Origin of the sequence: Virgibacillus sp. MG-45 (assembly GCF_036409425.1) — a bacterium.
GTDB lineage: Bacteria > Bacillota > Bacilli > Bacillales > Amphibacillaceae > LDC-1.
The window spans coordinates 230,687-413,886 of sequence record NZ_JAXOFU010000001.1; the positions used below are offsets into that span (position 1 = coordinate 230,687).

General features: G+C 37.3%; 185 protein-coding genes, 1 tRNA gene, 1 other RNA gene and 1 pseudogene (1 of these 188 cut by a window edge). 60 read left to right on the forward strand and 128 right to left on the reverse strand.

Translation table 11 applies throughout. The annotated features are described in order from the left end of the window. The 4 genes from SPK86_RS01225 to SPK86_RS01240 all read right to left on the reverse strand — a co-directional run. Positions 1–231, reverse strand: the start of a protein-coding gene (locus SPK86_RS01225; protein WP_284139410.1) for a GNAT family N-acetyltransferase. 363 nt of this gene lie to the left of the window's left edge; only the first 231 of its 594 coding nucleotides appear in the window; its start codon is at positions 229–231; its stop codon lies off the left edge, out of view. A 232-nt stretch (positions 232–463) separates the two neighbouring features. Then, positions 464–1,714 (reverse strand): MFS transporter, encoded by a 1,251-nt coding sequence (locus tag SPK86_RS01230; RefSeq protein WP_284139411.1) that lies wholly within the window; start codon positions 1,712–1,714, stop codon positions 464–466. 364 nt (positions 1,715–2,078) lie between these two features. After that, entirely contained in the window at positions 2,079–3,446 is a 1,368-nt protein-coding gene (locus tag SPK86_RS01235; protein WP_284139412.1) for a uracil/xanthine transporter, read from the reverse strand. A gap of 237 nt (positions 3,447–3,683) precedes the next feature. Beyond that, positions 3,684–4,904 carry a pyridoxal-phosphate-dependent aminotransferase family protein gene (locus tag SPK86_RS01240; RefSeq protein WP_330948506.1) on the reverse strand — a complete coding sequence of 407 codons (1,221 nt, stop codon included), beginning with the start codon at positions 4,902–4,904 and terminating at the stop codon, positions 3,684–3,686. Between the two features lie 279 nt (positions 4,905–5,183). Between SPK86_RS01240 and SPK86_RS01245 the strand changes: the two genes are divergently transcribed. Continuing rightward, positions 5,184–6,857, forward strand: coding sequence for a PucR family transcriptional regulator (locus SPK86_RS01245; RefSeq protein ID WP_284139414.1), 1,674 nt, complete (start codon positions 5,184–5,186; stop codon positions 6,855–6,857). Between the two features lie 146 nt (positions 6,858–7,003). On the opposite strand, the gene SPK86_RS01250 is transcribed toward SPK86_RS01245, so the two are convergent. The 11 genes from SPK86_RS01250 to SPK86_RS01300 form a co-directional block, all read right to left on the reverse strand. Further along, entirely contained in the window at positions 7,004–7,378 is a 375-nt protein-coding gene (locus SPK86_RS01250; protein ID WP_284139415.1) for a RidA family protein, read from the reverse strand. Positions 7,379–7,407: 29 nt separating this feature from the next. Beyond that, positions 7,408–8,736, reverse strand: a complete 1,329-nt coding sequence (locus tag SPK86_RS01255; protein ID WP_330948507.1) for an allantoinase — start codon at positions 8,734–8,736, stop codon at positions 7,408–7,410. 29 nt (positions 8,737–8,765) lie between these two features. Further along, positions 8,766–10,124, reverse strand: a complete 1,359-nt coding sequence (allB, locus tag SPK86_RS01260) for an allantoinase AllB (protein WP_284139641.1) — start codon at positions 10,122–10,124, stop codon at positions 8,766–8,768. A 136-nt stretch (positions 10,125–10,260) separates the two neighbouring features. Beyond that, positions 10,261–11,652: an NCS1 family transporter gene (locus tag SPK86_RS01265; RefSeq protein ID WP_284139417.1), complete on the reverse strand. Its 1,392-nt coding sequence runs from the start codon at positions 11,650–11,652 to the stop codon at positions 10,261–10,263. Positions 11,653–12,324: 672 nt separating this feature from the next. Continuing rightward, positions 12,325–13,374, reverse strand: a complete 1,050-nt coding sequence (gene allD, locus SPK86_RS01270) for an ureidoglycolate dehydrogenase (RefSeq protein WP_330948508.1) — start codon at positions 13,372–13,374, stop codon at positions 12,325–12,327. Between the two features lie 260 nt (positions 13,375–13,634). Next, positions 13,635–14,399, reverse strand: coding sequence for a (S)-ureidoglycine aminohydrolase (gene allE, locus SPK86_RS01275; protein ID WP_284139419.1), 765 nt, complete (start codon positions 14,397–14,399; stop codon positions 13,635–13,637). 87 nt (positions 14,400–14,486) lie between these two features. Next, positions 14,487–15,725 (reverse strand): allantoate deiminase, encoded by a 1,239-nt coding sequence (gene allC, locus SPK86_RS01280; RefSeq protein ID WP_284139420.1) that lies wholly within the window; start codon positions 15,723–15,725, stop codon positions 14,487–14,489. A gap of 267 nt (positions 15,726–15,992) precedes the next feature. Then, positions 15,993–17,210: a putative glycoside hydrolase gene (locus tag SPK86_RS01285; protein WP_330948509.1), complete on the reverse strand. Its 1,218-nt coding sequence runs from the start codon at positions 17,208–17,210 to the stop codon at positions 15,993–15,995. Between the two features lie 95 nt (positions 17,211–17,305). Then, positions 17,306–17,713 (reverse strand): DUF1259 domain-containing protein, encoded by a 408-nt coding sequence (locus SPK86_RS01290; RefSeq protein WP_330948510.1) that lies wholly within the window; start codon positions 17,711–17,713, stop codon positions 17,306–17,308. 215 nt (positions 17,714–17,928) lie between these two features. Further along, positions 17,929–18,159 carry a spore germination protein gene (locus SPK86_RS01295; RefSeq protein ID WP_284139423.1) on the reverse strand — a complete coding sequence of 77 codons (231 nt, stop codon included), beginning with the start codon at positions 18,157–18,159 and terminating at the stop codon, positions 17,929–17,931. Continuing rightward, positions 18,134–18,421 carry a hypothetical protein gene (locus tag SPK86_RS01300; RefSeq protein WP_284139424.1) on the reverse strand — a complete coding sequence of 96 codons (288 nt, stop codon included), beginning with the start codon at positions 18,419–18,421 and terminating at the stop codon, positions 18,134–18,136. The genes SPK86_RS01295 and SPK86_RS01300 overlap by 26 nt, the downstream gene beginning before the upstream one ends. 162 nt (positions 18,422–18,583) lie before the next feature. Between SPK86_RS01300 and SPK86_RS01305 the strand changes: the two genes are divergently transcribed. Further along, the gene (locus SPK86_RS01305; protein ID WP_330948511.1) at positions 18,584–18,976 is read left to right on the forward strand and encodes an Hsp20/alpha crystallin family protein; all 393 of its coding nucleotides are present in this window, start codon (positions 18,584–18,586) and stop codon (positions 18,974–18,976) included. On the opposite strand, the gene SPK86_RS01310 is transcribed toward SPK86_RS01305, so the two are convergent. Beyond that, the gene (locus SPK86_RS01310; RefSeq protein WP_284139426.1) at positions 18,973–19,194 is read right to left on the reverse strand and encodes a hypothetical protein; all 222 of its coding nucleotides are present in this window, start codon (positions 19,192–19,194) and stop codon (positions 18,973–18,975) included. The two genes, SPK86_RS01305 and SPK86_RS01310, sit on opposite strands and share 4 nt — an antisense overlap. A 92-nt stretch (positions 19,195–19,286) precedes the next feature. Between SPK86_RS01310 and SPK86_RS01315 the strand changes: the two genes are divergently transcribed. Both SPK86_RS01315 and SPK86_RS01320 read left to right on the forward strand, forming a co-directional pair. Next, positions 19,287–19,715 carry a hypothetical protein gene (locus SPK86_RS01315; protein ID WP_330948512.1) on the forward strand — a complete coding sequence of 143 codons (429 nt, stop codon included), beginning with the start codon at positions 19,287–19,289 and terminating at the stop codon, positions 19,713–19,715. 201 nt (positions 19,716–19,916) lie between these two features. After that, a complete protein-coding gene (locus SPK86_RS01320; protein ID WP_330948513.1) occupies positions 19,917–20,249 on the forward strand; it encodes a hypothetical protein in 333 nt (110 codons plus the stop codon). Between the two features lie 107 nt (positions 20,250–20,356). Here SPK86_RS01320 and SPK86_RS01325 read toward each other — a convergent pair whose 3' ends face one another. The 3 genes from SPK86_RS01325 to SPK86_RS01335 form a co-directional block, all read right to left on the reverse strand. Beyond that, positions 20,357–21,394 carry a flavin-containing monooxygenase gene (locus SPK86_RS01325; protein ID WP_330948514.1) on the reverse strand — a complete coding sequence of 346 codons (1,038 nt, stop codon included), beginning with the start codon at positions 21,392–21,394 and terminating at the stop codon, positions 20,357–20,359. Positions 21,395–21,479: 85 nt separating this feature from the next. Beyond that, positions 21,480–23,924 carry a heavy metal translocating P-type ATPase gene (locus SPK86_RS01330; protein WP_330948515.1) on the reverse strand — a complete coding sequence of 815 codons (2,445 nt, stop codon included), beginning with the start codon at positions 23,922–23,924 and terminating at the stop codon, positions 21,480–21,482. Positions 23,925–23,935: 11 nt separating this feature from the next. Next, entirely contained in the window at positions 23,936–24,232 is a 297-nt protein-coding gene (locus SPK86_RS01335) for an ArsR/SmtB family transcription factor (RefSeq protein WP_443089744.1), read from the reverse strand. 195 nt (positions 24,233–24,427) lie between these two features. Between SPK86_RS01335 and SPK86_RS01340 the strand changes: the two are divergent. Then, positions 24,428–24,632: pseudogene (locus SPK86_RS01340) on the forward strand (IS66 family transposase); the annotation flags it as partial. 181 nt (positions 24,633–24,813) lie between these two features. Here SPK86_RS01340 and SPK86_RS01345 read toward each other — a convergent pair. From SPK86_RS01345 to SPK86_RS01395, 11 genes are all read right to left on the reverse strand, one after another. Continuing rightward, the gene (locus SPK86_RS01345) at positions 24,814–24,951 is read right to left on the reverse strand and encodes a hypothetical protein (protein WP_330948516.1); all 138 of its coding nucleotides are present in this window, start codon (positions 24,949–24,951) and stop codon (positions 24,814–24,816) included. Positions 24,952–25,314: 363 nt separating this feature from the next. Continuing rightward, entirely contained in the window at positions 25,315–25,545 is a 231-nt protein-coding gene (locus SPK86_RS01350; RefSeq protein ID WP_330948517.1) for a hypothetical protein, read from the reverse strand. A 15-nt stretch (positions 25,546–25,560) separates the two neighbouring features. After that, positions 25,561–25,866 (reverse strand): SHOCT domain-containing protein, encoded by a 306-nt coding sequence (locus tag SPK86_RS01355; protein WP_330948518.1) that lies wholly within the window; start codon positions 25,864–25,866, stop codon positions 25,561–25,563. Between the two features lie 37 nt (positions 25,867–25,903). Then, a complete protein-coding gene (locus tag SPK86_RS01360; protein ID WP_330948519.1) occupies positions 25,904–26,092 on the reverse strand; it encodes a hypothetical protein in 189 nt (62 codons plus the stop codon). A gap of 77 nt (positions 26,093–26,169) precedes the next feature. Next, positions 26,170–26,556: a hypothetical protein gene (locus SPK86_RS01365; protein ID WP_330948520.1), complete on the reverse strand. Its 387-nt coding sequence runs from the start codon at positions 26,554–26,556 to the stop codon at positions 26,170–26,172. Positions 26,557–26,607: 51 nt separating this feature from the next. Further along, entirely contained in the window at positions 26,608–26,850 is a 243-nt protein-coding gene (locus SPK86_RS01370) for an SHOCT domain-containing protein (RefSeq protein WP_330948521.1), read from the reverse strand. A gap of 98 nt (positions 26,851–26,948) precedes the next feature. Then, the gene (locus tag SPK86_RS01375) at positions 26,949–27,143 is read right to left on the reverse strand and encodes a hypothetical protein (RefSeq protein ID WP_330948522.1); all 195 of its coding nucleotides are present in this window, start codon (positions 27,141–27,143) and stop codon (positions 26,949–26,951) included. Positions 27,144–27,168: 25 nt separating this feature from the next. Next, the gene (locus SPK86_RS01380; protein ID WP_330948523.1) at positions 27,169–27,552 is read right to left on the reverse strand and encodes a DUF302 domain-containing protein; all 384 of its coding nucleotides are present in this window, start codon (positions 27,550–27,552) and stop codon (positions 27,169–27,171) included. Between the two features lie 208 nt (positions 27,553–27,760). Continuing rightward, entirely contained in the window at positions 27,761–28,387 is a 627-nt protein-coding gene (locus SPK86_RS01385) for a class I SAM-dependent methyltransferase (protein WP_330948524.1), read from the reverse strand. A gap of 106 nt (positions 28,388–28,493) precedes the next feature. Then, positions 28,494–29,834 (reverse strand): sensor histidine kinase, encoded by a 1,341-nt coding sequence (locus SPK86_RS01390; RefSeq protein ID WP_330948525.1) that lies wholly within the window; start codon positions 29,832–29,834, stop codon positions 28,494–28,496. A 10-nt stretch (positions 29,835–29,844) separates the two neighbouring features. After that, positions 29,845–30,552, reverse strand: a complete 708-nt coding sequence (locus tag SPK86_RS01395; RefSeq protein ID WP_330948526.1) for a response regulator transcription factor — start codon at positions 30,550–30,552, stop codon at positions 29,845–29,847. 975 nt (positions 30,553–31,527) lie between these two features. On the opposite strand from SPK86_RS01395, the gene SPK86_RS01400 reads away from it, so the two are divergent. The 3 genes from SPK86_RS01400 to trpS all read left to right on the forward strand — a co-directional run bounded on the left by SPK86_RS01400 (position 31,528) and on the right by trpS (position 33,345). Beyond that, a complete protein-coding gene (locus SPK86_RS01400; RefSeq protein WP_330948527.1) occupies positions 31,528–31,917 on the forward strand; it encodes a hypothetical protein in 390 nt (129 codons plus the stop codon). A 94-nt stretch (positions 31,918–32,011) separates the two neighbouring features. Continuing rightward, positions 32,012–32,302, forward strand: coding sequence for a hypothetical protein (locus SPK86_RS01405; RefSeq protein ID WP_330948528.1), 291 nt, complete (start codon positions 32,012–32,014; stop codon positions 32,300–32,302). A gap of 50 nt (positions 32,303–32,352) precedes the next feature. Beyond that, complete coding sequence (trpS, locus tag SPK86_RS01410; protein WP_330948529.1) at positions 32,353–33,345, forward strand: tryptophan--tRNA ligase; 993 nt, start codon at positions 32,353–32,355, stop codon at positions 33,343–33,345. Between the two features lie 56 nt (positions 33,346–33,401). On the opposite strand, the gene SPK86_RS01415 is transcribed toward trpS, so the two are convergent. The 6 genes from SPK86_RS01415 to SPK86_RS01440 all read right to left on the reverse strand — a co-directional run bounded on the left by SPK86_RS01415 (position 33,402) and on the right by SPK86_RS01440 (position 38,708). Continuing rightward, positions 33,402–34,169, reverse strand: a complete 768-nt coding sequence (locus tag SPK86_RS01415) for a YjbA family protein (RefSeq protein WP_330948530.1) — start codon at positions 34,167–34,169, stop codon at positions 33,402–33,404. Between the two features lie 145 nt (positions 34,170–34,314). Continuing rightward, positions 34,315–34,524, reverse strand: a complete 210-nt coding sequence (locus SPK86_RS01420; RefSeq protein ID WP_443089742.1) for a hypothetical protein — start codon at positions 34,522–34,524, stop codon at positions 34,315–34,317. Between the two features lie 182 nt (positions 34,525–34,706). After that, entirely contained in the window at positions 34,707–35,945 is a 1,239-nt protein-coding gene (gene fabF / locus SPK86_RS01425; RefSeq protein WP_284139431.1) for a beta-ketoacyl-ACP synthase II, read from the reverse strand. A gap of 44 nt (positions 35,946–35,989) precedes the next feature. Continuing rightward, on the reverse strand, positions 35,990–36,928 hold the full coding sequence (locus tag SPK86_RS01430; RefSeq protein WP_284139432.1) for a beta-ketoacyl-ACP synthase III: 939 nt from the start codon (positions 36,926–36,928) through the stop codon (positions 35,990–35,992). A gap of 108 nt (positions 36,929–37,036) precedes the next feature. Continuing rightward, entirely contained in the window at positions 37,037–38,017 is a 981-nt protein-coding gene (locus SPK86_RS01435) for a BMP family ABC transporter substrate-binding protein (protein WP_443089745.1), read from the reverse strand. A 76-nt stretch (positions 38,018–38,093) separates the two neighbouring features. Further along, complete coding sequence (locus tag SPK86_RS01440) at positions 38,094–38,708, reverse strand: hypothetical protein (RefSeq protein WP_330948531.1); 615 nt, start codon at positions 38,706–38,708, stop codon at positions 38,094–38,096. 156 nt (positions 38,709–38,864) lie between these two features. On the opposite strand from SPK86_RS01440, the gene SPK86_RS01445 reads away from it, so the two are divergent. Next, on the forward strand, positions 38,865–39,044 hold the full coding sequence (locus SPK86_RS01445) for a YjzD family protein (protein WP_284139435.1): 180 nt from the start codon (positions 38,865–38,867) through the stop codon (positions 39,042–39,044). 162 nt (positions 39,045–39,206) lie between these two features. Here SPK86_RS01445 and SPK86_RS01450 read toward each other — a convergent pair whose 3' ends face one another. Then, positions 39,207–39,554 (reverse strand): hypothetical protein, encoded by a 348-nt coding sequence (locus tag SPK86_RS01450; RefSeq protein WP_330948532.1) that lies wholly within the window; start codon positions 39,552–39,554, stop codon positions 39,207–39,209. 158 nt (positions 39,555–39,712) lie between these two features. On the opposite strand from SPK86_RS01450, the gene SPK86_RS01455 reads away from it, so the two are divergent. After that, positions 39,713–40,531 carry an undecaprenyl-diphosphate phosphatase gene (locus SPK86_RS01455; RefSeq protein ID WP_284139437.1) on the forward strand — a complete coding sequence of 273 codons (819 nt, stop codon included), beginning with the start codon at positions 39,713–39,715 and terminating at the stop codon, positions 40,529–40,531. Between the two features lie 189 nt (positions 40,532–40,720). Beyond that, a complete protein-coding gene (locus tag SPK86_RS01460) occupies positions 40,721–41,014 on the forward strand; it encodes a hypothetical protein (RefSeq protein ID WP_330948533.1) in 294 nt (97 codons plus the stop codon). A gap of 73 nt (positions 41,015–41,087) precedes the next feature. On the opposite strand, the gene moaD is transcribed toward SPK86_RS01460, so the two are convergent. From moaD to SPK86_RS01485, 5 genes are read right to left on the reverse strand one after another with little or no spacing between them, the layout of a single operon-like run. Next, positions 41,088–41,321 (reverse strand): molybdopterin converting factor subunit 1, encoded by a 234-nt coding sequence (gene moaD, locus SPK86_RS01465; protein ID WP_284139439.1) that lies wholly within the window; start codon positions 41,319–41,321, stop codon positions 41,088–41,090. Further along, entirely contained in the window at positions 41,314–41,787 is a 474-nt protein-coding gene (locus tag SPK86_RS01470) for a molybdenum cofactor biosynthesis protein MoaE (RefSeq protein WP_284139440.1), read from the reverse strand. Before SPK86_RS01470 ends, moaD begins: the two co-directional genes overlap by 8 nt. Positions 41,788–41,789: 2 nt before the next feature. Continuing rightward, positions 41,790–42,353, reverse strand: coding sequence for a molybdopterin-guanine dinucleotide biosynthesis protein B (gene mobB / locus SPK86_RS01475; RefSeq protein ID WP_330948534.1), 564 nt, complete (start codon positions 42,351–42,353; stop codon positions 41,790–41,792). Positions 42,354–42,401: 48 nt separating this feature from the next. Further along, complete coding sequence (locus tag SPK86_RS01480; RefSeq protein WP_284139442.1) at positions 42,402–42,713, reverse strand: metal-sulfur cluster assembly factor; 312 nt, start codon at positions 42,711–42,713, stop codon at positions 42,402–42,404. A gap of 44 nt (positions 42,714–42,757) precedes the next feature. Beyond that, entirely contained in the window at positions 42,758–43,555 is a 798-nt protein-coding gene (locus tag SPK86_RS01485; protein ID WP_330948535.1) for a prolyl oligopeptidase family serine peptidase, read from the reverse strand. A 129-nt stretch (positions 43,556–43,684) separates the two neighbouring features. Between SPK86_RS01485 and SPK86_RS01490 the strand changes: the two genes are divergently transcribed. The 4 genes from SPK86_RS01490 to SPK86_RS01505 all read left to right on the forward strand — a co-directional run bounded on the left by SPK86_RS01490 (position 43,685) and on the right by SPK86_RS01505 (position 45,491). Further along, the gene (locus SPK86_RS01490; RefSeq protein ID WP_330948536.1) at positions 43,685–44,521 is read left to right on the forward strand and encodes a Cof-type HAD-IIB family hydrolase; all 837 of its coding nucleotides are present in this window, start codon (positions 43,685–43,687) and stop codon (positions 44,519–44,521) included. Between the two features lie 134 nt (positions 44,522–44,655). Continuing rightward, positions 44,656–44,808: a hypothetical protein gene (locus tag SPK86_RS01495; protein WP_284139654.1), complete on the forward strand. Its 153-nt coding sequence runs from the start codon at positions 44,656–44,658 to the stop codon at positions 44,806–44,808. Position 44,809: 1 nt separating this feature from the next. Then, entirely contained in the window at positions 44,810–45,004 is a 195-nt protein-coding gene (locus tag SPK86_RS01500; protein WP_284139445.1) for a DUF3813 domain-containing protein, read from the forward strand. Positions 45,005–45,227: 223 nt separating this feature from the next. Then, on the forward strand, positions 45,228–45,491 hold the full coding sequence (locus SPK86_RS01505; protein WP_284139446.1) for a NifU N-terminal domain-containing protein: 264 nt from the start codon (positions 45,228–45,230) through the stop codon (positions 45,489–45,491). An 86-nt stretch (positions 45,492–45,577) separates the two neighbouring features. Here the strand turns inward: SPK86_RS01505 and SPK86_RS01510 are convergent, their stop codons facing one another. Beyond that, positions 45,578–46,009 (reverse strand): hypothetical protein, encoded by a 432-nt coding sequence (locus SPK86_RS01510; protein ID WP_284139447.1) that lies wholly within the window; start codon positions 46,007–46,009, stop codon positions 45,578–45,580. 26 nt (positions 46,010–46,035) lie between these two features. Continuing rightward, entirely contained in the window at positions 46,036–46,881 is an 846-nt protein-coding gene (locus SPK86_RS01515) for a YitT family protein (RefSeq protein WP_284139448.1), read from the reverse strand. A gap of 135 nt (positions 46,882–47,016) precedes the next feature. Between SPK86_RS01515 and SPK86_RS01520 the strand changes: the two genes are divergently transcribed. The 3 genes from SPK86_RS01520 (at position 47,017) to yppF (ending at position 50,540) form a co-directional block, all read left to right on the forward strand. Continuing rightward, on the forward strand, positions 47,017–47,877 hold the full coding sequence (locus SPK86_RS01520; RefSeq protein WP_284139449.1) for a DegV family protein: 861 nt from the start codon (positions 47,017–47,019) through the stop codon (positions 47,875–47,877). 168 nt (positions 47,878–48,045) lie between these two features. Further along, positions 48,046–50,259, forward strand: a complete 2,214-nt coding sequence (locus SPK86_RS01525; protein WP_330948537.1) for a beta-propeller domain-containing protein — start codon at positions 48,046–48,048, stop codon at positions 50,257–50,259. Positions 50,260–50,345: 86 nt separating this feature from the next. Beyond that, positions 50,346–50,540 (forward strand): YppF family protein, encoded by a 195-nt coding sequence (gene yppF / locus SPK86_RS01530; protein WP_284139451.1) that lies wholly within the window; start codon positions 50,346–50,348, stop codon positions 50,538–50,540. Positions 50,541–50,590: 50 nt separating this feature from the next. Here yppF and SPK86_RS01535 read toward each other — a convergent pair whose 3' ends face one another. Further along, positions 50,591–52,114 (reverse strand): alpha-amylase family glycosyl hydrolase, encoded by a 1,524-nt coding sequence (locus tag SPK86_RS01535; protein ID WP_330948538.1) that lies wholly within the window; start codon positions 52,112–52,114, stop codon positions 50,591–50,593. A 147-nt stretch (positions 52,115–52,261) separates the two neighbouring features. After that, entirely contained in the window at positions 52,262–52,633 is a 372-nt protein-coding gene (locus SPK86_RS01540; protein ID WP_330948539.1) for a YisL family protein, read from the reverse strand. Between the two features lie 187 nt (positions 52,634–52,820). Here SPK86_RS01540 and SPK86_RS01545 point away from each other — a divergent pair, with 187 nt between their 5' ends. From SPK86_RS01545 to SPK86_RS01580, 8 genes are all read left to right on the forward strand, one after another. Beyond that, positions 52,821–54,017: an ornithine--oxo-acid transaminase gene (locus tag SPK86_RS01545; protein ID WP_330948540.1), complete on the forward strand. Its 1,197-nt coding sequence runs from the start codon at positions 52,821–52,823 to the stop codon at positions 54,015–54,017. 147 nt (positions 54,018–54,164) lie between these two features. Beyond that, positions 54,165–54,386, forward strand: coding sequence for a spore germination protein (locus tag SPK86_RS01550; protein WP_284139455.1), 222 nt, complete (start codon positions 54,165–54,167; stop codon positions 54,384–54,386). A gap of 5 nt (positions 54,387–54,391) precedes the next feature. Beyond that, positions 54,392–54,601, forward strand: coding sequence for a spore germination protein GerPB (locus SPK86_RS01555; RefSeq protein ID WP_284139456.1), 210 nt, complete (start codon positions 54,392–54,394; stop codon positions 54,599–54,601). Positions 54,602–54,669: 68 nt separating this feature from the next. Next, positions 54,670–55,245 carry a spore germination protein GerPC gene (gerPC, locus tag SPK86_RS01560; RefSeq protein WP_284139457.1) on the forward strand — a complete coding sequence of 192 codons (576 nt, stop codon included), beginning with the start codon at positions 54,670–54,672 and terminating at the stop codon, positions 55,243–55,245. Further along, entirely contained in the window at positions 55,242–55,418 is a 177-nt protein-coding gene (locus SPK86_RS01565; protein WP_284139458.1) for a spore gernimation protein GerPD, read from the forward strand. Before gerPC ends, SPK86_RS01565 begins: the two co-directional genes overlap by 4 nt. Positions 55,419–55,429: 11 nt before the next feature. Continuing rightward, positions 55,430–55,810, forward strand: coding sequence for a spore germination protein GerPE (locus SPK86_RS01570; protein ID WP_284139459.1), 381 nt, complete (start codon positions 55,430–55,432; stop codon positions 55,808–55,810). Positions 55,811–55,878: 68 nt separating this feature from the next. Continuing rightward, positions 55,879–56,097 carry a spore germination protein gene (locus SPK86_RS01575; protein ID WP_284139460.1) on the forward strand — a complete coding sequence of 73 codons (219 nt, stop codon included), beginning with the start codon at positions 55,879–55,881 and terminating at the stop codon, positions 56,095–56,097. A gap of 101 nt (positions 56,098–56,198) precedes the next feature. Beyond that, complete coding sequence (locus tag SPK86_RS01580) at positions 56,199–56,405, forward strand: DUF1657 domain-containing protein (protein ID WP_284139461.1); 207 nt, start codon at positions 56,199–56,201, stop codon at positions 56,403–56,405. 495 nt (positions 56,406–56,900) lie between these two features. On the opposite strand, the gene addA is transcribed toward SPK86_RS01580, so the two are convergent. The 3 genes from addA to SPK86_RS01595 form a co-directional block, all read right to left on the reverse strand. Further along, positions 56,901–60,629: a helicase-exonuclease AddAB subunit AddA gene (gene addA, locus SPK86_RS01585; RefSeq protein ID WP_330948541.1), complete on the reverse strand. Its 3,729-nt coding sequence runs from the start codon at positions 60,627–60,629 to the stop codon at positions 56,901–56,903. After that, entirely contained in the window at positions 60,623–64,123 is a 3,501-nt protein-coding gene (gene addB, locus SPK86_RS01590) for a helicase-exonuclease AddAB subunit AddB (RefSeq protein ID WP_330948542.1), read from the reverse strand. The genes addA and addB overlap by 7 nt, the downstream gene beginning before the upstream one ends. A 146-nt stretch (positions 64,124–64,269) precedes the next feature. Continuing rightward, complete coding sequence (locus SPK86_RS01595) at positions 64,270–64,911, reverse strand: TVP38/TMEM64 family protein (protein WP_284139464.1); 642 nt, start codon at positions 64,909–64,911, stop codon at positions 64,270–64,272. A gap of 256 nt (positions 64,912–65,167) precedes the next feature. On the opposite strand from SPK86_RS01595, the gene SPK86_RS01600 reads away from it, so the two are divergent. Next, positions 65,168–65,557, forward strand: coding sequence for a hypothetical protein (locus SPK86_RS01600; protein ID WP_284139465.1), 390 nt, complete (start codon positions 65,168–65,170; stop codon positions 65,555–65,557). Here the strand turns inward: SPK86_RS01600 and SPK86_RS01605 are convergent. The 5 genes from SPK86_RS01605 to SPK86_RS01625 form a co-directional block, all read right to left on the reverse strand. Beyond that, on the reverse strand, positions 65,505–66,026 hold the full coding sequence (locus tag SPK86_RS01605) for a competence protein ComK (protein ID WP_284139466.1): 522 nt from the start codon (positions 66,024–66,026) through the stop codon (positions 65,505–65,507). The two genes, SPK86_RS01600 and SPK86_RS01605, sit on opposite strands and share 53 nt — an antisense overlap. Positions 66,027–66,158: 132 nt before the next feature. Further along, a complete protein-coding gene (locus tag SPK86_RS01610; RefSeq protein ID WP_284139467.1) occupies positions 66,159–66,290 on the reverse strand; it encodes a hypothetical protein in 132 nt (43 codons plus the stop codon). A 153-nt stretch (positions 66,291–66,443) separates the two neighbouring features. Then, complete coding sequence (locus tag SPK86_RS01615; protein WP_330948543.1) at positions 66,444–67,985, reverse strand: fatty acid--CoA ligase family protein; 1,542 nt, start codon at positions 67,983–67,985, stop codon at positions 66,444–66,446. Between the two features lie 247 nt (positions 67,986–68,232). Continuing rightward, positions 68,233–69,228, reverse strand: a complete 996-nt coding sequence (locus SPK86_RS01620) for a lipoate--protein ligase (protein ID WP_330948586.1) — start codon at positions 69,226–69,228, stop codon at positions 68,233–68,235. A 124-nt stretch (positions 69,229–69,352) separates the two neighbouring features. Further along, positions 69,353–70,084 carry an MBL fold metallo-hydrolase gene (locus tag SPK86_RS01625; RefSeq protein WP_284139469.1) on the reverse strand — a complete coding sequence of 244 codons (732 nt, stop codon included), beginning with the start codon at positions 70,082–70,084 and terminating at the stop codon, positions 69,353–69,355. A 151-nt stretch (positions 70,085–70,235) separates the two neighbouring features. Between SPK86_RS01625 and yhfH the strand changes: the two genes are divergently transcribed. Continuing rightward, a complete protein-coding gene (gene yhfH, locus SPK86_RS01630) occupies positions 70,236–70,361 on the forward strand; it encodes a protein YhfH (protein WP_443089746.1) in 126 nt (41 codons plus the stop codon). Positions 70,362–70,575: 214 nt separating this feature from the next. Next, positions 70,576–72,387 carry an oligoendopeptidase F gene (pepF, locus tag SPK86_RS01635; RefSeq protein ID WP_330948544.1) on the forward strand — a complete coding sequence of 604 codons (1,812 nt, stop codon included), beginning with the start codon at positions 70,576–70,578 and terminating at the stop codon, positions 72,385–72,387. Positions 72,388–72,463: 76 nt separating this feature from the next. On the opposite strand, the gene hemY is transcribed toward pepF, so the two are convergent. The 4 genes from hemY to SPK86_RS01655 all read right to left on the reverse strand — a co-directional run bounded on the left by hemY (position 72,464) and on the right by SPK86_RS01655 (position 78,177). Continuing rightward, positions 72,464–73,861: a protoporphyrinogen oxidase gene (hemY, locus tag SPK86_RS01640; protein WP_330948545.1), complete on the reverse strand. Its 1,398-nt coding sequence runs from the start codon at positions 73,859–73,861 to the stop codon at positions 72,464–72,466. Next, a complete protein-coding gene (gene hemH, locus SPK86_RS01645) occupies positions 73,861–74,796 on the reverse strand; it encodes a ferrochelatase (protein WP_330948546.1) in 936 nt (311 codons plus the stop codon). The genes hemY and hemH overlap by 1 nt, the downstream gene beginning before the upstream one ends. Positions 74,797–74,827: 31 nt before the next feature. Next, a complete protein-coding gene (gene hemE / locus SPK86_RS01650; protein ID WP_330948547.1) occupies positions 74,828–75,862 on the reverse strand; it encodes a uroporphyrinogen decarboxylase in 1,035 nt (344 codons plus the stop codon). A gap of 140 nt (positions 75,863–76,002) precedes the next feature. Continuing rightward, on the reverse strand, positions 76,003–78,177 hold the full coding sequence (locus SPK86_RS01655) for a transglycosylase domain-containing protein (RefSeq protein ID WP_330948548.1): 2,175 nt from the start codon (positions 78,175–78,177) through the stop codon (positions 76,003–76,005). Between the two features lie 187 nt (positions 78,178–78,364). Between SPK86_RS01655 and SPK86_RS01660 the strand changes: the two genes are divergently transcribed. Continuing rightward, positions 78,365–78,850, forward strand: a complete 486-nt coding sequence (locus SPK86_RS01660) for an antibiotic biosynthesis monooxygenase family protein (protein WP_284139476.1) — start codon at positions 78,365–78,367, stop codon at positions 78,848–78,850. 221 nt (positions 78,851–79,071) lie between these two features. Here SPK86_RS01660 and SPK86_RS01665 read toward each other — a convergent pair whose 3' ends face one another. The 7 genes from SPK86_RS01665 to SPK86_RS01695 all read right to left on the reverse strand — a co-directional run bounded on the left by SPK86_RS01665 (position 79,072) and on the right by SPK86_RS01695 (position 84,517). Next, entirely contained in the window at positions 79,072–79,551 is a 480-nt protein-coding gene (locus SPK86_RS01665) for a thioredoxin family protein (RefSeq protein ID WP_330948549.1), read from the reverse strand. Between the two features lie 15 nt (positions 79,552–79,566). Continuing rightward, positions 79,567–79,980 (reverse strand): disulfide oxidoreductase, encoded by a 414-nt coding sequence (locus SPK86_RS01670; protein ID WP_284139478.1) that lies wholly within the window; start codon positions 79,978–79,980, stop codon positions 79,567–79,569. Positions 79,981–80,053: 73 nt separating this feature from the next. Continuing rightward, positions 80,054–80,692, reverse strand: coding sequence for a response regulator transcription factor (locus SPK86_RS01675; protein ID WP_330948550.1), 639 nt, complete (start codon positions 80,690–80,692; stop codon positions 80,054–80,056). A 40-nt stretch (positions 80,693–80,732) separates the two neighbouring features. Continuing rightward, complete coding sequence (locus SPK86_RS01680; RefSeq protein WP_284139480.1) at positions 80,733–81,770, reverse strand: sensor histidine kinase; 1,038 nt, start codon at positions 81,768–81,770, stop codon at positions 80,733–80,735. 12 nt (positions 81,771–81,782) lie between these two features. Next, positions 81,783–82,538, reverse strand: coding sequence for a cell wall-active antibiotics response protein LiaF (gene liaF / locus SPK86_RS01685; RefSeq protein WP_330948551.1), 756 nt, complete (start codon positions 82,536–82,538; stop codon positions 81,783–81,785). A gap of 13 nt (positions 82,539–82,551) precedes the next feature. Then, positions 82,552–83,787: an MFS transporter gene (locus SPK86_RS01690; protein ID WP_284139482.1), complete on the reverse strand. Its 1,236-nt coding sequence runs from the start codon at positions 83,785–83,787 to the stop codon at positions 82,552–82,554. Positions 83,788–83,875: 88 nt separating this feature from the next. Continuing rightward, on the reverse strand, positions 83,876–84,517 hold the full coding sequence (locus tag SPK86_RS01695) for a phosphatase PAP2 family protein (protein WP_284139483.1): 642 nt from the start codon (positions 84,515–84,517) through the stop codon (positions 83,876–83,878). Between the two features lie 99 nt (positions 84,518–84,616). Here SPK86_RS01695 and SPK86_RS01700 point away from each other — a divergent pair, with 99 nt between their 5' ends. Next, positions 84,617–85,051, forward strand: coding sequence for a ferritin-like domain-containing protein (locus SPK86_RS01700; protein WP_284139484.1), 435 nt, complete (start codon positions 84,617–84,619; stop codon positions 85,049–85,051). 169 nt (positions 85,052–85,220) lie between these two features. Then, positions 85,221–86,399, forward strand: coding sequence for a M20 family metallopeptidase (locus SPK86_RS01705; protein ID WP_330948552.1), 1,179 nt, complete (start codon positions 85,221–85,223; stop codon positions 86,397–86,399). A gap of 166 nt (positions 86,400–86,565) precedes the next feature. Here the strand turns inward: SPK86_RS01705 and SPK86_RS01710 are convergent, their stop codons facing one another. Together SPK86_RS01710 and SPK86_RS01715 are read right to left on the reverse strand one after the other, a co-directional pair. Continuing rightward, positions 86,566–87,780 carry an ABC transporter permease gene (locus tag SPK86_RS01710; protein ID WP_284139486.1) on the reverse strand — a complete coding sequence of 405 codons (1,215 nt, stop codon included), beginning with the start codon at positions 87,778–87,780 and terminating at the stop codon, positions 86,566–86,568. Next, positions 87,773–88,516: an ABC transporter ATP-binding protein gene (locus SPK86_RS01715; protein WP_284139487.1), complete on the reverse strand. Its 744-nt coding sequence runs from the start codon at positions 88,514–88,516 to the stop codon at positions 87,773–87,775. Before SPK86_RS01715 ends, SPK86_RS01710 begins: the two co-directional genes overlap by 8 nt. Positions 88,517–89,085: 569 nt before the next feature. On the opposite strand from SPK86_RS01715, the gene SPK86_RS01720 reads away from it, so the two are divergent. The 3 genes from SPK86_RS01720 to SPK86_RS01730 all read left to right on the forward strand — a co-directional run bounded on the left by SPK86_RS01720 (position 89,086) and on the right by SPK86_RS01730 (position 90,858). After that, the gene (locus tag SPK86_RS01720; protein WP_284139488.1) at positions 89,086–89,517 is read left to right on the forward strand and encodes an HIT family protein; all 432 of its coding nucleotides are present in this window, start codon (positions 89,086–89,088) and stop codon (positions 89,515–89,517) included. Positions 89,518–89,751: 234 nt separating this feature from the next. After that, the gene (locus tag SPK86_RS01725; protein WP_284139489.1) at positions 89,752–90,273 is read left to right on the forward strand and encodes a tryptophan transporter; all 522 of its coding nucleotides are present in this window, start codon (positions 89,752–89,754) and stop codon (positions 90,271–90,273) included. A gap of 225 nt (positions 90,274–90,498) precedes the next feature. After that, positions 90,499–90,858: a YtxH domain-containing protein gene (locus SPK86_RS01730; RefSeq protein ID WP_284139490.1), complete on the forward strand. Its 360-nt coding sequence runs from the start codon at positions 90,499–90,501 to the stop codon at positions 90,856–90,858. Between the two features lie 101 nt (positions 90,859–90,959). Here SPK86_RS01730 and SPK86_RS01735 read toward each other — a convergent pair whose 3' ends face one another. From SPK86_RS01735 to SPK86_RS01750, 4 genes are all read right to left on the reverse strand, one after another. After that, on the reverse strand, positions 90,960–91,892 hold the full coding sequence (locus SPK86_RS01735) for a glycine betaine ABC transporter substrate-binding protein (RefSeq protein ID WP_284139491.1): 933 nt from the start codon (positions 91,890–91,892) through the stop codon (positions 90,960–90,962). A gap of 68 nt (positions 91,893–91,960) precedes the next feature. Beyond that, positions 91,961–92,881, reverse strand: coding sequence for a glycine betaine ABC transporter substrate-binding protein (locus SPK86_RS01740; protein WP_284139645.1), 921 nt, complete (start codon positions 92,879–92,881; stop codon positions 91,961–91,963). 70 nt (positions 92,882–92,951) lie between these two features. Continuing rightward, positions 92,952–93,809, reverse strand: a complete 858-nt coding sequence (locus tag SPK86_RS01745) for an ABC transporter permease (RefSeq protein ID WP_284139492.1) — start codon at positions 93,807–93,809, stop codon at positions 92,952–92,954. Further along, positions 93,802–95,001: a quaternary amine ABC transporter ATP-binding protein gene (locus tag SPK86_RS01750; protein WP_284139493.1), complete on the reverse strand. Its 1,200-nt coding sequence runs from the start codon at positions 94,999–95,001 to the stop codon at positions 93,802–93,804. The genes SPK86_RS01745 and SPK86_RS01750 overlap by 8 nt, the downstream gene beginning before the upstream one ends. Before the next feature lie 345 nt (positions 95,002–95,346). On the opposite strand from SPK86_RS01750, the gene SPK86_RS01755 reads away from it, so the two are divergent. Beyond that, positions 95,347–95,826 carry a GbsR/MarR family transcriptional regulator gene (locus tag SPK86_RS01755; RefSeq protein ID WP_284139494.1) on the forward strand — a complete coding sequence of 160 codons (480 nt, stop codon included), beginning with the start codon at positions 95,347–95,349 and terminating at the stop codon, positions 95,824–95,826. A gap of 427 nt (positions 95,827–96,253) precedes the next feature. Here the strand turns inward: SPK86_RS01755 and SPK86_RS01760 are convergent, their stop codons facing one another. After that, positions 96,254–96,595, reverse strand: a complete 342-nt coding sequence (locus SPK86_RS01760; RefSeq protein ID WP_330948553.1) for a DUF1878 family protein — start codon at positions 96,593–96,595, stop codon at positions 96,254–96,256. 277 nt (positions 96,596–96,872) lie between these two features. Between SPK86_RS01760 and SPK86_RS01765 the strand changes: the two genes are divergently transcribed. After that, positions 96,873–97,454: a DUF3267 domain-containing protein gene (locus SPK86_RS01765; RefSeq protein WP_330948554.1), complete on the forward strand. Its 582-nt coding sequence runs from the start codon at positions 96,873–96,875 to the stop codon at positions 97,452–97,454. 106 nt (positions 97,455–97,560) lie between these two features. Here the strand turns inward: SPK86_RS01765 and SPK86_RS01770 are convergent, their stop codons facing one another. Continuing rightward, the gene (locus tag SPK86_RS01770) at positions 97,561–98,751 is read right to left on the reverse strand and encodes an MFS transporter (RefSeq protein WP_284139498.1); all 1,191 of its coding nucleotides are present in this window, start codon (positions 98,749–98,751) and stop codon (positions 97,561–97,563) included. 119 nt (positions 98,752–98,870) lie between these two features. Between SPK86_RS01770 and SPK86_RS01775 the strand changes: the two genes are divergently transcribed. The 3 genes from SPK86_RS01775 to SPK86_RS01785 all read left to right on the forward strand — a co-directional run bounded on the left by SPK86_RS01775 (position 98,871) and on the right by SPK86_RS01785 (position 101,215). Next, positions 98,871–99,752, forward strand: coding sequence for a LysR family transcriptional regulator (locus SPK86_RS01775; RefSeq protein ID WP_284139499.1), 882 nt, complete (start codon positions 98,871–98,873; stop codon positions 99,750–99,752). A gap of 225 nt (positions 99,753–99,977) precedes the next feature. Beyond that, complete coding sequence (locus SPK86_RS01780) at positions 99,978–100,163, forward strand: hypothetical protein (RefSeq protein WP_284139500.1); 186 nt, start codon at positions 99,978–99,980, stop codon at positions 100,161–100,163. Positions 100,164–100,327: 164 nt separating this feature from the next. After that, positions 100,328–101,215: a peptidylprolyl isomerase gene (locus SPK86_RS01785; protein WP_330948555.1), complete on the forward strand. Its 888-nt coding sequence runs from the start codon at positions 100,328–100,330 to the stop codon at positions 101,213–101,215. 71 nt (positions 101,216–101,286) lie between these two features. Here SPK86_RS01785 and SPK86_RS01790 read toward each other — a convergent pair whose 3' ends face one another. From SPK86_RS01790 to SPK86_RS01810, 5 genes are all read right to left on the reverse strand, one after another. Then, a complete protein-coding gene (locus SPK86_RS01790; RefSeq protein ID WP_284139502.1) occupies positions 101,287–101,484 on the reverse strand; it encodes a sporulation YhaL family protein in 198 nt (65 codons plus the stop codon). A 70-nt stretch (positions 101,485–101,554) separates the two neighbouring features. Then, the gene (gene yhaM, locus SPK86_RS01795; RefSeq protein ID WP_284139503.1) at positions 101,555–102,514 is read right to left on the reverse strand and encodes a 3'-5' exoribonuclease YhaM; all 960 of its coding nucleotides are present in this window, start codon (positions 102,512–102,514) and stop codon (positions 101,555–101,557) included. Between the two features lie 101 nt (positions 102,515–102,615). After that, positions 102,616–103,158 (reverse strand): GbsR/MarR family transcriptional regulator, encoded by a 543-nt coding sequence (locus SPK86_RS01800; protein WP_284139504.1) that lies wholly within the window; start codon positions 103,156–103,158, stop codon positions 102,616–102,618. A gap of 138 nt (positions 103,159–103,296) precedes the next feature. After that, the gene (locus SPK86_RS01805; RefSeq protein ID WP_330948556.1) at positions 103,297–106,293 is read right to left on the reverse strand and encodes an ATP-binding protein; all 2,997 of its coding nucleotides are present in this window, start codon (positions 106,291–106,293) and stop codon (positions 103,297–103,299) included. 16 nt (positions 106,294–106,309) lie between these two features. Next, positions 106,310–107,527 (reverse strand): metallophosphoesterase family protein, encoded by a 1,218-nt coding sequence (locus SPK86_RS01810; protein WP_330948557.1) that lies wholly within the window; start codon positions 107,525–107,527, stop codon positions 106,310–106,312. Between the two features lie 633 nt (positions 107,528–108,160). Between SPK86_RS01810 and SPK86_RS01815 the strand changes: the two genes are divergently transcribed. Beyond that, positions 108,161–108,346, forward strand: coding sequence for a YhzD family protein (locus tag SPK86_RS01815; protein WP_284139507.1), 186 nt, complete (start codon positions 108,161–108,163; stop codon positions 108,344–108,346). Between the two features lie 72 nt (positions 108,347–108,418). Here SPK86_RS01815 and SPK86_RS01820 read toward each other — a convergent pair whose 3' ends face one another. Together SPK86_RS01820 and SPK86_RS01825 are read right to left on the reverse strand one after the other, a co-directional pair. Next, complete coding sequence (locus tag SPK86_RS01820) at positions 108,419–109,189, reverse strand: enoyl-CoA hydratase (RefSeq protein WP_284139508.1); 771 nt, start codon at positions 109,187–109,189, stop codon at positions 108,419–108,421. Between the two features lie 158 nt (positions 109,190–109,347). Further along, a complete protein-coding gene (locus SPK86_RS01825) occupies positions 109,348–109,704 on the reverse strand; it encodes a YlbF family regulator (protein WP_284139509.1) in 357 nt (118 codons plus the stop codon). A 263-nt stretch (positions 109,705–109,967) separates the two neighbouring features. On the opposite strand from SPK86_RS01825, the gene SPK86_RS01830 reads away from it, so the two are divergent. Together SPK86_RS01830 and SPK86_RS01835 are read left to right on the forward strand one after the other, a co-directional pair. Next, positions 109,968–110,864 (forward strand): PucR family transcriptional regulator, encoded by an 897-nt coding sequence (locus SPK86_RS01830; protein WP_284139510.1) that lies wholly within the window; start codon positions 109,968–109,970, stop codon positions 110,862–110,864. A 124-nt stretch (positions 110,865–110,988) separates the two neighbouring features. Beyond that, positions 110,989–112,086, forward strand: a complete 1,098-nt coding sequence (locus tag SPK86_RS01835) for an ABC transporter ATP-binding protein (RefSeq protein ID WP_284139511.1) — start codon at positions 110,989–110,991, stop codon at positions 112,084–112,086. Positions 112,087–112,169: 83 nt separating this feature from the next. Here the strand turns inward: SPK86_RS01835 and SPK86_RS01840 are convergent, their stop codons facing one another. Together SPK86_RS01840 and fumC are read right to left on the reverse strand one after the other, a co-directional pair. Continuing rightward, the gene (locus SPK86_RS01840) at positions 112,170–112,373 is read right to left on the reverse strand and encodes an alpha/beta-type small acid-soluble spore protein (RefSeq protein WP_284139512.1); all 204 of its coding nucleotides are present in this window, start codon (positions 112,371–112,373) and stop codon (positions 112,170–112,172) included. Positions 112,374–112,536: 163 nt separating this feature from the next. Further along, positions 112,537–113,922, reverse strand: a complete 1,386-nt coding sequence (fumC, locus tag SPK86_RS01845; protein WP_284139513.1) for a class II fumarate hydratase — start codon at positions 113,920–113,922, stop codon at positions 112,537–112,539. A 293-nt stretch (positions 113,923–114,215) separates the two neighbouring features. Here fumC and SPK86_RS01850 point away from each other — a divergent pair, with 293 nt between their 5' ends. Beyond that, positions 114,216–115,133: a zinc dependent phospholipase C family protein gene (locus tag SPK86_RS01850; RefSeq protein ID WP_330948558.1), complete on the forward strand. Its 918-nt coding sequence runs from the start codon at positions 114,216–114,218 to the stop codon at positions 115,131–115,133. A gap of 51 nt (positions 115,134–115,184) precedes the next feature. Here SPK86_RS01850 and SPK86_RS01855 read toward each other — a convergent pair whose 3' ends face one another. Both SPK86_RS01855 and SPK86_RS01860 read right to left on the reverse strand, forming a co-directional pair. Further along, positions 115,185–116,489, reverse strand: a complete 1,305-nt coding sequence (locus SPK86_RS01855; RefSeq protein ID WP_330948559.1) for an MFS transporter — start codon at positions 116,487–116,489, stop codon at positions 115,185–115,187. A 213-nt stretch (positions 116,490–116,702) separates the two neighbouring features. Then, a complete protein-coding gene (locus tag SPK86_RS01860; RefSeq protein WP_284139516.1) occupies positions 116,703–116,936 on the reverse strand; it encodes an IDEAL domain-containing protein in 234 nt (77 codons plus the stop codon). 254 nt (positions 116,937–117,190) lie between these two features. Between SPK86_RS01860 and SPK86_RS01865 the strand changes: the two genes are divergently transcribed. Continuing rightward, the gene (locus SPK86_RS01865) at positions 117,191–118,078 is read left to right on the forward strand and encodes a cation diffusion facilitator family transporter (protein ID WP_284139517.1); all 888 of its coding nucleotides are present in this window, start codon (positions 117,191–117,193) and stop codon (positions 118,076–118,078) included. A 65-nt stretch (positions 118,079–118,143) separates the two neighbouring features. Here SPK86_RS01865 and SPK86_RS01870 read toward each other — a convergent pair whose 3' ends face one another. Together SPK86_RS01870 and SPK86_RS01875 are read right to left on the reverse strand one after the other, a co-directional pair. Further along, on the reverse strand, positions 118,144–118,437 hold the full coding sequence (locus SPK86_RS01870) for an AzlD domain-containing protein (protein ID WP_284139518.1): 294 nt from the start codon (positions 118,435–118,437) through the stop codon (positions 118,144–118,146). Next, entirely contained in the window at positions 118,434–119,168 is a 735-nt protein-coding gene (locus SPK86_RS01875; protein ID WP_330948560.1) for an AzlC family ABC transporter permease, read from the reverse strand. Before SPK86_RS01875 ends, SPK86_RS01870 begins: the two co-directional genes overlap by 4 nt. A gap of 381 nt (positions 119,169–119,549) precedes the next feature. Here SPK86_RS01875 and nhaC point away from each other — a divergent pair, with 381 nt between their 5' ends. Next, positions 119,550–120,926, forward strand: a complete 1,377-nt coding sequence (gene nhaC, locus SPK86_RS01880; protein WP_284139520.1) for a Na+/H+ antiporter NhaC — start codon at positions 119,550–119,552, stop codon at positions 120,924–120,926. Positions 120,927–121,153: 227 nt separating this feature from the next. Here nhaC and map read toward each other — a convergent pair whose 3' ends face one another. The 4 genes from map to SPK86_RS01900 form a co-directional block, all read right to left on the reverse strand. Beyond that, a complete protein-coding gene (gene map, locus SPK86_RS01885; RefSeq protein WP_284139521.1) occupies positions 121,154–121,912 on the reverse strand; it encodes a type I methionyl aminopeptidase in 759 nt (252 codons plus the stop codon). Positions 121,913–122,146: 234 nt separating this feature from the next. Next, positions 122,147–122,896: a (S)-benzoin forming benzil reductase gene (locus tag SPK86_RS01890; protein ID WP_284139522.1), complete on the reverse strand. Its 750-nt coding sequence runs from the start codon at positions 122,894–122,896 to the stop codon at positions 122,147–122,149. 32 nt (positions 122,897–122,928) lie between these two features. Then, positions 122,929–124,296, reverse strand: coding sequence for a dipeptidase (locus SPK86_RS01895; protein WP_284139523.1), 1,368 nt, complete (start codon positions 124,294–124,296; stop codon positions 122,929–122,931). A 146-nt stretch (positions 124,297–124,442) separates the two neighbouring features. After that, the gene (locus tag SPK86_RS01900; protein ID WP_284139524.1) at positions 124,443–125,048 is read right to left on the reverse strand and encodes a YhcN/YlaJ family sporulation lipoprotein; all 606 of its coding nucleotides are present in this window, start codon (positions 125,046–125,048) and stop codon (positions 124,443–124,445) included. A 167-nt stretch (positions 125,049–125,215) separates the two neighbouring features. On the opposite strand from SPK86_RS01900, the gene SPK86_RS01905 reads away from it, so the two are divergent. Further along, complete coding sequence (locus SPK86_RS01905) at positions 125,216–125,452, forward strand: YhdB family protein (RefSeq protein ID WP_284139525.1); 237 nt, start codon at positions 125,216–125,218, stop codon at positions 125,450–125,452. Positions 125,453–125,624: 172 nt separating this feature from the next. Here SPK86_RS01905 and SPK86_RS01910 read toward each other — a convergent pair whose 3' ends face one another. The 5 genes from SPK86_RS01910 to SPK86_RS01930 all read right to left on the reverse strand — a co-directional run bounded on the left by SPK86_RS01910 (position 125,625) and on the right by SPK86_RS01930 (position 132,399). After that, positions 125,625–126,758: an anti-sigma-I factor RsgI family protein gene (locus tag SPK86_RS01910; RefSeq protein WP_284139526.1), complete on the reverse strand. Its 1,134-nt coding sequence runs from the start codon at positions 126,756–126,758 to the stop codon at positions 125,625–125,627. Then, positions 126,755–127,486: an RNA polymerase sigma-I factor gene (gene sigI, locus SPK86_RS01915; protein ID WP_443089743.1), complete on the reverse strand. Its 732-nt coding sequence runs from the start codon at positions 127,484–127,486 to the stop codon at positions 126,755–126,757. The genes SPK86_RS01910 and sigI overlap by 4 nt, the downstream gene beginning before the upstream one ends. A gap of 261 nt (positions 127,487–127,747) precedes the next feature. Next, entirely contained in the window at positions 127,748–128,602 is an 855-nt protein-coding gene (locus tag SPK86_RS01920; protein ID WP_284139527.1) for a S1C family serine protease, read from the reverse strand. Between the two features lie 21 nt (positions 128,603–128,623). Continuing rightward, the gene (locus SPK86_RS01925) at positions 128,624–130,651 is read right to left on the reverse strand and encodes an ABC transporter ATP-binding protein (protein ID WP_330948561.1); all 2,028 of its coding nucleotides are present in this window, start codon (positions 130,649–130,651) and stop codon (positions 128,624–128,626) included. Next, positions 130,651–132,399, reverse strand: a complete 1,749-nt coding sequence (locus SPK86_RS01930) for an ABC transporter ATP-binding protein (protein ID WP_330948562.1) — start codon at positions 132,397–132,399, stop codon at positions 130,651–130,653. Before SPK86_RS01930 ends, SPK86_RS01925 begins: the two co-directional genes overlap by 1 nt. Positions 132,400–132,971: 572 nt before the next feature. Here SPK86_RS01930 and SPK86_RS01935 point away from each other — a divergent pair. The 4 genes from SPK86_RS01935 (at position 132,972) to SPK86_RS01950 (ending at position 137,466) form a co-directional block, all read left to right on the forward strand. Next, a complete protein-coding gene (locus tag SPK86_RS01935) occupies positions 132,972–133,529 on the forward strand; it encodes a beta-class carbonic anhydrase (RefSeq protein WP_284139647.1) in 558 nt (185 codons plus the stop codon). A 190-nt stretch (positions 133,530–133,719) separates the two neighbouring features. Then, positions 133,720–135,213 carry a spore germination protein gene (locus tag SPK86_RS01940; RefSeq protein WP_330948563.1) on the forward strand — a complete coding sequence of 498 codons (1,494 nt, stop codon included), beginning with the start codon at positions 133,720–133,722 and terminating at the stop codon, positions 135,211–135,213. An 8-nt stretch (positions 135,214–135,221) separates the two neighbouring features. Next, the gene (locus SPK86_RS01945) at positions 135,222–136,331 is read left to right on the forward strand and encodes a GerAB/ArcD/ProY family transporter (RefSeq protein ID WP_330948564.1); all 1,110 of its coding nucleotides are present in this window, start codon (positions 135,222–135,224) and stop codon (positions 136,329–136,331) included. Position 136,332: 1 nt separating this feature from the next. Continuing rightward, positions 136,333–137,466 (forward strand): Ger(x)C family spore germination protein, encoded by a 1,134-nt coding sequence (locus SPK86_RS01950; protein WP_330948565.1) that lies wholly within the window; start codon positions 136,333–136,335, stop codon positions 137,464–137,466. A 66-nt stretch (positions 137,467–137,532) separates the two neighbouring features. On the opposite strand, the gene SPK86_RS01955 is transcribed toward SPK86_RS01950, so the two are convergent. The 4 genes from SPK86_RS01955 to SPK86_RS01970 all read right to left on the reverse strand — a co-directional run bounded on the left by SPK86_RS01955 (position 137,533) and on the right by SPK86_RS01970 (position 142,222). Then, the gene (locus SPK86_RS01955; RefSeq protein WP_330948566.1) at positions 137,533–138,741 is read right to left on the reverse strand and encodes a quaternary amine ABC transporter ATP-binding protein; all 1,209 of its coding nucleotides are present in this window, start codon (positions 138,739–138,741) and stop codon (positions 137,533–137,535) included. Beyond that, positions 138,741–139,598 (reverse strand): ABC transporter permease, encoded by an 858-nt coding sequence (locus tag SPK86_RS01960; protein WP_330948567.1) that lies wholly within the window; start codon positions 139,596–139,598, stop codon positions 138,741–138,743. The genes SPK86_RS01955 and SPK86_RS01960 overlap by 1 nt, the downstream gene beginning before the upstream one ends. Positions 139,599–139,689: 91 nt before the next feature. Further along, positions 139,690–140,688, reverse strand: coding sequence for an ABC transporter substrate-binding protein (locus SPK86_RS01965; RefSeq protein ID WP_330948568.1), 999 nt, complete (start codon positions 140,686–140,688; stop codon positions 139,690–139,692). 454 nt (positions 140,689–141,142) lie between these two features. Continuing rightward, positions 141,143–142,222 carry an undecaprenyldiphospho-muramoylpentapeptide beta-N-acetylglucosaminyltransferase gene (locus tag SPK86_RS01970; protein WP_330948569.1) on the reverse strand — a complete coding sequence of 360 codons (1,080 nt, stop codon included), beginning with the start codon at positions 142,220–142,222 and terminating at the stop codon, positions 141,143–141,145. Positions 142,223–142,409: 187 nt separating this feature from the next. Between SPK86_RS01970 and SPK86_RS01975 the strand changes: the two genes are divergently transcribed. After that, complete coding sequence (locus tag SPK86_RS01975; protein WP_284139537.1) at positions 142,410–143,753, forward strand: MATE family efflux transporter; 1,344 nt, start codon at positions 142,410–142,412, stop codon at positions 143,751–143,753. A gap of 190 nt (positions 143,754–143,943) precedes the next feature. Here the strand turns inward: SPK86_RS01975 and SPK86_RS01980 are convergent, their stop codons facing one another. From SPK86_RS01980 to SPK86_RS02020, 9 genes are all read right to left on the reverse strand, one after another. Next, positions 143,944–145,134: a NupC/NupG family nucleoside CNT transporter gene (locus SPK86_RS01980; RefSeq protein ID WP_284139538.1), complete on the reverse strand. Its 1,191-nt coding sequence runs from the start codon at positions 145,132–145,134 to the stop codon at positions 143,944–143,946. A gap of 234 nt (positions 145,135–145,368) precedes the next feature. Further along, complete coding sequence (locus SPK86_RS01985) at positions 145,369–146,658, reverse strand: NCS2 family permease (protein ID WP_284139539.1); 1,290 nt, start codon at positions 146,656–146,658, stop codon at positions 145,369–145,371. A gap of 198 nt (positions 146,659–146,856) precedes the next feature. Then, entirely contained in the window at positions 146,857–148,119 is a 1,263-nt protein-coding gene (gene odhB, locus SPK86_RS01990; RefSeq protein ID WP_284139540.1) for a 2-oxoglutarate dehydrogenase complex dihydrolipoyllysine-residue succinyltransferase, read from the reverse strand. Next, the gene (locus SPK86_RS01995) at positions 148,106–150,970 is read right to left on the reverse strand and encodes a 2-oxoglutarate dehydrogenase E1 component (RefSeq protein ID WP_330948570.1); all 2,865 of its coding nucleotides are present in this window, start codon (positions 150,968–150,970) and stop codon (positions 148,106–148,108) included. The genes odhB and SPK86_RS01995 overlap by 14 nt, the downstream gene beginning before the upstream one ends. 548 nt (positions 150,971–151,518) lie before the next feature. Further along, the gene (gene trmL, locus SPK86_RS02000; protein WP_284139542.1) at positions 151,519–151,992 is read right to left on the reverse strand and encodes a tRNA (uridine(34)/cytosine(34)/5-carboxymethylaminomethyluridine(34)-2'-O)-methyltransferase TrmL; all 474 of its coding nucleotides are present in this window, start codon (positions 151,990–151,992) and stop codon (positions 151,519–151,521) included. A 60-nt stretch (positions 151,993–152,052) separates the two neighbouring features. Then, a complete protein-coding gene (locus SPK86_RS02005) occupies positions 152,053–152,907 on the reverse strand; it encodes an amidase domain-containing protein (protein WP_284139543.1) in 855 nt (284 codons plus the stop codon). A gap of 109 nt (positions 152,908–153,016) precedes the next feature. Then, positions 153,017–154,165 carry a tRNA epoxyqueuosine(34) reductase QueG gene (gene queG, locus SPK86_RS02010; protein WP_284139544.1) on the reverse strand — a complete coding sequence of 383 codons (1,149 nt, stop codon included), beginning with the start codon at positions 154,163–154,165 and terminating at the stop codon, positions 153,017–153,019. A gap of 55 nt (positions 154,166–154,220) precedes the next feature. Beyond that, positions 154,221–155,918 carry an ABC-ATPase domain-containing protein gene (locus SPK86_RS02015; protein WP_330948571.1) on the reverse strand — a complete coding sequence of 566 codons (1,698 nt, stop codon included), beginning with the start codon at positions 155,916–155,918 and terminating at the stop codon, positions 154,221–154,223. A gap of 175 nt (positions 155,919–156,093) precedes the next feature. Next, positions 156,094–156,167: transfer RNA gene (locus SPK86_RS02020), tRNA-Gly, on the reverse strand. Between the two features lie 551 nt (positions 156,168–156,718). On the opposite strand from SPK86_RS02020, the gene dat reads away from it, so the two are divergent. From dat to SPK86_RS02035, 3 genes are all read left to right on the forward strand, one after another. After that, positions 156,719–157,594 (forward strand): D-amino-acid transaminase, encoded by an 876-nt coding sequence (dat, locus tag SPK86_RS02025; RefSeq protein WP_330948572.1) that lies wholly within the window; start codon positions 156,719–156,721, stop codon positions 157,592–157,594. A gap of 299 nt (positions 157,595–157,893) precedes the next feature. After that, on the forward strand, positions 157,894–159,897 hold the full coding sequence (locus tag SPK86_RS02030; protein ID WP_330948573.1) for a S9 family peptidase: 2,004 nt from the start codon (positions 157,894–157,896) through the stop codon (positions 159,895–159,897). Positions 159,898–160,048: 151 nt separating this feature from the next. Continuing rightward, entirely contained in the window at positions 160,049–160,633 is a 585-nt protein-coding gene (locus SPK86_RS02035; RefSeq protein WP_284139548.1) for a YdcF family protein, read from the forward strand. Positions 160,634–160,806: 173 nt separating this feature from the next. Here the strand turns inward: SPK86_RS02035 and SPK86_RS02040 are convergent, their stop codons facing one another. From SPK86_RS02040 to SPK86_RS02055, 4 genes are all read right to left on the reverse strand, one after another. Continuing rightward, positions 160,807–161,766, reverse strand: a complete 960-nt coding sequence (locus SPK86_RS02040) for an alpha/beta hydrolase (protein ID WP_330948574.1) — start codon at positions 161,764–161,766, stop codon at positions 160,807–160,809. Positions 161,767–161,902: 136 nt separating this feature from the next. Continuing rightward, positions 161,903–163,009: an ABC transporter permease gene (locus SPK86_RS02045; protein ID WP_330948575.1), complete on the reverse strand. Its 1,107-nt coding sequence runs from the start codon at positions 163,007–163,009 to the stop codon at positions 161,903–161,905. Further along, entirely contained in the window at positions 163,006–164,256 is a 1,251-nt protein-coding gene (locus tag SPK86_RS02050; protein ID WP_284139551.1) for an ABC transporter permease, read from the reverse strand. The genes SPK86_RS02045 and SPK86_RS02050 overlap by 4 nt, the downstream gene beginning before the upstream one ends. Before the next feature lie 11 nt (positions 164,257–164,267). Continuing rightward, on the reverse strand, positions 164,268–165,200 hold the full coding sequence (locus SPK86_RS02055) for an ABC transporter ATP-binding protein (RefSeq protein ID WP_284139552.1): 933 nt from the start codon (positions 165,198–165,200) through the stop codon (positions 164,268–164,270). Between the two features lie 232 nt (positions 165,201–165,432). Here SPK86_RS02055 and SPK86_RS02060 point away from each other — a divergent pair, with 232 nt between their 5' ends. After that, entirely contained in the window at positions 165,433–165,987 is a 555-nt protein-coding gene (locus SPK86_RS02060; protein WP_284139553.1) for a hypothetical protein, read from the forward strand. A gap of 155 nt (positions 165,988–166,142) precedes the next feature. On the opposite strand, the gene SPK86_RS02065 is transcribed toward SPK86_RS02060, so the two are convergent. The 3 genes from SPK86_RS02065 to SPK86_RS02075 form a co-directional block, all read right to left on the reverse strand. Further along, positions 166,143–166,961, reverse strand: a complete 819-nt coding sequence (locus tag SPK86_RS02065) for a cytochrome c oxidase assembly protein (protein ID WP_284139554.1) — start codon at positions 166,959–166,961, stop codon at positions 166,143–166,145. Positions 166,962–167,047: 86 nt separating this feature from the next. After that, positions 167,048–167,686, reverse strand: coding sequence for a response regulator transcription factor (locus SPK86_RS02070; protein WP_284139555.1), 639 nt, complete (start codon positions 167,684–167,686; stop codon positions 167,048–167,050). 14 nt (positions 167,687–167,700) lie between these two features. Further along, positions 167,701–168,780: a sensor histidine kinase gene (locus tag SPK86_RS02075; protein ID WP_284139556.1), complete on the reverse strand. Its 1,080-nt coding sequence runs from the start codon at positions 168,778–168,780 to the stop codon at positions 167,701–167,703. Positions 168,781–168,915: 135 nt separating this feature from the next. On the opposite strand from SPK86_RS02075, the gene SPK86_RS02080 reads away from it, so the two are divergent. Next, a complete protein-coding gene (locus tag SPK86_RS02080) occupies positions 168,916–170,016 on the forward strand; it encodes an SDR family oxidoreductase (protein ID WP_284139557.1) in 1,101 nt (366 codons plus the stop codon). Between the two features lie 593 nt (positions 170,017–170,609). Here the strand turns inward: SPK86_RS02080 and SPK86_RS02085 are convergent. From SPK86_RS02085 to SPK86_RS02135, 11 genes are all read right to left on the reverse strand, one after another. Further along, positions 170,610–171,023 carry an HIT family protein gene (locus SPK86_RS02085; protein WP_330948576.1) on the reverse strand — a complete coding sequence of 138 codons (414 nt, stop codon included), beginning with the start codon at positions 171,021–171,023 and terminating at the stop codon, positions 170,610–170,612. A gap of 136 nt (positions 171,024–171,159) precedes the next feature. Continuing rightward, positions 171,160–172,089: a c-type cytochrome gene (locus tag SPK86_RS02090; protein ID WP_284139559.1), complete on the reverse strand. Its 930-nt coding sequence runs from the start codon at positions 172,087–172,089 to the stop codon at positions 171,160–171,162. 166 nt (positions 172,090–172,255) lie between these two features. Beyond that, complete coding sequence (locus SPK86_RS02095) at positions 172,256–172,849, reverse strand: lysophospholipid acyltransferase family protein (protein WP_330948577.1); 594 nt, start codon at positions 172,847–172,849, stop codon at positions 172,256–172,258. 187 nt (positions 172,850–173,036) lie between these two features. Then, on the reverse strand, positions 173,037–174,443 hold the full coding sequence (locus SPK86_RS02100) for an MDR family MFS transporter (RefSeq protein WP_284139561.1): 1,407 nt from the start codon (positions 174,441–174,443) through the stop codon (positions 173,037–173,039). 110 nt (positions 174,444–174,553) lie between these two features. Next, positions 174,554–174,934: a VOC family protein gene (locus SPK86_RS02105; RefSeq protein ID WP_330948578.1), complete on the reverse strand. Its 381-nt coding sequence runs from the start codon at positions 174,932–174,934 to the stop codon at positions 174,554–174,556. 158 nt (positions 174,935–175,092) lie between these two features. Beyond that, a non-coding RNA gene (gene ssrS, locus SPK86_RS02110) (6S RNA) lies at positions 175,093–175,278 on the reverse strand. 185 nt (positions 175,279–175,463) lie between these two features. Beyond that, complete coding sequence (sspL, locus tag SPK86_RS02115; RefSeq protein WP_284139563.1) at positions 175,464–175,604, reverse strand: small, acid-soluble spore protein L; 141 nt, start codon at positions 175,602–175,604, stop codon at positions 175,464–175,466. A 151-nt stretch (positions 175,605–175,755) separates the two neighbouring features. Next, positions 175,756–176,061: a rhodanese-like domain-containing protein gene (locus SPK86_RS02120; protein WP_284139564.1), complete on the reverse strand. Its 306-nt coding sequence runs from the start codon at positions 176,059–176,061 to the stop codon at positions 175,756–175,758. 31 nt (positions 176,062–176,092) lie between these two features. Further along, complete coding sequence (locus SPK86_RS02125; RefSeq protein ID WP_284139565.1) at positions 176,093–176,569, reverse strand: RDD family protein; 477 nt, start codon at positions 176,567–176,569, stop codon at positions 176,093–176,095. A gap of 95 nt (positions 176,570–176,664) precedes the next feature. After that, complete coding sequence (gene sppA / locus SPK86_RS02130) at positions 176,665–177,660, reverse strand: signal peptide peptidase SppA (protein WP_284139566.1); 996 nt, start codon at positions 177,658–177,660, stop codon at positions 176,665–176,667. A 188-nt stretch (positions 177,661–177,848) separates the two neighbouring features. Then, entirely contained in the window at positions 177,849–178,013 is a 165-nt protein-coding gene (locus tag SPK86_RS02135; protein ID WP_284139567.1) for a hypothetical protein, read from the reverse strand. Positions 178,014–178,749: 736 nt separating this feature from the next. On the opposite strand from SPK86_RS02135, the gene SPK86_RS02140 reads away from it, so the two are divergent. From SPK86_RS02140 to cydS, 3 genes are read left to right on the forward strand one after another with little or no spacing between them, the layout of a single operon-like run. Then, the gene (locus SPK86_RS02140) at positions 178,750–180,090 is read left to right on the forward strand and encodes a cytochrome ubiquinol oxidase subunit I (RefSeq protein WP_284139568.1); all 1,341 of its coding nucleotides are present in this window, start codon (positions 178,750–178,752) and stop codon (positions 180,088–180,090) included. Positions 180,091–180,092: 2 nt separating this feature from the next. Beyond that, complete coding sequence (locus SPK86_RS02145) at positions 180,093–181,115, forward strand: cytochrome d ubiquinol oxidase subunit II (protein ID WP_284139648.1); 1,023 nt, start codon at positions 180,093–180,095, stop codon at positions 181,113–181,115. 17 nt (positions 181,116–181,132) lie between these two features. After that, positions 181,133–181,261: a cytochrome bd oxidase small subunit CydS gene (gene cydS / locus SPK86_RS02150; protein ID WP_284139569.1), complete on the forward strand. Its 129-nt coding sequence runs from the start codon at positions 181,133–181,135 to the stop codon at positions 181,259–181,261. Between the two features lie 118 nt (positions 181,262–181,379). On the opposite strand, the gene SPK86_RS02155 is transcribed toward cydS, so the two are convergent. Continuing rightward, on the reverse strand, positions 181,380–182,081 hold the full coding sequence (locus SPK86_RS02155) for a CBS domain-containing protein (protein WP_284139570.1): 702 nt from the start codon (positions 182,079–182,081) through the stop codon (positions 181,380–181,382). 127 nt (positions 182,082–182,208) lie between these two features. Next, positions 182,209–182,928: a purine-nucleoside phosphorylase gene (gene deoD, locus SPK86_RS02160; RefSeq protein ID WP_330948579.1), complete on the reverse strand. Its 720-nt coding sequence runs from the start codon at positions 182,926–182,928 to the stop codon at positions 182,209–182,211. Positions 182,929–183,200 lie beyond the last annotated feature (272 nt).

Sequence of the window (183,200 nt, forward strand, 5' to 3'; positions counted from 1 at the left end):
TTTTAGCTTTTCAATTAGCTTATGACCAATACCTTGTCCTCTTGCTTGTGAAGATACCCATAAATAGTCAATAAACAGAAACGTTTCAAATTCTGCATACATAAGGACATGATATTTCCCTTCATCCTTATAATAAACGTCTCCTTTTTCATCCAAGAGGAGTTCCATGTGTTCTCTTGATTTCATTTCTTCCACAGGAAAATACTGATTTAACTTTTCATACCAATTCATTGATCTACTCCTTATATTTGTAGTCGGTTTTTATTATAACGAAAGATAGTCACTTTGTTAAATGAATGTGTAAAAATAATCCAAACACCTACATTTCGACTCGAATAAATAATTCATACTTATAACCTATGTACAATCTAAAGAAATAACCCTCAAATTGGAAAACAACGAAAAAGCGAGTGAATGAACAATATGTCCACTTACTCGCTTGTTAGTACTTCAAGGTTCAGTGTTAAGCTTGAGCCTGCTCTACATTTGGTCGGTTATCTTCATTGATAAAGATACTAGCAATCGTACCAATTACAAGAAGTCCCGCTGCGAAATAAAAGCCTGTGTTTAAGCTACCAGTAATATCAGTAAGGAAGCCAGTAATGTATGGGGCTAAGATAGATCCACACATACCAATAAAGTTGTATACGCCAAAGGATGTACTATAAGCGTGCTTTGGTGCATTATCAGCAACTACAGCAACTAGTACTGGGTTTGTACTAATTTTACCGAAAATACCGTACCCGATTAATGCGATATAAAGTACTGTCATGCTATCAAATGCAACGATAGATATAACAGCCAATATGGAAAGTGGAAGCATTACGAGTAATACTGGACGGCGTTTTCCCATTTTGTCAGCAATCCAACTAAATAAGATAGAACCTGGAATTGCAGCCCATGGTACAAGCGAAGAAACAAATGCAACAGATCCACCTGTAATGCCACGTGCATGCTCAAGGTAATATGGAAGCCATGTAATGATTACAAAAAAGCCATAAATCGCACAGAATATTGTAATGTAAGCCATAATTAAGTTTCTATTTTTAAATAAGTCTCCAAGTTTAACTTTATTTTCAGCTACCTTATCAGCAGCTCGTTCATCTTTTGTTTTTGGCTTATCTTTAATGACCCACCACATTGCAAGGCCAATCAAGATAACGAGTACACCAATAATGTAAAATGGTGTTCTCCAGTCCATGCCCCAAACATCTACTGTATAGGTTGAAATGTAATACCCAATCGATGTACCAAAAGCCATCCCACTATTTATAATTGCACTACCTAATGTTATTCGCTTTGTAGGAATTGCTTCAGAAGAAAGTCCGTATTGCGGTCCATAATAGAACCCTTGAAAAATACCAACCATTAACCATGCTGCCATAAAGTAAAAGAAAGTAGGCATCATTCCTGTAATAATTGCAAATCCACCGAATAGAATAACCCCAGGAATAAGGACACGTTTTTTCCCTAACTTATCTCCTAATATTCCAGATGGAACATTCATCCCTGCATATCCTAAAAAGAAAATACTCATAATTAATCCAAGCTGCGCATTTGTTAGCCCAAAGTCTACTTGAATGTTGTCCATTAGTGGATTTAAAATCGTTCGCGTTGCATACAACGCAACCCACCCTAATGTAAATACAATAACAACTTTCACCCAATATGGTACTAATGTTTTTGATTCGTTTACTACATTTTGTTCTGCCATCTTTATTTCCTCCTAACCGTATTGTTGTGATAGATAGCAAATAAAATGATTCCTAACCTCAATAAAAGCATACGCTAATCAACATTACAGGCGAATAAAATAAGATTTACTTACATTACAAAAACATTAAAAATAATTATTAATCTAAAAAAATCCTACATGAAAAAACGACAAAAAGTGGATGAGTAAAAATATGTATATTTGTATCAATATCTGAACAACACCAAAGCAATTAAAAAAGGTTCGCTTTCCCCGGGCACGGCCACCACTACTCGGAATAGAAAGTTTAGAGCTTTTATACAAATAAAAAATCGTGCCCCAAGGACAATGACTATGTCAAAATCCCGAGACACGATGTTATTATTTAATGAGCTCCCTCATTACTAATTTCTTGTGTGATATTCCCTACGCTTTCCTTATCCTTTTCCTTTGCAGTTGCAGGCGCATGATCCCAATTCACCATGTTTTCCATCATAATTGCGACAATCGTTCCCATTAATAAGCCATTTGAAAGTAAAGGACGAAGATATCCAGGTAGTGATTCAAATACTTCAGCAGGAAGAGTCATCAAGATGATTCCTAAAAACAACGGAATACCCGCTCGATATAAATTGGATGTCGTAAATTTCACCTTTACGAACCAATCCATTGACGATCCAAACAACTGAACATATGATACAAACAATACCGCACTACCAATACTTAAAGGTAATAACGTAAAGAAATATCCAACCTGTGGAATAATACCCATAAATAAAAACATGACAGAGCCGAAAATATACGGCATACGTCTAATCATCCCTGTTTGTTGTAAAAATCCAATTGATGATACAAACGGAGAATATGGTACTAAGCCTAGAAAACCAGAAATGATACTCATTACCCCAGTGATTACAAAGGAATTGCGATAGTCTCCACTTGTAGGCTCATCATTTTCATAGATAAAATTACTTCCCTTAATGGAACCATATTGTTTAGACAAATTGAGTATACCAGTCACAACAGCTGTAATAATAATTCCAATGTTCCATGCTGGCTCTCCTAATGGGAAAACAGGCAATTGAATGGATACGGTTCCCCCACCAAGCTGACTTTCATTACCGAAAAGAACTGTAAATAAAGGCCATCCGATAACAATCCCGATAAGCATCGAATATTGAGCAATATTCGTTGGCGCTTTAATTGTAATAATTAATACAAATGCCGCAATAAAAATTGCTAATAATCCAACTCCAATATTGATTGTCGCTTCTCCACCAGAAATTCCTAGCATTCCTTTAAAGAAAGTGATACAGAGAGAGACGCCAAATAGAAACATAAATACGCCCATAACGCTAGGATTGAATAACTTTTCTAAATAATAACCAAAACCAGTAACTCCTACAAGAATCGTTAAGATACCTGATATAATAACACCTACTGTTAAGCTTCCTCCAATAACATCTAAAGGAACCCCTTGTGCTGCAGAGATAGATGTAAGTGCTAAAATAACTCCCCACCATAATCCTGATGGGCCTGACATTATAGGCCTACGATGTCCAATCACTGCTTGCAATATACTAGCTATAGCCCCTAAAATAAATGAAAACTGCATAATACTAACAATATCACTTTGTGGCAACTTATATGCTGCGCCAATAGTAATCGGTACAACAACCGTATTTACGAACATATACATTAGCCACTGTACGCCACCAAGCCAATTTGATGAGTCTAATATTTCCTTCTTCATTTCGTTGTTCACTTCCCCTATGTTGTATTCGTTTTAAAAAATTAATAAGTTCATGATGTTCAACTAGCTACAACGCTATATTTTCTTATGGTGTCGTGGCTAATGAGACTAATCAGTTCCTTTAAACCATACCTATACTAGGCTGATGCCACATGAAATAACAATTAAGCAAGAAATATGCTATTCCATAATGGCATAATCACCTATCTAACTGCTCTATTCTAAAATCTTTTAACGCTATTTCTCGATGCTTTGATAAAAAGCGAGCACTGCTTGTAAGGCTTCCCCACGATTAACCTTCGCCCCGTAATATATTAGCGTTGCTTCTAGCGCACTTAGGACACTAAGAATATTGCTTTTTCTACTGCTATATCCCATCGCCCCAATTCGCCATACATGTCCCTTTAATGAACCAAACGCCCCAGCAATTTCAATTCCAAACTCATTAATCATTGTTGCTCTCACTTGCGCTTCGTTTATTTCACCAGGGACCTTTACGACCGTAACGACTGGCATTTTGTTTTTTTCATCTCCAAACAATTCAAGTCCCATCTCTTGAAGTCCTAGTACCAATGCTTTTTCATGTATCTTATGCCGCTCAAATCGCGCTTCTAATCCTTCTTCCTCAATCAAACGAAGCGCTTCACGAAGCGCATACAGCATCGTTGTAGCTTCTGTATGATGGTTCAGTCTGTTTGGAGACCAGTAATCTTGAATCTGGCTCAAATCCATGTAGTTACTTTGGATTCTTCTCGGGTTAATGGAATCTAAAGATAATCCCTGCTCAATTTTTTTCCGTTGTTGTAGGATTTTTTCGATGCGCTCGTTATACGTTACCGGTGCCATCCCTGTAGGTGCACCAATACATTTTTGTGTACCAGCAATTACCGCATCAACATTCCATTCATCGGTTTTAAACGGCACCCCACCAAGTGTAGCTACTGCATCAACAATAAGGAGCACATCATTTTCTCGACAAAAATGGCCGATTTCTTCTAATGGTTGCATACGCCCGGTAGATGTTTCCCCATGGACAATCGCTACTAACTTAGGATTTACTTTTTTAATTTCTTTTATTATTTCTTCTGGATCAAAGACTTGTCCCCATTCTTTTTCTAACGCATACACTTCTGCGCCACAGCGATTCGCGATCTCAACTAACAGATGACCAAACCGCCCAAAAATTGGAATAAGCACTTTATCGCCAGGCTCAATAACACTTACTAATACAGCTTCGATTCCAGATCTCGATGTCCCATCAACTGGAAAAGCTTGTTTATTGCTCGTTTGAAAAACAGAACGTAGCAGCTCCATCGTTTCATCCATAAGTGCTAGAAAGGATGGATCGAATTGGCCAATAATCGGTGTAGATAACGCTCTGAGAACTCTTGGATCTACTTCAACTGGACCAGGTGTCATAATTGTTCGAGTCGGGATGTTCAGATCAGTATAACTCATTTTCTAATTCCTCCCAGTTTTTCTTGTTTCTCTATAAAACAGACACGATATTGTACATACTTTCCCGTGTAAAAAACGGCTGAAAATCCTTGCATAATCCCCTTTTTTCCTATATAAATTATAATCCATATACTCGATACAGTCATTGTTCAAAATGACTAAATAATGTTTTGTTTTTTGTCTATAATTAATGTATAATATAGGTGGATAATCCCCTTTAGCATCTCCTTTTTATATAAATATATGAATAGTCTATAGGTAAAAGAAAAGAGGCTGCTTATGAAAACATTAAACGATTTATTCATACTTGATGGGATGAAGGAATGTGTTGTACTCGCGGGTCATCGAGGATTGACGAAGAATGTACAATTTGTCAATATTTCGGACACACCGGATGTCATCAATTTTTTAGATAAAAATCATTTATTACTTACTACATGTTATGGATTTGCAAATGACACTGAAAAAATGATTGATTTAGTTCGACAAATGCATGACCTTAATTGCTCAGGACTTATTATTAAAAAGAATCGTTTTCTGAAGGAATTACCTGATGAAGTAAAATTGCTTGCTGATGATTTAGCTTTTCCAATTATTGATTTACCGACTGAACGAACGCTAGGGGATCTATCCCGCCATATTTTAAATTATTTAAATGATCATGAAGCAGAGCAGTTATACTATGCACTGCATGTGCAAAAAGAGTTTTCAGATATGATGCTGAAAGAATATAGTATTAAACAGCTTGTCGAGCATTTAGGGCATTTTTTAGCTCGTCCAACGATTTTGCTCAATCACCTTGGTGAAAAAATTGCACAAAGTCATCACTTTCGGACAGATTCGATGAAGGATTTAAATCGCAAGGTAATTCATAAGGTAAAAGAAAATATTGAAGCTGCTCGAAGTGGAAGTACGTTTAGTAGTCCAGGAACGGATGATCAAGCATTTACGACATTTCCGATTCAAACAAAACGACGGTATTCTAGCATCCTTGTTATATTAGATTCCTTAACCTTGCCGTATCCGTCGTCCCAAATGGCAATTGAGCAAGCAGGAAATGTACTCTCGTTTACATTAATCAAAGAACAAGCAATAAACGAAAATGCACGCTTAATTAAAAATAATTTCTTCGCTGACTTAATTGATGATCGAATCAACTCAGAGGAAGAGATTGTAAGTCGTGCGAATTATTATGGGCTATTTGAAAATAAATATAGTGTATGTGCTGTTTGTACAATGGATCCAGAGTCAGACAGCTATGATGCACACCAGCTTTATGAAAAAAAATTAGGCGAGTTACACAATTATATTTATGATCAGTTGGAAGATGAAATTGCTGGGAGCAACATAGAAGCAACACTATTTACAAAAGAAAAATATTTTGTATTAATTCTTCAGTTTTCCAAGTATACAGACAACGAAATTGAAGTTGTAACACGGTTTATTGATCATTTTCAACAAACACTTGGAGAAGACCAATCGATTTCCTTTGGTGTAAGCTATCCATTCCAAAAGCTTTCCGATATGTCTGTCGCTTATCGTGAAGCAGTAGAAGCGATTACGTACGGATATAGCTTACATTTAAAAGGCTTTATTAATTTTTATAAACCAAAAGAAGTAAAAGAGCTGCTTAGCACGATTCCAAAACAAGATTTAAAAGCATTGTATGAAAGCACATTAAAATCATTTGCTTATCCAAAAACAAAAGAAGATCAAGAGCTCTTAAAAACGATTGAAGTATATCTAAATTGCCAATGTGAAATTTCAGAGACTTCTCGTAAGCTATATATTCACCGGAATACAGTGAAATATCGAATCAAGAAAGCAGAAGAAGTATTGAATTGCTCCTTCCACGATCCGATTGATTCTTTACGAATACGAGTAGCCTTAGTAATTGGTCATATCATTGAAGAAAGCGAAACGGAGGAACGTCGCAATCTGCTTCAACTATAATCATTAAGGACCTGGGACATAAAAAACTGAACCAAATGTAGCTTAAACTAAAAAAGCGAGTATAAGCAAGAATGCATTCTAGCATCATCTTGCTCATACTCGCTTTTAATATCTAACTAAATAATTCATCGCTTTAAATGCGCATGTTAAGGGCGCTTTGCCACAACTTCGATTTCAACGTCAGCACCTAGAGGAAGCTGTTTAACTGCTACACATGTTCTTGCTGGATAAGGCTCAGAAAACTTCGTCTTATATACTTCATTCATCGCTTCAAAATGCTTCATATCAGTCAAATACACATTTGCCTTCACAACATGTGATTCATCTAAACCAACCTCTGCAAGCACTTCATACAAATTGATAAAGCATTGCTTTGTTTGTGCTGCAATATCTCCATCACTTTCCGTATTCAGAGCGTTCTTTGCAGTCTGTCCAGATAAATATACATACTCTCCGGAATCAATGGCATGGGAATACGGACCAGATGCAGAAACACTTTTTGCATTAAAGGCTTTTCTCATGTTATTAATTCTCCTCCAGTTGTTCTCTATTATTTATTCTCGATGATTTCGCCATTATCAAAAACGACGTTCCCACCAACAATTGTCTTTTTCACTTTTCCTTTGTATGTTCTTCCCACATAAGGTGAGTGCTGATGACGATACATTAGATCTTCTTTATTTAAAACAAAGTCTTCATTTAAATTTACAAGTGTAATATCTGCATCAAAGCCAGCAGCTAGCTTTCCTTTTGTAGTAAGATTAAATATTTCCGCCGGGTTAGTAGCGGTTAACTTAACGATTGTTTCTAGCGGTACATTACGCTTAAAATAACCTTCTGTTAATAGGATATTTAAAGTACTTTGTGCGCCAGAAATACCGCCCCACCCTTCAAAGAAATTATCTGTAATTGTCTTCATAGACGCAGGAGCTGGTGAATGATCAGAACCGATTACATTAATTTCTCCATTTTTCACTGCATTCCATAATTCATCAACTTCATCTTCATCACGTAATGGTGGCATACATTTTGCCAATCCACCTTGTTCTTCTAAGTCTTTTACAGTTAATGATAAATAATGTGGACACGTTTCAACCGTTACATCAACACCACGTTTTTTAGCTTCTTCAATCACTTCCACTACTTTACGACTGCTCGCATGAACAATATGCAGCTTACATCCTGTTGCTTCAGCATAGGAAATAACACGTTTAACTGCCTCGATTTCAGAAATGATTGGTCGAGACTCAACAAAATCTCTTGCTGTTGTTTGTCCATTGCGCTGTTTTTCTGCAGCAAGTTGCTCACATATTACGGTACTTTCTGCATGCACAGCTAACAATGATCCTAAGTATGCAATTTCCTTCATTCCTTTAAATAAAGTCTCATCATCAGCATGGTGGAAATCGTCAATCCCACTAGGAGACATAAACGCTTTAAATCCAATTACTCCATTGTCGTGAAGCTCTTTTAGCTTATCGATATTTTCAGGAACAAGTCCTCCCCAGAACCTTGGATTCACAACTGATTTTTCATCTGCACATGCTTTCTTCTTTAGCAGATTTTCTTTATCCACTACTGGTGGTGTACTATTTAATGGCATATCGAAAAAGGTCGTAGCTCCTCCAGCAGCAAGACTTTTACTTCCTGTTTCAAGTCCTTCCCATTCTGCTCTACCAGGCTCATTGAAATGCACATGAGAATCTATCAGACCTGGGAAGATATGAAGTCCTTCTGCATCAATCTCCTGCGTTGCATCTGCATTTATGTTAGTGGATACTTCCATAATCTTTCCATCCTTTATGGCAATATCCCCTTGCATTGTTTTTTGATCAGTAACAATAGTTCCATTTTTTATTAGTAGATCATAAGTAGCCATGATTGTCCCTCCATTTATGTTATTCATGTTTAGTTGGTTGCAGACATTAGCTTACCTTTTGGTTCTCCTACGATGCCTTTATCCAAATCAAAAACAATATTTCCACGAACAATTGTCTTTGTTACACGGCAATCGATTTTTCTACCTTCATAGGCACTGTGTTTGTTTTTGTAGTACAAGTCTTCTCTTTTTAACACATAGGATTGATTTGGATCGACGAGGATAATGTCCGCATCCTTATCAATGCCGATTTCGCCTTTATTTGGCAAGTTAAACCTTTTAGATGGCGTAGCAGCAATTAAATCAACAAACTTCTCAAGTGGAAGTCCACGTTGTTTAACTGCGAGATCAAACATGATATCCACATTGTTTTGAGCACCACTGATACCGCCCCATGCTTCAAAAATATTACCTTCTTTTAAATCCTCTGTACATGGAGAATGATCAGATGTGAGCCAATCAATATTGCCTGCCATCAGCTCGTCCCATAGCTTTGCTTGGTCTGCCTTTTTACGTAAAGGAGGCTGACATTTCGCTCTTGGTCCAATTTCTTCTACATCTTCAGCAGTCAGTGCAAAATAATGTGTACAAGACTCAACCGTTACATCTACGCCTTCTGCCCGTGCTTGTAAAATAGCTTGAACTGCTTCAGAAGTACTAATATGGACAAAATGCAGCTTACAACCAGTTTCTTTCGCAAAAAGCAAAGCACGTTGTACCGCTTCTACTTCTGTAAATACTGGGCGAGAGTCCACATAATCCATTGCCGTTGTTTTACCTTCTCTTACCATTTCCTCTGCAAGCATGCTCGTAATCGTTGGATTTTCTGCATGAATACATAGTAACTGATCTAGTTCAGCTAGACGTTGCATTCCTTTATATAGTGTATAATCATCTACATTCGTAAAGTCATCTGGAATATCACTTCCACAATTCGAGATGAAGCACTTAAATGCAAGCACACCCGCATCTGCTAGCTCCTTTAAATTATCCAAATTATCAGGAACTAGTCCACCGTAGAAAGCATAATCAACATAATTTTGATTTTTAGCTGCTTCTAATTTAAGATCAAGTGCAGCTTTATTCGTTGTAGCTGGTAATGCGTTAAGTGGCATTTCCACATAGCTTGTTGTTCCACCGGCTGCTAAGGATTTTGAGCCTGTTTCAAAGCCTTCCCATTCTGTACGCCCTGGTTCACTAATATGCACGTGTGTATCAATCATTCCCGGCATAACATATTGTCCTGTTGCATCTACAATCTCTTTTGCATCTGCTTCAATTTGATCAGCAATACAGACGATTTTTTCGTCTTTTATTCCTAGCTCACATTTTCGAACACCATCATGAAAAACAACGTCTCCACCTTTAATAATTAAGTCATATTTCATCACTATGTCATTCCTTTCATATGACTCAAGGCACCAGTCATTTGAAATCACGAGTGCCTTGAGCGAGGTTTTTAGTAAGAGAATGAAGCTTTATGCTTGTGTTTCTTTACAAACATCCATTTTCTAACTTTTTATCCTATTCATTTTCATAAATTGTACCTTCTTTAAACTTAGACCCTTTGAATGCATACTTGGACAATAACAGATAAGAAATACCTGCAACGATGAATCCAACTAACCAAGCAAGGTCAACTTCGACAAATGCAGCACCCGCACCGATAAATAGAGCAAGCATAGCCGCAGGGTTATAGCCAGCATATATACCTTTTTCATTGTATAACTCTTTTAGATTTACTTTTTGTTTTCTTAAAACGTAATATTCAATTAACAAGATTGCTACAATTGGTCCTAAGAATGCTGAGTAAATCAAGATGAACATGTCTAAACCTTTTGAGCTGTCGTCTTTAACTAACAACCAAGGGAATGAACCGATAGCAAGTAAACCAGTAATTGTTACAGCAACTTTGTAACGTACTTTTGTAATCAACTGAATAACATAGGTTGGTGGAATAATGTTAGCAACCATGTTAGTAGCAATTGTAGCCATTACGATAAATGCTGATACACCGACTGTTACATATGGATTGTCAATAACGATAGCCAATGCTGTAGGAGGGTTGTTAACACCTGTTACAGTAGCAACCATTGCACCGACGATCAAAACAAAACCGTATGAAATCATAATTGGTGAGAAATACATTAAACCACGTTTTGTATCACTAATACCTGTTTCAAGCTCTCTTGAGTAGTCACTTGCGTTAAGGAAAATAGCAGCATAGTTACCCAAGAATACCATGATATATGCGAAGAACGGTAAGCCCCAAGTACCTTCAGTAGAGACCCAGCTGTCGTATAATTCGCCTCTGTAATCTGACATTAAGATAATAAATACGTAAAGCATAGCACCCATGATTACAACTGATGCAAGTGTTTCTACCCACTTAATAGCTGTAAAGCCATATAGGGAAAGCACAATTTGTACAACTTGTAGAACGACGAAACAGATTGCGATGCTGTCAAATGCACCATCTGTTAAAATCTTCATAATTTCATTCAGTGCCGTACCACCGATCCAACTTTGAATACCATACCAGATAATGGCCGGTACACCTCTCATGAGTGAGGAAATAATTGTACCTTTAAATCCGAAAGACATTCTTAATTGAACAACGTACGGAATACCTTCACGATATCCAGCACGGTCATTTAAAGCAAAAATACCGGAAATAATTAAAATTGCAATAAATGCAGCAGCGATTGTCTGCCAAATGTTGAGCGTCGCAATACCCGCTACAACAATACTCATTCCTAGCGTCATGTTACCCATGTTAACGCCGTCACCAATCCACATAAATATATACGGGACTTTACCAACGGTTCTATCTTTTGCGCCATTCGGCTTTAATGAACTATCTTCATTAATAGCGTGCACTTCCACCTCTTTTGTTCCATTGAGATCATTCGTCATTGTGTTCGACTCCTTCTGCGGTTCTAATATTTTTGATGCATCATGTCGGAATAACTTTGAATGCTACGCGTGATAAGCTACGGATCCAAAAGCACACTCGTCTATCCCTTTCCAAAAATATGATATAAAATAACTGCTATTCAAGGGAGTGAAAACCGATTTTAACCGCTTTCAACTTCCTTGTTCACATTATATAATAATTAAAATAGAGGGTCATCATACCTATTGGACAAAATATATAGGATAAGTTGTATAGCATGCATAATATATTTAGAAAATATACCTTTTTGCACTATTTATTGTTTACTTTGCACAATAAAGTATGCTTTTTTATTGAATAACCTTCCAATTTTACCTTCTGCTGGGTTATAATTTACAACACGTGCATAGTGCTAATGGGTTATTGGTAATAAATTTAATGTATCTTACCGCTCACTTCACACTTTATACACATATTTGATTAAAAAGCTTTTCAACTATATATAGGATTTTCCTAATTAAATGAAACATACATATTACATTAACTTCCATGTCAAGATACACCATATAAATGTGTATAAAATCAAAAAGCACTACAATCATTCTTGTTAGAAAGAGGATTGTAATGCTTTTGGTTTCATTAAATGCTTATTTTTCTATTAAAGTAAATCCTTGAAGAAGCAGCATGGATGATTATTCAACAAATGTTCCTTGATGATCATATGCATTATTATGAACAACATCGGATACAAGGTATTCGTAAATGTCGTCAACTATTTCAATGCCATTTTCAGCATAATCTTTTTCAATTTTTTCATAGTTTTGCCCTGGATAATAAACTTTATCAAACCCTTTTGCAGGCTTAATTGCATTCAAATCATCCATTGTTTGTCCAATGTTTTCTTTAAATAATTCAATTGAAGTAAATGCACTTGGATTAATAACAATATGAAGCTGTCCTAGATTTCTTCCTTCACTTAAATCATGATACATAGAAGAAACTTTATTTCCAAATGGAAGCCCTAATAAAATCCCTGACAAAACATCAATCATCATGGCTAATCCATACCCTTTTGGTCCAGCTATTGGCAATAATGCTCTTACCTTGGATGGATCCGTAGTCGGTTCTCCATTGCCATCTACAGCCCATGTATCTGGAATGGCGGTATTTTTAGAACGGGCATGAAGAACTTTTCCCCAAGCTTGTACAGTAGTTGCCATATCAAAGCTAATAATTCTTCCGTCTGTTCCAGGCGCTGCAAATGCGAGTGGATTTGTTCCATAATATGGTTCAGCTCCACCAAAAGGGACAACCATCGGATCTGATTGACACATTGAAATACCGATCAAATCTTGTTTTGCTGCTTCTTCCGTGAAGTAAGAAATTGCACCACTATGGCTCATTTCTCTTACACCTACTATAGCAATACCATTTTCTTTTGCGATTTTAATCGCTTCATCCATCGCATATTTTGCTGCCACATGTCCTGCACCATTATCTCCATGATAAATCGCTGTACAAGGACCTGTTTTTTCTAATCTGAAATCTGGATTTCGATTAATCCCATTTTTAGCAATTCTCTCTGCATAGTATTCCACACGAACTGCACCATGCGAATGAATTCCTTTTGCATCTGCAAACACGAGTACATCAGCGACAATAGCTGCATGCTCTTCCGTTAATCCAGCTTTCATCAGCTTCGTTTTAAATAGATTGCTCAAATCCTGTTTGGATAATCTCATTTAAGCTCACCTCTAGTATGATTTACACAGTAGTAATAGGTAATTATTTCTTTGTTTTCTGTAAAAAAATAATAAGTTGCACTGTTCGTTCAAGGTTGTATGCGTTTGTAACCTCTTGGATGCTGCATAGATGGTTAAAATGGTTAACGACCTATGCAGCATCCAAGCATGATGGCATACATAAGGGCTAAAATCACTAAACATCCCTATTAAGGAAGAATGGTAAAAAGCAATCCTACTCTTTACCATTCACACAAATCTTAAAGTGTTACATCACGATTACAGTCTTTTGAATATACATAAGATAATTTTTCTCTACCAACTGCATACGCTGCTTGTAAGCAGTATGGTCCCATAAAGATATAGTCATCTTTCTTCACTGGAATCCACTCATTGTCCAAATTGTACATCCCTTCACCAGATAACAAATATGCACCATGCTGTTGATAGTGTGTTTCAACGAATGGGTGACTAGCTGCTGGGTCAAACGTTAAAATATGAAAATTCATATCGAAAGCGATATCTGTTGGAAGTAAGTCTTGGATGTGTACATTTTCCATGTCATCATAAATCACTTCTTCGATATCATTTGAGTTTCCAGCATATACCCATGGCTTATGGCCTTCTAATGGAATGTGCTTCTGCTTATAAAGAAACACCTTGGAATCTCCAGCCTCTAGGTTTTCGAAATACATTTTTACGGATGGTGGGCAGTATAAGTAACCGCCTTGTTCAAGTACAAACGTTTCATCATCTGCTTTTGCTTGAATTTTGCCTTCTAGCACATAAACAAATGTTTCAATATCTTCTTGTCCACCAAAACCTTTTTCGTTTTTTCCACCTTCATGGAATGTAACAATGTAATCAACAAAGCTTGCACCGATTTTTGGAGAAGATAAAATACTCATCGTTACATTTTCAAATCCTGGCACAACATTATTTACTAGACCTTCAGGTGGAATAATTGCATACATTCCTGGTTTGATAACTGCTCTACTCGTTAAAATATCTTTTGGATAACCCATCTATAAACACTCCTTATTTCATATTATTCATCTACCTCTCTGAAGTAATAAATCTTTCCCATGCTCCAGAAAAGTAAAATATCTAAATTATTCCTTATACCCTAACTCATATAATGCACCAATTAAAGCATTAACACCTACAGCAAGCTGTTCTGGTTTGGTATATTCATGTGGAGAATGGCTAATTCCATTTCGACTCGGAACAAAAATCATCGCAGTAGGCATTGCTGGTGCCATTAACTGTGAATCATGTCCCGCACCACTGTGCATCATCTTATAATCCAGTTTATTAAGCTCACATTGTGTTTGTATCGCTTTAACAACATTTGGGTCCATTGGAACCGGATCTGCATCCATCCACATATCGATATCGATTCTTACTCCAAGTTGTGAAGCAACTTCATTCATTTTTGCTGTTACTTCATCCGTAAATTGATGCAAAGCATCTTTATGTGTATGACGAATATCTAATGTAAACGTAGCTTTTCCTGGCACAACGTTTACGGTGTTTGGTTCAAGAATTAGCTTCCCAACTGTCGCAACTAATGGATCACCATGTTCTAAAGCCATATCGTTAATTGCACAAATCATTCGTGATGCAGCATTCATGGCATCTTTACGATATCCCATCGGCGTTGTTCCTGCATGGTTTGCTTCCCCATCAAGCGTAATAGTAAAGCGACGTTGTCCAACAATATGCTGAACAATCCCAACCGACTTGCCTTCTTTTTCTAATACGTTTCCTTGCTCTACGTGGAGCTCAACAAACGCTTTCAAATCTTGACGCACTTGCTGTGGATCTTTTTTGTAATCAAATCCTGCTTTATGCATCGCTTCTTCAAAAGGAATACCATCAAAATCCTCCATGTGCTTTACTTCTTCAACACTTGGGTGTCCCACAATGTTTTTGGATCCCCAGAAAGAAAATGGAAAACGACTTCCTTCTTCTTCTGCCATCGAGACAACTTCTAAATTTCGCAACGGCGGGCCATACGTGTCTTTTAAGTATTTTAGCGCAAGAAATCCTGCGATAATTCCATATTGTCCATCATAAATCCCACCATTTTTAACCGTATCAACATGAGAGCCTGTTAGAATAGTCTCATCTTTAAAAGTAGTCCCCTCTAAACGGCCAAATAGGTTTCCAACTTCATCAAATTGTGCTGCAAGGCCTTCTTCTTCCAGTAGCTTTTTCAAGGCGTTTTGGGCATCTACCCATTCTTTTGAATACAAAAGTCTTGAAACGCCGCCATCAGGGTTCCCACCGAATTTGCCTAGCCAGACAAGCTTGTCTTCCACTTCTTTTCCTGAATATGCATTATTCATGCTATACCGCCTCTCTACATGTCATTCATGAGTATTAATGTAAATATGGGGTTATAAATGCAAACTAGATTAAATAATTGATCTTGTTTAAAACAAGATTTCCCCTGTTAATCTTCCATAAATTATTATATCCCATTCATGATGTAAAGTAATTGTCTTCTTTAAACAAATAATTTGTCTATCTATGGCCATTTTAGATAAAAACTATACAAGGCACATAAAAATAAAGAAGCAAAAGCAGGCTCTCCTGCTTTTGCTTCTTTTCACTTAAGGTGTATAATCCACATTTAATGAATACACGTTTCCAGCATTCCAAATTAAATATTCATTTATTCCATTATCCTTTAGTGCTTTAATTTGTGCCTCGACTTCTTTTTTACCGTACTGCATCGCAGCACCTTTGTATAGCCATGGAGCTTCGAAATCTTGAATCCATGGTCTAGAGATTGGCGGATTCTTTAGCTTCCCAAGCACTTCATTTTCTACCTTTGCATATTCCGAAACTAAGCGATATGGTTCTTTATCTGGCATGGGGATTCCGAAATAATTATTCGTCCAATGGCTTGGATAGATCATCGAAGAAATAACATCTACATTTTCTGAAATCCGCGAGAAATTTTGACCAATTCCAGGTGTCTCTGGAATCGTCGCAGCGTATCCAAATATATCTACGGAAACATCAACATCATAATATTCCAATTCCTTTTTGGCAAAAGCGACAAAATCCGTAACTGCTTCTACCCGGCGTTTTACATTATCAAGCTTGGAATTCATATAATCTCCCTGCTTATATTCAAGCTCACCGTCACGACGCTCAAAGCCTTCTGGAAATCGAACATAATCAAATTGAATCTCTTGAAATCCCATCTCTGCAGCTATTTTAGCAATTGCAACATTATATTCCCATACTTCCTTCAAAAACGGATTTACGAATGCTTCACCTCTACCATTCACCCATACTTTTCCGTTTTTTTCTTTAAATGATAAATCCGGCTTTGCTTTTGCAAGATTTGTATCTTTAAAAACAACAACCCGTGCGATTGGATATATCCCTTTTTCTTCTAAGACTTGCATCATTTCCTTTGGATCATGGATATAATTTTGCGCGATGGAGGCGTATGGAGAGCCTTCTTCGGGTGTAAACGTGAGATTTCCATGATCATCCTTAATATCAATAACCATTGCATTCAAATCAGTGGTTTCTACAAGGTTTAATAGTGTGTCAAATCGACTACCTCCAGCTGAATTACCAGTTACATAGATTCCCCTTACTGCATCTGGGTATTCAAAATGATAGCCTGAATCAAACGTAAACCGGGTAAACTTCTCATTCGTCGGTAACAGCTTGATCGTTGTTTTCCGTTCTTTATGTAGTGTGACTTCCATTAGCTTATCCCCATTACTTTTTATTGGTATCGTGAAGGCCAATACAATAAATAGAAGAATGCCAATAAATATGTAGATTCTCGAACGATTTTTACGCATCCCTATCAATCTCCTAATTTCTGTTTAACTTTATTATATAGAAAAATATAAACAAATTAAACGAATTTCCAAAGTTTTTGTCAACCTTTAATTGATTATCCTGAAATTGGTTCGCTTTGTAACGCTGAAAAGGAGTGCTTTAGCTTTAGAGCAAAAGAAAGGGGAGATTCAATAGATTGCAAATGGATATGAAATATCGTTGGGTCGGTAAAAATCCAATGATTATGTAAAGCACTAACATGCAGTCCATAATAGCTTGCAGCAAAAACAAATGGAAAAACTTCATCCTGTAAAATTGCGATTTCAGCTAAATTTAAGGCGTTTCCATAATCATCTAATGCTTCAAAGGTAACACCAACAGATGTTGCTTTATTACTCATTTTCCCTTGAATATACACACCAAAATCACGTGTGAGCGACACCATACAGCCATATTTGTTAATGGTACACTCCCCATTGAGGATGCTTGCAAATCGATTTCCAGTAGCCTGCAATTGGGACACAGATTTTCCTCCTTTATTTGCATTTTTCTTCAAAACACAAAAAAGCGCGCTCACTTTAAAAGAAAGGCGCTTTGACGATATCTGCTGCTTTTTGTTTCGAAATATAGAAATATACAAGTATAAAGGTGATAACAAGGCCTTATTCTTCCTTTTGTAACAAAGTACTTTCCCCCACTTACTCTCTTGAACTAATAGTTAAAGTGGGGGGAAACAAGCTACACGACACTCCCCTTTGATGCAAGTGCATCCATTAAATCGGAATCCATTATATTTGTCATTGTCGAAGTATTTGGTGACCAGTCCCCCATCGATTCAATGCCTTGATTTCGTTTCGTTGAAACAAATAAATCAAGCTGCTGGTTTGGTCCAAATCCAACAGCAGAAGCTCTATCAACCGTATTCGTTTTAAAAGCAAACAAATTAATATACATCGGCATGAAGTTCATTTAATCCCTCCCTGGGAATTGATTCATAGCTTTTTCGATAGGTTGATGGTGAATCAATTAAGTCTCGATCATCAATAGCCGATTTTAATCCGAGGAAATCACAGGCATCTCCATAATTGGAGCCGAATCCTTGTGTATATTTTGCCGAGTTATTCCAATCATACAAATAATTTTCTCCTATATTTACAGCAGAGGCGTTTTCAACAGAATTTATCTTCAATATAAAGATATTATTCGTCACAATGGAATGTCTGTCATTCATCCCGTATCCCCCTTTTTAAAATGTATATGTCATTAATTTTTGAATATGTATAGTTAAAGAAAGGCGGGACATTGAATGGATATCGATAAATTTTAAAAATGGTATGAGGTAGCTCAACAATTCCATGGAAAAGACTTTTGGGATAATGTTTTTAATGAGCAAATGGAAGCTTTTACCTCCAATCATTCTAAAAATACATCTACGAATTCTTCTGAACAACCGGAACAACAACACGATGGAAAAGAACACCCTCCTATTGATATCCTCCGTAATGAAACGGAATTATTAATCATTGTAGAGATTCCAGGTCTAACTAAAGAAGAGGTGGAAGTATTTATCGAAGGACATCAATTAATGATAAGAGGAAATCCGAGTGCGCTTTATCATCAATACGCTTACATAAAGCAAGAAAGAAGTTTAGCACCATTTCGCCGAATCATCGGACTTCCTAATCGAGTTGACCCCAGTAAAGTCTCTTCCTTCATGGATCAAGGACTGTTAATTATTAAGTTTTCATTGAAGCCTTCTCAAAGTCGTAAAATTATCATTGATTAGTCCTCACTTTTATAGGAGACACTGTCTGAGAAATCCGCATCATTGATAAATAGCTGTGTATCTACTAAGTGTGTTCCATCACTAAATTGTCGCATCATCATCGATCTTTTTATTCCTGTTTGATAGGAGCGCTTTTTATTTATACCAACCGATGCCTGTGATGCATAGTCAACTGAGTTTACTTTTACAAAAGGAATATTAATATTTCTTTTTTTCATCTTCTTCCCTCTCTTTATAAATAGAGTGTCGTTATGAAAAAGTATGCATTGCTTTACGAAATAATTACTATTTGAAGGAAAAGTGGGATTACATGCTTAGAAACCTTATTAATATGTTTCTAGATCCATCCATAAAAGAACGAATAACAACTCTAGAAACCGAGCTTGTGCGACTCAAGCAGCAAGCCGCAGAAGAACACGTTCTAGATGAAATACGTATGCTGCAAGAAAAATTAGATCAATTCATTACAGATGAAAGATTGCAACCAATTCATATTAAAAAAATTGACGTGGATCGCATTTATATTGATAAATACGAGACAAATAATAATATTGGCGCTTTAGGGATTAAAGAACTAGGGGGTAGATTAAATATTGGGGCAAATTATGGACAAGGCATGAGTCCTCCCCCTATACCTAAACATTCTAAAAAAGAAATGGATGAAAATACAATGCAAAAAGTGAATATTGAATCTCCTCCGCCTTCTGAACCGACGATTAATATTAGGGGGAAGAAATAAAGAAATTAATTTTCGTCTACGAAAATTTAATACCTTTACATTTTAACTTCGTTTGCAAAGCCAGCAACCATTGCAAAATTTCAGGAGATACTTAGATCAGCACCAGTATACCTAATAAATATTTGTTTTTCGAAAAAACAAAAGATAAAATTAAAAGTAGTTGGCTTGCTTTGAAATACGGCAGTACTAGGAGGGAGTAACATGTCATTATTTACTTTTTGGAATGAAGTTAAAGGTGGAGAAATAATTTATAGTATCTTTTTGTTCGGAATGATACCCATGGTAATCTTTATACTAAAGTACAAACATAATCCCTCTTCAAAACTTCAGATACTTGTAGGAATGTTCATCTTCTTTGTTATATCTTTGATCGCGTCTACCACCATTATTAATCTATTATTTTTCCCTCAAGGTGAATACGTAAACCATGGTGCAGTTCTAGCAGGAATATTAACTTTATTTAGTGTTTTTTCAGCTTTGCTTATTGGTTGTATATCCTCATTATTTTACTTTAAATTAGTAGGCAAAAAATAGCTACTTTCTTGAAAATCGTTTCTAGTATGGAATCCATTTACTGATATGGAAGAGAGGAATAATTCTCGAATACATCCCAAAACGATCCCCTCTTCTAGATCTAACCACTACTTATTTTGAATATGCGTAATTAAATATTCTGCATCATTTCCTACACCTTGCAACAGTGCAGAACCCCTTCGAGATTGCCAAGGCAACCCTAGAAAATATAACCCTTCTATATTGGTAATCCCCCGCTTATGCATAGGTTTTCCTTTCTCGTCTAATACGCCTGATATTTTTAACCATGAATAATCTGAAATAAATCCAGTTGCCCAAATTATGTTATGTACATTAAGGTACGTATTGTCTTGAAATATTACCCTGTCTTTATTCGCATCCATGGATCGATGTTTAATGACTACATCACCATTTCGAATGGCATGTTTCAAATCAAGTCCAAAAATTTGGTCCCCTTTTTTTTGAATTAGTTTCCCAAAGAACGAATTGGTAGTGGTCTTTAATATACCAAGCTTATCAAACCACCAAAAGACACTTTTATTTCTAATTAACAACGGAAGAAACGATAACAGTTGCCCTGTTGACAGATACGTCTTCTTTTCTCGTGCAATTTCCACAGCAATCTGTGCTCCACTATTCCCTCCTCCTACAACTAGCACGTTTCCCTCTTTTAATTGAGAAGGATTCTGATATTCTGACGAATGGAATTGAACAATTTCTTTTGAAACCTTTTTTGCAAAGGATGGAATGCTCGGCTTTTGAAAAGGACCAGTCGCTATAATAAGATTTTCAGCTTTATATTCCGAATGCTCGGTTGAAATGTGAAAAATATTGTTCTTTTTTTGAACGCTTGTTACGTTCGTGCTATTTTTAATTGGTAGGCTAAAAGATTCCGCATAGCCCTTTAGATAATCAGATATTTCATCTTTTGATGGAAAACCATCAGGATCTCCATTTAGATCTAGTCCTGGTAATGAACTGAATGCTCTTGGAGTAAACAATACCAAGGAATCATACCTCTTATCCCATTCCTCTCCTATCTCTTTACCTTTATCAAGTATAAGAAAAGAATGATTAGATTGCTTTAATTTATAACCCATTGCTAGACCTGCTTGTCCAGCACCGATAACAATCGTATGATACATCTCATCACATCCCATTTGAAAATATAGGTTAAATTCAATTAATCGGTAAGCTATTCAACGCATATTTGAACAGCTTACCTAATTATTATCCTTTAACTTTTAAAAGTCTTAGCGCATTTAAAATCACGATGACGGCAGCCCCTGTATCGCTAAGTACGGCCATCCAAAGTGTAAGCCACCCTGGAAAAATAAGAACTAATGCTATAAATTTTACCACTAACGAAAACCAAATATTTTGTTTAATAATCGCTAATGCTTTTCTACTTAGCTTAACGGTATGTGGTAATTTTTCTAGATTATCTGCCATTAAAACAATATCCGCCGTTTCCATAGCGGTATCGGTTCCCGCTCCCCCCATCGCAATTCCTAAGTCTGCAGTAGCAAGTGCAGGTGCGTCGTTTATCCCGTCACCAACCATTGCAACTTGATAGCCCTCTTGTTGTAATTGTTTTATCGCATCTACTTTATCGGCCGGTAACAGCTCTGCAAAATAACGATTGACACGTGCTTCGCTTGAAATCCTCTTAGCTGCACCTTCATTATCACCAGTTAGCATGACCAGTTGATTAACGCCAACTTCTTTCAAACCATTTAATGCTTTAACAGTAGATAAGCGAATCGTATCAGAAACAGAGATAATCCCCATTATTTCTGTTTGTGTACCGATTATCACGACAGTTTCCCCATAACTTTGTATCTTTTCTACTTTGGCCCTAACATCATCTAAATATATTTCTAGATCTTCAAACAGTTTTAGATTACCGGCATAATGAACTTCTCCATTGATTGTTGCTTGAACACCTTTCCCGACAATATTTTTAAATAACGTTCCGCTCTTAACCTTAACTCCCTTATCCTTCGCATATTCAACAATTGTTCTTGCTATTGGATGTGTGGAGTAATCTTCCAACGTAAATGCTAATGATACTAATTCTTCTTCTGTGGTAGTTAATGCATCAATTTCAGTTACTTTTGGCTTTCCTTCTGTTAATGTTCCTGTTTTATCAAACGCTATCGCATCAATGGCTCCAGCTTTCTCTAGGAACGTTCCACCTTTTATTAAGACACCATTCTTTGCGGCGTTACCGATTGCAGAAACAATGGCAACAGGAGTAGATATAACCAATGCACAAGGACAGGCAACTACTAATAATGCAAGCCCTTTATACACCCACTCTTCTATAGCACCAAAGCCGAATAGGGGTGGTATCACGATTACTACTAATGCCAAAGCAAAAACAATAGGTGTATAGATACTGGCAAACTTATCAATAAATGCTTGGGTAGGGGCTTTTTGCTCCTGTGCTTCTTCAACTAAATGAATGATTTTTGATATCGTAGTATCCTCGACTAGTTTGGTGACTTTGACTTCGATCGAGCCACTTTCATTAATGGTACCTGCATATACCATATCTCCAGTCAATTTATCCACTGGGATAGACTCACCGGTGATAGCTGCCTGATTCACACTCGTCTCACCTTGAATAATTTCACCATCTAACGGAATTCGATCACCGGGTTTAATAACTACAACCTGCCCAACTGAAACTTCCTCTACAGGCTTTTTAACTAAATCTGTGCCAACTTTAATCCATGCCTCTGATGGTGCCAAATCCATTAAATTGCGAATTGATTTTCTCGTTTGCTCCATCGATCTATTTTGCAAGGTATTCCCTAAAGCAAATAACCATACGACAGTTGCACCTTCAAACCATTCTCCAATTAAAGCTGCTCCTATTACTGCAACAGACATTAGAACATTCATATCAAGGGAACGGCTTTTTATCGAATAGTAGGCACCTTTCACTGGTTTATGACCACTAATAACAATAGAAATAGCATATAGAAAAGTAGTCATTAAATGCGATACACCAGTATAGGAGCCAACAAATCCTAGTGCTATTAAGATACCAGAGAAGGTAATGCCTCCATATCCTTCTTTATTTTGGGGTGTAACTATAGTTTTATTACGTTTTGTAATTAGTGAAGCTTTATATCCAAGCTTCGATACTTCCGTAACAATATCCTCAACACTATTTTCATGTGCTATTTTCATTTTGCCAGTTGAAAAATTGACAGTAACTGTATGAACAGTTGGAATCGCATTTAAATGATTTTCAATGCTTTTCGCACAACTGCTACAGTCCATTCCTACAACAGCGTAAGTTCTTACACTTTTGTTTTGTTTTAATGGTTCTGCCGTAAAGCCGAGTTTTTGAATTGTCCTTTCTACAATGTCAAAGGATACAGTGTCGTCCCCAATTACCTGCAATTTTGCAGTATTGTAATTCACCTTTACCTCGTGAATGGCATCTAACCTAACCAGTCCTTTTTCTATCGTTAATGCACAAGAAGGACAATCCATTCCGTGGATCAAAAATTCGAGTTTTTCTCCCTTAACTGGATTGAAATGAATAGGAGGCGTTTCCTCAACCTCGCTACAACAACGAACCATTTTTTCTTCTGAAGCATTTCGATTACAGCAGTTATCTTTTACATTTGCCTGCACTTCTTTTGGATCAGAATTCATTCTTTTCACCTCTATTGATAGATATGGCTATTACAACAAGCAATATCATTTTGAATATCTTCAAGCACTACATCAAAATTAGTTAACAAATCACGTACGAGTTGATTACGTACACGGTAATATACATATTTTCCATCCTGCCTTCCGACAATAAGCCTACACCCTTTTAAGCAAGCTAAATGTTGCGAGATATTGGACTGATTTCCATTTAAATCATCAACAATTTGAGTAACTGTTTTTTCTTCCGTTTTAATACTTTCAAGGATTTGAATTCTGGTTTTATTTGAAAACCCGTGCAAAAATTTCATTTTAATATCGATATCAACTTTTTCCACCAAACGACACGCTCCTTATATTACTCGAAACGAATATGTTAACAATATATTAGCAATCACTAATATGTGTGTCAAAGATCATCTAGATTCATTGTAAAGATGGCCTGTCTCCTATCCAAGTTATCACGTTAGGGTTAAGCATCGTGTTGTTGAGCCGTATTATGTTAAGGAAGAAAAAATTGGTTCTTCGCAAATACTGCCAAAGGTGCTAAATCAAGTGCAATTATCTATAGTATTGTGGGGATTAAATCCAATTTACTATCTTAACTATTTATTTGAAAAGTTCCCAAACATTGATACAAACGACAAGGATCAACTTGATCAATTACTTCCATGGTCAGCTAAATGCCAGATACAACTAAATAAATCATAACAATAGTTCATACCTTAGTGCTAGGTGTGGACTATTTTACGCTTACTCTTCTGCCAAATGTGAACCCTAATACTTTTAATGTAATTATATCTATTGGTAAACGTCACACTGGATACAACTGATAAGTCTACGACTATTCCTCTACATATGCTGCAACACATACAAACTTTAAGTTCCAGTTTTATGTCATCTGTAGCATAAATCCTTTCGTTGCTTTTCCTAGCATAATCATCATTAGAATTACTCTCTTTCCAAAGTTAAATTCCTGTTCAATTAATACTTTTTCCACTCCTTCTGAAATGTCAAATCTCTGGTTCATATCCTCTTAATATGCGCTCACTGCTATGAAATAAAGTAGCTTTCGATTCTAGATTATGAAAAAATTGTCACAATTCCTACTCAATATGCTCAGAGCTATCATAGTTAAGCGTTTGAAAACATTAATTAATCAAAGAATTGTTGTCCTATTTAATATTCAGTTTCTTTGAATCCTGAAATTGACAGTTTAGATGGAGAAACACTAGTTTTTATTTAAAAGAGTTTTACAAGAAGTTTTCTCGTACTTACTTGAACCAATAACAGTAAATGAAAAAATTCGAAAAGTGCAGATTTTATTATTTGTAGAACTTTAAATGATAAAACTTAAAAAAGCCGCTGAAAAATACAGACGACTTTTTACTCTTTATAAATTCTTTAAAATTTGTTCGTATTCCCCTTTATCAATTTCTCTTTGTACATAACGGAGCTTTAATACTTCTACAGGATTATTGTTACCTTTTGTCTCTTGTTTTTCCTTTTTAAAGCTAAGAAGAAAGTCATGAAATATTTTTTTCCCAACCCTTATTATTTTGAATAGGTCTCCAGTCCTTACCAGATAGTACATTATTATTGTTGATAGTATTAAGTTTAACACGACTTTTCCACCTCATTAAAACTTAATTGTCTTTAAAATTGATTGAAATTCTTCATGTGTTATTTCACCACGAGCGTAGCGTAATTTTGCAACTTCTTCAGCTTCAATAACTGTGGAATTTCCCATATTTGATGAAACTGAAGTTTGTTGTTTCTTGTTTTTAAAAATGAGATATAGCGTAAAAGCAATAAGTACAAATACAAGCATAGTCATCAAAGACCCACCTGCCATCATATCAAACGAATTAAATCCTTGCTGCATTCCATTGTATCCATTAAATCCACCATTTCCAAAGGAACCCATATGTCCTCCATTCATCATAATAATTTCTCCCTTCTCTATTTAATTAAATTTAGTTTTACAGTAATGCTTTTAGTTTGTTATATTCATCTATAGAAATTTGACCGGATGCATATCTATAATCAATCACTTTCTTAAGTTCATTTGGATTATTATTGACTTTTGTTTGATTATTGCCAGACATTTTTTGCAATTCACCTGTTTTATACAGATAAAAGCCAATAGCTAAAATAAGTATTAAAAACATAACTTCACTCCTCTATCCATACTGTTTTCGAATTTTTGTAGTAGCAGGCCAAAGTTAATTGACCTGCTCATCACTTTTTAATACATGCTACCCATTCCTCTAAAATTATTGCTTCCTGAAGCACCACCTGTTCCATGCATACTTTTATACAGTTCTTCTAATTCTTGGTTATCTAAATTGGGATGCATTGCACTCATATATGGTTTCATTTGTCCAAAATTCACATTACCTTCTTCCATAAACTTTTGCATCTCATCAAAATTTACATTGCCTTCTTCCATAAACTTTTGCATACTTTCAAAATTGCCTGTCCCCATCACATCTATCATTTGGTCATATCTAACATCTTGCTCTTGGATTACTGTATTTTGATTCGGAGCATCCTCTTCAGAAAATAGAGTAGTTAATCCTACCCCACCTGTAAATACTAAAGTTGCTGCTAAAATTCCATTAAGTATATTCATGTCTAATCAATCTCCTTTTAATAGTTTTATATTATTAATTATTTATTAGCTTTATAAAATATTTTTCTTGATTTGCTCAAACTCTTCAAAAGATATTTCACCCTTTGCAAGTCTAGATTTGGCAGTTTCTATTGCATTTGAACCTGCTACCGGTTGTTTTCTATTTACAGAACCTGGATTTTGACTATTAATCCCTAAATAGATGAGGTAACCGAAGAGTAAAAACACCAATATCATCACGAATGATCCACCTCCAAATCCAAACATTCCATAACCATGTCCTAATCCCATCATTGCTTTATCTCTCCTTTCTTAATTCAATAATACTTTTTACTAATGGGGATTTTATGAGTAACTTATGTGAAAGTTATGTAGATAAACTTACATAACCTTTACTTTTCAACATCCATACTATAACACTGGTAGTTTCCATCCCTATCCATTTTAATCAATGTTATATTTTCATTTTCATATCTAAATAATCCTTCACCTAACTGCCAAGAATGACAATCTCCTGTAAGAAAAGGATTTGTATTGAGAATACTTTGATATTTCTTTGTTACATCTTGATCCACTTTTTTAAACATAGGATAATCCCTCCTTGATCTATTCTTATTTTGTTTTGTCTATACAGGTAATAAGGCGCTGTTCCATTTCGGCTGCTTTACTATCTAGATTGGTATCTCCTAAGATACTTATTAATGCGGTTGGTTTGACCATTCCAACTTTGGTGATGCCATCCTCTTCATACACGACAATTTTGCAAGGTAAGAAATAACCAACCTGACTTGTCATCGATAATACTTCCTTTGCTTCAAAAGGATTGCAAACTTCTAACACATAAAAGTCTTGATTATAAGTTAACCCTTTATCATTTAATTTATCTTTAATATTAAAGCTCCACAAAACACCGAACTTTTCTTTTGCTAAATTCTCCTCCAAATCATTAAGAATTTGACTAATTGGTTTTTCAGTTACAACTGTATAATGAAACATTTTATCTCCTCCTTAAATTTTCACTTGTAAAGCTTCATTTGTTTTCTTTACTTGTCCTTATCATAAGCAAAACTTGTATAGATCTTATGGGCAAATTATGTGGAAGTTATGTGGAATCAAACACTTCATGAAATGACACAAAAACAAAAAGGGATTAAGTCCATCTAGTGGCTTAATCCCTTACTTTTAATATTATTTTTGTTCAACTTTAATTGGCCTTTTTATTAGGTTTAACTACAAACTTTCTTACAATGCTATAAAATAAATCTTCTTTCTGTTCAATTATTAAACTTGCCTTATTAATATTATTTAATGTTCTTCGGTTAATATTCGCTCCCCACATGCTAACCGTAATAGGATTTACTAGATCCATCATTTTCCCTACTACTTCATTCTCGCTTCTCATATGTTCTAACAGAATAATTTTCCCATCCGGTTTACAGACTCTGCCCATTTCTCTTAGCCCTTTTACAGGGTCAGGCACAGAACAATAAACACAAGTGGCTACGACATAATCAAAAGTATTGTCTGGAAATTCCATTTGCTGCGCATCCATTTCCAGTAGATTTATTTGATAGGGCAGAGATAGAGTCTTTGCCTTTTTCCTTGCATGCTTTAACATACCTGGACTAAAATCTATACCTGTCAAATAAATGTCGTTATGATAAAACGGAAGATTTGCACCGGTACCTATCCCTACTTCTAAAACGTTTCCTTTTACATTTTTGAGCAGATCTTTTCTCCAGCTCTCCTTTATCATTTTATCCATGGAATCGTATATCCTTGACACCCGATTATAACGATTCTTGATCTTTTCAGTTTGTCTCTTTTCCACGTTAAATCTCTCCCTAAAATATATTGGATTAATTAACTTATCAAATATAAAACACTGAAAATAGTGAGTGAATATACAATAGTATTAAACCTAACGGCATTTGGTCTTACTCCTTTGGTAATTGTACTTCTACAGTTGTACCAACATTTGATTGACTCTCTATCTTTATTTTTCCTTGATGCGCTTCTACAAAAGCCTTTACAATCGACAACCCAATTCCAACTCCACCTGTTTTTCGATCTCGTGATTTATCACCTCGATAGAACCTTTCAAATAGAAATGGAAGATCATCTTCACTAATTCCTTCACCTTCATCTTTTACTATGAAAAAAATTTGATCATTTTTTTCTTCTATATAAATAGAAACTCTTTTCCCTTGCGGTGTATATTGCAGGGCATTATTAACGATATTGGTTAAAATTTGAATGACTTTATCACGATCACCATTAAACCAATGTTGTTCTTCGGTATTTTGTACTTCTAAATCCACTCCTTTTTTCATAAACAATGGGCTGAATTGCTCTTTTATGAAGGACAATAGTTTTCCAGTTTCTAACCTTGTTTTATTCAATCTAATCTGGGGATTTTCAGCTGCAATTAATTTTTCTAGTTCATTTACTAGCCTAACCAGGCGCATTAATTCATCATGACATTGCTCTAATCTCTTTGAATCTGGTTCCCATATCCCATCTTGAAAAGCTTCAATATGACTCCTTAGCGTTGCAAGTGGTGTCCTGAGTTCATGAGCAAAATTAGCTGTAAACTCTTTTCGTAGCGTTTCTTCTTTTGCTAAGGATTCTGCAAGCTGATTAAACGACTCTCCTAAAGGTCTCATTTCATCTGTCAATTCTTCAACAGGGATTCTTGTTCGCCATTGATGATTACGTAACTCTGCAATCGCATTTATTAACTTTTTAAAACCTGACGTTAAACGATTTGAAAATAATAAACTAAATAAAATCGATAAAATAACGGTAACCAATACCGCAATGAGAATATTTCGTTTTATTGATTTCAAAAAGATAAAATCCTCACCCATTAATTGTTCTGGGTAAAACACAGTCAAGTTCCCGATTACTTCATTTTTATTTTTTAATTGGTATGAAGTTGACCGATAGTCATTAGGGTCTATTGAGGATTGCGTCCCATTCATCATTCCCATCATTGAGCGCAAAGATGTTGAATCAATTAATAATTCACCATTACTATCATAAAGTTTAAAGTATAAGTTCTCTGTCATTGCCTGCTGATGCAGCATATTATTTAATTGTTCGTTTGTTAACTCTCCCGTCTCATCATATTGTTGAAGTACTTCCTTTTTAATTGTCTCGATACTTTCTTCTCTATTTTTTTTGAGATAATCAGTAAATTGATTTTCCACGCCAAAAAAGATAGTGAAACTAGTGATAAAAACGCCACTTAAAGAGACCACTAAAAGATATAACAATATCCTTGTCCTAAGCGTTAGATTCATCCTTTTCTCCTCCAAACTTATACCCCATTCCAAATACAGTAATGATAAACTCAGGATGACGAGTATCGGTTTCCATTTTTTTACGCAAATTTTTTATATGTGTATCAATATTTCTTTCGTATCCCTCGAAATAAGCGCCGTCTTCTTGTAATTTTTCTAATAGATCAGCCCTACTGTACACTCTCCCCGGATAGCTTGCCATCGTAATTAAAATCCTATATTCATTTGGAGTCAGAGCAAGAATCGCATCATTCAGCCTTACTTCCCTTTTAACGTGATCAATCCTAAGTTTATGATGGTTAAAACTTATTTGGTTACCGTTTTCCATCTGCTGTGTTCTTCTTAATAAAGCTTTTACTCTCACAACCACTTCTCTTGGACTAAATGGTTTTGTTACATAGTCATCTGCACCAATGACAATCCCATTAATTAAATCATCTTCGGCAGACTTAGCGGTTAGCATGATAATCGGTACATTACTATCCTTTCTTACCAACCTACATACTTCCTCACCTGAAATATCCGGTAACATCAAATCTAATATGATAAGATCAGGACTTTGTTCTTTTACAATTTTTAAAGCGTCAATTCCATTTGAAGCGAAAAGAACTTCCCATCCTTCTTTTTCAAAATAAGCTTCCAATACTTCAAGTATTACTTTTTCATCATCAACCACAAGAATTTTATTCATAAAAATCACCTCTTATAGGCATATTATCATTTTCTTCATTAAAAAGGGGAATCCTCATAAATTCCACACAATTCACCCAACTATAATAAATTATTAGAATAAAATTAATTTCGAGGGTAGAGTTGGTACTAGAAAGTATTCATTGTAAATAAGCATTATACAATCGTACAATGATCTACAATGCTTCTATTTAAAGCTCTCAACTCTTTTATATACAAACAATCTTGTTGCTCATCGTTATACAACAATGAAAAAGTGAGATTTTTTCTCTAAATACATCTTTCCTATTTGCAATATCTTCTTCAGCCAGGTTTTTAAATGATTTTCCAGTTCTTGATAGTGTCATATAAGTTCAAAGCCCAAACATTATTGTTTCTATATTATCCTCAAATTTTTAGAGTTACTCTGTTAAGACCCAAATTGTTTAATAATTCCTTTTTATAAATATTAAAGCCATTAATCTTTATCAAATGTTAAAGCATTAAAGCTAGCAAAGCCAATTTGTATCACGGCGAATGAATCACTTTCCCCAACGTCACACACCTCCATTTAATTTAAACTTATTTTAACGCTCTTTTTTTAATTTCTCCGCAAAAAAAGAGGTTAAGGTCTTGATTTTGTGTCGATTAAATGACGACATCCTGAAATACAAGGACAAGTATCAGCCATCAAAATTTGCTATTCAAAATTTCAATTATTTTCATAACCGTATTTACGTCTAATTCTCCCTTTATCTAATTGGCAATGTAGTAGTATAATTGTTCTAACTGAAATGTACCCTTTATGCTAAACTTTTGTGCAAAAGAGAAGGACAAAGTATTATAAAAAGAAGCAAAGATGTGTCTGTAATCCTACTTATTTTTATACATAGGTGATTATACACTTAGGGTTATAACTCTGATTACAGAAGGATATTAGCTCTAATTCTTGGTGGAAAAGGAGGGGTTTTGTTGAAATTGATAAGAAGAAATGGTATTGAAAAGGTTAATAACATATATTTACATATTTGGTAATTCAACTGTGGTACTTAATGTACTGAAAAATTTATATAGTTACCAAAAGGTGTCATTAGAAAATAATAAAGCATATCTTGAGAAGTTAAATGGCTTAGATAACCAAATTAAAAAAGCTGAAGAATCTAAGCAGAGTATTATCTCTAGCATTAGTCAAGTAACTGATCTCGAGTTTAAAATGGATTTAATAAAACAAGGTGAGGAATTATCAAAACAAATTAGACAGTTAAGAAAGAAGAAAAATGAATTAAATGATGAACAAGAAGAACAAAATATGAAAAAAATTGAATTGCAGAAAGTAGTGGGATTATTACTTCATCCTGAAACCTTTTATAAAAAATCAAACAACTAAGGAAGTAAGAAATTATTTAAAACATGTGATAGAATCAATTGAGTATAAGCCAAATAAGGAAATGGTAATTAATTAAACTTTTGCTAAAAAGGCAATGAGCATCACCACCGTACCTCCCAAAAAATTTAATCAATTAAAAGAAAAACTCAAAACTGAAAAAGACAGAGTAAGTAAAAAGAAAGTAAAAGAACAAAATCAAAAAGTCCTATTTAGCCTATTATCTACCTTGTGGGATAAAGATCCTAATAAAATTGGGAAAGATGAGGCTAGTATAGTAAAGTTTATATATGAGGCTTTTGAGGAATTTAATGGGACGAATGAGGAATGGGCATACCCAAAGTTTATTGGTACGGTGGCACCGCGGTTCATTCGCCCCTTCTTATAAGGGGAAGAATGGATTTTTTTATGCTTAAAAAAATACGGGAGTGATATTAAGTGAAGACGATTTTTTCTGGAATTCAACCTAGTGGTACACTTACACTCGGTAACTACTTAGGTGCAATGAAACAATTTGTAACGCTACAGGATGATCATCAATGCTATTTCTGCATCGTTGATGAGCACGCAATTACAGTACCACAAGATCGACTAAAGCTTAGAAATAATATTCGTTCTTTAGCCGCGCTTTATTTAGCAGCAGGCATTGATCCACACAAATCTACTTTATTTATTCAATCGGAAGTTTCTGCTCATACGCAGCTCGGTTGGATCTTGCAATCGCAGAGCTATATCGGCGAATTGGAACGCATGACACAATTCAAGGAAAAATCAGATGGAAAAGCGGCTGTATCTGCAGCTTTATTCACGTACCCATCCCTTATGGCGGCAGATATTCTGTTATATCAAACAGATATCGTCCCAGTAGGCGAAGATCAAACGCAGCACCTTGAATTAACACGTGATGTAGCACAGCGCTTCAATAATCGATATAATGATATATTCACCATTCCTGAAATAAAGATTCCGAAGGTCGGCGCTCGTATCATGTCACTTCAAGAGCCTACGAAAAAAATGAGTAAATCCGATGAAAATGAAAAGGGATTTATTTCGATGCTGGATGAGCCGAAGAAAATTGAAAAGAAAATAAAAAGTGCAGTCACCGATTCAGAAGGCATCGTCGCATTTGATAAAGAAAAGAAACCGGGTATTTCTAACCTGTTAACCATTTATTCAAGCTGCACAGGAGAATCAATCAAAGCATTAGAAAAGAAATATACAGGTGTTGGCTACGGTCAATTTAAACAGGATGTGGCAAATGCTGTTATTCAGTTGCTTGAACCAATTCAACAACGATACCATCAGCTTATCGATTCGGATGAATTAGATTTGATTCTTGATCAAGGCGCAGAAAAAGCATCGTTTACAGCGAACAAAATGCTACAAAAAGCGAAAAAAGCAATGGGACTTGGAAGAGTTCGTAAAAAATAGTCATGGAGTCGATTAGATATCGGCCCCGAAAAAAACCAGCGAAGGATAAATATCCTTCACTGGTTTTTTGATTTTTGCTTTGATGGATGATATGCATGCTCGAACTCCCACAGTTTTTCAAGGAAAGGCTGACCTTTTATCAGCTTTTCACATAAATCCTCATGGGCGTCTGTCCAACCATACTTCACTCCTTCATATAGCGCTTCCCATACCTTTTCCTCGTTCATATAACGAATGGCCGGATATTGCTTTGGGTCCCATTCGGTTAACCAATAACGAAGCTCATTAATGTTATTTGATGTATGTAGCTGATCCAACGCCATCATTAAAAGCTGCTTAAGCTGTCTTTCCCGCCTCGTCAATCCATATACAAGCTCAGGTGGCATCGATAGCATATGGTATTCTTTTTTGTATGCCGTCTCATCAAAACTAAAATGCTGTGGTTTAGTATTTTCAATCATATCGTATACAAGCTGTTCCTGTCTTGGTATCAACCTACTTTTCCGGATTGGAATTTGATAACCAATTGTATCAAAAGCAAGCATATCAGTGCCGTCTGTTACGACACATGCATAATCTAATACAGATCGTTCATGCCCTTTACGCATATATGCACGCTTATAAATCATATCAAGCAATGCTTTAGGCAGATCATGCATATCATTTTCAATAAAATGAAACAGTGGTTTACTTATGTATACGAGCGGAACCTGGTCTAACAACTCAATTTTATCTTCTTTTCGCCATTCGTGAAAATAGCAAACACTATATCCATTTTCTTCTCCCTCAAACCAATTCACCCAAACATCATGCAAATATAACATAGTCAACCCTCACTTCAATCAAAATTGTTTCAGAGACAGTCATAATGGCGAAGCAGCTACATGAGTTTTTCCAAAACTGGTACATTTTGAACGTGTACCTTACCATCATTATGACCAACTAAAACAAAAAATATTCGATTGGATGTTAAGGTTTGGTCGGAAATTGAAAGATAGCAATTGTCATAATTACGATACCAATGGGAAGAAAATAACATTCCAACTGGCCGCTTATATAAATAAAATATTCGGTCCATGACACGCCTGCTGGCAAGAAATTCATATAGGCAATTAAGGTTACACCGCCAGAAACAGCGAGCCCAAATCCGAGTAAAAAAATAAAAATTATTCCCACCATACCACCGCCCACGCTTGTCCAATGCTTTATACCATTTTATGCAAGCGAACAAGCATTCATGCAAGGCAATCCTTTATAGAAAGCAACTCGATAGGAAAGCACTATTTTTCACACGAAAAAAAAGGCGTCCATAAATCTTTTATGACTTATGGAACAGCCCTTTTCAACATAATAAAACACTATTATTCATATTTCTTAAACAATAAGGAAACATTGTGACCGCCAAACCCTAATGAGTTACTCATTACAAAGCGAACAGCTTGCTTTCTTGCTTCATTTGGAACATAATCTAAATCACATTCAGGGTCAGGTGTCTCATAATTAATTGTCGGTGGAATCATTCCATTTTCAATTGTTTTAACAGAGATTACTGCTTCCACCCCACCAGCAGCTCCTAGCAAATGCCCTGTCATTGACTTCGTAGAAGAAACAGCTAATTGATCTGCATGATCTTTAAAAACATCGCGTATTGCTGCTGTTTCATACTTATCATTCAAATCTGTACTTGTCCCATGCGCATTAACGTAGTCCACACTTTCTGGATTAACTTGTGCGTCCTCCAGTGCTTGCTTCATCGCTCTTGCTGCGCCTTCTCCACTTTCTGCAGGAGCAGTAATATGATATGCATCCCCTGTAGCACCATAGCCTACAATTTCAGCATAAATGTTAGCCCCACGCGCTAAAGCAGAATCTAATGTTTCTAGTACCAGAAGACCAGCACCTTCCCCCATTACAAACCCGTCTCGATGCTTATCAAAAGGACGACTTGCTTTTGTTGGGTCCTCGTTAAATGTCAGAGCCTTCATGGATGAGAAGCCAGCAAACGACATATTTGTAATTGGTGCTTCTGCTCCACCAGCAATCATATAATCGACCTGTCCACGTTGCACAGCTTTAAATGCGTCACCAATAGAGTTCGCTCCAGAAGCACAAGCTGTTACTGAACAAGAATTAATTCCTTTAGCTCCTAATTGAATCGAAACTTGACCTGCCGCCATATCTGGAATCATCATCGGCACAAAGAACGGGCTCACACGACGATGCCCCTTCTCTAAAAACTTTCGAAATTGATCTTCATACGTTTGCATACCACCAATTCCTGAACCGATCCAAACTCCAACTCGTTCTGCATTGCTTTCATCAATAACAAGCTTTGCATCCTCAACAGCCATTTTTGCTGCAGCAACAGCAAACTGTGTAAATAGGTCCATTTTACGTGCATCTTTTTTATCCATATATTTTGCTGCATCAAAATCCTTTACCTCTGCAGCTACTTTTGCAGGAAATTCATCCTTATTCACATGTGTGACAAAGTCAACCCCTGACTTGCCTGCTATCAAGCTATCCCACATCGTTTGTACATCATTACCAAGTGGAGTAATCGCTCCAACCCCTGTGATGACTACCCTTCTATTCTCCAATTTTTACCCTCCTATCATGCATGGTTCTTTTTCTATTATCGCTATTATCGTCCCCAGCGAATTGCAACTGCACCCCACGTTAATCCGCCGCCAAAGCCTACGAGGACGATGAGGTCATTGTCTTTTATTTTACCGTTCTGAACGCTTTCTGATAAAGCCATAGGAATGGACGCTGAAGAATTATTTCCATACTTTTTAATTGTTGTTGCCATCTTATCCTCTGCAATCCCTAATCGCTCGCGTGCAGCATTCATAATTCGAATATTTGCTTGGTGCGGAATCAAATAATCTACATCTTCTTTATTATAACCTATCTTCTCAATGACATTAACCGAGGACTCTGGCATTTGTCGAACAGCGAACTTAAATACTTCTCTACCATTCATAATAATATGCTTTTGATCATCCTCATACAAATGCTTTCCACCAGTACCATCTGCTCCTAGCTCAAAGGATAGTATACCTTTACCTTCTGATACTTCACCTAGCACGACAGCACCGGCGCCGTCACCAAATAATACACACGTGTTACGATCCGTCCAATCAGTAATTTTCGATAGCTTCTCAACACCCACTACCAATATATGCTTATACGTTCCGGTTTCAATAAATTGCTTTCCAGTAATCATTCCATACATAAAGCCTGCACAAGCAGCACTTACATCCATTCCTGCCGCTTTTACTGCACCAAGCTTTTCTTGCAGCACACAAGCAACAGATGGAAATGGTGTATCAGGTGTAACAGTCGCTACTAAAATTAAATCAATATCCTCTGCCTGGATATTCGCATCCTCCAGCGCTTTTTGCGCTGCAAAATACGCCATATCCGATGTATCAACATCATCAGCAGCAATTCTTCTTTCCTCTATTCCAGTACGCGTGCGAATCCACTCATCGCTTGTATCTACTATTTTTTCCAAATCTTTATTTGTAACGATTTTTGGTGGAGCATAATGACCTGTTCCAATTACGCCAACGCCCATAAATCCATCCCCTTACACATAATGTTATTATCAAATGTTATGACTTGGTACTAATTTTAATGCAAAAAAGATTTTCTAGCAAGTAGTTCGCTAAAAACGCTTTTTTCCTTATTGCTGATCCGCGTATTGATTTGGTAAAAGTCCTGTTTCCTTATATTCGTCAATTGCCTTGTTTAACGTTAACTGAAAAGACTCAGGAACAATTCGGCTAAATGGAGAGAGTGAGATAATATTGTTTTTAAAATCAAAGGAATAAACCTTTCCCTTTAGCTTACTCTTATTAAATTTTTCAGCTGCTAAGCTATACAACATATCCACATGCTGTACCGTACTTGTCAATACCGCATCAGGATCAACATTGGATTGATCCATCACATATCCAATCGCATATAAATAATCATTAGCTGCAAGCTCCAGTATTTTTTTACTGAACGCATCTCCAACTGGATAAAAAACGTCGGCTCGTTTCTTTTTCATCTCTTCATACATATCAACAGCCTTTTCTGTTTCATTCCAATCATGAACATAATCAATTAACACATTAGCTGATGGATTTTGAAATTTTACCCCTTCATAAAACCCCTCTACTTCAGGCTGCCACTCATATGCTGCAATAATACCGACTTGATCGGTTAGGGTCATTTTTCCAGCAACCATCCCTGCAAAAAAGCCCATGACATGTCCGTTAAAATTAAAGCTTGTTACATTGTTACTCGAATAAGAACCATTAAAATACACAAAGTGAACATCTGGATAGAGCTCTGAAATATCAACGAAATATTTACCAAAGCTGCTACTATGACCAAAAATTAAATTGACTCCTTTGTGTGCGAATTCATCTACCGCATCAAGCACATCTTGCTCCGTTTTTACATTTTCTTTATAAAAAACGTCTACATCAAAGGAGTCCTTAATATGTTGCAGTCCTTCATAGCCCTTTGTATCCCATGATTTCTCCTTAATCGTTCCTTCCACTAGCATCCCGACTTTCTCTAGATTGCCTTGGTGTGCCATATCGCCACAGCCAGCTACTATTAAAAGTGAAATCATAATTAATTGAATGAGAATAAATCGTTTCAATGTAGGCACTCCAATCATTTAGCTATTCTTTGAGGTCAGGTCATTTGTCATGATAAGGCTCCACTGCTGCCTTTCTTATCTCTTCTTAAAGAAGATAATACCATGAATGACGTTCATAATGCTCCTTTAAAATACGCACGATGGTATTATTAGGTCTATTGTCACGAATACTGATAGAATTTTCAAGCTTTTTATTTTGATCCTTACTATGTTGAGATCTTACAGTTAGTGCTGGTTCCAAAAACGTATGATTTTTCCATTGTAACATAATCGGAATGAAATCCTTAACATATATTGCTTCTTGAATGAAAAGGTTGGACTCGAAGGGTATCCATTCTCCTCCTATACGTACACCATCATTTGCCATTGGCATCCATTCTCCAACAAGATACGGAATATGAATATCTATCATTTGATCATCTAGCTGCTTCATTTCCCTAGTTCCAATGCGTACGGCTCTATGCGAACTCGGTAATGGATGTTCATTCTGTTGTTCAATGATAAAAATATCATCATATCGCTTTTCATCTATCGTTTTGCAAAACGTAAATTGATCATTTCTACCAAAAAACATTGATAAATGATCTTTTTGATCCGTATCGACATGGTCGCATCCATACACTTTTTCACCTTGTTGGAGTAAATGATCTACAATGTGATATCCTATCCAATGAAAGCAATTCATAACCAAGGTTGTCATGAAAATCCCCCTTATTTTAAAGTCATATAACAATTTTATTCAGAAGAAATGCTTTTCATTTCTCCACTCATTTGATAAAATTAATGAGAATCATGTGCATAAATGAATATATACGTTTCATTAAATTATTTTAATATGAAAATCGAGGTGTATCCTATGCGTTATATATGGACAATAATTTGGGCAATGTTAATTAGTGGCGTGTTATCCTATGTGCTTTCCAGTATGGCTGCAAACCCATTTGTTTTAAAAGACACGCTTATTTTAGGCGCAATTTTCGCGATCTTCATTTTTATTCTTGGTGAAGGTGTACTACGCGAAGAAAAGAGCAACTAATAGAACCGATATGCTATCGGTTTTACCGCTTTACATAAAGTATGCACGGAAAACCCTTGCCTTCTTGGGATGAACGGCAAGGGTTTTTCATTCATACTGGCATTCCTTTTTACTTGGCATGTTCTGTTTCCCGTAGAAATAACATAACGAGCTACTTTTCCGTTAATACCAAGGTAATGCACTAAGCGCTACGATTGCTGCGAGTGGTAATATTAATCGTCTAAAACGTCGTGGGTAAAAGCCATAGCCTCCATAACCGAATGGACCATAAAAGCCTGGGTACCCAAAACCAAATCCAGGATAGCCATAGCCGAGAAAACGACTTTCTTCAGCTGATACCATTGGTGAATCGGTTTCATTATACGAAATGGGAACAGCAAAATAAGCATACTCTTCGTCCAAGCCAGTTACTATTCCGTTAAACGTCGATCCATCATGCAGTTCGACAAGTACATAGGAATGCATATGCTCCTTACACAATTTATATATATTTTTTTGATCATGTCTCATATGATACCCCTCCTCACCATTTAGGATATTCAAACGCCCAAATGGTGGTGACGGATGAAATGAGGAAGCTGTGATCAATTTATACATTGTTCAAAATACTGCTTGCACGCATATTTCAATCTTTTCTTTTTAGAATGTAAACAGGAGGTTACTTTTTTATGGAAATAGCAAATGAATTATGGTTGATAATTAAATATGTTGTACTCGGACTTATCCAAGGTTTTACCGAACCAATCCCGATTTCATCAAGTGGACATCTCGTTATTTTGCGTGAGTTATTCATGCTCGATATTAAAGGACTTTCCTTTGAGATTCTAGTTAATTTTGGTTCGCTAATTGCTGTTCTGCTCATCTATCGGAACGATATTATCCGATTAATACAAAATGGGTTTAGGTATCTTATATCAAGAGAAGAACAAGCAAAAGGAGATTTTCATTTTATCCTATTATTAGTAATAGCAACGATACCGACAGGCATTATTGGTATTTTATTTGAGGATAAAATAGGCGATCTTAGTAAAGCATCTACTGTTGGTATTACATTACTCATTACAGGACTTGCTTTGTGGATTATTCGTAATTTACGTGGTAGAAAAAATGATGGTGACATTACCATTAAAGATGCTCTCATAGTTGGGTTGGCTCAATCTGTTGCATTAATTCCAGGTATAAGTCGATCTGGTGCAACTATCGTAGCGGCGATGTTGCTTGGAATGAAGCAAGAAACAGCTCTCCGTTTCTCGTTTTTATTATATATTCCAGTAAGCTTAGGTGTTGGTATTTTATCAATCGGAGATATTGTGAACGATCCGAACATTGATGCACTAATGATTCCTTATTTACTTGCATTCATTGCTTCCATCATCGCTTCTTACTTTGCGTTAAAATGGTTTATAAATATCATGGCAAAAGGAAACCTTAAATATTTTGCTTTTTATTGTTTCATTGTCGGTGTGCTGGTACTACTTTTCATGTAATGCTTTTAAGCTTTTCCACCCCTATCCTAGTGGGTGGATTTTCTTTTCCTTCTTAAATTGTGTCTAAATCGTTAATATTTCTTTACAGATTTGTGAACATTTCTTATAATAAAGATGAATCAATTATTAGCACTATTATTTCTAGAGTTTTTTAATCACTTTTTAAACATAAACATGGGGGTATGGAAGATGGGACTTCTTGGATCAATTACAATTATATCGTTATTCTCATACTTTTTAATGGCATGTCTTTACTTTGTAACGAAAAAGTGGAGTGGAGTAAAACGTTTTGATGCAATCTTATCCTTTGCTTTTTGGCTAACGAGCATCATAGCATTAACGTATTTTGGCGTTCAAGCCACAGCAGGGCAGCATATCGTAACACCGTCCTTATGGATAACGTTATTTGCATTTGGAAGTATGCTTGTGCTTGGAAAAGCATTTTTAGGCTACGGAAATACAAATACTTCAACAGAAAGCTAACTAAAAACTCTAACTTTGCTGGTACCAAAGTTAGAGTTTTTATTATGTTAAATACACCGTTAAATAGATGCCATTAGCCACCACTCACTGGAGGAATAAATGCGACAACATCCCCATCTACTAAGATGGAATTGTCTGTCACATATTCTTCATTGATCGCGACCATGACATTTTCCGTGTTTTGAATATCATACTTCCTTAGATATGTATTTTTCAATTCTTGAACAGTCATCCCCGCTGCTTCTACCGAGATTTTCTCTTTTCCGACAGATTCTTGAAGCTCCGCAAAAAATAATAGATCAACCATTGTTCATTTCCTCCTTAGAAGGTATCTTCTTCTCATAAGATATTTGTTCTTTCTGATCTCCTATCCATGAAGTACCGTCCTCCCAATGCTCTTTTTTCCAAATTGGGACAATTTCTTTGATCCGTTCGATAGCATATCGACTTGCTTCGAATGCATCATTACGATGCGGTGTAGAAACAGCAATAACAACAGCTACATCTGAAATATCTAATCGACCAATGCGATGAACAATAGCTGTTTGTGTATCTTTCCACTTTGCTTCAATTTCGGTACCAATTTGCAGCATCTTTTTTTCTGCCATTGATGCATATGCTTGATATTCTAAGTATAAAGTTCGCTTATCTTTCGTAAATTCTCTTACTGTACCGATAAATGTACTAATCGCTCCTGCTTCAGGACGAACTACTTGATTTATTGCTGCCTGTACATCAATTGGGTCCGTTGTAATCCAATAATTTTTGTCCATAGCTACCTCTTTCTCAAACATAATTCTGCCAATATTGGGATGTGATCGTCTAATTCTGATAAGGCAAATGTATAATAGTCATGTTCCTGACAAACGACGTTAGCATGCAAGCCAACAGCAACGATATTTGATAGTGTGCTTAGCAACTGCAAATCTTCCTCATTTCGAATTAAAACGATTTTAGGATAATGCGCTTGTTTATAGCCTTCCACTAACAATAAATCGAATGAAAAAGAACGATATAAAGCAATAATCTCTTCCAAAGAAAAGGAAGCCTCAGCGTTTAATTGCAAAAGGCTTTCTCCTTGCACTGTACTCACCTTAGCTCCTGCAAGCATAAGTGAATGGCTATCTGTCCCCGATACATGTGTTGGATTACCACCATGTCCATGATGCTTAATTGTCCCTATTTTTATTTGATTTTTTGAGAGATATTCGATTAATTTCACCATGACGGTTGTTTTTCCTGCGTTTTTATAGCCTACAATTTGACTTATTAGAGTATTTTGCGACATTCCCATCTCTTTACCTCTATCTGCTTTTTTACAAAGAAAAGGCCGATCCATTCGATGAACCAACCCTCTTTTTCATAACAATACGTGTTCGTTTCAAAATCAGTCTGGAATTCCAAGCGCAATTTTTGCGTAGCGTGACATTCTTTCTTTCCCCCATGGCGGGTTCCAAACAATTTTAACTTCTACTTCCTTTACTTCTGGAATATCAGAAAGCGCTCGTTTAACATCTGATTCAATATGCCCTGCTAATGGGCACCCCATTGCGGTTAATGTCATTGTAACTGTACAGAGTCCGGCCGCATCCAATTCTACATCATATATTAAACCGAGATTAACAATATCTATTCCAAGCTCGGGGTCAATTACGTTTTCAAGCGCACCCATTAAATTTTCTTTTAATGCTTCCTCCATGCATTTCCCTCCTCTAACGCGATATATTCTTATTTAAACATATTTCATGCTTTTTTTAAATGATTTGCTTTACTATCTTGGAGCAGAAAATGTTCAAACCATTTAGTTGTTTCCTGCATTGCAAAACGACTAACTTTATGATCTCGATTCACTTCTTTTATAAAGCGGACATTTTTTCGATCCGGATATTGCTCTCTTACCTCTTGATAAAAACTATAAGATTGATCAAAAGGAACAACCTTATCTGCATCACCATGCCAAAATAAGAGCGGACGATTTGCTAGCGTTTCTTGTTGTAGCGATAAATCGATTCGCTCCAATTCTCTAAATAATTGTTGGATTGCTTCTTCGGACATAGGCAATGGACCTTCGCTCGTAAAGTGGTTCATAAGCTGTTTTGCATAAGCTGTAATACGGGGGGTTCCCATGAGAACTGCTGCTGCTTTAATCCACGGAAACTGTGTCATTGCCGCCGAGGTCGTAATTCCTCCCATGCTCGTACCAGCTACTCCAAAACGCTCGTCTAATAGAAGTCCTTCCCTGGAGAGATATGTTTTGATATGCAATAAATCCTGCAGATTTTGAAGCACAATATTCCAAAAAGCGAGCTGTCTTTGTTGAGAAGATAATGTATTGTCACGCTCGCCGTGATGAATACTATCTGGAAGTAGGACGCGAAATCCTTTTTCTGCAAGCATGTAAGCTAAAGGTAAATTTTGCTCCTTCGCACTTGTAAAACCGTGAAAGTATGTAACAATAGGAAGTGGATTTGCTTCCATTGTATGATCCTGAATGATAAGGGTAGGTATGCTACCGATGTTTAATTTTTGTATACCGATCATTCGCCACAACTCCTCATTAAGTTTCTCTCTACTATTCATCTTAATATCTTTTTTTATAAACATCAAAGTAATTCGCTCTTTACTTATTTAGAGAAGACTAATACACTAAAATAATACGAGGTGAAACAAATGAAAAATAACAAACATTTAATTGCATTAGATTTAGATGGAACACTTCTAACAGACAAAAAACAAATAAGCGATCGCACGAAAAAGATTGTATTACAGGCTATGAAAGAAGGACATGTCGTTGTTATCGCAACTGGCAGACCACATCGCGCAAGTATTGGTTACTATCATGAGCTCGGACTCCAAACACCAATGGTGAATTTTAATGGCGCATTAATCCACCACCCGTTAGATAAAAAGTGGGACGCGCTTCATAATCCAATGCCAAAACGAACAGCACTTGGTATTGTTGATGCCTGTCATCAATTATCCGTTAAAAATATTCTAGCTGAAGTTCAGGATAATGTTTACATAGACAAATATGATGACGAAATCATTAGCATCTTTAATCAAGCATCAGCAAACACGAACTTTACGGTAGGAAATTTAAAAACCAAACTAAATGATGATCCGACATCTCTCCTTATTCACCCGAAGGAATCACATATTATTGAGCTTCGCAATCATTTAGACGACTATCACGCTGAAATGATTGAGCATCGTAAATGGGGAGCACCATGGAACATCATTGAAATCGTCAAAAAAGGAATGAATAAAGCAGTTGGATTAAAAAAAGTGGCACATTATTATAACATTCCTCAAGAACGCATTATCGCTTTTGGGGATGAAGATAATGATTTAGAAATGATTGATTATGCTGGTGTTGGTGTTGCAATGGGGAACGCCATTGATGAACTAAAAAAGGTTGCCAAGCACGTGACAAACACGAATGAGCAGGATGGTATCGGTCAATTTCTAGAAGAATACTTAAAAATCAATGTAGAAAAAGCGATATAATTCTTAAAATGGACTTCCACAAAATGGAGTCCATTTTTAATTGCTTCCCTTCCCTCATTTTACCTGCAATATTCCAGTTATTCCGTATCATACTAGTAAAGAACGTTGAATACGTTCATTTTGCTGGGGGGATTATGATGGGAAAAAAGAGTAAATCAAGACGATTTGTTCAATACGGATCTGATTCTGTTAAAAAGCATGCAGAACGATTTCCTTACCGTTCCCGTTTTTCTGATGTCGAGCGCAAGCACGAGGAAGCAGAAGACCATCATGTAGGAGGGTTTTAAATTGGAAAACAATAACTTATTCCAACAAGCTAAAAATGCTGTTCAGCAAATGATGAATATGCAAGGAAATGCGAATGAACAGGATAAACAAGCAGCTAAAAACGCAATCCAAGCAGCGTACAATGATTGTACACCAGAAGAAAAACAACATTTGCAGCAACTAGAACAGCAGCTTGAGCAACAACAACTAAGCTAACCTCCATCACATTGCCGTAAGTCCTTTGGGAATTTCCCGAACGCACTCCGTCTGTGATGGCAATTACCAATTCATTTATACAGGATGAAAAGGGATTGCTGCAAGCAGCTAACATACAAAGGATGCTCTAAGATAGAGCATCCTTTGTTTCATGCTTATCCTTTTTTCTTTCCTCAATTTCTGCTACTATGTAAGTACATATGAAAGATGAGGAGGAATAAAAATGAGTGTACGTGCGGAATCCACACCAAATCCGAATGCACTAAAATTTACGACGGATACATTAATTTTTGAAGGAACGAATAGTATTTCAGTAATGCCTGGTGATACAAGTGAACATGAAATTATGAATGACTTAATGAAGCTTGACGGGGTTGCCAATGTATTTGGCTATCAAAATTTTATTACCGTAAACAAAGATATGGATGCTGCATGGGAGACGCTTACTCCTAATGTAATGGAAGTTTTCGAGAAACACGGCTATTAATACTTTACATAAAGCTGTACGCTTAAACAACGTTCCTTGAAATCCTTCTTAGAAGGAAAGACACGGAACGTTGTTGTTTTATACCGTTATCGATAGGACAGGTCAACTGGAATATAATTCGGATTTACTTTTTCACCTGAGCTCGTCTTTCCATAGGCAGTAATAATCACAACTGGATCTTCATTTTCTTTCATATCTTCCGTAATATCCTGTTGTATTGTAAACTTCTTCCATCCCTCTTCCGTATCGAACGGAATACGTGATTCCTTTTTCACTACCGCTTTTCCTTGCTTCATTTCATAAAAAAAATCAATGTTTTTTCCTTTAGCTTCCCCTACCATTTCAATTTTTCCACCCGTAATCCGCACCTCTACATTACGGAAATTAGCGGCAACCTCTTGTTCTTGTGCTTCAGAAGCTGTCTTTATATTTGATTCTTGCTCGTTATTCTTCGGGTTTTCACTATTACTACATGCGATTAAACTAAAAGCAAGAAGTAAAAATACAATATATCTCATATACGCTCTTCCCCTATCTTCTATAGTTATGCTTCCCTTCTAAAAAAGCCAAATATTCCTGCTGTTTCGACGATATTTGTAAATGCATTCGGATCAATTTCTTTAATAATTTTTTCTAAATCATATAATTCATAACGGGTTATGACTAAGTAGAGCATATTTTTATTTTCATTAGAGTACGCTCCTTTAGCAGGAACGATGGTAATCCCACGAACCATTTTTTTATGAATCGCAAGCTGTAACTCTTCTGCTTTTCGTGTAATAATCATTGCCGTAACTTTTTCATGACGCGTATGAATTGCATCGATTACACGTGTTGTAACATAGAGTGCAACGAGTGTATATAATGCATTTTCAGGCTCGTACAATATTCCAGCTAATGCTATAATAATTGCATTTAAGGAAAGAAAATAGATACCAATCGGCCTATCCTTCATTCTCGATAGGACCATTGCTACGATATCCATTCCACCAGTTGATGCACCTAGCTTTAACGTTATCCCAACACCAGTTCCAGCAATCACACCGCCAAATACAGCATTAAGTAAAATGTCATCTGATATCGTTAATACCGGTAATATCGCTAAAAAAATCGACGTAAAAATAACAGACACAACACTGTAAATCGTAAAGCCTCTACCTACCTTCAACCAGCCGAGAATCGCGACTGGGATGTTAAACAAAAGTAATAAAATACCTGTACTTATTCCAACCCCAAGAAAATCTTTAAACACACTGGAAACAAGCTGTGCCGCTCCAGTAAACCCGCTTGCATAAACATTTGCACCAATTAAAAAGAAGTTCAAGGCAATTGAATTTAAAAAGGCACCGAAAATTACAATAACCATTCGCTTGGCTTCAACTAAAAACATGACAGCCTCCTCTGTTGGAATCAAATTCCTAAGTTTATTTTTCCATTTTTGAAAATATTATTAATTACACTTTGACTAAACAGCAATCAAGCTATAAACTGTTAGTAATATGATATATGAAATGAAGGTGAAAGTATGGCAATAAAGATTCTTGCTGATTCTGCCTGTGACTTAACAGAAAAACAGTATAACGAATATAACATTGAAATGGTACCACTTACCGTGCATTTGGATGAAAACGATTATGAGGATGGAAAAACCATTTCACCTAAGAAGGTATATGATGCGATGCGCGAAGGAAAAAGCGCAAAAACTTCCCAAGTATCTCCACAAACGTTTAAGACTATTTTTACATCTTATGCCAAAACAAATCAAGTCTTAGTGTATTTGGCCTTTTCATCTGAGTTATCAGGTACATACCAAACAGCAAAAATGATGGAACAGGAAGTAAAAGAAACATATCCAGACGCTCCAATCCATGTAGTCGATACAAAATGTGCATCAATTGGGTACGGCTTAGTAGTATTAGAAGCCGCAAAGCTCGCACAAGGCGGAGCAAGTCTTGATGAAGTATTAACAAGGGCAGCTTTTCATGCAACACACATGGAGCATATTTTTACTGTCGATGATCTTGAATATTTATATCGTGGTGGACGTGTTAGTAAAACAGCAGCATTTGTAGGCTCCTTGTTAAAGATCAAACCGATTCTTCATGTAGAAGAAGGAAAATTAATTCCACTTGAAAAAATTCGTGGCTCCAAAAAGCTTCTTGGACGAATGCTTGAGATTATGGAGGAACGTGGGGTTAATCTGAAAGAACAGACAATCGGAATAAGTCACGGTGATGACCTTGATAGAGCAGAGCAATTAGCAAGCATGATTCAGGATAAATTCGGTTGTAAAGATTTTGTCATCGAAATGGTTGGTTCTGCCGTTGGTGCTCATTCAGGACCAGGAACACTCGCACTCTTTTTTCTTAATTCAAATTCTAAATAATACGAGTAAAGCGGAACAAGCACAAGTTTGCCTGTTCCGTTTTTTGCTTGAGAAAATACTGCATTGTAAAACGACTTCTTCCCTTCTGCAATAGGTTATATCCCTTCAAAATGAAACAATACATTCACATTCGTCGTCTTACTAATAAAAAACAAACAAGGTGGGTAAATGATGAAACGAACACTTTTTATTGTGATACCAATTTGTATGGCACTTATTGCTACGGGAATTTTCTTATATAGAACATTTTTTATCCAGCCAATAGCAGAACTAGCATCTCCTTCTAGCTATGTGTTACAGGATAAAAATTGGCAGATTCACTTTAATCAAAAGATGGATCCTGCTTCATTTACAAAAGACAATCTTTTTGTAAAAAATGAGCAAGGAGAAAAAATTGATATATCTCTCAAATGGAACCATGACTATACAACAGTCACAATTGTCGCTCCAAAAAACGGATATGAACTTAATACGAATTATTCCATTGAAATTACAGAAGATGTGCAAACCACAGCTGGAAAAACGCTTGCACGAGCCTTTTCACACACTTTTCAAGCCGGGGAATCTCTCCAAAAAATTAAGGATAAAGCACAGCTAATGACATTGCTAAAGGAACGCATGAATCAGACAGGAGAAAATGAATTATTCAGTATGGAGATGGAGGATAGTAAAGCTGTCAATGAAAGTGCCGGAGAAGAAGCAGCAGTTTCATCTACCAATGTACAGGTCGCTGGCATCGATGAAGGCGATCGCATAAAAACAGATGGAGAATATATTTATTTTTCGCGTGAAAGAGATATTGTAATTGCTTCAGCCTCAAATGAGCAGCAAGTGACAACGATTTCCGAAAAGAACTTTACACCTGAGGAAATCTATCTCCATGACAACCTCTTAATTAGTATCGGCTATAAGCATGAACCTATGAGAGAAGTTATCCAAGAGGAAAAAGAAGCTTCTTCCTCAGAAGCTAAAAGGGATATTGCCATCTATCCGACTTATTCAAGCCAAACAACGATCTATTTATACGACTTATCTCATGCATCAAAGCCAAAGCGAATACGTGAAGTATCCCTTGAAGGCACTATTTCCGCTTCCCGAAAAATGGATGATCAGCTTTATATCATTGCCAATGAACGACCTCCCTTTCACATAATGGAAAATGAAACGATCGATCCACGACCATTTATAAAAGATAGTGCAAAAGGAGAGGATAGCGGGCCACTTGATTTTGAGAACATGTACTTTTTTCCGGATAGCAAGGATGGTAACTTTATGGTCATTGCAGCGATTAACTTAAGTAATCTTACAAAGGAGGCTGTCATCGAAAGTTATCTTGGTTCTTCTGATCATATATACATGTCAAAAAAACATTTATATACGACGGTCATCAAGTATGAACAACCAAAAGCAGCTGCTTCATCAAACGAAAAAGCAGTTCTACCTTCCACTGTCAGCAATACAGAGATTGTCCAATTTAAAATCCAGAAGCAAGGAGTACAATATAATGCTTCTACTACCGTTCCAGGTAGTCTAATTAACTCCTTTTCTATGGATGAACGGAATAAAACATTTCGCGTGGCAACGACAGAAAACGAGATAGGAGCTGGGGAAAAACCTTCTACCAATAATATGTATACGTTTGATCTTCAATTACAGCCGCTTGGTTCTATCAAAGGCCTTGCGAAAGGAGAACGTATATATAGTGTGCGCTTCATGGAGAATGTTGCTTATATGGTAACTTTTAAACAAGTGGATCCACTATTTGTCATAGACCTTAAAAACCCGAAAAAACCGACCGTATTAGGAGAACTTAAAATCCCAGGTTTTAGTGATTATTTACACCCATTAGGCAAGCAGCATCTTATTGGATTTGGACAGCAAACAAAGCTTGTTAAAGAAGGAAATGGTGATCCACAGGTTCGGATAGATGGGTTAAAAATATCTCTATTCGATATAACTAATCCTGCGAAACCAGTAGAGCAATCAAATGAAATATTAGGGCAAGGCCATTCTTATTCGGAAATAAATACGGATCATAATGCCTTATTTAAACATCCTACAAAAGATTTGTTCGGCATTCCTGCAACGCTTTTTGAAACGAAACGGGTTCAAAAAGGAGAAGCAGTCTATGAAGAACAACAATTTTTATATCAAGGATTATTTCTCTATGAGATTTCACCAACGAAAGGTATTGTCTTAAAGGGATCGATATCACACCAGCCCAAAAACATTTCCCATGAACGATGGGAATCCCAAATTCAACGAGCCGTTTCGATTGGAGATATGCTTTATACGTTTTCCATGGATGGAATGCAGATATATAATTTAAAAAAGGAAAAAACAACTGCAAAAGTAACATTCCCAGAGCAATCTGGATTTTGATGTAAAAAGAAAATAGCATGAACCGTTATTCTCCTTCATATATTTTAGTGAGTCGATTATCCCACTACACGATGAAGGAGAATTCTATGTTAATTAACAAATTAATCACTACTTTTGAAGCTGAACGCAACCAACTGCCTGAAAGCATGAATGATTTATTAGACTTCTATCAAAAAAAGTATATTTTTGGTGAAATTGATATTAGTGAGTATCGCAGGCTTTATGGATACTTAGCTGGGCGAGGTGCTATTTCCGCACACGAATACGAATATTCTTCTTAAAAGTCGAGTGAAAATAAGCATACCACCGTATTTAGTGGTATGCTTATTGTTTATGCCTTATTATTGTTCCAGGCTTGCTCCATGGAACGCTTTTTCTGTTTTTTACTTAAATAAAGTACAGCTCCTATAAAAAGGAAAAACACAAGCAGAATTGGTGCGATAAATAGCCAATTAAGCCCTTTATCCTCTTCTATCGTATACACTTCAGCTGTTTCACGATCCAACCCAATTTTATATGCGCCATTATCCCCTTCACGCGTAATATTATCTCCAAGCAAGCCTCGAAGCTGCTTTCCTGAAGTGACTCCATCAATCGAAACAACCCGTGATTCACTATCATTGTTAATGGCAATATAAATGGTTTCATTTTCGTAGGAACGTGAGAAGACACTCATTCCCTTATCAGATCCCACTAGCTTATAATCTCCTTTTCTTAAAGCAGGAAATTCATTTCTTAGTGCAGAAATTCGAGTATAAAACTCCTTTAATTCTGAATCACCACTATTAAAATCAACAAGTCGTTGATTATCCGGATATGCTCCCCCATACATCGGAATTTCCGAGCCTTGATACATACTCGGCACACCAGGAGTAGTATATAAGTACGTTAATGCTAGCTTCCAGGCTGTTACAGAATTTCTTCCTTGCTCTGCAAATTGTTGCGTGAATCTCGGTGTAAACGGTGTATCTATCTGAAGAAGTCCTGTTGATTTCGATCCGCTAGAATTCCATGCTTCGTATGCATCCTTTACGGGCTGATCTGGATTTGAAAAAATATTGGTGATTGTACGATTGTATGCACGATTTTCTAAAAGATCTATGGCATCATTCTCGAGTAAATACGCTGGTGTATTATCTCCAAGCACTGTTGCAGTTAAAAGCATTGCTGGATTATTTTCTTTGAGCTCTGCAGTAAATCTTTCCAAAAAAGCAGGCTGTGCCTCATCTACTCCATAAAGTCTTAAACCATCCACATTTGCTTCATCCATCCAATATTGTGCAGCATCCAATAAGTAAGCTTGGACCGCTTCGTTCTGCTGATTTAATACAGCTACTTCCGAAAGCCATGGTGCAGCATCCACAGTTACCGTTTCATTAGGAACAATCCAATCTGCCTTTGCGGGATCTGTAGCAAGTGGACTTTGTTTTGAAACATAATTTGGAACAAATTCGAGTAAAACCTTCATTTCTCGTTTATGTGCTTCATCCACAAGCTGCCGCAAGTCATCCATTGTACCGAACTGCTCTTCCACTTCATAAAAATTTTCGATCCAATAGCCATGGTAGCCATTTTGAGTGTTTGCCATAATCGGTGACAAGGAAAGCATTGTAAAGCCTAACTCTTTAATTTCATCCAGCTTTTGTGTAATCCCTTCAATATCTCCACCATGATAGGCCAACGGATTTTCAAGGTTTACTTGTTCATGATTTGATTGATCTGCATTATTAAAACGATCAACTAAAATATCATAAATAACTTGATTTGATGCGTCATCAGCCGCACTCGCATGACCAAGAGGAAGACAATAAAAAAGTAATGGCACTAACAGAATATATATAAAATGCTTTTTCATTCTTATACCCCCAATAATAATTACGACAAGTGGTTCTCTTATTAAGCTTGATTCGTCAATAGGAACACCATTACACAGGAAAGGGTCTGGCAAAAAATAGCCAGACCCTTATCCTTTTTTATTCACTTCTGATAGTGAAGTTGTTTCTTATGGCAGGAATCCAAAAGGAAGACGGCCAAAGCCAAGTATTAATGTAATTATTGTAGCAATGATAAGCTGTATCCATGCTCCTTTGGTAGACCTTCCTTTTGCTAGCTTCATACTGACCATTTCCATCGCTGCTATGATCCATACACCTGCTAAGCCTTTTACAATTGCTTCCCCTAATATTGCACCTTTTGCACTGAAATACCCTGCAAGAAGATCTCCACCAGAATATAAAATTAATAAATAATCTAGTCGTAGAATCATTTGCACAATTTTAGCGCCCTTCGCTTTCCCCTGCTTGCGAAGCACAATAGTAACAATAAACAAAATAAACGCAAGCACCCAAGCTGTTACATGTAAATGCGTATTCATCAAAATTTCCTCCTATTTCCTAACCTATTAAGTATTTCCTATCTTCATAGTAATAATCATACCACGTATTTCATCTAAATTCCTACCATTAGCTATCGAGCATTTAAAGAAAATTGAATTACTGTTATAATCATTTTATAGAATATTTTAATGATTCAAAGGGTTTCATAGATATGGGAGGGGTAAAATGAGACAAACAAGTCAAGAAGTCATTCATCAAACAGAAGCATTTGGCGCAAAAAATTATCACCCATTGCCGATTGTTGTTGCAAAAGCAGATGGCGTTTGGGTAGAGGATCCTGAGGGAAATCGCTATATGGATATGCTAAGCGCATATTCAGCTGTAAACCAGGGACATCGGCACCCAAAAATAATTGAGGCATTAAAAAAACAAGCTGACCGTGTTACACTAACTTCCCGTGCATTTCATAACGATCAACTCGGTCCGTGGTATGAAAAAATTTGCAAATTAACAAATAAGGAAATGGCTTTACCAATGAACACAGGAGCCGAAGCAGTGGAAACTGCTATCAAGGCTGCTCGTCGATGGGGCTATGATGTCAAAGGTATTACCGAGAATAAAGCAGAAATCATTGCATGTGAAGGCAACTTCCATGGGCGCACAATGACCGCTGTGTCATTATCCTCTGAAAAAGAGTACAAACGCGGATTCGGTCCAATGCTTCCTGGAATAAAGCTAATTCCTTATGGAGATATTGAAGCATTAAAGGCTGCTATTAATGAAAATACGGCTGGTTTTCTATTTGAACCTATACAAGGAGAAGCAGGAATTGTGCTGCCACCTGAAGGTTTCTTAAAAGAAGCGTTTGACGTTTGTCAACAAAATAATGTCCTTTATATCGCTGATGAGATTCAGGCCGGACTTTGTCGAAGTGGAAAAATGTTTGCCTGTGATTGGGAAGATGTATCACCTGATATATTAATCCTCGGAAAAGCGCTTGGCGGTGGAGTCATGCCGATATCTTGTATTGTCGCCAACAGAGACATTTTGGGCGTATTTAATCCAGGATCACATGGCTCTACGTTTGGCGGAAATCCGTTAGCATGTGCTGTCTCCATTGCAGCGATTGATGTATTGCTTTATGAAAATTTGGCAGATCGTTCGTTAGAGCTCGGCCAATACATGATGGAAGAATTAAGAAAAATATCTAATCCGACCATCAAAGAAGTAAGAGGAAAAGGACTATTCATTGGCGTGGAATTAACAGAATCGGCACGTCCTTACTGTGAACGATTAAAAGAAAGAGGACTTCTATGTAAAGAAACCCATGAAAATGTCATTCGCTTTGCTCCACCTTTAACCATTGAAAAAAATGATTTAGATTGGGCGTTAGATCACATTAAAGCAATCCTAGAAGGATAATACGTAAAGGCTGAATAACGAGAGGTGAATTCTCATATTCAGCCTTTTCTCTTTCCCTTTTCATTCACCGAATCATTATGTTTCTTCTCCTTGAAATAATCAACAATATAAATGATTAACATAAAATAATGATGAGGAGGGTTCCATATGCCAGCGATTGTAGGTGCAGTTAAAGTAATCAATGTATCCGGATCAAGTATTTTTAATATTGGTGATGTATATTCCATGGCGCCAGAAAGCACTGCCAAAACATACGCTGGTGGAGGCTCTTTCAATACAGGAGATGGAACACATATTAATCTTGCTAACTCCTATACGCAGGTGAATGATCCAGATCAACTGGATCAAACGATTACATCAACGAGGTGAATCACATGGATTTAACCATTTATCAATCCATTACTATTAATACCATAAAAGTTGGAGCTGTTATGAACTCGTCTGTTTTTCAAATTGGCACCTCTGGAAGCATTCAATCAAGATCAGACACTTATAATACAGGCGGGTATACCGAATTGGCAGAACCTGTCCCATACGTAGAGGGCGTATCCCCTGTCATCCCTCTCTCTCCTACAGGGCAATAGCACATTTTTCCTGCTTATGCATACGCTAAAGTAGACATTCGCCTATGAATTATGAAGGGGGAGCTTTTATGAACTATCATGATTGGAACAATTATTTATACCAATTACAGCAAGCTTATCAAGCGCAAAATGAACGTATGCAAGCGTTAGAGGAACGTGTCGATCAATTATCCACTAGCTTAAAAATGAAAAATAGAAATAACGTTGAAAAAATTGAATATCACTTTGATCAGCTGAAAATAGAAAAGCTAGATGGAACATTGCATATTGGTTTATCCCCAAATGATCTTGCAAATATAGACGAATTGAATATTCCAGAAGCAAACCAGGAGGACGAATGGAAACGAAGAGCGCTAGCCGATCTCACCAATTACTTACATCACAGCTGTCCAAATTTAATTCGTAGTCTTGCAGACGAATATCAAAAGCCCATTGATGAGGCTTATTTAACGCTTATATTACAAGACATTGAAAAACAGCTTCCTCAACGAATTGAATTTTACGAATCAGAAGCGAAAAAGAAACACCTCGCAGGGCAAGAACTGGATGATTACGACTTCACCTGTGAAAAAATCAAGCAAGAAATTTTAAATTCATTAAGAAAGCATATGCAATCAACGAATAGTGAGGGAGAAGAAAAATGAATCTAGAAGTACACAATTGGGATCTTAATGTACAGAATGTGCAGGTTAAAGTAGTTACCTCCTCTTCTGTCTTTTTAATTGGAGATAACGAAGAAATTACACTTTCATCTTTTTTTGATACTCCACCTGAATCCTATATTATTGGCTCTGTCGTTCCTCTGGCTGCTGTATAAGGAGGGGTTATATGGGAATACGCACGTCACGAGTGAAACATATTGAAATTACATCTATCATTTTTTCCGGCATGTTTAATATTGGCGACTCCGGAATTGCACAACCACGATCAAAGGCAATTGCTATACAACAGCCCTTTGCCGTTTTTTCTAATAAGACGGATGAAACCTTTGCCCAATTCCCACTTTTCCGCATGAAACCACGATGGAATCTATCCAATCCGAAAGAAGTTCATCTTAAAACGACAAACCATAAAAACACGATCAATGTACAGGATATAAATATTACCGGGATAAGTCAGTCTGGAATTACCCAAATCGGAAATTTAGATATCATTGACTCCGAATCGAGAATAAAGCACATTCGTAAACTTCCAGGAACAAACCGATAAGTTGACCTACACAAGTAGCATGTACTAGTCATATTATGAACTAAACTTACCATTAGAAGGTGTTTTCCATGCCATCTATTGTTGGACCCGTTAAAATAAATAGTGTTGGCGGAGGGGTAGTAAATTTTGGGGATTCCTTTTATTTATCTCCAAAAAGCAATTCCAAAACAAATACAGGTTCTGGTTCACTAAACACCGGGGATTTTATTTGTACTAACACTGGAGTAAGCTCCACAAATCCATTTGATCCTGATGCAACAGATCAAAATGTAACCGCAAATGCATAACAGAGTGTTTTCCCTTTCAACATGGAAACACTCTGTTTGCATTTGAAATATCTATCATATTTCGAAGTTAATGGGAAAACATAAAATATGGAGGTGATAATATGACAGTAGGTACACAAATGCAACAAGCGATATCAAGCTGCCAAAGTGTGCTAGCTAGCTTGAATAGCTTTTCTTTAGAAACGGAAGATCAAAATGCAAAGCAAATGTTTCAAAACATGGCACAGCAACAACAAACGATACTAGATAATCTTAATGCCAGACTACAATACATTCAATCCGAGGAACCCCAATTTAAACAGCAATAGCAATGAAGACGTAGGACAACCTGTCTAGCTTTATAGAGACGGGCTGAAACAAAAAACCTTTTTATTTAGTGAAATTCGTAAAACCTATTCCTTATAGAGCAAAGGTTTCAAAACACAAAAAAGAAGCACTCCTCAAATCTTGCATATTGGTAGCTAATCTAGACTACCAAAAGCTTAGAGGAGTGCTTTTTATAACCTTTATACGAAAACCTAGCATGCAGAATATCATTCGCGTGAAAGCCAGATGTACAGAGACTCCTTGAAAAGGAAAAACGCTTTTTCTGCGTGTGATGTATCGCTGCCGAAGCGTTCCTTGTCCTGTGGGAACAGCAACAGGGGAACGCAGACTAAAATCGCTACGTCCTGTACGTCGAAAGATCCACACGATAAAGCGTATTATCTTTCCCATGTTAGTTGAGGTCGGACCCGCATAAGCTAACCCATTCCTAATTTGCGGTGGCCCTAATTGATACAAATGCTAAACTTGTCTTGGCCTTATTCTTTTGGTACGTTTACAAGTAATTCTTTAGAAAAAAAGTATAAATAAGTTTCCTTTACTGGTTGCCTCCAAATTCGTTCAATCGCCGTTCGATAAAGCTCCATTTGCACGGCATAGCGTTTTGTAAGCTCATGAACGACCTGTTCTGTAATTTCCCCATTAATGGTATCCGTTTTATAGTCTAAAATTATCCAGCCATCCTCTTTGGGAATAACACAATCAAGCACCCCTTGTAGAAGAACCTGCTCCTCTATATTACTATCCCACGATGCATACACTTCTTTTGCAGGAAGCGTCAGGCTAAACGGAACCTCTCGATATAGCTTCTTTTGCTTTATCATATAAGCAGCAATTTCTGTTTTGAAAAATCGCCCGATTGCTGCAATATCTACAACTTCCGCTTCTTCTTTCCTGAGAATTTCCCGCTCTACTAAACGTTCAATAAATAGTTCAATTTCAGCTGCTGTCATTTCATGTTCAAATGGAATATGCTGCATAACTGCATGCATTGCAGTTCCTTTTTCAGCAGCTGACATCGTTTTTTCCTTTTTCATAAACGCTGGCCTACGTACAATCGGCGCTTTATAAGGCTGTACAAGTTGATCCGCACTATAATCATCCTTTAATTGCCGTTGTCTTTTAATCTCAGTCACGGTTTGCTTTGCTCGTGAGCGCGCTGCTTCTTCAAACGGATAGTGAAAAGAAAGACGTTTATTTACGAAAGCTTTTCTTTCCTCGTCCTCCGAGTCCTGCGGTTTCCATTCGATAATACGCTCTTTTAACAACGCATCCTCTTTACCAATCGTATTTTTAACGTTAACGAGCTCGCTTCCATGGATTACCGTAATATCCCAATTCGAAGGATCTACTTTAATTTCCTCTAGTACCGCATCCCCTAGTACTTCAGTGCGCAAAGAAGATGTATTTTCATGCCGAATAAGTGCAGGACCAACCCAGTCTAAATATGTCTTCGAATCAAGACGGTAATGGGCAGGTAATACCCACTCTGCATGGTCAAGAACCTTTTGCCACTTTTCCTGTTTCTTTTCAAAGGAAGCAACATTACCTACCATCACGAGTTTTTCTTTTGCCCGAGTTAGCGCAACATATAGAACGCGCATTTCTTCTGCAAGCAGCTCTCGAAGCTGTTCTTTTTGCATCGCATGATAAAACAAGGTAGGATATGTGATCCGCTTAACTGGATCAATATATTTACTAGCAAATCCAAGATCCTTATGCAGCATATATCGTGCTCTTAAATCCTGCAAATTAAATTGTTTATCCATTGCACCTAAAATAACAATTGGAAACTCAAGCCCTTTACTTTTATGGATGGTCATAATTCGTACGACATCCTCTTGCTCACTTAATGCGCGAGCAGCTCCAAGGTCATCTCCTCTTTCCTCCATTCGCTCAATAAATCGAAGGAAGCGGAACAACCCACGAAACGAAGTTGTTTCATAGCTCCGTGCTCGATCATAAAGTGCACGCAAATTTGCTTGCCGCTGTCTACCACCAGGCATACCACCAACAAAATCATAATAGCCTGTTTCACGATAAATTCTCCAAATTAATTCAGACAAAGCACCTTGTCTTGCTTCTAATCGAAAATGCGCTAACTGCGTTAAAAACTCATTAGCCTTTGCTGCTGTTTCATTATTGTTCTGCTTTGAATACGCCAATAACGCATCATAATAAGCTTCACGTTGATTTGCTAGTCTAATTGCAGCCATTTCCTCTTCATCCATGCGAACAATCGGCGACTTTAGAATAGAGGCTAAGGGAATATCTTGACGTGGATTATCGATGACCTTCAGCAGGCTAATCATTACCTTGATTTCTATCGCTTCAAAGTAGCCAGTTGACAATTCTGCATATACAGGAATGCCCTGCTTCTTTAGTTCATCCGTGATAATTGGTGCCCATGTCATGGAACGAAGCAAAATAACAATATCACGGTATTGAACATCACGCTTTGCTTGGGTAGCTTTATCGACAATTTGCAAGCTTTTCTCCTCATCTTGTCCGATCCATTTTTTTATCTTTTGTGCATATACACGGGCTTCCAACTCCGCTTTAGCCAAATCAGCATAATCCTCCGAACCTTCTGTCTGCTCATCACTTTCTTCTGCTTGTTCACGATCAATTATAATAAGCTCTGGATTCGGTTCTGTCGCTTCAAGCGAATCATACATTTTATTTGCGTAAATTAGTTCTGCTGCTTCGTCATATTCAATGTCACCAAGTTTTTCATCAAAAATTTGTCTAAAAATATAATTTGCACCTACTAATACATGCTCCCTGCTTCGAAAATTACTTGCGAGATCAATTCGTCTGCCTGAAGTATTCGGCTTGGCGAATTGTTTATATTTATGAATAAACAAAGATGGATCAGCATGGCGGAACCTGTAAATACTCTGCTTTACGTCTCCTACCATAAACATGTTGCCTGCTCCTACCTGATCACTAATTAGCTTTAAAATCGTCTCTTGAACTAAATTAGTGTCCTGGTATTCATCTACCAATAACTCACTGTATTGACTTTGCAAGCTTTTCGCAACAGAAGAGGCGAAAAACTGCTCGTCTGTTGATGTTTCATCAATAAGCAGCTGTAAGCAGTAGTGCTCTAAATCAGAAAAATCAACCACAGCATTTTCTTTTTTACGTTCTGTAAAACGGTTTTTAAATGCTTTTACTAAAGCGGTCAATTGATTGATAACAGGCGCAAGCTCACGCATATCTGCTACATGACTCTCAAGATTTCGACTAAACCAGTCCTGCTTCATATCATTCCAACGCTTTTTATAGCTATTTCGAATTGTTTTTACTTTTTCTTTTTTTTCTTCATCACAATCTGCCTTTTTACTGGAAAGCTTTGTAAAGCTAGTACTAGAAAAGAATGCTTGCATCGCTTCCCAGGATGTAGTGGAATGAAATGCCTGTTCTAGCATCGCCATATCTGCATCAATGGTATCCCCGTATTGATATGGACCATCACTTGCAAGCACAATTGACCTTGCAAGCTGCATCTCCTGTTCCATCGCTTCTAGCTGATTAACCACTTCCCGTTTCATGATTTCCAACCAAGCGAGGTCACTTTCCTTCCACTCTGCTGGAATTTGGTACATGTTCCCAAGCTCGTCTAACCATTTTTCAGGAGAAGGATTTTGCATCGCAAACGTGTACAATTTCAGTATTAAATCCTCTACATCTGCATCACTACGATCACTAGAAAAGCGGTCTACAACAGAAAAGAATTGTGCTTGATTAACGTCTTCTCCTCCATACCATGCTTCAAATAATTCATCGAGAACTTCCTGCTGCATTAAATCTGCTTCCATATCATTCGCAATTCGAAAGCCAGGATCGATATCAAGCAAATATGCATACTGGCGAACAATATCTAAACAAAAGGAATGTAAGGTTGATATTGATGCCCGCTGAAGCAAAGAAAGCTGTTTTTTCAAATGGATCGATGTAGGGTCTTCTGCTAATGCTTTTTCTAGTGCCAAACCAACACGTGTCCGCATTTCTTGTGCGGCGGCATTCGTAAATGTAACGACTAATAATGCATCAATGTCGACAGGGTTCTGCTTATTTAACAGCTTTTGAATGATTCGCTCTACAAGTACAGCTGTTTTTCCAGAGCCTGCTGCTGCTGCGACTAACACATCACTTCCTTCTGTATATATCGCTTTTTCCTGCTCTGGTGTCCACTTTACCATGCTCCATCCTCCTCTCTGCTAATCCGCTCAAGTACATCGTCATCCTTCATGTCCTGCAATTTTCGGTAGTTGTTATTCGGAAGCATTGGATCAAATTGACAAACAGATAAAAATGGACAAAACGTACATGCTGTCTTTTGCTTATGCTGATATGGATTGAGTGCTACACCGCCAGAAGTCATATCGATTCCTGCCTGTACCATCAAATGATGAATATGCTGCTGTAGCATCGTAAATGTTTGCTCGTCTGCTACCCTCGAGCTACTGTAAAATCCACCATTCTTTTTTACACCTGCAGGAATAATCGTACTCATTCCTGATTCAAGCGACGTATCCATTGATCGTACCATTTGTTCGTCAGCCATTAGCAGCCCTTGCATTTTATACTTTTTAAATATTTCCCGATCTATTTGATCCTCTGACAAGTCTCTTGATCCATTAATAAATGGATTATGAACATGAAAATAAAGCACGCCAGCTGGGCTTGCCTTTGCTCCGAGCCATTTCTCGGAATTCGTTAATACAACATCAAGATAAGCGAGCATTTGTAATGCTAAGCCATAATAAACCTCTAACAGATTTAATCCCTTTGCACTTGATTTATAATCAATAATTCGTAAGTAGAGCTCTTCTCCTTCGAGCGCTTTATCAACGCGATCGATACGTCCACGTAACATCAATTCAAATCCATTTGGTAGCTGTAAGGTCATTGGCGATAAATCCGTGTCCTTCGTACCAAAGCCAAGCTCTAATCCTACTGGTGAAAAGTGACTTTGTCTTGCTTGTTCACTTAGTACAAATGCAGCGCGTGCAATTACTTCCTGTAGCTTTTCCTGAATATACTGGTAGCGATTAGAGCTATGCAAAATCTGATGCTGAAGAACAGGTGCTAGCTGTCGGACTGCTTTTTGAGCGTATCCACCTGCATCCTGCTTTGTTAGCTGCGCATAATCTCCTCCATCTTTATTCACCCATTCTGTAATAAGCTTTAATGCTTCATGAAATAATTGTCCGATATCTGGTGCATCTAACTTATACGTCTTGCGTTCGTTTAATCCTAAGCTATATTTGGCAAAATGCTGATAAGAACAGCGATAATAGGTCTCTAAGCGAGATACACTTGCCTTTACTTGTTTAGGATATAATTTTTCTACCGTTTGTGTTGATAGGTTAATAGGTTTATTGTCATAAAAAAGACTTTGCAAAATGGTGTGGGTCGTTCCATTGCGGTCATGATTTTCGATATACCAATTTAATACATCTAGCCAAATTGGCTTCATTGGATACCCTTTTTGGTTTCTTGCCAATTGAGCAGTCAGTGCTGCACGTGTTTTTACTGGTGTTGTAATAAACCGTTCTGCTTCATACAACTCATCAGGCTCTTGTAATAATGAATGCATTCGTGCATGTGGAAACAAATCCTCCATTCGATGAATAAGCTGTGAGGGCATTTTTGCTTTTCCTTCTTCATCACTTAAAGGATAACTAATCCAAAGCTTGTCCTGCGCAGCTGTGAATACGAGATACATATAAAACCAATCATCCAATAATTGTCGCTTGCTTGTATCAGCAAGCTTTAACCCATGAATCGCTAACAATTCGCGCTCTTGTTCATTAATTACACTATCTGATGGTGGCTTTAGTGGCCATACGCCATCATTCACACCAAGCAAAAATGAGCATTTAATATCACTTACTCTTGATCGATCTACTGTACCTACAATAACATGGTCTATGCTTGGTGGGACGTGCGCAAATGTTAATGATTCAAAACCGGCTTCAAGCATGGAACGAAATGTTAATAAATCCATCTCTTCTTCCCCAGCAATCTCAACAATTTCATCAAAAAGCTGCATAATAGCATTCCAAACCTGCTCCTGCTCTCTTCCTTTTTCAAGCTGACCACTTTCATCATAATGGGTCCGCATTTTCTCTAATGTTTGCGACACATCCATCCGTTCTAACAATCCAAAAATGGCCTCACAACGTGCACGAATCGTTTTTGCTTTCCTTATTTGTTCATCAAAAGCTTGGAGTGCATCGATAACCTGCTCCCGATATTTATTTAGCTTTAATTCCATTTCCTTTTCTGCATTGGTTTGCGCTGCCTTGTCAAAGCCTCGAAAGCGTTGAAAAATCCACCCTTCCTTGGCATACCATTGATTACGAGAACGAATTCCATATTCCAATACATAGTTTTCGAGCTCATCAATCGCATCATTGGTTAATGGATACTCTGTATCTGCCGCTGGGATATATCCTGTTTTCAACACACGAAATACGGAATCATAGCGCCAATTTCCTTCCACAACCTCTAGCACCGATCGAATTAATTCGATAAGGGAGTGATTTAACATCGAACGCTTCTCATCGATAAAAACAGGAATATCGTAATCACTAAATATCGTTGCAATGAGATCGTGATATGTATCCGTTTGTCTTATAAACACGGCAATGTCGCGATAACGATAGCCTTCTTCACGGACAAGCTGGAGAATTTCTTGCGCAACTCCCTCTACTTCTGCTCGCGGATGTACTGCTTCTGCAATGTTAATCGGTGCTTCCTGACTAAACTCTGGTGCAGGTCGTGTATCAAAATGCGCCTCTAAATGAGCAAAAGCAGGGCGGTCTTGAAACCTCGCTTCTTGGGGAGTTAATTCCATTGTTTCTTCGATTTCAATGGCGAGTTCTTGTGCAAGTGCCTTTAATGTATGATACGTTTCCGTTGTTTGATAAAACAAATCAAGATCTGATGATGTTTCATTTTCTGGATCATCGACTACAAGCGTCATCGTTACATTGCTGCATTTCTTCAACAAAGCTTCTACAACATAAAGCTCTGTAGGAGTAAATCGATGGAAGCCATCCAAATAAATTGTTGCTCCTTCTAAAAAACGTGCTTCCGTTATTTTTTCCGCTAATAATTGCAGCTGGTCTTCACTATCGATATACGTGTCTTGCAAAGCAATGGCAAGCTTTTCATATATATAAAGCAAATCAGCTAGTTTTTTTGCTAACGCTTCTTCGCCTGGCTCTTTATGGGTAAAGCGATTAATTTGCTCCATTTGCTGTTGAATAAGCTCTGGGGTAACTTGATACCGCTTGAATTCGGTAATCATTTTCTCCATTTGGCTCAAAAAGCCTTGCTTTTCCAATGCCTTCTGAAATACTTGCCAGTCGCCTTGCTTTTCTTCAATGATTTTTCGAAGCATCATTTGAATACCAATAGAGCTAATAAACTGCCTTGTCCCCCCTCCTGTTTCCTGGAGAACACGCCATGCTAGACGGGAGAAGCTAACAACCTGTGCGCGAATACTTCCTTGAAAATCAGCATCTTGAAACAAAGCATATTCCTGTTGAAACGTCATCTGATCCGGCACGATATAAAAAATAGGAGGACCTTGAGGATTGTGACGTGATTCCTGCTTTATTTCTTGCATACACTGCTCACTTATTCCAGAACCGGCCCGTCCTATAATAAAACGGAGTCCCATTGTTATTCCCTCCTTAAACAACATGCTATATAGCAAAAGCTTCTATCCTCTTATTTTATCAGAGACAGAAGCTTTATTATAGTTATTTTCATTTGTATGTAGACACCATTGTACGTTGATCTGCATTCTTTCTATACCATTGATTGCTACTCTTCAGCATCTTTCTGTGCGGCCTTTTTTTGCAATCGATTTTCTAAATACTTCCCAAGTACCCAAAATAAAACAATGCAAACGCCTACTACAATTGTTTTCACTGGATTTTTGGCAAAAGAGACGATACTTGATCCGACATAAGCAATTGAAAAAATCATCACGGATTTGCCTAATAAGACTGCCAAAATAAATTGCTGTAGACTAATCCTTGATAAGCCAGCTACAACATTAATGACAGACGACGGTGAAAAAGGAAAACAAAGCAATAAAAACAACGGACCAAACCCATGACGGTCAAGCCAATTCGTCACTTTTTTTACTTGCTTATTTTTGCGTATCGCAACCATAATTCGTTTATCTTGTAATTGACGAATTATGAGAAATACAACAATTGCACCTAGACTAGAACCAGCCCATGAAAGTAAAAAACCCTTCAGCAAACCATATGCTGCAGCATTGGCGAATACAAATACAAACAGTGGTAGAAAGGGAAGAAAAGCCTCAATAAAAGGCAGTAATATACCTGGTAATGGCCCAAGATTACTATAATCCTCTAGCAATTGCATAATATATTCATCTAACGTATCATTTTCAGCCATTATTTTCCAATCAGTCAAGATGTTATGTAAATACATGACGTATAATCTCCTCATCCATTAAAAGAACCTTTAATCCATACCAGCGATAATGTGTGATAAAAGAGTCGCATTATGCTTCGAGCACATTAGCAGTATTTTCCGATACCCTTTTATTTTAATAGAAACGATGCAATCTGCAAAGTTAAAATATATCAATTGCCTCTTTCGACTTCATTTCCAATATTTTTTTGTATATTTTTTCTTTGCAAACGCATATACTAGAACAAACGTTCTCTTATTGGAGGGATTTGCTTTGCGCTATCTTACAGAAGAAGAAGTAAACATTGCAACGAAGTTTCTTTTTCTTTCGATGGCCATTATCGTTATTCAACAGGATATTCATCTGATCCAAACGGGAGCCTTTAAAATAAAAGCACCATATGTGGAACTGTTGAAAAGAATGGCTTCAAAAGCATTAAATGAGCGAAAACGATTAAGGAAACAAATGCAGAAGCATAAGCTACAAGTAATTCCTTTGGAGAAAAACAACACGTTTTCCTCCTATCTCTTTCTTTGCAATGGACGAGAGGAAAAACGCAACTACTTTAATCCAACCATTCAGAAAAAAGTAGAAACGATAATACTGGAGCTTATGCGTAAGGCTCTGCAACCAGATCAATCATATGCTTTTGCAAATACTTGATACGGTTATCCAATAAATAACGGAATTGCGCTGTTCGTTGCACCTGATTGAGCATCGATCCAAAAGAAACATCTAGTACGATACTTCGACCATTTTTAAAAACGATTTCCGTACATTGATTTTTGGATCGGTTGACTTGATCTATGTGTGAATGAGCAATCCAGGAGCATTTCGGATTCGTGGGTGAATTCGTGGGGAAAAAATACATGCCGCTTGTCGGATCAATGGAGATGGGCGCCTTGTGGGTGATTCCACAGATCTCTTTTGTCCCTTCTTGCCTACCTCTAAGACTAGATCCGTAGAATTTACAGGCTTGATCAATAATCCTGCTTGGAGGAATACTTACAGGGTATTCCTTTTTTTCTTCTAGGATGATTGCCCTTGCATTCTCATTTGCTTCTTCCCCAGCAATGATGGCCAATGTAACAGGAGTCACCTCATGAGATGAGGTATAAAGATCATCCAACATAACATTCATCCTTTCCATATCAAATGAATCGAAAGAGGCTTATATTCTAATTTATCAGATATTTTTATAAAAGTATACATAAAATTACAATTTTCACAAAAAATGATGTATATGGAAATTAAATATCACTAACTATTCAGTTTTCCCTTCTTGCTCATCTTCCATTTTGCTTTCTGTTACAGCATGTACTTCCAGTTCTGGATAAAAATGCGGATTAAGTACTGTAAAGGTTGATAATTCCAATTGTTCTTCCTGCTTTTTCATTCAATCCGTCCTTTCACTTTTTTTTAGTATGGCTTAAATTCCTTCCATTTATTCCTAATTAGCGCAAGGTACAGACAATTTATAACTGGAATAAAAATAATTCCTACCCACATATCAGGAATAGGAATTATTAATCGTTATTATAGTGAATCCTTATTGCTTTACATGATCGCGCAAGCTTCGGCGCATGATTTTTCCTGTTGTATTCTTTGGTAATTCTTCTATGAATTCAAATTTTGAAGGGATTTTATACGGTGCGAGTTGCTCTTTACAAAAATCCCTTAACATTTCTTCTGTCAGAGAAGCATCCTTCGCAACGACAAAGCTAACAACCGCTTCTCCTGCTTCAGGATCAGGCACACCGATGACTGCGGTTTCTGCAACAAGCGGATGCGCATACAACACCTCTTCAACTTCACGTGGATATACATTATATCCACCAACAAGTATCATATCTTTTTTTCGATCAACAATATAAAAATAACCTTCATCATCCATTCTAGCCATATCACCCGTATATAGCCACCCGTCCTTCAGTGTCACTGCAGTTTCTTCGGGCATTTGGTAATACTCCTTCATCACATTCGGCCCTCGAACAATAAGCTCGCCAACTTCACCAGGTGGCAGCACTTCGCCAAATTCATCGACTACTTTGTTTTCTACATTTTTTATGCTTGTACCAATAGAGCCAGGCTTGCGAGGTCGATCTAACGGATTAAAGCACGTTACTGGTGACGCTTCTGATAAACCATATCCTTCTGAAATAATTACACCAAATGTCTTTTCAAAGTTCTTCAACAAGGCTACAGGCATCGATGCACCGCCTGAAATACAAAGTCGTACAGAAGAAAAATCAGCCTTGTGGTCTGGTATACCTGCCTGTAATAAGTAATTATACATTGTTGGTACACCAGCAAATATTGTTGCCTCATACGTTTTTGTTAATTCAAATACAGCATGCGGTGAAAATTTCGGTACGATTAATACTGTTCCACCATTCATCAATGGTGCATTTAATGAAACCGTCAGACAGAACACATGGAACATTGGTAATGCTGCAACCACTCGATCATCTTCATTCATTTGTAAATAATCAGCAACATCCTTTGCATTGGAATAGAGATTTTTATGAGAAAGCATTGCGCCCTTTGGATGTCCAGTCGTTCCCGAAGTATATAAAATGAGCGCTGTATCCCCTTCATTAATAATAGGTGGCTTGTAGTCCAAATTGCCGTTCGAAACAAGTGTTGCAAACGATTTTATTTTTCCTGATAATAGGTTGCTATCAAACTGTCCCATCTTTCCAGATTCACATGCAATATAGTTCGTAATAGCTGGAAGATCTTTTTCCATTTCAACGAACTTTGGAATAAGTACATCCAGCATAATAACAGTCTTTACATGACCATTTTTCAAAATATACAGCATTTCAGGAATCGTATACATTGGATTTATAGGTACTACGACCGCCCCTATCCGCAATGCTGCATATAGCCCGATAATGAAATGAGGGCTATTTCCAGTTATAAGTGCGATATGATCCCCTTTTTTACAGCCTAATGCTTCGAGTTGTGAAGCTAGCTTTGTTACCGCACCGTTTAATTCCTGGTAACTTGTTTGTTGCGATTGAAAAATGAAAGCAGACTTCGTTGGCATACTATGCGCGGTACGCTCCAGCTGTAGACTTAAATTCATTTTTTCTCCCCCTTTGTTCAAATCCTCAATCAATAATGAATGAATAGTCATTCATTATTTAGACGCACATATCCTTCTTGATCCCAACCCCTTCTTCTATAAATTGTGAATATTAATCTAATTTAAATTATAAAATAGCGGCTGCTGCAATTCAAGTGAAACCGCTACCAAAATTGTGACGTAATTACTTTCCTGCTTACATATAGCAAAAAAACCGAAGGCAGTCCTCCGGTTTTTACGTAAATGATTAGTAAATTAATTGGATAAATTGTTCTTTTGTAATCCTTCCTAAATAGTGCGGAATATCTATTCCCTCTAAAGCTTCTTCAATCGCTTTTCGCTCATGACGAACCCCTTGTAGCTTCTCTTCAATTACACGTACATCTCCTACCCCAAAAAAGTCGCCATAAATTTTGCAATTTTTTATCTTTCCTTTTGAAACATCCAAACGAACATCTACAAGACCAGCATCAAATTTGTGGGACTCCTGAATGTTAAATGTCGGTGACTTACCGTAATTCCAATCCCAATTACGATAGCGTTCTTCTGCTATTTGTCGAACATTTTCCCAATCGTTCTCTGTTAATTCATAACGAGGAACATCCGCTACATCTGCTACATCAAAAATCGAACGCAAGATAAGTGCCTTAAATTCGTCCATTGTAATTTTTTCATCAAGGAATTCAGAAATATTCGTAACACGGCTACGAATTGATTTAATCCCCTTTGATTCGATTTTTACTTTATTTACGTTCAAGGCAGCCACCACATGTTCAATTTCTGAATCAAACATTAATGTTCCGTGACTAAACATGCGCCCCTTTGTAGAGAATTGGGCATTTCCAGATATTTTTCTTCCATCTGCTACGAGATCATTGCGGCCTTTTAATTCTGCTGGAACGCCTAATTTGTTTAATGCTTCAACAACTGGCTTTGTAAACTTTTCGAAGTTATGAAAGCTTTCACCATCGTCTTTTGTTATAAAGCTAAAATTAAGATTTCCTTCATCATGATATACCGCTCCACCACCTGATAAACGACGGACAACCTTTATCCCATTGCTGTCTACATATTCGGTATTAATTTCCTCAACCGTATTTTGATTTCTCCCAACAATAATCGACGGTTCATTAATATAAAATAAAAGATATGTATCCTTTTCACCAAAATTTTGAAGTACATATTCCTCTAATGCAAGATTGATTGTAGGGTCTGTAATCCCCTTGTTATCAATAAACTTCATCATTTTACCCCCTTATCTTTTCTCTTCTTTATTCAGTTTAATAGAAAGTAGCGACGCAATCAAAGAATTCTCATTTTCTCCATACAAAATATACCATACTTTTATGCGAAACCAATTCTACATCCTACTTTTGCCAAGTAAAGCCTTTACAGGCGAGATGCACTCTACCATTATAATCACGCTTCGCTTCTTGCGCGAGCTGCGTTTGTTCACCATACTGTGGCAGATGACTGAGTAAAAGCTCATGTACACCAGACGCTTGTGCAATCATTGCTCCTTCTTTACTGTTCATATGGCCAGCTTTGGATCCATCCTGTTCCGCATAGAAATTACAATCGGTAATTAATAAGTCTGCTCCTTTTGAAAACGGAATCCATTCCTTCTGATAGCTTGTATCTGCTGTATAAACAATTGTTCTCTCGCCATCTGATATTCGCATTCCATAACATGGGACTGGGTGAACCGTCTGTAAAAAAGTTATTGAAAATGGACCAATTTCTAAAACACGGGTAGGATCATATGCAATTCCTTTTGTGCATTCGTGTGTCAAAACGGAAAACGCCGCAGCATCCTCCCTATGACCATAGATTGGAAGTACACGCTTATCTTCTGTTAAATAGGAATTTACGAGCCATGCATATTGTAGCACACCAATATCTGCTATATGATCCTGATGATAATGGGAGAGGAGCACTGCATCAATCTCCATGATTTCTTTATAATCCTGTAGACAAGATAATGCTCCACTACCTACATCGATTAATAAACTAAATGAATCTTTTTCTAATAAATAACAGGACGTTGCATTGTTTTTTGCAGGATAGCCACCCCAATGGCCGACAACGGTTAATTTCATCTAATCATTCCTTTTTTAAAATTTGTTGTAACACAGTATTGACACATCGCATATTGTTATAATACAATACAATTAACATTTGTTATAATACAGAAAAACATAAAGTTTATTGTTATGATACAATCTTACGAATAAGGAGGCGTGTAACATGATGAACGTTATTGAATTTTTCAGGAATCTCCCAAAGAAAAAGTGTCAACAATGCGGTAATGAGATGCATGAACAAGCTGACTGCTATGGAAATATTTGTTGTGAATGCGACCACCCAGCTCGCTAGCCTGTATCATTCCCCTATATCTAAATCATACCATGTATACTATCTATCTGTTATGAAACAGCTATTCTAAAATAGCTGTTTTTTTATTAAGACTATCATTAAACACCCTCTCCCTTTTAAAAGCTATAGATGAAAAAAACAATATTCACAACCTTTAACATATGATAATATTTAGAGTAACGAAATATTTTTAATTTTGGAGAGGAGAATAGATATGAGCGATTTAGCTTCAAAAAGAAAGAATCGAAAGGAAGTAGCACAAGCACAAACATGGGATTTATCAGACTTATTTCCTTCTCATGAAGCATGGGAGCAGGAATTAAAAGCGATTCAGGAAGAGGTTACATCAATCACCGCGTATAAAGAAAACGTAACAAAAAATGCACAAGCCTTGTTAAGCTGTCTCCAGGCGCTAGAGAATTATCAAGAACGCTTGATTCGCGTTGCTACATATGCAAGTTTACGAGCTAGTGCAGACGGTAGTGATGCAAATAATCAACGTGATTCCGCAAAAGTTGCTACAGCAATGGCTCAAATCAGTGCAGCGCTTTCGTTTGTAGAGGCTGAGCTTCTTACTCTTTCAGAGCAAAAAATAATCCAATATTTACAAGAAGAACCAAAGCTAAAGCTCTTCCAAAAGACACTGCTAGATACACTTGAAAAAAAACCGCACACCCTAAGTCCAGAGATAGAAGAAACCCTCGCAGCTTTAAGTCAGGTGCATGATGCACCATATATGATTTATGGAAGAAGCAAATCTGCTGACATGGAATTTGACGCGATTAAATCTACCGATGGAAAAACGTTACCGATGTCCGCAGCACTTTACGAGGATCGCTATGAATTTGAAGCAAACACGCACATTCGCCGTGCTGCTTATCAATCTTTTACCAAAACATTGAATAGCTATAAGCACACCTTTGCAGCAACTTATGCAACAGAGGTATCAAAGCAGGTAACCCTAGCTAAATTGCGAAACTATCCTTCCGTTACAGACATGTTGTTGCATTCACAGCAAGTATCAAAAGAAATGTATGAGCAGCAGCTAGATGTGATTCTAAAGGAACTTGCACCACATATGCGTCGATATGCGAAATTAAAAAAGGAAAAGCTCGAGCTTGATGACATGCATTACTGTGATTTAAAAGCACCACTAGATCCAGCTTTTAATCCTAAAACAACGTATCAGGAAGCTACGACAACGATTAAAGAAGCATTAGCAGTAATGGGGACGGAATATAGTGACATGATTCATAAAGGCCTTAGCGAACGCTGGGTTGATTATTGCGATAATATTGGAAAAGCTACTGGTGCTTTTTGTTCAAGCCCGTATGGCGTTCATCCGTATATTCTTATCACATGGACCGATACAATGCGAGGTGCTTTCGTCCTTGCTCATGAGCTCGGACACGCAGGTCATTTCTATCTTGCAGGGAAAAACCAATCTCTAAGTAATACACGCCCATCTACTTACTTTGTCGAAGCTCCTTCTACCTTAAATGAGCTATTATTAGCAAATCATTTACTTGCAAAAACAGAGGATAAGCAGATGAAGCGTTGGGTCATCACACAGCTATTAGGTACGTATTACCATAACTTTGTTACCCATTTACTAGAAGCTGAATTTCAGCGTCGTGTCTACCAGCTTGCGGAAGCTGGCACACCGTTAACTGCTGATGTTCTTTCTACGCAAAAATACGATACACTGCAAGCATTCTGGGGAGACAGTGTTACATTAGATGCCGGAGCTGGTCTTACATGGATGCGACAGCCTCACTACTACATGGGCTTATATCCATATACGTACTCTGCTGGACTAACCGTTTCTACAAATGTTGCCAAACAAATCCAGCAAGAAGGACAGCCTGCCGTAGATCGTTGGCTTCAAGTATTAAAAGCTGGTGGTACAATGAAGCCGTTTGACTTAATTAAAAAAGCAGGCGTTGATATGTCAAAGCCTGCTCCGATTCAAGAAGCAGTCGCATATGTTGGCTCCCTGATTGACCAATTAGAAGAAAGCTACTAACCATTTAAAAAGAAGTCAGGCAGATCATCGATGGTTGATGAACTGCCTGACTTCTTTTTTTGAAAATATAAAAGGATTATTCTAGAAAACCTAATACAGCCTTTACTGCTTCTTCTCCTTGCTCCATACAATCTGGTAAGCCAATTCCTTCATACGAGCTTCCTGTTAAAAACACGCCTGGCAGCTGTTTTTTCGCTTGATTTCGTATCTCGGATATCCGTGCTAAATGCCCCACGTTATATTGTGGCATTGCATTTTTCCACCGTGTTACAACATAAAACTCTGGAGCTTTTTGGATGTTCATCGTTTTACGTAAATCATTCAACACGATTTCCACCATTTCCTCATCAGAAAGATCCACTGCTTCTGGATCATTCGGACGACCGACATAGCAACGCACTAACGCCTTTCCTTCTGGGGTTGAATTTGGCCATTTCTTATGTGTCCACGTACATGCAGTAATTCGAAAATCACTGTTTCTTGAAACAACAAACCCTGTGCCATCAATATCTTGGGTAATGGCAGATTGATCAAATGCGATTGCAACATTTGCAACAGACGTTGCTGGCATTTCATGAAATGCTTGAAAGAAATCATATTGACTAAAAATAGTAGGCAAGGTGTGATGAGGAGTTGTCATAATGATTGCATCTGCGTTGTATACCTCACCATCACTTAATAAGACGTCATAGCCTTGTTCTTTTTTCTCGATATGGTTAACAGCTACCCCTTGTATAATATCTACTTGATCTAACTGCTTTTCTAACTGCTCCACAATCGATTCTAAACCGTTTTTTAACGATAAAAACATGCCAGGTTTTTTTCCTTTTGGTTTTGTCGGCTTTGGCATCGTTTTCTGCAAGCCACGAATCAAGCTACGATGCTTTTGCTCTAAATGGTAAAAGTTTGGAAAAGTTGCCATCAAACTCATTTCATCAATATCTCCAGCATAAATTCCCGACAGCAATGGCTCAATTAAGTTTTCGACCAGTTCATCACCAAACCGATGACGAAAAAATCCACCCAAAGATTGATCCTCCACTTCCTTACCTTTTGGAAGTAAAAAATCCATACCGGCTCGAAGCTTCCCAATTGGTGAGAAAATACCGGAAAACAAGAACGGCTTTACTTGGGTAGGCACCCCCATAAATGCACCACTTGGCATTTTATGAAGCTTTCCATTCACTAATATATAGGATTGCCCTGTACCATTACGAACAAGCTCTTCTTCCATTCCTAATGCCTTTACTAGCTTTACTGCAGGTGTTTTACGTTCTAAAAAAGAGTCGGGACCTTGTTCAATGATAAAGCCGTCCTTCCGAGTTGTTTTCACTTTACCACCAAGACGATTACTAGCTTCCACTAATTTCACTTCATATGGAAGCTGCTTTTCCTGAATTTCTTGCTGCAAATAAAAAGCTGCCGTTAATCCTGTAATACCGCCACCAGTGATTAAGATTTTTTTCTTCTCCATTATGCTTCACTTCTTACTTTATCTAACACAACATTCGCTAATGTAGCGATGAATTCGGGCTTTACATTGGGCATTTCCGGGCGATAATAATTTGCACCTATTTCATCACAAACAACCTTACATTCATAATCATTATCGTATAGTACTTCCAAGTGATCAGCGACGAAACCAACTGGCGCATAAACAAAGGACTCGTACCCTTTTTGTTCATACAATTCCCGTGTTAAATCCTGTACGTCTGGTCCAAGCCATGGATCAGGTGTATTTCCTTCACTTTGCCAGCCAATTTCATAGTGTTTAATGTCTGCTTTTTCTGCAATTAATTTGGCTGTTTCTTTTAGCTGCTCTGGATATGGGTCTCCATATTGCAAAATTTTCTCAGGCAAGCTATGTGCAGAAACGATGAGCACCGCTTTTTCCTGTTCTGCTTCCGTCATTTTCGCGTATTGCTTCTGAATGTTATCTGCCCAATATTGAATGAATCCAGTAGCAGCATACCAGCTTTCTACAGATTGCAATGTAATGCCATGCTTTTCTGCTTCTTCCTTCGCACGTGTATTATAGCTTTTCACACTAAACGTAGAATAATGTGGTGCAAGCACAATTGAAACAGCTTCTTTTACACCATCATGAGCCATTCTTTCTACGGTATCTTCGATAAATGGGTGGATATGCTTTAATCCAATATATACGGTAAATTCATACGTATCCTGTATCGCATTTAATTCCGCTTCTAATGCACTTGCTTGATTTTCCGTGATTCGCGCTAATGGAGAAATCCCCCCAATTGCCTTGTAGCGATCTTTCAAATCTTGCAACGCTTCTTCGGATGGCTTTCTTCCGTGACGAATATGTGTGTAATATGGTTCTATGTCTTCTTCTTTATATGGCGTTCCATAAGCCATGACAAGTAATCCCATTTTCTTTTTTTCCATTTTCTACACCTCTACTCTCTCGTTTTTAAAGTTATCTAGCAGAATATGCATGCACTAGATCGGTAAGCTTCTTCAATGTCCTTGGATCAATATCAGGTGTTACACCATGTCCTAAATTAAATACATGATGGCCATCCTTGATCGACTGATCCAAGATTTTCTTTGTTCGACTCTCAATTGTTTCCCAATCAGAAAGTAAAATTGCCGGATCTAAGTTCCCTTGCAGCACCTTTGTCACACCTAATGCCCGGGCTTCTTCGATAGAAGTACGCCAATCTAATCCAATGACATCTACCGACAAATCATTCCATTCTAGTAATAAGTGACTCGCACCGATGCCAAACATGATTAATGGTACATCTTGCTTTTGTAGCTCCGCAAAAATGCGTGTCATAACAGGTTTTATATAGCTTCGATAATCACTTGCATTCAAAGCACCAACCCAAGAATCAAATATTTGAATTGCCTTCGCTCCTGCTTCAACTTGTGCTTCCACATATGTAATTACCATATCTGCTAACTTATCCATTAGCGCAAACCACGCTTCTGGATTTTTGTACATAAACGCTTTTGTTTTCGCATAATTTTTTGATGGTCCGCCTTCAATCATATAGCTAGCTAATGTAAACGGAGCACCACTAAACCCTATTAATGGCACATTCAATTGTTCATTCGTTAAGATTCGAATGGTTTCTAGTACATAGGGAACATCTGCTTTCGGATTGATTGTCCCTAATTTTTCTATATCCTCTAAACTACTGATTGGATTATGAATGACTGGACCAATTCCAGATTTAATTTCTACGTCAACACCTAAGGCTGGTAACGGAGACATAATATCCTTGTATAAGATAGCTGCATCTACATTATAATGTTCAACTGGTAGTCGTGTTACATAAGCACAAAGCTCTGGTTGATGTGTAATTTCAAATAAGGAATACTTCTTTTTAAGCTCACGATATTCCTTTTGAGACCGTCCAGCCTGGCGCATAAACCATGCTGGTGTATAATCAGTTTTTTCCCCTTTGTACGCTCTAATAATTGTATCGTTTATCTTCCTTGACATGCCATCCACCCTTTTTTTAACGCTTTATTTAGCTTCTATCAAAAGATTAAAAGCGTATTTTTCTTTACCTAATTATTAACTATAGCTATTCAAACCATATGTGTATAGTAAACGCTGTTTTTTGTCATGAATTTGTCAAATCATAAAGCTAGTTCAACCGTTTGAGAATGGGCTCCTTCAAGTTTTGTTAATGGATCATATGGAACGACATAATACGCGTTCTTTTTCCAAGCAGATAATCCAGTTAATGTGAACATATGCTTCCCTTCTACTTCGCCAACCTTTTTATCGATTCCTTCTTGCTTTCTATATATACGGTAAATGACCCTTTCGTCCTCAGATCCTTCCCAAGTAAGCTTTGCTTTTAATAAAGCGAATCCTCCAAAAACATGCTCCGCTTTAACGTGTTTTATTTCCGGAAGTATAATGGGATCTTCTACCTCCTCCACATCTGCTGGTTGTGCAAATGCAGCTTTCTGCGGGTGGGTCTTATCCATTTCTGTCAGCATCGCTTTCGTTAATATAGTCGGAAACGAACTACCACCAGTTAAATAGTGATGCTCATCGGATTGATCATAGCCCATCCAAAGCGCTGTCACGTACTCGGGGGTATAGCCGACAAACCATGCATCCTTTGTTTTTCCTTTTGCTAACGGATGCCCTGTTGATCCAGTTTTTCCTGCTAATGCCTTATGATAGGAACCGCTTTGACCTGTGCCATTCTGAACCACCGCTTCAAGCATTCTCGTCATATTCCAAGCAACCTGTGGAGAAAACACCTTCTTTTTCTTTACATCAGTTCGTTTAACTAATGTATTGTTCTTATCATAAATCTGATCGATTGCTTTTGCTTGAACAAAGGTTCCATTGCTTGCAAATGTACCATACGCCTCTACCATTTGTAATGGGGTTACTCCATCACGCAAGCCTCCAAGCGCAATTGCTAAGCCTTCATCAGGAATAGAAATATTCATTTTTTCCAAGTAATCTTTACTATACGGAATACCAATTTGATTTAAAAGCCATACCGCTGCAATGTTTTTAGAGTCTTTTATCGCGTTATACATCGATACAATACCTTCATATTTCCCATCACTATTACGGACAGCATAATCTTCAATTTCCATCTTTTGGTCGGTTAACAAAGAATAAGGACCATATTCCCCACGCATCATTGCAGGTCCATAAACAGCAATTGGCTTTAAGGTAGAACCTGGCTGCCGTTTAACGAATAGTCGATTGAGATCTCCAGCTTGATAGTTCCTTCCACCTATTGCAGCAACAATGCTTCCCGTCTCAGCTTCTGTCATGACAAAAGCACCTTCAACCCCTTTGCTATTGCCTGGGAAATAATCCCCTTCCTGCATACGCTTATAAGCAATTTGTTGTAGGCTATCGTCCACATTTACTATAATTCGATATCCCCCGCGGCGAAGCTCGTTGATGGATAGCTTATAGGATGCAGCAGCTTCCTTCGTCACTATGTCGATATAGCTAGCCATCCACGGTTTTTCTTTCGTAGATTGAACTTTTAAGCCGAGCGTTTTTCCTTGTTCCTTGAGACGGTCTTCCGTTGAAAGCATCTCCATATCTTCCATTGCCCGCAATACGATATTTCTTCTTTTTAACGCCTTATCCGGATGGTTGATCGGAGAATACCCATTTGGTGCTTTAGCGAGTCCAGCTATTAACGCCGCTTCGCTAATTTCTAGTTCTTTAGCTGTTTTTGAAAAAAATTTCTGTGAAGCTGCTTCAATACCATACACACCATGACCGAAATAAATCTGATTTATATATAATTCTAAAATATGTTCTTTCGACAAATGACGCTCTAAATAAATCGCCGCCATTACTTCTTTTGTTTTACGCATCCACGTTTTATCATGGTGTAAAAATACGTTTTTAGCGAGTTGTTGTGTAATCGTACTCGCCCCTTCTACCTTACTCCCAGCAAGTATATCTCTGTAGACAGCGCGAGCTACTGATTTCATATCGACACCTGCATGCTCATAGAAACGACGGTCTTCGATCGCAATAAATGCTTTTTTTACATGATCAGGGAGCGTTTCGATATGGATTGGTATTCGATTTTCTTCATAAAGCTTGCCGATTATCTCGCCATCTTCTGATTCTATTGTCGTTACCGCATCTTGAATCATTGCTTCTTCGTCTACCACAAGCTTACCGCCGAATAAAATAAAAAGGTATCCAGCTAAACTAAGGATAATGATCATGCTAAGGAGCGCAATCGGAATTTTTACTTTTGCAGGCGTATTCTTTATAAGTTTTTTTATGCTTTCAAACCACTTTTTCATCCATTCACCTCTGGACAATTTCAGATCACCATCTGTTATTATACGACAAATTTCAACATCCATAAAGCAATAGGGTTTATCAAATAATAATAATTATAAAATTGAAAGTGAATGCTTATTGCAGGTTACAATGTATACTAATGTTAGTAAAATTAGGGTATGATGATAAGAAGAGGAGGGGATCAAAATGAAAGCTTTTATGACAAATGGAACCTATCACTTTCTTAAAAAGCTACAAGATAACCATCCGCATTTTCACCTTTATTTCATGCGTAATGATTCAAGTACGTTAGCGTACTATGAAGCAGACAACAAACAACTATTTGCCGCTGGGAGAGCCTACGACATCTTACTTTCAGTAGGAACGCTAAACGAAAAAGGGTATATTGTAATGAACAATATACCTGTGACAGAGGACGGACAGCCCGTTTTTGAGAATCGTTTTAAAAAGCGGCAACATGATATAATCGCTTTCCCAGGATTTCAAGCCTTTCGACTCTTAAAGCCCGTTAAAGGAAATACGTATGTCGTGTTAACTCAGTGGGCTTCTGAAAATGACTTTGAAAATTGGAAGAACTCTGAGCAATTTCAAGAAGCGCATCAAGGAAGGAAGCCAGCCTATTTTGCTGATCGCCCCTTCCTGACAAACTATCATATGATAAAAGAAGAATGAGGCTTTGTCTCCACCTCATTCTTTGATCGTTCCAGTCCGTTCGTCGCAGTGCAGGCACCTACACTTTTGATCCGACTAGTTTCTGTGCCTTGCGACTTGCGTACTTCACTCTCCTCTGTACGATAAGTCAACATCGCTTCTCTTCGTTCTTCGTGTTTCCTTTATCTCCGACGGCTCGTTCCAGTCCGTTCGTCGCAGTGCAGGCACCTACACTTTTGATTCTACTCTATGATATTTTCGGTTAGGAATGCTCGAAATGATTCTTCGGGTTGCTCACTGCTTATTCTCGCAACTTCTTTTCCGTTTTCATAATGGACAAGTGTGGGAACTCCTTCTATTTCGTACAAATCCCACAATGTCTTAAATTCTAATAAGTTCATCTTTTTTATATCGACATTCATTTCCTCTGCTAATGGAACAAGGACAGGAGTCGTATTTTGACAATAGCTACATGTTGGACTATAAAAATAAACTGTCACATCCTCTTTATTATCCAGCTTCTCTTTTAGCGCATCTGGTGTAATCTGATTCTGGTAGTTAGGGTCGTCCAATTGATTTACAGTTGCCTGATCCAGACCTTCCTTCCCGTAAGGATTTTCATTGTCGTCCATCGTCTTATTTGTTTTATAATCATTAACAAAGTATAGTGCTGCAAACAAGATAACAATAACTCCAACAATCATGAGCATTTTCTTTTGCATAAATAGTGCCTCCTTCTAGTTCTTCTTAAGTAAAATATGGGTAATGAAAATAATCAAGAATGCAGTTCCCGCTAAAAAGGGAATCGTTATAAATCCTAAATAATTCACGTATTGCACATTACATGGAATCAAGCCACATGAATCACTTGCTTCTTGTAATGCTGGTAATTTTTGTATCAAGTAATGATAGATTGAAATGAGTAGCCCTAGTCCACTTAGCAGTATACCTGGCAAAGCGATAATCTGCTTTTTCTTCCACAATGCAACACCATAAATAATGACTAATGGATACATAAAAACACGCTGAACCCAGCATAGCTCACACGGAATAAAACCAGCAATTTCAGAGAAGTACAAGCTACCTGTTGTCGCTAACAATGCTGTTATCCACATAATTAAAAGCAGGTTTTCCTTCTGTTTTGAAATCATCCACTTTTCCCCTTACCTTTTTTTCTCATTTAAATTATACAAGCCGATTGCAAAAAAAACAAAAAAGAGGAAACTATTCCTCTTTTTCAAGCAAACGATTTCGATGTACATATACGGCTGCCTGCGTTCGATCATGTACCTCTAGCTTCGAAAGAATATTACTTACATGCGTTTTCACCGTTTTTATTCCAATATAAAGCTGTTCGCTAATTTCTTGATTTGTCATCCCATTGCCGATACATAAAAGCACTTCCATTTCCCGGTCTGTTAGCGCGTCATGAAGTTTTTTCTTTTCTGCACGAAAGCTCGTCATCATCTTACTTGCCACCTTAGGCTCGATAACATTTTCTCCATTTGCAGCCTTTTTAATTGCAGTGACAATTTCATCAGCTGAGGAAGTTTTTAATATGTAGCTAAACGCACCTGCTTCAAGAGCTGGAAAAACCTGTTCGGCATCATAATAGCTCGTTAAAATAATTATTTTGCACTCTGGGAAGGATTCTATTACTTTCTTTGTCGCATCAATTCCTGTTCCATTGTCCATAATTAAATCCATCAATACGACATCAGGCTTTTCCCGTAAAATTAATGCTGCCCCTTCTTCCCCGCTTGTCGCCTGTCCTATCACATCAATTTCCTCATCTAGAGATAAGTATGCAATAATCCCTTTTCTAACTACCTCGTGATCATCAACAACCATTACTCGAATCATGTGCTTTTCCTCCCCTGCTTTCGTGTACACTTACTCCTCTTTAACATGGAATTCGAATATCTATATAGGTTCCTTCATCAATATTCGATTTAACTACAAAAGTTCCTCCTAGTTCTTCACTTCGTTCCCGCATTGTTTTCAATCCATACGACGTTTTTTTATCCGCATCCAAACGAATATCAAAGCCTTTTCCATCGTCTCGAATATGAATAAACAATTCATTCGAACGCTTGGCTACGTCTATTTTTACATTCGCTGCCTGTGCATGACGAAGAATATTGGATAACGATTCCTGTATGATGCGAAATACATGTTCCTCTGTCGTTGGATTTAACATTAGATTTTCCTCAATCGAAACGTAAAAAGCGATTTGACATTTTCGCTTTAATTCATCAATTAGCTTGTGAACACCTATATCTAATGGATCGCCTGACAAATGAACTGGGCGTAAATGAAGCAATAATGCACGCATTTCCGTTTGTGCCTGCAGAGCAGTAGCTGCTACTTCTTCCATTTGATTTTTTGCTAATTCGGGACGTTTATCAAATTGTTTAACCGCTGCTTCAGACATCATTGTTAACGCGAAGAGCTGTTGACTAACTGCATCGTGCAAATCACGTGCCAGCCTTTGTCTTTCTTCAATGACAGCCGTTTTGTGTGCTGACTTTGCAAATTCTGATTTTTCATCTGCCATTCGCTGTAAAGACTTTACTTGATTTTGCAATTTCATACCAAGCTCGTTTAATTCATTCCCAATTCTTGTTATCTCATCATCCTCATTAAAATGAATGCTTGATTGGTAGTTTCCGTTTGCAAACTGGGTTATTAAAACGGAAATAGAATCTAGTCGTGCTTTCATATTACCACTTGATAGAAAGCCAACGTAAAAAGATAGGAACAGACCGAGTAAGATTAAAACAGCAATAAACACAAAGATACTGGTTTTATTCAACCAAGAAGGTTCAATTAAAACGTATATGGTTAGCAGCACCGATAACAAGGTAACTGTAATTAAAAATAATCCATATAAATGAGAACGAATATAGCTATAACGTATACTATTAAGTCGTTTAATCATATCCATTTCCCCCTACACATAATCAACGCGAATGGACCCAGCCTTCAGCTTTAGGGTGAATTCTAATTTTTGTGTCGCACCTTCATAATGGGTCGTTTCAAATACAAGTGATCGGTTTATTCCATCAACTTGATTTCCGACAACATCAATATCTCCTGCTTTTACATCAGCAACCACTCGAAATTCAACGTTTTCTGGAATCAAAATATGGATATCCCCTGCAAGTGCACGGATATTAATCGGAATCTTTTTTTCTGGAATAAATGCTTTGGAAAAGTCTAAATAAAAATCTCCAGCCATTGATTTTAATGCCATCGGTTCCGCCTTCCAATTTGGTTTATTAAATTCATAGTCTCCAAATGAAAAAGAAGTGTATTTTTCATATTTGTCTTCATTTTCACTTTTGTTCGTTCCAATATAGAAATGTGGATTATTTTTTCCTTTTATAAACAGAAAGCCAAAATAAACAATTAATAATGGCCAAAGCTTGAAAACATCTTTAAAAATAAATTCAATAACTCCAAAACGGTCTAAAAAAAGTAACGTACCGAATATGAAGAGAAAGGATCCACCAATCATACTTCCACCTTTATATACAATGCTTTCAAACATCCACTTTATTCCAAATAGGATGAAAAGTATTGGATATAAATACAGCCATATCTGCTTCATATTAAATGTTGTGATACCGATATTCTCTAAAACAAGCATTATTCCTGCAATGATTAATATCAAAGCTATCAAATAACGAAAGAACCCTTTCCGCATGTCGCTCCTCCTCTCAGGATGTGAATGAGATAATTTTTTTGTTTTTTAACATATAGAGTGCCAATATCGTTACAATAATTCCACTAACGATAATAATGAGTTGAATACTTAATCCTAAAGCGAGTAGAAACGATGTACAAACATAGGATACCGGTACAAGCCCAGTAGAGACCGTCATTAAAAAGCTCATCATCCTACCAAGCATCTTTTTATCTGTTGTTTGTTGAAGCATTGTAATTAAAGGGATATTCACTATTTGGGTAGCAATCGACATCAATAGTACAATTGCTGCTGTCCATATCAGACCCGTAGAAATCCCCGTAGCTGTAAATAAAACGCCTAAAACAATTAAACTACCAACCATCGCTTTCCCTGGCTGTTTCAAGGTGATTGCTGCTAGCAAGATTGCTCCAATCATTGCTCCAATCCCCATTGAAATTTCGACAATCGCCAGACTAACAGCACTTCCTTCAAAAACATCCTTTACAATAACAGGAAGGCCAATAGAAAGTGGTCCTGCAAAGAAAAAGTTTAAGAAAAAGGCCATTGTAACGATGGCAATAACCAATTCATTTTTTCTTGCGTATTGAAAGCCTGCTTTTAAATCCTGCCACGGAGACGCCTGTGCTTCTTCTTTTTCTTCTTTTTTCACTCGGATAGCTAGTACAGACATTGAGGCGAGTAAAAGCATGACGAATGCTACAGAAAATACGCCTTTAAATCCTAACAGTGCAATTAAACTTCCTCCAATTGCAGGTCCTAAAATGGGACTTATTTGCATTGTCATTTGAATAAAGGAATTTCCACGTTGTAGCTGCTCTTTTTCTAAAATTCTCGGGGTTAACGAATTTAGCGCTGGGTAGCTAAATGCATCTGAAATCCCAAACAAGGCCGCTAAAACAATTAAGTGTATAGCTGTCACAGTGTCTAACCAAATAAATGCTAACAGTACTGCAATTAGGATTGCTCTTGAAAGATCCGAAAGAAACAGCACTGTTCGTTGATTAAATCGATCGGCAATGATTCCACCAACTGTCAAAAACAACAGCCTAGGAATCGAAGCTGCAAAAAACAACATGCCAAAGTAAAACCGATTATCATTCAACGTTAGCATGAGCCACTCCACCCCAATTAAATAGACATAATAACCAGGTGAAGATAAAAGTCCGCCAATAAATAATAGTGAAAAATTTCTATTTCGAAATAAAACGTGTTTATTTTCCTTTGCATTCTCCTTTATTGCAGTCATGGTAGACACTCCTTTTTCATTAACTACCTTTATCATACAGTGAGGTCCACCATCGCAAAACCATCCTTAGAAGGCTTTTTTCTCCGCCTTAAGACGGAGATCGAAGTCGATTTACATATTCATATAGTTGAATGAGCCCGTAGAACAATAAAAATCCAAATAAAAAGCCTGCCGCTACATCTGTTAAATAATGGACATTAATCACATAACGGCTAATTCCAATTAGAAAAATAAGTAAGGCAAAAAAGAATTGTACGCCAAAAGCAATTTTAGCTGATTTTATTTTTTTAACAATAAAATAAGAAAGAAGTCCATAACATACCATGGAAGTCATTGCATGACCAGAAGGAAAGCTGAATCCTTCAGCATTTGCTTCAACTAGGATGGTAGGTCTTTCTCGCTGTACGAGGAATTTTATTACATTATTAAGGAAGTGGCTGAGCAATGTTCCTCCTGCAAAAACAAGAGAAGGTAACCAATCACGATTCACTCCCATTAAAAGGAGGGCAACACCGATTGTAAATGGAAGAATAAACGGTCTTGATCCAAATTCAGTCATAATACGAAAAAACGTATAGATCGACGTATTCTCCATTTGAACAACAAAGGAGCGTGACCATTGATCAAGTAATGGTAGTTCACCATTGATAATTTTCACAATCCAAATACCAACCATGAATAAAGAAAATCCAAGTAAAATATAGATCATTTGTCGCTTGCGAATCATCATCTCATTCCTCCTCCATTACAACTATACCTTATTTCATGTTTGAAAAAAACAATAGTGGGAATGGTTATATAGAACTATAAAGTAAAGGTGGAATAAACTATGGACAAAGAATTAAAGAACTTAATTGACGGATTAAATGAAGATCTATCGAATGAGTATGCTGCAGCGATTCAATATACGTACAGTGCATCTGTTGTATCTGGATTGTATCGGTCGGCACTGAAGCCTTTCTTTGAAGCCGAAATTACGGATGAGTTAGAGCACGCGCTTTATTTATCCGAGAAAATCAAATCATTAGGTGGTACACCAACGACAAAGGCAGCTTCTGTTCCTCAACCTACCGATGTGAAAGAGTTACTAGAAGCTTCCCTTCAATCAGAGGTTGCAACAATTGAACGTTATGAGGCACGGAAAAAACAAGCAGAAAAGCTAGGCTACACAGAACTAGTTGTGAAACTAGAGGACCTTATTTCAGATGAAACCCATCATAAAGAAGAAATTGAACGCTTACTTGCAGACCCTAGGTTTTCTTAAATCAAAAATAAATTATTTATTCTTTATTTAAAGAGGCTGCGACAATTCAGTAGTATTTTGTCGTAGCCCCTTTACTTTTATTTCAACCTTCATACAACTCTAAAAATTGCTCCCTTTATTGTTTTAACCATGCTATAATAATTAGAATTTAACAACGGGGAGGAATTTTATGCTACACGCTATCCATCAAGCTATTGATCAAGATTTTCCAGATATGGTCAGCATCCGCAGATATTTACACCAACACCCTGAGCTTTCTTTTAAAGAATTCAAAACAGCTGCCTACATCGCTGAATTTTACGAACAGCTTGGAATACCTTATGAAACAAAGGTAGGTGGCAATGGAGTTATTGCAAAGCTAACAGGAGGAAAGCCTGGAAAGACGATTGCGCTCAGAGCTGACTTTGATGCACTTCCCATTCAAGATGAAAAAGACGTTCCCTATAAATCAACGGTTCCAGGTGTGATGCACGCATGTGGACATGATGGCCACACCGCGATTTTATTAACATTAGCAACGGTTATGAAAAAGTTTCAAGATCAGCTGCCTGGGACGATCGTATTTCTCCATCAGCATGCTGAGGAATATGCGCCAGGAGGAGCAAAGCCAATGATTGCCGCAGGAGCACTGCAAGAGGTAGATGCAGTTTTTGGTACACATCTATGGGCAACTGTCCCACTAGGCACCCTTCAAACTGCTAAAAATATCCTCATGGCAGGAGCAGATCGATTTGAAATAACGATTCAGGGACAAGGTGGACATGGTGGTTACCCACACGAAACAAAGGATGCGGTCGTTATTGGCGCGCAGCTTGTCACTCAATTACAACAGATAGTTAGTAGAAAAATCGATCCGTTGGACACTGCTGTTGTTACGATTGGTGTTTTTGAAGCTGGGAATACGTTTAATATTATTGCAGACAAAGCAAAGCTCGTAGGAACGGTCCGCTATTTAACAAAAGAAGTACAAGAAAAGATCATTGTGATGATCGAGCAAATTGTTTCAGGTACCTGTCTTGCACATGAAGCATCTTATATCTTTCATTATGAAAAAGGCTATCCCCCACTAACAAACCATGCAAGTGAGGCAGAACTTGTCATGAAAGCAGCAAAAGAAGTAACGGAGATTAATCAAATAGAAGAAGTAATTCCGGTCATGGGTGGAGAAGATTTCGCCTATTATTTAATGGAAAGACCAGGAGCATATTTTTTTACAGGGGCATTAAAAGAAGGAAACGAATACCCTCACCATCACCCGCGCTTTGATTTTGATGAACGCGCAATGCCGATTGCTGCCAAAGCATTAATTCAAGCATACTTTTCTTATCAGCAGTATAAAAGCGAATAGCAATCATCTTAAAAATCAATGCTTTTCGAATATAATAAAATGAAAGAAGTCAGGACGTTTATCTAAATTGGACAGTGACCCCATACGATTTTCCATGCTTATCTTTGGGGGCAGTCCCTATCCATCGATATGCCTGACTTTTTTCTTTATCGGTGATTTTTCCAGCTCATGCTGCCAGCTTTCTTCTTATATAAGTAGGAATGAAGGTAAAATTAAATGCCATTCCGGAAACAAATATTATGACACTTCCAGCATAAGCTTGCACGAGGACAAAAGCGAGACTAAACAAAACCGTTTGGACTGTAGCTAAAAGCAAAATCCACTTTTTTAATGCATGTTGCCGAACGCTTTGATCAAGTGGGTAAAGATCTAACCACATAATCGTTCGATGATGCTGATATAATGTCATCATTTGAAAGCTACTCATATAAATAAATAATAATGCAAGTAACACCTGCATCCAAAGATTAGGCACATAAAAGATAATGAGCGCGCCAATAACAACTAATCGGATATACATTCCTAAATAATCGCCACTTCGTACAAAGGTAAGCCGATATAAATAATCATAGGTAGAAGCTTTTTCAAAAGGAACATTTGCGATTAGACGAACGAGCCAACTTCGCTTCCGAACTCGATTTTTCAAATGCGGAACATCTGTAAACATATTCGCAAGCCGATAAAAAGCTTGCATGCGACTTTGTTCTTTCTCAATGAGAAAATCCCATGCCAATCCAGCTTGCTTTCGAGCAAGGGATAAATCATATAAAAACACGGCAACAAATAAAACAGTGGAAATCGTAGCTAATGGCATATTTCCGATAATAAGAAAATAAAAGGTGGCACCATTCAACATAAAGCGAGTAATCGTATCTATCGTACGAATGCTTTTATCTCGAATTCGTAGCATCCACCAGTTTGCCAGTAAATTCCACCCTTTAAATACTAACAAAACAAGAATCGTCATTAAATACATGCTGCCACTTCGCTCCGGATAAGCTGCAAAATATAACGGACCTAAAGCAGCACTTACAAACAAAACAATGTAAAGCTGAATAATAAAGCTATACAGAAGCACATTACGGAAGTATAGTCCCATGCGATGCTCAGCCGCGATAAGAAATACTAAATCTGGCTCTTTTAACAATGTGCGAACTGGACTATAGCTTGCAATCAAACCAAAAGCGATACCAATAATCCATGCCGCTGGAAAATCCTCTGGAAGCACAGCAAGCCATTGTTGATAATAATATGCCGCTGCTGAGATGAAAAATAACATGGCAACCGCAATATGTCCATTAAAAATATAGCGTAGATAACGACTCGTTTCTTTCATATGTGCGGAAAAACGTCGTTTAAAAAAAGCTTGTGAATCAAACATTGCCATCTTCCTTTGTCAATTGTACATATAAATCATCAAGCGTTGCTTGAGGCATTTGAAATTGTTCTCTTAACTCTTGTAACGTGCCATAAGCTCGAATTTCGCCATCGTGTAAGATGACGAAGCGATCACAATAACGTTCAGCTGTTGCCAAAATATGCGTAGACATTAGCACACCAGATCCTTTTTGCTTCATATCATCCATTAGCTTCAAATAGGACTGGATTCCAAGCGGATCTAATCCTACAAACGGCTCGTCCACAATATAAAGTGGTGGCTCAATTAAAAATGCACACATAATCATGACCTTTTGTCGCATTCCTTTGGAAAAATGAACCGGAAACCAATTAAGCTTTTTTTCCAAGCGAAACTCTTTTAGCAGTGGTGGTAATCGTTTTTCAAAGACATCCTCTGGGATATTATACGCCATCGCTGTTAATTTCAAGTGCTCATGTAAGGTTAATTCATCATAGAGAATCGGCATTTCTGGTATGTAAGCTATTTGATTTCGGTAACTAGCGGCATTTTCTTGAAATGTCTTCCCATTTACAGAAATGGTACCTTTTTTCGCCTGCATCAGACCAATAATATGTTTGATTGTTGTACTTTTTCCAGCACCATTTAGTCCAATTAATCCGACAATCTCGTTCGGATTCACTTGAAATGAAATGCCATGTAGTACGTTTTTATGTGTATAACCTCCAACAAGGTTTTCAACTTGTAATAATGGTTCCACTTTGTTTCCCCCTAGCTATTCACTTGTATCAAATTTTATCATTACTAATCAAAAAATCCAAAAGAATCCATCTTACAAAAATCGACAGGTTCAAATTTTTTTAAAAAAAGCTTGCATAAAATTATACGCAATGCTCAAACTACCTAATGAAGATCGAGGAAGGTGATTCACTTACCAGAAACGTGTAAACACAAATGAGGTGTTAGTGTTGGCGTATGAATATGCTTCACTACAGTAAAAATTCGTGTCAAACACAAATGAGGTGTTAGTGAACGGAAATCTAATGCGATAAAACTTTTTTGTCAGACATTATCTCTAGGGCAATGAGATACTGACAAAATGGTTTTTGTAACCAATGCTAAGGAGCATACGCAAATTAGCCTGTTGCAAGTCCCCAAACATTAGTTTATTCAACCACCTCCTCTTTCTTCATAAAGCAGACTGGTCCTTTTGGGCCAGTCTGTTGCTCTGTAAAAATCTTTTATCTTGGAAAGTATTAACACTATCCTTTACATCATGATGCTAATCTCATTACAATAGAAGAAACAAATAAAAAAGGAGCGAGTAATATGGCGCATGATGATTGTATTTTTTGTAAAATTATTCAAGGTGATATTCCATCTGCTAAAGTGTATGAAGATGAATTTGTGTATGCGTTTCTAGACATTAGCCAAGTAACAAAGGGACATACACTCGTTATTCCAAAAACACATGTCAAAAATATTTATGAAACTTCCGAAGAAATTGCTCGGGAGCTATTTACACGCGTACCAAAAATCGCCAATGCGATTAAAAAAGCTTATCAGCCAATCGGCATGAATTTACTAAACAACAATGAAAAGCCTGCCGACCAATCGGTTTTCCACTTACATTTGCACCTCATCCCTCGTTATGGAGAAGGAGATGGTTATTCTGCAAATTGGACTGTCCATCAAAGCGATTATTCCAGCGAAGATTTACAGCAAATTGCCAACGATATCCATCTCCAAATACAAGATTAAGTACCTGAAGCGGTATATCTATCGGTAAATAAACGTACATGCAACCACTAAATTACATGGTGAATAAATAAAGTGAACGTAATATCAGTATCAGAAAATTAATACTTTTTATTTACCGGGTTATTTGCTATAATATTACATAAGTTCCGCAGCTGACAATGAGTGTACAGTTGGGAACGAAGCTTTCCACTTCTGGAGAGCAAATTTAGAATAGCTGAGGAGAGATGAGGAGAAATGAAGACTAGAGTATTGGTGATTTTATCGTTGCTTGTAGGGATTGGAGCCGTATTACATGCTGTCGTACCACCTATTTTATTTGGGATGAAGCCGGATATGCTCCTTTCAATGATGTTTTTAGGGATTATTCTATTCCCGAAACCGAAATATGTTATTCTGCTTGCAACCGTTACTGGAATCATGTCAGCATTAACAACTAGCGTACCAGGTGGACAAATAGCAAATGTCATTGATAAGCCTGTTACAGCATTCTTATTTTTAGCAGTTTATTTAATTTTCGGCAAACGATTCAATGAAAATATTAGTGTTCCAATACTAACTGCCATTGGAACGATTATAAGTGGGACTGTATTCTTAAGTGTCGCACTGTATATTGTTGGATTAATGGAAGGCGGGTTTCTTGCCCTCTTTATCGGGATTGTTCTACCAGCTGCATTGGTAAATACGCTTGTTATGATTGTCATTTATCCAATTGTTACTAGTATTCTAAAAAGAACACAGCCGATCACGACATCCTAAATCCATTTAAATATTTCACATATCCTCTGGCAGAACTATTTGTCCGGGGATTTTTTTCTCCAAACAATATATAATGGAAGTAGAGCCTGTGCGCATACTTATAATTTAAAAATATTAAAAGCATACATCTATATGCGCCCCTTAATTTCTAACGTTTTTTTAAAAACAGGTTTCATAGACCAGGAAATAAAGGTAAAGATAAAAGAACGGGAAAGGAGCGGTTTTATGTCTAAAGGAAAATCATTATTGCTAGGATTCTTTGTTGGAGGCGCAGTTAGTGCGACGGCGACTCTTTTGAGTACACCTACATCCGGAAGAGAATTACGACACAATGTAAAGCAGCAAGGACAGGATTTAATGGAACTACTCGATAACTTAAAACGAGATGGACTACGTTTAAAAAAACAAATCACGGAAACCTCTAAAGAAGGTGCAGCACTAATTAAAGATTTAACAAAGGAAATGAAAACTTCTGTTGAAGAATGGAAGGCTTCTGTGGAGCCGCACCAAGCAAAAATCCATGAATATCTGGAGCAAATTGAATCCAGCTTAAAAGATTTAGAAGAAAAAGTGAAATCTAAATAGAAGAAAAAAAGCAGACAATTCATGTCTGCTTTTTTTCTTGGAATAAAGATTTTATTCGGAAAATTATTAGTAAATCTGTAGATCAACTAGCTTCAATCCGCTTATTTTTTAGCCTCTAAATCTTCGATGGAATCAATATCCATGTAAGCTGGAACAACTAATCCGATTTTAGCACCCTTCAGATTCTCACCTAGGTCATCAAATTTATCTTGATACTGATCATAAAATTTCTTATGTGTAACAGGAAGCCAGGCTGCCAATGTTGCATCTCCGTCTCCATTTGCAATTGATTCAAAGACAACCGCTACATCAACTGGGGTAATTTCTACTTCAAAACCTTTTTGCTCCATCACATGTTTTAGCACATTAGAAGATGATCGTTCAGAATCCCAAGGGGTAGACACAAGCGTTACCTTAACACCATCAACGTCCTCTACACCTTCTACCCAGGCTGCTACTTTTTCAGGATTGTCGGCTACCCAACGCTTTGCTACTTCAGCAATGTCATCCCCTGTATCCTTTGATTCATACATGATACTTTCCATGTCTTCTACATCCCAATGAAATTGATCGATGAGCTTATAAGCGTTCGGTTTATCTTCCTTTAAACCTTTTCTTGCGAGAGATGCAATTATTTCCTCGCCACCATAAATTTCCTTTGGATCCTCAAGATATTTCATATCGGGATATTTTGCAAATGTCCAATGTGGATTCCAGCCAGTGATGATAATTGGCTCCTCTTTAGCAATTGCCTTATCTAATTCAGCTGCCATGGCCGCTGTTGAGGACTGCTCTAATGTCCACCCTTTTAATGCATCATATTCCTTAATCGCTGTTTCTGTTGTAGCTGTAATCCCTGCCCCTGGTTCAATTCCTGTAATGGTGTAATCCACTGCATCACTAATGCTTTGTTCTTCATTCGATCCCGCTTCGTCTTCTGAGCCGCACCCAGTAATCATTAGCGTGAAAACGATCCCAAGTAATAAGTAAAATATCGCGCGTAACCTCTTTTTAGCAATCATAGTGTTTAACATCGCTCCTTTTTATAAATGAATGAAAGAAAAGGCTAGCATCCGAAGATTACCAGCCTTTTCATATAACTTTACTTCGCTGGTTCCAAATCCTCTATAGAATCAATATCCATATAGGAAGGAACAACAAGTCCAATCTTTGCACCTTCTAGATTTTCTCCAAGGTTAACAAGCTGATCCTTATATTCTTCATATAGGTCACCATGTGTAGCTGGAAGCCAGGCAGCTACCATACCATCTGCCTCGCTATTAGCTACCGCCTGCCACATAATCGCATTATCTAGTGGAGTTAATGTAACGTTATAACCGAGATCTTCTAACACCTTCCCTACAACATGAGTAGAAGAGATTTCAGAATCCCACTCAACATATACAAGCTCAATTTCTTTACCATCTACTTCTTCTACGCCCTCAGTCCATTCTGCAACTTTATCGGCATTATCCTTTACCCAAGCTGCTGCTGCTTCTGCAGGCTTAGCTCCATCTTGAATTTCAAGCATAACCGTTTCCATGTCTTCTGTTGTCCAATTAAATTGGTCAAGCAGCTTATAGGCATTTGGCATGTCTTTTTCAAATCCTTCACGAACCATCGTATTGATTGTTTCGGCTTCTCCAAATACACCCTTAGGATCTTCTAGATATTTAAGATCATATTTTGCGAATTTCCAATGTGGTGTCCAACCAGTAACAACAATTGGTTCTTCCTTCGAAATAGCTTCACCTAATGCTGTTGCCATCGCACCACTTGAGGATGCTTGAACTTCCCAGCCTTTAAGGTTATCATATTCTTCTGTTGCGTTCTCAGCCGCTTTAAATACACCAGCACCTGCTTCAATACCTGTAATAGAATAGTTCATTTCTTCGCCATAATTTACGTCACCGCTATTGTCAGACGAACCTTCTTTTGAATCATCCGATCCACAACCTGCAGCAACTAATGTTAACGAAAGTCCCAAAGCAATTCCGAGACGTTTCCAATTCTGTTTAAACATCATGTAAAATAACTCCCCTTTAAATTTTTTTATTTATATGGAAACTTTTCTTATGAAAAGATACCAACAATTATTCGTCTTTCTTTTCATTTGCACTTTGTGTAAAGCGATCAATAATAATCGCTAAAATAACAATTCCAATTCCTGCTACAAATCCAGTACCAACCTCTGCACGTTGTAAAGCAGATAATACTTCACGGCCTAGTCCTGGAGCTCCAATCATTGATGCAATAACTACCATTGATAGTGCAAGCATAACGGTTTGGTTAATTCCAGCCATTATCGTTGATTTCGCCATTGGAAGCTCTACTTTAAATAATTTTTGCATACCTGTGCTACCAAATGCTTCGGATGCTTCTACTAATTCTTTTGATACTTGGCGGATTCCTAAATTCGTAAAACGAACTGTTGGTGGTGTTGCAAAAATAAGTGAAGCGAATACACCTGGAACCATGCCAATCCCGAAAAATGCTACTGCTGGAATCAAATAGACAAATGCAGGCATCGTCTGCATAAAATCAAGTATTGGCTTTATAATCGCTTCTGCAATTCTACTTTTCGACATTAGTATCCCTACTGGAACACCGATAATGACAGAAAGTAAACTTGCAAGCAATACGAGCGTGAAGGTATCCATTAAGTGCTCCCAAAGTCCTTGATTGTATACAAGCCATAGTCCAACAAAGGAAAATACTGCTAATCCAAGTTTTTTTCCTGTTATAAAAAATGCAATTAATGCAACGACAAGCATAATGATCAGTGGTGGCACAAGCATCAAATTGTCTGATACAAACTCCATGAAGTTTCCAAAGTGTTCCTTAATTGGTTCGAATAAAAATGCAAATGTATCGGTAATATCTTTTGTAAATTCTTTTGTCCAATCTGCTATTGGTATTTCGGGAATAAAATCAAGTAATTTATCAAGCATTGTCCAAATTCACCTCACTATCTCCGGCAAGTGCAGCAATTACCGCCCCACGGACAATAATTCCCGCCAGTTTTTCATCTTCTACAACAGCTACCGGAATCGGTGAACCATTAATAATATTGAAGATTTCATTCATAGATGTATCTTTTTCAACACGCTTAATATCTGTTCGTAATATAGCATGTAAATCACGTGTATCTTCTTTTTTTGCAGATGATGCATCATCTGCCGTAACATATCCTTTTAAATTACGTTTACTATCGACTACAAGAATGCTAGAAATCCCTTCTTCGCGCATTCTTTCTAAAGCAACTCTAGGACCATGTCTTTCAATATTAATTGTTTCTGGACGCTTCATAATATGGGATGCTGTTAAAATCTTAGATCGATCTACATCCTCTACAAATTTTTCTACATAGTCATTTGCAGGGTTCACGAGAATTTCTTCTGGTGTTCCAATTTGCACGATCGAGCCATCCTTCATTAATGCAATACGATCTCCAAGACGCAATGCTTCGTCTAAATCATGTGTAATAAAAATAATCGTTTTCTTCATCGTTGCTTGCAAATCAATCAGTTCATCCTGCATTTCCTTCCGTATTAGTGGATCTAATGCTGAAAATGCTTCATCCATTAACAATACTTCGGGATCATTTGCTAATGCACGAGCGAGACCAACACGCTGTTGCATACCACCAGATAGCTGATCCGGCTTTTGCTCAAGATATCCCCCAAGTCCAACCATTTGCAATGCTTCTGTTGCCTTTTCTTGTCTTTCTTCCTTCGGCACATTTTGAATCTCAAGTCCAAATTCTGCATTCTCTAGAATCGAACGATGTGGGAATAATGCAAAGCGTTGAAACACCATGCTCATTTTTTTACGGCGAACATTGCGCAAATCTTTCTTATCCATATTTGATAAGTCTTCACCATCAATAAGAATGCTTCCCTCTGTTGGCTCAATTAAACGATTCAGCAATCGTACCAACGTGGATTTCCCACTTCCAGAAAGCCCCATAATAACAAATATTTCTCCTGCTTCAACAGAAAAAGAGGCACGATTGACACCAACCGTGTTTCCGGTTTGTTTTAATATTTCATTTTTGGATAAACCCTGATCAAGCAGCTTTAATGCTTGCTTCGGATTTTTCCCAAAAACCTTCGATAAGTTTTTCGCTTCTATAATCGGCACGTTTTCACTCCTTACTCATATTCTTCTAATAATTATTATCGTTGTAATTTCCGATCTTCGTTCAACAGAAATATAATTCCTCTTTACTAGGATAAAAGTTTGATAGATTTTTGATCGAACGTCGGTTAGCTTACCTCTATAACTATATATGGTTTCCCACACACAACACAAACTTTATATTTCGTTAATTTTGTTTGTATTTTTTGTACAGTTTATTCTGTACGAACTTAAACAGTGCTTTTCTTTTAAATACTCTCATTTACTTTAAAATACATAGTAAATGTATGTTTCCAATTAATTTCAATTTAGTGTAACCTTTATATAGCAATGTTTTAGGAGGATTTTATGGCTGACAACAAGGAAGCAATCATACGTCGAATTATGATCGAGTTTTCGAAGACAATCGAAATGTTTGATTTAAATCCATTAGAGGCACGGCTATTTGCACATTTATATTTAGCAGAAAAACCAATGACACTTGACGAAATGAGTGAAGCACTTGGTAAAAGTAAAACGGCAATGAGTACAAACATACGAAGCTTGTCTGAGCTAAACCTTGTTACAAGAGTCTGGAAAAAAGGCGTTCGCAAGGATTTATATCAGGCAAATAGACAGCTGTTTAAGCTATTTACTACCTCCTATATGAATAAATGGATAGATGCCGCAGCCCATCAACGAGATACAATAAAAGAAATAGAAAATGAAGCGATAAAACAACTAGATGAGACGCCGAATGACCGAGAACTAAAAAAACTAGAAGAACAGTTATCTAGCATTTTAGTCTTTCATGAAGAGGTTGTAGCGTTTTTTCGAAATAAAAAATGAGGCTGAGACAATTCTAAAACAAGTTACTTAAAAGACGAACAATAAGATACGAAGGTAATCTAAGTGTAGTCAAAATACAGAGACTCCTGCGGGAACAGCAACAGGGGAACGCAGACTAAAACCGCTACATCCTGTAGCAACGTCTGCACTAGTACTTCCTGTACGTCGAAAGATCCACTTGGTAAAGGCTTTTTCTTTACCAAGTTAGCTGAGGCCGTGCTGCGGAAAAGAAGACATTACGAAAGTTATTTTGAGCAGAAGTCGCGCTTGTGCCTGTGGTGATAGGGAGTATTTTGACGAAGCGATGATAAAGGCTGTTTTTGATACAAATAATCCGAACTGATTCGAGTGAATCGTTCGGATTTTACTATGCACAAAATACTTTTGTCCAGTTTCATTCTTCATATACCCATCTTCTGGAAAAGCTTCATTCAGACTCTGACTCTAATATATGTATAAAAGTAGTCATTAATTGTGGGAAGTAACCTTCTTTCTTTAAAGCATAAATCGTTGCTGTTGGTTCAAACGGCAGCTGTAACATTCCCGCAAAGTGAATAAGCAGTGAGGTGTAATCTAACAACCCTTCCTCTTTCTGTATTTCAAACTGCTGATTTAGCTTCTCTAACAATAGAAAAACATCATCATACGCTTCTTTTGTTATATTCATATCAATAATCATTTTCGTAAAAGGATATTTATTTATGTCGATTATTTGGGAAATTAACTGCAATTGAAAAGCGGTAGTTATTTCTTTATTATCTTCCTCCATTAATAGCCCTCCCAATGCTTCTTTTGTTTCATACGATAATGTGAAGAATTCCGCTTTTAAAAAACCTATTTTTTGTCAAATTTATGACTATCAAAAACATCCGCATATCCGCGTCTTTTCTAGGCAAACAGCCGTTTTTTTACATGTAGCTAAAAAAAGAAAACAACGACGCGATTTATCAACGGAAAAAAACTATAAAAAAGGTATTGATTTTTATGCTTAAACATACTATTATCGTTAAGTATTTCCATCCATTAAAAATAAGGGGTGACCTAGTATGAATTGCTGGAAATCAATCAATTTTAATAAAGAATTTGGTATGAAGCGACTTTATTTTATGTCATTTTTAATCGGGCTTATTGCATTTATCCTCTTATATGTTCCAGCATCCATTGCTCATGATGGTCATCATGCAAAAGAGTCTGGTATGTTTGCTTTTATGGTTGCATTGGTTATGCTACCATCGCTTCATTCCTTTATGCATGTAATACCGATTCTTGCAATAAACAAACGCGCAAAATTAAAATACAAAACAAGAAGCAAGCTTTTTCCTATCTTTACTTATTATACTGATTCACACTTAACAAAGAAAGTATCCTTGATTGTTGCTTTGGCACCCACTTTTTTTATAACGATGCCTGGTATTTTTGCAAGCTATATATTTCCAAACTATTACGCATACATTTTACTTTTCACATGTACTAATATCGGTATTTCTTTTGTTGACTTTCTCTATGTAAGTCATATTATTAGAGCTCCTAAAAAGTCGTTTATTGAAAGTGGAAACGATGGATTTGATATATTACTGGAAGCAAATAATAGTCCACATACTCCCTCTCCTTCATATGAACTCGATTAACGAATCTATTAGAAGGGGAAGCACTGGATTAAAAATAAATAAAAATCAAAAATACGGACACCTTTTTAGGGTCCGTATTTTTATTGTTTCATTTGTACCGTAATTTTTAAGCATGGGCTTGTCTTGAAAAGCAATGTTCTATTTTTTCCTGTTCTTTCTTATTGCCTGGAATCATGGATACAATCACGAGCATAGCAATGATGAGCAATAATAACACAAATAATGGTCCTTTATATGGATGAAAATGATCCACTGTAAACCCGATAAACACTGGTCCGAGTGCGCCAATCATGAAGCCACCAAATTGCATCATTGCTGACCATGAGGTTGCTTCTTCTACCGACTTTGATTCTTCAATTGGGATAAGGAGCGCAAGTGGAAACAGTCCACCGGCACCTACTCCAATAAACACTGTGGCAACCCACGGAGAAAAATGAAGTAGTAGCAAAACAACCCCAATTAATTCTGAAAAGCCACAAAAAAGCAACCATTTTTTTCGATTTCCTCGTTTACTTACGATTGTTGGAATAATAAAGCTTACCGGAACCTGAATAATTGCAAACAAGGTAAGCACCCAACCTGAAAAGGTATGGCTATAACCCATTGCCTTGATTATTGGTGCCAACCAAGCAGTAATCGAAAAGAAAATTGCAGCCATACATCCAAAGAAAAACATCGATAAATATACATGTTTATTCGGTTTTTTCATTGGTGGAACAGTCGTAGAAGCAACTGTTGTATCCTGTGCGCGCTTTTTCAATATAGGAATAAGTAAAAGTGTTGCAATCAGTCCGAGTATACTCCAAAAGCTTAATGCCGCTTGCCACGAATGATCAATCCGTTCAAAAAGCGGAGCGGTAAAGCTTGAGCCAATAGACGCTCCAATGACAATAGAAACAGAATAAATACCCGTAACTGTACTATTTCCGGGAAAATATTTCTTAATGAATCCGGAAACTAGCGGACCTGCAATCGCAATCCCAATACCAGCGACAAATGAAGTGGCTATTAGTATACCTCCATTCGCTGTAAAAGCACGCAAAAAAGTAGAAACAAAGATAAATATCATCGCGACAAACAATGCTCGTTCCGTTCCTAATCGTTTGCCAAGCTTAACGGCGATTAATGCAAACAACCCCATTACAAATACGGGAAGTGTCGTTAATAAACTAACGGCAACCCCTGACATGCCTAAATCCACTTTAATAATATCAAGTAACGGACCAACAGAAGTTATAGCTGGTCGCAAATTTATAGAAATAAAAAATAACACGAGTACAAAATAAAAATAATTCACGTACACTCTCTCCTTCCTTGTTACTCCTTGATTTAAGTGTAATCCGAATGCTATAATAGTTCAATACTATATTTTCTATGATAACAATAGATAAAAACTATCATTTAGGAGTAGATCACATGGAAATCCGACAGCTTCAATACTTTTTAACTTTATGTAAAGAGCTTCATTTTTCTGAAGCTGCATTTAAACTAGGGATATCTCAGCCAACGTTGAGCCAGCAAATACGTGTATTAGAAGATGAATTAGGAACCCCACTCTTTGATAGAATTGGAAAAAAAACCGTTAAAACAGAAGCAGGGACGATACTAGAGCATTACGCACACGAAGTAGTTCAAAAGCTCGACAATGCAAAAGAAGCCATTGCCGATCTTACCCAATTAAATACCGGACATTTACGTATTGCTGTCTTACCTTCTGATTTAGATTACCGCTTATCCAAACTATTAATCGATTTTCATAAAGAATTTCCACGAACAAAGGTGCAAGTCATCCCATCTGTAGAAATATTAAATATGGTATTAGAAAACGAAGTTGATTTTGGTGTTGGCTTAGCTACAAAGCCTGATAAACGTATTCAATGTACTTCTTTTTACACAGAATCTTATAGCCTTTATGTTCATAATAAACATCCATTAACAGCGCGAAATGTGATTACTCCAAAAGAATTAAAGAAGCTGCCACTTGTATTGTATCCAAAAGGCTTTTACGGTCGCGATATGATTGATGATTGGTGTGAAAATCAGAACCTAACCATCCATACCATCATGGAAACCGGATCAGCAACCTCCCTATTTCAGCTAGTGCAAGAAGGTGTAGGGGCAACGATCCAACCAAGTCGACTAATTGAGCGCTTCGAATCTTTAGGCATTCAGGCTATTCCATTAAAGGATGCACCAATTCGAGATCTAGAAATAATTTATCGACGGGATAAATATTTAAGTAATGCAGCAAAAGCATTTATGGAGCGACTAGAAAAGTATTTTCAAACATCGGTATAAATATTTTCTCACTGAAACTTTCCCTATATAAAGCGAAACTTTAAACGGTGGGGATTTCTTTCAACCCCACTCATTTTTAGTAGGAGAATTTTTTTTACAAAAGCTTCATTTCAAGATAAAATCATAATTCCATCCTAAAAAGGACATTCTTCTCTGTTCAGTTTGGTCATAATTTGATACATTAATAAATATGGCTTTTTGAGTTATCGTGCAAGGAGGTTTTGTATGAGTATTTTTTTTCTTATTTACGCACTCTTTATTCTGTTAATTTTTAATTCACTGACACATAGATTTTGTATTAAAATGGAAATGAATCAAAGCAAACAAGAAAAAGTCTTTCGAACAATCAATATACTAATTTTTATTTTATTAGTTACTTCTTATGTTGAAGTGTTAAATGCAATGGTGTAAGGGCAACTGTAAAAGCTTCACATAGCTTTGTTTTTATATAAGCGACCTTTAGCATTTGTAGCAATCGGAAAGTTTTTAAGGCGGAGAGTTTTTTTTAGCTTCGAATTGTGGTATATTTGTCCTTAGCGAAAATTCTTGGCAATAAACTATTTAGGAGTGTTAAGATGAAAAAATTAGTACTTGCTGTAACACTAACTGCCGGCGTATTAGCATTATCTGCATGTAATTCAGATGACACAGATGTAGTGGTTGAATCAAAAGCCGGAAATATTACAAAAGATGAATATTACAATGAATTAAAAGACCGTTATGGCGAGAGCGTTTTACAGGAAATGGTACTTGTAAAAGTTCTTGAAGATAAGTTTGAAGTCGACAAAAAAGAAATTGATGCCGAAGTAAAGAAAACAAAGGATCAACTAGGCGACCAGTTTGAAATGTGGTTGCAGCAGCAAGGATATGGTGATGAAGAAACTTTCCGCGGTCTCGTTAAAAACTCACTTCTATACGAAAAAGCAGTTTACGAGGATGTAGAATTAAAAGATGAAGAATTAAAGCAGCAATACGATCGAATGAAAACGGAGCTAAAGGCAAGCCATATTTTAGTTGACGATGAAAAAACAGCAAAAGAAGTTAAAAAGAAATTAGATGAAGGTGGCGACTTTGCTAAGCTAGCGAAAGAATATTCAACGGATTCTTCCGCTGAACAAGGTGGAGATCTAGGCTATTTCTCTGCTGGAAAAATGGTACCCGAATTTGAGGACGCTGCTTATAGCATGAAGGTTGGCGAAGTTAGTGACCTCGTAAAATCACAGTTTGGCTATCACATTATCAAGCTAGAGGACAAGCGTAAGAAAGAAGAAGATATTGGTTCTTTTGATGATAATAAAGAAGCCATTCGTAATGACTTACGCAATAAAAAAGTAACGCCTCAAGAACAACAGGCAAAAATCGATAAAATTATTAAAAATGCAAAAATCGATATTAAAATTGATGAATTCAAGGATCTTTTTAACGTAGAAGAGCCTAAAGCAGCAGATAAAGAAGAAAAATAACTAGTAATAAAGAGACTATTCCTCGGTATTTTGAGAATAGTCTCTTGTCTTATTCTATAAAAGAAAATCGGTTAATCTGAAGCATGCTGCTTTTGTTGTCTCTTTTCAAGTCTTTCTTTTTCCAACCGTTCCATATAAATATTACCCTCTTGCTCAATAAATTTGTGCTCCAATTCTTTTTCCGCTCGCATTGCACGAAACGCCATATATCCACTAAGAAAGATAAATAAAACCATCATGAATACCCACCAAGGAACTCCTAAAATCACATTTTAACCCCCTTGTCCTTCTTCGTTTATTCCCATGTATATGAGGACAAGTTGAAAAAAATTACAATGACTAGCTTTGTTCAAAAAGCGGCTTATAGAATGCACGATTATCCATCGCAAACAAACGTTCAGTAAATTCCCCAGGCTTCACTCGTTCTAATGCCCTGTTCAGCATATTCATTTTTGCATCAATTAAATCAATCAAGTGAAGTAATTCTGCTTCTCGTACTAAAGGAGGCTTTGGACTTCCCCATTCTGCTTTGCCATGATGACTTAATACAAGATGTTGCAGAATCATTACTTCCTCCCCTTCAATTTGCAACTCTTGTGCCATCCCTTTAATCTCTTCAACCATTATTGGAATATGTCCTAAAAGCTTTCCTTCAATCGTATAGGATGTAGTTACCACTCCTGATAGCTCACGTAGTTTTCCGAGATCATGTAATATAATACCCGCATACAATAGATCTTTGTTTACTTCTGGATATAACTTATAGAGCTCTCTCCCAATCGAAAGCATACTTACAATGTGATGTGCCAAACCTGAAGCATATTCATGATGATTTTTCGAAGCAGCAGGATATGTTAAAAGGGCATCTTGATACTTTTTTATAAAAGCACGAACAATTCGCTGAATCGCAGGGTTTTCCATCTCGAAAACAGCTTCTGTTAATTTTTCCATCAACACTTCTTTATCAACTGGGGCCTTTTCAACAAAATCCGAAATTTTTACCCCATCCGTAGGCTGTGCAGGACGAATAGAAAGAATCTTCATTTGTGACTTCCCCCGAAACTGATTTACTTCACCATTAATCCACACAATTTGCTCTTGGATAAAAGTTGATTCATCTTCCTTTGAAGCGTCCCACAGCTTTGCTTCCATTTCTCCACTTGCATCACGTAAAATTAATGTTAAAAACGGTTTTCCACTGCTTGTAACTCCTTTTGATACTTCCTTTATTAATACAAAATCTTGAAATCCCTCTCCTACTTGGTAGTCTAATAACCCTTTTCTTGTTTCCTGTTTCATTTTACTTACTCCTTCCCCACCCAATGAAAAAGATTGACAATGTAAAGAGGCTTGCAGCTTTCTGTTCACCACTGTTTTTTATGTCAATCTTCTCCATTGTTTTATTCATCTATTTTTGGAATGTATTCAAATATTTTTCCAGATTCGATCACACGGATAAATTTCATTAGCCATAAATAATAGTTTTTCGCATAATGAAGTCGATCGATATCGTGCTTTATTTTTTCTTGTAATGCTGGGTCTTTTGTTTGTTGTAAAAGTTGCTCTAGCTTTTCCATCGCTTCGTCTGCTTCTTCCATATTCGTTTCTGTATGCTGACGCCAACGATTACCAAACAACGAAGTAAATGATTTATACCAATCCTCCTCTGATTGATATAAATCCTTTCGTATTCCTTTTTTAAAGGTTGATTCAACCATTTTCATATCAGATAAAGTTCGAACGCCTGTTGACATACTTGTTTTGCTCATCACTAAAGCATCACGCATATCATCTAACGTCATTGGCTCCTCTGAAAAATACAAAACCCCATATAATCTACCTATGGATGAAGTAATGCCATAAAGATTCATGTTTTTGGCGATTACTTGGATAAATTTTTCTATTGTTTCTTCATAAATTTCCCAATCATTTTGCTCAGGCATCAAAAGCCCCTCCAACTGCTTTAATCAATAAATCTTCCAAGGATTATCTCTCCATGATCAATTTCCTGAAAATAGTTTATCATGGATTGCACTTTTATGCACTTTAAGAATGAAGAAAACGATTTTCTTTCTTTATAATTATGCACGAGCTTCTATTTGACCATACGATTTATCTGCAGCGAGATGAATTGTTTTTACATGCTGTACGGCTTTTAAAACATCTTTATTACAAGTGAACAAGAGTACTTGATGTAGGCTGGATAGCTCCTCCAAAAGCTGAAGCATCCGCTTTCTGCGAATCGAATCAAAATGAACAAATGCATCGTCAATAATAAACGGGAGCTGTTTTCCTTCACTCATAACTTCACTAATTGCGATGCGCAAGGAAACATAAAGCTGATCAATAGTTCCTTGTGATAGTTCATTTACATCAAACCGTTGCTGATTCCTTGTTTCGACATAAAGTGGTTCGTTTTCTTCAGGAAGGATTACTCGGATATAAGCCCCACCTGTCAGAACATTAAAGTAACGTGCTGTCCGTTCTAGTACCTTCCCTAAATGCTTATCTTGATAGCTCTTTTTCGTATCACGAAGCAGTTCTTTCGCTGTTTTTAAAATGGCCCATTCCTTCGTCAAACTTTGAAGCTGATCCACTTCATTTTGCAGTCGATGCATTTCCTTTGAATAGCTTTCGGATGATTCCATTTGATCGAGTTTTGCCTTAGTAGCTGCCAGTTCTTGTCGAGCATCCTCAAGCTCTGTTTCAAGGGATTGAATCGTGTCTTTTACCGTTTGTTTGGAAAGTTCCAATTCACTTAAGTTAGGCATGTGCTTAAGCAAGGGTTGCAGTGCTTCCGCTGAAAAGGCAGTTGTAAGCTGGTTATGATAATGATTTTTACGTTTTGTTCTATCCATCTGTTCCTCTTGAAGAGCTGCTTTTTCATAAAAAGCATTTTCATCCTCTACTTCTGCATGATTTAACAGATTTTCAAGTTCCAAATTATACGTACCTAATTTCTTATCCATGTCTTGTTGTTGCTTCGCATTAACTTGTAATTGTTCTTCGAAATACTGTTTCTGCTCTTTTACTTGTCGATACGCCTGGACATCTTCTTCTATCTTCTCTAGCTGTAATAACCAATGCTTTGGAATAAAATCCTGCAAATGCGCTTGTAAAAACTTATCAACCTTACTAGTAAATTCTTCATGCACCTCTATCTTCTTTTGTCGTTCCTCCATTAATTGTTGTTGTTCTTGATTAGCTTGGAGAAGGTTTTTTAACGAATGAAAAAGCTCTGGCCAATATTGAACGTCTACACCTTCTAAAAATGGATATGTGTTCTTCTCCGCATCCACGTCGTTCATAAGCTTATTTTTCTTTTGGAGGTAAATTTGTTCCTTTTCTGCCCATTGCAGCTGTTGTACACTCAATTGTTGTAACTGTTCTAATGCGCTTTTTTGTTCTGTCCGATAATCTTGGTCAATCGTTAATCGTTTCTCTGCTTCCTTTCGATTTTCAGAATCTTGCTTGTCTAACTCTTCATCAGTAGCAACAGAATTGATCATTTTCTCCATTGTTCTAATTGCATTCTTCCCCCATAAGTGCTGGCCAAAACCACCAACCAATCCAATCGCCATGATATTTAATAAATAATAACGGAGTGGCGTATCTACCATAAATGCGATTACTCCAACAAAACTCGCCAGGAACAAAGAAGCTATGAGAATCCTTTGACTTCTGCGTTGTTTTTTAAGTTTCGTTTGCTTCCAAGCTGCTTTCTTATTCTTATCCTCCTGCTTTAATTGTTGAAGAAGCGCATATTCTTTATGTTCATTTATAAGCTGCTCTAATTCATCACGCTTTTCCTGTGGCAGCAGCTGTTCTTCAAGCTCTTTTAATTGTGCCTCTACATAGCTCTCTTTATTGTCTAACAGCCGCTTTTCCTTCGTTAATTGCTCTTGTTCCAACTCAAGCGATTGTTGACGATTTTTTAACGTATTCCACGTTTTTTCTAATTGAAATGGGAAATGAACGTCCTTTAAATTTGCTCTATTAATAGGAAGATGGAGCTTTTTCAATTCGGAAATCATTTGTACGTCCAATCGTTCAATCGAATCCGTAAGATGCTGGATTTCTCTTTCGTTGTCAATATAAAATTGCTTTTCCTGCAAGATAGACTCCGCTTCCTTGAGAGGTAATCGTTCCTTTAGCGTCGCTTCTAAACGTTGTATATTCTGTTTAAAGTCAGATGCATTGGATTTTAAAATAGCGAGCTCGCTTTTTATCGGTAATAACTTTTCCTTTAACTGCCGTAACCGTTCAACGCCTTGTTCAGGAAATCGAATATCCTCCGGAAGCTCTGCAAGCCGCTTCACGCATGTATGCAGCTCCTGAAGGCTTGGTAGAAACTGTATCGTCTTATCCAGTTGTATAAGCTGCTGATTTTCATGTTGTATCTCTACACGTAATTTTTCTAGCTTTTCCCCTAGCTTTTTCGCTTCATCCGTTCGTTTTTGATACGTTCCTTCCTCTGCTTTCATGCTCGCCAGCTCGAACTGCAGCTGCTCTAATTTTTCCAGTTGTTTATTTATCGCAGGTATTTTTCCATTCGGTTTAAACAACTCCCCAATTTGCTGTTCTAGCTTTTTTTCGATGGCATATAAATGGCTAGCACCTGATGTTCCTATCCCTAGCAATACCTCTCCAATATCCTGCTCCTTCATTTGTCGAATCGCCGTTAAATCAAGTGCAGAAAAAGCATAAATGGATTTATATATTTTTGCGTTCATTCCATGCAATCGTTCCTGCAACCACTGTTCATCAAATGTCTGGCCATCCTCTGTATAACAAACAGCAGCTCCATTTCGAACATCCCCTACGCGCTCAATCACAAAAGTTCCGACGTTATCATCAACAACTGTCAATCTGCCTCCAAGCTTACTACTTGTTTTTGGTTGATACAGCGTTCGCTGCTTTGGAGGAAGGCCAAAAAGCATAAACAAAATAAAATGCTGTAAAGTCGACTTTCCTGATTCATTTTCCCCATAAATACATATAAATGGTTGATTGGAAAAATCAATGGTTTCATCAATCCATTTTCCAAACCCATAAATTGTTGCTTCGATGAACTTCATGGTTTTTCCTCCCTTCCTATCCCTTCAATAGCTCCCGCTTTAAAATTGCCATTGCCTTTTGCTTTATTTCTTCTTCCTCATTATTCGTTAAAGGCGGCACATATTTTCGTGCTTGCTTATGACGATACAGCTCGCTGAGATAGTCCTTTACCGGCGCCTCTTGCTGTGTATGCTCTAGCTCACTAATAAAATGAGCTCCTTCTGGAAAGCTCTTTTCATGCGTTATTTCCGTCGTAAATTTATAAATATAATACCACTGCGTTGTCACACCGAATTGTTCGTTTATATATTCCACTAGATCATCTAGATGCCCTTCTTGTTCCCAATCTAAGAGTAAGTCCATTTGACTCGTTAACGACAAATGAATAAGCTGAGGGCTTGAGCTTGCTAATTGTGTTATCTCGTTTCGAAGGATCTTCTCGAGCTCTAATAAGTCCTCTACATCTGATACATCGATGGCTAATGGTGTAAATGCTACTGCTTGCAATGGAACGAACGTCATCTCATGCTTCGTTTCGGTCAAGGTTACGATGTAGCAGCCTTTTTCACCATCTTCCTTTCTGCTTCTTCCTTGAACATTCCCTGGATAAACGACTGGAGGGGATGCTGTTAAAATCTCGCGTTTATGAATATGACCTAGTGCCCAATAATCAAACGGCAATTTTGTCAGCTCCGAAAGCTGGAAAGGTGCATAACGATCATGGGTCGTATTCGTATGAATACTTCCATGGAGCATCGCAATCTGAAAGGGCATATTTCGCTCAGAAACATGGTATTCTGCTACTTTATTTTGCAGTACTGCTTGGTTTTCATAGCTAAACCCATAAATAGAAGCTAGTGCTTGTCCATTTTTACGATACGTCGCTTGACGCACTGTTTCATCCGGAAAAACAAAAACATTAGCTGGATACGTAATCGGATAGCTATTCCCATTTACATAATCATGATTCCCATAGGATAGGAAAACTTGAATATGATGTTTATTGAGTTCCTCGAATGCTTGTCGCAAGCGGATTTGCGCCTTTAAACTCTGCCTTTCATTATCAAACAAATCCCCAACCAAAAGAATAAAATCGACCTTTTTTTCAATGGCAACACGCACAAGCCGATCTAAAGCAGCAAACGTACTTTCACGTATTTCATTAAATATCTTTTCAGGAAGATTTGCCATCCCTCTAAACGGACTATCTAAATGCAGGTCTGCTGCATGAATAAATGTAATTTCCTTGTTCATCTCTACCGTCCTTTCACAATCATTATGTTCATTTTATCAAAACGAAGGTGCGAATGCACGTTCGACATAAAGACATAAATATGGAAAGGAACGTGACTTCCTCTCGCCTATGTGCTTCCTAAAGAGAACCGAAAACTGTATTAAAAGAACCCATTGCTTTAAAAAGCAATTAGAGAACCTGAAAACGACTTGCTTGAAACGAAAGGCGACGACTCCTGCGGGAAAAGCATGCGTCTTGAGACCCTACAGCGAAACGTTTTTGTGAGCGAGGAGGCTCAAGCCATGCCTCGCGGAAAGCGTCCGCTTGCAGTGCAATGCAACAGATTTAATATAATAGCTTTTACGAAATATTAATAATCAAGGAACCATTTTTAAAAAAGAAATAAGAGAACCTGAAAACGACTTGCTTGAAACGAAAGGCGGCGACTCCTGCGAGAAAAGCATGTGTCTTGAGATCCCACAGCGAAACGTTTTTGTGAGCGAGGAGGCTCAAGCCATGCCTCGCGGAAAGCGTCCGCTTGCAGTGCAATGCAATAAAATAATACAAGATTACTTTTACGAAATAATATGCAGGATTTTCAAACTTTAGAGAGAATATATTATATAGAAACGAAGCAACTGGAGGGGACATTTATGAAAACCTATGTATTAACCGTTTTTGATAAAGCTGGAGAGCTTTTATTCGAAGAAAGCTTTGAAGCAACGAATAATGAAGAAGCACAACAAATTGGAAAAGCAAAGCTAGAAGAAAAAGGATACAGTGAACATACACATCGCTGTGTTTCGCCCGATGCAAAACTAGTCTTATTTCACCGCTGATCGTAATTCCCGTCTCTAAACAAAACCCGACTTCATGAACTAGCCTTAAGCCAGTACAGAAGTCGGGTTTGATTATTTACCTGTAAACATTGGTTGACGCTTTTCTAAAAAAGCACTAACCCCTTCTTTATGATCTTCCGTTAGTCGAAGCGACCATTGATTTTCCCGCTCTTTCTCTAAATATCGCTTTAATGTATTCCTTTGTTCTGTATGGTAGAGCATTTTTGTTTTTATCATTGCTTCGAGAGGAGCTGCTAAAAGCTTTTTACCGTGCATCGTTGCAGCATCCAGCACAGCTTCCTCCACTAAAATATCAACAAGCCCCATTTCTTTTGCTTTTAAGCCATTGACCTGTTTCATACTCCAAATAAACTGCTTTGCTTGATGGGTACCTAGCCGTTTTTCCACCCAATAATGGCCTCCTCCATCCGGAGCAAGACCAACGCCAAGGAACAGCATACCAAGCTGTGCTTCTTTCTCTGCAATAATATAATCAGCTGTTAATGCCAAGCTTAGACCTAAACCAGCTGTGGAACCATTTACTGCGGAAATAACTAGCTTAGGCATCAAAAAGAGCTTCGAAACAATTTTTTCGATTGTTTGCATGACATCATCGAAAAACTGCTTGTTACTCCAGTCACTCATCATGCTTATGTCTCCACCAGCAGAAAAAGCCTTTCCTTCACCAGTAAGAATAAGGACACGATCCTCGTTTTTTTCGGCTTGTTCGATTGCCTGTAAAAGTTCATCAAGCATTTCTAAGTTTAATGCATTGTATCGATCAGGCCGATTTAATTTAATATATGATATGTGATCGATACTTTGATATAAAACGGTATTCATACTTCTTCCTCCTTCTAATGACAACCTATATAACACTATTTCGACTAGAAGGAGAAAAACCCTTTATTCCGAAAGCAGATTTTTCTAAATTCCCACAAAAATAGGGATAAAAAAATAGACCCACACATTTGGGTCTATTTGGATACATGTACATAGATTTAATGCTTTGCTTCCTCTGCGCCATAAAGCTCTTCTAAAGGCTTTGTAATAATCCTGCTAATCTCATTAATCACAATATTTAAACGTTGTTCTTTCTCCATCAAACGAGAAATAGCTTCATGTTGTTGAACAAGCTCAACAATGCTTTTTGCCTTTTCTACCTCTTCTTCGGAAATTTCTAAGCCTTGCATTTGCTTTTCTTGAAGCTGCATTTGCGTATCGCGAAAATCTTCGAACATTTTTTTAGCAGCTGAATCGTTCATTACTGTTTCAAATGCCTGCTTAAGCTCCTGAAATTCCACGCTTTCTCGTATTGCTTTTTCCAAGTCATAAGCACTATCATACATATTAGGCATATTTTTTCACCCTTCCCATCATCATAGAATACGAATTCCAAAAGGCTGCTTCATATCTTGTCACAGCATTGACACTGCCTTATTCTATGTAGTTTCGTCCTCCACAGCATCTTCTGCTTTTGGTTTCTATCTAGAACCACTATAACAAACGTGTACACGCATGTATAGCGTTTCGAAAAAAATAGCGTTGAATGAAAATTGTTTTTCTCTTCACTTAACATTGCTATAATGAATGAAAGCCCTGTGAAAAGAGGTTTTTTATCATGTTAAAACAATTGAAAAACGTTTTTTCTACGTTAGTCGTAGATGTAGAACAACCAATAAGTATGGATTATGAATGGTTTTTAACAGAAGACCGAAAAGTAATCGGTATTCATAAATCGGAATTAACTGATAGAGATATATCCATTCTTCATACATTTTTCGATCCATATCATGCCGTTTTTCCCGTTTGGACAGAAAAGGAACGGCTATGGAACGATCGAATAAAACATGCTGAAAACGGATCGAATAAACAAGCTTTTCCTTTTCGCTTTGTGTACTTCTCAATAGAATCAAAAGAAATGGACCCAGCCACATTCAAGGATGCTATTTGCGCCCTTTTTAATAAAGATGTACCTATTCTCTGGAAGACTACACGTGAAGGAATTCTTATTGAAGAAAAATCGACAACTGATGATGCCATTTCCTATGAAGAAATTATTGATGTACTGATGAGTGATATGTATGTAAATATTCGATTTTATGTTGGTCATTATCAGCAAGATTTACAGCAATTACCACACTACCATCAAACGATTACATCGCAGGCAAAAACTGCCTTTTCATTAACGGATATGCATGTAATTACATACACGGATGCCATTCCTTACATAATTATGGATCATGCAGAGCCGTCCTTTATAAACGAATTGCCGACACTCGTTTTAAAAGAGTGTTTGTATGATACAGAACTACTGCAAACCGTCGAAATGTTTATTGCCTGTAATTTAAATCTGTCAGTTACAGCAAAGCGATTGTACATGCATCGAAACAGTTTGCAATATCGCATTGATAAATTTATCGATAAAACAGGGTTTGATATCCGCGATTTTCGTCAAGCCGTTACCGTATATTTTGCGATATTATCTCATAAAAACAACCAAAAACAAAATGCTTAGCCGTAAACATGCACAAAATGATTGAAAATCTTTGTGCATGTTTCCTATTACATGAATCCACTTCATTCTTTATACTATAGTTAAAGAAAGAATGCGTTTACATTATTTATTGGAGGGGAAACACATGGCAGAATTACGCTTAGAGCATATTCAAAAAATGTACGATAAAAAAGTAGTTGCAGTAGATGATTTTAATTTACATATTAAAGATAAAGAATTTATCGTTTTTGTTGGACCATCTGGTTGTGGGAAATCAACGACACTACGGATGATTGCAGGCCTTGAGGAAATAACCGATGGTGAATTTTATATTGACGACAAAAAGATGAACGATGTAGCTCCAAAAGATCGCGATATCGCAATGGTGTTCCAAAACTATGCACTTTATCCACATATGAATGTGTATGATAATATGGCATTCGGTCTAAAACTACGGAAATTCAAAAAAGAAGAAATTGATAAGCGTGTTAAAAACGCTGCTAAAATTCTTGGCTTGGAAAACTATTTAGATCGAAAACCAAAAGCATTGTCGGGTGGACAAAGACAGCGTGTAGCACTTGGACGAGCAATTGTTAGAGACGCAAAGGTTTTCCTAATGGATGAACCACTATCAAACTTGGATGCAAAGCTTCGCGTACAAATGCGTGCAGAAATTCAAAAGCTTCATCAACGTCTGCAAACGACAACCATTTATGTAACACATGATCAGACAGAAGCAATGACAATGGCTACACGACTGGTTGTTATGAAGGATGGCGTGATTCAACAGGTTGGTGCTCCAAAAGAAGTGTATGATTTTCCTGAAAACATCTTTGTAGGTGGCTTTATTGGATCTCCATCCATGAACTTCTTAAACGGAAAATTAACAGAAGGCTATTTTGTAATGGATGAAATAAAGATTAAAGTACCAGAAGGTAAAATGAAAGTGCTTCGCGACCAAGGCTATGTTGATAAAGATATTGTACTTGGCATTCGACCAGAAGACATTCATGACGAGCCTGTTTTCATTGATTCCACTCCGGAAACAAAAATTACAGCGCATGTTGATGTTGCAGAATTAATGGGAGCAGAAACCTTCCTTTATTCCAAAATAAATAACCAGGATTTTATTGCTCGAGTAGATTCTCGTACAGATATCCAAGGTGGACAAAGTATCGAACTTGCACTTGATATGAATAGCGCACATTTCTTCGATACAGAAACAGAACTACGTATCCATTAAAATTCACTCAAACAAAAAGGGAAAGCCAGTTGGCTTTCCCTTTTATAGTCTATAAGGGGGATTATCCCTTTAGGCCATCGTTATTAATATTGTTGTCCACCAAGTTGCTGTTGTGCAGTTGCAACAAGACGTTTTGTGATTTCTCCACCTACAGAACCGTTAGCACGAGATGTTGTATCAGCACCAAGCGTTACGCCAAATTCTTGTGCGATTTCTTGCTTCATTTGGTCGATTGCTTGCTGAGCACCATAAACTAAAATTTGATTTGAGCTGTTGTTGTTTGCCATGTGTATCACCTCCTGTACTAAGTATTGTTGGCAGTTTCAGAATTAATATCACAAAAATTGCTTGGTAATTTGTGCTTGAATTACTACTAATTATTTAGAATAGGGAGCCACTTTTTTGTACAGGAAATGAAAAGGCAAGCCAGAATTCGGCTTGCCTTGTTCATTATTTAGGATATGTCATTTCTTTCGGTTTAACAAACTTATCAAATTGTTCTGATGTTAACAGCCCTAATGCAACAGCTGCTTCTTTTAAGGTAGACTGATCGGCAAATGCTTTCTTGGCAATTTTCGCAGCATTTTCATAGCCGATATGTGGATTTAATGCAGTTACAAGCATTAACGAATCATTTAAATACCGTTCGATTTGATCATAATTCGGTTCAATCCCCTGTGCACAGCGCACATCAAACGACAGCATACTATCTGCGAGCAGCTGACAGGATTGCAAGAAATTATATGCCATTACAGGCTTAAAGACATTCAATTCAAAATTCCCTTGGCTAGCAGCAAAACCAATTGTCGCATCATTGCCCATCACCTGTGCAACTACCATTGTCACCGCTTCGGATTGTGTTGGATTGACCTTTCCAGGCATAATAGAGCTACCAGGTTCATTTGATGGAATGGTTATTTCTCCAATTCCACAGCGCGGACCACTAGAAAGCCAACGAACATCATTTGCTATTTTCATCATATCGGCAGCAAGTGCTTTTAATGCCCCATGCGCATAAACAAGCTCATCATAGCTTGTTAATGAATGAAATTTATTTGGAGCAGAACGAAATTCATTTTTCGTTACATCACTTATTGCGGCACATACGCGCTCGGAAAATTCTGGATGGGCATTTAATCCTGTACCAACTGCCGTCCCACCTATTGCAAGCTCTTTTAAATGCTGTGCACTTTCAGAAATCATCATTTCACTTCGCTCAAGCATCCGATGCCAACCACTTATTTCCTGTCCTAAAGTCAATGGCGTTGCATCCTGTAAATGCGTTCGACCAATTTTTACGATATGTTCAAAAGCATCCATCTTTTCCTTGAAGGTTGCTTTTAATGCTTGTAGCGCTGGTAGTACTGCTTCTTCAAGCTTTAAGGCCGCTGCAACATGTAACGAAGTAGGATATGTATCATTAGAGCTTTGTGACTTATTAACATCATCATTCGGATGAAGTCTTTCTTCACTTCCTTGCGCCTCTAGCCACTTATTTCCTGCATAAGCAATCACTTCGTTAACATTCATATTGGATTGCGTACCACTCCCAGTTTGCCAAACAACTAATGGAAAGTGATCATCTAATTCCCCAGCAACAATTAATCCTGCTGCATGAGCAATCGCTGCTGCTTTATTTTCTGATAATAGACCAAGTTCATGATTCGCTTGTGCTGCACTTTGTTTTAAAATTGCAAATGACTGAATAATCTCTTTGGGCATTTTTTCATTTCCGATTGGAAAGTTTTGCTTACTTCGCTGTGTTTGTGCTCCCCAGTACTTATCTGCGGGTACCTTCACTTCCCCTAACGTATCCTGTTCGATTCGATAATCCATCCTCATTTCCTCCCTATGTTCTCTAAAATTCGCATAACATACAATATGTATGCATATCCTTCCTCATCCGCTTCTATTGTATCAAATTTTTATGTATAGGTAACCATCTGAAACTTTTCCATAGAAACAACGGAAAGTCATAAATTTGTCTACTTTAGTGACACAAATGAGCGTTTTTATCATTTATACTGTTAGAAGTTGTTTTAATCGTTTACTCTTTTTGCATTTACTACTATAATAACTGTTTGGATATACGATTTTTCAACAGAAAGGTACGATAGGAGGTTTTACGAGTGCCAAATATTTGGACACATATGCTTTTCTGTGAAGATGTAATTGATACAATTGGCAATTCTCCAGATCCATACTTTAAATATGATTCGATGTTAAAACTCGGTGCACAAGGGCCAGATCCATTTTTTTATTATAATTTTTGGCCATGGATAAAAAATGAACCTGTTCATGAAATTGGGATGCAGCTACACTCAAACCATTGTGGCCCATTTCTGCTTGATTTAATAACCTCTGCTAAAGCAATGGATAAAGAAGTTCGGGCCTATGTGTTTGGTTTTATTACACACCATATTTTGGATCGCAATACACATCCATATATCAATTATCGCGCAGGATATAATAGCAATAATCACCAAAGACTTGAGGTTATCATTGATACAATTATGATGGAAAAATACCATAATTTAAAAACATGGAAAACACCTGTCTACAAAGAAATTAATGTTGGAACACGTTTAAATGCCAGCATTGTAGAATTGCTTCACGAAACCATTCAGAAGCATTATCCAGACATTGCGAAATCATCATCTTCCTATATTCAAAAAGCTTATCGTGATATGAAGCTAGCTTTGAAGCTTCTTTCAGATCCATACGGTTGGAAAAATGCCCTGCTAAAATCCCTTGTTTCTGCATACTCCCATCAACCTGTAAAAAATCAAGTGGATTATTTAAACTTAGCGCATACAGCTTGGAAGCATCCAGCAACTGGGGAAATATCGACTGAAAGCTTTATTGATTTATATGAAAAAGGAAGAGCAGAAGCCATTGAAATTATGACAGCTGTCCTTCTTTATTGGGATTCGGAAAAAGATATTGAGCTAGACAAAATAAAAGCATTAATAGGAAATATTTCATATGATACTGGTAAACCGATTGAATTAGCGCTAGAAAATAAATATAGCGAACCAATTGTCTAACAGAACAAAACCGCAGCTTAACTGCGGTTTTTGCATTAGACACTCTAGCCGTTATTTAACCTTGATCTCTACAACTTCACTTGGCTTAGTTAACCGCTGTGCATCCTTTATCCCCTGCTCGACATTTACAAATTTTAATAAAATAATACCAACTATAAAGAAAAACATGAGCGAAACAATGCCTAGTCTACTGGAACCAGTAAGCTGCCCAACGAGTGCGAAAATAAACGGTCCAAAAATCGCTGCAAATTTGGATGATATGCCATAAAACCCAAAAAATTCTGCATGCTTGTTGTCTGGAACCATCCTACCAAAAATAGATCTACTCATTGATTGTGCTCCACCTTGAACAAAACCTACACAAATAGCCAAAATGTAAAAATGGATTGCAGTGTTCATGAAATATCCGAATAATACAATTGCCATATAAACGTATAATGATATTGTTAAAGCACGTTTCGCGGTGATCTTCTTTGCTAACCATCCAAAGAAAAACGTGCATGGTATCCCGACAAATTGCGTGATTAATAAGGCTGCAATTAAGTCATTTTGCTCTATTCCAATATCTCTACCATAAATAGTAGCCATTTTTATTATCGTGGAAATACCATCATTATACATCCAAAAAGCAAGTAAAAATATAAGTAATTGTTTGTATTGCTTAAGCTCTTTAAACGTACTCCCTACTCTTGAAAAACCAATAGAAATATAGGACTTTTCTCGTTTTACGTTAATCTTTTTCTCTTCTTTAATATACTTGAACAAAGGAATTGAAAAAATAAACCACCATAGTCCTACTGAAGCAAAAGAAAGCTGGCTCGCTACGGTTGCATTGGGTATGCCGAACCAATCATGCTTTAAAATAAGTAAAATATTAATAGCAAGTAGAATACCTCCACCAATATATCCCCAAGCAAAGCCTGCTGCTGATACTTTATCGATTTCTTCTTCCTTCGCAATTTCCGGTAAAAACGCATCATAGAACACATTTCCACCAGAGAAACCGATTGTACCAATTATTAACAGAATGGAAGCAAAAATATAATCTCCTTCATTTACAAAAGCTAACAATACACTTGCAATTATTCCCATATACGCAAAAAAACGGAGAAATTTCTTCTTTGCAGCCGAAAAGTCGCTAATCGCTCCTAATATTGGCGCTAGAACTGCTACAATCAATGCGGCGATTGATTGGGAATAACCCCAATAGCTTGCAGCTAAATTTTCTTGCAGACCGCTTGCTGCAACATCATAGTAAAATGTCGGAAGCACAGCTGCCATAATTGTTGTAGCAAATGCAGAATTTCCAAAGTCATATAACACCCAGCTAAAGGTTGATTTGTTTCTTTTTTTCACATACACTCCCCCTTCTACGTAAGCTTATCAAAATTTCGACTTGAATAGCACTTTTTTATGAAAACTTTATATTTAATCCAAACAACTGCATTCTTTGCTTCTTCTAGAGGACACCCTTTTAGACCTAATCTTCACAAGACTATCAGGACATAATACCTGCTTATTACGCAAAAAAACCCTTACCAAATAAGGCAAGGATTTAAATTATAAATTTTATTCCCATATATACTGTTTGTACACTTCACCTAGACGATTGAATTGTTCTTGGTCGCCATTATCAATGCTTGTATTTATTTGTTGTTCTAATCTTTTTTTATTCCAATTAAAGCATAATTCATCCAGAATAAGTCGGGATGTCAGCTTTATTTCAAACGGAATTTCCCTTTTAGCGTGCAGTACCCTTCCAGCATATCGATTGACACGATAAATGACCTTTTCCTTTTTCATGGGGTCACGCCTCCTATTCCTTTATTCTATTATCCTAAACTTTGCGTATAAATGCAATAAAAAATTTAAAATTATGCAAATTTACCATTTAATTGTTAATGTTTGCTTTTTTTACCGTATGAAACTTAATTTCAGCTTGTCAATACATATACCTTCACGCTTGAATGTTTCTCTAGACCCACTAGCTACTGCTTTGATAAAATGTTATAGCTATTGAAATAATATATGGTACATATACATATTGGAGGAATTCCATGAATTCAATCGATGATTTAAAGCAAGGGGAAAAAGGAGCTTGGGTAAGTATCCTAGCATACTTCGTTTTAGCCATTACAAAATTAGTTATCGCCTACGCAGGAAACTCAGAAGCATTACGTGCTGATGGCTTAAATAATTCAACAGATGTGATTGCATCTGTTGCGATTTTAGTAGGATTGCGCATCTCTAGAAAGCCTCCAGATCAAGACCACCGTTATGGACACTACCGTGCAGAAACAATTGCCTCTCTATTTGCCGCATTTGTCATGATGGCTGTGGGTCTACAAGTTGTTGTCAACACATTTAAGAAAGTGATGCAAAATGAAACGGTCCAACCAGATATGTTAACTGCTTGGGTTGCTCTTGGTGCAGCTGCCATCATGTTTATCGTTTATTGGTATAATCTAACATTGGCACGCAAGATTAAAAGTGGTGCACTCTATGCCGCAGCCCAAGATAATCGATCAGACGCACTTGTTAGTATTGGGGCTTTTATCGGTATTATTGGAGCACAATTTGGACTTTATTGGCTAGATCCGTTTGCAGGATTTATTGTTGGAATTATTATTTGTAAAACTGCCTGGGATATTTTCAAAGACTCTAGCCACGCATTAACAGATGGCTTTGATGAAAAACAGCTTGAAAAAATAGGACGAAGTATCGCTAAAGTAACAGGAGTAAAAAAGGTAGAGGATGTAAAAGGCCGTATTCATGGCAATCAAGCGTTAATAGACATAACCATACTAGTCGATCCAGAATTAAATGTCGAAGAAAGCCATAATATTACCGTACGTATCGAAAAGCTATTAGCTGAAAAGCATAATATAACGTATACCCATATTCATATTGAGCCCTTTAATGGACAAAAAAGTTCGAGCAAATAGGATAAAATCTTCCTTCGCTCGAACTTTTTCTATTCTTCTTTATTCATTGAATGATGTTAAAGGGATTAAATTGATAAAAAGAATACTGCAGCAATCGCTCCTAGAACTACAAAAATGATATTTAATCCGAGCAACGACAATCCCACGGCTACCAGTCCACCTAATAGACCAATATGCGGTTCATTTGGCTTTACTGCCATAATTCCTGGAAAAATTAATGCACCTAATGCTGCAAATGGTATAGCCGCAAGCCAACGATTAATCCAATCCCGAAATTGTAATCGATCAACGATAAATGCAGGCACCATTCTTGGAATCATCGTTACAAGGGACATTCCGATAATAATAAGAAAAATCATGCCTGCTCCTCCTTTAACAAAAAGATCCCACTTCCGCCTGCTATTACTGTTCCACAAACAATAGACCACCCAGTACTCATCTGAAGAACATAAAGACAAAATACATTAATGACCATTGCCTGCAAGGCGATAAGCCCAACTCTTTTTTCTTTTTTTACCGATGGTACTAATAATCCGATAAACATCGCATATAATGCGACGCCCATACTTTGACTTAATTTCTCTGGAATTATTTCTCCAAGAACACCACCTAAAAAAGATCCGCCAACCCAAGCTACATAAGCAGTTAAAAACAAACCAGCATAAAAAAATGCACCTTTTTCTTCTTTTGCTTCCGTTGTATGGAGTGCAGAAACCGCAAATGTTTCATCTGTTAACCCTAAAGATAGTGGAAGCTTCCATTTTAAATCCATACTGCGTAATCGATTCATAAATGATAAGCTCATGACAAAATGGCGAAAATTAAGGACAAAGGTCGCGATAATAATTTCTGCTGCACTCGCTCCAACCGCAATCATCCCCGCTCCCATAAATTGACTAGCACCAGCAAAAACGAGCACACTCATCGAGGTTAGCTCAAGCAGAGACATGCCCGATTGCTTAGCTAAAACACCGTATGTAATTGCAATCGGCAAATAACCGAGCATAATGGGAAGACCTACTGTAATGCCTCTTTTAAACATATTTCCCGCTAGAGAATAAGTGACTTTTTCTCTTTTAGCAGCATCCATTTTTTCTCCCCCCTCAACCAAAATTTCATCTATTATAACGCAATTACGAAAAATTAAAAAGCTGTTTTTATAAATTGCCTATTGACATTTACTTTCATCTCACGGTATATTCTTAATTAATATTTAAAAATGAATGGATAATAATCCAGAAATGAATAGTAGATTACTCTGGTGCAGCATGTAGAGACAAAGCGTTTGGTGAAAGCTTTGGCGGAGAGTTGATTGAATTACACATTTCAGCCTTTGGATTTAATCATGATGAGTGGATGTTTTGTAATGAACACTTACAAAGCATCAATCAGGGTGGTAACGCGGAGCTAACTTCGTCCCTATTATAGGGGGCGGAGTTTTTTGTTTTTTAAAAAAAGAGGAGGTAGTTCGATGTTTCCAATTAAACCAAAATATTCACCAAAGCTTATCGAAGCTTTAAGCATTTTTATCATACTCATTGGGTTAATCAGTTATTTCATCATTCGTCTTGGAACAGTTCCTCATATCCCTATATTACTTTCGATATTGGTTCTGGTAGCATATGGAAGCTTACGAAAGATTCCTTTTCAGGATCTTCATAATGGACTAATTGATGGAGCGAAAACGGGAATTGCCGCCGTATTTTTATTTTTTCTCATTGGTGTTCTCATTAGTAGCTGGATGATTAGTGGAACTATTCCAATGCTGATTGATACTGGTTTCACGCTTATCGGTGGTACAGGATTTTATGCAATTGTATTTTCGATTACTGCTTTAATTGGGGTTTCACTTGGAAGCTCACTTACAACAACAGCAACAATTGGTGTTGCGTTTATCGGAATTGGAAGTGCTATGGATGCTTCCTTAGCGATTACTGCTGGTGCTATTGTGTCTGGTGCATTTTTTGGAGACAAAATGTCCCCATTATCTGATACAACAAATTTAGCATCAACAATCGTAAATGTTGATTTATTTGATCATATAAAGCACTTAAGCCTTACAACCATCCCGGCATTCCTTATTTCTTTTGTCATCTACTACGTCCTTTCTCCAAATCAAACGATTTCGATAGACGTAGCAAGTCAGTATCAGCAAGCATTAGCTGCAACAGGCTTACTCCATTGGACGGCATGGATTCCAATCCTGCTATTAGTAACGTGTACGATTTTAAAATGGCCAGCATTCATTTCTATTTCACTCAGTATTATTACTGCAACATTTCTCGCATTTTTTGTTAATGGGATAGCTTGGTCTGATATATGGATGATTTGGTTTGAAGGGTATACAGGCGTAACTGGCTTTGAACCTGTAGATAGTCTCCTTACAAAAGGTGGCATTCAAAGCATGCTATTTACTATTTCACTCGTTTTAGTAGCATTAGGATTTGGCGGATTATTGTTTGTTACTGGTATTATTCCATCATTACTTCTTTCATTCCAAGAAAGGCTAAAGCGGGCTCGTTCCATAATTGTTTCCACTGCTGCAACAGCGATAGGAATTAATGTTTTAATCGGAGAGCAATACTTGTCCATTATGCTTACAGGTGAAACGTATAAAGGAATATATCAAAAAGCCGGCTTATCCAATAAAGCATTATCACGAACGTTAGAGGATGCTGGGACAGTAATTAATCCTTTAGTCCCTTGGAGCGTCTGTGGTGTATTTATTGCTGATGTGTTGGGTGTATCTGTTTTAGCATATGTTCCATTTGCCTTTTTCTGCTTACTGAGTCCAATCATTACGATTCTTTTTGGCAGCAAAAAGGCAGCCATTGAAGCAAAAGTATAAGATTTAGATTTTTTACTCCTCTGCAAAGGGATAGCCTAATGAAAGGAGACTGACTCCCGCGGGAAGTGGTTTTCTTCCGTAGAGACTGTGGCTGTACCAGCGTAAAGCAGCCACATTCAGGCTAGTGAATAAGATAGCATTATCTTATTCATAAAAAAAAGCAGACAGTACCCTGAATCATGAACGATCTGACTTCGTGGGTTCTGTCCTAGCTTTTTTCTCTAATATTATTGTTTTGGATCTTGCTCTGTTAAAATAATTGGTGCGTCTTTCGTAATGACAATCGTATGCTCGTATTGCGCAGAACGCCCTTTATCAATCGTACGAGCAGTCCAACCATTATCATCCATTTTACTCTTCCAGCTTCCTTCATTGATCATTGGCTCAATCGTAATTACCATTCCCTCTTTAAGTCGTAACCCTTTATTTGGCAAGCCAAAGTGAGGAACATGAGGGTCCTCATGGATTGTTGGACCAATCCCATGACCAGTGAAATCACGAACAACGGAAAAACCTTCTGCTTCCGCATAGGATTGAATTGCATGCCCAATATCACCTAAGCGATTTCCAGCTTTCGCCTGTTCAATACCTTTGTACAGTGCTGTTTTTGTTACGTCCATTAAGCGAATCCCTTTTTCATCGACATTTCCAACCCCATAAGTCCATGCCGAATCTGCAAGACCACCGTTTAAATTAACAACCATATCTATCGTAACAATATCCCCATCCTTAAGTGTTTCATTACGTGGGAAGCCATGACAAATTTCATCGTTAATGGATGCACAAGTAGCAAATTGATAGCCATTATAGCCCTTTTGCTCTGGGGTAGCACCATGGTCCGCTAAAAATTTATCGACAAAGGATTCGATTTCCATCGTCGTAATTCCTGGTCGAATCATGTTGGCAATTTCCTTATGTGTTTTTACAAGCAAATCAGCTGCTTTCTGCATTTGCTCAATTTCTCGTCTGCTTTTTCTAGTAATCATTCCTTTTTTACTCCTTTTCATATCAATACAAATCATCTTATATTACAAACAATATGCAATCGTTTGTTATTAGGAACCCGTTTAATCCAATTTAAAGTGTAACATATTAGCGCCTATTCTTGCAGACTAAATCATAATATCAACTGAATAGGCATTTCCTACTGATACGCTAATAAACAAGAAAGACTGCCATATGTTTCTTAATTAACATTTGTGTGGCAGCCTTTATCTCTGTTATTTAGCAGCATATATTTTTCCGTTTTCAAGCATGCTTCGGTTCTTCATTACATTAAATAATGCGTCTGCTACAGTTAAAGGGTCCTGTAATAAGTTTTGCTTTTTGTAATTCTTAAATTTCTCAATATCGATAAACTCCTCAGAGCTACTATCGCGAATTGTTACTTGCATTTCCGTATCCATAATTCCGGGGTTAAATGCGATAACACGATGATGACTATCCTGTTCAGCTTGTTCCAGTCCAACGGTTTGAACAAACATATTTACAGCTGCCTTTGTACTACAATAGGCACTCCAACCATAGACTGGACGTTCTGCTGCACCCGATGTAACAATAGAAGCATACAACGGAATTCCTTGCGTCGTCGCCAACTCCAAACAAGCATTCGTCAAAGACATCGGTGCGACTAAATTAACATGCACATGGTTACTTAACCGTTCATGCTCGACATACATCGCTTGATTCACAGGACCAACTACTGCTGCATTATTGATTAAGAAAATTGTATTTAAATCCATATGCTTTACTTCTTCTCTGATAGCAGCGACCGCTTGTTTCAATTGCTCACCTTCGCCTAAATCACAAGTAAGGTGGGTGTATGAGACGTCATGCTGAACTGCTAGCTGCTGCAAACGAACATTTGCATTGCGCGCAATCCCGATAACATGAATACCATTTTCAATAAACAACGTAGCCACTGCTTCTCCAAGTCCTTTTGAAGTACCCGTAATAATCGCCAATTCCACTTCAAGTACCCCCCCTTTAAGATCCTATCATGTTATGCATGCACAGCATTCCAATAATAAACGAGTGTCTCCATTCCTTTATCAAAGCTATCTAATGGAAAGCTTTCATTTGGAGAATGAAGTCTGTCGTCTGGAGTTCCAAACCCTAACAACACGATAGGAATTTGATAAATGGCTTCAATCCACTCTACAACTGGAATAGAGCCTCCCATTCGTACGTAAACTGTTTCTTTCCCAAACGCCTGGGTATAGCTTTCTGCAGCTTTTTTAATTAGTGGGTGATTTGGTTCTACTTTGTACGCTTTTGCAGAAAGCTTTTCCTTTTTCACTTCTACGGTTACACCAGCTGGGGAAACCTTTTTAATATGTGATTCTAATAGGTCTTGAATTGTTTCCGGATCCTGGCCAGGCACTAAACGACAAGTGATTTTTGCTGTTGCACTAGCAGGAATAATCGTTTTCGTCCCTTCTCCTTGATAACCGCCATATATCCCATTCACTTCAAAAGTAGGTCGTGCCATCGTATGTTCTTTCGCTGTATACCCTTTTTCAGAAACAGTTTCAGGAATACCGGTTGATTGAACATAATCTTCTCCAGGTACCTGTTTAATTAATTCTCTTTCTTCAGCAGATAGGGGTTCCACGCCATCATAAAAACCTTCTACTGTAATTACTTCTTCGTTATTTTTCATCGAAGCTAAAATATGCGAAAGTGCCATAATCGGATTTTTAGCTGCTCCACCGTACATTCCTGAATGAAGATCATGATCTGGACCATGCACGATTAGCTCGATTCCAGTAAACCCTTTTAATCCGTATAAGATGGTTGGCTGATTTTTTGCAACCATACCTGAATCAGAAATAACAGCAAAATCAGCAGCGAAAAGCTCTTTTTTATCATGAAGAATGGTATATAGGTTTTCACTACCGATTTCCTCTTCTCCTTCAATACAAACCTTTACATTAACAGGAAGTTTTCCTTCTGTTTTCATAAATGCTTCAAAAACAGCTAATTGCATAAAAACTTGCCCCTTATCATCACTGGAACCTCGTGCAAACAGGCGCCCATCACGGACCACTGGTTGAAAAGGATCGCTTTCCCATTGCTCGATTGGATCGACTGGTTGTACATCATAATGGCCATAGAACAAAACCGTAGGAGCGTCTTCTCCAGCTTGATCGTACACTGCATAAACGAGCGGATGCCCGTCAGTCTCAACCGTTTCCACATTTGAAAAGCCAATATCATTTAAATAGGAAATTAAAAAAGCTGCCGCTTCTTCAACATGTGTTTTATGTACACTATCAGTACTTACACTCGGAATAGACAGAAATTCATTTAGTTTCTTTAAATTTCTTTCTCGGTTATCTTTTAAATACTGCAATACTTTTTCACTCATGAAAACTCCTCCAAGCTTTTTCCCTATTTTATCATATTCAAATTAAAGCGGATATCGTAATGTTCATTAAATAAAGTGTTATAGCTTATTTGAATAAAAAAAGAGCGCGGGATATATTTATCCATACACGCTCATTTTCCATCATTTTATCGTTTATTCTGTGGAAAAATCCTTTCAATCATATTACCCATCTGATCAAAAAATCCTTCCACTGGACGACCATTATTCATATCATCCACATAATTATTCGTTAAATCTACAAAGTCTGGATTAGTGGATACATATACATTGTCAATATCGTTGTCTACAGATTGAACGATATCCGCAACTTTTTTCTTAACCTTATCCGTCAATTCTCCGCCGTTATCCATTCCAGCTCGATTATTCATATTCCCGTTGTTATTCCCATTTTTATTGTTCCGATTATCATCCATTGTTGCGGCAACATAAGCATTGTTATTTGTTGTTAAAACATATGCATGATCGATTTCAGGAACCTCATTAGTAATTCGATCTGCTGCTTCTTTTGCTACCTCATAATGCGTCATGTTATTACGATTATCTGCGCGGTTTCGGTTACCAGTTTCACCGTCCATCGTGTAATTTTTGTTCCCATCATTCGCATTATAGCGAGTTGGGTCGACATTTGGATTATCATTTGCTCCTTGATCATTTGTATTTGTATTTCCTTGACATGCTACTAATAGAGCAATCATTAGCACTGTAAGGATACTAAAGAATTTCCATTTCATTTTATCTTTCCTCCTTTACTATTTTAAGTTTAGTATGTAACGACAAAGGAAGTTTATGCCGTCACCGTTAAAACCTTTATTTGGAAACCACACCATTTTTGTTTTCGAAAATATATATATAATACGGGGAAACTAAATTTACCCTGACATTTTAAGGAGGGGAAAATATGGATGTTCCAGATTACGACAAAGCGTTATACTATACGCTCTGGGGACAATGGGATGATTTACTTGTACTAATGGTAAGGACACAGGATGATATTCTGTCTAAACGAATACAACATTTTTTGCATGCCTTTCACCATTCTCTCGACGAAAAGAAGATCATTGAATCTCATGATAATTTGCTTTATTATGTAGATCATGCGATGAAGCATGTCCCCTCAGCCGCCATGAAAATATAGCCTCACCATTCACTGAAAGCTCCCTCTAAAGAATGCTTAGCAAAATAGAAATACAAGCAAGATGGGCAGGCAAGAAATGCCTGCCCATTTACAGTAAAGATGAACACAGACGGGAATCAAACGCATCGCTTATAATTACGAAACAAAAAAGGGATGCACTATATACATCCCTTTAATCTTCATCCTCATCGTCATTTTCATCGTCATCTTCATCAAAGTACTTTTTATAATCGTTATAATCCTTACGTTCACGATAATCCTCTTCTGTTTCACGGAACTTTTCACGCTTTTTTTCTAGTTTTTTTTCTAGCCATTCTTGCTTTTCTTCTGATATATATTTATTAATATCCTTTTTGATTTTTTGCTCCTCTTTTGCATGCTGGTTAGACTTCTCAGCATTTTCCTGCTTCTTTCGATTTGTTTCTTTTTCTGTTTGATGTACTTTGCTTTGCTCTGCTGGTTTATTTTGCTGTTTTTCTTTAACTGTAACGTCTTTCTTTTCCTTGACTGGCTTTTTATTGATTTGCTTATCTGTTTTATCTGTGTTTGGGTCGTTTGCTTCATTTTTTTTCATATAAAAAGATTTAATAATAGCTTTTTCCTCATCATTCACAGCAATTGTTTCTTTCGTAACTCCATTTAACCCATCATCATTTCCAATCAATTTTGCAGCCATAATCTCATTCATCGACTTTTGCTCAGCTTTTGCTGTCTCTCGTACTTCCTCTGGTATGTTTAATGTTACAATATTCCATTCATTATCGACCGCTGTGAAATATTGATCAATAGCATTTGGATTTGATATTTTATCTGCTTGAACATAATTAATACCGACTACCATATTTTTTCCGTGTTTAATTAACCCTTTTGATTCACTTTTTTGCATAATTATCGTTATAATTGTTTCCAGCTTTTTACCTTTCACTTCCTCTAATTCATCTAAGAGAAGTGACGCATCCTCATTTAATGGATGAATCGCATGCACTTTCATATCTTTATCCACTTCTAGTTCCATACTTGGATTAATGTCGATATTGACGTATGCATACGTTTTTTCATTATCTACAATAAAGAGAATCGGAAAAACAAGCAGCATTAAAATACATGCCATCGCTAAAATTCGAACCGGCTTTTTATTCATGATAGAACGAGAAAGAATGGTTCCTTTTCTTTCCATAAGAGGTTCATATATAGATTCAACACCGATTGGTCCATTTGCTATCCGCTTGGCTTTTTCAAATAACCCATCCTCAGTAAGCATAATGGTGTATTTCCGGTGCTGTTCCATGATGATGCCCTTTTTCACTGACCTACCCCCTTCAAATAATCTTGAAGAAACACATAATTTTCACTAAGCACAATAAAAATTGCTAAAATGTACTTTCGATTCCGCTCTAACGTTTTTTTACTAACCTCTACCATCTTCACTAATTCTTTTATCGGGAGCTTTTTTTTCACTTGAACATAATGATTCAGTTCGGGATTGCGGTACAACATTCTCGCAATACGGATTGCTGATTCACGTGCATCGCGGTGCTTTGGCGATATTTCTGTCAGCTCCTGTAATGATAAATGGTATACTGCAAGCTTCGTTTTAAAATCAAGAATTTCCTGTCGCCGATGCCATGCATCCTGCTCTAATTGATATCTCTCTTTTACTGCAATAATTTCCATTGGATTTTCCATCTGGTCCTCATCATATGTCTCATCCAATGAAACAGCAGCAGGATGCTTTTGCATGTACCGGATATAATCAATTACTTTTCTTGTTATAACTAGCTTTGCAAAGGATAAAAATGAACTTCCTCGATCAGGCTTGTACGTTTGAATGGCATCATGAAATGCAGATAGACCAACACTAAATTCATCATCTCTCTCTGGATCAATATAGCGTTTGCATACCTCAGATACACATTTCGCAATAAAAGGCTGATACGTTCGTAACAAATCATTTAATACCGCATCATTCCCCGCTTGTGCCATCGCCACCATTTCTTCTAATGGAATATCCTGTAGCGTTTTTTGCATTAACAACTGGAAGCACCTCCAGTTATCATAGTATTCGTCTTTTTAAACTTGTTTTTGGGTGTAAACGTTTGTAAAACATATGTATATTTTTTGAACATTAATTTATTATTAATACGCATGATGCGCCCACCATCTTTTATTAAAATTTATTTAATATACTCCATCATACCTTATCCATATTTGTGAAGCTATCTCAAAACAATTACAGTTTATTTAAATATCCATTACTGTATTATTAAGGCGGGCAAAAAATGATAATCATGCAAGTTACTGTTCTGTCTTTTTCCTCTCCATTTCTCGTTGTAAATACATTTCAATGGGGATAAACAAACCTACCCTTCCATATTCTTCATGATCTAATGTGGCAAAAACAACCCCAATAACCTTGTCATCCTCACCGATTATCGGACTTCCACTATTGCCTCGATAAATTGGCGCATCAATCATTACTACCTCTTCATCCCAATCCTCCAGAGCTGTATAGTCAATAATGCTTCCTTGATTCGCAATTCCTTGAAACCGTAATGGATTCCCAATAAAATGAATGGCTGCCCCACCTTTCACAGTAGCGCTAGTAGCTAATTCAAGATACGGAAGCCCCTTTCCACCATTTGTTACTTTCAACTCAGCAAGATCCACCTCTGGATATGTATGCACAACCTCTGCTGTATACAATCCATCGTCTGGGTACGCAACAGTTACCGTCTTTTCTTCCTCCACTACATGATAATTTGTTAAAATAGTACCATCCTCTGAAATTGAGAACCCTGTCCCTCTTGCGTCTTCTGTTTCAATCCCAACAACTGCCTTTTTCTCTTGTTTAATATGATCCTGTGTGGAAAGCTTTGAAGATGTAATTAAAAAATTTATAGCTGGAATAGAAAAGGTTTGTGGTAACACAGCGATAACTTGAAATAAGAGCATAAAAGCAATGAGCCAAAACGCCCATCTTGGAAATGGACGTCTTGTTTGCTTTTTATTTTCTTCTTCATCCGCTTTTTGCCTTGCTAGCGCTTCTTTTTTTGCTTCCTGGACAAGATGATATAATTCCTCATCCTCGAATTCTTCATATAAGTCCGTATCAATAATATCTATTTCTTTGTTATCATCCTTATTTTTCATTGGGTCACCTCGTACACTAACTTATACTGCGCGTTGAGCTTTTCCCTGTTGCATTTGATACATTTGATAGTACATTCCTTTTTCTTCTAACAATTGAACATGGTTTCCACGTTCTTTTATTGTACCATGCTCAAGAACAAAAATAACGTCCGCCTGCTGAATCGTTGATAATCGATGGGCAATTACTAAGGTCGTTCTCCCCTTTTTTAGTACCTCTAATGCACGTTGAATAATTGCCTCTGTTTCCGTATCAATATTTGCAGTCGCTTCATCTAATATGAGGATTGCTGGATCAAAAGCAAGTGCACGAGCAAAAGAAATGAGCTGTCGTTCTCCAAGTGAAAAAGTTGATCCACCCTCTGTTACTTTTTCATCATACTTGTTAGGCAGCTTTTCAATAAATCGATCCGCACCTACGGCCTTTAATGCTTGAATCGCTCTTTCTCGATCAATCGATGGATCATTCATTGTCACATTGGATACAATCGTGCCAGAAAACAAGAATGGATCCTGAAGTACAATCCCCATATGACTACGAACCTGTTGTCGTGACCACTCTTCTGTCGGATAACCATCAATCGTGATTGATCCTTTTTGGGGATCATAAAAACGAAACAGTAAATTCATGATCGAGCTTTTTCCAGAACCTGTATGCCCTGCAAAGGCTGCGGTTTGCCCTGCCTTTACTTCAAATGAAATATCGTTCAATACATAGTCTTCATCATTATACGCAAACGACACATGATCAAATTTAATGTTTCCGCGATACTTGTTTATTTCCTCGTTCTCTACCGCTTCGCCATCTCGATCCATTAATTCAAAAACACGACTTCCTGCTACTCGTGCTTGTTCAATCAATGGAAGCTGATTAACAATATCGGTTACAGGCTCAAATAGTCTTGTTAAATAATCAACGATTGCATAAAGCATACCAATTGAAATTACACTGCTTAGCTCTAATGATGATGAACCAAAGTACCAAATAAATGCGACAAAAGCAAGGTTTCTAAAAACCGTAACAAGGTTGTATGAAGTAAGCGCACTAAGTTTTACTAGCTTGCGTTGAAATGTAAAGTGTCGTTCATTTAGAACTTCAAACTCTTCCTTTGTTTTCGCTTCTCTGCGAAATGCCTGTATAATTGGCATTCCTTGAATTGCTTCATTAATATTTCCATTAATTTCACTAACCGTTGAACGGATTACCTTGTTGTATTTTGTTCCAAAAAACTTATAAACCTTCATCCAGCCAATTATCAATGGAATAACGAGTAAACAAATTAGTGCGAGCTTCGCATCAAGAATAAACAATGCAACAAAAATTCCTGCCATATAAATAGCACTCGTTAAAACAATCGAAAGCACACGTTCATATAAATCGCGAATCGCTTCTGTATCATTTGTAATGCGTGCAACAATTTTTCCGGCTGGCTGATCCACAAAATAGGTGATAGGTATTCGTTGTGTGTGCGCAAAAATATCATTTCGCATCTTTTGAACAATTTGATTTGACGATTTTTGCAGTAAAAAGGTTTGATAAAATTGAAAGAACCCTGCAATTACGAGCAAGACCATATACAATCCAAGCAAAAAGAAGATAGCACGTTGTTCTGGCTTAAAAAACGAATAGATCTCTGACATCTTCATTTTTTCTGCTTGAAAACGCTCTGTTCCATCTGCACTCTTAATTTGTAGTGTTCCGTCTTCAATTGTTCGCTTTCCTTGCAATGGAACCTTTTCATCAACAAAATAATAGCTCTTTCCAACCTGTAATACCGTGTGCGCTCCTAATGTTTGTTCGCCATCTGTTAGGCGATCCGCACGTTTTAACTGCTTTCCGTCATAATTAACGGTGTTTTTATCTTCGTTCGTAACCTCATGCCATGCACCTTCAATTCCAAGAATATGCTCATCAATCACCTGTTTAGCGATTAAAGGACCAGCTAATTCAAGTGTAGTTGCGATGATTAAACAAATAATCCCAATAATAATGCCGCGTTTAAACTGAAAGGCATATGCAAATAATCTTTTCTCAGTTGATGCCTTCTTCATTAGGAAGTCACCTCCCCATTTCCCATTTGTTGCAATTCATACTGTGCTTTATACCAGCCTGCTTGCTGAATTAGTTCATCATGTGTGCCTTCTTCCACAATTTTACCATCTTCAAGCACAATGATATGATCTGCATGAGCAACTGCTGACAAGCGATGTGCTGCAATAAATGTTGTTTTATTTTTTCGTTCTTTTCGTAAATGTTCAATAATCTTCGCTTCTGTTTTTCCATCTACTGCTGACATGGAATCATCAAGAATTAATATTTCAGGATTCTTAATAAATGCTCTTGCTAAAGCAACACGCTGCTTTTGTCCGCCTGACAAAGTAACGCCACTTTCTCCAACCTGTGTATCTAATCCTTTTGGTAGCTGCTTGATATCTTCTAGAAAATGAGCAAGATCCATTACACGAAATATTTCTTTATCCGTTGCATCTGCTTTTCCAAACTGAATGTTCTCCCGAATCGTTTTTGAAAACATCATCTGGTCCTGAGGCACGTATCCAATCCAAGAACGGATTTGTTCAAGCGAAATAGCTTCAAGTCGTGTACCAGAGATACGAATCTCACCTTTGATACCTGGATATTGGCGCAGCATTAGCTTAAATAGCGTTGTCTTCCCTGCACCTGTCTTACCAACAACACCTATCGTTTGCCCCTGCTTTACATGTAAGGAAATATGCTCTAAACGATTCATCTCTGTCTCTGGATAAGCAAAGGAAACATCCTTGAAGGAAATCGTATCGACGGTTGCTACTTTCTTTGGCGTTATACAATCTTCTACATCTGCTTCGTAATCTAAAATGTTGTTCACGCGATCTAATGAAGCATTTCCGCGTTGTAAAATATTGATGAGCTCACCAACAGCAAACATAGGCCAAATCAACATTCCCAGATAAACGTTAAACGCTACCAAATCTCCTAACGTTATCGCGTTTCTAAAAACGAGTAATGCACCATATCCAAGTCCAATCGTATATGATAGCCCTACTAGTATTTTCATCGTGGGCTCAAACAAAGCGTCTATTTTAGCTACTTCGATATTTTTTTCATAAACATCTTCAGTCATTTTGGCAAATCGACTTTTATCCTGTTGTTCTTGCACAAAAGCACGAATAACTCTTACTCCCCGAATCGATTCAAGTACTTCATTATTCATATCCCCGAATGCTGCCTGTGCTTTTGTAAATCTTGCATGAATCGCTGCACCATATTTGTTCATCACAATTGCCATTATTGGTAATGGAATAAGTGCAGCAAAGGTAAGCTTCCAGCTAATCGTCAAGCCCATAACTGCAATAATCATAAGCATGAATATACTGGAATCAACAAGCGTTAAAACTCCAAAGCCAGCTGTTAAGGCAATTGCTTTTAAATCATTAGTACTTCTTGCCATTAAATCCCCGGTTTTAAACTTCCCAAAAAAGGTGGGCGTCATTTTTAAAAAATGTCCCATTAATCGACTTCGCGTCCATCGTTCAAGCATAACCGCTCCACCAAAAAGTGTATAATCCCATAAAAACGAAATACCATAATGTACAAAAGTCAATACAACATAACCGATCACAATGAACCACAATAATTGGAATGTTAGTGTTTCAAATTGTATATGATCAATCGCAAACCCGACCAGCTTTGGAGGAATCAACCCCAATGCACTAGCAATGATTAATGCGATAATAGCAAATGTGTAACGCTTCCAGTAATGCTTGAAAAACCAATCTAGTTTCTTAAAAACCTGAAACATGTTTTCACCTTCTTTTCTCTCTCTTTAATTTCGTTAACCTTCTGGGAATAAAAAAAAGCACACGTCCATGACGTATGCAAACGGTTGAAAAGTTGCTTTTAAAAAGACATACTTCTCCAACATTACAAAAAGGTCACAGATAGTGTGACCTTTCCTAAATAAAACCCATATAGATGATTTAACACATTCTATATGAACAATTATTTATATCCGCAGAAGGTCACTATATTCCATATGAAATTAATTCTCTGTTGTTGTATCATTCTTTTTTCCATGGTAGTAACCTCCCCTCTTATTTTTGATAATCATAATTATAGTTGCTGGAAAATTTTAAGTCAATACTTTTTCGGAAAATTTTATTAAAAAAGAAAAAACCTTCTATTTCGAAATCGCGAAAATCTTCTTTCTTGCTCATGCTATCCTTATACACTTTAAAGGGAATTTTTATGCAAGCTTAAGATGTTCTCTTTCTTATTATAAGAACCTTAGATAACCTTATAATTACAATATGTATCGGTTCTTATGATAAAATATGTTTGTTCCAAGCAATGCAAAGTCGAAGGGAGAGATGGATATTGCATTTAGAAGAAATGCTTGCATTTAACAAGCAATTTGTTGAAGGAAAAAAATATGAGCCATATCAAACAGACAGTATTCCAAACAAACGGATGGTTATTTTCACCTGTATGGAATCACGTCTAGTAGAGCTATTGCCGAAAGCATTAAATATACAAAACGGAGATGTAAAAATGCTTAAAAATGCTGGTGCTATCATTAGAAAGCCTTTCGACAGCATCATGAAAAGCATTTTAGTTGCTATTTACGAGCTTCAAGCAGAAGAAGTTACTGTTATCGGCCATTATGATTGCGGCATGTCTCATATTCAGCCTGGAAACTTAACTAAAAAAATGATGGACAAAGGGATTCCTGAAGCAACTATTCAAACATTAGAGAATGCTGGGATTGATTTTCATGATGAATTTCATGGCTTTGACACAGTAGAAGAATCAGTTCAACAAAGCGTTTCTATTATAAGAAATCATCCTTTATTACCTTCCCACATTAAGGTTCATGGATTAGTAATTGATCCCGCAACAGGTAAGGTGGATGTCGTAACAAAACAAGATTAACTCGTTGATTTAAAGCTATTCTGACCGGTCTAAAATGGCCGCTCTAGAATAGCTTCTTTCTTTTTGGTTGTAGTTATTACTTTTTCTCTTTGTCTTCCCCCTTAACCGTAGAAATTCAATACTCTTCTTCATAACTTTCCTTTTTCTGGTCATACTATGCTATAACATCTTTTAATTTGGAGGGAATCGTATGCGAAGGAGACAAAAAGGAAGTAATAAAGGCATCTTCCCTTCAAGTTTGCCTACGCTCGAACAGATTCTACAACAACAGAATTTAGATATTAGCTTTTCTACATATGATCTCCACGAGCAAAAGGTTGCTGTCTTTTTTATTGACTATCTAACAGATACGAATAAGGCCCAAGCCTCATTGCTAAAGCCGTTGCTAGCTATACCAAATCAATTAACTAATAGCGCGATAATGAATCATATTCCACTTCAAGGTGGAGAAACCATTCAATCCCTTGAATTAATTATTGAAAAGCTATTGAGTGGAACAGTTTTTATTTACCTAGAAAATGAAAAAGAAGCGCTCTCCTACAAGCTTGCACACGTAGAAAAGAGATCACCAGACAAAGCAGAGACAGAATCGCTAGTCGTTGGACCTAAAATCGCATTTAATGAATCAATTACAACGAATATGAACATCATCCGTTCTAGAGTTCAATCTTCTGATCTTATCATGGAGCCGCTTCATATCGGAAAAACGAACTCTCGTGAAGTTCGTATTGTCTATATGAAATCGATAGCAAATGATGAAGACGTGCAAACGATAAAACAACGTATCCAAGATCTAGATATCGATGAAGTAGAAGACAGCATCATATTAAAACAATATATCGAAGACTCCCAATTATCCTTCTTTCCCCAATTTGATTCAACAGAGCTTCCAGATCGATTTACATATGCGATTACTCGAGGGAAAGTTGGCGTTCTCGTCGATAATAGCTCTACTGGGATTATTGCACCAGCAACATTGTTCAGTTTTTTGCAATCAACAGAAGATATTTATATGCGTTGGAACGAAGGTACCATACTTCGATTCATTCGCTTTATAGCTGTTTTTATTTCATTTTTTTTGACTCCTGCTTATGTAGCAATTGTAACGTACCAGTTTGGCATTATTCCGACTCAACTACTTATCTCGTTAGGGAAATCTCGCGCTGCCGTTCCTTTTCCTCCCTTTTTAGAAGCAATTCTTCTTGAATTTTTAATTGAACTGCTAAGAGAGGCGGGGGCAAGGTTACCCACAAAGGTTGGGCAAACAATGGGCATTGTAGGTGGAATTGTGATTGGACAAGCTGCTGTACAAGCAGGATTAACGAGTAATATATTAATCATCGTTGTAGCAATGAGTGCTCTCGCTTCCTTTACAAGTCCAAATTATTTGCTCGGGACAACGGTTCGTCTACTAAGGTTTCCATTAATTTTTTTAGCTGGTTTATTTGGGCTATTCGGTATTGTATTTGGGATAAGCCTATTAGTCATTCATTTACTACGCTTAAAATCCTTAGGACGCCCATATCTTCTCCCGCTTTATCCCTTGAAATTAAAGGATTTTAACAAATCTTTTTTTCGAGCCCCTTTACCCTATGAGCATAACCGTGCGATATCTTATCGCCCAAAATTTTTATTTCGTTTTAACAAAAAAGAAGCAGCTAAAAAGAGGGATATTGATGAATAGGTGATTCCATGGATATACAACTAAAAGTTAAAAAAAACATTCAATTTCGTGCCAGCTATTTATTTTTTATTCTTGCTTCTACACAAATCGGAGTAGGAATAATGGGTGCACCTCGCTATATCTTTCAATATGCAAAACAGGATTCTTGGATATCCATCCTTATTTCCTTTTTATTCATGATCGTTGTCATGTTTGCAATGCTTTATATATTAAGAAGTTACGGTAGTGCAGATATCTTTGGTATTCAGGTCGATCTATTCGGTTCCATTATTGGCAAAATTTTAGGAACGGTATATATTGTCTATTTTCTAATGGGATTAATGACCGTATTACTAACTTATATTGAAACGGTACGCTTATTCCTTTATCCGACTCTTTCTCCCTTCGTAATCGCGTTCTTGTTACTTAGTCTCGCAATTTACGCAGTTTATGGAGGAATTCGAGTTACAGTCGGGGTTACATTTCTCTTCTTTTTGTTATCACAATGGGTTTTACTGCTTTTATATGACCCGGTTTCAAGGATGGAATGGGAACACTTCTTACCGATGTTTCAAACACCAACCTCTGAGCTTTTAAAAGGAGCAAAAGAAACTACCTTCACACTTTCTGGCTTCGAGATTGTTTTTTTACTTTATCCATTTGTTCATAATAAGGACCAGATAAAAAAACCAATCTTTTTCGGCATCTCATTTGCAGCTTTTATCTTGTTTATCCTAACAATCATTAGTATTGGGTATTATAGCTTAGAGGATCTTGAAAATATTGAATGGTCTGTTCTGACTTTATTTAAAGGCATTAAATACACTTTCATTGAGCGACTTGACTATGTTGTAGTCGTTGAATGGATGATGGTCATTATCCCTAATACAATTATGCTTTTATGGGGCATTACACATGGCATTAAACGGCTATATTCCATACCTAGCAAGTATTCGGTCTATTTTGTCTGTGGGCTACTGTTACTCGCAGCAAGTATTATAAAGGATGATGCACATATCAATAAACTCACGGGGACTGTTTCGGAAGTAGGTTTTTGGATTGTATTTATCTATCCGTTAGTTCTCTTACCCATTGTTTGGCTAAAAAGAAAGAATCATAAGAAAAAAGGAAGTCGTTAACATGAGGTATCAACATAATTGTTTTATCCTTCTTTGTATGCTTTTTTTAACTGGGTGTTTGCAATCAAGTCAGCTCGAAAAAATGGGGATCATTACAGCAAAAGGGACGGACGTAAGCGATAATGGGGATATTGAATTATCAATTGTATTATTTCAATTTGAAGCGCAATCCACCAATAATACAAAAATCGTTTCAGGAAAAGGAAAAACAATACAGGGTGCCATTCAAAATGCGAACTATGAAACCAATTTTAAACTTAGCTCTGAAAAACTCCAATTAGAGTTATTTGGCCGTGAAGCTGCTGAACGTGGGATTCATCGATTCGTAGATACATTAGCTCGTGAAGCAAATTTACCAAACACGATGTTTTTATCTTTGAGCAACTCTAGTGCAAAGGAAATCATGCTTATCCAAGAAAGTGGCATTGCAATGAATATTGGGCAATATCTGCATGGCGTTATTGATAAAAATGCCCCTGATCATATTTTTCCAAAGATAACGCTTAGTGCTTTTTTAGCTTCACTCTATGATGTTGGGGTCGATCCAATCTTACCAATATTCGAACTAGAAGACGGGATACCTAAAATTACTAAAATCGGTATTTTCAAAGAAGATAAACTGGTTGGCGAGGAGTCAATCGATGACCGGGTATTATACAATTTAATGCATAAGAAAATTAAAGAAGAAACACTCTTTGTGACGTTGCCTTTTACTCCATTTCAAAAGGATGTGCAACAAATGCTATCTCAAGGCGAAGAAAACCTATCTACATCATTCAACATCCTTTCTGGAAGTAGTAATACCATCTTAAAAGATAAAAGAGACCTTTCTTTTCAAACAAACATTAAGTTGGAGCTTGAACTTACTGAAACTTCATATCAGTTAAACTTTAAAGATGAGCAAGTGATAAGAAAACTTGAGCAAGCAGTCGAAAAGAAACTGGCTTCTACGTATAAAAGTATCCTGGCTGATTTACAACAATTAAATGCAGATTCATTTGGCTATGGAAAAACCTATCGTATTCACCAAAAAGGAAATAAGCTAACAAAGACGGAGTGGCATGAATTATATCCCAAAATTAATGTAGACTTCTCCGTCGATGCAAATATCATTTACCATGGTGAAATTGATTAAAAGAAGCGATGTTACAAACAAAATGAGAGGCTGGAATCTACACCAGCCTCTTTTGAATTTGTTTCATCAACCATGATACTCCAGACTTTCATTCACTTCTTCAGATACAAGTCCTGACAACACATGGACACGTAAAATAAAGCCTACTAATTTATTCTCCTCATTTACAACCGCAAGTGGATATTTTGATTCTAACGCTTTTGGAATAATATCATTAATATATGCTTCTTTTTCAACAACCATAAAATCTTGGCATAAAATATCCTCAAGTGTTTTCTTATCCTTGATTCCTTTAATAGCATCATCAATTGTTACGATTCCTTTAATGTGTCGCTGGCGATCTACAACAAACACACTAGAAATTCCATTTTCCTTCATTTCCTTAATCGCTACATTTATCCCATCCTTCATGGAAACAAGTGCATTTGGCTTTATCATAATATGCTCTGCTTGAAATACCTTTGAGCGATCGATATCTTTAATAAACTCCGAAATGTATTGATTTGCTGGCTGTTCGATAATTTCCTCTGGTGTTCCTACTTGAACAACACGGCCGTCCTTCATTACAGCAACACGATCACCAAGCTTAAAGGCTTCGTTTACATCATGCGTAATAAAAATAATGGTTTTTTGCAAGCGCTCTTGAATATCAAGTAGCTCTAGCTGCATTTCCCTGCGAATTAACGGATCTAAGGCACTAAATGGCTCATCCATTAACAAAATATCTGGGTCATTCGCAAGTGCACGAGCTAATCCTACGCGCTGCTGCATCCCACCTGATAATTCGTCAGGATATTTATCTTCATATCCTTTCAAGCCAACTATTTCAATATTTTTTAATGCGATTTGCTGTCGCTCTTCTTTCGATACATTTTTTACCTCGAGCCCATACTCAACATTTCCTAAGATCGTTCGATGACTAAATAGTCCAAAATGCTGAAACACCATCGCAATTTTTTCCTGTCGCATTTTTTTTAGCTGCGATTTATTGGCAGTAACGATATCCGCATCATCAATATAAATCGATCCATCTGTTGGCTTATTTAAAAGGTTAAAGCAACGAATGAGTGTGGATTTCCCACTACCCGACAGTCCCATAATAACGAAAACTTCCCCTTTTTTAATATCTAGGGATACGTCATATACGCCAACTGTATGATCTGTTTCGGTTAATATCTCTTCCTTTGTTTTACCTTGTTTAATGAGCGGAATAATGGATTTTGGCTTAGGTCCAAATATTTTTGACACATGCTCAAGCCTTACCTTTGTTGACATTATGCCACCTCCTTATGCTTTTGAAGCTTTCCAGCAATACCATTTGTAATCCGGTCAATGATAATAGCTAAAAAGACAATACTAATTCCAGCTTCAAAGCCTAAGGCAATATCTATCCGATTAATGGATATTAACACTTGCTCTCCAAGTCCTTTTGCCCCAACCATTGAAGCAATAACCACCATCGCAAGAGCCATCATTGTCGTTTGATTGACTCCTGCCATTATCGTTGGCATTGCTTGCGGAAGCTGGACCTTTCGCAGCATCTGCGTTTTGGAAGAACCGAAGGATAAAGCCGATTCAATCACTTCTTTATCTACATTACGTATTGCCAGCTCTGTTAAACGAATAACTGGTGGCAAGGCATAAATTAATGTTGCAAAGATCGCCGATACATTTCCAAGTCCAAAAAAGAATATAGCAGGAATTAAATAAACAAAGCTTGGCATTGTCTGCATCGCGTCTAATAAGGGGCGCATCACATTTGAAAATCCTTTACTAAAGGCCATCCAAACTCCAAGTGGTATTCCCAATACCAAACAAATCATTACAGCAGCAAGTATAATGGCTATCGTAGTCATCATATCTTCCCATAACCCAAAGGATCCAATTAAAAAAATGAAAAAGGCATAAAGTACACCGGAAAAAATAGATTTAAAATACCAACCAAGTAAAAATATAATCAAAATAAACGACCACCACGGTAACCATGTTAAAAAGTCGTCAATTCCATTAATAGACCTCGATGAAACAAAATAAATAAAATCAAAAAATCCTTCTAACGCGTTGTCCAAAAATGTGACAAAACGGTCCACATAATCTCCTAAATGCATTTCAATATCTGGAAAACTCCCCATAGACCGACTGCATGATGCAGCCTTCTCACCTCTCTTTTTTTATCAAATTTGAAAGCAGCTAACCGCATTGGCCGATTAGCTGCCTTCTGCCTTAATTTAGAGCATCTTTTACTTTCTCAGCAACTTCATCAGATACCCAAGCTGTCCATATATCTTCATATTCCTTCATCCACCATACAGCAGCCTCTTCTGCCGACACATCATTTGCTTCCATATAATTTAATGCATCCTCTGTAAGCTCACTGCTTGTTTCATAGTTTTTCAGAAAATCTACAACTTCAGGTGCTTGATCAGGCACATCTTTATGAACTGCTACAACGACATCGTTTGGTGGAAATTCTGTTCCTTTTGTTTTCTCCCATGTTTCAGGATCAAATGCCGGCTCCTCTAAAAGCGTTAAATCATACTTAGCTGTTACCCATGTTGGTGACCAATAATAGCCTACCCACGCTTTACCAGATTCATAGGCAGAAACTAAATCAGCAACAGCCGCAGAATCGGATCCGGGGATGAAATTATTCATTGTTTCATCTAATCCATATGTTTCAAATTTTTGTGTAATTGATTTTTCAACCGCCCAGCCACTTGGACCATTTATAATTCGTCCACGACCTGGATCTTCTGGATCTTCAAATACTTCGGGATACTTTTTCAAATCCTCCACCGTACGTAAATCGGGAGCCATTGCTTCAATCCCTCTTTCTTCATCTCCCTCAATCACATAGGTTGGAACATATAATCCTTGCTTATTATCATCGAAATTAACAGATAGCTTTTCAATATCCCCTGCATCAATTGCTTCTTCATATACTTCTTTAATGTTGTCTGTCCATACTTCCATATAAACATTAATGTCTCCTTCACGAAGCCCTTGAACCGTTGCAGCAGTAGAACCAGATGTAACGTCTGTTTTATACCCTAATCCTTCTTCCACAATCATTTGTGCAATGCTATTATGCACACGAATACTATCCCATCCAGCATCGGCAAAAACAATTTTATCAATTTTTCCATCACCAGCAGAATCAGAGCTACATGCTGAAAGTACGGTTAAAAATGTTATAAGTAATAAAAATCCAATCTTTTTCATTCTTTTTCTCCTTTTTTACTGAATTTTAACTGTTGGCGGTATGTCTTCCTTCTCTCGATAATTATTTTGAATAATCAAAAAACTCAACGCCCAATTATCTTTTGAACGACTTTTATTTCAGTCGTTTACTAACTTCCCATCATGAATAGAAATAATAGAAGAAAGGAGGAATAGTTCGTAGAAAGTGAATCCTGTTATTGTGCCAACATATTAAGATTACCGAACATACTCGTCTAATACAAATTGAATATTGACCGATTTTTCTTGAAAATTCATTGTTATTCGGCATTATCTTCATATAACCTAATATATTGCCAATATGACCAATAATACGCAGTATTACATACATATATAAGCACTTTTTACTGATTTTTCTGTTAAACAAGATGCATTTTAAGCTGTTCTTATAAAAAATCGAGTATAAAATCGATTTGATTTCATACTCGATAGCATTTTATTTCTTTTTAGCATAGGTTTTAATTATAGAAACAACCTTATCACGGGCTTGCTCACTTTTATATGCTTTCATTTTATCTTGCATCAAAGGACCTTGCTTCTTCAAGGTTAATAATTCTTTTACCAAGCGTTCATTCATTAAATCTGCTTCTTCAAGTACATTGGCATAACCTTTATCAGAAAAGGATTTGGCATTAATAATTTGATCTCCTCTACTCGCTTCCTTTGACAACGGAATTAGTAGCATCGGAATTCGCAAGGCAAGAAATTCATAAATCGCATTTGCCCCAGCACGTGAAAGCACAAAATCTGTTGCTGCAAAAATATCCGTTAATTCATCGCCTACATATTCAAATTGCTTGTAGCCTGACAGCTCGATTTGTTCATCCGTTTTTCCATAGCCGCAAATATGAATAATTTGGAAGCTGTCTAGTAAGGAGGCTAAGCTTTCCCTTAACGCACCGTTAATTCGTTCAGAGCCACCACTTCCTCCCATGACTAAGAGCACTGGCTTTTCATTTGTAAATCCACAAAGAGCTAATCCTTTTGCTCGGTTCCCTTGGAATAACTCTTCTCGAATTACAGCACCAACGTATTCTGCCTTCTCCTTTGGCAAGTATTCTAATGTTTCAGAGAAGGTTGCTAGCACTTTTTTGGCGAAGGGAATCGATAGTTTATTCGCAAGGCCAGGGGTAAAATCTGATTCATGGATAACAGCTGGCACACCGCGTAGCTTCGCTGCCAAAATAACAGGAACAGAAACAAATCCACCTTTTGAGAAAACGATGGATGGGTTTCTTTTTCCAATGATACGCCATGCTTGACCAACTCCTTTTAGCACTTTAAAAGGATCCTTTATATTTTCTAACGACATGTATCTTCTTAATTTCCCAGTAGAAATTGGAAAGTATGTCACATTGTCCAACTGCTCAATTAACTTTCGTTCAATTCCTTGATGTGATCCTATGTAATCTATTTCCCATCCTTCTCGCTGGAATACTGGAATTAATGCTAAGTTCACGATGACATGACCAGCAGTACCACCACCAGTAAAAAGAATTCGTTTCTTTTTCTCCATAAATAATTCCTCTCTTTCGCTAAATACATTAAAACAGTATAATATACAGATATGGATAAATCCCGATTAGAGAAACATCCGCTATTTCTATAGCTAATTTTTTTGCCTAAATATGTATTTTCAAAAAAAATTACATGCTTTCTCTTCTTTATCCTATTCGAAAATCAGTTAAAAAGGAAGCGTTTATATGCACGAAACAGGCACGTTAAAAGAAAAATTAAAGCTATTTTCATATATTTTATTTCCTATACTTATTACCCAAGTAAGTATGTATTTAATGAACGTCTTCGATACAATCATGTCTGGGCAAGCAGGAGCTGTCGATCTTGCAGGCGTAGCAATTGGTTCTAGCCTTTGGGTTCCTATATTTACAGGTGTTAACGGAATTCTCTTGGCCATAACTCCTATTATAGCGCATTTAATAGGGGCGAAGGCAACCGATAAAGTAGCAGGAAAAGTACAACAAGCAATGTATTTATCCATTGCACTAGCTATCATCGTTCTCATTGTTATCGCATTTGCACTTGATCCAATTTTAGAAGCTATGGATTTAGAATCTGGTGTTCAGCATACCGCAAAATATTATTTATTAACATTAGTAACAGGTATTGTCCCGTTATTTATTTTTAATACACTTCGCTGTTATATCGATGCATTAGGACAAACAAGAATATCAATGGTAATCATTTTAATTTCGTTACCACTTAATCTTGTATTTAATTATATTTTTATTTTCGGTAAGCTTGGACTTCCGGCATATGGAGGAATTGGCGCAGGAATTGCCACCGCTCTAACGTATTGGCTTGTATGCTTCCTTGCCATTTGGATCGTATATTCCGTTCGTCCTTTCCAGAACGATCATATCTTTTCTAATTGGACAAAGCCTACTATAAAAGCATGGATAGAACAATTAAAAATTGGGGTACCGATTGGCTTTGCTATTTTCTTTGAAACAAGTATTTTCTCAGCGGTTACATTGCTCATGAGCGTATATAGCACTTACACAATTGCTGCGCATCAGGCGGCGATAAATTTTGCTTCGCTTCTATACATGATTCCTTTAAGTGTTGGGATGGCCTTAACAATTGCTGTTGGTTTTGAAGTAGGCGCAAAACGATATAATCATGCGAAAACCTATAGCTATATCGGTATTAGTGGCGGTTTATTTATCGCATTATTTGCTGGACTCATCTTATATCTATTCAATGATGTAGTAGCGAGTCTTTATAACTCAAATCCAGAGGTAGTAGCATTAACGAAACAGTTTATCTTTTATGCAATCTTTTTCCAGCTTGCTGATGCGTTTGGAGCACCGATACAAGGAGCGCTTCGTGGTTATAAGGATGTCAACATAACATTGATGATGGCGCTTATTTCCTACTGGTTCATTGGCTTACCAAGTGGCTGGCTGTTAGCAAATTATACTGCTCTTGAACCATTCGGATATTGGGTAGGAATCATTATTGGACTTAGTGTGGGCGCTGTTACTTTACTCTTTCGCTTATTTCATTTACAAAAGAAGCATGTATAGAATAATTCGAGTTTCTCGAATTCCGAATAAAAGCTTCGCAGTTTAAAAATAGGATCGCTTTCCCTGGGCACAAATGCGACATATCGCACCCAGAAAAAGCGATCCTTCTTTTTCAAAGCCTATCCTATACGCAAAGACTCAACGATTTCATTCAGATTCTTTTTATAAACGTTTCGTCCATGCTTTTCTTTTAAAGAAAAAGCCCAGCAATAGTTGCAGATAATATTGATGCAAGTGTTGCACCAACTAGTAGCTTCAATCCAAAGCCAGAAACCTCAATTGCCTTCTTACTATCGATAGCTTGTACAGTACCTGCAATAATTCCAATTGATGAGAAGTTAGCAAAGCTCGTTAGGAATACAGACACAATCCCTACTGTTTTTTCTGACATGCCACCAAGAATTTTTTGGAATTCAAGCATAGCAACAAATTCATTTGTCACAATTTTTGTTCCCATGATTCCGCCTGCCTGAATTACTTCACTTGGAGAAATTCCCATCAGTACACCAATTGGGGCTAATACATACCCTAAAATTGTTTGAAGCGTTACACCTGAAAAAGCAAATTGGATTATCCAATTTATAAGCTCCAACGAGGCAATAAAGGCAACAAGCATTGCGCCAACAATTAATGCAATTTTACCACCGTCTAATGCACCATTACTCATCGCTTCAAAAATACTCTTTGCCCCAGATACGTCCTTAATGTCCACACGGTCTTCTTCTTTTGGAACACGGACAGGAGCAATGACCGATGCAACGATAAGTGCACTAAACATATTCAATGGCAATGCGACCAACACAAATTGCGGAGGCAATATTTGTAAATATGCACCAACTATTGATGCTGATACAGAGCCCATCGCTGACGCACTAACAATGTATAGCCGATTTTTATTTAAATGATGAAATTGCGTTTTAATCGCAATTAATGCTTCTGACTGTCCAAAGAAAATACTATTCACCGCATTAAAGGATTCCACTTTAGGCAAACCGGTAATTTTAGAAATTAAACTTCCCAGATACTTGATAATAAGTGGTAAGATTTTCAAGTAAGTCAGCACAGATAAAATGGTGGAGAAAAAGATAATAAGCAATAAAACGTCAAAAAAGAAAATACTGTTACTTTCCGTTCGAGCAACTCCACCTACGATAAAGTCTACCCCTGTTGTTCCAAACTCGATAAGCTTATTAAACACTGCGGAAACACCATTAATAATTGTCTTTCCAATTTCGGTTGAAAACATGAACCACGTTGTTAATAGTTGTGCAACCAGCATAATTCCGATGCCTGTTAAATTAATATTTCGCTTCTCATTCGACATCAAATAAGCTAGTCCGAGGACAACAATTATTGCTGTTATCCCAAGAAGAATATCCACGGATGTAGCCTCCTTATTATTTTTTACTCTGCAAATGCTTACAAACACAATTTTTACTATAACAGGTTGTCAGACGTCATGCAATTGAAAAATACCTACCAAGTTTTACATGCATTTAGCTTTCCCAATTTAAATTCTTTTTACTTTAAACTTAAAACCAAGTACCCAACTTTTTATTATTTCAAACAAAAAACAGCCCTGAGCTTATCAGGACTGCTTGATATCAATTACCAATTAGTGGGCAGGGAAAAAGATCATCTGCAATAAAAAGATTACGCCAAAAATATATATAATCCAATGTACGTCTTTCCCCTTACCACTGACAAGCTTTAGTAAAGGATACGTAATAAAGCCAATTGCTATACCTGTTGAGATACTTGATGTTAAAGGCATAGTCAGAATAATCGCAAATGCCGGGAATGCTTCATCAAAGGATTTCCAATTAATTCTTGCTAATCCCTCCATCATAAAACAACCAACAATGATTAACACGGGTGCTGTAATCGCCGATAGATTAGAAATAGCACTAATAACTGGGGTAAAGAATATCGATACAATAAATAAGACTGCTACAACGAGTGCCGTTAGTCCCGTTCTTCCACCTGCTGCTACACCTGAAGTGGATTCTACATATGCAGTGGATGGACTTGTTCCAAACATAGAACCAACCGTGGTTGCCGTTGCATCGGCGAATAAAGCTGCTTTTGCTCGAGGTAAATTGCCATCCTTCATCAAACCAGCCTGTTCGGCAACTCCTATAATCGTTCCAGTAGTATCAAAAATCGTTACAAGTAAAAATGCAAATACGACTGTGTAAAGTCCATTACTAAAAACACCAGCAATATCCAAGTCAAAAAATACAGGTAATGGTGGCATAGAAGTTACTTTTTCAAATTGAAGCTGTTCTGTAAAGAAAGCTATCAATCCTGTCGCAAGCATTCCTAAAAATAACGCCCCTTTTATTTGTCGGGCCATCAGAACTAAGGTAATAAATAACCCCGCTAATGCCAACAAGGTATGTGGCTGATGCAGATCACCAAAACCAACCATATTTGCCTCATTTGGCACAACAATACCTGACATCTTCAAACCTAGAAAAGCAATGAATAATCCAATTCCAGAGGTGATTCCAAACTTCAAGGATGCTGGTATTGCACGTATTAATGTTTCACGAAGCTGAGTAAAGCTTAAAATAATAAATAAAAGTCCAGCTAAAAAAACGGTACCAAATACTACCTGGTAGGATAAACCCTGTGAAGCAACGACACTTGCGAAATAGGCATTCAATCCCATTCCAGGCGCAATCGCGATAGGATAATTCGCAGCGAATGCCATTATCAACGTCCCTGTTACAGCAGAGATTATTGTTGCCATGAATACTTGTTCAAATGGAACACCAGCTGAGGTGAGAATCGCAGGATTAACGATAACGATATAAACCATTGTTAAAAATGTGGTAAGTCCCGCAACCATTTCCGTTCGGATATTTGTGTTGTTTTGTTTTAATTTAAAAAAGTCATTCACTTTTATCACCTATTTCCGTATGTTTAAACCAACATATTATATAATATTCGTTTTTAGGGCATTTTTCAATAGGTGAAGCTAAATTTCGAAAAAAGAAATACTTACCAATAACATGAGATAAAATAGGAGTAATATTCTATAAGAATAAGAAAAATCGCGCTATTCCATAGAACAGCACGATTTTTCTTATTCTTTCGATTAACCTTCTAATAATAAATCATAAGGATCTTCAAGTAATTGTTTTACACGTACTAAGAATTGAACAGCTTCTTTTCCGTCAACAATACGGTGATCATATGAAAGAGCAAGGTACATCATTGGTCTGACCTCGATCGAATCATCTGGCATGACAACCGCACGTTTTTGAATATTGTGCATTCCCAATATTCCTACCTGAGGTGCATTTAGAATTGGCGTAGATAGCATGGAACCAAATGTTCCTCCATTGGTAATCGTAAACGTACCACCTTGCAAGTCACTCAAGCCTAGTTTTTTGTCACGAGCCTTTGTTCCAAGCTCTTTAATTTCACGTTCGACACCAGCGAAATCCAACCGATCTGCATCACGAACTACTGGAACAACTAAGCCTTCATCTGTGGAAACAGCGATTCCAATATCATAGAACTTCTTAAGAACTAATTCATTGCCTTGTATTTCCGCATTTAATAGAGGGAAGTCCTTTAATGCTCCTACTACCGCTTTTGTGAAAAATGACATAAAGCCTAGCTTTACACCATGTTTGTTCATGAATTTTTCTTTACGCTCATTGCGAAGCTGCATCACATTTGTTAAGTCAACTTCGTTAAAAGTTGTAAGCATCGCAGCTGTTTGCTGTGCTTCAACGAGGCGATTCGCAATCGTCATGCGGCGACGAGACATTTTTACACGCTCAACAGGCTTGTCGAAAGTGGTTTTCTCTGCTGCTTCCGCCTTTGGAGCTGCTTGCTTTGAAGCTTTGTTATCGGTTTGCTTTGCAGCTGCTTCTACATCCTCGGGACGTATACGACCTAGAGGGTCGCGGGATGGCACATTACGCAAATCGATATTTAATTCACGTGCGCGTTTCCGAGCTGCTGGAGAAGCGATAACATCGAGTTTATTGCCTGCTTCCTTTTCCTCTTCCTTCACAGGAGCTTGCTCTTTCGGCGCTTCCTTTGTAGTTGCTTCTTTTTCTTTTGCTGCTTCCGCTGGCGCTTCCTTTACTGGTGCCGTTTCTCCAGCAACGCCGTTTTCATCAATTTTCGCGATGATGTCCCCAACCTGAACATCTTCCCCTTCGCTAGCAATAATTTCTGTAATCACACCTTCATAATCCGAGTTTACTTCTACATTGACTTTGTCTGTTTCCAATTCAACAATTGGATCCCCTTTTGCTACCTTATCTCCTTTTTTAACTAACCATTCCGCAATGGTACCCTCTGTGATCGATTCTGCAAGTTCTGGTATCTTAATTTCTTTCACTGGAATCTCCTCCTATTGTCGGATTAATCGCTTGTTGTATTACTTGACGTTGCTCCATCTTATGAACATTTGGTTCCCCAACAGCTGGTGATGAACGATCTGGACGGCCAATATAACGTAACTGTTGACCTTCCTTCAACAAATCTCTTAGATAATCATCAACAAAATTCCAAGCCCCCATGTTCTTTGGTTCTTCTTGTACCCAAACAATTTCTGCAAGGTTTGGAAGCTCACGAATTACCTTTTCTAATGCTTTCCTAGGGAATGGATAAATTTGCTCTAGTCGTAACACGCGTAACCAATCATACTTTTCATTTGATGCTTCAAGTGCTTCTTCAATATCAACCATTACCTTTCCTGAACCAATCAAGAGACGTTTCGCATGCTTGTTGCTTACTTTAAGGTTAGGTTGATTACGTAATGGAAGGAAATTACCTTCCGAAAATTCTTCTGGACTAGAAGCAACTCGTTGATTACGTAATAAGCTTTTCGGTGTCATCAATACTAATGGTCGGGCCTCTTCTCTTCCGCGCATTGCCGCTTGACGACGAATGAGATGGAAGAACTGTGCTGAAGAGGTTACATTTGCGACAATCCAATTGTTTTCAGCTGCTAGCTGTAAGAATCGCTCGAGTCTTGCACTAGAATGCTCTGGACCTTGCCCTTCATAGCCATGTGGAAGAAGCATTACCATGTTGGATTTATCTCCCCACTTTGCACGCGCTGCAGCAATAAATTGGTCAAAGATGACTTGGGCAGCATTCGCAAAATCACCAAATTGTGCTTCCCAAATTACTAATGTTTTAGGAGAATGCACACTATATCCATATTCAAAACCTAAAACCCCAGCCTCAGACAGAGGGCTATTTCGAATATCAAACGATGCTTTCACACCCGTCAATCCATGTAATGGACAATAGGACTCACGTTTTTCTACATCATGTAATACAAGATGACGATGCGCAAATGTACCACGTTCTGCATCCTGTCCTGTAATCCGAATCGGGATACCATCGTGTAAAATAGAAGCATACGTTAATGCCTCTCCTGCACCCCAGTCTGCTTTATTTCCTTTATCCAAAACATTTTCTCTACGCTTTAATATTTTTTCCAGCTTTTTAAATCCATTAAAGCCTTCTGGTCGCTTCAGTAAATCCTTATTTAAAGCTTTTAATGTAGCGAGCGGTACCGCTGTTTCAAATTGATCTAAGCCATTTTTAAGCACCTCTGGCATTACACGCATTTCTGCTTTTTTAACATCATCTTCTTTCATCCCATTATAAATGGAACGCAATTGCGCTTCTCTTTCTTCAAGCATCTTTCCATACGCATCCTTTAAAACAATGCCTTTATCTACTAAATTCAATGCAAATACATTTCCAGCAGTTGGATGCTCGTCTATATCCTTGTACAGCTGTGGCTGTGTCGCTCTTGGCTCATCCATCTCATTATGGCCATAACGACGGTAACCTACTAAATCTATTAAAAAGTCTTTGTTAAACGTTTGACGGTAATCATACGCAAGTTTTACTGCAGACACACATGCAACAGGATCATCTGCATTTACATGAATAATTGGAATTTCAAATCCTTTTGCCAGATCACTTGCATAACGCGTGGAGCGTCCATCCTCCTGATCTGTTGTATACCCAACAAGGTTATTCGCAATAATATGCAGCGTTCCACCTGTTGAATACCCTTTTAATCCACATAAGTTTAATGTTTCAGCTACAACACCTTCACCTATAAAAGCGGCATCGCCATGAATTAAGACAGGGACAGCTTTTTGGTAATCTTGTTTCGGATAGCCTGCTTCAGATCGTTCATCTTGTGCTGCACGAGCAAATCCTTCCACTACTGGATTAACAAATTCAAGATGAGAAGGATTATGAGCTAATGTAACGCGGGTTGTGCTTTCGTCTCCGCCTTTTACTTCTTTCACTGCTCCAAAATGATATTTCACATCTCCAGTCCAGCCATAATTGATTCCTGTTGAACCTTCTGATGGAATCAGCTCCTTGTTAGGAGAATGATGAAACTCGGAGAAAATTTTATCAATTGGCTTGCCTAACACATGGGCCAGCACACTTAAACGTCCACGATGCGCCATTCCCATCATAATATTTTCAATATTATCCTCTGATGCATATTTCACGATATGATCAAGCATCGGTACCATTGATTCTAAACCTTCAATGGAAAAACGCTTTTGACCGACAAAGGTTTTCTGCAAAAAGGCTTCAAATCCTTCTACATTCGCTAACCTTTCGAGCAACTGCTTTTTCTCTTCATCTGATAAAGACAGCCGCGCATTTCCAGTCTCAATTCGATCCAATAACCAAGTACGTTCTTCATCATTATTCACGTGATCATACTCATAGGTAATTGTTCCAGTGTAATATTTTTTTAATTCTTTTACTACATCCAACCCATTTGTAACATGGCTTGGTGCCTTTTCCCATATCCAGGAAGCCGGAATTTGTCGTAAATCGCTGTCCGAAAGCCCATATGAACTTGGATCGACAAGCTTCGATTTTCGATTTTTCTTAAGACCTACTGGGTAAATATCAGCCTCTAGATTTCCGAAACGACGAATAGCCTCAACAAGTTTCATTGCTGAGGTTAACTTCTTTACATCATTTACGGACGGACCTTTCGTTTCCCCTTTAATAGATACTTCTCCACGATACAACCAATCGGGAGCCCCATATTGATCAAACACCTCTTTGAGTGAAGGATCAACTGCTTCTGGATCCTCCTTATACAACTCAAATTGTTCCTCAACATACCCTACGTTTGGGCCATGAAATTCTCCCCAGAATCTTTCAATAGATTCTTCCGTCTGTGTCACGTCTAATACCCCCATCAGAAGTTAACTTTCTCCGTTTTAAAAATGACATTTAAATCGTCTTATGAAACGGCTGTTCACACTCAAGTTCCATTATAGAATTCGAGCACGACTTCATCAACTAATATACCCTATTTTAATAGGGGAAACAATAATTCCTGCATCGTTTATTGAAAAGATTTTATGATCGCAATAAACACTTTACATGAAATAGGATTTTTGTTGCTAACAGCCAAAGTATGAAGCGTTTTTTTTATTCATTACACAAGAATCGTGTTCAAAATTTGCTGAAAGGTTCACATTGATGTATTTTTTTTGTATAATAGGAAAAGAATATCGGAAAGCAATGTGATTCTACATACCTTTTCATTTATCCGTAAAGGGGGATATGGAAATGAAACTCGCACTGATTATTGGAGTGACTATCGTATTTATCACTGCTTGCTTTACATCAGGATATGAAGCAAAGCCTGGTGTACCAAAAAATAACCAATAAAAAATAGCAGGCACCTATTGATGCCTGCTATTTTTTATGGCTTATAATAGAATGATTAAGTTAAGCTAGGGAAGCCTTGCTGCCGTAATGCCTCATAAATAATAATCGCAGCCGTATTCGACAAATTAAGCGAGCGTACCTTATCTGTCATATGAATGCGTAGGACATTTTCTTCTTTTCCTTCTAAAAGTCGCTGCGGAATTCCATCTGTTTCTCTTCCAAAGACAAAGAAGATATCGTGATCTGTATTGCTGAAATCAAAATCCGTATAATGCTTTTCTCCAAAGTTTTCAATATAATAAAATACACCTTGTGGAAATTTAGTGTATACCTCTTCTAACGAATCATGCTCTTGTATATCCACATGCTTCCAATAATCTAACCCTGCTCGACGCAGCATTTTATCATCCGTTGAAAATCCAAGTGGATGCACAAGATGCAGCGTAGTATCTGTTGCTAAACAAGTTCTCGCAATATTTCCGGTGTTTGCAGGTATTTCTGGTTGATATAATACAATGTGTAAACTCACCATTCATTCTCCTTGCTGTATATCTAGTACTTTTCTCATTACAATGTTCTTATTATAGCACTATTCGCCAATTCTAAAAAACTTGTATTTAATATTCGGTGTCCAAGCTGCCGAATCTTCATAAGCCCAATAACGTTGTCGACTATTATTCGTATGCGCATTCACAAGTGGCATGCCATTCGCATCCTTTGCAACGACAATCGTATTATGTTCCCACTGATCATCACCTTGAAAATCATAGCAAATTACATCACCAGGTATTAATTCTTCCGGCCGATCAACTGCTGTTCCTTTTAAACCTTTTTTGGCACCACTTAAATACCATCTTAATGAATGTGCCACCGCCCAGCTATAACTCCAGCTATTATTGTTGTACCACCATCCTGTCCCTCGGTTGGGTGCTCCCCACATTGGTGCTCCTCCTGCAGCTAAGCATTGCGAAACATAGTTCGTACAATCAACATCAAAACTCCGATATTCTGGGTTATAGCTATTCCACCAACGCTCCGCATATTGTACTGCAGCAAGTCTATTATAAGCAAAACGTGACTGTTCATCTTTATCTGAACGCAATAGTTTCTCTGCATTTAAATCAACTTTAGCCGTTTGTTTCCTATCCTCTGTTATTTCCATATGATGCAGCAATGCACCATCTTCTAAAATCGCACGGTATGGTGTGATTTGCTCTTCCAGGTAAAAAAAATCTCCTTGTTTAATCAAATAAACAACATGAAAAAGATAAGAAATATCTTCTCGTTTTTTTTGTTTCACCGTATGAAACACTTGCCCGCTTCCTCGGATTCTTACAATTCGGGCCTCTCGCTTCTCGAATAGTTTCTGCTTCTTCTCCCACCATTCCATCCGTGTCTCGTTATTCGCAAACATATCAAGCCATATTTGTTTGATTTGTTCCATTAAAAATCCCCTCCATAATTCTACTATATGGAGAGGGGACAGTATTCCATGCAACTATTTTCATACCAATTCAATTAAAAAATGCTTTATTATTTGCACCCTGCTTAAATTAATTACTTCCTATATGCTGCGTTTTAAACTCGAGTCCTTTTTCCATTTCGAACAGCACGGCATCTTCTGTTTCTTTTTCCATTGCAGTCTGAATCGCTTGAAATGCGCGCTCAGTTCCGATCTTACCTAGTGTCCATGCTGCAGTACCACGAATCACTGGTCGAGGATCTTTTTCCATTAATTGAATTAAATCTTCGATGGCTGTTTCATCCTTAAAGTGAGCAAGCGCGATGATTGCATTTCGTTGGAGCGGTTTCTTTCCTCTCCACGAGCCAGAAATATGACCAAACCTTTCTTTAAACGCTTTATTCGATATTGTCAGCATTGGTTTTAGCTTTGGTTTTGCGATCTCCGGCTCAGGCTCAAATTCCTTGTGCACATGCATATCGATCTGCTTATTACGTGGACAAACTTGCTGACATGTATCACAGCCATAAATTCGATTTCCAATCTCCACACGAAATTCATCCGGTAAAAAGTCTTTTGTTTGTGTTAAATATGCAATACAACGTTGCGCATTTAACTGACCACCTTGAACGAGCGCACCGGTTGGACAAGCGTCGATACATTTCCGACAGTCACCACAGCTATCTTCTATTGGCTGATCTGGTGGAAAAGGAAGATTCGTGATCATTTCTCCTAAATAAACAAAAGATCCAAATTCAGGTGTAATAATAGAACAGTTTTTTCCATTAAATCCAATACCAGCACGCTCAGCAACGGCACGATCAGAGAGTTCTCCAGTATCAACCATGAGCTTTGTTTGTACTTCTGGAACCTTCTCGTGGATAAAGGCTGCCAGTTTTTCTAGGCGATCTTTTAAGACAATGTGATAATCCACACCCCAGGATGCTCGGCAAAAAATTCCTCTTCGATCTGCTTTTGTCCCTTTAGGAGCATTTTTGATGCGCGACGGATATGCCATTGCAATTGCAATGATGGACTGTGCTTCTGGCAATAACCGCTGCGGCTCTGTTCTTTCCTCAATTGTTCCTTTCTCAAATCCAGATTGGAAGCCAAGCTCTTGCTGTCTTCGCAAGCGTTCTTTCAGCTCACCGAATACATCAGCGGTCGTGAATCCAATTTTATCAATCCCAAGCTCTTTGCTATAGGCGATAATATCTTCTTTTAATTGATCGATATCCACTTGAGAACCCTCCTTTCTTATGCCAAGTATGATTATTTATTGGTTAGTTCTTTTCCTAGCTTTGGATGACAAGAGCAGTTCGCATGCGATTGAACACAGCTGCAATCTCATGTCGACGAGGACGTGCGAGGTCACCAGGATGCTTATTTCCATATACCGTAAAAGATGCCAAACCGTTTTCATCTAGTTGCTTTTCAATTCTATCTAGTAGGTTAGCAAGAGATTGATTAAGTTCATTCGTGCGATCCAAATAACTAATGATTTCTGCAATCATTCTTGTTTGGGAACGATCAACAATTTGCTCTACTCCTGAAAACTCGATAAAGCCTGTTCCCATTAATATACTGTGTAATCCTTTCGCTTGAATCTTTGAACGCTTTCCTTTTCGCGTTTGCAACGATGACTGTGAAAAATGCCGACTGGCAATTCTTCCAAATTTCTCATCCGCTTGCTCCTCACGTTGTAGTGGGTAGGTATTGATTATTTCCTTTACATTTGCCGTAGCATCATATGGAATATATTCATCCATCAAAACGACATGATCCGCTACTGCAAAATAATCCCCAGAGCCACCCATAACAAGTATCGTAGAAACACCTAGCTCTTGTAACTGTTTTATTTTATCGATAAACGGAGTTATTGGCTCTTTTTCTCTCGCTACAAGCTGCTGCATCCGAAAGTCACGAATCATAAAGTTTGTTGCACTCGTGTCTTCATCAAATAATAATGTCGTTGCTCCAGCCTCTAGAGCTTCTATTACACTCGCATCCTGAGAAGTACTTCCACTCGCATTTAACGTAGAAAAATGCTCCGTGTCTTGTTTCCCTGGTAAGTTATTAATAAATGGCGAGATATCTACGTTCGATATTTGTCTGCCATCCTCAGCTCGTATTTTCACTGCATTCGGATCCGTTAAAACAAATTCTCTTCCATCACCTTGCACATGATTGTAAACCCCGCGTTCCATTGCTTTGAGTATCGTGCTTTTTCCATGATAGCCTCCCCCAACGATCAGTGTAATGCCTTGTGGGATGGCCATACCCGTAATTTTTTCCTCCTGATGCGGAATTGAAAAAGATACTTCGCTTTCTTGCGGACTTTGAAATGGCACTCCCGATTTTAACGGTCGACTACTAATTCCGCTTTCACGTGGAAGCATCGAGCCATTTGCTATAAAGGCAACCCAATTATGCTGGCGCATTTCATTGCGAATTGCTTCCTGCTGATCTGCAAGCTGCATAGCTTCTGTTAATTGTTGATCCGTTCTCGTAAAAAAGGAGCTTTGCAAAATTTCAGGAATAGCATCGCCAAACAGTTTACGTGCTTCTTTTCCGTTTATTCTTCGACCATTTGCTGGTAAACTAACTGAAAAACAGATGGTGGTTTTAGCAGGCATGAGCTGTACTGAGGTCCGTTCGATTACCTCCTGCCCAGGCGTATCAAAGAAAATGGCACCACTCTTACCTGATCCTTTTCCAGAATAAGCCATGCTTGTAACTGCCCGCCCAACACTTCTAGCAATGGCGTCTTCAACAGCTATTTTTCTAGACTTGGTTTGTAGCCATTCTTCTTTAATATGTCGTTGAATAGTTGAAATAACGATACGAATTTTAGAAGGAGTTGCAAATGGATCACCTTGAACATGATCAATCCATAGCTCATAGTTTGAAAAGCGATAGCTTCCTTGCATGCTTTTATACGCTTTGTAGCCTTTGCCATCTAACTGTTGTAGCTTATTCCATAATTCTTTCAATCCGCTCACCTCGTTTGTTACATTGTAGACTTAGCATACTATGTGAAAATCGCGTAATTCAAGTAAAGGAATTACAAATATCTAAAGTTTATATAAACATCTATAAAAAAGGGGAAAATTAAAAACGCAACGCCCCGTAAGTTTTGTTACAGAACACTGCGTTAAGACATATGTATGGAGCGGGTGAAGGGAATCGAACCCTCGACATCAGCTTGGAAGGCTGAGGTTTTACCACTAAACTACACCCGCATTGATTATATAGGCTTTGAAATTGTATTTTGAATCCCGCACTTACATGTCCCTGCATCTGCTTGCCTACTCAGTGATGGGTATGCTTCGGGACAACTCGTCGCTTACTCGGCGGAAGCTTTGCTCGTGGCTGAGGTTTTACCACTAAACTACACCCGCATTGGTTAGATAAGCTTTAAAATTATATTGGAATCCCGCAAATACATGTCCCTGCATCTACTTGCCTACTCAGTGATGTGAATGCTTCGGGACAACTCGTCGTTTATTCAGCGGAAGATTTGCTCGTGGCTGAGGTTTTACCACTAAACTACACCCGCATTGGTTTTTAATTTGTTTTTTAACGACAAAATTTATTATAGCAAAATAAATTTTATATTTCAATAGGATTTCCGCATTTTTTTACAAACTTCTACACTTATTCAAATTACCCATAAAAACAAAATGAACATGCAAAATTATAAAGAATACGATAAATTAAAGGCATGCATCATATTTACAATCTCTATAGATAGGTATAGAATAGATTTAAAATTCTTGAGGGGGCGAAAAGCTTGTCCGTACATCCAGTTATTTTAACTCAATCTAAATTTCTCCACCGTGATAGTTTAAAGTTTCCTTTCGAGGAACGAGGACTGCAATTCGGTGATGGAATATATGAGGTAATCCGAATTTATGCAGGAAAATATTATTTATTAGAAGAGCATGTAGACAGACTGTTCCGTTCCATTGAAGCGATAAAAATTAAACTTCCGCTTACAAAGAAGGAATTAACAGAACAATTACTTGAGTTATTAGAAAAAAATAGTATGGACGGAGATGGGAAAGTCTATTTACAGGTAACCCGTGGCTCTGCTCCACGAGATCATGTATTCCCTGAAAATGTCGATGCGAATATTTACGCTTATGTGCAAGACTTACCACGTAACCTTGCTAAGCTCGAAAACGGTGTATCCGTCATTACACTACAAGATATTCGTTGGGATTACTGCTATATTAAAAGCCTGAACCTATTACCAAACGTACTGGCTAAGCAAGAAGCAAAAGAAAACGGCTGTTATGAAGCAATCCTTCATAAGAATGGTCTAGTTACAGAAGGTAGCTCCTCCAATGTTTATCTTGTAAAGGATGGAACCATTTATACCCATCCTGCCACTAAAAATATCTTACATGGCTGTGTAAGAATGGCTGTAGAACGTTTTACGAAAGAACTAGATATTCCACTTATTGAAGAAGCATTTACACTTGAAGATATCGCGGATGCAGACGAATTATTTTTAACAAGTAGTACATCAGAAGTACTTCCGATTATAAAAGTTAATCAGGATTTCGTTCAGGACGGAAAGCCTGGAAAGATTACTCGCCTTTTACAGCAAGCTTATGAAAAAGATGCAAATCTTACAAAACAAACCGTTTCTGCACACAATTAAGAAATAAACGGCTAATCTAGAACTAGCATATTGAATGTCCCCCAAAAGTTAGCGATAAGAAGCTTTCTTTTGGGGGTTTATTATACCTATTCATTGTAAAACCAGCGATAAGAAGAAGGAATATTACGATTCCTAACGAAATAATTATAATAAATACAAGTAAAAACAAGCACATCGGGGCGTGTTAGAGGCTAAAACATTTGATAGGACAAACTGGTCAAACATTCACAACTATTGCTTCATCACTTAAAATCAGTTAAACGCTTCGCATTAATTCTTAATAATTGGAGGGAATTCAGATGATAGAATCAAAACGTGCTATCCAAGCGGAAGATTTAACAAAAATAGAGGTATATAGTGATCCTCAATTTTTACCTAGTGGGAATGGCTTTTTATATGTGTCCACAACAATAAACGATGAACAGGAATATGAAGCACAAATTTATTCCCAAGCATTAAAAAAAACCGTCAAAAAACAGTGGACATTCACAAGCAATAAAAATATACATCCACGTATTTCCCCAGATGGAACAAAAATCGTTTATCAATCTAATAAAAGCGGTATTCCTCAGCTTTGGTTACTTTCAACAGATGGAGGAGAAGCACAACAAATCACAACCTTTAAAAATGGTGCGGTTAACCCAGAATGGTCAAAGGATGGAAGGTATATTATATTCACGGCTAGCTTGGATAAAGATGACGATGTTCAGCAACAGAAAGAGCAATCAGAAGAAGAACGAAAACAGGAAAAAGAAGAAACTTCCAAAAAACCACTGCTTATTAAGCGATTACGTTATAAATCGGACGCACAAGGTTTTCATGATGAAAAAAGAAGTCAAATCGTTTTATATGATATAGATACAAAGGCTTTTATCCAATTAACGACTGCGGATGCAGATCATACCTATCAAGATATTTCTCCAGATGGAAAGCATATTCTGTTTACCGCTAACCTGAATTCGGAAGCAGATTATGAATTAACGAATGACCTTTATATTGTGAATGTAGAATCAAAAAAGGTTAATAAATTAACCGATGGAAATGGCTCTTACTTTCAGGCGCGCTTTTCTCCTAGTGGAACAAAGATTGCTTGCTTTGGACACGAACAAGCATATGCTGGTGCAACGCAAAGTGAACTATATATTTTTGATAGACAATCTGGAAATCGTCTAACATTAAGCGAGCATTGGGACATGCAGCTTGGCGACTTAATGATTGGCGATACACGTCTTGGTGACTCAGAAACAGGACCAATCTGGTCAACCGATGAAAAGCAACTCTATTTTATTGCAACATATTATGGGGCAACTGGTCTTTACCAAACGAACCTTCAAGGTGAAATAAATGTACTTTATAACGAGAACAATCACGTATTTGGATTTTCATACCATGAAGAAAGTGAAGGGTTTATTCTAGGTGTTAGTACGCCAACTGACCCGTGTAACTTTTATTATTTATCAAAGGAAAAGCAACTAAAACAAATTACGGATGCGAATAAACTTCTTCTAGAGGAAGTGGCATTAAGTGAGCCAGAAGCTATGACGATCACTGCAAAGGACGGGTGGGAAATTCAAGGCTGGCTGCTGCGACCATACGGATTCCAAGCAGAAAAGAAATATCCATTCGTTCTAGAAATTCATGGGGGCCCACACGCAATGTACGGTCAAACCTTCTTTCATGAACTCCAGCTACTAGCTGCCAAGGGCTATGTGGTTCTTTATACAAACCCACGCGGAAGTCATGGCTATGGCCAAAAATTCGTCGATGCCTGTCGTGCCGATTACGGTGGAAAAGACTACACGGATCTGATGAGTGCAGTTGATTATGTACTTGAGAAATATTCCTTTATTGATAAAGAGCGTCTTGGGGTAACAGGCGGTAGCTATGGTGGCTTTATGACCAACTGGATTGTTGGACATACAAATCGGTTCAAGGCTGCCGTTACACAGCGATCAATCAGTAACTGGCTTAGCTTCTACGGTGTTAGTGATATTGGTTTCTTTTTCACGAAATGGGAGCTAGGACATAATTTATTAGACGATCCAAAAAAGCTATGGGAGTTTTCTCCTTTAAAGTACGCGGAAAATGTTGAGACACCGTTGTTAATTCTTCATGGCGAGTTAGACTTTCGTTGTCCAATTGAGCAAGGGGAACAATTGTTTATTACACTAAAGCATTTAAAAAAGGAAGTAGAATTTGTTCGTTTTCCAGGTGCGAATCATGAGCTTAGTCGCAGTGGTAAACCGGCATTAAGAATAGAACGATTACAGCACATTTGCCGTTGGTTTGAAACCTACCTTTAAGCAAAATATAACAACAGGAAAGGCAGCATTTTTGCCTCCTGTTGTTTATTTAAAACTAAGAGACTTAAAACCTCACTAACCATTGAAATACTACTTATTCGTTCGAGATGGCATAAAGCTAAAATAAAAATCAGATTAGGATCGGCTGGCGATGAAAACAATGGGAGCTTTGATAAAGAAAATGACAATTATAATTATTATTGTAGGAATTGCGCTGCTTCTTTTTTGTTTATATGCACACGTCCAAATCAAAAAAACTGCCAATAGAACTACGCCACAAGATATGCCCTATATCATTGTGTTAGGAGCGAAGGTGAATGGCGATGAAATGTCATTAAGCCTTTTGTATCGTGCAAAAAAAGCACTAACCTATTTACAGGATAACCCACAAACGAAGGTCATTGCATCTGGTGGGCAAGGAGCTGGTGAGGACATTAGTGAAGCAGCAGCTTTAAAGCAATATTTTATTGAAAAAGGAATTGATGAAGAACGTATATTAGTAGAGGATCAATCTACATCCACATATGAAAATCTAGCATTTGTAAAGGAATTATATGGGATAGAAGAAGCTGTTATTACGAGTAATGACTTTCATCTATATCGCGCAATTGAAAACGCAAAGGATGTTGGCATAAAAGGCTATCCATTAGCAGCAAAAACGCCGAATATTGTTAAGTGGAAGCTATATATACGTGAATATGCGGCCATTTTAAAACTAAAGCTAACCGGTGATTAAACGTTTACTAGAATACATTAAGAAGAGACTGTGACAAAATAAACATATAAAAATCCGAACGATGATTCAGTATTAATCAGAATCATCGTTCGGATTTCTTCTTGTGACGAATTATCATACGAAAAAAGCACAAGCTCATCATAACTAACGTATTTTGTTAGGGCTCTAGTGCTTCAACGGGCTACATAGGTTTCTAAAAAATGTTGTAATGCGTTAATATAGTCCTCCTTCGCTATTACAAATGCTTCACCATGATTCGCCCCATCTACTTTTAATAACGTTGCAGGGCTTTTTGTTTGTTGGTAAAGCTTCTCTGTCATGCTCGTTGGTACAAACGTATCCGCATTTCCATGAATATAAAGGATTGGCACGTTTGCCTTCTTTACTTGCTTTAAAGCAGATGCCTCCTCTAATGAATAACCTGCACGCAGCTTTGCAACAACACTTGTGCTATTCAAAAATGGAAAGGCAGGCAAATGGAACATCCGCTTCATTTGATATGCAAATAAATCATGAACACTGGAATATGGACTGTCTGCAATAATTGCCTTCAAGTTAGTCGGCGTGTCTTCCCCACTAGCCATTAACACGGTGGCTGCTCCCATCGATAAACCATGCCAAACAATTTCTGTATTCTTACCAAACTGATCAACGAGTTTATTCGTCCAGTCAATTAAATCGAGACGGTCATGCCATCCAAAGCCATAGTAGTCTCCTTCACTCTGACCATGACCTCGGGCATCCGCCATAAAAATATCGTATCCTAATTGCTCATAATAATATTGTCCGTATAAACCCATTTGCTTTGCATTTCCTAAATACCCATGCATAAAGATAACTAGTTTATTCGTTGGCTGTTCTGCCTTTAAGAAATAGCCCTTTAGCGCTAAACCGTCATACGAGGTCATTTTCATTTCCTTAAAAGGCTGATCACGAACCCAGTCGCGCCAATCTCCCGCTAAAAATGTCTCCATCGCTTGGGCAGAAACTTCTAAATCCTTATTATCTGATAGAAAATCCTTTGGCCCGCGCTTGATTGCTAGATTATAAAAAAACAAGCTCGCTACCACATTTATTATGAATAGCAGGATTAATAACCCTACTATTATTTTAAATATTCTTTTTCTTTTCATACTGGTTTCCCCTTTTCGGAACCAAATATCCGCATACTATGATACTAGTATATAAAAAAATGCAATGCATTCCTATGGTAGTTATTTGAAATGGTAGGAAGAACGAACCTGTGGAAAGGTTCGCCATTTAATAGAATCATATATACCGTCTCTCCATAAAATGAATGGCAATCCCAGTCATTCCTACACCCATTAACAATAATATGCTCAAAGGGGAAAATAATTGTTCCAGCGAATAATTATAGATCGCTATCCCGTTTAATAATTCCATTCCATACGTAATTGGGATAAGGTCGGCAATCATTAATAATGGCTTTGATTGCACTAGTTCAATCGGCCAAAAGGCCCCTCCAACCATCGCCATACTAACAGAAAGCATTGGGATAATCGCATTAAATTGCTGTACAGTTTTTACAAGGGCTGTAATCAATATGGTTAATGCTACGATAGCAAAAACATATGGAATCATCACAAGTAACAGTTTCCATAGACTCGCATTAAATTCTATTCCTACGATAAAATGAAAAATCAAGAAAACAATTATTATCTGAAGATAACCAGCAACGAAGCTGTACACCAAATTCCCTGTATACATCTCCCACCTTTTAATCGGTGATAAAATAATGCGATCCCATATCCCATCTCGCTTTTCAATTAATATATGGAATACATTATAAGCAATCGTATAAATGACAAAAAATAATGTAAATCCAAAAACGCGTTGAAACAGATTATTGTAAATAAAATCTTCTTCACCTTTAAATTCCATTGTTTGAATGTGAAATACCGCATGCGCTGCAATATCTTCCAACTGCTCTTTTAGTTCTATGCGCGTTTTCTTATCCTTTATTCCTTTAAGCATTTTTTCCTGCTTCAGCTTATCCATGTAAATCTCTTGCAAGGTATGCTCAACAATAGAAACCTTGGGTGAGTTTACTCCGACTAAGATTTTAAAATCATTCGCGCTTAATTCTACACCTAACTCCGCTTTCCCTTTCTTTACTTTTTGTTTTGTGCTCTCCATTGATGTCCATTGGAATTGAATAAATTTATTATCCTGTAACGCTTTATAAATCAAGGAGTCTTCAAGCGAATTATCTAATGAATATACTGGCACTTGAAATGTAGCTGGATTACTTGTTCCTAATATTAATGTAAACAAGATTGTCATCGCTGTCATAATAACAAACGTCCAAGGTGTCCGGATAAAAAGCTTTATCTTTGCAAATAAAACCCCATTCATAGCACTTCCCCCCTTTTCGGAAAGCTTATTACAGCAATAAACCACGTCACGATAATAAAGAGCACTAAAAATAACAAATTATTAGCAACCGATGAGAGACTTTCTCCCCGTAGCAACGCTAAATAAACCGACATTCCCGCACCATTGGGAGTAAAATCCCCAATTTTTTCGATCAATGGAGAAAAATCTCCGATAGGATAAAAACTTCCTCCAAGTAAACTTATAACGTAAATAACAACGGATGAGAAAAAGCTCGTAATTGTTTCTGAATTATTGCGATAGCTAATTGCCGTCAATAACATTCCTAGGCCACCAACTGCTAGACTTAACAACAACGTTACGATTAAAAAAGCGCTAATGTTTGGCCAGGATACACCATAGACGATCCAGGAGAATCCAAAGATAACGACTAATTGGATAAATCCAAGCAATGTTCCACTAATAAAAACAGCAGAAAAATAAGTCCACCTCGAAACATTTGCTAAGATAATTCGGTTAAACACATGGGTTCGCTTTTCTTGAAATGCATAAAATCCGATTGTTGTTGCAATAAATAGTACATTTAATACTGCCATTCCAATGGTGTAATACCCTTTTGATGTAACAACGCGTTGGTTCATACTTTCAATCTGTCCGATGGATTCCATCTCTTTATAATATTGCGGCTCAAGCTGGATATTTTTGTTTAAAAAGAGCTTTTCCTCTGTCCATCTTTCCTGTATTTGATTTAACAAGTTCAAGATAGTATTCGCCTCAAATTGCAAGCCTTCGTTAATGTATACTTGCAATCCTGGAGGTAATCCTTTATCAAAATAAATGTAAGATAGTAAATCATAGGTGAAGTTTTTCGGAATCTCAATTAATGCACTATAGCTATCATCTTGAAGAATAGCTTGTTTATTCTGTGGCGCACGATCATCTATTTTCGTAAGCAACGTTGCATTCGCTTTTCCAGCATGATCCAATAGCGACGGAATAGCATACTGCTTCACAGCTGTTTGAAGTTTAGCAAATTCTTGAGCAGAGACATCTTTTTCTTCTACAAGCTGCTGTAATCCAAGCCCTGGTGAATCATTATTTATCATGGCAACCTTTACTTGAACATCCTTCACATCTTCTCCCATCGCGCCACTTAATGCAGTTCCTAATATTACAATAAGCAACAATGGTAGACCGAACAGAAGAAGCAAGTGCATTGGATTACGAAGCAACACCTGACATTGTTTAATAATTATTCGCCAAATCATCTGATCACGTCCTAATCCCTTAATGCTCTTCCTGTTAAATGCAAGAAAACATCTTCCAATGTCGTTGCCTTCATTTCTATCGACAATAATTCAATATCTGTATGCTCTGCTATATTCAAAATCAGCTTAAACACTGGTATTTCTTTTGGCACGATTACCGTTACTTCATTTTCACCCGTGCTAACCTGGTGAATGGAAGGCTCTGCTTGCAAGCGTTGCACAAATTTTTCATTTAGCTGCTCTACTTTAATAAGAACCGTTGTTTCAGAAGTAAGAATCTGTTTAATTTCTTCTTTCGTACCTGCCGCAATTAAATTTCCTTTATCCATAATGTAAATACGATCACAAAGGAATTCTACTTCTTCCATATAATGACTTGTATATAATACGGTCATCCCCTTTTCCTCGTTTAATCGCTTTACCGTTTCTAAAATATAGCTTCGCGATTGTGGATCAATGCCTACAGTTGGCTCATCCATAATTAAAAGTGATGGTTGATGCAATAACGCAACACCAATATTAAGACGACGTTTCATGCCACCAGAGAATTTTTTCACCACTTCTTTTCTTTTTTCCTGCAGGCCAATTAGCTCTAATACTTCTTCTATTCTTTGTTTTAACTGCTTCCCTTTTAATTGATATATTCTTCCAAAAAATTGTAAGTTTTCTTCCGCAGATAATTCCGGGTATAATGCAATTTCTTGCGGAACTATTCCTGTTACTTTTCGTAATTCCCCTGGGCTTTTTAAAATGCTTTTCCCATGAAAACGCACATCTCCCTCGGTTGGCTCAATAAGTGATGAAAGCATAGAAATGGCGGTTGACTTTCCAGCACCATTAGGACCAAGCAATCCAACAATCTCCCCTTTTTCAATAAACATATTCAATCCTTTTACTGCGTAAAGTTGCTTGTATCTTTTTGTTAAACGCGCGAGCTCAAGCATATTTTCCCTCCTCACTTTCTTCGTTCTAGTTCTATTTTACGATTCATAAAAAAACACCACTACTATCTGTAGTCATAAATAAACTTGCTGCACGAATGACCTTCGTCACTTTTTACTACCAAGAGGTAATCGACCGTATAAATCGGGCAATCTACTTTACTCCTGAATCTTTTCTATGCATATGATCGTATAGCAATGTGAGCATGTCTGCTTAAAGGAAGGATAGGATCAAATGGAAGAAACGATTAAACCCATTGTTATAGCGATAGCTGCCGTTTCTGGTGGAGGAAAAACAGCTACTGTAAATTATTTAATGGAACAATTACCATACACGAAAGCACTATTTTTTGATGATTATGATTTCACAGGTCCGAAAGATATTATCACTTGGTTAAACGATGGAGCAAATTATAATGATTGGGACTTGTCTCCTTTCATCTATGATTTAAAAAGATTACAAAAAGAACCGCTCCATTACATCATACTGGATTACCCCTTTGCTTATAAAAATGCGCAGTTCCGTAAGCTAATCGACTATGCTATATTTGTCGATACCCCTTTGGATATTGCCTTAGCAAGAAGAATTTCGAGAGACTTTACCGATTGTTCAAAATCAGATATCTTGATTGAAATCAATAACTACATAACACAAGGAAGACGCGGGTATCTTGAAATGCTGCAATCAGTCAAACCAAATTCTGATTTCATCGTCGATGGCAGGTTATCCATATCTCAGATTGCCAAAGAAATCATGAGAAACGTTCATAGGAATGAACTTCATAATTAGAAGCTCTCGGTTTCATAACATTTAAAAGAAACACATCCGCAAATCCTATAAGCTGCGCTTCAGCGATTAATGTAAAAAGGGCTTGTCCTAAAATAGAACAACCCCTGAAAAAGATGAACATTATATTTTTAAATCACAACTCTAATCATTATTCATTATATTTGCTTCCGGTTACGTACAAAAGATATAACAAGTAACATCCCAAATATAAAAAACTGAATTGCCATTAACACAATTCCACCTTTAAATTGTTCTTCTACTGGATTAAATGGCAATAGCATTTGGAAATACTCTGGTGGTAATGATTCCCCTGCTGGAAAACATGCCTCAAGCGATTTGATAAAAAAGCCAAGGTCTGAATAAATGGTATATAAGCTTTCTTTAGCCGTTATTAAAATCACCGCTAACGGTAATACAACTGCAATATTACCGACAAGATACATTCTTCTTTGCAGAATCGACATCTGTTTTGGATAGATAATCGGTATCCATAGTAAAATCGCCGTTATAAACAAGCCAAGCAAATAAAAGTAGTTTAAGTAAAGATCCATTCTAGCGAAATCAAAGATCGGTGGATGATGATATCCATAAAACAATAAATAAAACACGCCGATTGTAACAACAGGATGTGTGATAAATCTAGCTATTTTTGCGATGATTCCAATTGAAAAAAGCCGTTTTAATATTTCTGTCTTAAATCCGATAACTAGCAATGGCGGGGCAATAAAAAATAACAACGCAATTTGAAAAACATGTGCACTAAATTGAATTCTAGCAATGATATTTAATGGACTTCCTATCGCTAAAAACGAAATAAGGAGTCCCCCTAAAAAAGCAATCGTTTTCCAAATAGAATGATGTTTTCCATTAGGTAACATAAATAAATAAATGATAGCACCAAACAAAGTGAACAGTAATATTCCACCATTCCATAAGGATGAAAAATGAAACTCATCTAACATAATTTCTAGCATTTTATGACCACCTATTTCGTTGAATAATTGATTAATGCAGTTTTTTTCTTATCAATCTACTAACTTATTTTGCATATAATTAGTAGCTATTCAATCATACCGTGCTTTACTGCGTATAGTGCTAGTTGTGTTCGATCTCGTAAATTAGTCTTTTGTAATATCTGTGTGATATGATTTTTAATCGTTCCTACTGATAAAAACAATTCATCTGATATTTCCCTATTTGTCATCCCTGCTCCAATTAATTGTAAGATAGCTTGTTCGCGTGGTGTAAGTTCAACGAGAGATTCTACGCTTTCAGGTTTTCTTTTCAATAAGCGAGGAACGATTTTTGCAGCTACATCCGCATCCATCAGTAGCCCCCCATTCATACAGCTATGCACTGATTCGGTTAGTTTTTTCGCATCAGACGTCTTTAGTAAAAATCCGTTTGCTCCTTTTTGTAAAGCTTGCATGGCATAGTCTTCATCATTAAAGGTTGTTAGAATGAGGATTTTAACATTTGGCCACTTTTCCTTGATTTTAATTGTTGCTTCGATTCCATTCATAAAAGGCATGCGAATATCCATCATGATTAAATCGATGATATGCTCATTCATCTTTTCAATCGCTTCTACGCCATTCGTAGCTTCGTGTATTGCGGAGATATTCGCATCTTGCTTTAAGATTGCCTTTAATCCTTGCCTCACAATCGCTTGGTCCTCTACAAGCAAAACCTTCCACATGATAGATAACCCTCCTATGTTATCGGAAGTGTACCGATAATTTGAAATTCATGATCCGATTGCTGGATAGTGACCATACCAGCAATGTGTTCCACTCGTTGCTTCATCGTTGTTAAACCAAATCCAAGTACAAATGGCTTTGCTTCAAAAACCGCATTTTTAATAACAAAGGATAGATCTCCATTGGCTGCTCTACCAAGAATAACATGGATCTCTCTTGCTTGGGCATGACGCATGGCATTTGTTAATGCCTCTTGAATAACACGATAAAGTACTACACTTTTTTCATTTGTTAGTGAAACAGATAACACTCCCTGCTTCATTGTAAAGTGCACGACAATATGACTTTCCGACTCAAGCTTGCGTATTAAGTGTACCACAGACGCTATCCCTTCATTTTCTTCAACTTGCAATGCTTTTACAGCCGTTCTTGTTTCATCTAGACTATCCTGTGCCATTTCTTTTAATTCTCTAAACTTCGAATCACCACTTTCGATTGCAAGCATTTCTAGTTTCATCATCATAGCTGTCAGCTTATGCCCTACAGAATCATGAATATCTCGCGCGATTTTCGTACGCTCTTCTAAACGAGCATCCTGAGTTGCAGCAAGCTGCATACGTTTTAGCTTCCTATATTCAACTAACAATTGGTCATATAACTCTCTCTGCCCAGAACGTTCCATAGTCATATGATTAAGTTTATAAACTAGAAAACAATAAAAAGCGACGAAAAGCAATTGTTCGACTATATCCCCCTGGCTCATGATTAAGAGAACGACAGAAAACAAACTAATTACTAAGATTAAGCTGTTGTTTTCTTTTGTGTTTAGTTGAAATACTGCTTCAAGTAAGATATAGAGTAATAGAATTATAGCATGAATCGAAGCTTGTTCTATCAATAGTCCATAAATGAATACGAGTACGGTCATCACGAAGAGAATAAGAAAGGAATTCTTTTTCATAGAAAGAAAAAAATATAACGCGAGAACAGCTGAGAAAACAAAAATACTAAGTGACTTTGGGGGAGTTGCTTGCACAATCACCCAGATCCATAAAGAAAAAAACGTCATAAATCGTAGCCAAAATATTTTCATCTCACGCACCCTTTAATTAATAATGTTTAATCATTTTCCACTGGTTATATACTACTCTACCACATATCAATATTTTCTTAATTTTCCATGAAATAGTATACTACAAGTAAGTCTTTAAGAATAGGGGGCGTTCACTTGCAAAACACAGTATTTATCACCGGCTATCCAGGATTTTTAGCTTCTAGTCTTATTCGTCAGTTACTAAACGATCATAAGGAGGACATTGAAAAAATATATGTTCTCTCCTTACCTCATCTTGAAGCAGTGGCTAAAAAAGAAATAAACCATATGCTTCAAGCATCGGCACTTCCTCAAGACCTTATCACGATATTGAAAGGGGATATTACGGAGCCTGATTTAGCAATGGATCATCAAGTGAAACAGCAGATCGAACAATCTGTCACTCATGTTTTCCATTTAGCTGCCATCTATGATCTTGCTGTTCCAAAGACTCAAGCTTATCAAGTAAATGTCAATGGTACAGCACATGTTACAGCATGGGTCAAATCGTTACCAAAAATAAAACGATACGTTTACTTTAGTACCGCTTATGTATCAGGGATGCGTGAAGGAAAGATCTTCGAGCACGAGCTTGATATGGGACAGTCTTTTCGGAATCACTATGAGCATACAAAATTCCAAGCAGAAAAGATTGTACGTCAAGTAATGCAACATATCCCTACTACCATTATTCGGCCAGGTATTGTAAAAGGGCATGCAAAAACTGGAAAAACAATTAAGTTTGACGGGTTATACTTTATGCTGAACTTATTAGATAAACTGGAAAAAATGCCTTTCATTCCTTTTATTGGCGATGGAGCACCAGAAGGAAACTTTGTTCCTTACGACTATGTATTGGAAGCGACGAGCTACCTTTCATGGAACGATATTGGAGCTGGAAAAACCTATCATCTAACAGACCCAAATCCATACTCGATGCGTGAAATACAGTCAATGGTTTCACTATTCTATTTAGGAAAATTACCAAAGGGACAGCTTCCTGTTCAATTAGTAAAAGCGCCATTACTTTTGTCTCCAATAAGAAAATGGCTCAAAGCCGAGCCTGAAGCAATGGATTATTTTCTTATTCATTCTTCTTATGACTGCTCACAGACACTTGCTGATTTAGAGGGGTCTGGCATACAATGTCCAGATTTAAAGAATACATTACAGCCAATGATTGATTATTACCGAAAGTATAAACACGATTATACAAAGCAGCTCGACATCAAGTAAACAGATGTTATTCATTATCGTGCAAAAGCTGTCGATAAGCGTGGTGATTTTGAATGGGGAGTACTTAGGACATTTGGCCGAATTTACTGACTTATGAGAAGATTGTACCATTTTCTTACAATTAGACCAATTGTTTGCATATTTGTAGTATACTAAAAAGGACAGGTGATGCAAGAAAACCACGCATCATTCATGCGTGGCTGGAATCGGCGACTTCAAACCCTGAAAAGAAAGGGGCTGAAGTGTGTGATACCAATTGATAAGACGATTGAATTGATGATCATGTTCTCAACACTCGTGTTGTTGATTACGAGCAGCCGTGAAAAAAAGTAATCACCCGTCAATCTAAGTGTCCGGGATAATTACTTTTTCACTCTCTATCGCTATATAGTCGCACTATCCATCTTGCAAATAAACTGTCCGGGTCGTAAGTTGCCGCTTACGACTCGATTAACGTTCACATCTGAATTTAAAATTGTTACACTCACAATTTTTATTATACAAAAAGAAGCACTTAAATAACAAGGGAAAATTGGAAAAATTACTAATTTATTCAAAAACAAAACTGATCGACCTTAATCTCTTATTCCTTCTTATGCTGTTTTCCAAACCTCTTTTAAAGAGCGCTGGAGACTGTGAAAATTTAACGTTTCTTTGTTTATCATAGGTTCAACAATCCTAAAGCCATCATTCTCAAAGCGTGGAAAAACGTGCATGTGAATATGATCGACGTCTGTATCAATTCCATTTTCCTGCAAAATGATTACTCCATCTGGGTTAAAATGCTTTTTGAGCACGCGTGCCGATTTTTGAGCTGTAGAAATCAACGCATGTAAGTATCTTTCTTCTGCTTCAAAAATCATAGCCTCATGTTTTTTGGGAACAACAAGGAGATGACCTGGATTAATTGGCTGTCGATCTAAAAAACAGCATACATCCTCATTCTCAAATATAATTGATGCATTTATTTCCTTACATATAATTTGACAAAAAACACAGGCCCTCACTTCTATCCTCCCCCTGTTCACTTTCCTGGTGTTTCCAAGCTAAATTGACATTTATATTAATATTTCGCCATTAATCTGTAAATTCCTTCAAAAATCGGAAAGAGAGTATACCAAGTTGATATACTCCCCTAAGCATTTACTTAGCTGGAATGACATTTTCTATTTCAGACCAATCGAATGTACCCTCACGAATTTTTTCTCTTCGGTCCTTTGTAATAATGTCAGTTGGACGTCCACCCTTCGGCCAATCCCTATCATGCCCTTTCCATTCTGGCCGTTCATGTGAAAGAAGGTATGCCGCCAAGTCGGCAGCTTCCTGATCACTCATTTCTTCTCCATTAGGTGGCATATTATTTTTTATATAGCCTGCCATTTTCGATAGCCTACTCATCCCTGCACCATCATTAAAGGAGTTTTCTCCCCAAAGCGCTGGACCCGTATTTGTACCTGTGCCAGATCCGTCCGTAGCATGACAAGCTAAGCAATTCTTCTCCTCATATAACTCTTCACCACGTGTTACATTTGGCTCAGGAATTTCTTTCATCGTGTTTTTCATTCGCCAAGGAATATCTTCGCCCGTTTCAATCCCTTTACTAATATGCGTCAAATACGCGACCATCGCCTTCATCTCTTTACTGTCTAAAGGAATAGGCTTTCCATTCATACTCCGAGACATACAACCATTAATACGATCTTCAATCGTAAATACCGTTCCTTCACGTGGACGATATTGCGGAAATTGTGTTGTTACACCTACCATTGACGATGATTGAGATAGTCCACCATCCGCATGACAGCTTTGGCAGGATAATTCATTGCCAACTTCTTCTGCTAAAACAGTATTCGTTTCATTAAAAACCTCTTGACCATACTGAACATACTCCGTCATTGGATCATTAGGATCAAGGTCATCCAGGGAAGGGGGATTATACACAACCTCACCGGTTTTTTCTGTTGCATCGTTTTTTGCGGCGCCATTATCCCCTGGTGAATCATCGTTCGAACACGCTGTAATCGCAAATACAACAATTATAATAGAAATCCAAAACCACTTTTTCTTAAACATCCTCATTCCTCCCTACCTGTAACGTTTCTACACTTTAACTTTACCACAAACTTCCAAGTAAGAAAGCAGATTAATCTAAGTTTCTATTAGTTGTCATGATTTGGACGATTATTCGTCGAGAATTTGCCAAAGTCATGCGTTGTTATTCTCAATGCTTGTAAGACGATTATTTATCAGCTATTTTCATTTGTAATGCATTAAATTGGGCTTCCAGCTCTTTCATCATCGCTTCAATACTTTCTTTTTTGCTAAGTGCATTATTAGGAGCAATCGGTGTGCCAAAAATAATCCGTGGCTTTTTTCGTTGAAATAAATCTTTAAAATTTGTTGGACCCTTATAAGCAGCTGGAACGATTGGCGCATTTGCAGAGCCCGCAATAGTTACTGCCCCTTTTTTTAATGGTACATTTTCCTTTGTTCGCGTTCCACTTGGAAAAATTCCGACAACCTTTCCTTCTGCTAAGAGCTTTCGTGGTATTTTTATCGTACTCGGACCAGGATTAGCTCGATCAACTGGAAATGCGTGTAATTGCTTCATTAAAGTCTTTGTAAAAGCCGTTTGAAACAGCTCCTTTTTGGCCATATAGTGAATTTTAGTTGGGAGTACCGCCACACCAAGCCATAATATATCTACCCATCCTGTATGTGTGCACGCAATAATATAACCTTCTCGCTTTGGCAAATTCGACTTATCATATATTTTTATCCTTCCAAATAGGCTTAATAAAAACTTTAGTGCATACGTTGCAAAATAATACATGATGTTCCCTTCTTTCTGCTTTTATAACCTTATATTAACACAAGATTATATTATCTGGTACTAATAAATAATATAAAAAAAGGCGTAAGCCTCTGCTTAAACACCTTTCAAAATTGTTTCCATTATTAATCAAATCGCAAATACAACCACTGATGACCTCATCATACATACCCTGATTTCCAGTAATTTATCGCTCTGTATAAGGTTTATTTCCTTTAATGAAGAACGCTAAAATAAGTGCTATTAATGAAAGGAAGGTTACGACATAGAAGGCCGTATTTACACCTTGAATCATTTGTGGAATCGAGGCATTGCTACCCTGAGCAGATTGCGTCATAACCGTAATAAGAACTGCAGTACCAATAGATGCTGCAACTTGTCGCATCGTATTATTCATTGCCGACCCATGTGGAATTAGACGATTAGAAAGCTGATTTAAGCCTGCAGTAGTGGACGGCATCATAATCATGGAAATCCCAAACATACGAATGGCAAACACAATTGTCAAGTATGCTATAGACGTATCCACAGTTAAACGTGTATATAGAAATGTTGTAATCGCTAAAATAGTCGATCCCGTTATGACAAGCCAACGTGCCCCAATCTTGTCAAATATTCGACCATTGATTGGTGACATGAGCCCCATGAGTAAAGCTCCCGGTAAAATAACTAACCCTGAATCCAATGCCGTATACCCCGCCATATTTTGCATGTAGATTGGAAGTAGTGCTTCAGCGGCGATCAAGCTTGTGAATGCAATCATACCTATGATCGTTGTTATCGTAAAAATCTTGTTCGCAAACACCCGAAATTCTAATATTGGCTGTTCTAATTTAAATTGCCTTCTAATAAAAACAGTTAATGCAACAATACCAATAATAATGGAGCTAATCACAATCATACTCGACCAGCCAACATTTCCAGCCGCACTAAACCCATACAATAACCCACCAAATCCAACGGTTGATAACATAATCGATTGGATATCAACCTTTGGAAACGTTCGTTTCGTCACGTTTTTCATAAAAAAGTAAGCAATAATGATATCGATAATTGCAAATGGAAGGACAACATAAAATAACGAACGCCATGGATAGCTTTCTAATAACCAACCAGATATCGCAGGCCCCAACGCAGGAGCAAAGGAAATGACAAGGCCCACTGTTCCCATTGCGACACCTCTTTTTTCAATAGGAAAAATTAATAGAAACACGGTCATCATGAGCGGCATCATAATCCCTGCTCCTGCAGCCTGAATAATTCGACCGACCATTAATATAGCAAAATTAGGAGAAATAGCGCAGATCATCGTTCCAACAGCAAAAGTCGTCATTGCAAACAAAAACAGCCTTCGGGTTGTGAAGGTCTCTGTTAAAAATGCGGTGATCGGGATCATAATGCCGTTCACTAGCATGAATATCGTCATAACCCATTGTGCTGTATTTTCCGTAATTTGTAGATCAGCCATGACATGTGGAATTGCTGTCGCAAGCAATGTTTGATTTAAAATCGCTAAAAATGCACCCGGTAGTAAAACAGCAATAATTAATAATCGATTTGTTTTTTCAATATGTATCTGTGCACTCTGATTCAATTCGCATTCCCCCTTTTTTTGCCAACTTTATAAGATAACCATACCAGAGAATGCGCGTTTTGCGAAAGTTATTTTTCTCTTATAAAAAAACAAATGATCCGTTGTTTCTTTTATCCATTTTTATTTTCCCACTCAATACATTCAAGTCTATTGCCGAAAGGGTCCTCGGTATAAAACCGATTTGCTCCAGGTAGATGTTCATCTTCTATGTACACTTTATGATTATTGTCTAGTCGCTCCTTCAAGCGATCAATATAACGTACGCGTATTGCTGGATGTGCTTTTCGAGCAGGAATAAAGCCTTCTTCTACACCAATATGGATTTGTACTATACCTGCCTGGAACCAAACACCGCCACGTGCTTTTAATGGCACCGGTTTTTCTTTTTCAACAAAACCTAAAACATCTTGATAAAATGCTCGTGCTCTAGCTTCACAATTCTTCGGTGCTGCCAATTGAACATGATCCAGTCCTTCATATTGAAACATCATCCAATCCCCCCTATTCACTTCTACTTTGATGATACCTTATTAAAGAGGGGAAAACGAATACAAATAAGCAATACCTCCTGATAGGAAAACATTATACATAGATATGTACAACAAAAAGACTAGCCCTAAAAAGAGCTAGCCTTAAACCATAATTTTTATAAAGAGCCACAATTGCCGTATTTTGCAATAAAAAGTTTTAAACCACCACTTCTACAAAGTGGGTGTTCGCAAAAGCTTTCCTGCCTTCCGCACAATAACGGCACGGCATTAGAGCTTTAATTTAAAACTCCCTATTCACTAATTAGAGGTTAAAACTTAAGAAAATACGTACATCGTAGCCTGTAGCTTTATACTACTATTTTCTGCTGTAAAAATCAATGGAAAAACCTGCCACATTACGAAAATGAGTCAATTATCCCGAATTTGTCACAATATTCATGCATATATGTCATTCTTTTGTCCTGTATCGTTTAATTTCTATTTGGCTAATGGATTTTCATTGAAGCTAATATTCAAGCGCTCCGCTAATCTATATTTTAGTGTTTTTCTTTTTCGCTCTTTGCTCTAGTTGTGATCTTGGTTGCTGTTCTGCCTCATCCTCTGTATATCCCTGTGGATTCAAGCTAGATATCGGTCGTTTTTTACTCCAATTGTTTTTCTTTTCACTCATAATCACACCTCCTGCTATTAGTATGGAATATTGCTCCATGCTTTATCCAAATCCATAAACCACTAAAGATCACTTGCATCCAAACATAAAGAAACGCCAGAGGTGAGAAAATTGTTCTCACCCTCTGACGTCCTTCATTCTAAAATTTAATCTAATCTGTTTTTTCGACTGCTTCATCCCAAGCTAGCATGCCACCTTTTACATTTATCACCTGATAACCATTAGCCTGCAAAAATTCACATGCACGCCCACTTCTTCCACCAGAACGGCAAACGAGATAATGGACAGTCTGCTTATCTATTTCATCAAGCCTCTCCGGTATTTCACTTAGACGTATATGGTAGGCACCTGGAACTTTCCCTTGGGCCACTTCATCATCCTCGCGAACATCTATAATGCTCAGGTTAGCGCCAGTTTTTAGTCTTTCTGCAAGTTCTGATGTTGATATTTCTTTCATCCATATCCCTCCAGTTTAATTTTACTTATTCTTATCGCTCATGAATTACACTCGTATCTCCTATCATATCGTGAATTCCTCTTTTTCGATCATCAAAGGCAACAACGATATATAACAATCCAGCAATGGTAAAAACACGATAAAAAAATCTGCCAATAATTTCACGAAAAATCAAGTCACTCCATGTAAGTGGCTCTAAATCCTTTCGAATTACCTTTATGCCAAAAATCATTTTACCTAATGTTTGGCTAAAATACTTCGTCATGAGCAAAAAATATAAATAAAGTACACCGATGCTTATGATGCCATTTACTGTCCAATATCCGATAGAGATCGGACTGCCTCCCGTACCGATAAAATGCAATGGAAGAAGCACTATTCCGGTTATACTAAATACGATAATCAAATCCGCCATATATGCCCAAAAGCGCATCCAAAAACCTGCGTAACGAAGATGAACTGGTAGAGTATCCTCTATTTCATAAGTAGCATTTATTTCTTCCTTCATCCGAATCCCTCCTAACATAATATGTTCAGGCCATGAGATGTTCCTATTAAATTGGAGCCTTATATCCTTTTTCTACTGCTATAGCCTCAGAAGTCTTATTTCGTATATAAATACATCGCACTTGGCGTATTTGCTCTTCGAAGCAGGTCTTCAAAACTAGCTGCATCAAGCTTTGAATCAAAAAATTGCTGCAGGCTACCACTAATAAATTGATTAATTCCTAAGCCATCACTATATTCCACAACAGTTGCATCCCCAAGGTTATGATCCGCCTTCATCAATGCAATCGTATCATCTAACGTACCTAATTCATCAACAAGTCCATTTTCTTGCGCTTGTGTTCCTGTATAAACACGGCCATCTCCAAGCTTTCGTACCTTTTCCTCTGGCATTTCACGTCCATCCACAATCACTTGGACAAATTCATCATAAAGTTCATCAATCATTGCTTGTAAAATAGCCCGTTCCTCTTCTGTCATTGGCCGAGAAGAAGACATAATATCCTTATATTCACCGCTTTTTATCGTATTCACATCAATACCGAGTTTTTTTGCTAGCTCTGCATAGTTGAGCGACTCCATAATAACGCCAATTGAACCAGTGAGCGTTGCTGGATGGGCAATAATTTTTTCAGCAGGCGCAGCAATGTAGTACCCACCTGATGCGGCTGTATTTCCCATTGAAACATAGACAGGCTTTTCATTCTCTGCTTGAATTTCAACCACTTTTTCATGAATTTCTGCACTTTCGACAACTCCACCACCAGGCGTGTTCACACGTAAAATTATCCCTTCGACATTGGGATCATCTGCTGCTTGATCAAGCATGTCAACAAAGCGCTTATGATTATATGTATTTGTCGTTACAATCCCACCCGCTCCACTACTTTGGATAATGCCTTCTAAATGAAGGATGGCAATTTTTCCAAATCCGCTTCCTTCTTCAACTACCCGCTCTTCATAATCCGTCACAAAGGAACGAAACATCGTTTTAAAATCAGTCGTTGCTACTGTTGCTGTTATTTGCGAAAAAATTGACAAAAACAATAGTCCAATCGCTATCCCTAATGCTATCCATCGTTTTTTACTCACACTTTATCCTCCATTCAATATTTACTTTAATCATTCATTTGATTGCATTCAAAAAGAAAAATCATTTGCTACTCACAAATTGCAAATGATATTTATTCATCAACTTCATTTATTACCTTTACATACATACAATTATTCATATTCCCCTTCATTATAGCAAAACTTGCTTCTATTTCTAAATTAGAATTTTAATCTCTACCAATCACACTCGTTTCTGCAGGTCTGGAAATAAAAGACTGTACACAGTTCCAAACGCACAGCAAAAATAAATGTGATATCTTCGTTCGACTCATCCAAATTCCTATTCCTACAACGACGATAAGGATGAACTCCATGACAATTACGCGATTCATCTTTATTCCCTCCGTGAAGAACATCATTAAGATAGATGTTTCTTCTATATTTAAGACTTGCATATACACCTCTATCCCTATTCAGAATTCAGAACAGAGCGATAAAATGCACTGAAACAAAAAAACTTCCCCCAAAAAATTCGGACGAAATATGGACGACTAGAATTTACGTTTTATTAGATAAAAACATCGAGTAGTTGAAGTGGGTGAGACTCCTTGAAAAAGGAAAGCGCTTTTTCTGCGTGCGGTGTGTCACTGCCGAAGCGTTTCTTATCCAGCGGGAAGCAACAGGGAACGCAAACTATAACCGTCATGTCCTGTTGCAACGGCTGCGCTAATACGTCCTGTACGTCGAAAAATCCACACGGAAAAAGAGCATTTTCTTTTCCGTGTTAGTTGAGGCTGTGCCACAGAAAAGAAGACACTGCGAAGTCATTTTGAGTAGATGTCGCGCTTATGCCTGTGGTGAAAGCGATCCCATTTTCAAACTACGATACTTTTTTTATACAATTACTCTTTTTTAGAAAATGAAGCCTCATTTCCATTCCAAAGCTAAACCAAAAAATGAAAAGGTACGCTTTCAAATCTCATATTTTGGGTACACTACCTGTATAAAGGAGCGAATAAAATGTACAAAAATCATGAACGAAAGCTCATATGGCTCGCCTTTATAGTGGCAGCCATTATGCTTCTATCAATTGTTGGACGATTATTCAGTGGATGAGGAGGATGAACATTGATTAATGATAACGCCGTTTACGCTAGTAGAGTTCTCACAGAGCTTACACTTTCGTTCCATATTATTTACGCCACACTAGGTGTTGGTGTCCCATTAATGATTATGATCGCCCACTGGGTTGGAATTAAAAAAAATGATGAACATTATATTTTACTCGCTAGACGTTGGACACGCGGGTTCGTCATCACAGTAGCTGTAGGGGTTGTTACTGGAACAGCGATTGGATTGCAATTATCATTACTCTGGCCAAATTTTATGGAATTAGCAGGAAATGTTATCGCATTGCCTTTATTCATGGAAACCTTTGCGTTTTTCTTTGAAGCAATTTTCCTTGGAATTTACCTGTATACATGGGATCGCTTTAAAGATCAGCGAAAGCATTTACTTTTACTGATACCCGTTGCGATTGGTGCTTCTTTTTCAGCAGTATTTATTACAATGGTGAATGCTTTTATGAACGCACCACAAGGGTTTGATGTAGTAAATGGAGAACTAGTTAATGTCAATCCGCTTGTCGCCATGTTCAATCCTGCGATGCCGACAAAGGTAGCGCATGTAGTAGTGACAGCTTATATGACATCCGCATTTATACTTGCAGCCATCGCAGCGTTTCGTTTACTCAGAGGATCAACACATATTTATCATAAAAAAGCACTTTATCTCATGATGAAGATTGGCTTTGTCTTTTCGATTGCAACGCTATTAATTGGCGATCTCTCTGGAAAATATTTAGCTTCCTATCAGCCAGAAAAATTAGCAGCAGCAGAGTGGCATTTTGAAACAGAGGATTATGCACCATTAATCCTTTTAGGCTGGTTAGATGAAGAAGAAAATGTGAAATATGCAATTGAAATCCCATATGCGCTCAGTATGCTTGCACATGGATGGCCTTCAGCCGAGGTAATCGGTCTTGATCAGTTCCCAAAAGATGAGATTCCTCCTCTATATATACACTACTTATTTAATATCATGGTAGGAATCGGAATGCTCATGATTGTCGTTTCCTTTATGTATTGGCTTGGTATTCGACGTCGCTGGCCCTTTATTCAAACCCGAGCCTTCCGTTGGTTAATCGTCGCTGGTGGACCATTATCGATGATTGCGATTGAAACCGGCTGGTGGTTAGCAGAGGTTGGCAGACAGCCATGGATTTTACGTGGACTAATGAAAACAGCAGAAGCAGCTACAACGAGTGAACATGTAGATATAATGCTCCTTCTCTTTTGCGGTCTCTATTTAATCCTCGGGATTGGCTCCGTTGTTGTTTTATCGCGGATGTTTCGAAAAAATCCAGTTGAACGCGAATTAGAGGAACGGAAAGGAGCTGCGCACACATGACCATTAACTTAGAAATTATCGGGATTCTCGTGCTTTGGACATTTTTATTCGGATATGTCATTGTTGCATCGATAGACTTTGGTGCGGGATTTTTCAATGCATACAGTGAATTTGTGAATAAACAACATATTCTAACGAAAATTATTCAACGGTACTTGTCTCCTGTATGGGAAGTGACGAATGTCTTTCTAGTTTTCTTTTTCGTAGGGGTTGTCGGTTTCTTTCCAAAAACCGCCTTCTACTATGGTACCGTTCTACTCGTTCCTGCGAGTATCGCCATTGTTCTATTAGGAATTCGCGGTTCATACTATGCATTTGAAACGTATGGATCTCGAGAACACAAAGGCTACGCATTTATGTATGGTGTATCCGGCCTTTTTCTTCCGGCAGCATTGTCTATTGTTTTAACCATTTCCGAAGGTGGCTTTGTATCCATTGTCAACGGAAATCCTGATTTAGATTATTGGGCACTTTTTACAAGTCCCTTAACGTGGAGCATTGTTGTTCTAAGTTTAGCTGCCGTTCTCTATATTTCAGCAGTTTTTCTAACGTGGTATGCCAACAAAGCCAAAGATATTGAAGCGACAAATTTGCTGCGAAGATATGCGTTAATATGGGCATTTCCAACGATCATTACAGCCGGTGGTATTATTTACGAACTCCGCTTCCACAACCCCGCTCACTATGAACGGATATTAGACCTTTGGTGGATGTTTGGTATTTCCGCTATTTTCTTTTTAGGAACAGTATGGCTTATTTGGCGGCGCAAAAAGTATGGACTTGCATTCGGGCTGCTCGTAGGACAGTTTGCCTTTGCATTTTACGGGTATGGAATTTCGCATTATCCATATCTCCTTTATCCGTACTTAACGATTTATGATAGCTTTACAAATGAGGCAATGGCTATTTCGCTAGTTGTGGCGTTTATCGCAGGACTGTTACTACTTATTCCATCCTTATATTTATTGCTACGTCTCTTTCTATTTAATAAGGATTATGTAAGTGGTAGCTCTGATCATTATTAATTGGTGAGGTGAAAAGCATGGAAAGTTTTCTTATCTTTGTTGCTCCGTTTATCATCTTAATTATTTCCATTGTGCTTGCATTTTGGATTGCACTGCGAGATGGAGCAGTAACTGCAGCTGCTTCAAATTCAGAATCAGAACAATAACACCACAAGCTAAGTTTGATTCAGATAAAAAAGAACAGTCCAACGAACAAAGCAAGTTGCTGCGATCGTTGGGCTGTTTGTTTCACAAAAAATGAGTCTCTTTTCCAAGATGGCTCTTTTATGGGATATCAATAATATCTCGCGGTGTAATAATGCCTTTCAAGTTTTTAGATGGCTTGCCATCATCTGTAATGAGCAACACATCTAAGCGATTGCCTTGTCCAATTTGATTTTTAAAAATATCCTGAGCCTCGTAAATCGTCGTATCCTTCGTAATAAAACGATAGTTATTATTTTTTTGGCACGATAACACTTCTCTTAAACAAGTTAAAATCGAAGGTAACTGGTTATCTTTCGCGTTTTTTGCCATCCATTGGGTAATTCCCTTTTCAGAAAGCAAGCCTATTAGATCCTTTCCACTGTAGATAGGAAACTTGGAAATATCCTTCGTTTTAATAACTTGGAGCAATGCGGATAGCTTATCATCTTCATGAAATATAGTTACTTTCCGTGCAAACATCGGATAAACGCGCTTTGGTTCTGTTATTTCCTTTTCAATTCGTTCTATTCGCTCCACAACAGACAAATGCGGCTCAGCAATTACATACGTCATATCGAGCCTATTATGAACAATCGCATTTCGCAAAGCAGCATATTCCAATAAATCTTCTTGGTATCGATTAATTACCGCATTTGATTTACTTAAAATTTTCACACTGCGTGTAAACCCTAAATCTTTTTTATGAATCATCCACGCTTTCAATGCCTTTTCGATTCGATTAAAAGCGATTAAAAATCGTTCTGCATTCTGATTATTCATTTCTGTCCCCCCAGCACGCCCTAAAGCCATCCTATGAATCTATTATACTAAGTTTAACACATAGTGAAAATGCCCATGTAAAAACGCCTAAGGTAATTAACCCTAGGCGTACGATTAATATTATTTTTTAGCCAATCTCGAGCGCTATTTCCATCATATTTGTAAATGCCGTTTGCCGTTCTTCTGGAGTCGTTTGTTCGTGACGAAAAATATGGTCACTTACTGTCATGATTGTAAGTGCATTTACTCCGGCATAAGCAGCATTTAGATAAAGACCGGTTGTCTCCATTTCTGCGCAAAGAATTCCCATCTCACTCCATTTTTTTAATGCTGTTTCATCCGCATTATAAAATACATCACTCGAAAGGACATTACCAACATGGACAGGAAGGTCTCTTTCATCCGCTGCGCGCTTTGCTTTTTCCAACAAATCATAGGAAGCAATTGCAGCATAATGTCCTGGTAAATGAAATTGACGAACATACTCGGAATCAGTAGAAGCTCCCATCGCTAAAACAATGTCATATAAGTTCATATTATCTTGAATCGCCCCACAGGAACCAATACGAATTAAGTTTTTTACACCAAAAACATGAATGAGTTCCCATGAATAAAGTGCCATACTTGGTGTTCCCATTCCAGTTCCCATTACGGAAATCCTTTTACCTTTGTATGTTCCAGTATATCCAAGCATCCCTCGCACTTCGTTAAATTGAACGGTATCCTCTAAGAAAGTTTCAGCAATAAACTTGGCACGTAATGGATCACCTGGCAATAAAATAGTTTCGGCAATTTCTGCACCCTGTGGCTTAATGTGCGGTGTTTCTTTTACGTTAGCTTTGCTCATTTAGTTTTCTCCTTTGTTCATATGAACTGCAACCTTCTGAGAACGATGGAATAATGATTTTAGCCGAGCTCATATTTTATATTGTATACTTGTATAATAAGTTGTATATATGTACAAGTAAATTATAGCATAGCAACGAAATCATTTCAAACAATTATATCCTTTCGTAACGTTCCCTTATAACAAATCCTATATACAGAGTCTTTGAATTTAGACAAGTAACTATCCGCCCGTAAAACGGGCGGTTTTAGTTTCGCCCTATAAGGGCACTT

Excerpts from the sequence above, each read along its gene's own strand:
- SPK86_RS01365 (WP_330948520.1), bottom strand. The coding sequence starts at position 26,556 with ATGAATATACTTAATGGAATTTTAGCAGCAACTTTAGTATTTACAGGT.
- SPK86_RS01940 (WP_330948563.1), top strand. The coding sequence starts at position 133,720 with ATGCGAAGGAGACAAAAAGGAAGTAATAAAGGCATCTTCCCTTCAAGT.
- SPK86_RS01780 (WP_284139500.1), top strand. The coding sequence starts at position 99,978 with ATGAGTATTTTTTTTCTTATTTACGCACTCTTTATTCTGTTAATTTTT.
- SPK86_RS01480 (WP_284139442.1), bottom strand. The coding sequence starts at position 42,713 with ATGGAGGAAGCATTAAAAGAAAATTTAATGGGTGCGCTTGAAAACGTA.
- SPK86_RS01360 (WP_330948519.1), bottom strand. The coding sequence starts at position 26,092 with ATGTTTTTAATACTTATTTTAGCTATTGGCTTTTATCTGTATAAAACA.
- SPK86_RS01755 (WP_284139494.1), top strand. The coding sequence starts at position 95,347 with ATGGCTGACAACAAGGAAGCAATCATACGTCGAATTATGATCGAGTTT.
- SPK86_RS01570 (WP_284139459.1), top strand. The coding sequence starts at position 55,430 with ATGGGAATACGCACGTCACGAGTGAAACATATTGAAATTACATCTATC.
- allB (WP_284139641.1), bottom strand. The coding sequence starts at position 10,124 with ATGAAATATGACTTAATTATTAAAGGTGGAGACGTTGTTTTTCATGAT.
- SPK86_RS01460 (WP_330948533.1), top strand. The coding sequence starts at position 40,721 with ATGGGACTTCTTGGATCAATTACAATTATATCGTTATTCTCATACTTT.
- hemY (WP_330948545.1), bottom strand. The coding sequence starts at position 73,861 with ATGGAGAAGAAAAAAATCTTAATCACTGGTGGCGGTATTACAGGATTA.
- SPK86_RS02075 (WP_284139556.1), bottom strand. The coding sequence starts at position 168,780 with ATGAAAATATTTTGGCTACGATTTATGACGTTTTTTTCTTTATGGATC.
- SPK86_RS01330 (WP_330948515.1), bottom strand. The coding sequence starts at position 23,924 with ATGAATTCTGATCCAAAAGAAGTGCAGGCAAATGTAAAAGATAACTGC.
- SPK86_RS01865 (WP_284139517.1), top strand. The coding sequence starts at position 117,191 with ATGAATTCAATCGATGATTTAAAGCAAGGGGAAAAAGGAGCTTGGGTA.
- liaF (WP_330948551.1), bottom strand. The coding sequence starts at position 82,538 with ATGCGGAAAGGGTTCTTTCGTTATTTGATAGCTTTGATATTAATCATT.
- SPK86_RS01505 (WP_284139446.1), top strand. The coding sequence starts at position 45,228 with ATGAGTGTACGTGCGGAATCCACACCAAATCCGAATGCACTAAAATTT.
- SPK86_RS02005 (WP_284139543.1), bottom strand. The coding sequence starts at position 152,907 with ATGGAACAAATCAAACAAATATGGCTTGATATGTTTGCGAATAACGAG.
- SPK86_RS01510 (WP_284139447.1), bottom strand. The coding sequence starts at position 46,009 with ATGAGATATATTGTATTTTTACTTCTTGCTTTTAGTTTAATCGCATGT.
- SPK86_RS01655 (WP_330948548.1), bottom strand. The coding sequence starts at position 78,177 with ATGAAAAAGTGGTTTGAAAGCATAAAAAAACTTATAAAGAATACGCCT.
- SPK86_RS02045 (WP_330948575.1), bottom strand. The coding sequence starts at position 163,009 with ATGAATGGGGTTTTATTTGCAAAGATAAAGCTTTTTATCCGGACACCT.
- SPK86_RS01805 (WP_330948556.1), bottom strand. The coding sequence starts at position 106,293 with ATGAAGTTCATCGAAGCAACAATTTATGGGTTTGGAAAATGGATTGAT.
- cydS (WP_284139569.1), top strand. The coding sequence starts at position 181,133 with ATGGAAAGTTTTCTTATCTTTGTTGCTCCGTTTATCATCTTAATTATT.
- SPK86_RS01675 (WP_330948550.1), bottom strand. The coding sequence starts at position 80,692 with ATGATTCGAGTAATGGTTGTTGATGATCACGAGGTAGTTAGAAAAGGG.
- SPK86_RS01765 (WP_330948554.1), top strand. The coding sequence starts at position 96,873 with ATGAATTGCTGGAAATCAATCAATTTTAATAAAGAATTTGGTATGAAG.
- SPK86_RS01245 (WP_284139414.1), top strand. The coding sequence starts at position 5,184 with ATGAAAACATTAAACGATTTATTCATACTTGATGGGATGAAGGAATGT.
- SPK86_RS01615 (WP_330948543.1), bottom strand. The coding sequence starts at position 67,985 with ATGAATTTAAGTCTACAGCTGGAGCGTACCGCGCATAGTATGCCAACG.
- SPK86_RS01925 (WP_330948561.1), bottom strand. The coding sequence starts at position 130,651 with ATGAAGAAGGCATCAACTGAGAAAAGATTATTTGCATATGCCTTTCAG.
- yhfH (WP_443089746.1), top strand. The coding sequence starts at position 70,236 with ATGAACGTTATTGAATTTTTCAGGAATCTCCCAAAGAAAAAGTGTCAA.
- SPK86_RS01485 (WP_330948535.1), bottom strand. The coding sequence starts at position 43,555 with ATGATCGGTATACAAAAATTAAACATCGGTAGCATACCTACCCTTATC.
- SPK86_RS01705 (WP_330948552.1), top strand. The coding sequence starts at position 85,221 with ATGCTACACGCTATCCATCAAGCTATTGATCAAGATTTTCCAGATATG.
- SPK86_RS01445 (WP_284139435.1), top strand. The coding sequence starts at position 38,865 with ATGCGTTATATATGGACAATAATTTGGGCAATGTTAATTAGTGGCGTG.
- hemH (WP_330948546.1), bottom strand. The coding sequence starts at position 74,796 with ATGGAAAAAAAGAAAATGGGATTACTTGTCATGGCTTATGGAACGCCA.
- SPK86_RS02105 (WP_330948578.1), bottom strand. The coding sequence starts at position 174,934 with ATGATGTTTCAATATGAAGGACTGGATCATGTTCAATTGGCAGCACCG.
- SPK86_RS01825 (WP_284139509.1), bottom strand. The coding sequence starts at position 109,704 with ATGCCTAATATGTATGATAGTGCTTATGACTTGGAAAAAGCAATACGA.
- SPK86_RS01785 (WP_330948555.1), top strand. The coding sequence starts at position 100,328 with ATGAAAAAATTAGTACTTGCTGTAACACTAACTGCCGGCGTATTAGCA.
- SPK86_RS01605 (WP_284139466.1), bottom strand. The coding sequence starts at position 66,026 with ATGTTGGATGATCTTTATACCTCATCTCATGAGGTGACTCCTGTTACA.
- SPK86_RS01575 (WP_284139460.1), top strand. The coding sequence starts at position 55,879 with ATGCCATCTATTGTTGGACCCGTTAAAATAAATAGTGTTGGCGGAGGG.
- SPK86_RS02030 (WP_330948573.1), top strand. The coding sequence starts at position 157,894 with ATGATAGAATCAAAACGTGCTATCCAAGCGGAAGATTTAACAAAAATA.
- SPK86_RS01370 (WP_330948521.1), bottom strand. The coding sequence starts at position 26,850 with ATGATGGGATTAGGACATGGTTATGGAATGTTTGGATTTGGAGGTGGA.
- SPK86_RS01565 (WP_284139458.1), top strand. The coding sequence starts at position 55,242 with ATGAATCTAGAAGTACACAATTGGGATCTTAATGTACAGAATGTGCAG.
- SPK86_RS02135 (WP_284139567.1), bottom strand. The coding sequence starts at position 178,013 with ATGAATCGCGTAATTGTCATGGAGTTCATCCTTATCGTCGTTGTAGGA.
- SPK86_RS01900 (WP_284139524.1), bottom strand. The coding sequence starts at position 125,048 with ATGAAATGGAAATTCTTTAGTATCCTTACAGTGCTAATGATTGCTCTA.
- SPK86_RS01625 (WP_284139469.1), bottom strand. The coding sequence starts at position 70,084 with ATGAAATTAACCGTTGTCGGCCATTGGGGTGGCTATCCTGCAAAAAAC.
- SPK86_RS01875 (WP_330948560.1), bottom strand. The coding sequence starts at position 119,168 with ATGGATGCTGCTAAAAGAGAAAAAGTCACTTATTCTCTAGCGGGAAAT.
- pepF (WP_330948544.1), top strand. The coding sequence starts at position 70,576 with ATGAGCGATTTAGCTTCAAAAAGAAAGAATCGAAAGGAAGTAGCACAA.
- SPK86_RS02155 (WP_284139570.1), bottom strand. The coding sequence starts at position 182,081 with ATGAATAATCAGAATGCAGAACGATTTTTAATCGCTTTTAATCGAATC.
- SPK86_RS01415 (WP_330948530.1), bottom strand. The coding sequence starts at position 34,169 with ATGTTATATTTGCATGATGTTTGGGTGAATTGGTTTGAGGGAGAAGAA.
- SPK86_RS01730 (WP_284139490.1), top strand. The coding sequence starts at position 90,499 with ATGTCTAAAGGAAAATCATTATTGCTAGGATTCTTTGTTGGAGGCGCA.
- allE (WP_284139419.1), bottom strand. The coding sequence starts at position 14,399 with ATGGGTTATCCAAAAGATATTTTAACGAGTAGAGCAGTTATCAAACCA.
- SPK86_RS01960 (WP_330948567.1), bottom strand. The coding sequence starts at position 139,598 with ATGGGGAGTTTTCCAGATATTGAAATGCATTTAGGAGATTATGTGGAC.
- SPK86_RS02065 (WP_284139554.1), bottom strand. The coding sequence starts at position 166,961 with ATGCTAGAAATTATGTTAGATGAGTTTCATTTTTCATCCTTATGGAAT.
- SPK86_RS01520 (WP_284139449.1), top strand. The coding sequence starts at position 47,017 with ATGGCAATAAAGATTCTTGCTGATTCTGCCTGTGACTTAACAGAAAAA.
- SPK86_RS01295 (WP_284139423.1), bottom strand. The coding sequence starts at position 18,159 with ATGAACTTCATGCCGATGTATATTAATTTGTTTGCTTTTAAAACGAAT.
- SPK86_RS02050 (WP_284139551.1), bottom strand. The coding sequence starts at position 164,256 with ATGATTTGGCGAATAATTATTAAACAATGTCAGGTGTTGCTTCGTAAT.
- SPK86_RS02055 (WP_284139552.1), bottom strand. The coding sequence starts at position 165,200 with ATGCTTGAGCTCGCGCGTTTAACAAAAAGATACAAGCAACTTTACGCA.
- SPK86_RS01920 (WP_284139527.1), bottom strand. The coding sequence starts at position 128,602 with ATGAAAAATAAGGATGATAACAAAGAAATAGATATTATTGATACGGAC.
- SPK86_RS01430 (WP_284139432.1), bottom strand. The coding sequence starts at position 36,928 with ATGGGCGTTGGCGTAATTGGAACAGGTCATTATGCTCCACCAAAAATC.
- SPK86_RS01700 (WP_284139484.1), top strand. The coding sequence starts at position 84,617 with ATGGACAAAGAATTAAAGAACTTAATTGACGGATTAAATGAAGATCTA.
- SPK86_RS02040 (WP_330948574.1), bottom strand. The coding sequence starts at position 161,766 with ATGAAAAGAAAAAGAATATTTAAAATAATAGTAGGGTTATTAATCCTG.
- SPK86_RS01455 (WP_284139437.1), top strand. The coding sequence starts at position 39,713 with ATGGAAATAGCAAATGAATTATGGTTGATAATTAAATATGTTGTACTC.
- SPK86_RS01355 (WP_330948518.1), bottom strand. The coding sequence starts at position 25,866 with ATGATGAATGGAGGACATATGGGTTCCTTTGGAAATGGTGGATTTAAT.
- SPK86_RS02060 (WP_284139553.1), top strand. The coding sequence starts at position 165,433 with ATGGAAGAAACGATTAAACCCATTGTTATAGCGATAGCTGCCGTTTCT.
- SPK86_RS01775 (WP_284139499.1), top strand. The coding sequence starts at position 98,871 with ATGGAAATCCGACAGCTTCAATACTTTTTAACTTTATGTAAAGAGCTT.
- nhaC (WP_284139520.1), top strand. The coding sequence starts at position 119,550 with ATGTTTCCAATTAAACCAAAATATTCACCAAAGCTTATCGAAGCTTTA.
- SPK86_RS01690 (WP_284139482.1), bottom strand. The coding sequence starts at position 83,787 with ATGACTGCAATAAAGGAGAATGCAAAGGAAAATAAACACGTTTTATTT.
- SPK86_RS01710 (WP_284139486.1), bottom strand. The coding sequence starts at position 87,780 with ATGTTTGATTCACAAGCTTTTTTTAAACGACGTTTTTCCGCACATATG.
- SPK86_RS01860 (WP_284139516.1), bottom strand. The coding sequence starts at position 116,936 with ATGAAAAAGGAAAAGGTCATTTATCGTGTCAATCGATATGCTGGAAGG.
- SPK86_RS01345 (WP_330948516.1), bottom strand. The coding sequence starts at position 24,951 with ATGAACCAGAGATTTGACATTTCAGAAGGAGTGGAAAAAGTATTAATT.
- SPK86_RS01660 (WP_284139476.1), top strand. The coding sequence starts at position 78,365 with ATGAAAGCTTTTATGACAAATGGAACCTATCACTTTCTTAAAAAGCTA.
- SPK86_RS01665 (WP_330948549.1), bottom strand. The coding sequence starts at position 79,551 with ATGCAAAAGAAAATGCTCATGATTGTTGGAGTTATTGTTATCTTGTTT.
- SPK86_RS01975 (WP_284139537.1), top strand. The coding sequence starts at position 142,410 with ATGCACGAAACAGGCACGTTAAAAGAAAAATTAAAGCTATTTTCATAT.
- fumC (WP_284139513.1), bottom strand. The coding sequence starts at position 113,922 with ATGGATTATCGAATCGAACAGGATACGTTAGGGGAAGTGAAGGTACCC.
- SPK86_RS01695 (WP_284139483.1), bottom strand. The coding sequence starts at position 84,517 with ATGATGATTCGCAAGCGACAAATGATCTATATTTTACTTGGATTTTCT.
- allC (WP_284139420.1), bottom strand. The coding sequence starts at position 15,725 with ATGAATAATGCATATTCAGGAAAAGAAGTGGAAGACAAGCTTGTCTGG.
- mobB (WP_330948534.1), bottom strand. The coding sequence starts at position 42,353 with ATGGATCGGCCTTTTCTTTGTAAAAAAGCAGATAGAGGTAAAGAGATG.
- SPK86_RS01395 (WP_330948526.1), bottom strand. The coding sequence starts at position 30,552 with ATGAATAAAATTCTTGTGGTTGATGATGAAAAAGTAATACTTGAAGTA.
- SPK86_RS01535 (WP_330948538.1), bottom strand. The coding sequence starts at position 52,114 with ATGAAAAAGCATTTTATATATATTCTGTTAGTGCCATTACTTTTTTAT.
- SPK86_RS01840 (WP_284139512.1), bottom strand. The coding sequence starts at position 112,373 with ATGGCAAACAACAACAGCTCAAATCAAATTTTAGTTTATGGTGCTCAG.
- deoD (WP_330948579.1), bottom strand. The coding sequence starts at position 182,928 with ATGAGCAAAGCTAACGTAAAAGAAACACCGCACATTAAGCCACAGGGT.
- SPK86_RS01440 (WP_330948531.1), bottom strand. The coding sequence starts at position 38,708 with ATGACAACCTTGGTTATGAATTGCTTTCATTGGATAGGATATCACATT.
- SPK86_RS01955 (WP_330948566.1), bottom strand. The coding sequence starts at position 138,741 with ATGTCAACAAAGGTAAGGCTTGAGCATGTGTCAAAAATATTTGGACCT.
- SPK86_RS02120 (WP_284139564.1), bottom strand. The coding sequence starts at position 176,061 with ATGAAAGAAATATCAACATCAGAACTTGCAGAAAGACTAAAAACTGGC.
- SPK86_RS01580 (WP_284139461.1), top strand. The coding sequence starts at position 56,199 with ATGACAGTAGGTACACAAATGCAACAAGCGATATCAAGCTGCCAAAGT.
- SPK86_RS01490 (WP_330948536.1), top strand. The coding sequence starts at position 43,685 with ATGAAAAATAACAAACATTTAATTGCATTAGATTTAGATGGAACACTT.
- SPK86_RS01725 (WP_284139489.1), top strand. The coding sequence starts at position 89,752 with ATGAAGACTAGAGTATTGGTGATTTTATCGTTGCTTGTAGGGATTGGA.
- SPK86_RS01745 (WP_284139492.1), bottom strand. The coding sequence starts at position 93,809 with ATGCTTGATAAATTACTTGATTTTATTCCCGAAATACCAATAGCAGAT.
- SPK86_RS01495 (WP_284139654.1), top strand. The coding sequence starts at position 44,656 with ATGATGGGAAAAAAGAGTAAATCAAGACGATTTGTTCAATACGGATCT.
- moaD (WP_284139439.1), bottom strand. The coding sequence starts at position 41,321 with ATGGTTGATCTATTATTTTTTGCGGAGCTTCAAGAATCTGTCGGAAAA.
- SPK86_RS01550 (WP_284139455.1), top strand. The coding sequence starts at position 54,165 with ATGCCAGCGATTGTAGGTGCAGTTAAAGTAATCAATGTATCCGGATCA.
- yhaM (WP_284139503.1), bottom strand. The coding sequence starts at position 102,514 with ATGAAACAGGAAACAAGAAAAGGGTTATTAGACTACCAAGTAGGAGAG.
- SPK86_RS01320 (WP_330948513.1), top strand. The coding sequence starts at position 19,917 with ATGTCATTATTTACTTTTTGGAATGAAGTTAAAGGTGGAGAAATAATT.
- SPK86_RS01930 (WP_330948562.1), bottom strand. The coding sequence starts at position 132,399 with ATGTTTCAGGTTTTTAAGAAACTAGATTGGTTTTTCAAGCATTACTGG.
- SPK86_RS01375 (WP_330948522.1), bottom strand. The coding sequence starts at position 27,143 with ATGTTTAAAAAAGTGGATCAAGATGTAACAAAGAAATATCAAAGTATT.
- SPK86_RS01815 (WP_284139507.1), top strand. The coding sequence starts at position 108,161 with ATGAAAACCTATGTATTAACCGTTTTTGATAAAGCTGGAGAGCTTTTA.
- SPK86_RS01420 (WP_443089742.1), bottom strand. The coding sequence starts at position 34,524 with ATGGTGGGAATAATTTTTATTTTTTTACTCGGATTTGGGCTCGCTGTT.
- SPK86_RS01230 (WP_284139411.1), bottom strand. The coding sequence starts at position 1,714 with ATGGCAGAACAAAATGTAGTAAACGAATCAAAAACATTAGTACCATAT.
- SPK86_RS01895 (WP_284139523.1), bottom strand. The coding sequence starts at position 124,296 with ATGAGTGAAAAAGTATTGCAGTATTTAAAAGATAACCGAGAAAGAAAT.
- SPK86_RS01740 (WP_284139645.1), bottom strand. The coding sequence starts at position 92,881 with ATGTTTAAACAGAATTGGAAACGTCTCGGAATTGCTTTGGGACTTTCG.
- SPK86_RS01945 (WP_330948564.1), top strand. The coding sequence starts at position 135,222 with ATGGATATACAACTAAAAGTTAAAAAAAACATTCAATTTCGTGCCAGC.
- SPK86_RS01970 (WP_330948569.1), bottom strand. The coding sequence starts at position 142,222 with ATGGAGAAAAAGAAACGAATTCTTTTTACTGGTGGTGGTACTGCTGGT.
- SPK86_RS01250 (WP_284139415.1), bottom strand. The coding sequence starts at position 7,378 with ATGAGAAAAGCCTTTAATGCAAAAAGTGTTTCTGCATCTGGTCCGTAT.
- SPK86_RS01670 (WP_284139478.1), bottom strand. The coding sequence starts at position 79,980 with ATGATTTCAAAACAGAAGGAAAACCTGCTTTTAATTATGTGGATAACA.
- SPK86_RS01545 (WP_330948540.1), top strand. The coding sequence starts at position 52,821 with ATGAGACAAACAAGTCAAGAAGTCATTCATCAAACAGAAGCATTTGGC.
- SPK86_RS01965 (WP_330948568.1), bottom strand. The coding sequence starts at position 140,688 with ATGAAAAAGATTGGATTTTTATTACTTATAACATTTTTAACCGTACTT.
- SPK86_RS01830 (WP_284139510.1), top strand. The coding sequence starts at position 109,968 with ATGTTAAAACAATTGAAAAACGTTTTTTCTACGTTAGTCGTAGATGTA.
- SPK86_RS01555 (WP_284139456.1), top strand. The coding sequence starts at position 54,392 with ATGGATTTAACCATTTATCAATCCATTACTATTAATACCATAAAAGTT.
- SPK86_RS02070 (WP_284139555.1), bottom strand. The coding sequence starts at position 167,686 with ATGTGGAAGGTTTTGCTTGTAGAGGACCAAGCGATTGTGAGGCAAGGA.
- addB (WP_330948542.1), bottom strand. The coding sequence starts at position 64,123 with ATGGGACTCCGTTTTATTATAGGACGGGCCGGTTCTGGAATAAGTGAG.
- SPK86_RS01380 (WP_330948523.1), bottom strand. The coding sequence starts at position 27,552 with ATGTTTCATTATACAGTTGTAACTGAAAAACCAATTAGTCAAATTCTT.
- SPK86_RS01760 (WP_330948553.1), bottom strand. The coding sequence starts at position 96,595 with ATGGAGGAAGATAATAAAGAAATAACTACCGCTTTTCAATTGCAGTTA.
- SPK86_RS01265 (WP_284139417.1), bottom strand. The coding sequence starts at position 11,652 with ATGACGAATGATCTCAATGGAACAAAAGAGGTGGAAGTGCACGCTATT.
- sspL (WP_284139563.1), bottom strand. The coding sequence starts at position 175,604 with ATGAGTGAAAAGAAAAACAATTGGAGTAAAAAACGACCGATATCTAGC.
- gerPC (WP_284139457.1), top strand. The coding sequence starts at position 54,670 with ATGAACTATCATGATTGGAACAATTATTTATACCAATTACAGCAAGCT.
- SPK86_RS01525 (WP_330948537.1), top strand. The coding sequence starts at position 48,046 with ATGATGAAACGAACACTTTTTATTGTGATACCAATTTGTATGGCACTT.
- SPK86_RS01595 (WP_284139464.1), bottom strand. The coding sequence starts at position 64,911 with ATGTATTTACATAACATCTTGACTGATTGGAAAATAATGGCTGAAAAT.
- SPK86_RS02095 (WP_330948577.1), bottom strand. The coding sequence starts at position 172,849 with ATGTATTATTTTGCAACGTATGCACTAAAGTTTTTATTAAGCCTATTT.
- SPK86_RS01620 (WP_330948586.1), bottom strand. The coding sequence starts at position 69,228 with ATGAAGTTTATTGATAACAAGGGGATTACAGACCCTACAATCAATCTT.
- SPK86_RS01950 (WP_330948565.1), top strand. The coding sequence starts at position 136,333 with ATGAGGTATCAACATAATTGTTTTATCCTTCTTTGTATGCTTTTTTTA.
- SPK86_RS01540 (WP_330948539.1), bottom strand. The coding sequence starts at position 52,633 with ATGAATACGCATTTACATGTAACAGCTTGGGTGCTTGCGTTTATTTTG.
- SPK86_RS01285 (WP_330948509.1), bottom strand. The coding sequence starts at position 17,210 with ATGCGTAAAAATCGTTCGAGAATCTACATATTTATTGGCATTCTTCTA.
- SPK86_RS02035 (WP_284139548.1), top strand. The coding sequence starts at position 160,049 with ATGAAAACAATGGGAGCTTTGATAAAGAAAATGACAATTATAATTATT.
- SPK86_RS01255 (WP_330948507.1), bottom strand. The coding sequence starts at position 8,736 with ATGGCTACTTATGATCTACTAATAAAAAATGGAACTATTGTTACTGAT.
- SPK86_RS01820 (WP_284139508.1), bottom strand. The coding sequence starts at position 109,189 with ATGAATACCGTTTTATATCAAAGTATCGATCACATATCATATATTAAA.
- map (WP_284139521.1), bottom strand. The coding sequence starts at position 121,912 with ATGATTACTAGAAAAAGCAGACGAGAAATTGAGCAAATGCAGAAAGCA.
- SPK86_RS01870 (WP_284139518.1), bottom strand. The coding sequence starts at position 118,437 with ATGATTTTTCTTATTATTATCGGAATGTCCCTTGTAACGATGATTCCA.
- addA (WP_330948541.1), bottom strand. The coding sequence starts at position 60,629 with ATGGTAAAGTGGACACCAGAGCAGGAAAAAGCGATATATACAGAAGGA.
- allD (WP_330948508.1), bottom strand. The coding sequence starts at position 13,374 with ATGAGATTATCCAAACAGGATTTGAGCAATCTATTTAAAACGAAGCTG.
- SPK86_RS02090 (WP_284139559.1), bottom strand. The coding sequence starts at position 172,089 with ATGTTTAAGAAAAAGTGGTTTTGGATTTCTATTATAATTGTTGTATTT.
- SPK86_RS01335 (WP_443089744.1), bottom strand. The coding sequence starts at position 24,232 with ATGAAATTTTTGCACGGGTTTTCAAATAAAACCAGAATTCAAATCCTT.
- SPK86_RS01310 (WP_284139426.1), bottom strand. The coding sequence starts at position 19,194 with ATGAAAAAAAGAAATATTAATATTCCTTTTGTAAAAGTAAACTCAGTT.
- SPK86_RS01680 (WP_284139480.1), bottom strand. The coding sequence starts at position 81,770 with ATGATTAAACGACTTAATAGTATACGTTATAGCTATATTCGTTCTCAT.
- SPK86_RS01835 (WP_284139511.1), top strand. The coding sequence starts at position 110,989 with ATGGCAGAATTACGCTTAGAGCATATTCAAAAAATGTACGATAAAAAA.
- SPK86_RS01905 (WP_284139525.1), top strand. The coding sequence starts at position 125,216 with ATGGATGTTCCAGATTACGACAAAGCGTTATACTATACGCTCTGGGGA.
- SPK86_RS01305 (WP_330948511.1), top strand. The coding sequence starts at position 18,584 with ATGGAAGCTTTTACCTCCAATCATTCTAAAAATACATCTACGAATTCT.
- SPK86_RS01240 (WP_330948506.1), bottom strand. The coding sequence starts at position 4,904 with ATGAGTTATACTGATCTGAACATCCCGACTCGAACAATTATGACACCT.
- SPK86_RS01610 (WP_284139467.1), bottom strand. The coding sequence starts at position 66,290 with ATGAAAAAGCAGGAAGAACAATTGGAATTATCAACCTTTACAGTACTT.
- SPK86_RS01720 (WP_284139488.1), top strand. The coding sequence starts at position 89,086 with ATGGCGCATGATGATTGTATTTTTTGTAAAATTATTCAAGGTGATATT.
- SPK86_RS01515 (WP_284139448.1), bottom strand. The coding sequence starts at position 46,881 with ATGTTTTTAGTTGAAGCCAAGCGAATGGTTATTGTAATTTTCGGTGCC.
- yppF (WP_284139451.1), top strand. The coding sequence starts at position 50,346 with ATGTTAATTAACAAATTAATCACTACTTTTGAAGCTGAACGCAACCAA.
- SPK86_RS01450 (WP_330948532.1), bottom strand. The coding sequence starts at position 39,554 with ATGAGACATGATCAAAAAAATATATATAAATTGTGTAAGGAGCATATG.
- SPK86_RS01405 (WP_330948528.1), top strand. The coding sequence starts at position 32,012 with ATGAGCATCACCACCGTACCTCCCAAAAAATTTAATCAATTAAAAGAA.
- SPK86_RS01325 (WP_330948514.1), bottom strand. The coding sequence starts at position 21,394 with ATGTATCATACGATTGTTATCGGTGCTGGACAAGCAGGTCTAGCAATG.
- SPK86_RS01800 (WP_284139504.1), bottom strand. The coding sequence starts at position 103,158 with ATGCCTGAGCAAAATGATTGGGAAATTTATGAAGAAACAATAGAAAAA.
- SPK86_RS01735 (WP_284139491.1), bottom strand. The coding sequence starts at position 91,892 with ATGTTAAACACTATGATTGCTAAAAAGAGGTTACGCGCGATATTTTAC.
- SPK86_RS01810 (WP_330948557.1), bottom strand. The coding sequence starts at position 107,527 with ATGAACAAGGAAATTACATTTATTCATGCAGCAGACCTGCATTTAGAT.
- SPK86_RS01300 (WP_284139424.1), bottom strand. The coding sequence starts at position 18,421 with ATGAATGACAGACATTCCATTGTGACGAATAATATCTTTATATTGAAG.
- hemE (WP_330948547.1), bottom strand. The coding sequence starts at position 75,862 with ATGTCAAGGAAGATAAACGATACAATTATTAGAGCGTACAAAGGGGAA.
- SPK86_RS01315 (WP_330948512.1), top strand. The coding sequence starts at position 19,287 with ATGCTTAGAAACCTTATTAATATGTTTCTAGATCCATCCATAAAAGAA.
- SPK86_RS02125 (WP_284139565.1), bottom strand. The coding sequence starts at position 176,569 with ATGAAGGAAGAAATAAATGCTACTTATGAAATAGAGGATACTCTACCA.
- SPK86_RS01235 (WP_284139412.1), bottom strand. The coding sequence starts at position 3,446 with ATGAAGAAGGAAATATTAGACTCATCAAATTGGCTTGGTGGCGTACAG.
- SPK86_RS01470 (WP_284139440.1), bottom strand. The coding sequence starts at position 41,787 with ATGGACAAAAATTATTGGATTACAACGGACCCAATTGATGTACAGGCA.